The sequence below is a fragment of the Pseudomonas knackmussii B13 genome, assembly GCF_000689415.1.
Lineage (GTDB): Bacteria > Pseudomonadota > Gammaproteobacteria > Pseudomonadales > Pseudomonadaceae > Pseudomonas > Pseudomonas knackmussii.
On record NZ_HG322950.1, the window covers coordinates 2821998 to 3048358 of the forward strand.

General features: G+C 65.9%; 197 protein-coding genes and 9 pseudogenes (2 of these 206 cut by a window edge). 110 read left to right on the plus strand and 96 right to left on the minus strand.

What is annotated here, in order from left to right; translation table 11 throughout:
* From capA to PKB_RS13370, 5 genes and pseudogenes are all read right to left on the minus strand, one after another.
* Positions 1 to 1001, minus strand: the start of a protein-coding gene (gene capA / locus PKB_RS13350; RefSeq protein WP_043252423.1) for a caprolactamase subunit alpha. Its footprint begins 1084 nt before the window's first position; only the first 1001 of its 2085 coding nucleotides appear in the window; the start codon lies at positions 999 to 1001; its stop codon lies off the left edge, out of view.
* A gap of 13 nt (positions 1002 to 1014) precedes the next feature.
* Positions 1015 to 2760: a caprolactamase subunit beta gene (capB, locus tag PKB_RS13355; RefSeq protein ID WP_043252425.1), complete on the minus strand. Its 1746-nt coding sequence runs from the start codon at positions 2758 to 2760 to the stop codon at positions 1015 to 1017.
* 153 nt (positions 2761 to 2913) lie between these two features.
* Positions 2914 to 4089: a hypothetical protein gene (locus PKB_RS13360; RefSeq protein WP_043252428.1), complete on the minus strand. Its 1176-nt coding sequence runs from the start codon at positions 4087 to 4089 to the stop codon at positions 2914 to 2916.
* 63 nt (positions 4090 to 4152) lie between these two features.
* Positions 4153 to 5481 (minus strand): purine-cytosine permease family protein, encoded by a 1329-nt coding sequence (locus PKB_RS13365; protein ID WP_052355275.1) that lies wholly within the window; start codon positions 5479 to 5481, stop codon positions 4153 to 4155.
* Positions 5482 to 5689: 208 nt separating this feature from the next.
* A pseudogene (locus PKB_RS13370) lies at positions 5690 to 6004 on the minus strand (TauD/TfdA dioxygenase family protein); the annotation flags it as partial.
* A gap of 205 nt (positions 6005 to 6209) precedes the next feature.
* On the opposite strand from PKB_RS13370, the gene tauA reads away from it, so the two are divergent.
* From tauA to tauD, 4 genes are all read left to right on the plus strand, one after another.
* Positions 6210 to 7220: a taurine ABC transporter substrate-binding protein gene (gene tauA, locus PKB_RS13375; protein WP_043252430.1), complete on the plus strand. Its 1011-nt coding sequence runs from the start codon at positions 6210 to 6212 to the stop codon at positions 7218 to 7220.
* Positions 7221 to 7380: 160 nt separating this feature from the next.
* Positions 7381 to 8187 carry a taurine ABC transporter ATP-binding protein gene (locus PKB_RS13380; protein WP_043252432.1) on the plus strand — a complete coding sequence of 269 codons (807 nt, stop codon included), beginning with the start codon at positions 7381 to 7383 and terminating at the stop codon, positions 8185 to 8187.
* Positions 8177 to 8995 carry an ABC transporter permease subunit gene (locus PKB_RS13385; RefSeq protein ID WP_043252434.1) on the plus strand — a complete coding sequence of 273 codons (819 nt, stop codon included), beginning with the start codon at positions 8177 to 8179 and terminating at the stop codon, positions 8993 to 8995. Before PKB_RS13380 ends, PKB_RS13385 begins: the two co-directional genes overlap by 11 nt.
* 42 nt (positions 8996 to 9037) lie before the next feature.
* Complete coding sequence (gene tauD, locus PKB_RS13390) at positions 9038 to 9874, plus strand: taurine dioxygenase (RefSeq protein WP_043252436.1); 837 nt, start codon at positions 9038 to 9040, stop codon at positions 9872 to 9874.
* A gap of 247 nt (positions 9875 to 10121) precedes the next feature.
* On the opposite strand, the gene PKB_RS13395 is transcribed toward tauD, so the two are convergent.
* Positions 10122 to 10991, minus strand: coding sequence for a 3-hydroxybutyryl-CoA dehydrogenase (locus PKB_RS13395; protein ID WP_043252438.1), 870 nt, complete (start codon positions 10989 to 10991; stop codon positions 10122 to 10124).
* Between the two features lie 228 nt (positions 10992 to 11219).
* Between PKB_RS13395 and PKB_RS13400 the strand changes: the two genes are divergently transcribed.
* Positions 11220 to 12266 carry an MBL fold metallo-hydrolase gene (locus PKB_RS13400; RefSeq protein ID WP_084166634.1) on the plus strand — a complete coding sequence of 349 codons (1047 nt, stop codon included), beginning with the start codon at positions 11220 to 11222 and terminating at the stop codon, positions 12264 to 12266.
* Positions 12267 to 12320: 54 nt separating this feature from the next.
* On the opposite strand, the gene PKB_RS13405 is transcribed toward PKB_RS13400, so the two are convergent.
* The 3 genes from PKB_RS13405 to PKB_RS13415 are packed head-to-tail and all read right to left on the minus strand — an operon-like array spanning position 12321 to position 15743.
* Positions 12321 to 14075 carry an N-acyl-D-amino-acid deacylase family protein gene (locus tag PKB_RS13405; RefSeq protein WP_043252440.1) on the minus strand — a complete coding sequence of 585 codons (1755 nt, stop codon included), beginning with the start codon at positions 14073 to 14075 and terminating at the stop codon, positions 12321 to 12323.
* Positions 14072 to 14815 (minus strand): sulfite exporter TauE/SafE family protein, encoded by a 744-nt coding sequence (locus tag PKB_RS13410; RefSeq protein WP_043252442.1) that lies wholly within the window; start codon positions 14813 to 14815, stop codon positions 14072 to 14074. Before PKB_RS13410 ends, PKB_RS13405 begins: the two co-directional genes overlap by 4 nt.
* Positions 14816 to 14822: 7 nt before the next feature.
* Positions 14823 to 15743 carry a bile acid:sodium symporter family protein gene (locus PKB_RS13415; RefSeq protein ID WP_043252444.1) on the minus strand — a complete coding sequence of 307 codons (921 nt, stop codon included), beginning with the start codon at positions 15741 to 15743 and terminating at the stop codon, positions 14823 to 14825.
* 157 nt (positions 15744 to 15900) lie between these two features.
* Here PKB_RS13415 and PKB_RS13420 point away from each other — a divergent pair, with 157 nt between their 5' ends.
* Complete coding sequence (locus tag PKB_RS13420; RefSeq protein WP_043252446.1) at positions 15901 to 16869, plus strand: AraC family transcriptional regulator; 969 nt, start codon at positions 15901 to 15903, stop codon at positions 16867 to 16869.
* A gap of 7 nt (positions 16870 to 16876) precedes the next feature.
* Here PKB_RS13420 and PKB_RS13425 read toward each other — a convergent pair whose 3' ends face one another.
* Entirely contained in the window at positions 16877 to 17131 is a 255-nt protein-coding gene (locus PKB_RS13425; protein WP_043252447.1) for a hypothetical protein, read from the minus strand.
* A 335-nt stretch (positions 17132 to 17466) separates the two neighbouring features.
* Between PKB_RS13425 and PKB_RS13430 the strand changes: the two genes are divergently transcribed.
* From PKB_RS13430 to PKB_RS13455, 6 genes are all read left to right on the plus strand, one after another.
* The gene (locus PKB_RS13430; protein ID WP_043252449.1) at positions 17467 to 18423 is read left to right on the plus strand and encodes an alpha/beta fold hydrolase; all 957 of its coding nucleotides are present in this window, start codon (positions 17467 to 17469) and stop codon (positions 18421 to 18423) included.
* 102 nt (positions 18424 to 18525) lie between these two features.
* Entirely contained in the window at positions 18526 to 19446 is a 921-nt protein-coding gene (panE, locus tag PKB_RS13435) for a 2-dehydropantoate 2-reductase (RefSeq protein ID WP_043252451.1), read from the plus strand.
* 577 nt (positions 19447 to 20023) lie between these two features.
* Positions 20024 to 20866, plus strand: coding sequence for a sugar phosphate isomerase/epimerase family protein (locus PKB_RS13440; protein ID WP_043252453.1), 843 nt, complete (start codon positions 20024 to 20026; stop codon positions 20864 to 20866).
* Positions 20867 to 20885: 19 nt separating this feature from the next.
* Positions 20886 to 21929, plus strand: a complete 1044-nt coding sequence (locus PKB_RS13445; protein WP_043252456.1) for an isopenicillin N synthase family dioxygenase — start codon at positions 20886 to 20888, stop codon at positions 21927 to 21929.
* 33 nt (positions 21930 to 21962) lie between these two features.
* Positions 21963 to 22772: an ABC transporter substrate-binding protein gene (locus tag PKB_RS13450; RefSeq protein WP_043252458.1), complete on the plus strand. Its 810-nt coding sequence runs from the start codon at positions 21963 to 21965 to the stop codon at positions 22770 to 22772.
* Between the two features lie 65 nt (positions 22773 to 22837).
* Positions 22838 to 24394 carry an amino acid ABC transporter permease/ATP-binding protein gene (locus tag PKB_RS13455; RefSeq protein ID WP_052355441.1) on the plus strand — a complete coding sequence of 519 codons (1557 nt, stop codon included), beginning with the start codon at positions 22838 to 22840 and terminating at the stop codon, positions 24392 to 24394.
* 240 nt (positions 24395 to 24634) lie between these two features.
* On the opposite strand, the gene PKB_RS13460 is transcribed toward PKB_RS13455, so the two are convergent.
* The 3 genes from PKB_RS13460 to PKB_RS13470 all read right to left on the minus strand — a co-directional run bounded on the left by PKB_RS13460 (position 24635) and on the right by PKB_RS13470 (position 27586).
* Positions 24635 to 25102 carry a BRO-N domain-containing protein gene (locus tag PKB_RS13460; protein WP_043252460.1) on the minus strand — a complete coding sequence of 156 codons (468 nt, stop codon included), beginning with the start codon at positions 25100 to 25102 and terminating at the stop codon, positions 24635 to 24637.
* 725 nt (positions 25103 to 25827) lie between these two features.
* Complete coding sequence (locus PKB_RS13465) at positions 25828 to 26844, minus strand: IS110 family RNA-guided transposase (protein ID WP_043249792.1); 1017 nt, start codon at positions 26842 to 26844, stop codon at positions 25828 to 25830.
* A gap of 160 nt (positions 26845 to 27004) precedes the next feature.
* Entirely contained in the window at positions 27005 to 27586 is a 582-nt protein-coding gene (locus tag PKB_RS13470; protein WP_043252462.1) for a TetR/AcrR family transcriptional regulator, read from the minus strand.
* 173 nt (positions 27587 to 27759) lie between these two features.
* On the opposite strand from PKB_RS13470, the gene PKB_RS13475 reads away from it, so the two are divergent.
* A complete protein-coding gene (locus PKB_RS13475; protein ID WP_043257293.1) occupies positions 27760 to 28974 on the plus strand; it encodes a YbfB/YjiJ family MFS transporter in 1215 nt (404 codons plus the stop codon).
* On the opposite strand, the pseudogene PKB_RS13480 reads toward PKB_RS13475, so the two are convergent.
* From PKB_RS13480 to PKB_RS13545, 14 genes and pseudogenes are all read right to left on the minus strand, one after another.
* Positions 28975 to 29768 (minus strand): annotated as a pseudogene (locus tag PKB_RS13480) (carbohydrate deacetylase).
* Complete coding sequence (locus PKB_RS13485) at positions 29765 to 30886, minus strand: GNAT family N-acetyltransferase (protein ID WP_242411229.1); 1122 nt, start codon at positions 30884 to 30886, stop codon at positions 29765 to 29767. Before PKB_RS13485 ends, PKB_RS13480 begins: the two are co-directional and overlap by 4 nt.
* 2 nt (positions 30887 to 30888) lie before the next feature.
* Positions 30889 to 31584, minus strand: coding sequence for a GNAT family N-acetyltransferase (locus PKB_RS13490; protein ID WP_052355277.1), 696 nt, complete (start codon positions 31582 to 31584; stop codon positions 30889 to 30891).
* On the minus strand, positions 31581 to 33497 hold the full coding sequence (locus PKB_RS13495; RefSeq protein WP_043252463.1) for a hypothetical protein: 1917 nt from the start codon (positions 33495 to 33497) through the stop codon (positions 31581 to 31583). The genes PKB_RS13490 and PKB_RS13495 overlap by 4 nt, the downstream gene beginning before the upstream one ends.
* Positions 33491 to 34801, minus strand: a complete 1311-nt coding sequence (locus PKB_RS13500) for a lipopolysaccharide biosynthesis protein (RefSeq protein ID WP_043252465.1) — start codon at positions 34799 to 34801, stop codon at positions 33491 to 33493. Before PKB_RS13500 ends, PKB_RS13495 begins: the two co-directional genes overlap by 7 nt.
* Positions 34798 to 35784 (minus strand): polysaccharide deacetylase family protein, encoded by a 987-nt coding sequence (locus tag PKB_RS13505; protein ID WP_043252466.1) that lies wholly within the window; start codon positions 35782 to 35784, stop codon positions 34798 to 34800. The genes PKB_RS13500 and PKB_RS13505 overlap by 4 nt, the downstream gene beginning before the upstream one ends.
* 7 nt (positions 35785 to 35791) lie before the next feature.
* On the minus strand, positions 35792 to 36931 hold the full coding sequence (locus PKB_RS13510) for a glycosyltransferase (RefSeq protein WP_043252467.1): 1140 nt from the start codon (positions 36929 to 36931) through the stop codon (positions 35792 to 35794).
* A pseudogene (locus tag PKB_RS13515) lies at positions 36924 to 37881 on the minus strand (glycosyltransferase). Before PKB_RS13515 ends, PKB_RS13510 begins: the two are co-directional and overlap by 8 nt.
* The gene (locus PKB_RS13520; protein WP_043252469.1) at positions 37878 to 39251 is read right to left on the minus strand and encodes an O-antigen ligase family protein; all 1374 of its coding nucleotides are present in this window, start codon (positions 39249 to 39251) and stop codon (positions 37878 to 37880) included. The pseudogene PKB_RS13515 and the gene PKB_RS13520 overlap by 4 nt, the downstream one beginning before the upstream one ends.
* Positions 39248 to 40246 carry a glycosyltransferase family 4 protein gene (locus PKB_RS13525; protein ID WP_084166798.1) on the minus strand — a complete coding sequence of 333 codons (999 nt, stop codon included), beginning with the start codon at positions 40244 to 40246 and terminating at the stop codon, positions 39248 to 39250. The genes PKB_RS13520 and PKB_RS13525 overlap by 4 nt, the downstream gene beginning before the upstream one ends.
* A 64-nt stretch (positions 40247 to 40310) precedes the next feature.
* On the minus strand, positions 40311 to 41903 hold the full coding sequence (locus tag PKB_RS13530) for a GumC family protein (RefSeq protein WP_043252472.1): 1593 nt from the start codon (positions 41901 to 41903) through the stop codon (positions 40311 to 40313).
* 13 nt (positions 41904 to 41916) lie between these two features.
* Entirely contained in the window at positions 41917 to 42948 is a 1032-nt protein-coding gene (locus PKB_RS13535; RefSeq protein WP_043252474.1) for a polysaccharide biosynthesis/export family protein, read from the minus strand.
* 13 nt (positions 42949 to 42961) lie between these two features.
* Positions 42962 to 43609 carry a P-loop NTPase family protein gene (locus PKB_RS13540; RefSeq protein ID WP_043252475.1) on the minus strand — a complete coding sequence of 216 codons (648 nt, stop codon included), beginning with the start codon at positions 43607 to 43609 and terminating at the stop codon, positions 42962 to 42964.
* A gap of 1 nt (position 43610) precedes the next feature.
* Positions 43611 to 44366: a sugar transferase gene (locus PKB_RS13545; RefSeq protein ID WP_043257298.1), complete on the minus strand. Its 756-nt coding sequence runs from the start codon at positions 44364 to 44366 to the stop codon at positions 43611 to 43613.
* Positions 44367 to 45277: 911 nt separating this feature from the next.
* Between PKB_RS13545 and PKB_RS13555 the strand changes: the two genes are divergently transcribed.
* Entirely contained in the window at positions 45278 to 45940 is a 663-nt protein-coding gene (locus PKB_RS13555; RefSeq protein WP_052355278.1) for a GNAT family N-acetyltransferase, read from the plus strand.
* 289 nt (positions 45941 to 46229) lie between these two features.
* Here PKB_RS13555 and PKB_RS13560 read toward each other — a convergent pair whose 3' ends face one another.
* The 5 genes and pseudogenes from PKB_RS13560 to ftsH all read right to left on the minus strand — a co-directional run bounded on the left by PKB_RS13560 (position 46230) and on the right by ftsH (position 55507).
* Positions 46230 to 47357, minus strand: coding sequence for an IS481 family transposase (locus PKB_RS13560; protein WP_043252478.1), 1128 nt, complete (start codon positions 47355 to 47357; stop codon positions 46230 to 46232).
* Between the two features lie 670 nt (positions 47358 to 48027).
* Positions 48028 to 49969 (minus strand): annotated as a pseudogene (aceF, locus tag PKB_RS13565) (dihydrolipoyllysine-residue acetyltransferase).
* Between the two features lie 11 nt (positions 49970 to 49980).
* Complete coding sequence (aceE, locus tag PKB_RS13570) at positions 49981 to 52629, minus strand: pyruvate dehydrogenase (acetyl-transferring), homodimeric type (RefSeq protein WP_043252480.1); 2649 nt, start codon at positions 52627 to 52629, stop codon at positions 49981 to 49983.
* A gap of 209 nt (positions 52630 to 52838) precedes the next feature.
* Positions 52839 to 53528, minus strand: coding sequence for a DNA-binding protein (locus PKB_RS13575; RefSeq protein WP_052355279.1), 690 nt, complete (start codon positions 53526 to 53528; stop codon positions 52839 to 52841).
* A gap of 146 nt (positions 53529 to 53674) precedes the next feature.
* Positions 53675 to 55507, minus strand: a complete 1833-nt coding sequence (gene ftsH, locus PKB_RS13580; RefSeq protein ID WP_043257301.1) for an ATP-dependent zinc metalloprotease FtsH — start codon at positions 55505 to 55507, stop codon at positions 53675 to 53677.
* A 169-nt stretch (positions 55508 to 55676) separates the two neighbouring features.
* Between ftsH and PKB_RS13585 the strand changes: the two genes are divergently transcribed.
* Positions 55677 to 56369, plus strand: coding sequence for a phosphoribosyltransferase (locus PKB_RS13585; protein WP_043252481.1), 693 nt, complete (start codon positions 55677 to 55679; stop codon positions 56367 to 56369).
* Positions 56366 to 57016, plus strand: a complete 651-nt coding sequence (locus PKB_RS13590; protein WP_043252483.1) for a dienelactone hydrolase family protein — start codon at positions 56366 to 56368, stop codon at positions 57014 to 57016. The genes PKB_RS13585 and PKB_RS13590 overlap by 4 nt, the downstream gene beginning before the upstream one ends.
* On the opposite strand, the gene PKB_RS13595 is transcribed toward PKB_RS13590, so the two are convergent.
* Positions 57001 to 57558, minus strand: coding sequence for a phosphoribosyltransferase family protein (locus PKB_RS13595; protein WP_043252485.1), 558 nt, complete (start codon positions 57556 to 57558; stop codon positions 57001 to 57003). The genes PKB_RS13590 and PKB_RS13595 overlap by 16 nt on opposite strands.
* A 275-nt stretch (positions 57559 to 57833) precedes the next feature.
* Between PKB_RS13595 and PKB_RS13600 the strand changes: the two genes are divergently transcribed.
* The 5 genes from PKB_RS13600 to nahK all read left to right on the plus strand — a co-directional run bounded on the left by PKB_RS13600 (position 57834) and on the right by nahK (position 66306).
* A complete protein-coding gene (locus PKB_RS13600) occupies positions 57834 to 58301 on the plus strand; it encodes an aminoacyl-tRNA deacylase (RefSeq protein ID WP_043252488.1) in 468 nt (155 codons plus the stop codon).
* Between the two features lie 297 nt (positions 58302 to 58598).
* Positions 58599 to 60896, plus strand: coding sequence for a pyrroloquinoline quinone biosynthesis protein PqqF (gene pqqF, locus PKB_RS13605; protein ID WP_043252490.1), 2298 nt, complete (start codon positions 58599 to 58601; stop codon positions 60894 to 60896).
* 290 nt (positions 60897 to 61186) lie between these two features.
* A complete protein-coding gene (locus PKB_RS13610) occupies positions 61187 to 62377 on the plus strand; it encodes a porin (RefSeq protein WP_043252491.1) in 1191 nt (396 codons plus the stop codon).
* A gap of 199 nt (positions 62378 to 62576) precedes the next feature.
* Positions 62577 to 63740 (plus strand): nitric oxide-sensing protein NosP, encoded by a 1164-nt coding sequence (gene nosP / locus PKB_RS13615; RefSeq protein ID WP_043252493.1) that lies wholly within the window; start codon positions 62577 to 62579, stop codon positions 63738 to 63740.
* On the plus strand, positions 63670 to 66306 hold the full coding sequence (gene nahK / locus PKB_RS13620) for a hybrid sensor histidine kinase/response regulator NahK/ErcS' (protein ID WP_084166635.1): 2637 nt from the start codon (positions 63670 to 63672) through the stop codon (positions 66304 to 66306). Before nosP ends, nahK begins: the two co-directional genes overlap by 71 nt.
* A 219-nt stretch (positions 66307 to 66525) precedes the next feature.
* On the opposite strand, the gene PKB_RS13625 is transcribed toward nahK, so the two are convergent.
* From PKB_RS13625 to PKB_RS13655, 7 genes are all read right to left on the minus strand, one after another.
* Complete coding sequence (locus PKB_RS13625) at positions 66526 to 67386, minus strand: DMT family transporter (RefSeq protein ID WP_043252496.1); 861 nt, start codon at positions 67384 to 67386, stop codon at positions 66526 to 66528.
* 9 nt (positions 67387 to 67395) lie between these two features.
* Complete coding sequence (agmR, locus tag PKB_RS13630) at positions 67396 to 68061, minus strand: response regulator AgmR (RefSeq protein ID WP_043252498.1); 666 nt, start codon at positions 68059 to 68061, stop codon at positions 67396 to 67398.
* A 45-nt stretch (positions 68062 to 68106) separates the two neighbouring features.
* Positions 68107 to 68658, minus strand: coding sequence for a PQQ-dependent catabolism-associated CXXCW motif protein (locus PKB_RS13635; protein ID WP_043252499.1), 552 nt, complete (start codon positions 68656 to 68658; stop codon positions 68107 to 68109).
* Between the two features lie 104 nt (positions 68659 to 68762).
* Positions 68763 to 69578 (minus strand): ABC transporter permease, encoded by an 816-nt coding sequence (locus PKB_RS13640; RefSeq protein WP_043252501.1) that lies wholly within the window; start codon positions 69576 to 69578, stop codon positions 68763 to 68765.
* Positions 69575 to 70306, minus strand: a complete 732-nt coding sequence (locus PKB_RS13645; RefSeq protein ID WP_043252503.1) for an ABC transporter ATP-binding protein — start codon at positions 70304 to 70306, stop codon at positions 69575 to 69577. Before PKB_RS13645 ends, PKB_RS13640 begins: the two co-directional genes overlap by 4 nt.
* Positions 70303 to 71286 carry a YVTN family beta-propeller repeat protein gene (locus PKB_RS13650; protein ID WP_236658390.1) on the minus strand — a complete coding sequence of 328 codons (984 nt, stop codon included), beginning with the start codon at positions 71284 to 71286 and terminating at the stop codon, positions 70303 to 70305. The genes PKB_RS13645 and PKB_RS13650 overlap by 4 nt, the downstream gene beginning before the upstream one ends.
* Before the next feature lie 21 nt (positions 71287 to 71307).
* Positions 71308 to 72513: an ABC transporter substrate-binding protein gene (locus PKB_RS13655; protein WP_043252505.1), complete on the minus strand. Its 1206-nt coding sequence runs from the start codon at positions 72511 to 72513 to the stop codon at positions 71308 to 71310.
* A 160-nt stretch (positions 72514 to 72673) separates the two neighbouring features.
* Here PKB_RS13655 and PKB_RS29870 point away from each other — a divergent pair, with 160 nt between their 5' ends.
* The 27 genes and pseudogenes from PKB_RS29870 (at position 72674) to PKB_RS13780 (ending at position 98608) form a co-directional block, all read left to right on the plus strand.
* Complete coding sequence (locus PKB_RS29870) at positions 72674 to 72814, plus strand: hypothetical protein (protein ID WP_167333367.1); 141 nt, start codon at positions 72674 to 72676, stop codon at positions 72812 to 72814.
* Between the two features lie 221 nt (positions 72815 to 73035).
* The gene (gene pedF, locus PKB_RS13660) at positions 73036 to 73473 is read left to right on the plus strand and encodes a cytochrome c-550 PedF (RefSeq protein WP_043252507.1); all 438 of its coding nucleotides are present in this window, start codon (positions 73036 to 73038) and stop codon (positions 73471 to 73473) included.
* Between the two features lie 7 nt (positions 73474 to 73480).
* Entirely contained in the window at positions 73481 to 74374 is an 894-nt protein-coding gene (locus tag PKB_RS13665) for a substrate-binding periplasmic protein (RefSeq protein ID WP_043252509.1), read from the plus strand.
* A gap of 16 nt (positions 74375 to 74390) precedes the next feature.
* Positions 74391 to 75137, plus strand: a complete 747-nt coding sequence (locus PKB_RS13670; RefSeq protein WP_043252510.1) for a quinoprotein dehydrogenase-associated SoxYZ-like carrier — start codon at positions 74391 to 74393, stop codon at positions 75135 to 75137.
* 27 nt (positions 75138 to 75164) lie between these two features.
* Positions 75165 to 76094 (plus strand): quinoprotein relay system zinc metallohydrolase 1, encoded by a 930-nt coding sequence (locus PKB_RS13675; RefSeq protein WP_043252512.1) that lies wholly within the window; start codon positions 75165 to 75167, stop codon positions 76092 to 76094.
* Positions 76095 to 76395: 301 nt separating this feature from the next.
* On the plus strand, positions 76396 to 78174 hold the full coding sequence (locus PKB_RS13680; RefSeq protein ID WP_043252514.1) for a methanol/ethanol family PQQ-dependent dehydrogenase: 1779 nt from the start codon (positions 76396 to 76398) through the stop codon (positions 78172 to 78174).
* Positions 78175 to 78368: 194 nt separating this feature from the next.
* Positions 78369 to 79891: pseudogene (exaC, locus tag PKB_RS13685) on the plus strand (acetaldehyde dehydrogenase ExaC).
* Positions 79892 to 80253: 362 nt separating this feature from the next.
* A complete protein-coding gene (gene pqqA / locus PKB_RS13690) occupies positions 80254 to 80325 on the plus strand; it encodes a pyrroloquinoline quinone precursor peptide PqqA (protein ID WP_003106462.1) in 72 nt (23 codons plus the stop codon).
* Positions 80326 to 80373: 48 nt separating this feature from the next.
* Positions 80374 to 81288 (plus strand): pyrroloquinoline quinone biosynthesis protein PqqB, encoded by a 915-nt coding sequence (gene pqqB / locus PKB_RS13695; RefSeq protein ID WP_043252516.1) that lies wholly within the window; start codon positions 80374 to 80376, stop codon positions 81286 to 81288.
* 12 nt (positions 81289 to 81300) lie between these two features.
* On the plus strand, positions 81301 to 82050 hold the full coding sequence (gene pqqC, locus PKB_RS13700; protein ID WP_043252518.1) for a pyrroloquinoline-quinone synthase PqqC: 750 nt from the start codon (positions 81301 to 81303) through the stop codon (positions 82048 to 82050).
* Positions 82050 to 82328, plus strand: coding sequence for a pyrroloquinoline quinone biosynthesis peptide chaperone PqqD (gene pqqD / locus PKB_RS13705; RefSeq protein WP_043252520.1), 279 nt, complete (start codon positions 82050 to 82052; stop codon positions 82326 to 82328). The genes pqqC and pqqD overlap by 1 nt, the downstream gene beginning before the upstream one ends.
* Complete coding sequence (gene pqqE / locus PKB_RS13710) at positions 82300 to 83445, plus strand: pyrroloquinoline quinone biosynthesis protein PqqE (RefSeq protein ID WP_043252522.1); 1146 nt, start codon at positions 82300 to 82302, stop codon at positions 83443 to 83445. Before pqqD ends, pqqE begins: the two co-directional genes overlap by 29 nt.
* A gap of 1 nt (position 83446) precedes the next feature.
* On the plus strand, positions 83447 to 85279 hold the full coding sequence (locus PKB_RS13715; protein ID WP_043252523.1) for an alpha/beta hydrolase family protein: 1833 nt from the start codon (positions 83447 to 83449) through the stop codon (positions 85277 to 85279).
* An 83-nt stretch (positions 85280 to 85362) separates the two neighbouring features.
* Entirely contained in the window at positions 85363 to 86526 is a 1164-nt protein-coding gene (gene ercA / locus PKB_RS13720) for an alcohol dehydrogenase-like regulatory protein ErcA (protein ID WP_043252525.1), read from the plus strand.
* Positions 86510 to 88201, plus strand: coding sequence for a PAS domain-containing hybrid sensor histidine kinase/response regulator (locus PKB_RS13725; RefSeq protein WP_043252527.1), 1692 nt, complete (start codon positions 86510 to 86512; stop codon positions 88199 to 88201). The genes ercA and PKB_RS13725 overlap by 17 nt, the downstream gene beginning before the upstream one ends.
* A 161-nt stretch (positions 88202 to 88362) precedes the next feature.
* Positions 88363 to 88872, plus strand: coding sequence for a DUF3015 domain-containing protein (locus PKB_RS13730; RefSeq protein WP_043252528.1), 510 nt, complete (start codon positions 88363 to 88365; stop codon positions 88870 to 88872).
* Between the two features lie 78 nt (positions 88873 to 88950).
* Positions 88951 to 89220, plus strand: a complete 270-nt coding sequence (locus PKB_RS29610) for a hypothetical protein (protein ID WP_156958033.1) — start codon at positions 88951 to 88953, stop codon at positions 89218 to 89220.
* Positions 89221 to 89823: 603 nt separating this feature from the next.
* Complete coding sequence (gene tssB, locus PKB_RS13735) at positions 89824 to 90324, plus strand: type VI secretion system contractile sheath small subunit (protein ID WP_043252530.1); 501 nt, start codon at positions 89824 to 89826, stop codon at positions 90322 to 90324.
* A gap of 23 nt (positions 90325 to 90347) precedes the next feature.
* Entirely contained in the window at positions 90348 to 91886 is a 1539-nt protein-coding gene (gene tssC, locus PKB_RS13740; RefSeq protein ID WP_043252532.1) for a type VI secretion system contractile sheath large subunit, read from the plus strand.
* 20 nt (positions 91887 to 91906) lie between these two features.
* Positions 91907 to 92833 (plus strand): annotated as a pseudogene (gene tssK, locus PKB_RS13745) (type VI secretion system baseplate subunit TssK); the annotation flags it as partial.
* Positions 92832 to 93545: pseudogene (locus PKB_RS13750) on the plus strand (type VI secretion system domain-containing protein); the annotation flags it as partial. The pseudogenes tssK and PKB_RS13750, both read left to right, overlap by 2 nt.
* 26 nt (positions 93546 to 93571) lie before the next feature.
* The gene (gene tssF / locus PKB_RS13755) at positions 93572 to 95341 is read left to right on the plus strand and encodes a type VI secretion system baseplate subunit TssF (protein WP_043252535.1); all 1770 of its coding nucleotides are present in this window, start codon (positions 93572 to 93574) and stop codon (positions 95339 to 95341) included.
* Positions 95305 to 96396, plus strand: coding sequence for a type VI secretion system baseplate subunit TssG (gene tssG, locus PKB_RS13760; RefSeq protein ID WP_043252536.1), 1092 nt, complete (start codon positions 95305 to 95307; stop codon positions 96394 to 96396). The genes tssF and tssG overlap by 37 nt, the downstream gene beginning before the upstream one ends.
* Positions 96377 to 96916 (plus strand): type VI secretion system lipoprotein TssJ, encoded by a 540-nt coding sequence (tssJ, locus tag PKB_RS13765; RefSeq protein ID WP_043252537.1) that lies wholly within the window; start codon positions 96377 to 96379, stop codon positions 96914 to 96916. Before tssG ends, tssJ begins: the two co-directional genes overlap by 20 nt.
* Before the next feature lie 5 nt (positions 96917 to 96921).
* Complete coding sequence (gene tssE / locus PKB_RS13770) at positions 96922 to 97359, plus strand: type VI secretion system baseplate subunit TssE (RefSeq protein WP_043252538.1); 438 nt, start codon at positions 96922 to 96924, stop codon at positions 97357 to 97359.
* A gap of 34 nt (positions 97360 to 97393) precedes the next feature.
* Positions 97394 to 98137 carry a type VI secretion system ImpA family N-terminal domain-containing protein gene (locus tag PKB_RS13775; protein WP_052355281.1) on the plus strand — a complete coding sequence of 248 codons (744 nt, stop codon included), beginning with the start codon at positions 97394 to 97396 and terminating at the stop codon, positions 98135 to 98137.
* A gap of 81 nt (positions 98138 to 98218) precedes the next feature.
* Positions 98219 to 98608, plus strand: coding sequence for a DUF1801 domain-containing protein (locus PKB_RS13780; RefSeq protein ID WP_043252539.1), 390 nt, complete (start codon positions 98219 to 98221; stop codon positions 98606 to 98608).
* A 55-nt stretch (positions 98609 to 98663) separates the two neighbouring features.
* Here PKB_RS13780 and arsJ read toward each other — a convergent pair whose 3' ends face one another.
* The 6 genes from arsJ to PKB_RS13810 all read right to left on the minus strand — a co-directional run bounded on the left by arsJ (position 98664) and on the right by PKB_RS13810 (position 104013).
* Entirely contained in the window at positions 98664 to 99896 is a 1233-nt protein-coding gene (gene arsJ, locus PKB_RS13785; RefSeq protein ID WP_043252540.1) for an organoarsenical effux MFS transporter ArsJ, read from the minus strand.
* Positions 99897 to 99913: 17 nt separating this feature from the next.
* Positions 99914 to 100918 carry an ArsJ-associated glyceraldehyde-3-phosphate dehydrogenase gene (locus tag PKB_RS13790; protein ID WP_043252542.1) on the minus strand — a complete coding sequence of 335 codons (1005 nt, stop codon included), beginning with the start codon at positions 100916 to 100918 and terminating at the stop codon, positions 99914 to 99916.
* A 105-nt stretch (positions 100919 to 101023) separates the two neighbouring features.
* Complete coding sequence (gene arsB / locus PKB_RS13795) at positions 101024 to 102085, minus strand: ACR3 family arsenite efflux transporter (protein ID WP_043252544.1); 1062 nt, start codon at positions 102083 to 102085, stop codon at positions 101024 to 101026.
* Positions 102086 to 102102: 17 nt separating this feature from the next.
* Positions 102103 to 102573: an arsenate reductase ArsC gene (locus tag PKB_RS13800; RefSeq protein ID WP_043252546.1), complete on the minus strand. Its 471-nt coding sequence runs from the start codon at positions 102571 to 102573 to the stop codon at positions 102103 to 102105.
* A gap of 19 nt (positions 102574 to 102592) precedes the next feature.
* A complete protein-coding gene (locus tag PKB_RS13805; protein ID WP_043252548.1) occupies positions 102593 to 102949 on the minus strand; it encodes a metalloregulator ArsR/SmtB family transcription factor in 357 nt (118 codons plus the stop codon).
* Between the two features lie 161 nt (positions 102950 to 103110).
* Complete coding sequence (locus tag PKB_RS13810) at positions 103111 to 104013, minus strand: LysR family transcriptional regulator (protein ID WP_043252550.1); 903 nt, start codon at positions 104011 to 104013, stop codon at positions 103111 to 103113.
* 92 nt (positions 104014 to 104105) lie between these two features.
* Between PKB_RS13810 and PKB_RS13815 the strand changes: the two genes are divergently transcribed.
* Positions 104106 to 104885: an SDR family NAD(P)-dependent oxidoreductase gene (locus PKB_RS13815; protein ID WP_043252552.1), complete on the plus strand. Its 780-nt coding sequence runs from the start codon at positions 104106 to 104108 to the stop codon at positions 104883 to 104885.
* A 14-nt stretch (positions 104886 to 104899) separates the two neighbouring features.
* Positions 104900 to 105658: an SDR family NAD(P)-dependent oxidoreductase gene (locus tag PKB_RS13820; protein WP_043252555.1), complete on the plus strand. Its 759-nt coding sequence runs from the start codon at positions 104900 to 104902 to the stop codon at positions 105656 to 105658.
* 221 nt (positions 105659 to 105879) lie between these two features.
* Here PKB_RS13820 and PKB_RS13825 read toward each other — a convergent pair whose 3' ends face one another.
* The 4 genes and pseudogenes from PKB_RS13825 to PKB_RS30000 form a co-directional block, all read right to left on the minus strand.
* The gene (locus PKB_RS13825; RefSeq protein WP_043252558.1) at positions 105880 to 106494 is read right to left on the minus strand and encodes a helix-turn-helix transcriptional regulator; all 615 of its coding nucleotides are present in this window, start codon (positions 106492 to 106494) and stop codon (positions 105880 to 105882) included.
* Positions 106495 to 106498: 4 nt separating this feature from the next.
* Positions 106499 to 107152, minus strand: a complete 654-nt coding sequence (locus tag PKB_RS13830; protein ID WP_043252561.1) for a hypothetical protein — start codon at positions 107150 to 107152, stop codon at positions 106499 to 106501.
* Between the two features lie 109 nt (positions 107153 to 107261).
* Positions 107262 to 108554: a tyrosine-type recombinase/integrase gene (locus PKB_RS13835; protein WP_197539257.1), complete on the minus strand. Its 1293-nt coding sequence runs from the start codon at positions 108552 to 108554 to the stop codon at positions 107262 to 107264.
* Positions 108555 to 109608: 1054 nt separating this feature from the next.
* A pseudogene (locus tag PKB_RS30000) lies at positions 109609 to 110003 on the minus strand (histidine phosphatase family protein).
* Positions 110004 to 110295: 292 nt separating this feature from the next.
* Between PKB_RS30000 and PKB_RS13840 the strand changes: the two are divergent.
* Positions 110296 to 111204, plus strand: a complete 909-nt coding sequence (locus PKB_RS13840; protein ID WP_052355282.1) for a GlxA family transcriptional regulator — start codon at positions 110296 to 110298, stop codon at positions 111202 to 111204.
* A 52-nt stretch (positions 111205 to 111256) separates the two neighbouring features.
* Here PKB_RS13840 and arnT read toward each other — a convergent pair whose 3' ends face one another.
* Complete coding sequence (gene arnT / locus PKB_RS13845; RefSeq protein WP_084166638.1) at positions 111257 to 112948, minus strand: lipid IV(A) 4-amino-4-deoxy-L-arabinosyltransferase; 1692 nt, start codon at positions 112946 to 112948, stop codon at positions 111257 to 111259.
* A 104-nt stretch (positions 112949 to 113052) separates the two neighbouring features.
* On the opposite strand from arnT, the gene PKB_RS13850 reads away from it, so the two are divergent.
* Positions 113053 to 113814, plus strand: a complete 762-nt coding sequence (locus PKB_RS13850) for a response regulator transcription factor (protein ID WP_197539259.1) — start codon at positions 113053 to 113055, stop codon at positions 113812 to 113814.
* Complete coding sequence (locus tag PKB_RS13855; protein WP_043252564.1) at positions 113804 to 115219, plus strand: sensor histidine kinase; 1416 nt, start codon at positions 113804 to 113806, stop codon at positions 115217 to 115219. The genes PKB_RS13850 and PKB_RS13855 overlap by 11 nt, the downstream gene beginning before the upstream one ends.
* Here PKB_RS13855 and PKB_RS13860 read toward each other — a convergent pair.
* Complete coding sequence (locus tag PKB_RS13860) at positions 115206 to 116405, minus strand: MFS transporter (RefSeq protein ID WP_043252567.1); 1200 nt, start codon at positions 116403 to 116405, stop codon at positions 115206 to 115208. The two genes, PKB_RS13855 and PKB_RS13860, sit on opposite strands and share 14 nt — an antisense overlap.
* 122 nt (positions 116406 to 116527) lie before the next feature.
* Positions 116528 to 116788, minus strand: coding sequence for a hypothetical protein (locus PKB_RS13865; RefSeq protein ID WP_043252569.1), 261 nt, complete (start codon positions 116786 to 116788; stop codon positions 116528 to 116530).
* Between the two features lie 146 nt (positions 116789 to 116934).
* Here PKB_RS13865 and PKB_RS13870 point away from each other — a divergent pair, with 146 nt between their 5' ends.
* The 3 genes from PKB_RS13870 (at position 116935) to PKB_RS13880 (ending at position 120746) form a co-directional block, all read left to right on the plus strand.
* On the plus strand, positions 116935 to 117756 hold the full coding sequence (locus PKB_RS13870) for a CHAD domain-containing protein (RefSeq protein WP_084166639.1): 822 nt from the start codon (positions 116935 to 116937) through the stop codon (positions 117754 to 117756).
* A 185-nt stretch (positions 117757 to 117941) separates the two neighbouring features.
* Positions 117942 to 119429: an arginine-ornithine antiporter gene (arcD, locus tag PKB_RS13875; RefSeq protein WP_084166640.1), complete on the plus strand. Its 1488-nt coding sequence runs from the start codon at positions 117942 to 117944 to the stop codon at positions 119427 to 119429.
* Positions 119430 to 119618: 189 nt separating this feature from the next.
* Positions 119619 to 120746 carry a glycerophosphodiester phosphodiesterase gene (locus tag PKB_RS13880; RefSeq protein WP_043252572.1) on the plus strand — a complete coding sequence of 376 codons (1128 nt, stop codon included), beginning with the start codon at positions 119619 to 119621 and terminating at the stop codon, positions 120744 to 120746.
* A 309-nt stretch (positions 120747 to 121055) separates the two neighbouring features.
* Here the strand turns inward: PKB_RS13880 and PKB_RS13885 are convergent, their stop codons facing one another.
* Positions 121056 to 121526 (minus strand): MarR family winged helix-turn-helix transcriptional regulator, encoded by a 471-nt coding sequence (locus PKB_RS13885; protein WP_043252574.1) that lies wholly within the window; start codon positions 121524 to 121526, stop codon positions 121056 to 121058.
* Positions 121527 to 121826: 300 nt separating this feature from the next.
* On the opposite strand from PKB_RS13885, the gene PKB_RS13890 reads away from it, so the two are divergent.
* The gene (locus PKB_RS13890) at positions 121827 to 123353 is read left to right on the plus strand and encodes a DHA2 family efflux MFS transporter permease subunit (protein WP_043252577.1); all 1527 of its coding nucleotides are present in this window, start codon (positions 121827 to 121829) and stop codon (positions 123351 to 123353) included.
* Here PKB_RS13890 and PKB_RS13895 read toward each other — a convergent pair.
* Entirely contained in the window at positions 123347 to 124876 is a 1530-nt protein-coding gene (locus PKB_RS13895; protein WP_242411232.1) for a sensor domain-containing diguanylate cyclase, read from the minus strand. The genes PKB_RS13890 and PKB_RS13895 overlap by 7 nt on opposite strands.
* Before the next feature lie 282 nt (positions 124877 to 125158).
* Between PKB_RS13895 and PKB_RS13900 the strand changes: the two genes are divergently transcribed.
* The 3 genes from PKB_RS13900 (at position 125159) to PKB_RS29875 (ending at position 126180) form a co-directional block, all read left to right on the plus strand.
* Positions 125159 to 125599 (plus strand): hypothetical protein, encoded by a 441-nt coding sequence (locus PKB_RS13900; protein ID WP_052355283.1) that lies wholly within the window; start codon positions 125159 to 125161, stop codon positions 125597 to 125599.
* 146 nt (positions 125600 to 125745) lie between these two features.
* A complete protein-coding gene (locus tag PKB_RS13905; RefSeq protein ID WP_043252580.1) occupies positions 125746 to 125928 on the plus strand; it encodes a hypothetical protein in 183 nt (60 codons plus the stop codon).
* 93 nt (positions 125929 to 126021) lie between these two features.
* Positions 126022 to 126180, plus strand: coding sequence for a hypothetical protein (locus PKB_RS29875; RefSeq protein WP_167333368.1), 159 nt, complete (start codon positions 126022 to 126024; stop codon positions 126178 to 126180).
* A 12-nt stretch (positions 126181 to 126192) separates the two neighbouring features.
* Here PKB_RS29875 and PKB_RS13910 read toward each other — a convergent pair whose 3' ends face one another.
* A complete protein-coding gene (locus tag PKB_RS13910) occupies positions 126193 to 127113 on the minus strand; it encodes a LysR family transcriptional regulator (protein WP_043252582.1) in 921 nt (306 codons plus the stop codon).
* 122 nt (positions 127114 to 127235) lie between these two features.
* Here PKB_RS13910 and PKB_RS13915 point away from each other — a divergent pair, with 122 nt between their 5' ends.
* On the plus strand, positions 127236 to 127970 hold the full coding sequence (locus PKB_RS13915) for an SDR family NAD(P)-dependent oxidoreductase (protein WP_043252584.1): 735 nt from the start codon (positions 127236 to 127238) through the stop codon (positions 127968 to 127970).
* Positions 127971 to 128029: 59 nt separating this feature from the next.
* Complete coding sequence (locus PKB_RS13920; protein WP_043252587.1) at positions 128030 to 128236, plus strand: tautomerase family protein; 207 nt, start codon at positions 128030 to 128032, stop codon at positions 128234 to 128236.
* On the opposite strand, the gene PKB_RS13925 is transcribed toward PKB_RS13920, so the two are convergent.
* Positions 128220 to 129035 carry an AraC family transcriptional regulator gene (locus PKB_RS13925; protein ID WP_043252589.1) on the minus strand — a complete coding sequence of 272 codons (816 nt, stop codon included), beginning with the start codon at positions 129033 to 129035 and terminating at the stop codon, positions 128220 to 128222. The two genes, PKB_RS13920 and PKB_RS13925, sit on opposite strands and share 17 nt — an antisense overlap.
* Before the next feature lie 93 nt (positions 129036 to 129128).
* Between PKB_RS13925 and PKB_RS13930 the strand changes: the two genes are divergently transcribed.
* Complete coding sequence (locus tag PKB_RS13930; RefSeq protein ID WP_043252592.1) at positions 129129 to 130016, plus strand: DMT family transporter; 888 nt, start codon at positions 129129 to 129131, stop codon at positions 130014 to 130016.
* Positions 130017 to 130237: 221 nt separating this feature from the next.
* Here the strand turns inward: PKB_RS13930 and PKB_RS13935 are convergent, their stop codons facing one another.
* On the minus strand, positions 130238 to 131284 hold the full coding sequence (locus PKB_RS13935; protein WP_043252594.1) for an NAD(P)H-dependent flavin oxidoreductase: 1047 nt from the start codon (positions 131282 to 131284) through the stop codon (positions 130238 to 130240).
* Positions 131285 to 131372: 88 nt separating this feature from the next.
* Between PKB_RS13935 and PKB_RS13940 the strand changes: the two genes are divergently transcribed.
* The 3 genes from PKB_RS13940 (at position 131373) to PKB_RS13950 (ending at position 133951) form a co-directional block, all read left to right on the plus strand.
* The gene (locus PKB_RS13940; RefSeq protein WP_043252597.1) at positions 131373 to 132254 is read left to right on the plus strand and encodes a LysR family transcriptional regulator; all 882 of its coding nucleotides are present in this window, start codon (positions 131373 to 131375) and stop codon (positions 132252 to 132254) included.
* On the plus strand, positions 132251 to 133405 hold the full coding sequence (locus tag PKB_RS13945) for a YbfB/YjiJ family MFS transporter (RefSeq protein ID WP_043252599.1): 1155 nt from the start codon (positions 132251 to 132253) through the stop codon (positions 133403 to 133405). Before PKB_RS13940 ends, PKB_RS13945 begins: the two co-directional genes overlap by 4 nt.
* Positions 133406 to 133522: 117 nt before the next feature.
* Entirely contained in the window at positions 133523 to 133951 is a 429-nt protein-coding gene (locus PKB_RS13950; protein ID WP_043252602.1) for an organic hydroperoxide resistance protein, read from the plus strand.
* A 38-nt stretch (positions 133952 to 133989) separates the two neighbouring features.
* Here the strand turns inward: PKB_RS13950 and PKB_RS13955 are convergent, their stop codons facing one another.
* Both PKB_RS13955 and PKB_RS13960 read right to left on the minus strand, forming a co-directional pair.
* Positions 133990 to 134430 carry a carboxymuconolactone decarboxylase family protein gene (locus tag PKB_RS13955; RefSeq protein ID WP_043252604.1) on the minus strand — a complete coding sequence of 147 codons (441 nt, stop codon included), beginning with the start codon at positions 134428 to 134430 and terminating at the stop codon, positions 133990 to 133992.
* A 168-nt stretch (positions 134431 to 134598) separates the two neighbouring features.
* On the minus strand, positions 134599 to 135387 hold the full coding sequence (locus tag PKB_RS13960; protein ID WP_043252607.1) for an SDR family NAD(P)-dependent oxidoreductase: 789 nt from the start codon (positions 135385 to 135387) through the stop codon (positions 134599 to 134601).
* Between the two features lie 523 nt (positions 135388 to 135910).
* Here PKB_RS13960 and PKB_RS13965 point away from each other — a divergent pair.
* The 3 genes from PKB_RS13965 (at position 135911) to PKB_RS13970 (ending at position 137696) form a co-directional block, all read left to right on the plus strand.
* Positions 135911 to 136393 (plus strand): Hcp family type VI secretion system effector, encoded by a 483-nt coding sequence (locus tag PKB_RS13965; protein ID WP_043252609.1) that lies wholly within the window; start codon positions 135911 to 135913, stop codon positions 136391 to 136393.
* A complete protein-coding gene (locus PKB_RS30580) occupies positions 136390 to 136869 on the plus strand; it encodes a DUF2778 domain-containing protein (RefSeq protein ID WP_084166641.1) in 480 nt (159 codons plus the stop codon). The genes PKB_RS13965 and PKB_RS30580 overlap by 4 nt, the downstream gene beginning before the upstream one ends.
* 566 nt (positions 136870 to 137435) lie before the next feature.
* Complete coding sequence (locus tag PKB_RS13970; RefSeq protein WP_043252611.1) at positions 137436 to 137696, plus strand: hypothetical protein; 261 nt, start codon at positions 137436 to 137438, stop codon at positions 137694 to 137696.
* Between the two features lie 107 nt (positions 137697 to 137803).
* Here the strand turns inward: PKB_RS13970 and PKB_RS13975 are convergent, their stop codons facing one another.
* From PKB_RS13975 to PKB_RS13985, 3 genes are all read right to left on the minus strand, one after another.
* On the minus strand, positions 137804 to 138985 hold the full coding sequence (locus tag PKB_RS13975) for an acetyl-CoA C-acetyltransferase (RefSeq protein WP_043252614.1): 1182 nt from the start codon (positions 138983 to 138985) through the stop codon (positions 137804 to 137806).
* Between the two features lie 73 nt (positions 138986 to 139058).
* Positions 139059 to 139715: a CoA transferase subunit B gene (locus PKB_RS13980; protein ID WP_043252617.1), complete on the minus strand. Its 657-nt coding sequence runs from the start codon at positions 139713 to 139715 to the stop codon at positions 139059 to 139061.
* Positions 139716 to 139741: 26 nt separating this feature from the next.
* On the minus strand, positions 139742 to 140440 hold the full coding sequence (locus tag PKB_RS13985; RefSeq protein WP_043252619.1) for a CoA transferase subunit A: 699 nt from the start codon (positions 140438 to 140440) through the stop codon (positions 139742 to 139744).
* Between the two features lie 121 nt (positions 140441 to 140561).
* Between PKB_RS13985 and PKB_RS13990 the strand changes: the two genes are divergently transcribed.
* The gene (locus PKB_RS13990) at positions 140562 to 141485 is read left to right on the plus strand and encodes a LysR family transcriptional regulator (RefSeq protein ID WP_043252621.1); all 924 of its coding nucleotides are present in this window, start codon (positions 140562 to 140564) and stop codon (positions 141483 to 141485) included.
* Between the two features lie 52 nt (positions 141486 to 141537).
* Here PKB_RS13990 and PKB_RS13995 read toward each other — a convergent pair whose 3' ends face one another.
* Entirely contained in the window at positions 141538 to 141783 is a 246-nt protein-coding gene (locus PKB_RS13995) for a DUF2790 domain-containing protein (protein WP_043252624.1), read from the minus strand.
* Between the two features lie 244 nt (positions 141784 to 142027).
* Positions 142028 to 142489: an Lrp/AsnC family transcriptional regulator gene (locus PKB_RS14000; protein ID WP_043252626.1), complete on the minus strand. Its 462-nt coding sequence runs from the start codon at positions 142487 to 142489 to the stop codon at positions 142028 to 142030.
* 289 nt (positions 142490 to 142778) lie between these two features.
* Here PKB_RS14000 and PKB_RS14005 point away from each other — a divergent pair, with 289 nt between their 5' ends.
* The 7 genes from PKB_RS14005 to PKB_RS14035 all read left to right on the plus strand — a co-directional run bounded on the left by PKB_RS14005 (position 142779) and on the right by PKB_RS14035 (position 151378).
* Positions 142779 to 144011, plus strand: coding sequence for a 3-methyl-2-oxobutanoate dehydrogenase (2-methylpropanoyl-transferring) subunit alpha (locus PKB_RS14005; RefSeq protein ID WP_043252628.1), 1233 nt, complete (start codon positions 142779 to 142781; stop codon positions 144009 to 144011).
* Positions 144008 to 145060, plus strand: a complete 1053-nt coding sequence (locus PKB_RS14010) for an alpha-ketoacid dehydrogenase subunit beta (protein WP_043252630.1) — start codon at positions 144008 to 144010, stop codon at positions 145058 to 145060. The genes PKB_RS14005 and PKB_RS14010 overlap by 4 nt, the downstream gene beginning before the upstream one ends.
* Entirely contained in the window at positions 145061 to 146341 is a 1281-nt protein-coding gene (locus PKB_RS14015) for a dihydrolipoamide acetyltransferase family protein (protein ID WP_043252633.1), read from the plus strand.
* 5 nt (positions 146342 to 146346) lie between these two features.
* On the plus strand, positions 146347 to 147753 hold the full coding sequence (lpdA, locus tag PKB_RS14020) for a dihydrolipoyl dehydrogenase (RefSeq protein WP_084166642.1): 1407 nt from the start codon (positions 146347 to 146349) through the stop codon (positions 147751 to 147753).
* A gap of 339 nt (positions 147754 to 148092) precedes the next feature.
* On the plus strand, positions 148093 to 149883 hold the full coding sequence (locus PKB_RS14025) for an FAD-dependent oxidoreductase (protein ID WP_084166643.1): 1791 nt from the start codon (positions 148093 to 148095) through the stop codon (positions 149881 to 149883).
* 194 nt (positions 149884 to 150077) lie between these two features.
* On the plus strand, positions 150078 to 150518 hold the full coding sequence (aroQ, locus tag PKB_RS14030) for a type II 3-dehydroquinate dehydratase (protein ID WP_043252638.1): 441 nt from the start codon (positions 150078 to 150080) through the stop codon (positions 150516 to 150518).
* Between the two features lie 5 nt (positions 150519 to 150523).
* Positions 150524 to 151378 carry a shikimate dehydrogenase gene (locus PKB_RS14035; RefSeq protein ID WP_043252641.1) on the plus strand — a complete coding sequence of 285 codons (855 nt, stop codon included), beginning with the start codon at positions 150524 to 150526 and terminating at the stop codon, positions 151376 to 151378.
* Between the two features lie 137 nt (positions 151379 to 151515).
* Here the strand turns inward: PKB_RS14035 and PKB_RS14040 are convergent, their stop codons facing one another.
* The 3 genes from PKB_RS14040 to quiC form a co-directional block, all read right to left on the minus strand.
* Positions 151516 to 152259 (minus strand): sulfite exporter TauE/SafE family protein, encoded by a 744-nt coding sequence (locus PKB_RS14040; RefSeq protein ID WP_043252644.1) that lies wholly within the window; start codon positions 152257 to 152259, stop codon positions 151516 to 151518.
* 101 nt (positions 152260 to 152360) lie between these two features.
* Positions 152361 to 153029 (minus strand): TetR/AcrR family transcriptional regulator, encoded by a 669-nt coding sequence (locus tag PKB_RS14045; RefSeq protein WP_043252646.1) that lies wholly within the window; start codon positions 153027 to 153029, stop codon positions 152361 to 152363.
* 86 nt (positions 153030 to 153115) lie between these two features.
* Positions 153116 to 155026 carry a 3-dehydroshikimate dehydratase QuiC gene (quiC, locus tag PKB_RS14050; protein WP_043252648.1) on the minus strand — a complete coding sequence of 637 codons (1911 nt, stop codon included), beginning with the start codon at positions 155024 to 155026 and terminating at the stop codon, positions 153116 to 153118.
* A 564-nt stretch (positions 155027 to 155590) separates the two neighbouring features.
* On the opposite strand from quiC, the gene PKB_RS14055 reads away from it, so the two are divergent.
* Positions 155591 to 156922 carry an MFS transporter gene (locus PKB_RS14055; RefSeq protein ID WP_043252650.1) on the plus strand — a complete coding sequence of 444 codons (1332 nt, stop codon included), beginning with the start codon at positions 155591 to 155593 and terminating at the stop codon, positions 156920 to 156922.
* 63 nt (positions 156923 to 156985) lie between these two features.
* Here the strand turns inward: PKB_RS14055 and PKB_RS14060 are convergent, their stop codons facing one another.
* The 4 genes from PKB_RS14060 to PKB_RS14075 form a co-directional block, all read right to left on the minus strand.
* Positions 156986 to 157864 carry a DMT family transporter gene (locus tag PKB_RS14060; protein WP_043252653.1) on the minus strand — a complete coding sequence of 293 codons (879 nt, stop codon included), beginning with the start codon at positions 157862 to 157864 and terminating at the stop codon, positions 156986 to 156988.
* An 86-nt stretch (positions 157865 to 157950) separates the two neighbouring features.
* Positions 157951 to 158766: a sugar phosphate isomerase/epimerase family protein gene (locus tag PKB_RS14065; protein ID WP_043252655.1), complete on the minus strand. Its 816-nt coding sequence runs from the start codon at positions 158764 to 158766 to the stop codon at positions 157951 to 157953.
* 46 nt (positions 158767 to 158812) lie between these two features.
* Positions 158813 to 159865, minus strand: a complete 1053-nt coding sequence (locus tag PKB_RS14070) for a Gfo/Idh/MocA family protein (protein WP_043252658.1) — start codon at positions 159863 to 159865, stop codon at positions 158813 to 158815.
* A gap of 207 nt (positions 159866 to 160072) precedes the next feature.
* The gene (locus tag PKB_RS14075; RefSeq protein ID WP_043252660.1) at positions 160073 to 160849 is read right to left on the minus strand and encodes an IclR family transcriptional regulator; all 777 of its coding nucleotides are present in this window, start codon (positions 160847 to 160849) and stop codon (positions 160073 to 160075) included.
* Between the two features lie 385 nt (positions 160850 to 161234).
* On the opposite strand from PKB_RS14075, the gene PKB_RS14080 reads away from it, so the two are divergent.
* A complete protein-coding gene (locus tag PKB_RS14080; protein WP_052355284.1) occupies positions 161235 to 162497 on the plus strand; it encodes an OprD family porin in 1263 nt (420 codons plus the stop codon).
* Positions 162498 to 162758: 261 nt separating this feature from the next.
* Here PKB_RS14080 and PKB_RS14085 read toward each other — a convergent pair whose 3' ends face one another.
* Positions 162759 to 163970, minus strand: a complete 1212-nt coding sequence (locus tag PKB_RS14085) for a PilT/PilU family type 4a pilus ATPase (RefSeq protein WP_197539260.1) — start codon at positions 163968 to 163970, stop codon at positions 162759 to 162761.
* Positions 163971 to 164162: 192 nt separating this feature from the next.
* Here PKB_RS14085 and PKB_RS14090 point away from each other — a divergent pair, with 192 nt between their 5' ends.
* From PKB_RS14090 to PKB_RS14110, 5 genes are all read left to right on the plus strand, one after another.
* Positions 164163 to 164441 (plus strand): peptidylprolyl isomerase, encoded by a 279-nt coding sequence (locus PKB_RS14090; protein ID WP_043252662.1) that lies wholly within the window; start codon positions 164163 to 164165, stop codon positions 164439 to 164441.
* Positions 164442 to 164459: 18 nt separating this feature from the next.
* Positions 164460 to 164822, plus strand: coding sequence for an MmcQ/YjbR family DNA-binding protein (locus tag PKB_RS14095; RefSeq protein WP_043252664.1), 363 nt, complete (start codon positions 164460 to 164462; stop codon positions 164820 to 164822).
* Positions 164819 to 165376: a putative glycolipid-binding domain-containing protein gene (locus tag PKB_RS14100; RefSeq protein ID WP_043252667.1), complete on the plus strand. Its 558-nt coding sequence runs from the start codon at positions 164819 to 164821 to the stop codon at positions 165374 to 165376. Before PKB_RS14095 ends, PKB_RS14100 begins: the two co-directional genes overlap by 4 nt.
* Before the next feature lie 288 nt (positions 165377 to 165664).
* Complete coding sequence (locus tag PKB_RS14105) at positions 165665 to 166846, plus strand: MFS transporter (protein WP_043252670.1); 1182 nt, start codon at positions 165665 to 165667, stop codon at positions 166844 to 166846.
* A gap of 200 nt (positions 166847 to 167046) precedes the next feature.
* A complete protein-coding gene (locus PKB_RS14110) occupies positions 167047 to 168327 on the plus strand; it encodes an OprD family porin (RefSeq protein WP_043252672.1) in 1281 nt (426 codons plus the stop codon).
* Positions 168328 to 168401: 74 nt separating this feature from the next.
* Here PKB_RS14110 and PKB_RS14115 read toward each other — a convergent pair whose 3' ends face one another.
* Positions 168402 to 170369 (minus strand): BCCT family transporter, encoded by a 1968-nt coding sequence (locus PKB_RS14115; RefSeq protein WP_242411233.1) that lies wholly within the window; start codon positions 170367 to 170369, stop codon positions 168402 to 168404.
* A 602-nt stretch (positions 170370 to 170971) separates the two neighbouring features.
* Between PKB_RS14115 and PKB_RS14120 the strand changes: the two genes are divergently transcribed.
* The 6 genes from PKB_RS14120 (at position 170972) to PKB_RS29145 (ending at position 178127) form a co-directional block, all read left to right on the plus strand.
* Entirely contained in the window at positions 170972 to 171643 is a 672-nt protein-coding gene (locus PKB_RS14120; protein WP_043252676.1) for a DUF3313 domain-containing protein, read from the plus strand.
* Positions 171644 to 171979: 336 nt separating this feature from the next.
* On the plus strand, positions 171980 to 172252 hold the full coding sequence (locus PKB_RS14125) for a hypothetical protein (protein ID WP_043252679.1): 273 nt from the start codon (positions 171980 to 171982) through the stop codon (positions 172250 to 172252).
* 601 nt (positions 172253 to 172853) lie between these two features.
* Positions 172854 to 174443 (plus strand): ABC-F family ATPase, encoded by a 1590-nt coding sequence (locus tag PKB_RS14130; RefSeq protein ID WP_043252681.1) that lies wholly within the window; start codon positions 172854 to 172856, stop codon positions 174441 to 174443.
* 71 nt (positions 174444 to 174514) lie between these two features.
* A complete protein-coding gene (locus PKB_RS14135; RefSeq protein WP_043252683.1) occupies positions 174515 to 175528 on the plus strand; it encodes an alpha/beta hydrolase family protein in 1014 nt (337 codons plus the stop codon).
* A 139-nt stretch (positions 175529 to 175667) separates the two neighbouring features.
* Complete coding sequence (locus PKB_RS14140) at positions 175668 to 176675, plus strand: alpha/beta hydrolase family protein (protein WP_052355285.1); 1008 nt, start codon at positions 175668 to 175670, stop codon at positions 176673 to 176675.
* Positions 176676 to 176904: 229 nt separating this feature from the next.
* Positions 176905 to 178127, plus strand: a protein-coding gene (locus PKB_RS29145; RefSeq protein ID WP_156958003.1) for an IS3 family transposase whose coding sequence is annotated in 2 segments (ribosomal slippage) — positions 176905 to 177256 and positions 177256 to 178127 — 1224 coding nt in all. Because the reading frame shifts where the segments join, the coding sequence is not laid out codon by codon here.
* 58 nt (positions 178128 to 178185) lie between these two features.
* Here PKB_RS29145 and PKB_RS14155 read toward each other — a convergent pair.
* Complete coding sequence (locus PKB_RS14155) at positions 178186 to 178794, minus strand: FMN-dependent NADH-azoreductase (RefSeq protein ID WP_043252686.1); 609 nt, start codon at positions 178792 to 178794, stop codon at positions 178186 to 178188.
* A 115-nt stretch (positions 178795 to 178909) separates the two neighbouring features.
* On the opposite strand from PKB_RS14155, the gene PKB_RS14160 reads away from it, so the two are divergent.
* Positions 178910 to 179815 (plus strand): LysR substrate-binding domain-containing protein, encoded by a 906-nt coding sequence (locus tag PKB_RS14160; RefSeq protein WP_043252688.1) that lies wholly within the window; start codon positions 178910 to 178912, stop codon positions 179813 to 179815.
* A gap of 6 nt (positions 179816 to 179821) precedes the next feature.
* Here the strand turns inward: PKB_RS14160 and PKB_RS14165 are convergent, their stop codons facing one another.
* Both PKB_RS14165 and PKB_RS14170 read right to left on the minus strand, forming a co-directional pair.
* A complete protein-coding gene (locus PKB_RS14165; RefSeq protein WP_043257334.1) occupies positions 179822 to 180502 on the minus strand; it encodes a DUF1294 domain-containing protein in 681 nt (226 codons plus the stop codon).
* Positions 180503 to 180510: 8 nt separating this feature from the next.
* Positions 180511 to 181341, minus strand: coding sequence for an undecaprenyl-diphosphate phosphatase (locus PKB_RS14170; protein ID WP_043252690.1), 831 nt, complete (start codon positions 181339 to 181341; stop codon positions 180511 to 180513).
* Between the two features lie 612 nt (positions 181342 to 181953).
* On the opposite strand from PKB_RS14170, the gene PKB_RS14175 reads away from it, so the two are divergent.
* From PKB_RS14175 to PKB_RS14200, 6 genes are all read left to right on the plus strand, one after another.
* Positions 181954 to 182397 (plus strand): hypothetical protein, encoded by a 444-nt coding sequence (locus PKB_RS14175; RefSeq protein ID WP_043252692.1) that lies wholly within the window; start codon positions 181954 to 181956, stop codon positions 182395 to 182397.
* A 1-nt stretch (position 182398) separates the two neighbouring features.
* Positions 182399 to 182977, plus strand: a complete 579-nt coding sequence (locus PKB_RS14180; protein WP_043252694.1) for a hypothetical protein — start codon at positions 182399 to 182401, stop codon at positions 182975 to 182977.
* A 54-nt stretch (positions 182978 to 183031) separates the two neighbouring features.
* Complete coding sequence (locus PKB_RS14185; protein WP_043252696.1) at positions 183032 to 184072, plus strand: hypothetical protein; 1041 nt, start codon at positions 183032 to 183034, stop codon at positions 184070 to 184072.
* Positions 184073 to 184149: 77 nt separating this feature from the next.
* Positions 184150 to 184827 (plus strand): C39 family peptidase, encoded by a 678-nt coding sequence (locus PKB_RS14190; protein ID WP_043252698.1) that lies wholly within the window; start codon positions 184150 to 184152, stop codon positions 184825 to 184827.
* A 46-nt stretch (positions 184828 to 184873) separates the two neighbouring features.
* Complete coding sequence (locus PKB_RS14195; protein ID WP_043252700.1) at positions 184874 to 185608, plus strand: hypothetical protein; 735 nt, start codon at positions 184874 to 184876, stop codon at positions 185606 to 185608.
* 58 nt (positions 185609 to 185666) lie between these two features.
* Entirely contained in the window at positions 185667 to 186944 is a 1278-nt protein-coding gene (locus tag PKB_RS14200; protein ID WP_043252703.1) for a coiled-coil domain-containing protein, read from the plus strand.
* 99 nt (positions 186945 to 187043) lie between these two features.
* Here PKB_RS14200 and PKB_RS14205 read toward each other — a convergent pair whose 3' ends face one another.
* Both PKB_RS14205 and PKB_RS14210 read right to left on the minus strand, forming a co-directional pair.
* On the minus strand, positions 187044 to 188378 hold the full coding sequence (locus PKB_RS14205) for a sigma-54 interaction domain-containing protein (RefSeq protein ID WP_043252705.1): 1335 nt from the start codon (positions 188376 to 188378) through the stop codon (positions 187044 to 187046).
* 130 nt (positions 188379 to 188508) lie between these two features.
* Positions 188509 to 189999, minus strand: a complete 1491-nt coding sequence (locus tag PKB_RS14210) for a RimK family protein (RefSeq protein WP_043252707.1) — start codon at positions 189997 to 189999, stop codon at positions 188509 to 188511.
* 190 nt (positions 190000 to 190189) lie between these two features.
* Here PKB_RS14210 and PKB_RS14215 point away from each other — a divergent pair, with 190 nt between their 5' ends.
* Complete coding sequence (locus tag PKB_RS14215; protein WP_043252709.1) at positions 190190 to 191284, plus strand: GNAT family N-acetyltransferase/peptidase C39 family protein; 1095 nt, start codon at positions 190190 to 190192, stop codon at positions 191282 to 191284.
* 207 nt (positions 191285 to 191491) lie between these two features.
* Here the strand turns inward: PKB_RS14215 and PKB_RS14220 are convergent, their stop codons facing one another.
* Together PKB_RS14220 and PKB_RS14225 are read right to left on the minus strand one after the other, a co-directional pair.
* Positions 191492 to 191926 (minus strand): carboxymuconolactone decarboxylase family protein, encoded by a 435-nt coding sequence (locus PKB_RS14220; RefSeq protein WP_043252711.1) that lies wholly within the window; start codon positions 191924 to 191926, stop codon positions 191492 to 191494.
* 116 nt (positions 191927 to 192042) lie between these two features.
* The gene (locus PKB_RS14225; RefSeq protein WP_043252713.1) at positions 192043 to 192471 is read right to left on the minus strand and encodes an Lrp/AsnC family transcriptional regulator; all 429 of its coding nucleotides are present in this window, start codon (positions 192469 to 192471) and stop codon (positions 192043 to 192045) included.
* Positions 192472 to 192713: 242 nt separating this feature from the next.
* Between PKB_RS14225 and PKB_RS14230 the strand changes: the two genes are divergently transcribed.
* Together PKB_RS14230 and PKB_RS14235 are read left to right on the plus strand one after the other, a co-directional pair.
* Positions 192714 to 194396, plus strand: coding sequence for a flavin monoamine oxidase family protein (locus tag PKB_RS14230; protein ID WP_043252715.1), 1683 nt, complete (start codon positions 192714 to 192716; stop codon positions 194394 to 194396).
* Between the two features lie 16 nt (positions 194397 to 194412).
* The gene (locus PKB_RS14235) at positions 194413 to 195201 is read left to right on the plus strand and encodes a carbon-nitrogen hydrolase family protein (protein ID WP_043252716.1); all 789 of its coding nucleotides are present in this window, start codon (positions 194413 to 194415) and stop codon (positions 195199 to 195201) included.
* On the opposite strand, the gene PKB_RS14240 is transcribed toward PKB_RS14235, so the two are convergent.
* A complete protein-coding gene (locus PKB_RS14240; RefSeq protein WP_043252718.1) occupies positions 195189 to 196097 on the minus strand; it encodes a LysR family transcriptional regulator in 909 nt (302 codons plus the stop codon). The two genes, PKB_RS14235 and PKB_RS14240, sit on opposite strands and share 13 nt — an antisense overlap.
* A gap of 113 nt (positions 196098 to 196210) precedes the next feature.
* Here PKB_RS14240 and PKB_RS14245 point away from each other — a divergent pair.
* Positions 196211 to 197210 (plus strand): annotated as a pseudogene (locus tag PKB_RS14245) (zinc-dependent alcohol dehydrogenase family protein).
* A 47-nt stretch (positions 197211 to 197257) separates the two neighbouring features.
* Here the strand turns inward: PKB_RS14245 and fusA are convergent.
* The gene (gene fusA, locus PKB_RS14250; protein ID WP_043252720.1) at positions 197258 to 199366 is read right to left on the minus strand and encodes an elongation factor G; all 2109 of its coding nucleotides are present in this window, start codon (positions 199364 to 199366) and stop codon (positions 197258 to 197260) included.
* A 568-nt stretch (positions 199367 to 199934) separates the two neighbouring features.
* Here fusA and PKB_RS14255 point away from each other — a divergent pair.
* On the plus strand, positions 199935 to 200582 hold the full coding sequence (locus tag PKB_RS14255) for a DsbA family oxidoreductase (RefSeq protein WP_043252722.1): 648 nt from the start codon (positions 199935 to 199937) through the stop codon (positions 200580 to 200582).
* A gap of 145 nt (positions 200583 to 200727) precedes the next feature.
* Here PKB_RS14255 and PKB_RS14260 read toward each other — a convergent pair whose 3' ends face one another.
* Positions 200728 to 201063: a ribonuclease E inhibitor RraB gene (locus tag PKB_RS14260; RefSeq protein WP_043252724.1), complete on the minus strand. Its 336-nt coding sequence runs from the start codon at positions 201061 to 201063 to the stop codon at positions 200728 to 200730.
* Positions 201064 to 201249: 186 nt separating this feature from the next.
* Between PKB_RS14260 and ptrC the strand changes: the two genes are divergently transcribed.
* Entirely contained in the window at positions 201250 to 201435 is a 186-nt protein-coding gene (ptrC, locus tag PKB_RS14265) for a type III secretion system co-regulatory protein PtrC (protein ID WP_043252726.1), read from the plus strand.
* A gap of 52 nt (positions 201436 to 201487) precedes the next feature.
* Here the strand turns inward: ptrC and PKB_RS14270 are convergent, their stop codons facing one another.
* The 3 genes from PKB_RS14270 to PKB_RS14280 all read right to left on the minus strand — a co-directional run bounded on the left by PKB_RS14270 (position 201488) and on the right by PKB_RS14280 (position 205528).
* Positions 201488 to 203740 (minus strand): xanthine dehydrogenase family protein molybdopterin-binding subunit, encoded by a 2253-nt coding sequence (locus tag PKB_RS14270; RefSeq protein WP_043252728.1) that lies wholly within the window; start codon positions 203738 to 203740, stop codon positions 201488 to 201490.
* Positions 203741 to 203751: 11 nt separating this feature from the next.
* Positions 203752 to 204210, minus strand: a complete 459-nt coding sequence (locus PKB_RS14275; RefSeq protein ID WP_043252731.1) for a (2Fe-2S)-binding protein — start codon at positions 204208 to 204210, stop codon at positions 203752 to 203754.
* A 298-nt stretch (positions 204211 to 204508) separates the two neighbouring features.
* Positions 204509 to 205528 carry a zinc-dependent alcohol dehydrogenase family protein gene (locus PKB_RS14280; RefSeq protein WP_043252733.1) on the minus strand — a complete coding sequence of 340 codons (1020 nt, stop codon included), beginning with the start codon at positions 205526 to 205528 and terminating at the stop codon, positions 204509 to 204511.
* A gap of 294 nt (positions 205529 to 205822) precedes the next feature.
* On the opposite strand from PKB_RS14280, the gene PKB_RS14285 reads away from it, so the two are divergent.
* Together PKB_RS14285 and PKB_RS14290 are read left to right on the plus strand one after the other, a co-directional pair.
* On the plus strand, positions 205823 to 206740 hold the full coding sequence (locus PKB_RS14285; protein WP_043252735.1) for a LysR family transcriptional regulator: 918 nt from the start codon (positions 205823 to 205825) through the stop codon (positions 206738 to 206740).
* 90 nt (positions 206741 to 206830) lie between these two features.
* Positions 206831 to 207403 (plus strand): TetR/AcrR family transcriptional regulator, encoded by a 573-nt coding sequence (locus PKB_RS14290; RefSeq protein ID WP_043252737.1) that lies wholly within the window; start codon positions 206831 to 206833, stop codon positions 207401 to 207403.
* A 296-nt stretch (positions 207404 to 207699) separates the two neighbouring features.
* On the opposite strand, the gene PKB_RS14295 is transcribed toward PKB_RS14290, so the two are convergent.
* Together PKB_RS14295 and PKB_RS14300 are read right to left on the minus strand one after the other, a co-directional pair.
* Positions 207700 to 208716, minus strand: a complete 1017-nt coding sequence (locus tag PKB_RS14295; RefSeq protein WP_043249792.1) for an IS110 family RNA-guided transposase — start codon at positions 208714 to 208716, stop codon at positions 207700 to 207702.
* 205 nt (positions 208717 to 208921) lie between these two features.
* The gene (locus PKB_RS14300) at positions 208922 to 209728 is read right to left on the minus strand and encodes an SDR family NAD(P)-dependent oxidoreductase (protein WP_043252739.1); all 807 of its coding nucleotides are present in this window, start codon (positions 209726 to 209728) and stop codon (positions 208922 to 208924) included.
* Between the two features lie 345 nt (positions 209729 to 210073).
* Here PKB_RS14300 and PKB_RS30345 point away from each other — a divergent pair, with 345 nt between their 5' ends.
* Entirely contained in the window at positions 210074 to 210235 is a 162-nt protein-coding gene (locus tag PKB_RS30345) for a PSPA7_2676 family Cys-rich small protein (protein ID WP_277914522.1), read from the plus strand.
* Positions 210236 to 210278: 43 nt separating this feature from the next.
* Here the strand turns inward: PKB_RS30345 and peaD are convergent, their stop codons facing one another.
* The 5 genes from peaD to ccsA all read right to left on the minus strand — a co-directional run bounded on the left by peaD (position 210279) and on the right by ccsA (position 217228).
* A complete protein-coding gene (gene peaD / locus PKB_RS14305; RefSeq protein WP_408004243.1) occupies positions 210279 to 211358 on the minus strand; it encodes a quinohemoprotein amine dehydrogenase subunit beta in 1080 nt (359 codons plus the stop codon).
* Between the two features lie 68 nt (positions 211359 to 211426).
* Complete coding sequence (gene qhpC, locus PKB_RS14310; protein WP_043252743.1) at positions 211427 to 211750, minus strand: quinohemoprotein amine dehydrogenase subunit gamma; 324 nt, start codon at positions 211748 to 211750, stop codon at positions 211427 to 211429.
* A 1-nt stretch (position 211751) separates the two neighbouring features.
* Entirely contained in the window at positions 211752 to 213182 is a 1431-nt protein-coding gene (gene peaB / locus PKB_RS14315) for a quinohemoprotein amine dehydrogenase maturation protein (protein ID WP_043252745.1), read from the minus strand.
* A gap of 77 nt (positions 213183 to 213259) precedes the next feature.
* Positions 213260 to 214825: a quinohemoprotein amine dehydrogenase subunit alpha gene (gene peaA, locus PKB_RS14320; RefSeq protein WP_043257336.1), complete on the minus strand. Its 1566-nt coding sequence runs from the start codon at positions 214823 to 214825 to the stop codon at positions 213260 to 213262.
* A 201-nt stretch (positions 214826 to 215026) separates the two neighbouring features.
* Positions 215027 to 217228 carry a cytochrome c biogenesis protein CcsA gene (ccsA, locus tag PKB_RS14325; RefSeq protein WP_052355287.1) on the minus strand — a complete coding sequence of 734 codons (2202 nt, stop codon included), beginning with the start codon at positions 217226 to 217228 and terminating at the stop codon, positions 215027 to 215029.
* A 377-nt stretch (positions 217229 to 217605) separates the two neighbouring features.
* On the opposite strand from ccsA, the gene PKB_RS14330 reads away from it, so the two are divergent.
* Positions 217606 to 219282 (plus strand): MFS transporter, encoded by a 1677-nt coding sequence (locus PKB_RS14330; RefSeq protein ID WP_043252749.1) that lies wholly within the window; start codon positions 217606 to 217608, stop codon positions 219280 to 219282.
* A 210-nt stretch (positions 219283 to 219492) separates the two neighbouring features.
* Complete coding sequence (locus PKB_RS14335) at positions 219493 to 220986, plus strand: aldehyde dehydrogenase family protein (RefSeq protein WP_043252751.1); 1494 nt, start codon at positions 219493 to 219495, stop codon at positions 220984 to 220986.
* A 146-nt stretch (positions 220987 to 221132) separates the two neighbouring features.
* Here the strand turns inward: PKB_RS14335 and PKB_RS14340 are convergent, their stop codons facing one another.
* On the minus strand, positions 221133 to 221648 hold the full coding sequence (locus PKB_RS14340; RefSeq protein ID WP_242411234.1) for an outer membrane beta-barrel protein: 516 nt from the start codon (positions 221646 to 221648) through the stop codon (positions 221133 to 221135).
* 524 nt (positions 221649 to 222172) lie between these two features.
* Positions 222173 to 223609 (minus strand): IS1182 family transposase, encoded by a 1437-nt coding sequence (locus tag PKB_RS14345; protein WP_043251757.1) that lies wholly within the window; start codon positions 223607 to 223609, stop codon positions 222173 to 222175.
* Positions 223610 to 224619: 1010 nt separating this feature from the next.
* Here PKB_RS14345 and PKB_RS14355 point away from each other — a divergent pair.
* Complete coding sequence (locus PKB_RS14355; protein ID WP_043252758.1) at positions 224620 to 225084, plus strand: BRO-N domain-containing protein; 465 nt, start codon at positions 224620 to 224622, stop codon at positions 225082 to 225084.
* A gap of 866 nt (positions 225085 to 225950) precedes the next feature.
* Positions 225951 to 226361, plus strand: partial view of an IS110 family transposase gene (locus PKB_RS14360; protein ID WP_043248478.1) — the 5' portion only. Its footprint extends 540 nt past the window's final position; only the first 411 of its 951 coding nucleotides appear in the window; it begins with the start codon at positions 225951 to 225953; its stop codon lies off the right edge, out of view.

A 226361-nucleotide genomic window follows, 5' to 3' on the forward strand; every position in this document is an offset into this window, starting at 1 on the left:
CCGAGGGTTTCCACCTGGATCATCGGCACGCCGATGCGCTGGCGGAGGAAGTCGACGTCCTTGCTGAAGTTGGTGCGCCCGGCGTTGGTCAGGGTGATGTCGAAGGAGGTGCCGCCCATATCCACTGTGATCACGTTGTCGATGCCGAACGGACGGGCGACCGACAGGCCTGCCTGGGGCGCGGACGCCGGGCCGGAGTTGATCGCATTCACCGCGCGGTCGCGCATCACATGGCCCGGCGCCAGGCCGCCGTTGGACTGGAAGTAGCGCACCGGCTGCTGGGCACCCAGCTCCTCGAACAGGCTGTCGATGCGTTCCACGTAGCGGGCCATCACCGGGCTCAGGTAGGCGTTGACCACGGTGGTGGAGGTGCGGGTGTATTCGCGGATCTGCGGGAAGACTTCGTTGCCGCTGCAGACGAATACGCCCGGCAGCGCCGCGCGCACCAGTTCGGCGGCGCGTTTTTCATGGCTGGGGTTACGCACCGACCAGACGAAGGAGATGGCCACGGCTTCCACGCCTTCGGCGCGGAAGTACTCGATGGCCTCGCGCACCGCGCGCTCGTCGAGCGGGCTGTGCTCGCGGCCATCGCCGAGGATGCGGCCGCCGATCGGGCGGCGCAGGTGGCGCGGCACCAGCATGTGCGCTGGCGGGTAGTGGGCGTCGTAGCGGTAGCCTTCTTCCTTGTGGCCGAGGCGGATTTCCAGGCTGTCCTCGTGGCCTTCGGTGCACAGCAGGCCGACCTTGACGCCGGTGCGCTCGATCAGCGCGTTGAGGGCGACCGTGGTGCCGTTGATGCACAGGTCGCAGGCGGCGATCACCTCGGCCGGCGTGCGGCCGGTGGCGTCGGCGATCTGCGCGAGGCCGGCGCGGATGGCCAGGGTGCCGTCCTGCGGGGTGGAAGGGGCCTTGAACAGCTGCACGCCGCCGTCGCGGTCGGCCAGGATGAAGTCGGTGAAGGTGCCGCCGGCGTCGATGCCCAGGCGATATTGGTTGCGCATGTCGGATCTCCGGTCAGAACTGGCCGCGCGCGGCGCGGGTGGCGGTTTCATCGAGGTGGCCATCGGCGTTGAGGATCACGCCGTAGTCGAGGGCCGCGCCCTGCGGCGACACCAGGCCGTTGCGGACATCCTGCAGGACCGCCGCCAGCGGGCGACGCTGTGGCTCGCCGTAACCCCCGCCACCGGGGTTGATGTTGATGATCCGCTCGCCCGGCTGGACGCTCAGCATGGGGTTCTGCGTGTAGTGGGTTTCCTCGCCATCGGCGCGGCGGTGGATCAGCCGGCCGAGCTTGGGTTCGACCAGTGCGTTGCGCGCGCCGGCAGCGCCGGCGGTGGGCAACTGGCGGCCTTCGCCGAAGCCGACCACGGTCATCGCGTGTTCCAGCGGCTCGATCTCCAGACGGGTGCCGGAGCCGCCGCGGAATTCGCCGGCGCCGCCGCTGTCGGCCATCAGGCTGTAGCGGTGGATCAGAATCGGGTAGGCGTGTTCCAGCAGCTCGATGTCACCGCTCATCAGCGCGCCGAAGCAGCACAGCGGCCCGCAGGCGTGCCAGCCGTCCATCACCTTGTTGGCGCCGGCGCCGGAGATGATCGAGGCCAGGACCATGGTCACGTATTCGCTGTTGCCGTTGCGCGGGTCGTGCCCGGCGATGTTGATGCCGCTGGCGTGACCCCAGGAGGCGGTCACGCGCTCCGGCGAGGCCTGCTCCAGGGCCTGGCGCACGGCGTCGGCCAGGGTTTCCATCGGCGTGGTGGTGCAGTTGACGTGAGGCGCCGGCTCCTCGGCGTTGCACAGGGTGCCGCGCGGGCCGACATCCACGCTGACGCAGCGGTACAGCCCTTCGTTATAGGGCGGGGCGACCTGGGCGAACATCATCAGGCCGAGGTAGACGCCGGAGACCGAGTTGCCCTCGTAGGAGTTGATGAAGTAGGGCACCTGCGGCGGGCTTTCGATGCGGATGTGCGCTTCTTCGCCGCGAATCTCCACGTGCGCGGTGATCGCCAGCTCGCCCAGGCCATGGCCGGAGTCCTCGAGCACGGCGGTGCCGCTGTAGTGCCCGTCCGGCACGTCGCGCAGCAGGGCGCGCATGTGCCGGTCGGCCATGCTCTTCAGCTCGGCGATGCAGGCGCGCACCTGCTCCACGCCGTACTTGTCGAGCAGCTCCAGCAGATGGCGCTCGCCGACGCTGCACGCACCGTATTGCGCGTTGAGGTCGCCTTCCTGATAGGGGCGGGCGCGCATGTTGGTGAGCAGCAGGTTGATCACGTCCTCGCGACGCTGGCCCTTCTCCCACAGCTTGACCGGGGGGATGCGCAGGCCTTCGGCGTAGATCTCCTTGGCGTCGGGGTTGTAGCCGGCCGGCACCGGGCCGCCGATGTCGGTGAGGTGGCCCTTGCAGACCGCCCAGAACACCAGTTCGCCCTGGTAGAACACCGGCTTGTACATGCAGCAGTCGAGGATATGGCTGCCCTTGTAGGCGGGGTCGTTGTGGTAGATCACGTCGCCTTCGGCGATGTCGTCGCCGAAGAAGCCGGCCACGCATTTCATCGCCGGGATCAGCGAGCCCAGGTGGATCGGGATGTCCTGCCCCTGCAGGATCATCTCCGGGAGGTGGTCGAACAGGGAGTTGGAGTAGTCATGGGCCAGGTTGAACACACTGGAGCGGCCGGTCTTTTCCAGGGTCAGGGTCATTTCGCGCTGCGCGGTTTCGAGCGCGCCACGGACAACCGCAAGGGTGATCGGATCAACTGTTTTCATAGGGCACCAACGCTTGTTCTTGTGCTTCGGGTGAGGGCCGCCGCGGGCGGCCCTTGTTGCATACGCTAAGGCCGGGGCGGGGTGGCTGGCTTGTCGCTGGGTGTACCCCTTGTTGCGTTTGGGCGCACTCGGCGGAGCGCGCCCCCGCCGGGGTCAGAAGTAGTAGCCAATGTTGCTGTAGAGCTGGTTTTCCCAGTGGCTGGTGCCACCGGCGCCGAGGCTCTGGGTGTAGCTGCCGCCGCCTATGTAGGGGTCGTTGCGGCCGTGCAGCCACTCCAGGGCGATCCACAGCGGGCCGAGGCTGAACGAGGTGCCGGCGATGAAGCGCTGGGAGTCCTTGAAGGCGGATTCGTCCTTGTCGAACAGGCTGTAGTTGGCATAGAGCTTCACGCCTGAAAGCCAGCCGTATTGCCCCGGCAGGCTGTAGCTGAGGTCCGCCACGTAGAGGTTGCCCTTGGCGGCGACGTTGAAGGTGCCGTCGAAGCTGCCGAAGCTCACCAGGCGGTCATCGCCGGGGTTCTCCGGGGTCATCTGCTGGCGTGCCGCCAGGCCCTGGAGCCCCCAGGCACCGTGTTGCGCGGTGGCGTGCAGGGCGGCGGCGACACGGTGTCCGTCGCGGTCGGTGTCCTGGTTCTCCAGCGTGGAGGTGAGCAACGAGGCGCCGACCTCGCCATTCCAGCCGTCGGCCTGGTAGCTGCGCGCGAGGCGACCGACCAGGATATTCGTCTCGTGGTTGTCGCTGCCGTCGACGACGTAGGTGTCGGCGCTGGCGACGCTGGTGCCGTATGTCCGGCCGCCCCGGCTGGTGCCGCGCCCCTGTTCCGCCGGGATCGGGTAGTAGGCCGCCTGCAGGTCCCATTCGCCCTGCCGGGCCAGGTACTTGAAGCCGATGTCCTGGGTGTCCTCCAGGCCTATCACGTTGCCGAGGGTCTCGAAGAAGGTGCTGCCGAAGTAGGGCGCCAGGCCGAAGGGGATGGCGGTCTGGCCGACCTGCAGTTGCTGTTCGGGAGTGAAGCGATAGCCGACCCAGGCGTACTCGGCGAAGGCGATGTCGCCGACCCGGTCGGTGTACTCGTAGGGATAGGCGTCGCCATAGAAGCGGTACTTGGCGGCGGCTATCCAGGTGTCGGAGTGGTAGTCGGCGGTGAGGAAGAAGGTATCGAAGCTCAGCTTCGAGAGGTCCCGGTCGGGGTCGTAGTCCAGCCGCCCGCGCAGGGCGCCGCCGAGGTCGAGGTTATCGGTGACTTCCACCGCACTGGCGTGCTGGGCCAGGCCGAGGGTGAGAAGGGCTGCATAAATCGAGGTAAGCCGAGTGCGTTGCAGTGACATGAACCGCTCCGGGTTTCTTGTTGTGGTTGCAGGTGAGGGGCCGCCCCGGCGGGCGGCCGGAAGTCAGCCCAGATCGCCCTGGAGCTGGTTGCGACGCAGCAGCAGGGGCGCTGCGCGGTAAACGAGGAAGGCCACGACGAAGGCGGCCGGCGCTGCGGCGGTGGCCAGGTCGGCGTTGCCGGAAAGCTGCAGGGCGATGCCCGCGGCGGCGGACAGCAACCAGGCCAGCAGGCCGCGGGCGCGGAAGGCGGGCGGGGGGTGGAGCCGGTAGCGGACGCTACGCGTCCCGAGCAGGTGCGCCAGGGTGATGGCGACCCAGCCGACGATGAACAGGCTTTGGTAGGCCAGCGCCTGGAGGATGTAGCTGAACACGTCGAGCAGCATCAGCAGGTAGACCAGCGCACCGGTCAGCAGCGCCCAGGCCACGTAGGGCACGCGCCGCAGGCCGAAGTGGCTGCAGAAGGCCTGCAGGTTGGTGGCGGCGAGGAAGAAGTTGCCGGTGTTGATCCGTGTCTGGCTGATCCACACGAAGAGCAGGCCGCCCAGGCCGATGAGCTGGATGATCGCCAGCACCACCGAGACCTCGCTCAGTCCGCCCTCGGTGGGAATGGTGGCGGCGAGGAAGATGCCGACCAGGCCGTTGAGCAGGAAGGCCACCGTGTAGAAGGGCATGCCGAAGTTGAAGCGCGCGTGGTAGGTGCTGTCTCCGGGCTTGCCGAAGCGGGCATAGTCCCAGGTGTACATCATCAGCACCCAGACGCCCATGAAGTAGGTGAAGCAGTTCCACCAGCCGTGGGCCACCGGCCCGCCCTTGGGCGCCAGGCTCAACCAGGCCGAGGAGTAGCCATACTCGCCGATGGCCATCGCCACCGCCGCCACCAGGCCCAGCAGGTAGAAGGGCAGCAGCACGCCGTTGAGCTTGTCGAGCCAGCGCATGGCATTGCCGAAGATCAGCAGCACGCTGTAGGCGACCACTACCAGGAACGCGGCGTGCAGTTCCAGCCCCGGCAGGTAGCGGTGCAGCGCCACCGCCATCACCGAGCCTTCGAAGACGCTGTAGTAGATGGCCGTGGCGCTGAAGATCAGCGTGGCCAGCGCCGCGCCGCTGCGGCCGAACAGCACCTGGGAAAACTGCGCGACGGACAGCCCGCTGGCGATGGCGTGGCGGGCGATGACGGCGTTGATGACGCCGTAGCTGAGCACCGACAGCACCAGGCCGATCAGTGCGTTCAGCGTGCCGTAGCCCATGGCCAGGGCGGCGGCGACGACCAGGTAGAACATCGCGCTGCAGATGCCCCACCAGGCCATGGTCAGGGAACCGCGGCCGAGCCGCTGGTCCTCGGGGATGGGGAGTTCGGGAGTCGTTTGCGTGTTGGAAAGTGCGCCAGCCATGACCGTAACCCTTCTTGTAATGGAGTGAGAGGCTCCAGAACGGTAAGGAAAAGCGTTCGATCGGGATTGGCGTTTGGCGTACGTGTTTTTGCGCCTGGGCGCACAGAAAACCCGCAGAGGCTCTGCCGCGCGGATCGCCGCTGGAGCGCTGCTGTCGAGGGGCGACGATGAACCGCGACCGGTCGGCCGCGGCTCGTACCCAATGGCCTCAGAACGGCCGGCTGCCGCTCAGGCTGATGCGCTTCAGGCGGCGCCGCTCGGAGGCGGGGAAGGCGTTGCGGGCGTGCAGGGTGGCCTGGTTGTCCCACCAGACGATGTCGCCGACCTGCCACTTGTGGGTGTAGATCAGCTCGGGTTTCTGCAGGTGCGCGCGCAGGCGTTCGATCAGGGCCTTGCCTTGTTGCGGGTCGGCGCCGGGGATTTCCACTTCGGTGTGCACGCTGAGGAAGAGCACGGGCTTGCCGCTTTCCGGATGGATGCGCACCAGCGGGTGTTCGGTGCCCTGGATCGGCTCGATGTCGGGAACGCCCGCCAAAAGGGGCCTGGACACTGATCGTGGACTCAATCCAGGCGCCATATGCAAATAACCAAAAAGTATTTATTTCTAATTTCTTATATCTGTAATCTCGCTCCTACCGGACCACCGGACACGCCCCGATCCCCCTGAAAACGTCCCGTGGTCCGTCCTCGCTCAGCAGGCGGCCGCCCAGTCCCTGAGGAGCAACGCCATGAAATCCATTTTCGCCCCGCGCCGCCTGCTGGCCGCGCTCGCCCTGGCCGGTATCGCCGGCGTCGCCCAGGCCGACATCACCCTCGGCTACCAGACCGGCATCGATCCGACCAAGGTTCCCCAGGCCGATGGCACCTATGAAAAAGCCATCGGCGAGAAGCTCGACTGGCGTCGTTTCAACAGTGGCGCCGAAGTGGTCACGGCCATCGCCTCGGGCGACGTGCAGCTCGGCAACCTCGGCTCCAGCCCGCTCGCCGCCGCCACCTCGCGCGGCCTGCCGATCGTGGCCTTCATCGTCACCGCGCAGATCAACGCGGCCGAGGCCCTGGTGGTACGCAACGGCAGCAAGATCGAGAAGCCCGAAGACCTGGTCGGCAAGACCATCGCCACGCCCTTCGTTTCCACCTCGCACTACAGCCTGCTGGGCGCGCTCAAGCATTGGAACATCGACCCGAGCAAGGTGAAGATCGTCAACCTCAACCCCACCGAGATCGCCGCCGCCTGGCGCCGTGGCGACATCGACGGCGCCTTCGTCTGGTCGCCGGCCCTGGGCGAGATCAAGAGGAGCGGCAAGGTGCTGACCGACGCCGCGGAAGTGGGCACCTGGGGCGCACCGACCTTCGAGGTCTGGGTGGCCCGCAAGGACTTCGCCGAGAAACACCCGGAAGTGCTGGCCAAGTTCGCCCGCGTGACCCTGGATTCCTTCGCCGACTACAACGCCCACAAGGCCCAGTGGACCGCCGATTCCGAGCAGGCGAAGAAGATCGCCCGCCTGACCGGCGCATCTCCTGCAGACGTGCCCGAACTGCTCGCCGGTTCGGCCTTCCCGGAAACCCAGGCGCAGCTCTCCAGCGCCCTGCTGGGCGGCGGCACCGCGAAGGACATCGCCGGTACTGCGGCCTTCCTCAAAGAGCAGAAGCGTGTGCCTTCGGTGCTCAAGGACTACAGCCCGTACGTCAGCGCCGAATACGTGCGCCAGGCGGAATCGGTCCAGGTCGGGCAGCGCTGAGGCGCGAGTGCGGCGGATAACCGCTACGCGGTTATTGCCCTACGCACACATCTTTCCCCTGTAGGAGCGCGCCATGCGCGCGAATCGCGGCCATGGGCCGCTCCTACAGGGTCATCAGGAAATACCCAGGATTCCTTCTCACCCTACGGAGGGCAGAAACATGAGCCGTTTGACGGCCGAGGCGGTGAGCCTCTCCTTCGAGCAGCATGGCCAGATCCGGCGCGTGCTGCATGAACTCACACTGGACGTGACCAAGGGCGAGTCCCTGGTGGTGCTCGGCCCTTCCGGCTGCGGCAAGTCGACCCTGCTCAACGTCCTCGCCGGCTTCCAGCAACCCGACCGCGGTCGCGTGCAGATCGACGGCCGCACCCTCGAAGGCCCCGGCGGCGAGCGTGGCGTGGTGTTCCAGGACGACGCCCTGATGCCCTGGCTGGACGCCCTCGACAACGTCGCCCTGGGCCTGCGCATTCGCGGCCTGGGCCGTGCCGAGCGCGAGGCCCGCGCCCGCGAGGTGCTGGGCCTGGTCGGCCTGCAGGAGCACGCGCATTACCGCGTCTCGCAGCTTTCCGGCGGCCAGCGGCAGCGCTTGGGCCTGGCCCGCGCGCTGGCGGTGGAACCGGATTTCCTTTTGCTCGACGAACCCTTCGGCGCACTCGATGCGTTGACCCGCGAGCGCATGCAGGTGCTGACCCTGGACCTGTGGCGCAAGACCGGCAAGGGCCTCTTCCTGATCACCCACAGCGTCGACGAGGCGCTGTTCCTGGCCACCGACCTGGTGGTCATGGACGGCCCGCCGGCGCGCATCGTCAAGCGCCTGCGTCCGGACTTCGCGCGGCGCTATGCGGCCGGCGAGCCGGTGCGTTCGATCAAGTCCGATCCCGAGTTTGGTCGCCTGCGTCAGGCGTTATTGGATGAGTTCTTGGAAGACGAGAGCCTGGAAGAGCCGGAGGCCGAACATGCCCACTGATACCCTGACCGCCAAGCTGCCTGCGAACCGTCGCAGCGCTGTGGTCCGCCCGCGTGATTCGCGCCGCTGGGCCGCTGCGGGCAGCCTCGGCGCGCTCTTTGCTTTCTGGTGGCTGGCCACGCATCTGGGCTGGGTCGACACCCTGTTCCTGCCGGCTCCCGAGCAACTGGTCGATACCTTCAAGCGCCTGCTCGCCGAAGGCTACGTCGACGCCAGCCTCTGGCAGCACATCGGCACCAGCCTGCTGCGCGTGCTGCTGGCCCTCGGCGCGGCGGTGCTGACCGCCATTCCGCTGGGCATCCTCATGGGCCTCAACCCGCTGGTGGGCGCCGCGCTCGATCCTCTGGTGGAGTTCTACCGGCCGATCCCGCCGCTGGCCTACCTGCCGCTGATCGTCATCTGGTTCGGCATCGGCGAGCTGTCCAAGGTGCTGCTGATCTACCTGGCGCTGTTCGCGCCGCTGCTGATCGCCACCGCCGCCAGTGTGCGCCGCGTGGACAAGACGCGCATCCAGGCGGTGCGCTGCCTGGGCGCCAACCGCTGGCAGGTGGTGCGCCACGTGATCCTGCCCAGCGCGCTGCCAGAAGTCCTCACCGGCCTGCGCATCGCCCTCGGCGTGGGCTGGTCCACCCTGGTCGCCGCCGAGCTGATCGCCGCCAACCGCGGCCTGGGCTTCATGGTGCAGTCGGCCGCGCAGTTCCTCGCCACCGACGTGGTGGTGCTGGGCATCCTGCTGATCGCCGCCATCGCCCTGAGCTTCGAACTGGGCCTGCGCTGGCTGCAGCGCCGCTTCGCATCCTGGGAGTAGGGCACGGGCCCGGCTTCGCGTACGAGAATTCGAGAGAGAAAAATGACCACCCTGACCATCGAACCCATCAGCCCGGCCCTCGGCGCCGTTGTCTCCGGCATCGACCTGCGCCAGCCGCTGGACGACGCCCAGCAGCAGGCCATCGAGCGGGCGCTGCTGCAGCACCAGGTGCTGTTCTTCCGCAACCAGCCGCTGAACCCGGCGCAGCAGGCGAACTTCGCCCGCCGTTTCGGCGACCTGCACATCCATCCGATCTACCCGAGCGTGCCCGAGCAGCGCGAGGTGATCGTCCTCGACACCGCCGTCACCGACGTGCGCGACAACGCCATCTGGCACACCGACGTGACCTTCCTGGAAACCCCAGCGCTGGGCGCCGTGCTGGCTGCCAAGCAACTGCCGGCGTATGGCGGCGACACCCTCTGGGCCAGCGGCATCGCGGCCTTCGAGGCGCTGTCGAAACCGTTGCAGCAGCTGCTCGACGGCCTGACCGCGACCCACGACATCGGCAAGTCCTTCCCCCAGGAGCGTTTCGGCGCCACCGACGCCGACCTCGCGCGCCTAGAAGAGGCACGGCTGAAGAACCCGCCGCGCTCGCATCCGGTGATCCGCACCCACCCGGTGACCGGGCGCAAGGCGCTGTTCGTCAGCGACGGTTTCACCACGCGCATCAACGAAGTTTCGGCCGCGGAAAGTCGCGCGTTGCTCGACCTGCTGTTCGCCCATTTCAGCCGTCCGGAACTCAGCGTGCGCTGGCGCTGGCAGGAGAACGACGTGGCCTTCTGGGACAACCGCGTGACCCAGCACTACGCGGTCGACGACTACCGCCCGCAGCGCCGGGTGATGCACCGCGCGACCATCCTCGGCGACAAGCCTTTCTGACGGTGCACTTTTTCGCGGACGAAAAAAAAGGCCATTACCGAGTCGCGGGGGAAGCGGGGAGTGGTAATGGCCTGATGCTTCAAAACCAGGTGCTAGAACCTGATGGCGTTCAAATTAGCAAATAGTTGGCTGGCTAATGATGAATGCGCTTGATAGTGCATATGGCCGGGGGCAATAGAGGCGGCCAACGGGATCGTGCGAAAGGGCTGGGCGAGCGGCCGGGAGCCTGGGGCTCCCAGCGTGCGGGTCAGTAGCTGAAGAAGCCCTGGCCGGCTTTGCGGCCGAGGCGGCCGGCAGCGACCATTTCCTTGAGCAGCGGCGCGGGGCGGTACTTGGAGTCGCCGAAGCCGTCGTAGAGCACCTGCATGATCGCCAGCAGGGTGTCCAGGCCGATCAGGTCGGCCAGGGCCAGCGGGCCGATCGGGTGGTTGCAGCCCAGTTGCATGCCGGCGTCGATGTCGGCGGCGCTGGCCAGGCCTTCCTGCAGCACGAAGATCGCTTCGTTGATCATCGGCACCAGGATGCGGTTGACCGCGAAGCCCGGAGCGTTTTTCACGCTCACCGCGGTCTTGCCGACGATGCTGGCGAAGTTCATGGCCAGCGCGTGGGTGCTGTCGGAGGTCTGCAGGCCGCGGATCACTTCCAGCAGGCCCATCACCGGCACCGGGTTGAAGAAGTGCATGCCGATGAAGCGCTGCGGGTTGCGCACCACCACGGCCAGCTGGGTGATGGAGATCGACGAAGTGTTGCTGGCGATCACGCACTCGGGCGACACCAGTTCATCCACCTGGCGCAGGATGCGCAGCTTCAGTTCGAGGTTCTCGGTGGCGGCTTCGATCACCAGGTCGGCGTCCTTCAGCGCGGCATAGTCGGTGCTGCCGTGGATGCGCGCGAGGATGCCGGGTTTGTCGGCGGCGGCCAGCTTCTCTTTCTTGATCAGGCGCTCGAGGTTGCCGTCGATGGTGGCCAGGCCACGCTGCACGGCGGCGTCGTTGACGTCGATCATGGCCACCTGGAGGCCGGCCGCGGCGCACACCTGGGCGATGCCGTTGCCCATGGTGCCGGCGCCGATCACGCCGATCTTGCGGATGCCGAGGGTGGTGTCTGCGGTGCTCATCTTTGTTGTTCTTCCTCTCAGGTGGATGGACTGCGCCTTTGGCGCCGGCGGCGACGATAGCGCAGGCGCGGCCGACCGGCGAGTCTCGTAACGGGTGGGGCAGCGGCCTTGGCGTTTTTCCGAGGGTATATACGCCATAGGCTGGCCGAATCGCCCATATGGGTGGGGCAAGCCGCATCGAAATGGCCGAGAATCGACGGCACACCGCGACCCAGCCAGGCGATGCCCATGAAGCCCGAACGCATTCCGCTCGAATACCCCTCCGGCCCCGCGCCGCAACCCGGCGAAGTCCACGAGATCGTCCCCGGCGTGCTCTGGCTGCGCATGCCGCTGCCGTTGAGCCTCGACCACATCAATCTGTGGGCGGTGGAAGACGGTGACGGCTGGGCACTGTTCGACACCGGCATGCATACCGAGGCGACCCTCGACGCCTGGCGCACGCTGTTCGCACCCAGCGGACCGCTGGGCGGCCGGCGGCCGACGCGGGTGTTCGTCACCCATATGCATCCCGACCACGTCGGCCTTGCCGGCTGGCTCACCCGCGAGTTCGGCTGCGAGCTCTGGATGACCTTCGGCGAGTACATGAACTGCCGCGTGCTGGTCGCCGACAACGGCCGCGAGGCGCCGCCCGAAGGCATCCGCTTCTACCGCCGCGCCGGCTGGGACGAAGCGGCCATTGCGCAGTACCGTGCGCGCTTCGGCGGGTTCGGCAAGCACATCTGGCCGCTGCCGGAGAGTTATCGGCGCCTGCGCGATGGTGAACGCATCCGCATCGGCCAGCACGAATGGCGGGTGGTGGTCGGCAGCGGCCATTCGCCGGAGCACGCGAGCTTCCATTGCCCGGACCTGCAGCTGCTGATCGCCGGCGACCAGGTGCTGCCGCGCATCTCGCCGAATGTCTCGGTGTTCCCCACGGAGCCGGCAGCCGACCCGTTGGGGCAGTGGCTGTCCTCGCTGGCGAGGATCCGTGATGAAGTGCCCGACGACGTGCTGGTGCTACCGGCGCACAACGAGCCGTTCCGTCCGCTGCACGCCCGCCTGGAGCACCTGCAACGTGGCCACGGCCGTGCCCTCGAACGCCTGCAGGGCTTGCTGGAAGAAGGCCCGAAGCGCGCCATCGACCTGTTCGGCGCACTCTTCGCCCGGCGCATTGACCAGGACCTGCTGCCGCTGGCCACCGGCGAATGCCTGGCGAATCTCAACTACCTGCTGCAGCGCGGCTTGATTGAAGTCCATGACGACGCCGATGGCGTCGCCTGGTACAGCCGAGCGTAATTGCGGCGCAGCAGCGTAGGGCGAATAACCCCGAAGGGGTTATCCGCCGTTGGATCACGCCGGCAGCACATCCTTCCCGGACAGGAAACGGCCGAATCCCTGCTCCTTGCCCAGCGCCTCGGCGAAGCCCTGCTCGCGCTGGTAGGCCACGCGGCCGTTGATCAGGGTGGCTTCGACGGCGTCGTCGTTGCGCTTCACCAGGCGCACCAGGCCGAGGTTTTCCATCGGCGCCTCCTGCACCTCGTCGAGGGCGTCGGTCAGGCCTTCGGGGTTGATGATCGCCAGGTCCGCGCGGTCGCCGACGCGGATGTAGCCGGCGTCCAGCCCGGCGAAGTCGGCCAGCTCGCCGGTCAGGCGGCGTACCGCGTGGCCGGTGTCCATGAACGGCTGGCCGGCCTTTGCGGCGTCATGCACGTACTTGAGGAAGCGCAGGGCGAAGTTGTACTGCGCGTGGGAGGCCAGGTGCGCGCCGGAGTCGGCGAAGCCCGGCTGGGTCCAGGGGCTGCTCAGCAGCTTCTGCATCACCTGCGGGCGGTGGTTGCCGTAGCAGGTGGTCCACTTCAGCGCATTGCGATACTGCAGGGCCAGGTCGAAGAAGGCATCCACCGCGTCTTGCCCGCGCGCCTGGCCGATTTCCTCGAAGTTGCGCCCGACCAGGCTGGCGTCCGGGCACTCGCGCACCCAGCAGTCGGAGAGCCGGCGGTGCCACAGGCCGATGCTCAGGGTGGCCTTGATGTCCTTGCGGAAGCGCGCGCGGAACGCCGGGTCCTGGATGCGCGCGTAGAGCTCGTCCGGGTCCTTGATGTCGCGCAGCACTTCGCCGGCGCCGAACTCCTCGAAGCCGTTCATGTTCAGCCCTTCGATACGCACCACGAAGGGCGCCGGCAGCGTCTGCCAGCGGTAGCGGCCGCGCAGTACGCGGTTGGCCAGCCAGCCGGAAGCGCGGGTGACGCGGTGCATGAAGGGCTGCGACTTGAGGTCCAGGGCGGTGAGCATGCTCGACTTCAGCGGCCGGCGGAACCAGCCGTGGGCCTGCCAGAGGAAGGCGAACACATTGATCTTGGTGACCGCGTTGGGCGCGCCCTGCATCAGCGCGTTGCGCCGGCGCAGCACGGCGAACAGGCGCGAGAACTCCTTCCAGGTGGCGAAGGTGGAGGGCAGCGGGCTGGACCAGGCGCGGTCGCCGTCCATCTTGTCGAGCCGCGTGGTCATCACCGAGAGGCCGAAGCAGCCGGCGTCCAGCGCCTCGTTGAGCAGCTGTTCCATGCGCTGCAGTTCTGCCTCGGTCGGCTTGGCGCCGCTGATGGCGCGCTCCAGGCCCATGACCGCGACGCGCAGCTCGGAGTGGCCGAGGAAGGAGCAGAGGTTCGGCCCCAGCGGCTGTTGCTCGTAGAAGGCGCGGTAGCCGGCGGCATCACGCCAGGTGCGCTTGTCGCGGAGGATCGGCAGGACGATGTCACGTGGCACCGCCTCGACGCGGGTGAAGAGGTCGGAGCAGTCCTCGGCCTCGCCCAGCACCATGCTGATCGAGCAGGAGCCGACGGACACCGTGGTCACGCCGTGACGCACGGATTCCTTGAGCGCCGGCGCGGCTATCACCTCGGCGTCGTAGTGCGAATGGATTTCCAGGAAGCCCGGGGTCACCCATTTGCCGGCGGCGTCGAGTACCTGCGGGCAACCTTCCTCGTCCAGCGGGGTGAGGCTGAGGGTGTCGATGCGGCCGTCGCGGATGCCCAGGTGGCGCGGTTCGCCGGGCGCGCCGCTGCCGTCGAAGTACAGGCCGTTCTTGATGATGACGTCGTAGCTCATGGGAGGCTCCAGGGCGACAGCAACAGGGTCCCGCTCAGCAGCAGGAGAAGGTGGATGGTCAGGCGGAAATGCCGTTCGGCGCAGCGCCGGTGCAGGCGTTCGCCCAGCCACAGGCCGAGCGGCAGCAAGGGCGCGAAGGCTAGCACGCGGGGTAGGGCGGGCAGCAGGCGGCCGTCGGCGAGGAAGGCCAGGGTGAGCAGGCCGTTGAGGGTGAACCAGACGCTGACCAGCGTTGCGCGGAAGCGCGACTTGTCCATTCGCAACGTGGCCAGGCCGTAGACCAGCAGCGGCCCGCCGGAAGCGAACAGGCCATGGCAGACGCCGGCGGCGCCGGTGGTCAGGCGCAGCAGCCAGGCCGGGGTCTGGCCGCGCGGGGCTTCGTCACGCCAGCCGCGGCTCAGTTCGCGGGCGGCGAACCAGAGGATCAGCAGGCCGAAGCCGCGCTTGAGCAGTTGCGGCTGCAGGTGCGGCAGCAGCAGGTAGCCGACGAGCATGCCGAGCAGCATCCCCGGCAGCAGGGTGGCGAAGAGCAAGCGAGTGTCGATCAGCTTGCGGTGGCGCCAGACCAGGCATCCGGTCAGGCCGACATTCAGCGGCACCAGTACCGGCAGCAACTGGTCGATCGGCAGCAGCAGTGCGCCGAGGGACAGCGCGACCACCACGCTGCCGAAGCCGGTGACCGCTTCAAGGGTGTAGGCGAGCAGGATGAAGCTGCCAAGCGCAGGCAAGGTGTAAGGCATGGCGTGATCACCGTGTGCCGGCAGCGAGCGCGCTGGTGACGGCGGGCGCGCGGCGCGACCAGTAGAGCGCGAGCAGGGAGCCGGAGAGCAGCTGCCAGCAGCCCCAGAAGGCAGCGATGAGCAGCATGCCGCTGGCCTCGGGGAAGAAGGTCAGGATCAGCGCCATGCCCAGCGCCGAGTTGTGGATGCCGCTTTCCAGGGTCACCGCGCGCACGTCCGCTGCGCCCAGGCGGCACAGGCGCGCGCAGAGGTAGCCGAGCAGCAGGGCGCCGCCGTTGAGCAGCAGCACCGGCCAGAAGAACAGGTGGAAGTAGCTGACAAACTGCGCGTAGTTCTTCACGAAGGCCATGCCGACGAAGGCCGCGAGTACCAGCAGCGAGAATATTCGCATGGGTTTTTCCAGGCGCCGCGCCAGGCCCGGGCGCTGGCGGCCGAGGAACATGCCGGCGAGCATTGGCAGGAGCAGCACCAGCACCACGGTGCCGACCAGCTCCAGCGGGTCGATGTGGATCTGCGTGAGCAGCGCGCGGGTGTTCGGCGCAAGGCTCGCGTAGAGGGCGAAGTTGAACGGCGTGAAGAAGCCGGCGGAAAGCCCCGACACCGCAGTCACGCTGGCCGAGACCGCAACGTTGCCGCGCGCCAGCCAGGTCATCACGTTGGAGAAGCTGCCGCTCGGGCAGGTCGCCACCAGGATCATGCCCAGGGCCAGCTGCGGGTCGATCGGCAGCAGGTTGGCGAGCAGGCAGGCGCCCGCCGGCAGCAGCAGGAACTGCACGAGCATGCCGATCAGCGGCGCCTTGGGTGCGCGCAGGATGCGGGTGAAGTCTTCTCGGCGCAGCTCCAGCGACACGCCGAACATCATCAGCGCGATGATTGCGTTGAGTGCCAGCATCGAGCTGTTGGCGAACTCCAGGTGCACGTTGTTCATCGAGGCAGCTCCCGCGTGGTGCCGGAGCTTCCGGTGGCAAGGGTGTTAGGCATGCAAGGGCTCGGTTTGTTTTTGTTGTCGTATTGGGCAAGCATATGGGCCCGCCCGCCCCGCTGTAATGGCGAATCAGGACCTTTTCCGGTTAATTCAGGACGTCATGACCCGATCTCCCTCCATCACCGTGCATTACGCCCAGGGCGTGCTCCAGGCCGCCGAGCGTCTGGGCCTGGCCGTGCCGCCGGCGCTGCGAGCTTTGGGTGACGAGGCGCGCATCCCGCTGGCGCGCCAGGACGAGTTCTGGGAGGCGCTGTGCGCCGCCAGCAGCGATGCCTTGATCGGCCTGCGCCTGGGTAGTGCCCTGCAGGTCGGCCACCTGGACATGGTCGGCGCGCTGCTGATGAGCTGCGAAACCCTCGGCGAGGCCCTGGAAGGGCTGCTGGAGTACTACCCGATCATTGGCGAGGGCAGCGAGTTCGTCCTGCAGCGCGAGGCCGATGCCGTCACCCTGCGCTACTTGCCGAGCTACCGGGTGCGTCGCGCCGAACGGGTGGAAGCGGTGCTGGCTAGCCTGGTGCACCTGACCGCCTGGATCACCGGCGAACGTGCGCGGCCACAGCGGGTGGAGATGGCCCATGCGGCGCGCGGAGAGGTGTGTCTGTATGCCGATCTGCTCGGGATCGCCCCGGTCTTCGACGCGCCCGAGCCTGGCCTGAGCTTCGCCGTGGCCGACCTGCGCACGCCGCTGATCCAGGCCAACGGGCCGATGCGCGAGCATCTGCGGCAACTGGCCGACGAGCAATTGCGCCGGCTGGGTGCACAGAGCCTGGCCGTGCAGGTGCAGCAACTGCTGCAGGTGCATCCGCAGTGGGGCAAGGAACGGGTTGCCGAGCATCTCAACCTCAGCGGCCGGCACCTGAACCGCAAGCTGGCGGAGGAGGGCAGCAGCTTCAAGCTGCTGCGCGAACAGGTGCTGCAGCGCATGGCCGAACGCCTGTTGCGCGAGACGCCGCGCCTGGCGGAAGTCGCCGAGCGGCTGGGGTTCTCCGATGAAAGCGCCTTCGCCAAGGCGTTCCGCCGCTGGAGCGGCATGGCGCCGGGGCAGTTTCGCCAGGGCGGCGCCGAGTGAGGGCGATCTAGGCGCTAAGTCGCAGCGAGGCGTGTGCCTCGACGGCTTCGAGGTGGTTGCGCAGGTCGATGATCAGCAGGCTCAGGTCCCAGTAGCTGGCGCTTGCGAAATCGATCGCGGGAATCTCGTAGGCCGTGCGTTTGGGGTCGTTCAGGCGGAACGCCAGGGTCGCGGTGCGGTCCTGATTCAGCGCGCAGTGGCAGCTCATGCCCTGGAACTCGTCTTCGACCAGTTCCTTGAACAGCGGGTAGGGTATTTCCATCGCACTCGCCCTCTCGCTCGTTGAAGAGATTCGGGTCTGCGGAAAATTACGCCGGGAACAGAAGCTTAGCAGCGCATCTGTAACGTGCGTATGACACTTCCGACAGCGCCGTCCTACAGCGTCCGTCTTCGGGCTGTAACGCAGAGCCCAGAGGCGCCGGGCCATTCGTCGGAAGTTGCCGGAGTGGGACGCGCCGCACTCCCGTTGAGCACCACTGGCGATTACCCCGCTGCCGTTTGGCTATATCGACAGCCGTGGCATTGCGCCAGTGAATGGTCGTTTCGCCGTCGTCGGGTGCCTGCTAGCGTGGCCGCTCGATCGGAGGTGGATGGGTTATGGACGCAATCGAGCAACACCTGCTGCCGGTGAACGGCATTCATCTGAACGTGCATGTGGCCGGGCCCGCCGACGGGCAACCGGTCTGGCTGCTGCACGGCTTCCCCGAGTGCTGGCATTCCTGGCGCGCGCAGATTCCCGCGCTGGCCGCCGCCGGTTATCGCGTGTTCGTACCGGAGATGCGTGGCTATGGCGCCAGCGACGCGCCGCCGGCGGTCGAGGACTACGACCTGCCGACCCTGTGCGGCGACATCCGTGCGGCGATGGACGCTTTCGGTCAGCAGCGCGTGGCAGTGGTAGGCCATGACTGGGGCGCCCTGGTGGCCTGGCACCTGGCGCTGCTCGACGAGGCGCGGGTGACCACCCTGGCGACGCTCTCGGTGCCCTACGCCGGGCGACCCAAGCGCCCGGCCACAGAAATCCTCGCCGCAGCCTTTGCCGAGCGCTTCAACTACATCCTTTATTTCCAGCAGCCCGGCGTCGCCGAGGCCGAGTTGGATGCGGACATCGAACGCAGCCTGCGCCTGTTCTTCCGCGATCCCGGCGACGAGGACCCGTTCCTCCAGGACAAACCGGCCGGTGCGCGTCTGTTCGACGCCCAGCCGACGCCGGAGCAATTGCCCGCGTGGTGCAGTCATGAAGACCTCGACTTCTATATCCGCGCCTTCGCCGGCCGTGGCTTCCGTGGCGCGCTCAACTGGTACCGCAACTTCGAGCGCAACTGGCAGCTGAACGAATCCCTCGCCGGGCGCCAGGTGCTGCAGCCGACCCTGTTCCTGGTTGGCGAACACGACCCGGTTGCGCGCCTGGAGGCCTACACCCTCAAGCGCATGACGGAAGTGGTGCCGCGGCTGGAAATGCATTGGCTGGACTGCGGCCACTGGATCCAGAACGAGCGTCCGCAGGCGGTGAACGAACGACTGCTGGACTTCCTCGACCGCCACTATCCGGCCTGAGATGCACCTATCCGCGCCCGCGAATGCATTTTCGGCGCATTGCGCGTATATACACGCAATGTTCTGGGCAGATCCTTTCAAGGGCTCGACGGGAGAAACGCGATGCGCATTCTGGTAGTGGGTGCAGGTTCCACCGGTGGTTTCTTCGGCGCGCGCCTGGCGCAGGCGGGGCGCGATGTCACCTTCCTGGTGCGCCCGGCGCGCGAACAGGTGCTGCGCGAAAATGGCCTGCGAGTGCTCAGCTCCCACGGCGACTTCAGCCTGGCGCCTCGTCTGGTCACCGCCGACAGCCTGGACGGCCCCTACGACCTGGTTCTGCTGACGGTCAAGGCCTATGCGCTGGAAGCTGCGCTGGACGATCTGGCACCCGCCATCGGCCCGGACAGCATGATCCTGCCGGTGCTCAACGGCATGCATCACGTCGACGCGGTGACCCGGCGCTTCGGCGCCGGGGTGTTGCTGGGTGGTGTCTGCAAGATCGCTTCGACCCTCGATGCACAAGGCCGCATCGTGCAATACGGCACCCTCAACGAGCTGGCCTACGGCGAGATGGACGGCAGCCAGAGCGAGCGCATCCAGCGAGTGGACGAATGCTTGCGCGGCGCCGGCTTCGACGCGCGCCTGTCTGCCAGCATCCATCGCGAGATGTGGGAGAAGTGGATTCTGCTGGCGTCCCTGGGCGGCATCACCTGCCTGATGCGCGGCAGCATCGGCGAGGTGGTCGCGGCGCCCCAGGGCAGTGCCTTCGCATTGCGCCTGATCGACGAAGTGGTCGCGGTGGTCCGCACGGTGGGCGAGCCGCCGAGCGAGGCCTTTCTCGGCGAGGCCCGGCGCCTGCTGACCCTGCGCGGGTCGCCACAGACTTCGTCGATGTACCGCGATCTCATTGGCGGCCATCCGGTGGAGGCCGAGCAGATCATCGGCGACTTGCTGCAACGCGGTCAGCAAGCCGGGCTGGACACGCCGCTGCTGCAGGCGGTGTACGTGCACCTCTCGGTGTATCAGCAGGGGCTTAACGGGTAACCAATCGGTAGGAGCGGATCTCATCCGCGAAAATCCCTGGCACCGATATCAATCCGTAGGAGCGGGCCATGCCCGCGATCGCGGACAAGGTCCGCTCCTACGACAAGCCGCGATCTAGACCGCGCGCTGGTCGATGCTTTCGCTCTGACGAAAATTCCCACGGTTGACTACCCGGATTACTTCAGAAATATCTGAAGTAATTATTTGCGCCGGGCTATTTTTCTCGCTGCAGCAAGCTGCGAAAACTGCACCCACGCCAAGCCACAGAGGCCGTGGCGTACGCGGATCGGGGCACCTGAAAAGCTTCGACCGCGCTGCTGTTCCTACTGCCAAAGCCCGCCGGCAACACGCCAGGCGCACAACAACAATCGGCGAGTACAGGTCCGCGAAACAGCGGTCTGTCAGAGGAATACCACCGTGTCCATGCTTGCGCATTTCTCCCGTTCCGCATCCTCCCCAACGTCCGCCGATCCGTATCGCCGCCTGACGCTCTCAGTCGCTGCGCCCGTGCGCTGAACCTCCCGCCGAATGCTTCGCCGTGCCTGACGGCGCGGTTCACCCTGTCCGGAGTTCGTTCATGCGACTCGAGATCTTCCGCACCCTGTGGGGCTACACCCATGGCTGGCCGCAGGCCATCGCCGAACTGCGCGAGGCCGGTTTCGACGGCCTGGAAGCGCGCCTGCCCCTCGATCCCGCCCTTCGCGCCGAATACGCACGGCTGCTGGTCGCGGAAGGGGTGCCCTACATCGCGACCCTGTTCACCGCCCACGACGTGCTGCCCGACCAGTCGGCCAGCCCGCAGGTGCACCTGGACGACCTGCAGCGCAAGCTGGGCTACGCCGCCGAACTTTCGCCGCGCCTGGTCAACAGCCTGGCCGGCAACGATCGTTGGTCGCTGGCCGCGCAGGTCGACTTCTTCGGCCGCGCCCTGGAGCTGGCCGCCGCGCAGGAACTGACCTGCCTCTTCGAGATTCATCGCGCCCGCTCGCTCTACAGCCCCTGGGTGACCCTGGAGCTGATTCGCCAGGTGCCCGAGCTGCGCTTCACCACCGACATCAGCCATTGGGTGGTGGTCTGCGAGCGCCTGCTCGACGACCCCGCCGACGACCTCGCGCCCTTCGTCGAGCGCGTGCAGCACATCCAGGCCCGCGTCGGCTACGACCAGGGCCCGCAGGTGCCGCACCCCGGCGCGCCGGAATACGCCAACGCGCTGGCCTTCCACCAGAAGCACTGGGAAGCCGTGTGGCGCGCCCAGCAGGCGCGCGGTCAGCAGGTCACCACCCTGACCCCGGAATTCGGCCCGGACGGCTACTTGCATCACCTGCCATTCACCAATGCCCCGATCGCCGATCTGTGGGCGCTGAACCGCTGGATGGCCGACGAAGAACGTCGCCACTTCCAGCGTTTCCTCGAATCCTGACCTTCTGGAGCCATCGACCATGCAGGAGCAAGCGAGCAAGGCTTTCACTTCCATTCCCGTCGTCGACATCGGCGGGCTGTTCAGCGAACGCCTGGAAGACCGCCAGGCGGTGGCCGCCGAACTGGGCAAGGCGGCCCGCGAAGTAGGCTTCCTCTACATCCGCAACCACGGCCTCGATCCGAAGCTGATCGAGGGCCTGCAAGCCGCAGCGCGGGACTACTTCGCCCAGCCGCTGGAAGCCAAGATGCGCCATTACATCGGCGCCTCGGAAAGCCACAAGGGCTTCGTCCCGGAAGGCGAGGAGGTCTACTCCAAGGGCAAGCCGGACCACAAGGAAGCCTTCGACGTCGGCTTCGAAGTGCCCGCCGACGATCCGCTGGTGCTGGCCGGCACGCCGCTGCTGGGGCCCAACCGCTGGCCGGAGATCCCCGGCTTCCAGTCGCAGGTGAGCGCCTACTACCAGGCAGTGTTCGCCCTCGGCCGCAAGCTGTTCGACGGCTTCGCCCTGGCCCTGGGTCTGGAGGAAGGCTACTTCGACCCGCTGGTGAGCCGGCCGCCGTCGAAGCTGCGCCTGATCCATTACCCCTTCGATGGCGAGGCGCAGGACGCCCCGGGCATTGGTGCGCACACCGACTACGAGTGCTTCACCATCCTCCACGCCACCGAACCGGGCCTGGAAGTGATGAACGAAGACGGCGAGTGGATCGACGCCCCGCCGGTGCCGGGCGCCTTCGTGGTGAACATCGGCGACATGCTGGAAGTGATGACCAACGGCGCCTTCGTCGCCACCGCTCACCGCGTACGTACGGTGCGCGAGGAGCGCTACTCGTTCCCGCTGTTCTATGCGTGCGATTACCACACGCAGATCCGCCCGCTGCCGCAGTTCGACAACGGCGGCCAGGAGTACGAAACCATCGCCATCGGCGAGCACATGTGGAGCCAGGCGCTGCAGACCTACAGCTACCTGCGCCGCAAGGTCGCCGACGGTGAGCTGGCACTGCCGGAGCGGGCGCGCAAGCCGTCCAGCTTCGGCCACCTGAAAAAACAGACGCAGCCTTCCTAAGCCGCGCACAAACCCTCGACTGGAGCAATCACGATGCTGAAAACCACCCGCACCCTCCTGGCCGCAGCCGTTGTCGGCGCCACCCTGTTGGGCACCCTGCAGACCGCCAGCGCCGCCGTGACCGCCACGCCGGGGCAGTTCAAGGTCGGCATGGAAATCACCTATCCGCCCTTCGAGTCCTATGACGGTGACAAGGTGGTGGGTTCCGACCCCGAGCTGGCCGAGCTGCTGGCCAAGCACATGGACCTGAAGACGAGCTTCGTGAACACCAAGTTCTCCGGCTTGATCCTGGGCCTGAACGCCGGCCACTTCGACGCGGTGATCTCGGGCATGTACGTCACCCCCGAGCGTGCCGCCCAGGCCATGGCGATCCCCTACGCGCAGACCGGCGCGGCCATCATGGTCCCGGCCGACAGCAAGGAGCGCCCGCAGAAGCCCGAGGACCTCTGCGGCATGAAGATCGGCCTGGAGAAGGGCACCACCTGGGTGCCGAAGTTCGAGGAGCTGTCCAAGACCTACTGCGTACCCAACGGCAAGGGCGCCATCAGCGTGAGCGAATACCCGTCCGCGCCTGAAGTGACCCAGGCGCTGCTGTCGAAGAACGTCCAGGCCCAGGTGGAAATCTCCGGCGCCGCGCACATGATCGCCGAGCGCTCCAAGGGCCGCGTGGTGGTCAGCTCCAATGAGCTGATCTACAAGCAGACCCTGGGCATGTATGTGAAGAAGGGCAACCAGGAGCTGTACGACGCACTCAAGACCGCCTTCCAGAAGACCAAGGACAGCGGCGAATTCGCTGCCCTGCTGAAGAAGTACGCTCTCGAAGAAGCTCCGGCGACCGAGTGATTCCGCTTTAACGCAACATGAAAGACGGGCCTGGCCTCGCGCCGGGCCCGTTCGCCGAGGTACCCATGCAATTCGACTGGTCCTACTTCTTCTCGCTCTTCTCCCTGCCGGATTTCTGGAAGGCCTGCGTCACGGTGATCGAACTGAGCGCCCTGACCTGGCTGATCGGCATGGTCCTGGGCTTCCTACTCGCCTGTGCCAAGCTTTCCGGCTCGCGTTGGCTGCGCGTGCCGACCGCGCTGTACATCTGGTTCTTCCGCAGCGTGCCGCTGCTGGTGCTGGTGGTCTTCGTCTACAACCTGCCGCAACTCTTCCCGGCCAGCGGCGCGCTGCTGTCCAATCCTTTCATCGCCGGCCTGCTGGCCCTGGTGCTGACCGAAGCTGCGTACATGGCCGAGATCCATCGCGGCGGCCTGATCTCCGTGGCCAAGGGCCAGAAGGAAGCCGGTCGCGCCCTGGCCATGGGCGGCATCGGCATCCAGCGCCTGATCGTCATCCCGCAGGCGTTCCGCATCTCGCTGCCGACGCTGATCAACGAATACGTCACCGTGGTCAAGCTGACCTCGCTGGTCTCGGTGATCTCCCTCACCGAACTGCTGCAAGTCGGTGAGCGCCTCTACGCGCAGAACTTCCTGGTGATGGAAACCCTGTCCGCGGTGGCCATCTACTACGTGCTGATCGTCACCCTGTTCGGCTGGGGCCTGCAGTACCTGGAGCACCGCCTGGACCTCAACGCCCGCAAGCCGGAAACCCTGACCGACGAGCGCGTGGCAAGCCTGCGCAAGAACCTCCCGGCCACCCCGGTGGCCGGCCGCGATGCCGCTCCGGTCGGCGCGCCGCCGGCGCTGCAGCTCAAGGGCATCCGCAAGAGCTACGGCAAGCACGAAGTGCTCAAGGGCGTGGACCTGCGCGTGGGCAACGGCGAGGTGGTGTCGATCATCGGCCCGTCCGGCTCCGGCAAGACCTCGCTGATCCGTACCGTCAACGGCCTGGAAGGCATCGACGGCGGCGCCACCGAGCTGTTCGGCAAGGCCTACATCGAGGCCGGCAAGCCGAACCCCGCGCGCCTGCGCGAAGGCGTGCAGCACATCGGCATGGTGTTCCAGAACTTCAACCTGTTCCCGCACCGCACCATCCTCGACAACGTCACCCTGGCGCCGCGCTTCCACGGCCAGGCCGGGCGCGAGGTCTGCGAGCAGAAGGCCCTGGCGCTGCTGGACAAGGTCGGCCTGCTGGCCCATGCGTACAAGTACCCGCACCAGCTCTCCGGCGGCCAGCAGCAACGCGTGGCCATTGCCCGTGCGCTGGCGATGGCGCCGGCGATCATGCTGTTCGACGAGCCGACCTCGGCGCTGGACCCGGAACTGGTGGGCGACGTGCTCAACGTGATCCGCGACCTGGCGAAGGAAGGCATGACTATGGTGATCGTCACCCACGAGATGGACTTCGCCATGTCGATCTCGGACCGGGTGATCTTCATGGAGCACGGCCAGGTACAGGTCGACGCCGCCCCGGCAAGCATCCGCAACGGCGAATGCGGCGAGCGGGTGATGCGCTTCATCGGCCTGGAGCGCCAGGCCGAGCAGGACGAGGCACAACGCCGGGCGTTCATCGCCGGCTGAGAGCGTTCATGGCAAGGGCAAGCCTTGCTTGAGAGCGGTGTACACCGCCCCTCTCCCGCAAGCGGGAGAGGGGGCGGTTTGGCGTAAGCGACGAAGATCGGCTTCATCCAGTAGGAGCGGATCTCATCCGCGAAAAACCCCGCACCGAAGCCACCGTGTAGGAGCGCGCCATGCGCGCGATTCGCGGCCATGGGCCGCTCCTACAGGTTCAGGTTCTCGCCGGTTGCACCGCCACATGCATTACGGCCGCGCCTCCCACAGCTTCACGGCGTCCGCTACGCGCATCCACAGCGCGCCTTGCCAGTCCAGCAGGCCGACTTGCTTGCCCAGCGCCGGGCCGAAATAGCGGCGGGGCTGGTGCGGGTTGTGTTGCTGGGCGTTGTGCAGTACCGGCAGCACTTCGTTGCTCAGCCACTGGCGCAGGCTGCGGTTTTCCGGGTGGTAGAAGTTGACCATCAGCAGCGCGTAGACGCCGCTTTCGCTGACCAGCATTTCTTCCGCGACCTCGCCGCGCAGCCCGGCCAACAACGCCCTGCGGTGCTGGTCGGAGTCCAGCCGCTGGATGACTCGCTCGGTGATATGGCTGTTGGTGAGGCGCGCCAGGTCGCGGGCGACGAACCAGGCCTGGCTGTCGATCAGCACACCGCGAAGCTGGCGGTGGTGACGCAGGAAGAAGGAAGGGGTAAGGACGGATTCGGAAGGGCTCATGCTGTCGCTCCTTGCTCGTTCAAGAAGCCGCCACCGGGAATACCGGGAGTAGGGAGGCGGACCGTGCAAGGGTAGAAAACCGGGTAGAAAGACCGGCCGGACCGAAGTCCGCCTTGCACGGTCCGCCATAGACAGCCAAAGAGGGGCCGGTCTTCACGACCGGACCCTCTTTGCTACAGCGCTTTTTCTACACAGGTTTCTACGCCTGGCCGCGACAAAATCGCGGCGGGCGAAAACTACGCAGGAAGCCTGTAGGACCGCAATGCAGTCGCAGCGTAGGACATTTCCCTAATTGGAAATGGAGAGAGTTTCTCCAGCGGGCGTCCAGCGCTCCTACGGGCTCGAAAATCCCTCGTACCGATCCCTCCGTAGGGCGCATAACCGCGTTCGCGGTTATGCGCCGCCGCTCGGCACGAAAACGGCGGATAACCCCTTCGGGGTTATTCGTATATGGACTCCTCCCGGTTTGCCAGTGTTTGGCGGGGATTTCGAACCTAGGTACGACTGCGTCCGTATATCCGGCTTCATGGAGCGGTGTGGCAGCTCCCGAGCCCTGATGAAATGCGCGCCTGTATGTCTGATCGCCCTAACGGCTTTGCTTCACGGCAGCAGGGAGCCCGCGGATAACCCAGGTTTCATACAGGCCGGTTCGACCGGTTCGTCATCAATGCCATTCACTGTGCAATCGTGGTGGAGCGTTTCTACAGCGGTGTTGCCGGTAACGCTCAGGCGGGTTGGTAGGTGGTTTCCCGACTGAGCAGGGCCCAGACGATCCGGGCATTCTTGTTGGCCAGGGCAACGGCGACGGCGTTGGCATTGCATCGTTGCAACAGGCCTTGCAGCCAGCGACTGCGAGCATCGGTCTTGTTGGCGCAACAGCGTACGACCGAGCGGGAGCCATGGGTGAACAGGGTGCGCAGGTAGGTATCGCCACGCTTGGTGATCCCGCCCAGGCGCTGCTGCCCGCCCGTGGAGTGTTGCCGTGGCACCAGGCCCAGCCAGGCCGCGAACTGACGCGCCGTGCGGAATTGCCGGGCATCGCCGACCGCTGCCACCACCGCGCTGGCGGTGAGCGGGCCGATGCCTTCCACGGCCAGCAGGCGCTGGATGCGCGCATCCTCGCGCGCACTGCGCTTGATCACTCGCTCCAGTCGCTCGATGCGGGCATCCAGCGCCTGCAACTCCTCTTTCAAGCCGCTCAACAACTCGCCCATCGGCGCCGGCAAGGGCACCGGCTCGGCAGCGGTGACCGTCTCGAGCAGTTCGACCGTCGCCGCGCGCCCGCGTCGGCTGGCGACCAGGCCGAATTCGCCGAGCAAGCCGCGAATTTCGTTGCACAGTGCCGTACGGGCCCGGACCAGACGGCTGCGAATGCGATGCACGGACTGCCCGGCCTGCTGCTGCGCACTCTTCACCGGCACAAAGCGCATGCTCGGACGGCTGGCCGCCTCGCAGATCGCTTCGGCATCGTGGGCATCGTGTTTGTCACCCTTGACGTAAGGTTTGACGAACTGCGGTGCAATCAAGCGGACCTCGTGCCCCAGCCCCTGCAGCTCTCGCGCCCAATAGTGCGCACTGCCGCAGGCCTCCATCGCCACCAGGCAGGGTGCCAGCTGGCGAAAGAAATCCAGCATCTGCGCCCGCTTGAGCTGCCGCCGGCACACCACGCGCTCGTGGCTATCGACGCCGTGCACCTGAAATACCTGCTTTGCCAGATCCAGACCAACGCGACTAATGTTCATGCTGACTCCCCCTCCGGGACTTGTGGCTACACCATCAGTCTGGCGCTTGACGCCGTAGGAGGGAGGAGTCCATTTCATTGCCCTACGGGGTCGGCATTCGTGCCGTGCGGTTCGCGAGCAAGAACTAGGCGTCCCCCTCGCTCCTACGGGAGTCGGGATTTCAGGCGCGCTTGAACAGCACCGCCAGCAGCGCATTGGCTGCTTCGCGCAGGCGTTGCGGGTCCTGATACACGCGCTCGATGACGACGATGCCGCGGGTCAGGGTGACCACCAGGCGCGCGGCCAGGTCGGGCTCCAGGTTCAGCAGCGCGCGGGCGTCGTCCTGGTCAAAGCGTTCGTGGAGCAACGCTTCCAGCCCGTCGAGGAAGGCGCGCAGGGCTTCGCGGATCGGCTCGGCCATGGCGGTTTCGTCGGTCGCCGTCTTGGTCGTCAGGCAGCCGCGCGAGGGGTCGCCGCTGGTCATCGATTCGATGATGAAGTCGAAGAAGGCCGCCAATGCCGCATCCGCGGGCTGGCTCGCGAGCAACTCGCGCACGGCCACGAAGAAGCGTTCCTGGTAGCGGCGGAAGACCTCCAGGAACATCGCCTGCTTGTCGCCATAGGCGTTGTACAGCGAACCGCGCAGCACGCCGGTGGCCTGCGCCAGGTCCTGCATGGAGGTGGCGGCGAACCCCTGCTGCCAGAACACCTCGAGGGCGCGTTCCAGCGCCTGGTCTTCGTCGAATTGCTTCACGCCTGCCATGGGCGACTCCGGGAGTGGTGAACGGACGAATGTTGACATGCCTGTTAAACATGTCAACACTGTCAATCATGACATGCATGTCAAAGATTGCTTCGAGGGCCACAGGAGAGCGCCCGGCGAAGCCTCCCGGCCGGCGCATGGCGCCGTTCCCACTTGCCAGCGGACATTCCGACATGAACCCAGCAAACCCCGCGGCGGCGCAGCGCCAGCCGCATCCCTTGCACGCAATCCTCGCCGGCTTGTGCGCCAGCCTGGTCGGTATCGGCCTTGCGCGCTTTGCCTACACGCCCCTGATTCCTTCGCTGATCGAAGCCCATTGGTTCGCCGCCAATGACGTGGTCTACCTCGGCGCCGCCAACCTGGTCGGCTACCTGGCCGGCGCGTTGGTCGGCCGCCCGCTGGCGCGCAGGTTGGCGCCGCGCGTGGCGCTGCAGCTGATGATGCTGCTTGCCTCGCTGGCGTTCGTCGCCTGTGCCTTCCCGCTGTCGGTGGCCTGGTTCTTCCTCTGGCGTTTCCTCTCCGGCCTGGCCGGCGGCGCCATCATGGTCCTGGCGGCGGGCACCGTGCTGCCGTTCATTCCCGGCGAACGCAAGGGCCTGGCCAGCGGCGCGGTGTTCCTCGGCCTGGGCCTGGGCATCGCCGGCTCCGGCACCCTGGTGCCGTTGCTGCTGGAGATGGGCCTGCGGCAGACCTGGATCGGCCTGGGCGCGCTCTCGCTGCTGTTGACCGTCATCGCCTGGGCCGGCTGGCCGCATGCGCCGCGTCTGCCGGCAGCCAGCCGCGCGCAGGCGAAAGTTGCGGTGCCACCGGTGCTGCGCCTGATCTACGCGCAGTACGCGCTGATGGCCGTCACGCTGGTGCCGATGATGGTGTTCCTGGTCGATTACGTGGCGCGAGGGCTGCAGTGGGGCACGCATTCCGCCGCACTGTTCTGGGTGGTCTACGGACTCGGCGCCATTGCCGGGCCGATGAGCTACGGCGTGCTGGCCGATCGCATCGGCGTCGCTGCGAGCACTCGCATCGCGCTGCTGGCTCAGGTGATTGCGGTAGCTGCGCTGGTGCTCTCGCAACAGCCAGCGGTGCTGGTCGCGGCTGTGCTGGTAATCGGCAGCTTCCCGCCGGGCATAGTGCCGCTCACCCTCGGCCGCGTGCAGCAGGCGCTTCCGACCGACGCCGTTGCCCAGGGCGCCGCCTGGAGCCGTGCCACGGTGATCTTTGCGCTGTTCCAGGCACTGGCCGGCTATGCCTACTCGTACCTGTTCGCCAGCAGCGGCGGCAATCACCGCGAGCTGTTCGCGCTGGCTGGGTGTGCAGTGGTGCTGACGTTGCTCGCCGAAGTCCCTCTGCTGCTCGGGCAGCGCCGCGAAAGCGTGGAACTGGCCGACTGATCAGCAGCAGCGCTCGGCCGTTCCGCCGAGCGCCACCAGCTCGCGATAGGAGATGCGCCGATAGCCGGCCAGCGCCTTGTCGAGCAGTGTGCGGAGGGACTCGCCATCCGGGAGGTAGGCGTCGCCGAAATCGCCATCGGCGAGTTGGGTAGGGTGGGCGACTATCTCCAGCGGCCCGCCGAGCCGCACGCCGTCGCGCAGGTCGCGCGGGGTGCAAACCCAGTTCGCCGTGCAGCCGGCAATACCCGCCAGGCGGCGATTGAGCAGCAGCTTGAAGGCACGTTTCACCGGTCCGATGTTGCGCCCCAGGTTGCGCGCCAGTCGCACCGGCACGCCCTGTTCGGCAGCGAAACCCGCAACTAGCGGGGCGATGGGCCAGAGGTTGTGCACGTGCTGGTGCGAGTCGATATGGCTGGGGCCATGCCCTGGGCCAGGCAGGCCTGCCACTGCGCCTGCAGCTCGCCGCGCACCGCTTCGGCGGCGTCGGCGGGAAGGCGCAGGGCGTGGCGGGGCAGGCTCAGGTCGAACTGTCCGGCGCTGTCGCAGACCAGCCGCTGGCTGCGGATCGCCGCGCTCAATGGCAGGCCGTAGGTCAGGTTGAAATGCAGGCCGACGCTGTCGGCGAAGCCGCGCTCGTGCGCCAGTGCGCAGGCGGCGGTGAAGGCCGGCATGTTCGCCATGGCGGTCGCCGAACTGATCAGCCCGTCGGCGAAGGCCGCGACTATCACGCGGTTCTCGTCGTCGTTCAGGCCGAAGTCGTCGGCGTTGACGATGGCCAGGTGGCTCTGGGTCATGGGCTCGGCTCCGCGCTGGGCGCCGCCTGGCGCCAGCGTTGCAGGTGCGGCTTGAGCTGGCGCCAGGCGCCATAGGCCAGGCCCAGGGCGAGGCCGCTGGGGCGCCGCGAATAGAAGCTCCAGCGCAGGTGCTCGACCTCGCCGGTCTGGCGCTCGTGCAGCTGGTGGTTGGAGCCGCGCAGGCGCACCCGCGAGGCGTCGAGCCATTGCCAGCCTTCTTCCAGGCCCCAGCGCAGCCACTCGTCCAGCAGCATGCGCCCGGCGCCGAGGGCGGCGTATTCGGGCAGGAAGGCCAGGTTGTAGTCATAGAGACGGCCCTGGTCGAACAGGCCGAGGCGGTAGCTGATCACCCGGCCCTCGTGCTCCAGCAGCACCACGCGCAGGCAGTTCTCGGCGGCCAGCCCGCGCAATGCCTGGTCCATCCAATGACGACGCTGGGCGCCGGAAAAGATGCCGACGCCTTCGTCACCTTTCCAGCTGCGTTGCTCCACCTCGGCGATGGCCTCGATCAGCGCTGGCGCACTGCTCGCATCGGGGCATACGCGAACCACCCGCGCGCCTATTTCCTCGCAGCGCCGGCGCGCCTTGCGCAGCTTGTAGCGCAGGTCGCCGCTGGGTTCGCGGCGGTCGTCCTCGCCAATCTGGTGGACCGGCGCGCGGCAGCTGGGGCGCCGCTCGGCGAACCAGCTGGCCTGCGCCCAGGCTTCGTAAGGCGCGCGCTGGGTGGGCTCAGCGGGGAGTTCGCTGAGTTGCAGCAGGGCGTGCGGCAGGTCGCGGCGGATGCACTGCAGCACTTCGTCCAGTGCCGCTTGCTGACCGGCATCGATGAGCAGGGCGATGCGGTCGGCCAGCGGATAACCGAGGTGGCGCACCACGCGGAACGGCAGGCCGGCGCGGCGTTCACGGCAATCCAGCAGCGGCAGGCAGAGCACCAGCCGCGGGCCGTCCCAGCCGAGCAGCACGTGCAGGTCCTGGCCGGGCGACAGCGCTCCCTCGGCCCCTTGCAGCCAGCCCAGGCGGTTGAACGGGGTGGCTTGCTCGACGCGCTGGCGCAGCGCTTCGTAGTCGTCGCGGGGGAAGTCGGCGGCGGCCAGGCTGCGGCACCACTGCAGGCGCATGTTCAGATTCCTTTCTGGCCGGCCATGCTCGGCCCGGTATGGTTGGCGGCGGCGCACAGGGCCGCCAGGCGCGGTTCGCGGCTGCGGCTGCGGCGGTTGAAGTACAGGCAGTTGAACAGGCGGTAGACGTGCAGGCTCTCGCCGGTCTCGCGGAAACCCAGGCGCTGGTGCAGGCAGAGCGCCGGCAGGTTGCGCACGTCCACGTGCGCGCGGGTGCTGTGGAAGCCCTGGGCGTGGTAATGCTCCCAGACCCGTTGCATGCCCAGCAGCGCCAGACCGTTGCCGCGATAGCTCTCGGCAACCGCGCCGGCGAACTGGTAGATGCAACCGGGCGGTACGCGCATCCAGCAGCGGTAGTGCCCGGCGTCGAAGTAGTCCTGTTCGCTGATCCAGACCATGGCGAAGGCGTCGCCGCGCGAGTCGAGGTGAGCGAGGCCAAGCAGGTTCTGGCCGAGCATGGCGCGGATCGCCGGCAGGTAGCTGGCGAAACGGCGCTCGAAGGCCGGCAGCAGCTCGGCAGTGATCTGCCGCGCCGGCGGCGACTGCAGGTCCGACGGCAACGCCAGCGGCTTGTCCAGGCGCCGTTCGACGCCCAGCAGTTCCCAGTGCTTGAACAGCACCCGCTCCAGCAGCAGCTGCAGGGTGCCCAGCAGGCCGCGACGCTGCAGGGTGGCGGCAAGGTGGCGCAAGCGGATCATGTGGCCTCCCAGCGCAGGGCGAAGAGGCTTTCGCCCGGCAGATCGAAGCGCGCCCGGTCGTTCTCGCAGGTCAACGGCCAGTCGCGCTCCAATCCCTGGCTGTCGAACAGGCGCAGGCTCGGCCGGGCGGCGCACAGCGCGCCTCCGGCGACTTCCACGGCCTGCTGCCGCACACCCTTGTTCACCCCCAGCAGGCTGTGGCGCTTGCCGTCGCGCAGTGCCAGGGCGTCTACCTCGAAGGCGGAGTTGTCCAGTGCCTGCACGTGGCCCAGCCAGTGCTGCAGGAGGAAATGCTGGGCCAGGGCCACCGGCTTGGGCGAGGCCGCGGCGTCTTCGCGCAGCATGCCCTTGGTGTAGGCGTCCTCGTCCTGCGCCTGGAACCACAGGAGCATGTCGAGCAGGCCGTCCTGGGACGCGTTGAACACCACCGAGGCCCACCACAGCGCGGCGTACTGGCTGTTCTGCTGGTAGGGGCTCAGCGAGTCGCCGCTGGAGATGTTGGTCTGGTCGAGCAGCAGTGCCTTGCGCGGCCGGCCGTCGAGGTTCAGGCCGACCAGGTCGGCGGCCTGGCGCACGCTGTCGCGGTAGCGGCGGGTGGCGAGCAGGTCGCGCTGCATCCATTCGTGCCAGGCCAGTGCGTCGATCTCGTCGCCATGCGCGGCCAGCAACTGGCGTGCCCAGTCCAGCCCGCGGCGCTGCTCGGCGCCGGGGCGGAAGGGCCCGTCGAGCAGGCGCGAACTGGCCGGCATGGCGATGCGCACGCCGGCGGCGCGGGCGCCGGGGTTGGCGCGCACGCGCTGGAGCATGGCGTCGAAGTAGCGGGCGAAGCTTTCGTAGTCGGGGTAGTTGAGGTTCGGCTCGTCGGCGAAGGCCAGGTAGTGCAGGCCCTTGCCCGGCAGGCGCGCGCTGTCGGCCAGCCAGGCGTCGAGACCGGCGAAGGTCTGCGGGTCGGCGTCGAGCACGGCGCGGCGGCCGGTGCCGGCCAGCAGGGTGATGTCCTGGTCGATGCCCAGCTGCTGCTGGAACGCCTGGCGGAAGGCGATCTCCCGCTGCGGTTGGCGCGGCAGCACGTCGACAAAGCTGTAGTAGCCGCCCGCCTTGCCATTGATGGTTGCCAGCTGCTGCATGCCGGTGGCGTCCGGCACGCCATAGGGCAGGGCGGTGCCCAGGCGCGGCGCCGGGCCGAGATCCTTGTCGCCGAGGGTCAGGACGACCTGGCCAGGCTGCCATTGCGGGCGGAACAGCGCCTTGGCCGACAGCGCGAAGAGGTTGGCGGTGCCGTCCAGCCAGAAGGCCGCCTTGCCGCTGCCTTGCAGCTCCAGGCGCCAGGTTTCCTCGCGCGCCGACAGCGGCAGACTGGCCTTGTCGTACTCGGCGTAAGCGTCGTGGCGCTTCAACGCGAGCTCGACCTGCATGCCATCGCTCAGGCGTGTGGCGCGCAGGCCATGGACCCCGCCGTAGTGCTTGCCGGCGAGCTGCACGTTTTCGTCGGGGCCGACGCGGAAGTACAGCTGGGTGCCGTCGCCGACCTCGGCGCAGAAGTGCAGTTTCGCCGGCTCGAACTGCGAGGCGCTGGCCTCGCCGTGGCTGACGTCGTAGCTGCGGAAGCTGTAGCCGGGCACGTGGAGGGCGTAGTCACCGGCGCCGGTGGGCAGGTCCAGGCGCTGTTCGCCGCGCTCGCCGCCGGGCGGGATGTCGAGCTGGCGGACCAGGCGCCCGCTGCCATCGAGCAGGTACAGCTGCTCGTGGTTGGCCTCGGCCTGCCAGGCCGGGCGCCAGCGGATGTCGAGCTGTTCCCAGGCGCTCGGTCGCAGGTACAGCACGCCGTCGCGCAGGCCGCTCCAGGTCGGGCTGTCCGCCAGGGCGAGGGAGGCGAGCAGGGCTGCACCAAGGCCGAGCAGCGCTCTCAGCATGCCGCCTCCCGGGCTTGCAGCATGGCGCGCAGCTGGCGCACGTCTTCGGGCAGCAGGATCAGCGTGCGCTGCCAGGGCACGCCGCTGATCCGGCAGTACAGCGCCAGCATCGCCACGGCCACGGCCAGGTAGGCGATCGAGGAGGCGATGCCCGAGCCGACGATGCCCAGCGGCGGGATGAGCACGACGTTGAGCACCAGGTTCAGCAGCACGGCCAGGCCCATCATGATCGACAGCGCGCCGGGTCGCTGCTTGCCCAGCAGGTCCAGGCGCAGGATGCTCGCGTAGCAGAGGCCGAACAGCCCCGGCAGCAGCGCCAGCAGGGCCGGGTAGGCGGGCGCGTAGGGCGCGCCGAACATCAGCACTATCAACCATTCGCCAATGATCGCCATGCCGATGCAGGCGACGAGCATCACGGTGGCGGTCAGGCGCAGGGCAAAGGGGGTGAGTTCGTCGATGCCTTCGCCCTGTTGCAGCAGGCGCTTCATCAGCGGCGTGGTCACCGCCTCGGGAACGATCAGCAGCAACTCGGCCGCCGCGCTGGCGAGGGCGTATTCGCCCAGCGCCGAGGGCGGCAGCATGGAGCCGATCAGCAGGTAGTCGGCGCGCAGCAGCATCTCCTGGAAGATCACATTCGGGTGGCTGCGCCCGCTGTAGCGCAGCAGCTCGCCCTGTTCGGAGCGTTCCCAGCGCAGGCGGATGCTGTGCAGCCGCGCCATCCAGATCACCCCGACCACTATCACCAGCGCCAGCCCGGCCAGCCAGCTCGCCACCGCCGCGCGTAGGGGCGCATCGCGCCAGAGCAGCCAGAGGCCGACGAACAGCACCAGCGGCAGGAAGGATTCGAGCAGGCGCATCACGTTATAGGCATTCACCTGGCCATCGGCGTTGTGCAGGGTCAGCAGGCCGCTCTTGAGCACCGCCAGCGGCACCGCGAGCAACAGCAGCCAGGCCAGCAGGCCGAGGTCCTGGGACAGCGCGAGGTCGACGCCGACCGTGCGCATCACCACCACGAAGAGCAGGGTGAACAGGGTCGACACCAGGCAGCCGTAGACGAGCACCTGGGTCAGCAGCACACCGAGCGGCTTGTGCCGCGCCGCCTGGTAGCCGACGGCGGTATTGAGCCCGCCGCTGGTGAGGGCGCCGATCAGGTCGGGCAGGGTGCTGAAGAGCGCGAACAGGCCGCGATCGGCCGGCCCGAGCAGGCGCGCCAGGAGAATGTTGCGCAGCAGCCGCAGGGCGATCATCGCCACCCGTGTCGCGGTGCTGTAGAGCATGCTGCGGACGAAGCCTCCCTCCTTCATGCCTGGGCTCCGCGGAAGATGCGCCAGGCCAGCAGCGATGGATCACGCGCTGCCTGCTGGCCAACATCGATGCGCGGCAGGCCGAGGGCCTCGCTGCGGCCGTCGACCAGGCCGGGGCGGGTGGCCAGGGCGTGGCGGTAGCCGAGTGCGGCGACGGCCTCGCGCACTTGCGGACTGTGGTCGCCGTTGGGGTAGCAGTACACCGCCAGCGGTTGCGCGCAGTGTTCGGCGAGGGTTCGCCGAGAGCGCTCCAGGTCTTCGGCCAGGGCGGCGCCGTCGAGCTGGGTGAGGATCGAATGGCTGGCGCCGTGGGGGCCGAAACGCACAAGGCCCGAGGCTTCCAGGTCGCGTACCTGGCTCCAGTCGAGGGTTTCCGCGTGCGGCGCCGGCGGGCAGCTGTCGGCAAGCTGCTGCAGGGTGGTCGGGGCCAGTGCCTTGAGCTGTTGCAGGTAGGCAGCGAGGGCGGCACTGCGTTCCGCGCTGTGGCCGGGTTCGCGCAACAGTGCCGGCAACGGATGGCCGAGTTCGGCGAGGCTGGCGATCAACGCGGGAACCGCCGCGGGGTCGCGCCACAGGCCCTCGCCGATGGCCTCCCACCAGAAGCGCTGGTGGCTGCCGATGAAGTCAGTGGAGAGGAAGATGCTCGCCGGCATGCCGTAGCGTTGCAGCAGCGGGAAGGCCTGTTCCGCGTTGTCGCGCCAACCGTCGTCGAAGCTCAGCGCCACGCGCGGCCGAGCGCCGTGCGGGCGCTCCAGCAGCTCGGCCAGCGGCACGCAGTCGAAGTGGCGGCCGAGCCATTGCAGCAGGTGCTCGAAGCTCTGCCGGCCGATGCACAGCGCGCGGCGGTGCGGCAGCGCGGCTTCGCTGTCGTCGGCCAGGACGCGGTGCAGCATCAGCACCACCCCGGCGCCGCGCAGGCGCCGGCGGCCCATGGGGGAGTGCAGGTAGGCCGTGCCGGCGAGGCGCTTGATCTGTTGGCGCATGTTTACCTCAGCGATTCTGCTGCGGGTTCCACAGCGCGTAGCGTTCGCCGCGCAGGAACTGCCAGAGTCCGGCGGCCATGCCGGCCAGGGTCACCAGGAGGAAGCCGGCCAGGTGGAACGGTTTCGGCAGGCGCCCGTCGCGGTCGAGCAAACCGGCCAGGCCCACGGCATAGCCGAGCAACTGCGCGAGCAGGCTCAGGCGGTAGAAGGTACCGGCGTCCCACAACAGCAGGTTGCTGGCCAGCAGCGGCAGCAGCAGGACCGGCGCCAGGCGGCGAACCAGCTTGTGACTGATCAGGGCGATAGCGTAGCGGCCGTGGCGCAGCGGGTTCATCAGTTCGGCGCGCACGGCCAGGCTCTGCAGGCCGCCGACGGTGACCCGCAGGCGGCGGCGGAACTGCTTGCCAGCCTCGTCGACCCCCTGGTCGAGCACGCGCGCCCGCTCGGCGTAGGCGATGCGCTTGCCGGCCACGCTGGCGCAGGTGCTGAGGAAGAAGTCGTCGTTGACCTGCGGCGGGATCGCCTCGAACAGCTCGCGGCGCAGGGCCAGCAGCGCGCCGTCGGCGGAGACCATGCAGCCGGTGCGGCTCTCGGCGCGGCGCAGCCAGAGTTCGTAGTGGCGATACAGCTGGTCGCCCAGGCTCAGCGCATGGCCGCGCGTGGGGATGAGCATGTGCCCGCCGCATGCGCCGACCTGGGGATCAGCCAGCGGTGCGAGCAGCTCGCGCAGGGTGTCGGCGGACCATTGGTTATCGGCGTCGGTGAATACCAGGACTTCGTGTCGTGCCAGCTCCACGGCCTGGTTCAGCGCCTCCACCTTGCCGACCCGCGGCAGGTCGAGCACGCGCACGCGCGGATCGCCGAGGGCCCGCGCGATGCGCACGGTGTCGTCGTCGGAGCCGTCGCTGGCGAGGATGATTTCCAGGGCCGTAGCCGGGTAATCCTGGTGCAGCAGGACATCGAGCTTCTGCGCGATGTGCTGGGCCTCGTTGTGCGCAGCGATGACCAGGCTCACCGACAGCGCCGGGGCTTGCGCCGGGATCTCTGCGCGCGGGGTGCGCCAGGCGAGCAGTGCCAGGCCAAGGGGATAGCCGAGGTAGGCGTAGATGGGCAGCAGCAGGCAGAGCCAGAACAGGGTTTCAGCCACGGGCGGGCCTCCGTGCGTCGCGCTTGAACAGGCTGAGGAGCAGGGCCGCTCCGCCGAGGTGCAGGCGAATCCAGTGTAGCGGCCAGAGCTGAAGCATCAGTCCCGCGTCCAGGTGTCGCCAGGCCTGGCGGAAGGCGAGCAGCAGCGCGGCGAGCAGGCCCGGCAGTAGCAACAGCAGGGCCAGCGAACCCTGAATCGCGACCAGCTCGATCAGCGTGCCCAGGCTGAGCAGCAGCACGCCCAGGCACAGCAGCGGGAAGCGCAGCAGGCGCGCGCTCGCACCCTGGCTGCGCAGCAGTTGCAGGTGGCTGCCCTGTCGCCACAGCTCCTTGCCCAGCCATTCGCGCCAGCTGGCCTCATAGCCCCAGTGCAGCGCGCGTGGCTGTGACAGGCACATCTGCCGGGCGCCGGCGCGGTTCAGGCGCAGGCCGAAGTCCTTGTCTTCGCCGCTACGCAGGTGCTCGTCGAAGCCGCCCACGGCCTCGAACCAGCGTCGCTCCAGGCACAGATTGGGCGTCGGCAGCCACTCGCGCAGGCTGCCGTGGCGGGCGGCGGCGGCGCTGCCAGGCGCGGGCGAACCAGGGGGCTTGGGCGGGGGTGTCGCAGTCCAGTGCGAGCACGTCGGCGCGACGATCCTCGTGGACCTGCCGCCACCGTTTCAGCCAGTCGCCGGGCACTTCGATGTCGGCATCGATGAAGGCCAGGCAGTCGCCGCTGGCGGCTTGCGCCCCGCGATTGCGCAGGGCGCCGATGGCCAGCCCGGGATGGCGCAGCACCTGCGCACCATGCTCGCTGGCAATGCGTGGGCCGTCGTCGTCGGAACCGTTGTCGACCACCAGCAGTTCGCACTCCAGGCCGGCGCGTTCCGCCGCACGGCGCGCGCAATCGAGGGTGTGGCCGATGTGCCGCGCCTCGTTGTACATCGGGATGACGATGCTGATGCGTTTCATGATGCCTTCCAGGGCAGTTCACGGCCCTCGGCCTGCAGGCGCAGGACACTCGACAGGGCGAGGAACATCCAGAGGTACTTGTGGTTGGGGATGCTGAGGAACAGCAGGAACAACGCGATGCTCAGCAGGCACAGGCCCAGGTGCGTGGCGAGATCGGCGCGCGACTGGTCGCCGGCGGCAAGCCAGGCGCGACGGGCGCACTGGAAGTTGCGCAGGCCCATCAGGATCAGGGCGACGAACGCCAGCCCGCCGGGGATGCCGACCTCGGCGAACAGTTCGAGGTAGGTGTTGTGCGCCCGGCGGTAAAGGTCGGGCACGCTGAAGCCCTCGTTGAAAGCCTTGGCGTAGCCGGTCTTGGCATAGTGCAGCGGGAAGGTGCCGGGGCCTGCGCCGAGCAGCGGCGCGTCGCCGATCATGCGCGTGCCGACCACCACGTAACTGGCGCGGCGGCCGAGGGAGGCGTCCTGGTGGGCGTTCACCCCGGAGCTGAGCGCGCCGAGCAGCTTGATGCGTTCGATATAGGCATCGGGCAGGGTGGCCACGGTCAGCGGCACCACGATGGCCGCGCCGAGCATGACGAAGCCCAGATGCCGCGGCCGGATCAGGCGAAGCCGCGAGCGGTGGTGCCAGGCGCAGATCGCGCAGGTCAACAGCACCACGAGCAGGCCGGAGCGCGAATCGGTCTTGGTCATGCCGGCGAACAGCACGACCAGCACCGCGAGCCACAGCAGGCGCTCGGCCAGACCCTTGGCGCGCAGAAGCAGGAGCAGGGCCGGCGGCACGGCCACGGCGATCAGCAGGGCGAAGTAGTTGGCGTCCTGCAGCAGGCCGATGGCGCGGCCGCCGACCTGGTATTTCACCGAATAGAGGGCGATGGCGCTGGTGGCTGCCACGCTCAGCGCGAGCAGGCGGCAGAGCAGCAACAGGTTCAGCTCGCGGCCGATCAGCAGGGTGATGCCGAACAGCGTCATGCCGATCGCCAGCTCGCGCAGGTTGTCCAGCGACACCTCGAGGTTTTCGCTGAACGCCAGGCTCAGCAGCACGCAGAGCAGGAAAGGCAGCAGGGCGCGCCAGAGGTTGCTGCCCAGGCGGGTCTCGGGCAGGCGCCTTTGCAGCAGCTGCAGGACCAGCACCAGGATCAGCCCGGCGCCGACCAGCTTGGCGCCGGACAACTCATAGTCGCGGAACAGGCCCTCGAAGGGCACCAGCACCACCAGGCCGAGCAGGCCCCAGACCGGGCGCCGGTAGAGCACAGCCATGCCGACCAGGCCGGCGAGCACGAAGGGCGCGAGGTAGGGCCACGGGCTGGCCAGCAGGAGCAGGCAGGCCAGGCCCAGCAAGAGGCCAAAGGACACTGGCAGCAGGGTCATGACGGCTGGCCTCCGGCGGCGGCAAGGTAAAGCTGGTCCCAGCGCTGGGCCAGGGTGGGGAGGTGGTACTGGTCGAGCTGACGGCGCCGCGCTTCGGCGGTCAGGCGCAGGGCCAAGTGGCGGTCGTCCAGCAGCCGCGCGACCTGGGCGCCGAGGGCTGCGACGTCGCCGGGTCTGGCGAGCAAGGCAGAACGCTCGTGTTCGAGCATGTCGGGCACGCCACCGACGCCGAAGGCTGCCACCGGCACGCCGGCGCGCATGGCTTCGAGGAGGATCATCGGCGTGCCTTCGGTGCGCGAGCTGAGCACCAGCACGCTCAGCCGCGCGAGCCAGGCCGGCATGTCCTGCTGGTAGCCGGCCAGGTGGATGCGCTCCTGCAGGCCGGCGGCGGCGATGCGGGCGGCCAGGGCGTCGCGTTCGGGGCCGTCGCCCAGCAGCACCGCGTGCAGCTGCGGGCGCTCCTGGCACAGCGGGATGACCGCGTCGAGGAAGAGGTCGGGGCCCTTTTCCGCGCTGAGCCGGCCGACGAAGCCGAGCAGTGGCTCGCTGACGCTGCCGGCCGGCAGTGCCGGTTCGTCCGGCAAGCCGTTGGGGATCACCAGCACCTTGCGCGCGCGGACCCCGGCACTTTCATGCAGACGGGCGATGCTCTGCGCCACGCAGACAACCCGGCGCACCCGTGGACTGCGGCACAGCAGCAGGCTGACACGGGTATAGATGCGCTGCTTGAGGCTGCGCGGAGTGAAGCCGTGCTGGGTCAGCACCAGCGGCAGGTCCAGGCGCGAGGCGCACAGCCAGGCGAAAACCTGCGCGCGGAAGTTGTGGGCGTTGAGCAGCCCGGGCCGCGCACGCAGATCGTCGAGCAGCTCGCCCAGGCCGGCGCAGCTGCGGCAATCCACCCCCGCGGCGCGAAAGCGCGCGAGCAGCTCGGCCGGGGCGTCGAGGAACACCACCCGATGCCTGCCAGGGGTGACCCGGCAGTGGTCGAGCAGCATCCGCTCGGCGCCATAGAAGCCGCCGCTGTGGATCAGGTGGACGATGTCGTTCACGGCATCGGCCTCACTCGCGGACCCAGCGCAACATCCACGGCCAACTCCAGCGCTTGTACGGGTTGACCTCCTTCTCTTCCACCGCGTTGATGATCATCAGCACCGGGATGCCCAGGTGTTGCGGGATCTGCGCCGGGGTCTTGAAGCGATGGTCGAAGAACTCGCGCACGTAGCCCAGGGCGATGGCCAGCAGCAGGCCGGTCAGCAGGCCGAGGGGGATGACCACGCCGGGCCGGGGGAAGGCCGCCTCGGTGGGTTCGACCGGCTCGCTGAGAATGCGCGCGTTGGACAGCGCACCATCGATCAGGCGTTCGCCACGGCTTTCCTCGAAACGCTGGGTGTAGGTGAAGAAGGCCTTGTGCAGGGCGTCGACCTCGGTGTCGACCTGGCTCAGCTTGCTGTCGGTTTCCTGCAGCTGGCGCACACGGGCCTTGTATTCGTCGATGCGCGCGGTCTTCTGCGCGATCACCGAGTTGAGCACGGCGAGGTCGTTGCTGCGCTCGCGGATGCGGTTGGACACCACGCGCAGGAACTGCGCGCGTGTGCGGGCAATCGCTTCGCGTTGCTGCTGCATCGGCTGGCTGCCGGACTGGAAGGCCTGGGCGGTGTCGCCGTAGCGGCTCACCTGGTCGCTCAGGCGTTCACCCAGTTGCTTGATCTCGCGGTCCTCGTAGGCAACGTTGTCGACCGTGTTGGCGAAGCTGAAGGGGAAGGTGTAGTCGGTCAGCCCGGCCTTCTTCGCCAGTTCCAAGCTGGCGTTCAGGTAGGTCAGCCAGTTCTGAGCTTCGAGGGCGCGGTCGCGGTACTGGTTGAGCGCCTGTTCCTCGGTGTTGATGGCGTTCAGGCGGAAGGTGATCTCTTCCTTGGGCGCCGCCGCGCCGGCCACGTCGAGCAGTTTCTGGCGCTGCCCCTCGAGGTCGTCGAGACGGGTCTGGTACTGCAGCTTCTTCTGCTCGTAGAAGGATTGCGGCAGGTCGGTGGACTGCAGCTCCTGGCGACTCTTCAGGTAGTTGTTCAGCAGGTGCTGGACGAAGCGCGTGCCCTGCGCCGGGTCGCTGCTGCGGTAGACCACCGAGATGACGTTGGAGCCGGGCAGGGTGTCGACCTTGAGGTCCTTGGCGGCGCGCGCGGTCCAGGCGTCCAGGGTGGTGTCGCGCGGCGGGTCGACTTCCAGGCCGACGGCGCGACGCAGCGGGTTGATCACGTGCTCGTGCAGGGGCCCGAACAGGTAGCGCTGCAGCGGCTCGAACAGCAGGGTGTCGAGCAGCCCGGAGGCGTAGCTGAACTGGCCGGCCTGGCGCAGCTCGTCGATGGTCCCGCGGATCAGCGTCGGCGAGCGCAGGATGTTGCTTTCGGTCTCCATGTCGGCCAGGGACGGCGGCACGAACTTGTCGCTGTCGGTGGTCAGCGCGGTGTTGGCGTCGCTTTGCGAGAGCTTCTTGGACTGCACGATGACTTCGGCATTGATGTCGAAGTTCTGCTTGAACACCACCGGCACCAGCAAGGTGAGCACGGCGAAGATCAGGAAGACGCGCTTGATCAGCCGCCCGTTGGCGAAGAACACCCGGAGGAATTCATGCAGATAGTTTTCCATTCTGATCATCCCGGCATCCTCCTCAGTTGTTGTTGTTCTTGTTGTCGACGCGATAGTTGAAGCCGAAGCTGATGCCCTGGAAGAGGATCACGTCGGCGATCTGCTTGCTCAGCTGGCCCGCCTCGACCAGTCGCGACTTGGGCACGTAGAGCAAGTCGTCCGGCTGCAGGTAGGCGAACTGCATGGCGTCGCCGTCGGCGGCCTTGCTGGCGTCGTAGACGCGGGCCTCGACGTTGCTGCCGCGGCGGTGCATGACCACCACCTGGTCCAGGCGTGCGCCGACGTTGCTGCCGCGCGCCAGGGCCAGCGCCTCGAGGACCGAGACCGGGCGACGGATCGGGTAGGCGCCGGGTTGGGCAACTTCGCCGAGCACGTACACCTCGTTGGCCGCGGTGCTCTTGAGCAGCACGTCCACATGCACGACCGCGCCGACCTTCGATGCCTCTCGGGCGTAACCGTCTTCCAGGGTCTTCTGCACCTCGTCCACCGACATGCCCTGCAGCGGCAGGGTGCCGAGCAGCGGGAAGCTGGCGCGGCCGTCGGAGTTCACGGTGATCTCGCGGCTCAGGCCCGTTACCGGGTGCAGCAGGGTGTTACGCAGGTTGTCGGTCTGCGCCAGGGGCTTGGAGACCGAGAGGAACACGTCCTTCTCGCTGTCCTTGAGGACCTTGGCGTAGTGCCGCGCGACCACTTGCTGGGCTTGCGCGACCGTCATCCCGGCGACCTTCAACGGCGGCACGTAGGGCAGGTCGACGGTGCCGTCGGGCATCACCAGGCGGCTGCCGCTGAGCTGGGTGGCGTTGTAGAAGGTCAGCTCCAGCTGGTCGCCCGGCTGCAGGGTGTAGGCCTGCTGGCGGGTGGTGTCGAGGCGGAAGATGACATCGAGCACGTCCTGCGGGCGCAGCACCTGCTTGACCGGCACGACTTCGCTGAGCGGAGCCTTGCCTTGTTCGGCGCTGAGAATGCTCACCGGGGTGGTCTTGTCATGCGGATTGCTGCCGCATCCGCTCAGGGCGAGCACCAGGCAGGCAAGAACAATGGATGGATTACGCATGGCCTTCCCTCGCTCAGAGATTGTCGTAGACCCACTTCGGCATGTAGTAGCGGCGCGCATTGAATACGCTGCCGAGTATCCGGGCGTTGGCCTGGGTCAGGCGCTGGATCGCGGCTTGCGCCACCTCCCAGCGGGTTTCCTCGCCGCGCACCACCAGCACCACGCCATCGGCCAGGGCGGCGAGGGCCAGGGTGTCGGCGTTGGCGTAGACGGCCTCGCCGTCGATGACCACGAAGCGGTAGCGCTCGCCCAGGCGTGCGAACAGCGCCTCCAACGCCTGCGGTGCGAGGTGCGCCTTGTGCTGCCAGTAGTGCCCCAGCGGCATGAAGTGGAAGGGCAGGCCGTCGCTGGCCTCGATGCAGCGCTCCAGCGCCGGCGGCGACTCGGCCAGCACCAGGTCGAGGAAACCGCGCTCCTGGCCCAGGCCGAAGTGCTGGGTGAGGTTGGTCTTGGACAGGCTGGCGTCGATCAGCAACACCTCGCCGCGGCTGCTGCGGGACAGTTCGCCGGCCAGCATCAATGCACTGGTGGTGGTGCCGCTGCCGCTGTTGGCGGCGGTCAGCAGCAGAGTCTTGAGATTCTGGTCGAGCACGATGGCCGCCAGGTTGTTTTCGCTCGGGCGCTGGACTGCCAGGCTTTTCGACGACGAGGAACCATCCATCTCAACTCGCTCCATGGCCGGTGAGAACTTTCAGGGGGGTCTTGAGCATGATCTTCAGGTCGAGCCATGGGCTCTGCTGGGCGATATAGGCGACGTCCAGCTCGACGCGGCCGTCGAAGTCCACATCGCTGCGCCCGGACACCTGCCACAGCCCGGTGATCCCGGGGTAGACGCCCAGGCGGCGCAGGTGGTGATCGCGATAGGTATTGGCACGGAACGAGGTGGGCCGCGGGCCGACCAGGCGCATCTGGCCGCGCACCACGTTGAACAGGTTGGGCAGCTCGTCCAGGCTGGTGCGCCGCAGCCAGCGGCCGATGCCAGTGACGCGCGGGTCGCGGTCGATCTTGAAGTCGACGGAGTCCGGGCCGTGCTTGTTCAGGTGGCGCAGCGAATCCTTCAGCGCTTCGGCGTTGACCACCATGGTGCGGAACTTGACCATGCCGAAGCGGCGGCCATACAGGCCGGTGCGCTGTTGCACGAAGAATACCGGTCCGGGGCTGCTCAGCTTGATGGCAATGGCAACGGCCAGCAGCAGCGGCGAGAGCGCAATCAGCAGCAGCACGGCGAGCACGGCCGAGCTGCAGCGCTTGGTCCGCGACAGCGTCCACGGGCGGCCGCCCGGGCGGCCGAGAATCCAGCCGCGGCGTTGGCTGGCGATCGCCTGGGCAATCTTGTCGCGCATCTGCTCATCGCGGCGATTGAGCGAACGCGCGGTGGCTGCATGGCCCACTTCGGGCGAAGGCAGCGTCTTTTCCATCTCCATACCATGGCTCCGTAGGCGGCGTTGCCGTCGAAGGTCGGTGAAGTGGGGCGTGGGGTCAGGCCGGGGTGCGGACGGACTCCTCCGGAAACTGCAACGGGAGGAATTCGGCACAGTGGCCAGGCGGCAGGAGCGGAGCGTCCCGGAACGGGAGGCGGCGCGGCGTCGACTCAGGGCCGGCGTTGAAGGGGTCGGCCTGGGTCAGGCCGCAGCACTTCTTTACTGCATCGCACGCGTCCATCGGTGCGCCCTCACTTCTTGGTTGCTGGGTAATCCCGTCATGCCTTTGACGGTGATGGCTAGGCGACAGTATAAGCGTGAATAAATTGACTTCTAGGGTGTTGGTGGACGTTTTTTTGGCGCGTCTGTATCGCGGATGAGGCAGGATGCTGTGACGCAGGTCCGCAAAAAAGTGGCCATATGCTGGCTATTCAATGCCTTATCGAGGGGTGTGGAAGTTGCATCGGAGATACAGTTACCCGCCGATCTGTAAAAAAAACGGACGACCGGTAGAGGTTGCATGGCTCATCGGCAGAACAGCGAAATCCCTCTGTTTTGAGCCTAAGTAACGAATATTAATAGCGTTTGATCATTCAGGGCCGTGCGCGGAAGCAAGCTCTGGACTCCGACGAACGGTCATGGGAGCGAAAGCACCCAACCCCTCGTTGTGATGGCCCATTGAAATCCCTGTGATTCAAGGGGATATCCGCCAAATATAAGCTGTCATGAATGACCGGAAATCTTGAATCGACGTTCTTTTGACAATTCCGACACCTTGGGCCGCAGGTTTCTTTGCTAACATTCCGAAACAAATCGGCCTGATGGCCTTTTAGTGGCCGCTTCCGGCGGCTATTGCCCGCTCGCTCGAATCCATCGCAAGACATTCACCTCGTCCAGGGGGAAGCTTCATGGCCGTACAGCAACTCATCCTCAAGGGCCAGACGACGCTGCGTCAGCACGGTCTGGCGCACACGCTGCACAAGGCGCTGCTGAAAGTGGTCAACGCGGTGCTGCCGTTCAAGATCCTGCGCGGCATTACGCTGCAGAAGGTCGATCCGCGCTTTCTCGAATTGCCGCCGCACTATCGCGGGCTGTTCCTCAGCGAGGCGATGCTGCGGCCCTACGCGACCGATCCGCGCAACGAGATTTCCACCGACTTCCTCGATCACGCCCTGGCCAAGAACGACCAGTGCTACGGCATCTTCGAGGGCGAGCGTCTGGCGGCTTACGGCTGGTACTCGCGCAAGCCCACGGGCATCGACTCGACGCCGCTGAACCTGCACTTCGACCCGGCCTACGTGTACATGTACAAGGGCTTCACCCATTACGACTATCGTGGCCAGCGCCTGCATGCCATCGGCATGAACCGGGCGCTGCAGCACTTCCTGGAGGAAGGCGACAAGGGCCTGGTGTCCTATGTCGAGTCGGGCAACTTCGACTCGCTGAAGTCCTGCTACCGCCTGGGTTACGTGGACGCCGGCTCGATCTACCTGTTCCGTTTGTTCGGCCGCTACCGCAGCGTTGCCAGCAGTGGCTGTGGGCCTTATGGGTTGAGGTTGCGGCGGGCCTGAGGTTTCCGGGTCTTCGTCGGCGCGAGCTTGCTCGCGAACCGCATGGCAGAGCATGTCCCTGTAGGAGCGGATTCATCCGCGATGCTTTTCGCGGACAAGGTCCGCTCCTACACCATTCCGTCATCCCCGCGAACGCTGGAACCCAGAGACGCTTCTGGCTTGGGCGTTTCCGCGCCGCTTTGGCATGTTCGGAGGCTTCTTGTTTCGCCTCTCGGCGAGTCCCTTTTGTCAAACGCCATGTATGGACCGGAGACATGGTGGACACATGTGCGGGGACATGGTTGACACATTATGGTCCGTAGTCGGGATTGTTCAGGTCGATGGTGCGGAGCAGTTGATGGCAGAAATACACGTCGTACAGGACCTCGCTATCGGGTCTGGGACGGATGGCAATCAGGTGCCCAGCAAGCCCTTTGGCGATGCGGAAGTAGCGTTTTCTAAAGCGGAATCGGCTGTGATAGACCTTCGTCACTTCGTCGTCCATGGCGTATTCGAAGTCCTCTAGTTCCTCTGGAAATGACCAAGGGCTTGGGCGGTAGCGCTCCATGGGAACCTGGTAGCCCAGCGCTTCGTGGGGCCGGTGATGGTTGTAGATCTCACGCCACTGGTCGAAGGCCGCCTGGGCTTCGACCAGGTCGTGAAAGTGTTTTCCCTTGAGCACCTCGGCCTTGAGGGCGCGATGGAAGCGCTCGTTCTTGCCATTGGTCTGTGGGTGGTAGGGCCGGCTGAAACTCAAGCGAATTCCCAGCCTGACCAGCCAGACACCCAGTTCGGATAATTCCCCGGGGTTGCGTGGCGAGCCCCAGGGCGAGCCATTGTCGGTGTTGATTCGGGCTGGCAGGCCATAGCGTCGAAAGATTTCGGTCAGCTTTTCCTGGACCGTTTCCTTGCGCTCATTGGCACAGGCTTGGATCGCCAGGTTGAAACGGGAGTGGTCATCCACCACGGTCAGCGGATGACACTGGCCTTGCTGGGTCGGGAAGTAGCCCTTGAAGTCCATCTGCCAGAGGTCATTGGGGGCTTCGTGTTCGAAGCGCTGCCAAGGCTTCTTGGCTTCCTTTTCAGGCGGCAGGATCAGCGTGTGACGGTGCAGGACATTGGTCACGGTGCTAGGAGCAATGCAGCGTCTCAGGACATGGCTGATCTTGCGTCCGCCCCACGCGGGATGCGCCTGGCGCAAGGCGACCACCTCTGTCTCCAGCTCCGGCGGGGTGCGTCTGGGGCTGCTGAGCGGCCGGCGGGACTGCTCACGCAATCCCTCTCGCCCTTGCTGCGCGTATCGCTTAAGCCGCTTGTAGGCCGTTTGCGGGCTGATTCCGAAACGTCGGCAAAGCTCTCGCTTGTTGCTGTCGGGCTGTAAGGCCAGGGCAATGAATTCCTCTTTCAGGCTCATGGTGTCTCTCGTGTTCCAGGGCATGGCGTGGATTCCCGACAAGGCTGCTCGCCGGAAAGTGTCAACCATGTCCCCGCACACCTGTCAGCTATGTCCCCGGTCCGTACATCAAACGCCACAAAAGGAACCAAAAAGGCTTGCCCCGACATACGGGTCCGGCAAGCCGGACTTCCCTCGCACATCCCCACGCACCCGGAGGCCCGCCCCGAGGGTACGTCCCTGTAGCCCATCGGGGCTTTTGCGACATCCATGTCGCGCAACCTCCTCTGCGTGGGCTTTGCTCGGCCTTCTGTAAGGGGCGCTCCGGCGCGCGCGGATACTCCTGCTCTTCGTAGGATCGAGGGGGACGCGTAGTCCTTGCTCGCGAACCGCACGGCACAAATGCCGAACCTGTAGGGCGAATAACCCCGAAGGGGTTATCCGCCGTTCTCGTGCCGGGCTGCGGCGCATAACCGCGAACGCGGTTATGCGTCCCACGGTTGGAATTGGCGCGGGGATTTTCGCGGATGAATCCGCTCCTACAGGATCGCGCCGAACAGCCCCCTCTCCCGCTTGCGGGAGAGGGTTGGGGAGAGGGTGCGGAGTTGGCCAAAGGCACAGGCGCCGAGAGATTCGCGGATAAGATCCGCTTCTACGTTTCCGAGTGGCGTGGCGCTCGGCGAGAAAAGAAGGCGCCTTGCGGCGCCTTCTTCGTTTACAGCAGTAGCGTTCGGATATCGCCGAGCAGCTCGCCCAGGCGCTTGGTGAAGCGTGCGGCGGCGGCGCCGTTGATCACCCGGTGGTCGTAGGACAGCGACAGCGGCAGCATCAGGCGCGGCTGGAAGGCCTTGCCGTCCCACACCGGCTGCATGGTCGCCTTGGACACGCCGAGGATCGCCACTTCCGGCGCGTTGACGATCGGCGTGAAGCCGGTGCCGCCAATGTGGCCGAGGCTGGAAATGGTGAAGCAGGCGCCCTGCATGGCGTCGGCCGAGAGCTTCTTGGTGCGCGCCTTTTCCGCAAGTTCCGCGGCTTCGGCGGCCAGTTGCAGCAGGCTCTTCTGGTCGACGTTGCGGATCACCGGCACCAGCAGGCCGTCCGGGGTGTCCACGGCGAAGCCGATGTGCACGTACTTCTTGCGGATCAGCGCCTTGCCGCTGGGGGCGAGGGAGCTGTTGAAGTCCGGCAGTTCCTTGAGCAGGTGCGCACAGGCTTTGAGCAATATCGGCAGGATCGTCAGCTTGGTCCCGGCTTTTTCAGCCACTGCTTTCTGCGCGATGCGGAAGGCTTCCACCTCGGTGATGTCCGCCGATTCGAACTGGGTGACGTGCGGCACGTTCAGCCAGCTGCGGTGCAGGTTGGCGGCGCCGACCTGCATCAGGCGGGTCATGGCCACTTCTTCCACTTCGCCGAACTTGCTGAAGTCGACTTCCGGAATCGGCGGGATGCCCGCGCCACCGCTGACCGCGGCTCCGGCCGGAGCTGACTTGGCGCGCTGCAGCTGTTCTTTGACGAACAGCTGCACGTCTTCCTTGAGGATGCGGCCTTTCGGACCGGTCGCCTTCACTTCGGCCAGCTCGACGCCGAACTCGCGAGCGAGCATGCGCACGGCAGGGCCGGCGTGCACCTTGGCACCGTCACGGCTGGGGGCACCGACCGGCGCCGGTGCTTCTACTTTCGCCGGCGCTTCGGCAGGCGCCGGCTGTGCCGCGGCTGGTGCGGCAGCTGCGGGTGCTTGTGCTGCGGCTGCGCCGGCGACCTCCAGTTCGAGGATTTCATCGCCTTCCTTGAGCGTGTCGCCGATCTTCACCTTGAGCGCTTTAACGACGCCGGCAGCCGGGGAGGGGATCTCCATGCTCGCCTTGTCCGACTCCAGGGTCAGCAGGCTCTGGTCGGCTGTGATGCGGTCGCCGACCTTGACCATCAGCTCGATGATCGCGCCCTGGCCATTGCCGATGTCCGGCACCTTCACCGTCTGCACGCCGCCAGTGGTGGGCGGCGGTGCTGCCGCCGGAGCCGCCGGAGCAGGTGTCGGCTTGGGCGCCTCGGCGGGCGCGGGTGCATGGAGGCGCTGCCGCTGGTTGTGCGCCGCCTTCAACCTCCAGTTCGAGGATTTCGTCGCCTTCCTTGAGGGTGTCGCCAATCTTCACCTTGAGCGCTTTCACGACGCCGGCAGCCGGGGAGGGGATTTCCATGCTCGCCTTGTCCGACTCCAGGGTGAGCAGGCTCTGGTCGGCTGTGATGCGGTCGCCGACCTTGACCATCAGTTCGATGATCTCGCCCTGGCCATTGCCGATGTCCGGCACCTTCACCGTCTGCACGCCGCCAGTGGTGGGCGGCGGTGCTGCCGCCGGAGCCGCCGGAGCAGGTGTCGGCTTGGGCGCCTCGGCGGGCGCGGGTGCACTGGCGACAGTCTGCGCAGCGCCTTCGACCTCCAGTTCGAGTATCTCGTCGCCTTCCTTCAGGGTGTCGCCCACCTTGACCTTCAGGCTCTTCACCACGCCTGCCTTCGGCGAGGGGATTTCCATGCTGGCCTTGTCCGATTCGAGGGTCAGCAGGCTCTGGTCGGCCTCGACCTTGTCGCCGACCTTGACCAGCAGTTCGATGACTTCGCCCTGGCCGTTGCCGATGTCGGGTACGCGGATCAACTCGCTCACGATGCCTCTCCTCAGCAGTCCAGGGGGTTGCGCTTGTCGGGGTCGATGCCGAACTTGGCGATGGCTTCGGCCACCGTCTTCGGCTCGATGTCGCCGCGATCGGCCAGGGCCTCCAGGGCGGCCAGGACCACCCAGCGCCGGTCCACCTCGAAGAAGTCGCGCAGGTTGCCGCGGCTGTCGCTGCGGCCGTAGCCGTCGGTGCCTAGCACCTTGTATTCCTTGCCAGGCACCCATTGGCGGATCTGCTCGGCGTACAGCTTCATGTAGTCGGTGGAGGCGATCACCGGGCCCTTGCGGCCGTTCAGGCATTCCTCGACGTAGCTAAGGCGCGGTTTCTGCTGCGGGTGCAGGCGGTTCCAGCGCTCGACGGCCAGGCCGTCGCGGCGCAGCTCGTTGAAGCTCGGCACGGACCAGACGTCGGCGCCGATGCCGAAGTCCTCGCGGAGGATCTTCGCCGCCGCTTCCACCTCGCGCAGGATGGTGCCGGAGCCTAGCAACTGCACGTGGTGCGCGGCGTCGCGCTTGTCTTCCTCGAACAGGTACATGCCCTTGATGATGCCTTCCTCGATGCCGGCCGGCATGGCGGGCTGCGGGTAGTTCTCGTTCATCACGGTGATGTAATAGAAGACGTTCTCCTGCTCCTGCAGCATGCGCCGCGCGCCGTCATGGATGATCACGGCCAGCTCGTAGGCGTAGGTGGGGTCGTAGGTGCGGCAGTTGGGCACGACCGAGGCGAGGATGTGGCTCTGGCCGTCCTCGTGCTGCAGGCCTTCGCCGTTCAGGGTGGTGCGCCCGGCGGTGCCGCCGAGCAGGAAGCCGCGGCTCATGGCGTCGCCGGCGGCCCAGGCGAGGTCGCCGATGCGCTGGAAGCCGAACATCGAATAGAAGATGTAGAAGGGCAGCATCGGCTGGCGGTAGTTGCTGTAGGCGCTGCCGGCCGCGACGAAGGAGGACATGGCGCCGGCCTCGGTGATGCCTTCCTCGAGGATCTGGCCCTTCTTGTCCTCGCGATAGAACATCAGTTGTTCCTTGTCGACCGGCTCGTAGAGCTGGCCCACCGAGGAATAGATGCCGAGTTGGCGGAACATGCCTTCCATGCCGAAGGTGCGGGCCTCGTCGGGAATGATCGGGACGATGCGCGGGCCCATCTCCTTGTCTTTGACCAACTGCGTGAGGATGCGCACGAAGGCCATGGTGGTGGAGATCTCGCGGTCGCCGGTGCCGTCGAGCAGGGCCTTGAGGGTGTCCAGTGGCGGCACCGGCACGCTGAAGGCGTTGCCTTGGCGATGTGGCACCGAGCCGCCGAGGCTGGCGCGGCGTTCGGCCAGGTACTTGGCTTCGGCGCTGCCGGGGTCGGGTTTGTAGAAGGGCACTTTCGCCAGGTCCGCGTCGCTGACCGGGATGTCGAAGCGGTCGCGAAAGGCGCGCAGGCTTTCGACGTCGATCTCGTGGATGTTGTGCGCGATGTTCTTCGCTTCGCCCGTGCCGGTGCCGTAGCCCTTGATGGTCTTGGCCAGGACCACGCTGGGCTGGCCCTGGTGGTTCACCGCCGCGTGGTAGGCGGCATAGACCTTGTAGGGATCGTGACCGCCGCGGTTGAGCTTCCAGATTTCGTCGTCGGAGAGGTCCTTGACCATCTCCAGCAGCTCCGGGCGCGTGCCGAAGAAGTATTCGCGCACGTAGGCGCCGTCCTTCGCCTTGTAGTTCTGGTATTCGCCGTCCACCGCCTCGTCCATGCGCGCCTGCATGAGGCCGGCGGTGTCCTTGGCGAACAGCGGGTCCCAGAAGCGGCCCCAGATGACCTTGATCACGTTCCAGTTGGCGCCACGGAACACGCCTTCGAGTTCCTGGATGATCTTGCCGTTGCCGCGCACCGGGCCGTCCAGGCGCTGCAGGTTGCAGTTGACCACGAAGATCAGGTTGTCGAGCTTCTCGCGCCCGGCCAGGGCGATGGCGCCCAGGGACTCCGGCTCATCGGTCTCGCCGTCGCCGAGGAAGCACCAGACCTTCTGCTGGCCGGGTTCGATGAAGCCGCGGCTCTCCAGGTATTTCATGAAGCGCGCCTGGTAGATCGCCTGGATCGGGCCCAGGCCCATGGACACCGTGGGGAACTGCCAGAAGTCCGGCATCAGCCAGGGGTGCGGGTAGGAGGAAATGCCCTTGCCGCCGACCTCCTGGCGGAAGTTCTCCAGCTGGTCCTCGCTCAGCCGCCCTTCGAGGAAGGCGCGGGCGTAGATGCCGGGGGAGGCGTGGCCCTGGAAATAGATGAGGTCGCCGCCGTGGGTGGCGTCCGGGGCGCGGAAGAAATAGTTGAAGCCGATGTCGTAGAGGGTCGCCGAGGAAGCGAAGGTGGAGATGTGCCCGCCCAGCGAAGGGTCCTTGTGGTTCGCCCGCATCACCATGGCCAGGGCGTTCCAGCGCACCAGCGAGCGAATGCGCCGCTCCATGAACAGGTCGCCGGGCATGCGCGCCTCGTGCGTCACCGGGATGGTGTTGCGGTACGGCGTGGTGATCGCGTAGGGCAGCTGGGTGCCGGTGCGGCTGGCCAGCTCGCCCATGCGGGTCATCAGGTAGTGCGCGCGGTCTTCGCCTTCGCGGTCGAGGACGGACTCCAGGGCGTCCAGCCACTCCTGGGTTTCTACGGGGTCGATATCGTGCATGGCGGGTACCTTGCTGGGTTGCGACAGGCCCACGCTGGTTCGCCGCCCCGGGCGATCCCGGCGGCAAACGGCCGGAATACCGCCAGTCCAAGTACCCTCGACAGCCAGGTTGGGGCGCGCGGCGGGCGCGGAAGCTCGGGTAGAGGCTATAGCCTAGCTGGCAGCCGCCACCGCGCCACCGCAGCGGGCCTCGCCTTGCGCGATGACGCTCAGCGCTCGCGCAGCAGGCGGGCTTCGGTGAGCAGGCGTTCGTTGTCGCGGTTCAGGCGAGTCAGCTCGTCCTGGTGGCGGCGCAATTCGCCGCGAAGCTGGCCGCTGACCTCCTCGTGCTGGCGCAGGTCCTGTTCGCGTTGCTCGGCTGCGGCGAGGCGCAGCTGGTCGAGCCTTTCCTCCAGCGCGGTGATCTGCGCGTCGCGGTCGCGCAGGCGTGCCTCGAGATCGCCGGCGGCCTGGCGCAAGCGGGCGTTGGTCAGTTCGACCTGGTGCTTCTGCTGCTGCAGTTGGCGGGCCTGCTCCCGGGTCTCGCGCGTTTCCTCGGCCAGTGCCTGGTTCTGTGCCTGCAGTTCATCGATGCGCTGGCGGGCGAGGCGCAATTCCTGCTGCTGGTCCTGTCGCTGGCGGGAGAGTTCGCCGCGTTCTTCAGCCAGGGCCGCGCGCGCTTCCTGCTGCAGGCGGTTGGCCAGCTGGCCTACCAGTTCGCCGAGCTCCTCGCTGAGGGAGGAGGGGGAATGGCCGGTCTGCTCGGCATCCAGCTCCTTCAGGAGGCGGTGGATGGTCGATTTGGAGCCGGTGTTGCCCAGCTCTACACGCAGGGCGTCGATGCTCGGATGTTCGCCGCGCGCCAGTATGGATTGACGTGCGATACGTACTTCTTCCTTGCTGACTCCGCTTCTGGCCATCGACGCTTTGGTCCTTTATGTAATTAATTACGTACTACGTATTACATACTATTTGGAGGCGATAGCACAGCACGTTCTGAGGTCGCGAACGGCATGCGCGTGAAGGGAGAGCACCGGGCAGCGCAACCGCCGCCCGGCATCGGGTATCAGGACGCCGGAGCGCCGGGAGAGGGCGAAGCAGTGCCGGCCAGGGGCGCGAACTGGTCCGGCGTCAGCGTCTCGTGCTCCAGCAGCAGTTTCGCGCCGGCGTCGAGGTCGGTGCGACGCTGCGCCAGCAAGGCCTTGGCACGCTGGTAGGCCTCTTCGACCAGCGCGCGGATGCACAGGTCCACTTCCCGCGCGGTGGCCTCGGAGTAGTCCTTCTCGCGCAGGCCGGGGTGGTTGTTGCCGTCACCCAGGTAGGGCGTCATCTGCCGCTCCAGCACCGCCTGGCCGAGTTCCTCGCTCATGCCGAAGCGGGTCACCAGTTGGCGGGCGATGTCGGTGACCTTGGCCAGGTCGTCGGCGGCGCCGGTGGAAATCTCGCCGAACACCAGCGATTCCGCGGCGCGTCCGCCGAGCAGCACGACCATGCGGTCCTTGAGTTCCTGGCGGCCGATGAGGAAGCGATCCTCGGTGGGGCGCTGCAGGGTGAAGCCAAGCGCGCCGATGGAGTGGGGGACGATCGATACCTTGTGCACGGGGTCCATGCGCGGCAGCGAAACGGCGGTCAGCGCATGGCCCATCTCGTGATAGGCCACCACTTCTCGCTCGTGGGGCTGGAGCAGGCGGCTCTTGCGCTCGGCGCCCGCCACTATGCGTTCCACCGCGGCGGTGAAGTCCTGCATGCCGACGGCATCGGCAGAACGCCGTGTGGCGCCGATGGCGGCTTCGTTGACCAGGTTGGCCAGGTCGGCGCCGGTGAAACCGGTGGTGATCCCGGCGATCTGCTCGACATCCACGTCCGGCGCGGCGGTGATGCGTTTCATGTGCACCTTGAGGATGGCGGAACGGCCCCGGCGGTCCGGGCGGTCGATGAGGACCTGGCGGTCGAAGCGGCCGGCGCGCAGCAGCGCCGGGTCGAGCACCTCGGGGCGGTTGGTGGCGGCCAGCAGGACCACGCCTTCGCGCGGGTCGAAGCCGTCGAGTTCGGCGAGCAGCTGGTTCAGCGTCTGCTCCTTCTCGTCGTTGCCGCCGAAGGAGCCGAGCCCGCGCATCTTGCCGAGGGCGTCCAGTTCGTCGATGAAGATGATGCAGGGCGCCGCCTTGCGCGCCTGCTCGAAGAGATCGCGTACGCGGGCGGCGCCGACGCCGACGAACAGCTCGACGAACTCCGAGCCGGAGATGGAGAAGAACGGCACCCCGGCCTCGCCGGCTACCGCCTTGGCCACCAGGGTCTTGCCGGTGCCCGGCGGGCCGACCAGCAGGATGCCCTTGGGGATACGCGCGCCGAGCCGGCCGTAGGTCGGGCGGTCCTTGAGGAAGGACACCACCTCCTGCAGCTCGGCCTTGGCCTCGTCGATGCCGGCGACGTCATCGAAGGTGACGCCGGTGTCCTTCTCGACGAACACCTTCGCCCGCGAACGGCCCACCGACATCATCCCGCCCAGGCCCTGTTTCTCTGCCAGGCCGCGGAAGAAGAAGGTCCACAGGGCGAAGATCAGGATGAACGGCAGCAGCCAGCCGAGCCACTTGCCGGCCGGATTCTCGCCGACGCCAGTGAAGGCCACGTTGGTCTTGGCCAGCTCGCCGGCCAGCTCCGGCTCGACGCGGATGGTGACGAAACGCTTGTGGCCGTTGATCGGCTCCTTGAGCGCACCGCTGATCTGCTGCTGGTCGACGCGCAGGTCGCTGACCTTGCCGTCAGCCACCAGTTGCAGGAACTGGCTGTAGGGAATCGTCTCCTGGGTGGCGCGGGTGGCCATCCAGTCCTGGATCAGCAGCAGCGCGCTGAACGCCGCGATGAAGTACCAGATGTTCCACTGGTGGTGCTTTTCGATTTCCATGCGCTCGCTTCCTCCGGCGGTCAGGCGGCCGTCGCTCCACGGTGCGATAGACCTGAATAATGGCACTTGATACTGGCCAATTGCGCGACGGGTTAATCAGGATCAAAAAAACCTCAGATAGCTTGGCGCACTTTGACGGTATCGGAGTGGAGAGGAACGGCGCATGACTACACGCGACTTCAATTCCCACCTGCGCAACCGGCGTGATGCGGGACTGAGGCTGGCCCAGGCGCTGTCCCACTTGCGTGGGCGCACGGACCTGCTGGTGCTGGCCCTGCCGCGAGGCGGCGTACCGGTAGCCTATGAGATCGCCCACGCCCTGCAGGCGCCGCTGGACCTACTGGTGGTGCGCAAGCTGGGTGCGCCGGCGCAACCGGAGCTGGCCATCGGGGCTATCGCCAGCGGCGGCGTGCGGGTGCTCAACCCCGACCTGCTGCGCTACGAAGGCGTGACCGACGAAGAACTCGAGCGCATCGCCCAGCGCGAAGGGCGTGAGCTGCTGCGGCGCGAAGGCCTTTACCGTGGCGAGCGGCCGCGCCCGACAATCCGTGGCCGCCAGGTCCTGCTCGTGGATGATGGCCTGGCCACCGGCGCGACCATGCGTGCGGCCGTCGAGGCGGTGCGCCGGGAGGCGCCGGCTCGCATCCTGGTGGCGGCGCCGGTGGGCTCTGCGGAGGCCGTCGCCGACCTGGAAGCGCTGGCCGACGAGGTGGTCTGTCCGCTGGTGCCCGGCATGTTGTCCTCCATCGGCCGCTGGTACCTGGATTTCGCCCAGACCGAGGATGACGAGGTGCGGGAGCTGCTGCGTACGGCCTGGGAGGAGGAAGCCCGACGCAACCCCGGAGTACAGCGATGAACACGAACCGCGACCTGCGCCTGGCCCTCGACGGCGAGTGGCTGGAGGCGCGCCTGACGCTGCCGGAGCAGGCCCGGGGCCTGGTGGTGTTCGTGCATGGCAGCGGCAGTGGCCGACAGAGCCCGCGCAATTGCCAGGTAGCTGCGCAGTTCAATGGCCTGGGGCTGGCGACCTTGTTGTTCGACCTGCTCAGTGTCGCCGAGCAGCGCCTGGACAATCGGACCTGCGAACTGCGCTTCGATATCGAGCTGCTCACCCGGCGCCTGCTCGCGTTGCTCGACTGGCTTGCGGCCGAGCCCGAGCTGCGCGACCTGCCGCTCGGGCTGTTCGGCGCCAGCACCGGTGCGGCGACCGCATTGCGCGCTGCGGCGGAACGGCCGAGCCAGGTACGCGCGGTGGTTAGCCGAGGAGGGCGAACCGACCTGGCCGATGCGGTCCTGGGCGAGGTGCGCGCGGCAGTGTTGATGATCGCGGGCGGCGCCGATCCGTTCATCGTCCAGGCCAACCGCGAGAGCCTGCGCCGCCTGGGGAGCGAATGCGACCTGCAGACGGTGCCGGGCGCAACCCACCTGTTCGAGGAACCGGGCGCGCTCGAGCAGGTGGCCCGCCTGGCCGGCGCCTGGTTCGTGCGCTACCTGGCCGGCTGAGCGGCAGCCTGGCGCAGCACATGCACGGCGAATGTCGTCTCGTAGGGCGGTACCCGGCACTCGACGATATCCCGCGGCGCCACCTGCAAATGGATGCCGACGATGTCGGCGCGAATCGGCTGGTGCGCGGCATGGCGGTCCACCAGCACCGCGCAGCGAACATCCTGCGCGCCCAGGCTTGCCAGGTAGGCGCAGGTGCGCAACAGCGAATGGCCTTCGTACAGCACATCGTCCACCACCAGCAGCGTCATGCCGGCCTGCACCAGGCTGGCAAGCTGCGGGTTGTCTTCCAGATGCACCTGCGGGTGCAGCAGGCTGAGGTCGTCGGCGTAGCGCTTGACCTTCAGTGCATGGACCTGCAGCGCGGGGTCGTGCTCCAGCAGGCGTTGTTGCAGGTGTCGGGCTAGCGGTTCGCCGCGGCGCAGGATGCCTACCAGCGCGCTGCGCCCGACCGGCAGCAGTGCCCGCGCTTCCAGCGCCATGCGGTCGAGGATGCCTTCGAGTTCCGTGGTGTCGTACAGGCGATGGCCTTCGTTCGGCATGCTGTTCTCCTGTTGGCATGCTCCGCGCGGGGCGGACGGCGGCGGATGTGTCCGTCGCCTGGAAGTCTAGTCCTGGCTAACCCCCACTCGCTGCGCAGCGGGCGGCAGGCGGTCGGCTCGCCGTCGAGGCGACCGGGCGCGGGGCTAGACTGCAAGGACATGGCAACGGCCTCGCGCCGATGCCAGGCAGGGGAGCACGAGGCTCCCTTCCCGTATGCCGGCGGCGCCGGTACCCAGGGGATCTGCGGTCGGCGCCCAGCCGCCGGAGGTGTCCCATGAGCATGGCCAACCGCCTGCAAAGCTGCCTGACGCAGCATGCATCCCGCTACGAACTGCTTCCCCACAGCCTGACCATGACCACGCGCGAGGCCGCGCGCCGCGCCGGCGTTCCGCCGCAGCAGATGGCCAAGCCGGTGATCCTCGATGACTTCCAGGGCCATTGGCTGATGGCGGTGATCCCGGCCACCCGGCAAGTCGATCTGCAAAAGGTGCACAAGCTGACCCGGCGCAACTGGCGCCTGGCCCGCGAAGGCGATTTCGCCGCGCGCTTCGACGACTGTGCGCCGGGCGCGATTCCACCGGTGGGCAATGTCTTCGGCCTGGAAACGCTGATCGACCAGTCGCTGGGCGAGCAGCCGGACATCTATTTCGAAGCCGGCGACCACACCGCCCTGGTGCACATGAGCGGCCGCCAGTACCTCGACCTGATGCCCGAGGCCAAGCAGGGGCGTTTCTGCGAGTAGCCTGTCGGGGGCGGCAGCGGGTCGCCAGGGCGCCAGTAGTGGTGCATGAGCGCTCTGGCATCCGGGGGCTGGCGTCCGCCCGGATAGATTTGCTGCGGCCGAGGCGGCCGCTCCCGTTGCTAGCGGCGCGCCGCCATGGGGCGATGAGCTACTGAGTGGCTCGTCGGGCCCGGCTGCGAGCGTTGGTGACGCTTCTGCGCCTAAAGGTCCGTGGCCGTGGGGCAAAAGGGGGTCTAAAGAAGTATTTCCTTCCCTGGCCGACTGCGTAACGTGGCTGCTGATAACTGCGAGAACGTCATGAGCAGCCCTGCCCAATCGCCCACGCGGACACGCCATGCCAGACTGGCCAATGGCATGCCCGTCACCCTTGTCGAGGACCCGCGCAGCGACCGCGCGGCGACCCTGGTGCGGGTCGCCGCCGGCAGCCACGACGAACCGCCGGCGTATCCGGGGCTTGCGCACTTCCTCGAGCACCTGGCGTTCCTCGGCGGTCGCGAGTACCTCGATGGCGAGCGCCTGATGCCCTGGCTGCAGGCGCGGGGCGGCCGGGTGAATGCCAGCACCCAGGCGCGCCATACGGACTACCACTTCGAAGTGCCCGGCGCTTGCCTGGGCGACGGCCTGGCCCGGCTGTTCGACATGCTGGACAGGCCGCTGCTCGATCCCGCCGCCCAACGCAGCGAGCGCGAGGTGCTCGATGCGGAGTACCACGCCCGCTCGACGGACAGCACGACCCTGATCGACGCCGCCCTGGCCACGGCGGTGGCCAGTGACCATCCGATTCGGCGCTTCGTCGCCGGTCGCCGCTCCAGCCTGCCGGTGGAGGAGGCTGCCTTCCAGCAGGCGTTATGGCAATTCCACAAGCGCTACTACCAACCCGCCAACCTGACGCTCTGGCTGCAGGGGCCGCAGGACCTGGACGAGTTGCAGGCGCTGGCCGAAGCGCACTTCGGCGGATGGCCGCAGCGCCCGGCGTCCATGCAGGAACTGCCGCCATCGCTAGTGCCGCTGACCGACGAGAACCTGAGTCTTCGCCTGCCGGGCGCACCCCGCCTGGTGCTGGGGCTCGTCGTCGACGCGCTGAATCCTGCCGCCGAGCAGACCCTCGACGTGCTGGGCGATCTTCTCGCCGACGAGGCGCCCGGCGGCCTGATGGCGGATTTGGGTGAGCGTGGGTTGTGCGACTGCGCGACGCTCCGCGTGGTTTTTCGCGGGGCAACGGACGCGCTGTTGGCCGTGACTTTCGAGTTGGCGGAGGAGGGCTGCGAAGCGGCCGTCGAAGCGGCCTTCAACGACTGGCTGGCGGCGCTTCAGGCGTGCCCCGAGCCGGTTCGCGCTGCGCGCCTGCCGCTCGTCGGCCTCGACCGCCTGGAGCCCATGGAGCAATTGCGTGAGCGAGCCCGTGGTTTGCCGGCGCCGCTTTCATCGCCGTTGCTGCCCGCGATGCTCGTCGCTCCGCGCATTCGCCTGCTGGTTTCAGCGGATGCCGAAGGTGTCTCCACCCAGGTGTCCGGTTTCGCCCTGGTGATCGGTCGCCTGCCGGTTGTGGAGCCGCCACCGGTAGACGGGGCGTGGCGCTTCGTCATGCCCGAGCCGGCGAGCGAGCAGGCCGACGGGCGTCTGCACATGCGCTGGCGCTTCGCCGAGCGTCCCTGTCGCAGCCACTTCCTCGTGCGGCGCCGCGCCTTGCGCGCACTGGCAGGATTGTCGCGCTTGCAGGGCGTGAACCTGCGCATCGATGAAGAGGGCTGCGACTGGACGCTGACCGTCGCAGGGCCGGGCGATCGCCTGCCCGGCATCCTGGAGCAGGCGCTGCCGATCTTGCGTCAGCCGGGCGCTGCCTTCGCCAATCAGGGATTGCGCCTGCTGGCGCGGGAGCGGTCGGCCTCGGACCTTCCCATTCGCCGCTTGCTCGAGGCGTTGCCGTCGATCCTGGCCGGGCCGGGCAAGGTGGAGCCCGACTGGGCGGCCGCCCGCTGGGATGCGCTCGCGCTGGGCGTGGCGCCGCCCGAGTCGGCGGCCAGCCTTGGCGAGCCTGCGACCTGCCCGCTGTTGCCGCCGCCGCTCCACGCGGGCCGTCACTGGCACAGGGTGGCGGGCGAGGGGGAGGCGGCCTTGCTGCTGTTCTGCCCGCTACCGGACCGGAGCGTGACCTGCGAGGCGGCCTGGCGGTTGCTCGCGCGGGCGCTCGAGACAGACTTCTACCGCCGGCTGCGCAGCGAACTGAATCTGGGCTATGCGCTGTTCTGCGGTTTTCGCCAAGTGGCTGGCTGGCGCGGCATCCTCTTCGCCGTGCAATCGCCCCATTGCGCCCCCGACGAATTGCTCGGTCACCTTGAAGCCTTTCTCCAGGGCGCTGCGAAAACCTTGCACGAGCTCGCCGACAGCACCCTGCGAGTGCTCGCCGAAGCGCTGGCCAGCTGCTTGGCGCCAAGTGGCCCGACCTGGGCTGATCAACTCGCCGGCGTCGATGACGGCCACGCCCAGGCACTCTCCGAGGTCGCGGGCCGCCTGAGCCGCGCCGATCTGCTCGCCGCCCATGCCGAACTGCTGAGCGAGCAGGGCGGCTGGTGCCTGCTCGCCAGCGACGCCTGACCCTCCTTTCCCTGCGTTCGTACCGCTACCCGGGGCCTCGTGCTCCGGTCGGCATGCCTGCGACTTTCGTTCGGCCCCGCCGGCCATGCTGCCAAGGTGCCGCTACCGCCGCGACCAAGGCGCCGAGCCCGTGGTCGCGGGAGTGTCATGGACTGCCGCAGCGCGCCGGGGCCCCCGGCGCAAGCAGCGCAGAATCGCGCCCAAGGCAGCGTATGGTCGCCGCCGCCGCGTTTCGATAATCGCCTCCGCCTCGACCGGCCCACCGGTCATTCATCCCTGCGGAGTGCGCCATGAACAAGAACAACACCGCCGTTCGCCTTTTCCTGCCCCTGTCCCTGGGCATGCTGGGTTGCCTGCAGCCGGCCTTCGCCGACATCAAGCTGTACGACAAGGACGACACGACCTTCTCCACGGACGGCTACTTCAACACCTTCTACGTCAACAGCGACGTGAACCGCGAGGGCGAGACCCTGGACCGCCGCCAGTCGCGGGTGAAGATGGGTTTCCTGCCCAACTACATCGGCTTCAACTTCGGCAAGAAGGTCGATGACCTCACCCTTGGCGGCCGCTCCTCGTTCTGGGTCACCATCAACGACGGCGAGCAGGACGGCACCAGCACCGCCATCGACGTGCGGCAGTTCTACGGCACCGTGGCCAGCGACTGGGGCGAGGTGCTGATCGGCAAGGACTTCGGCCTGTTCGCGCGTTCCAACATCTTCCTCGACGAACTGCTCGCCGGCTTCGGCAACGCCAGCGACACCCTGGGCCTGGTGGATGGCAAGGGTGTGTCCTTCGGCAACATCGGCACCGGCTACCCGTACCCGTTCCCGACCTCGCAGATCACCTACCGCAACAACAACCTGGTGGATGGCCTGCGCATCGCCGTGGGCCTGATGGACCCCATCGACACCAACCAGATCGACAAGGACGCCAGCAACGGCCTGGACGACAAGGCCTACCAGGACAACCCGCGCTACGAGAGCGAGGTGAGCTACCAGTTCGACCTGTCCGGCGCGCAGATCTACAGCTGGGTCAACGGTGCCTACCAGACCTCGAAGAACACCAACGACCAGGTCGAGGACGTCACCTCGAAGGGGCTCGGCTATGGGGTGCAGGCGAAGTTCGGCGGTTTCTCGCTGACCGGTTCGGGGTTCGCCGCCAAGGGCATCAACCCGTTCTTCACCAACAATGCCGGCGAAGCCGCGCTGCGCAATGTCGACAGCCGCGGCGTGCTGCTGCAGGGCTCGTACAGCTGGGGCAAGAACCGCCTGGCGCTGTCCGCCGGCAAGACCGAGGACGACGGCAATGGCCTGGGCACGCCGGCCGACTACTCGACCAAGGGCATCGCCTATTTCCGCACCATCAACGACAACCTCAAGCTGGTCGCCGAGTACAACCTCTACCAGATCGACGGCCGCGACGGCTCGACCCTGAGCGAGGACACCGACACCCTGGCCCTGGGCGCGGTGCTCAACTGGTAACTCCCGACTCCTTTGGCTCCATTTTCGGCGGGAAGGCCTGCATGGCTCCCGCCGTTTTTTTTGGCCGTGCTGCGGCCGGGAGGCGCAGGCGCGGCACCTCCTACCTTCGGAGGAGCCCGGCACGACCCAAGTAGCATGGGGCCACGCCTGGCGCCTTCGTATGATTCAGGCGTGACGAATCCGCGGTCGGGGCAAGTTTATGCAGCAAGGGCAGGGAGAAGGTGTCGTCAGGGGCATGTCCAGCGCCCGCGAGGCGGAGGCGGTGGCCCAGGACCTGGCGCGCCAGCTGATCCATCCGCACCTGGGGTTCGTCCTGTTCTTCTGTTCGGCCGAATACGACCTGACGGCGCTGGCGGCCGCCCTGGAACAGTATTTCGGCGGCATCGAACTGGTCGGCTGCACCACGGCCGGGGAGATCACGCCGCAAGGCTACGGGCGCGGCTGTGTCAGCGCCGTGGGCTTCGACGTGCGCAGTTTCGTCGTGTCCAGCGCGCTGATCGACGAGATGGAGCGCTTCAGCCTGATCGACGCGCAACAGATGGTCGAGTCGCTGGTAGCCGGCTGCCGCAGCGCCGAACTGGCGCCGATCAAGGACCACAGCTTCGCCCTGACCCTGCTCGACGGCCTGTCCAGCCGCGAAGAGGTAGTGCTGGCGGCGCTCAGCGCGGCGCTCGGGGCGATCCCGCACTTCGGCGGCTCGGCCGGTGACGACAACCACCTGACCCACACCCACGTCTATTACCGGGGCCAGTTCCATACAGGCGCGGCGGTGGTGCTGCTGTTCAACACCTGGCTCGACTTCGAGGTCTTCACCACCCACCACGTGGTGCCGCGCGGCGAGAAGCTGGTGGTGACCCGCGCCGACAGCGCCAGCCGCCGCGTGCTGGAGCTCAATGCCGAACCGGCGGCACTGGAGTACGCACGGCTGATCGGCGTGCCGCCGGAGAGGCTGAGCTTCGAGCTGTTCTCCGCGCATCCGCTGGCCGTGCGCATCAAGGACCAGTACTACGTGCGCTCGATCCAGCAGGTCCACGACGACCTCAGCCTGACCTTCTACTGCGCGGTGGAGACGGGAATCGTCCTCACTGCCATGAGCACCGGACCGCTGCTGCCGAATCTGCAGGCGCAGTTCCGCCGCCTGCATGAACGCCTGGGCCCGCCCTTGCTGACCATAGGCTGCGACTGCTTCCTGCGTCGGCTGGAGCTCGAGGTCGCCGGCGATACCGCGGCGACTTCCGAGTTCCTTCGCAGCCAGCAGGTCATCGGCTTCAACACCTACGGGGAACAATTCAATGGCATGCACATCAACCAGACCTTTACCGGGGTCGCCATTGGACGCCCCCACGGTGGAATCGCTCGCTGAGCTGCAGGCGCGCATCGACGAGCTGGAGCGCGACAAGCGCAAGCTGCAGCGCATCAACGCCGCGCTGATCGAGCGAGTCGAATCCAACCCCTCCGGCGGCGATGGCGCCTACGGCTTCTTTCAGCATTCGGTGGTGCTCGCCGAGCAGGTACGCGAGCGTACCGATGCGCTGAGCCAGGCGATGGTCGAACTGAAGTCCAGCAACCAGTTGCTCAGCGACGCCCGGCAACGCGCGGAAACCGCGCACCAGCACCTGCTCGAGGCCATCGAGAGCATTTCCGACGCCTTCGTGCTGTTCGATCCGCAGCAACGCATCCTGCTGTTCAACGAGCGCTTCCGCGCGCTCTGGGCGCCGACCCGCGCGCGCCTTTGCCCGGGTACGCGGCTGGCGGAGGTGCGGCGCCTGGCGCAGAGCAGCGGGCTGTTCGTCGAGGAGCAGCACAGCGCCGACGAGCAGCACACGCTCTATCGCCTGCGCGACGAGCGCTGGCTGCGCATGAGCGAACGGCCGACGCGCGATGGCGGCCTGGTGGTGCTCTACACCGACATCACCGAGATCAAGCAGAGCGAGACCGCGCGCCGCGAGCAGGCGGTGGCGCAGAAGTCGCACCTGCTGCAGCGCGCCGTGGACAACCTGTCCCAGGGCGTGGCCATGGTCGGCGCCGAGGGTACGCTGGAGCTGTGGAACCGACGTTTCCTGGAACTCTGCGGACTGGCGCCGATAGGTGCGCACCGGCCTTTCGCCGACGTGATGGTCGAGAGCGGCCTGCCGTTGCTCACCCCGCGCAGCCGTGGCGCCGATGGCGCGCCGCTGGGCGTCCTGGAGCAGCGCCTGTTCGATGGCCGCATGCTGGAGATCCGCACCCACGCGCTGCCCACCGGCGGCTTCGTCAACACCTTTACCGACATCACCGAGGGCTACCGCCACGCCGAGGCGTTGCGCGAGAGCGAGCGCTGGATCCGCCTGATCACCGACCAGGTGCCGGCGCTGATCGCCTACCTGAACGCCGAGCTGGTCTACGAGTTCACCAACAAGGTCTACGAACAGTGGTACCGCTGGCCCAGCGGTTCGATGCTCGGCCGCAACCTGCGTGACGTGCACAGCGCCGAACATTGTCAGCGCCTGGAGCCGTATTTCGAGCGGGCGCTGTCCGGCGAGAGCGTCACCTTCGAGATCGCCGAAACCAACCTGTCCGGCCAGGAGCGCTACATGCAGCGCTCCTACGTGCCCAATCGCCAGGCCGACGGCCAGGTCGTGGGGCTGTTCGTGCTGATCCGCGACATCACCGAGCGCCGGCGCACCGCCGAGGCGCTGCACCAGGCCTACCAGAACCTCGAACAGCGGGTGCGCGAGCGCACCGCCGAGCTGACCAGCCTGAACGATCAGCTCAAGCGCGAGATCGACGAGCGCAGTCAGGTCGAGGCGCGCCTGCGCGAGGCCAAGCGCGAGGCCGAGCAGGCAAACCTGTCGAAGACCAAGTTCCTCGCCGCGGTCAGCCACGACCTGCTGCAGCCGCTGAACGCCGCGCGGCTGTTCACCAGCGCACTGCAGGAGCGCGACGCCGTCGGCAGCGGCGGGCTGGTGCGCAACATCAGCCATTCGCTGGAAGACGTGGAGAACCTGCTGGGCACCCTGGTAGACATCTCCAAGCTGGACGCCGGGGTCATCAAGCCGGACATCACGTCCTTCGCGATCAGCGACCTGCTGGACAACCTCGCCGCCGAGTACCGCCAGGTGGCCGCCAGCGAGGGCCTGCGCCTGGACTTCGTGGCTTGCGACGCGCAGGTGCGCAGCGACCCGCAGTTGCTCGCGCGGATACTGCGCAACCTGCTGTCGAACGCCATCCGCTACACCCCCGAGGGGCGCGTCCTGCTGGGCTGCCGGCGGCGTCGCCATACCCTGTCCCTGGAGGTCTGGGACACCGGCACCGGGATCGCCGCCGAGAAGCTCGGCGAGATCTTCCAGGAGTTCAAGCGCGGCGACAGCCAGCGCTCCCACCAGGACCGCGGGCTGGGGCTGGGCCTGGCCATCGTCGAAAAGATCGCGCGCATGCTGGGCCACCGCATCCAGGTCGCGTCGGTGCCGGGCAAGGGCTCACGCTTTGCCATCGAAGTGCCGCTGGCGCGAAGCATGCCGCGCGCGCGACCGGAGCCGGTGCCGCAGACCGAGCGCCTGGTGGAGCGCCTGCAGGGCTCGCGGGTGTGGGTGCTGGACAATGACGCGGCCATCTGCGCCGGCATGCGCACGCTGCTGGAGGCCTGGGGCTGCCGGGTGGTGACGGCGCGGTCGGAGGAAGACCTGGCGCGCCAGGTGGACAACTTCCACGCCGAGTCCGACCTGCTGATCGTCGACTACCACCTGGACGACGGCTGCAACGGCGTGGATGCGGTGGCCTCGATCAACGCCCGGCGCGGCACGCCGCTGCCGGCGCTGATGATCACCGCCAACTACAGCAACGAACTCAAGCAACAGGTCCGCGACCTGGGCCACACGCTGATGCACAAGCCGGTGCGGCCGATGAAGCTGAAGACCGCGCTGTGCCATCTGATGGAGCGGGGCGCGTGAGCTGAGGCGCCGGGGCTGATCGTCAGCCATTCGCGGTAATCGGACCCGCACCCGGTGTTATGAACACCTGTAGGAGCGGACCTTGTCCGCGATCGCGCGCATGGCGCGCTCCTACAGGATGACGCCAACCATTCCGACCGCGCCGGACAGCCCCCTCTCAATTCAGGGAGAGGGTTGGGGAGAGGGAGGGGCGCTACGCGAATGCAAGGACGGGGGCGTTCAGGCGCGCTGTGCGACCGGCGTGCGGACCTTGGCGCGGAGGATCAGGGCGATGCCGCCGAGCACGGCGAGCGATACCAGCAGCAGGCGCAGGCTGATGTGCTCGCCGAGCATCAGGGCGCCGGACAGCGCTGCCAGCACGGGCACGCTGAGTTGCACCGAGGCGGCCTGGATCGCTGAAAGCCCTGGCAACGCGGCGTACCAGATGGCATAGCCGATGCCCGAGGTGACGGCGCCGGAAAGCACCGCGTAGGCCAGCCCCGGCAGGTCGGCCTGCAGGCGGTCATGGAAGATCAGGGCGAGCAGGGCGGCGAAGGCGATGGCCCGCAGGAAGTTGCCCGTGGTGGCCGCCAGTGGATCGCCCGCGTTGCGCCCCAGCAGCGAATAGAACCCCCAGGCGACGCCCGCCAGCAGCATCAACAGGGCGCCCAGCAACGGCGGCGCACCGGCGCTCGGCAGCAGCTGCACCAGCAGGCCGCCGAGGGCCAGGGCGAAGCCGAGCAGGGCCTGGTTGGCCAGGCGTTCACCGCGCAGCAGGCCGACCACCAGCATGGTCACCTGTACGGCGCCGAACAGCAGCAGCGCGCCGGTGCCGGCATCCAGTTGCACGTAGGCATATGAGAAAGCGGCGGCATAGACGAACAGCGCCGCCGCCGCGCGCCAATTGCCGCCAGCCTGGGCGGCATGTCCGCGCAGGCGCAGCAGCAGGCCGAGCATGAGCGCGCCGGAGAGGATGCGGATGCCGGTGAAACTCACCGCGTCGAGCTGGGTAGCCTTCAGGGCCAGGCGGCAGAGCAGCGAATTACCGGCGAAGGCCAGCATCGCCAGCGCCGTCAGCAACAGGGTCCGCTTGGCGGGCATGGGCCCTCCTCAGCGACGCAGGTAGGCGGTGAAGTCGATGTCGCTCGCGCTCAGGATCGCCTGCACGCGGTTATGCACGTTGAGTTTGCGCAGGATCGCCGAGACGTGGGCCTTCACGGTGGTTTCGGCGATCTCGAGGTTGTAGGCGATCTGTTTGTTCGACTCGCCCTTGGTCATGCGCTCCAGCACCAGCAGCTGCTTGCGCGTCAGCGCCTGCAGCAGCTCCGGCGGGATGCCGTGCTCTTCGTGCTGGCTGCGGCGGGGCGAGCTCTTCTGCGTGCGGATGATGTCCGAGGGCAGGTAGACGTTGCCGTTGAGGATCTGCTCGATGGCCTCGGTCATCTGCGCGCGCGGCGAAGACTTGGTGATGAAGCCGACGGCGCCGTAGGTGATGGCTTGCAGCACCACTTGCTTGTCCTGCTCGGCGGAAACGATAACCACCGGAATGGTCGGCGCCTCGTTGCGCAGGTTCATCAGGCCGCTCAGACCGTGCATGCCGGGCATGTTCAGGTCGAGCAGGATCAGGTCGAGGTCGTCGTGCTCCTGGGTCAGGCCCAGGGCGCTGTCGAGGTCGGCCGTCTCCATCACTTCGCTGCCGGGGAAGCCGTCGGAGATGACGTTGTGGATCGCCTCGCGGAACAGCGGGTGATCGTCGGCGATCAGGATCTTGTACATGGCCTTCACCTCGTTGTTGTCGTTATGGGCGGCACGTGGGGGGAGTCAGGGGAACGGGTGCGGCTGGGCTTCCTGCAAGGGTAGTCCGGCCTGTTCCCAGGCATCGATACCGTCACGGTACCAGTAGAGATTTGAATAGCCCAGCGCGTGGGCGCGACGCACCGCATTCCAGCTCGCCCAGCAGTCGGAGCGGCAGTAGAACACCAGCGGACGGGTCGCGTCACCGTCGGTCAGGCGCTGCAGGTTGTCGCGGAAATAGGCCTGCCAGGGAGGGCTCAGGTGGCCGTCGCCGGTGTTCGCCAGCCACAGGCTGCCGGGGAGGTTGCGGTGTTCCTCGGTGGCGACGAACCGGCCGTTGAGCCAGGTGCGCCGGTAGACGTCCACCAGCCGGGTGCGCGGTTCGCGCGCCAGCAGCGCGCGCAGGGCGGCGGTGTCGAGGGTGGTGGCGTGTTCGGCGCTGGCCGGAGTCGGGCTGCGGTAGCGGTCCACGCGGTAGCCGTCGCTGGAGAACAGCGGGCCGTCGGCGTGCGCGGCGGGGGTGCCGAGCAGGTACAGGCCCAGCAGCGCGCTTGGCAGGGCAGTGGCAAGGCGAGGCATGGTGGCATCTCGATATTTATTCTTGTAGCCGCCATTACAAGGCAGGCGCGCTGCTTTGGAAATTCGACGTTGAGAGGGGAAAACCAGTACCAAAGTAGGAGATTTCACCCCTTGCGCAGCGCGGCGTGCTGCGGATTGAAGCTGGCCACAGCGAGGCTCGCGAAAAGCAGCGTGAGGCCCAGGCAGACGCCCAGGGCCAATGGGTTCAGCCGCTCGTACAGCGCAAAGCGGACCAGTTCCACCGCGTGGCTGAACGGGTTGAGCGCGCACAGCCAGTACAGCCCCAGGCTGGCCTCGCGCATCTTCCACAGCGGATAGAGCGCCGAGGACAGGAAGAACAGCGGGAAGATCACGAAATTCATCACCCCGGCGAAGTTCTCCAGCTGGCGGATGCCGTTGGACAGCAGCAGGCCGAGGGCGCTGAGCAGCAGGGCCGCCAGCAGCAGCGCCGGCAGGGCCGTGAGCAGGCCCCAGGGCGGTGGCTGCACGCCGTAGAGCCAGGCGATGGCGAGGAACGCGTAGACCTGCAGCAGCGACACCAGCGCAGTCGCCAGCAGCTTGCTGGCGAGCAGGTAGGCACGCGGCAACGGGCTGGTCAGCAACACGCGCATGCTGCCCATCTCGCGGTCGTAGACCATCGACAGCGAGCCCTGCATGCCATTGAACAGCAGGATCATGCAGCACAGGCCGGGGACTATGTACGTCTCGTAGGTCACGTAGGTGTCGTACGGCTCGATGATCGAGATGCCCAGCGCGGCGCGGAAACCGGCGGCGAACACCAGCAGCCAGAGCAGCGGGCGCACCAGCGCACTGAGGAAGCGTGAGCGCTGCAGGACGAAGCGCAGCCACTCGCGCACCACGATGCCGCGCAGGCATTGCCAGTAGGCGCCGGGACCGAAGGCGGGGACCTTGGCGTTCATGCGCAGGCCTCCATTCGGGTCAGGCGGGCGAATGCGCGGGGCAGGTCGCCACCGTCCTGGGCGCTGATGCTCGCCGCTTCGCCCTGGGCTACCAGGCGACCACGGTCGAGCACCAGCAACTGGTCCTCGCTGTGCACCTCGTCCAGCAGGTGGGTGGTCCAGAGCACCGCCAGGCCTTCGTCGCGGCAGAGTTGGCGCACGTGTACGTTGAGCGCCATGCGTGCCGCAGGGTCGAGGCCGACGCTGGCCTCGTCGAGCAGCAGCAGGCGCGGACGATGCAACAACGCGCGGGCGATCTCGACACGCCGGCGATGCCCGCCGTTGAGCGTGCGCACCTTGTCGCGGCGGCGCTCCTGCAAGTGCTGGCGCGCCAGCTCGCTGTCGATCCGTTCGTTCGCCACGCTGCGCGGGAGGCCGTGCAGGGCGGCGTGGTAGCGCAGGTTCTGCTCGATGCTCAGGTCCAGGTCCAGGGTGCTCTGCTGGAACACCACGCCGAGCTGGCGCAGCGCCAGGCGCGGCTGCCGCTGCAGGCTGCAGCCGCCGACCTCGATCTCGCCCTGCTGCAGGTCGTACAGGCGGGTGAGCAGGGCGATCAGGGTTGACTTGCCGGCGCCGTTGGGGCCGAGCAGGGCGGCGAAGCGCCCGGCCGGCAGGGTGAAGTCGATGGCGTCCAGCGCTTGCCGCGCGCCGTAGGCGAATCCCAGGCCACTTACGGTCAGCGCGTTCATGGCGTCACCACCACGCCCCAGGGGTAGCGTCCGACCTTGATCGAGCGGGTGACCTTGAGCGAGTCGACGTCGATCACCGAGACGTCGCCGCTCACGCCGTTGGTGGCCAGCAGCTGCTTCTCGTCCGGAGTGAACGCCAGGTGCCACACGCGCCGGCCAACCAGCAGGTAGTCGAGCACCTCGAAGGTCTTCGCATCCACGACCGCCACGTGGTTGGCCGGGCCGAGGGCGACGAACGCGTACTTGCCGTCGCGGGTCAGTGCGACCCCGACCGGCTGGATCTTGTCCGGATGCACGCCCTTGATGGCGAAGCGCAGGGTCTTGAGGATCTTGCGGCTGGCCACGTCGACCACGCTCACCGTGCCGCCGATTTCCGCGGAGGCCCAGACCTGGCTGCCGTCCTTGTTGAATTCGACATGGCGCGGGCGCTGGTCGACCAGGGTGCTGTCCACCAGCGTCTGCGTGGCGGTGTCGATCCAGTGCAGCATGTTGGTGGTCTCGCTGGTGTTCACCGCCCACTTGCCGTCGGGGCTCACTGCCATGCCTTCGGGCTCGACGCCGACGTTGATCTGGCCGAGCACCTTGGCGGTCTGCGTATCCACCACGGTGACCAGCGCGTCGTCTTCGTTGGAGATGTACAGCCAGCGGTCGTTGGGGTGCAGCGCGAACTGCTCGGGGTCGGCGCCGGAGGGCAACTGCTTGACGATCTTGCCGCTCGCCAGGTCCATCACCTGCACGGTGTCGGAGTCGCTGGCGCAGATGTACAGCAGCTTGCCGTCATGGGACAGCACCAGGCCGCGCGGGCGCTTGCCGGTGGGCAGGGTGCCGGTGACGGTCATGCTGTCGAGGTCGATGACGCTGAGGTTGTTGTCCTTCTCGTTGGACACATAGGCCTTGGCAGCGAACGCCGGCGGTGTCTGACAGAGCGCGGCGCCAAGCAAGGAAACAGCCAGCAGGCGGGGCAGGGCGGAAGGGAGCATGGGCGGGGTCCTCATGGGCGGTCAGGGCTTGGCGTCGGCGAGGTGGCACTGGCTTTCCGGCGCATCCAGTCCGAGGCTGTCGAGTTCGCTGTCGGGGTGCAGGAAGCCTTCCTGCGGCGAGGTGCTGACCAGCGCGCGCGGCTGCACCAGTTCGATGGGCTGGCGCAGCTGGCCGTCCCAGGGGCGGTAGCTGAGCCGATAGCCCTTGAAACCGTCCAGCGGCAGGTCGGGCGACAGGGCCAGGGCGCGGATCGCCATCGGCTCGGCGTTGCGCAGGCGCGTCACCGCACTGGCCACGCTGCGCACGGCGACCCAGGCGGCGAAGTCGCGGTCGTTCATCCAGCGCTTGGCGTGTTCCTCGAAGCGCTTCTGCAACTGTGCCGCGCCGAAGGTCTCGACGGTCTTGTGCCAGCCCGTGGCGACCAGCCCCTGGGTGCCGGCCACCGGGCGCGGGAGCCAGGTGTTGAAGGGCACGTACTCGCCGAAGTCACCGTGCTCGTCGGCCACCAGCACGACGTCGTAGTCGTCGCCGCTCTGGGTGAACAGCGGCATGTCCGCCTGGGCGCTGCGGCGTTGATCATTGGCGAAGGTGAAGGCCTTTTCCTCGACGATCTTCGCGCCGAAACGCTTGGCCGACTGGCGCAGCGCGGCGGCGTAAGCCTTGTCTTCGGGGCGCTGGCCGACCACCAGCAGCCAGCGCGTCCACTTGCGCAGCACCAGGAACTGGGTCAGGGCGTCGGTCAGCATCAGGCGGCTGGGCAGGGTCTGCAGCACGTTGAGCGGGCACTTGTCGGTGCGCAGCTCGTCGTCGGCGGCGCCGGCATTGAACAGCAGGCTGTCCGGCAGCGCGGCGGCGAGCTGGCGCAGGCTGTCGGCCGGGGCGTTGACCACGAACAGGCGCAGGCCCTGGTCGTGCTGCTTGCGCGCTTCGTCCAGCAGCGCCTGCGGGTCCTTGGCGACGGCCGAAACCAGGCTGTAGTGGTGCTTGAGGAAACGCCCGGTGGTGTTGCTGTCGTCGATCGCAAGCTCCGCGCCGCGCAGGCCGGCGTCGCTCGGCTCGGGGATGATGTTCGACAGCAGCGGGCCAGGGTCGGGCGTGTAGCCGAGGTAGCCGACGCGCACTTCGAGGGCCACCGGGGTGTCGTCGGCGCGGGCGTCGAGGCTGAGCAGGGCGGCGCAGGCTACGGCCAGCAGGTAGGCCACGCCGTGCAAGGCGAACTGGCGCATGGGCGACTCCGTTGTTCTTGTGTCGCCAGCATAGGAACGCCGCCAAGGCGCGGGAAATATGCAGAAAGTACCGTTGAGGCGCTACCAAGGTAGTAGTTGGCCGGGCGAGCGCGCGCCCTAGGATGGCGGCACAACAACAAGGAAAACAGGAACCGCCGCCATGCGTATCGTCGTCACCCTGGCTCTTCCCCTGCTGCTGATCCTCAGCCTGCTCGGCTTCGATTTCTTCTACGAATTGAACGGCCGGGCAAACCCGCCGGTCGCCTGCGCCCCGGGCCAGCCCTGCCGCGTCGCGCCCTGAGTCCATCGCCTGCGTATCCCTCCCTTGTCGCGCCCCGGGCGGGCGCGCCGCGCTCGCCATGCCTGGGCGTTTTCCGTGCGGGGCTACCGCCGCCCTAGTACCAAGGGAGTAGGCGGCAACACCCAAAGCAGCATTCGAGGCCCAGGCCGCCGTTCCTAACATGGTCGACGAGCGCCAAGCAGTGCGCGTGCCTTGTCCTTTCCCCTCAGAGGAATGAAGTAATGAACAACAAGAACTCCTTTCGCGGTCTGATGCTCCTGGCTGGCCTGGGCGCCTCGGCGCTGGTCCTGGCGCATGGCAACGTGACCCCGCAAGCGGTCGACACCAAGGGACTCGAACCGCTGGGCACGCAATGGCGCGACACCAACCCCTACCGCGAGCCCTACGCCAACCACAAGCTGGCGGTGGAGATCGGCGCCTCGGCCTACACCCAGAACTGCGCCCGCTGCCACGGCCTGGAAGCCAAGTCCGGCGGCATCGCCCCCGACCTGCGCAAGCTGGACCTGGGCGCCGATGGCGACGAATGGTTCAAGGAGCGGGTAATCAACGGCGCGGTACGCGACGGCGCCGTGTACATGCCGAAGATGGCCGACTACATCAGCCAGGAAGGTCTGTGGGCCATCCGCAGCTACCTGGAAAGCGTCCACGTCGACGAGTGATGCCGCCATGCGCCTGCCCCGTCTGCTGTGCTGCCTGCTCCTGCTGCCGCTCCTGTGGCTGGGGCAGGCCCAGGCCAAGGTCCGGCCCTACGACGATATGGTCGCCTCGGGTGTGCTCCGGGTCGCCGTGTACGACAAGTTCCCACCCTACAGCTTCCAGCAGGACGGGCAGCCGCGCGGGGTCGACGTCGACCTGGCGAAGCGCCTGGCCGAGGGGCTCGGCCTGCGCGCCGAGTTCCTCTGGATGGTGCCCGGCGAAAGCCTGGACGACGACCTGCGCAACTTCATCTGGAAGGGGCACTACCTGCGTCCGGGTGTGGTCGCCGACCTGATGCTGCGGGTGCCTTACGACCGCAACTACTCCAACAAGCGCAACGACGTCGGCGAGCTGGCGAACGCTCAGGTGGTGATGTTCGGTCCTTACCAGCGCGAGCGCTGGCAGGTGGTCCATGACGCCCGGCGCTTGCCGCAGGTGAGCAGCATCGCGGCGTTTCGCGAGCACCGCATCGGCGTCGAGCTGGACAGCGTGCCGTCGTTCTACCTCGGCTCGGTGCTGGGCGGGCAGCTCAGCGCCATGACCGTGCACTTCCCCAGTACCCAGGAAGCCTTCGACGCCATGCGCGCCGGCAAGGTGGACGCGGTCATGGCCCTGCGCGGCGAGCTGGACTGGATGCGCGCCCAGGCCCATGACGAGCAGTTGAAGAACGCCGAGAACACCTATCCGAACCTCGGCGAGCCGGCCTGGGACATCGGCATGGCGGTCCACGAGAGCAACCGCCAGTTGTCCAACGCCATCGACGGCGAGTTGGAGGACCTGGTCCATAGCGGCGAGCTGGAGAAGCTCTATGCCGGCTACGGCTTGCGCTACGAACTGCCGGAGTTCTACCAGGACACGCAATGAAGCCCAGGGAGGCGCGATGCACCGACGAACGCTGCTGTTCGGCCTGTGTGGCCTGCCGCTGCTGGCGGTAGCGGTAGAGGGCGATCCGCTGCCCTCGGTGATGTGGGATTACCACCACAAGCGCCTGCTCGGCGGCGAGCCCTTCGTCTTCGACGAGCGGGTGAAGCTGGGCGTGCCGCCGTTCGCCGAGGATTCGCGGCAGGTGCCAGTGGAGGTGGACGCGCGGCAACTGCCGGGGCGGTTCGAGCGCCTGCTGCTGTGGGCCGAGCTCAATCCCATTCCCCACGTGCTGACGCTCTATCCGGGCCAGGACCTGGAAGCCTGGCTGGCGGTGCGCATCCGCATCGAGCAGGCCACGCCGATCCGCGCCGCGCTGCGGGGTGAAGACGCTGTATGGCACGTCGGTTCGGCCTGGGTCGATGCCGCCGGCGGCGGCTGCACGGCGCCCAGCGTGGTGCGCGCGCAACCGGGCTGGGAAGACCGCCTCGGCCAGGTGCGCGGCGGGCAGTTTTCCCGAGGCCCGGATACGCGGCTGCGCCTGACCGTCGAGCACCCGATGGACAACGGCCTGGTCGCCGGCATCCCGCCGTTCTACCTCGACCACGCCGAGCTGCGTACGCCAGAAGGCGAGGTCCTGGCGCGCCTGGAACTGTTCCCGGCGCTCAGCGAGAACCCCAGCTTCAGCTTCCTCCTGCGCGGCCATCCGCACGCGCGGTTGTTCCTGCACGACAACAACGGCAATGAGTTCGAGGCCGGGCTGTAGCGCGGCCGTTGCGCTGGCGAGGTGTCCATGCGTTACCTGCTGATCTTTCTCCTGCTGCTTTGCACGCAGGTATTCGCCGACCTGGAATACCGGCTGCAGCCCCGGCTGATCGCCGCCGACACCTGGCTGATGGAGGGCTCCACCGGCAACTTCGCCAAGGAAAACGGCGGCAATATCGTCAACGTCGCCTTCATCGACACCGGCGACGGCGTGCTGGTGATCGATACCGGCCCGTCGAAACGCTACGGCGAAGCATTGCGTCGGGTGATCGCGCAGACCACCGGCAAACCAGTGAAGCGAGTGCTGCTGACCCACCATCACCCGGACCACGTGCTCGGCAACCAGGCCTTCGCCGACGTGCCCATAGGCGCGCTGGCCGGCACCGCCAAGCTGCTGAAGGAACAGGGCAACGCCATGGCGGAAAACATGTACCGCCTGGTCGGCGACTGGATGCGCGGCACCGAAGTGCGGCTTCCGGACCAGGTGGTGGAGCCGGGCACCCTACAGCTGGGCACGCACCGCCTGCGTCTGCTCGGCCTGCGCGGCCATACCGGCGCCGACCTGGCGATCCTCGACGAGACCACCGGCGTGCTGTTCGCCGGCGACCTGGTGTTCTACCAGCGCGCCCTGACCACACCGAACAGTCCCGGCCTGGACGTATGGCTGGCCGATCTCGACACCCTGCAGGCGCTGCCGTGGAAGCTCATCGTGCCTGGTCATGGTCCGGTTGCCAGCGACGCCGCGCCCTTCGCCCAGATGCGTGACTACCTGGGCTGGCTCGACACGGTGATGCGCGAGGGCACTCGCCAAGGCGCGGACATGAACGACCTGCTGCGCACCCCGATCCCCGAGCGCTTCGCCGGTATCAGCCTGACCCGCTATGAACTGATCCGCAGCATCAGTCACCTCTACCCGCGCTACGAACGGCAGGCGCTGCCGCGCATCGACGGGCAGTGACTGGAACGTGGTATTCGCTTTCCCTGTAGGAGCGAGCTTGCTCGCGAACCCAGCCCCATTCGCGAGCAAGCTCGCTCCTACGAAGAACCCGAACCCGTCTCCTCCAGTAGGGCGAATAACCCCGAAGGGGTTATCCGCCGCCTGCCCGCGAATCACGAAAAAGAGCGGCTCGGTATTGCTACCAAGGAACTAGAGAATTCGATAAAGCGGTCAATAGGCGGCCCCGGCGGGGCGGCGAAGAATTTGCGGCAGACCGGGAAAACGTCCCGGGTACAACAACAAACCCGCAGAGGTCGCCGCCATGAGACAAGCAGGTCCCACCCCATCCTTCGCGCGTACCGCGCTCTTCGCCGCACTGGCCCTGGCCAGCCTGGGGGCCCGCGCCGGGGTCACCGACCAGGACATTTCCGACAGCGCCAAGCGCACCGACCAGGTCGTGGTCAACGGCATGAACCAGCAGGGCCAGCGGTTCAGCCCGCTGAAGGTGCTCAACAGCGACAACGTCAAGGAACTGCGCCCGGTGTGGGCGCTGTCCTTCGGTGGCGAGAAGCAGCGCGGCCAGCAGGCGCAGCCGCTGGTGAAGGACGGGGTGATGTACGTCAGCGCTTCCTACTCGCGGGTGTTCGCCGCCGACGCGCACACCGGCCGCAAGCTCTGGGAGTACGACGCGCGCCTGCCCGACGCGATCATGCCCTGCTGTGACGTGATCAACCGGGGTGTGGCCCTGTACGGCGACCTGGTGATCTTCGGCACCCTCGACGCCAAGCTGGTGGCGCTGAACAAGGACACCGGCAAGGTGGTGTGGAAGAAGACCGTGGCCGACTACAAGGAAGGCTATTCCATCTCTGCGGCGCCGCTGATCGCCAAGGGCAAGCTGATCACCGGCGTGGCCGGCGGCGAGTTCGGCGTGGTCGGCAAGATCGAGGCCTACGACCCCACCAACGGCAACCTGCTCTGGTCGCGTCCGACCGTCGAAGGCCACATGGGCTACGTCTACAAGGACGGCAAGGCCATCGAGAACGGCATTTCCGGCGGCGAGGCGGGCAAGACCTGGCCGGGCGACCTGTGGAAGACCGGCGGCGCCGCGCCCCGGCTGGGCGGCTACTACGACCCGAGCACCGATTCGCTGTTCATCGGCACCGGCAACCCCTCGCCGTGGAACTCGCACCTGCGTCCGGGCGACAACCTGTTCTCCTCCTCGCGCCTGGCGCTGAACCCGGAAGACGGCTCGATCAAGTGGCACTTCCAGACCACCCCGCACGACGGCTGGGACTTCGACGGCGTCAACGAGCTGGTGTCCTTCGACTACAAGGACGGCGGCAAGACCATCAAGGCGGCGGCCACCGCCGACCGCAACGGCTTCTTCTACGTGCTCGACCGCACCAACGGCAAATTCCTGCGCGGCTTCCCCTTCGTCGACAAGGTCACCTGGGCCAAGGGCCTGGACAAGGATGGCCGGCCGATCTACGACGACGCCCACCGTCCGGGCGCGCCGGGCGCCGACGCCAAGGGCACCTCGGTGTTCGTCGCGCCGTCCTTCCTCGGCGGCAAGAACTGGATGCCCATGGCCTATAGCCAGGACACCGGTCTGTTCTACGTGCCGTCCAACGAGTGGGGCATGGACATGTGGAACGAGAACGTCACCTACAAGAAGGGCGCGGCCTACCTGGGCGCCGGCTTCACCATCAAGCCGCTGAACGAGAAGTACATCGGCGTGCTGCGCGCCATCGATCCGAAGACCGGCAAGCAGGTCTGGCGCTACGAGAACTACGCGCCGCTGTGGGGCGGCGTGCTGGCGACCCACGGCAACCTGGTGTTCACCGGCAACCCGGAGGGCTACCTGATGGCCTTCGACGCCAAGACCGGCAAGAAACTCTACGAGTTCAACACCGGCTCGGGCGTGATCGGCTCGCCGATCACCTGGGAGATGGACGGCGAGCAGTACGTCAGCGTGCTCTCCGGCTGGGGCGGCGCGGTGCCGCTGTGGGGCGGCGAGGTGGCCAAGCGCATCAAGGACCTCGACCAGGGCGGCATGATCTGGACCTTCAAGCTGCCGAAGGACCAGGTGGCCAAGCGCTGATCGACGCGTGAGCCAAGCAAGGGCCGGCCAGAGTGCCGGCCTTTTGCTTTTCTATCTTCGTAGGGGCCCGGCATCTACTACCAAATGAGTAAGCCCTCGCTCCCATGGACGAATGTCGGGCAGGGCAGGGCGCTGCCTAAGATCGCGGCATGGCCCGGCCTTGGTGCGCCGGGATGCCACAGGAGAGCTTCGCGATGATCTACGCCCCCCCAGGAACCATTGGCTCCGTCGTCACCCTCAAGCCGCGCTACGGCAACTTCATCGGCGGCGAATTCGTCGCTCCAGTGCTCGGCCAGTACTTCACCAACACCTCGCCGGTGAACGGCCAGGCGATCGCCGAGTTCCCGCGCTCCACCGCCGAGGACGTCGAGCGCGCCCTGGATGCCGCGCATGCCGCTGCCGACGCCTGGGGCCGCACCCCGGTGCAGGAGCGCTCCAACATCCTGCTGAAGATCGCCGACCGCATCGAGCAGAACCTCGAGCAACTGGCCGTGGCCGAAACCTGGGACAACGGCAAGGCCGTGCGCGAAACGCTGAACGCCGACGTGCCTCTGGCGGCCGACCACTTCCGCTACTTCGCCGGCTGCATCCGCGCCCAGGAAGGCGGCGCCGCCGAGATCAACGAAAGCACCGTCGCCTATCACATCCACGAGCCGCTGGGCGTGGTCGGGCAGATCATCCCGTGGAACTTCCCGCTGCTGATGGCCGCCTGGAAGCTGGCCCCGGCGCTGGCCGCCGGCAACTGCATCGTGCTCAAACCGGCAGAGCAGACCCCACTGTCGATCATGCTGCTGGCCGAGATCATCGGCGACCTGCTGCCGCCGGGCGTGCTCAACATCGTCCAGGGCTTCGGCCGAGAAGCCGGCCAGGCGCTGGCTACCAGCAAGCGCATCGCCAAGATCGCCTTCACCGGCTCGACCCCGGTGGGCTCGCACATCCTCCACTGCGCCGCCGAGAACATCATCCCGAGCACTGTGGAGCTGGGCGGCAAGAGCCCGAACATCTTCTTCGAAGACATCATGAAGGCCGAGCCCGCCTTCATCGAAAAGGCCGCCGAAGGCCTGGTGCTGGCGTACTTCAACCAGGGCGAGGTGTGCACCTGCCCATCCCGTGCGCTGGTGCAGGAATCCATCTTCGAGCCGTTCATGGCCGAGGTGATGAAGAAGATCGCCCAGATCAAGCGCGGCAACCCGCTGGATACCGAGGTCATGGTCGGCGCCCAGGCCTCGCAGCAGCAGTTCGAGAAGATCCTCTCCTATCTCGATATCGCCCAGAACGAGGGGGCGCAGTTGCTGGCGGGCGGCCAGGTCGAGCGCCTGGAGGGCGACCTCGCCAGCGGTTACTACATCCAGCCGACCCTGCTCAAGGGCCACAACGGCATGCGCGTGTTCCAGGAAGAGATCTTCGGCCCTGTGGTCGGCGTCACCACCTTCAAGGACGAAGCCGAGGCCCTGGCCATTGCCAACGACACCGAGTTCGGCCTGGGCGCCGGCGTCTGGACCCGCGACATCAACCGCGCCTGGCGCATGGGGCGCGGCATCAAGGCCGGCCGTGTGTGGACCAACTGCTACCACCTGTACCCGGCGCACGCCGCCTTCGGCGGCTACAAGAAGTCCGGTGTCGGCCGCGAGACCCACAAGATGATGCTCGACCACTACCAGCAGACCAAGAACCTGCTGGTGTGAGCTACGACGTCAATCCGCTGGGCTTCTTCTGAGGCCGGAGCGGAGGCGGGAAGGGCGCGGGGGGGGAGGCACCCGCGCGTCATTCCAGTGCGGCTCGAACGAACCGACCCGAGGGCATCCCCCATCTGTCCTCGGGCGGGTCGCTTCGTTCGGGCGCTTGTGCCGTATTCTTTCGAGACGCCCGATTGGGCGACCCGCATGCGCCACTCCCACCTCCGGGCGCGACGGGGTTGTCGAACGCGACTCCGGTCGCGTTTTTTGTTTTCCGCCGTCACCAGCGGCCCCCTACCAAATCAGGGGCAAAACTCCTTCGAAAGTATCATTCGGGCCCCTGGGCGCCGGTGGTTAACTCGAATTGCCGGAATACACCGGCGCACAAGAAGAGGACAGCTCCATGTGGACCAAGCCTAGCTTCACCGACCTGCGCCTTGGCTTCGAAGTCACCCTGTACTTCGCCAACCGCTGATCCACCCGGCCCCGTTCCAGCGGGGCCTCCAGCCCACGGGGCACGACCATGCACATCAGGATTCTCGGATCGGCCGCCGGTGGCGGCTTCCCCCAGTGGAACTGCAACTGCCGGAACTGCCGTGGCGTGCGCAACGGCAGCATCAGGGCGCAGCCACGCACCCAGTCGTCCATCGCGCTGTCCGACGACGGCGAAAGCTGGATTCTCTGCAACGCCTCGCCGGACATCCGTGCGCAGCTCGCCGCCTTCCCATCCCTGCAACCCGGCCGCAAGCCGCGCGACACGGCCATCGGCGCGATCCTCCTGCTGGACAGCCAGATCGACCACTGCACCGGGCTGCTTAGCCTGCGCGAAGGCTGCCCGCATGAGGTCTGGTGCACGGAGATGGTCCACCAGGATCTGTCGACCGGCTTCCCGCTGTTTAACATGCTGCAGCACTGGAACGGCGGCCTGCGCCACCACCGAATCGAGCTGGATGGCGTGCCCTTCGAGATTCCCGCCTGCCCGCGCCTGCGCTTCACCGCCATCCCGCTGCGCAGTGCCGCGCCGCCGTACTCGCCGCACCGCAACGACCCGCATCCGGGCGACAACATCGGCCTGTTCGTCGAGGACCTGCGCAGTGGCGGCGCGCTCTTCTACGCGCCCGGCCTGGGCCAGGTGGACGAGAGCCTGCTGGGCTGGATGCGCCGGGCCGATTGCCTGCTGGTGGACGGCACCCTGTGGCACGACGACGAGATGCGCCGCTGCGAAGTGGGCGACAAGCTCGGCAGCGAAATGGGCCACCTGGCCCAGAGCGGGCCGGGCGGCATGCTCGAGGTATTCGAGCGCGTGGGCGATTCGCGCAAGGTGCTCATCCACATCAACAACACCAATCCCATCCTCGATTCGATCTCGCCCGAACGCGCCGAACTGGACGCGCGCGGCATCGAGGTGGCCTTCGATGGCATGGCCATTCACCTGTAGAGGGACTGCGCGATGAGCCGCAACGCCATGAGCCCCGCCGAATTTGAGCAGGCGCTGCGCGCCAGGGGCGCCTGCTACCACATCCACCACCCGTTCCACGTGGCCATGTACGAAGGCCGGGCGAGTCGCGAACAGATCCAAGGCTGGGTGGCCAATCGTTTCTACTACCAGCTGAACATCCCGCTGAAGGATGCGGCCATCCTCGCTAACTGCCCGGACCGCGAGACCCGCCGCGAGTGGATACAACGCATCCTCGACCACGATGGCCGCCCCGGCGAACCCGGCGGCATCGAGGCCTGGCTGCGCCTGGCCGAGGCCGTGGGCCTGGACCGCGAACAGGTGCTGTCGCAGGAGTTGGTGCTGCCCGGTGTGCGCTTCGCCGTGGACGCCTACGTCAACTTCGCCCGCCGCGCCAGCTGGCAGGAGGCGGCGAGCAGTTCGCTGACCGAGCTCTTCGCCCCGCAGATCCACCAGTCGCGGTTGGACAGCTGGCCGCAGCACTACCCGTGGATCGACGAGGCCGGCTACGACTACTTCCGCAGCCGCCTGTCCCAGGCCCGGCGCGACGTCGAGCATGGCCTGCGTATCACCCTCGAGCATTACCGCACCCGCGAGGAACAGGAACGCATGCTGGAGATCCTGCAATTCAAGCTCGATGTGCTCTGGAGCATGCTCGACGCCATGAGCATGGCCTACGAACTGGACCGTCCGCCGTACCACACGGTGACCCGCGAGCGGGTCTGGCACAGGGGGCTGCTGTGATGAGCCTGACATCGCTGGAGCGTGTGCCGTCGATTCGTCGCGGCTTCCGCCTGCAATTCGAACCCGCCCAGGGCTGCCACGTGCTGCTGTACCCGGAGGGCATGGTCAAGCTCAACGACAGCGCCGGGGAAATCCTCCAGCGCATCGACGGTCGCCGTGACCTGGCCTCGATCATCGAGGAGCTGCGCGCGAGCTTCCCCGGCGTGCCGGGCATCGACGAAGACATCCTGGCATTCATCGAGGTGGCCCATGCGCAATTCTGGATCGAGCTGCACTGACACCGCCGGCCCGCCGCTCTGGTTGCTGGCCGAGTTGACCTACCGCTGCCCGCTGCAGTGCCCGTACTGCTCCAACCCGCTGGACTTCGCGCGGCAGGGCGGTGAGCTGAGCACCGCCGAATGGATCGACGTGTTCCGCCAGGCGCGGGAGCTCGGTGCCGCGCAGCTGGGCTTTTCCGGCGGCGAACCGCTGCTGCGCCAGGACCTCGCCGAGCTGATAGGCGCGGCGCGCGGACTGGGCTTCTACACCAACCTGATCACCTCCGGCATCGGCCTGGACGAGGCGCGCCTGGCGCAGTTCGCCGAGGCCGGGCTGGACCATATCCAGATCAGCTTCCAGGCCGCCGACGAGGAGGTGAACAACCTGCTCGCCGGTTCGCGCAAGGCCTTCGCCCAGAAGCTGGCGATGGCCTGCGCGGTGAAGGCGCACGGCTATCCGATGGTGCTGAACTTCGTCACCCACCGGCACAACATCGATAACATCGCCCGCATCATCGAACTGTGCATTGAGCTCGAAGCCGACTTCGTCGAGCTCGCCACCTGCCAGTTCTACGGCTGGGCCGAGCTCAACCGCGCCGGATTGCTGCCGACCCGCGCGCAGCTGGAGCGCGCCGAACGCATCACCAACGAGTACCGCGAGCGCCTGGCTGCCGCCGGCAACCCGTGCAAGCTGATCTTCGTCACCCCCGACTACTACGAGGAGCGCCCGAAGGCCTGCATGGGCGGCTGGGCCAGCGTGTTCCTCGACGTCACGCCCGATGGCACCGCGCTGCCTTGCCACAGCGCACGTCAGCTGCCGGTGAAGTTCCCCAACGTCCGCGAGCACAGCCTACAGCACATCTGGTACGAGTCCTTCGGCTTCAACCGCTATCGCGGCGACGCCTGGATGCCGGAACCGTGCCGCACCTGCGACGAGAAGGACCGCGACCACGGTGGCTGCCGCTGCCAGGCGTTCATGCTCACCGGTAATGCCGATGCCACCGACCCGGTCTGCGCCAAGTCGGCCCACCACGGGCTGATCCTCGACGCGCGCCGCCAGGCCGAGGAGGCGCCGCTGGGGCTGGATCAACTCACTTGGCGCAACCAGCGCGCCTCGCAACTGATCTGCAAGGCCTGAGGTGCGCAGCCTGCCGTACGGCGATTGGCCGAGCCGTTGGAGCGCGGAGCGCGCGGTGGCTGCCGGCCGTGATTTCGCCGAACTGCACGCTGCCCATGGCGGACTGTTGTGGGTCGAATTCGATCCCGCCAGCGCGCGCAGCAGACTGTATTTCTGGCGCGACGGCGAGCGCAGCGAGCTGACTCCACCGGGCGCATCGGTGCGCAGTCGCGTCTATGAGTACGGCGGCGGCGCCTGCTGTGCCACGAGCGATGGCGTGGCCTGGGTCGAGGAGGGCGACCAGCAGGTGCGCTGGCTGCGCTTCGGCGCGGCGCCGCGCGTGCTGACGGCTCGTCCGCACTGCCGCTATGGCGACCTGCATCATGTCGCCGCCTGGAACGCCCTGCTGGCGGTGGAGGAAAGCCACGAAGACGCCGGCGTGCTGCATCGCCTGGTCCGCCTGGATGCGGACGGCACACGCCAGGTACTGGCCGAGGGCGCTGACTTCTATGCCGCGCCGGTGGCCTCACCGGACGCCACGCGCATTGCCTGGGTCGAGTGGGACCGTCCGCACCAGCCCTGGACCCACACCCGCCTGTGCGTGCTGCAAGAAGGCCGGCGCCGTTGCGTTGCGGGCGAAGCGGGCGGCGAGTCTATCCAGCAGCCACGCTTCGACGGGCAGGGTCGCCTGCGTTGGCTGAGCGACCGCAGCGGTTGGTGGCGGCCCGAAGGCGAGGGCGTCGATCCGCGCGCTTTCGCTGCCGCCGATCACGCCCCTGCGCCCTGGCAACTGGGTGGGCGTACCTATCTGCCGCTGGGCGAGGGTGGATGGTTGTTCAGCCGCTTCGAGGACGGGCGCGGAGTCCTTGCACTGCGACAGGACGATGGACGCGAAAGCAGGTTGGCGAGTGGATTCGCCCGTTTCCGCGCGCTGGCTGCCGATAGCCAGCGCTTCTACTGCGTAGCCGCCAGCGAAGACCGTTTGCCGGCGCTGCTGGCCATCGAACGCGGCAATGGCCAGGTGCATGTGCTTGGCGGTGGCGAGCAACCGCTCGAAACGGCCGACTTGTCGCGGCCCCTGGCCTTCAGCTACCCGGTGGCGGGCAGCGATCGCGGCCATGGCTTCTTCTACCCGCCGCGCAACGCCCAGTGCCGGGGCGAGGCGGGGCGTCGCCCGCCGTTGGTGGTGTTCCTCCACGGCGGGCCGACTTCGGCCTGCTACCCGGTGTTCGATCCACGCATCCAGTTCTGGACCCAGCGTGGGTTCGCCGTGGCGGACCTGAACCACCGCGGCAGCGCCAACTTCGGCCGCGCCTATCGCGAAAAGCTGCGCGGCCAGTGGGGCAGGGTGGAGGTGCAGGACATCTGGGCGGCCGTGGCGCATCTGGCGGCCACGGGCCAGATCGACCGCCAGCGGGTGTTCGTCCGTGGCGCCAGCGCCGGCGGCTACAGCGCGCTCTGCGCCCTGGCCTTCGTCGGCGGCTTCCGCGCCGGCGCCAGTCTCTATGGCGTCAGCGATCCCCTGGCGCTGGGCCGGGTCACCCACAAGTTCGAGGCGGACTACCTGAACTGGCTGATCGGCGATCCGCAACGCGACGCGCGCATCTACCAGGCCCGCACGCCGCTGCTGCACGCCGCGCGCATCGAGGCGCCGGTGATCTTCTTCCAGGGCGACCAGGACGCGGTGGTGGTTCCGGAGCAGACCGAGGCGATGGTCCGCACCCTGCGCCGGCGCGGCTTGCCGGTTGAATGCCATCGCTACGCCGACGAGCGCCACGGCTTCCGCCAGCCCGCCAACCTGGCCCACGCGCTGGATGCCGAATGGCGCTTCTATCGCGCCCGGCTCGGCGCCTGAGGCCTTGCCCAAGGTCGCATTGCATTCAGCGGCGGATGCAGTAGGCTCGCTTGAAATATTTCATAACAAGAACAAGTCCTACGATGAGCCACGACCTCAGCCTGCTGCGCAAGTTCGTCTCGCCAGAGATCATTTTCGGTGCCGGATGCCGGCACACTGTCGCCAATTACGCCAAGACCTTCGGTGCCCGCAAGGTCCTGCTGGTGTCCGACCCTGGCGTGCGCGCCGCCGGCTGGGTCGCCGATGTCGAGGCCAGCCTGAGCGAGCAGGGCATTGATTACTGCCTGTACACCGATGTTTCGCCCAACCCGCGCGTCGAGGAAGTGATGCGCGGCGCCGACGTCTATCGCAGCGAAGGCTGCAACGTGATAGTCGCGGTCGGCGGCGGAAGCCCCATGGACTGCGCCAAGGGCATCGGCATCGTCGCTGCCCACGGCCGCAACATCATCGAGTTCGAGGGCGTCGACAAACTGCGCGTGCCCAGCCCACCGCTGATCCTGATCCCCACCACCGCCGGCACCTCGGCCGACGTCTCGCAGTTCGTCATCATTTCCAACCAGGACGAGCGCATGAAGTTCTCGGTGGTGAGCAAGGCGGTGGTTCCGGACGTGTCGCTGATCGACCCGGAAACCACCCTGAGCATGGATGGCTTCCTCTCCGCGTGTACCGGCATCGATGCACTGGTCCATGCCATCGAAGCCTTCGTCTCCACCGGCCACGGTCCGCTCACCGACAGCCACGCGCTGGAGGCCATGCGCCTGATCAACGGCAACCTGGTGCAGATGATCGCCAACCCGAATGACATCGCCCTGCGCGAGAAGATCATGCTCGGCAGCATGCAGGCCGGCCTGGCCTTCTCCAACGCCATCCTCGGCGCGGTGCACGCCATGTCGCACAGCCTCGGTGGCTACCTCGACCTGCCGCACGGGCTGTGCAACGCGGTGCTGGTTGAGCACGTGGTGGCCTTCAACTACAACGCGGCGCCGGAGCGCTTCAAGGTGATCGCCGAGACCTTCGGCATCGACTGCCGCGGCCTCAATCACGCGCAGATCCGCCAGCGCCTGGTCGAACACCTGATCGCCTTCAAGCACGCCGTAGGCTTCCACGAAACCCTCGGCCCGCACGGTGTCGGCAGCTCCGACATTCCCTTCCTGTCGCAGCACGCCATGCAGGACCCCTGCATCCTCACCAACCCGCGCGAGTCGAGCCAGCGCGATGTCGAGGTGGTCTATGGCGAGGCCCTCTGAGCCTCGACAGGATGCCCTGGCCGCACTGCTCGGCTTGGGCAGCCATTCCACCCGCAAGAGCCACTACCCGGAACTGCTGGCGCGCCTGGAAGAGCTCGAAGCCGAGCGCAATCGCTACAAGTGGCTGTTCGAGCACGCCGTGCACGGGATCTTCCAGGCCAGCCTCGCCGAGGGCCTGCGGGCGGCCAACCCGGCCTTGGCGCGGATGCTCGGCTACAGCGATCCGCAACAAGTGCTCTGGTCGCTGCAGGACATGGCCAGCCAACTGTTCGTTGGCGGCGAGGCGGAGATGCGGCGCATCCGCGACCTGCTGCAGGAGCACGGCGGCCTGTTCGGCTATGAGACGCGCCTGCTGCGCAAGGACGGCAGCCACGTCGACGTGCTCATGAACCTGCTGCTCAAGCCGGACGAGGAGGGCCTGGTAGAGGGCTTCGTCGCCGACATCACCGAGCGCATCCAGGCCCAGCAACGGCTGCAGATCCTCAACCAGGAACTGGAACAGCGCGTCGCCGCCCGCACGCTCGAACTGGAAACGCTCAACCAGCAACTGCGCGAGGCGCGCGATGCCGCGGAGGCGGCCAACCTCGGCAAGGACAAGTACCTGGCCGCCGCCAGCCACGACCTGCTGCAGCCGCTGAATGCCGCGCGCCTGCTGGTTTCGACCCTGCGCGAGCGAGCCCTTCCGGCCGCCGAGCGGCAACTGGTCGAACGCACCCACCAGGCCCTGGACGGCGCCGAGAACCTGCTGAGCGACCTGCTCGAAATCTCCCGCCTGGACCAGAGCGCCATTCGGCCCGACCTGGAATCGCTGCCCCTCGACGAACTGCTCGGCCCGCTGGCCTCGGAGTTCGACGGCGTGGCGGAATCCTCCGGCTTGCAACTGCGGGCGCGCATCCCGGACCTGCGGGTGCGCACCGATATCCGCCTCATGTCGCGCATCCTGCGCAACTTTCTTAGCAACGCCTGCCGCTATACGCGGAGCGGCGGCGTGCTGCTGGCCGCGCGGCGGCGTGGCGACCGGGTGCGCCTGGAAGTCTGGGACACCGGTCGCGGCATTCCGGCCGACCAGCTGCAGGCGATCTTCCTCGAGTTCAACCAGCTCGATGTCGGCCGCGCGGCCGAGCGCCAGGGCGTGGGGCTCGGGCTGGCCATCGTCGATCGCATCGCCGGCCTGCTCGGCTGCGCCGTGCAAGTGCGCTCGGTACTCGGGCGTGGCTCGCTGTTCGCCGTCGAAGTACCGCTGGCCGAAACGCAGCACCTACCCGAGGCGGTCAGCGCCGCGCCGCGCCCCAGTACCGGCGACCCGCTGCCCGGACGGCGCCTGCTGGTGATCGACAACGAAGAGGCAATTCTCTTCAGCATGGCCGCGCTGCTTGGCCAGTGGGGCTGCGAAGTGCTGACGGCCTCGGACCTGGACAGCGCCATCGCGGTGCTGGACGGGCAGGCGCCGGCGATCATCCTGGCCGACTACCACCTCGACCAGGGAGTGACCGGTTGCCAGGTGATAGGCGCATTGCGCTCGCGCTTCGGCATGGACATTCCCGCCGTGATGATCACTGCCGATCGCAGCGATGAATGCCAACGCGCGCTGCGGCGGCTGCGCCTGCCGTTGCTGAACAAGCCGGTCAAGCCGGGCAAGCTCAGGGCGGTCCTCAGCTCGTTGGTGGGCGGCTAGCACGCCGCGACAACGCCGAGCCGCGCGCGCAGGCCAAGAAGTCGCGGATTTGCAAGTCCCCGGCGGGTTGCCTAAACCTAAGGTGGCCTGCGTGCCGAGGGAAATTAGCCGTACTCGCAGTCGCACGCCCATGACCTCCAATGACCAAAGGGATGATGCAAATGGCTAAAAAACTGATCGGCAAGGCACTGATCTTCGGCGCGCTGAGCGCCGCCAGCCTGTTGGCGCAAGCGGGCCAGGCCGGTGGCGGTGGCTGCGGCTGGGGCAACATGGTGTTCGAGGGGCAGCGCGGCCTGTTCCCGCACCTGCTGGCCACTACCACCAACGGCACCTCGGGTAACGCCACCTTCGGCCTGACCTCCGGCACCAACGGTTGCGACTCCAACGTGGTGCTCGGCTATGGCGGCCGTTCGATCTTCGCCATGAACGGCATGCTCGACAACATCGCCGAGGACATGGCCAAGGGCAAGGGCGAGTCGCTCGACGCCTATGCCACCCTGTTGGGCGTCGAAGCCAAGGACCGCGCGCACTTCGCCCAGGTCACCCACCAGCATTTCAACCAGATATTCGCCAGCAAGGACGCCACCGGCGAGCAGGTCTACAAGAACACCCTGGAGGTCATGAGCCAGGACAGCGTGCTCGCGCGCTACGCCCAGCAGCCCGCTGCCTGAGTTCCACAGGTTGCGACGATGCCCTCTTCGGAGGGCATCCGTTTTTCTGGAGTCGGTGAATCGAACGGTAGCGCGTCAGTGAACGACCAGTGGGAGCGCCTGTGGCGCTTCCACGGCCTCGGCCTGTACGCCTACAGGGGCGAGCGCCAGGCCTGGGCGCGCGATGCCAGCGACGTGAAGCGCGAAGACGGCGACAACCCCTATTGCCGCTGGTTCTTTGCCGCGCTCCGAGTTGGGGGGCGCTTTCCCCAAGAGATACGACGGTTGACGCTCTGTTCCTCGCTGAATGTCAGAACTTTCCGGCGATGTCTCCAATCGGCCCATTTTTCATTGTCTATTTCGCATTGACAACGCTGCGGGTGCAGCTTTTCCAGGATTCATGCCGCCTTGAATGCGTGACCGCGCAGCCCCTGTCGAGCCTTTAGGTGTTCTGCTGGCAAGTTAATTGAAGGTTTATTTTAACTTCTTAAGGCGATTTCTCTTCAATGGATGTAGGAATAATCCTTAAATCTCGCAAGGATATTTTAGTGTGACCAAATGTAGCATGGCACCTCCGAGCGCCCTTCGCTTAAATGCCGTCGCCTGTCAGAAATGTCATCTGAAGTTCGGCCTGGCGGCGATGTTCCGATGGCTGCATTTGCTCTTTTAATTCCGGTCTTATTCACACGTTTACGGGAGAGCCCGGGAGCATAGGAGCGTGCAGGCGAAGCCCTTCAGGGGCTGCCCCAGCGAGCAGAGGTTCATGGCGCCTGGTTAAAGGGGCGGCCAGGTCTAGTTGAGTGCAGGCAACTTCCAGCGTTCTCTCACGCTTCATAAAGTGCGAAGGATTTCGGCTGGCCAGCGAAAACTAAAAGTGTTCGAGGGAGCGCTTTCTGAAAGTTGAAGCGCTGTCTTATTGGTGGGGCATTACTTGTCCTGAAAGATGGAATAAAACGGCAAGAGGGAGTTTTGATGAGTTCCGATAGTTTCCAGAATGAAGTTCCCAAGGCGCGGATCAATATAAAACTTGACCTGCACACAGGCGGTGCGCAGAAGAAAGTCGAGCTTCCGCTGAAGTTGATGATCATGGGCGACTACAGCAACGGCCGCGAGCAGCGTCCGCTGTCCGAGCGCGGCAAGGTCGACATCAACAAGAACAACTTCAACAGCGTGCTGGCCGAGTTCCACCCGGCGGTGAAGCTGGCCGTACCCAACACCCTGGCCGACGACGGCTCGGACACCAGCGTCGAGCTGAGCTTCCGCCACATGAAGGACTTCGAGCCCGAGCGAGTGGCTCGCCAGATTCCGCAGCTGCGCGCGCTGCTGGCCATGCGCAATCTGCTGCGCGACCTCAAATCGAACCTGCTGGACAACGCCACCTTCCGCCGCGAACTCGAACGCATCCTGCGCGACGACGCGCTGAGCGATGAGCTGCGCGCCGAACTGTCCGCACTCGCACCGCAAGACCACTAACCGCATACGAAGAGGGAAAGCCCATGTCCGCAGAAGGAACTTCCGTACAAACCGGCGGCGCCGGCGCGCAGGTCCGCGAGGGTCAGAGTGTCTACGCCGCGCTATTCGACAAGATCAATCTCAGCCCGGTGTCGTCCCTGGCCGATATCGAGGCCTTCCAGAACACCGACGCACTATCCGAAGCCTCCGCAGATGAGCGCGTAACGGCCGCAGTCAGCGTCTTCCTCGATCTGCTCAAGCAGTCGTCGCAGAAGATCGAGCGCCTGGACAAGACCCTGCTGGACGAGCACATCGCGGCGCTGGACGGGCAGATCAGCCGTCAGCTCGACGCGGTCATGCACCACGCGGACTTCCAGCGCGTGGAATCGACCTGGCGCGGGGTGAAGTCGCTGATCGACCAGACCGACTTCCGCCGCAACGTGCGCATCGAGCTGCTCGACATCAGCAAGCAGCACCTGATCCAGGACTTCGAGGACGCGCCGGAAATCGCCCAGAGCGGCCTCTACGTCCACACCTACACCCAGGAATACGACACGCCCGGTGGCGAGCCCATCGCGGCGGCCATCTCCAACTACGAATTCGGTCGTGGCCCGCAGGACATCGCCCTGCTGCGCAGCATCTCCAAGGTGGCCGCGGCGGCGCATATGCCCTTCATCGGTTCGGTAGGGCCGGCCTTCTTCGGCAAGGAGTCGATGGAGGAGGTCGCGGCGATCAAGGACATCGGCAACTACTTCGATCGCGCGGAATACCTGAAGTGGAAGTCCTTCCGCGACACCGACGACTCGCGCTACATCGGCCTGACCATGCCGCGCGTGCTGGGGCGCCTGCCCTATGGCCCGGACACCATCCCGGTGCGCAGCTTCAACTACGTCGAGAGCGTGAAGGGCCCGGACCACGACAAGTACCTGTGGACCAACGCCTCCTTCGCCTTCGCCGCGAACATGGTGAAGAGCTTCATCAACAACGGCTGGTGCGTGCAGATTCGTGGCCCGCAGGCCGGCGGCGCGGTAACCGACCTGCCGATCCATCTGTACGACCTGGGCACCGGCAACCAGGTGAAGATTCCCTCGGAGGTGATGATCCCGGAAACCCGCGAATTCGAGTTCGCCAACCTCGGTTTCATCCCGCTGTCGTACTACAAGAACCGCGACTACGCCTGCTTCTTTTCCGCCAACTCGACGCAGAAGCCGGCGCTGTACGACACCGCGGACGCCACCGCCAACAGCCGCATCAACGCGCGCCTGCCTTACATCTTCCTGCTCTCGCGCATTGCCCATTACCTCAAGCTGATCCAGCGCGAAAACATCGGCACCACCAAGGACCGCCGCGTCCTCGAACTGGAGCTGAACAACTGGATTCGCGGCCTGGTCACCGAGATGACCGACCCCAGCGATGACCTGCAGGCCTCGCACCCGCTGCGCGACGGCAAGGTGATAGTCGAGGACATCGACGACAACCCCGGCTTCTTCCGCGTGAAGCTCTACGCCGTGCCGCACTTCCAGGTGGAAGGCATGGACGTGAACCTGTCGCTCGTCTCGCAGATGCCCAAGGCGAAAGCCTGATCGGACGCAAGGAAGTCGTCATGAAGATCGACCGCCCCTTGTGGGTCGCCGGGGCCTTGTTGTCGCCCCAGCAGTTCCAGCAGCAAGCGCGCTGGGAGGCCTGGACCAACGAATGCATCGCCCACCTGTCCCAGGTTCACCCCTGGGGCGTCCAGGCCGTGGCATTCGACCTGGAGGCCCTGCGCCTCAACCGGGTCAAGGCCACGCAACTGCGCGTACGCCTGCCCGACGGCACGCTGATCGACAGCAACCAGGTCGACCCGCTGCCGCCGGCGCTGGACCTGGCGCAATTGCCGTCCGAGCCAGGCCAGCAGGTCGTCCTGTTGCTGGCCCTGCCGCTGCTCCAGGCCAACGGTGGCAATTGCCTGATCGGCGAGTCTCGCCCGTCGCGACCGGTGCGCTATCGCCAGGAGTGGCGCGACGTAGCCGATCTGCATGGCGAGGACAGCCAGTCGATGGCGGTGATGCAGCACGTCCTGACCCTGCGCCTGGACAGCGATGACAACGCCGAGTACCTGACCTGCCCGATCGCGCGCCTGGTGCGGGACGGGCAGGGCGGTTGGAGCCTTGACGACGCCTTCGTGCCGCCGCTGCTCGACTTCGCCGCCCACCCGGGGTTGCTCGCGCAGTTGGACAACCTGCTGGTCCAGCTCTCCGCCAAGCGTGCACGGCTGATGGGGATGCGCCGGGAAAGCAACCAGCGTATGGCCGACTTCGCCGTGGCCGACGTCTCGTTGTTCTGGTTGCTCAATGCGCTGAACAGCTACCAGCCGGTGCTGAGCGAGCTTGTGGCGCATCCGGCACGGCATCCGGAACTGGTCTACCTGGAGTTGAGCAAGCTGGCGGGCAGCCTGCTGACTTTCTCCCTGGAGCACGACATAGGCGCGATTCCAGCCTATCGGCACGAGCAGCCGGAGGCGGTGTTTCCGACGCTGTTCCGGCTCATACCTGCAGCAGAGCTGGACGGAGCTGCTGGAACAGGCCGGGCGCATGTATGGCGAAGGCGTGAATCACTTCTGGCTGGATCTGCAGTGGTATCTCTGCCAGGCCCTCGGCCGGCTGGGCATTCCCCACGAGGCCTGGGCCGACATCCTCAAGCGCGACCTGGGCATGTTCCTCGAACGCTTGCCGGGCCTGCAGGAGCTGCGCTGGAGCGATGGCACGCCATTCGCCGACGAAACCACCCTGGAGTGGATCGCCCAGCAGGTCACCGGTAACTCGACCACCCCCTGGCTGCCTGCAGTAACGACGGCCGCTCTGGTGGATGACGTGCTGTCGCTGGAGAGCGAAGCCTTGGCCCAGGCCGACAGCGACGGCGTCGAGGCTGCGCTGGCCTGGCTGGCGTCGCGCCCGGACATCCGTACCGGCCGTCAGCGCTGGCTGCTGCGCCTGCTGATGGCGCGGGTGGCCGAGCAGTACGGCAAGGCCGACCTGGCGCTGCACCTGCTGGGTGAACTGGACGCCATCGCGCAGCAGCAAGGACTGGGCGACTGGGAGCCGGAGCTGAGCTTCGAGGTCAAGGCGCGGCTGCTCAAGCTGCTGCGGCAGAAGGCCCAGCGCAACGATGCCGACAAGGCCGCCCTGGCGCGGCGCATGGACGGATTGCTGGCCTCGCTGGTGGCGGTCGATCCGGTACGCGCAGCCGTGCTCTGCGGCTGATCTTATTTCTCAAGGACATTCCCACTGTGAGCATGGACAACCTGACGCTGCGCTATTTCGATGCCGAGATGCGCTACCTGCGCGAGGCCGGCAAGGAGTTCGCCGAGGCCTTCCCGGACCGTGCGGCGCAACTCAACCTGGACAAGGCCGGCGCCCGCGACCCCTACGTGGAGCGGCTATTCGAGGGCTTTGCGTTCCTCATGGGGCGGCTGCGCGAGAAACTCGACGACGACCTCCCCGAGCTGACCGAGGGCCTGGTCAGCCTGCTCTGGCCGCATTACCTGCGGACCATTCCGTCCCTGTCGGTGATCGAGTTGGCGCCGGACTACCGCGAGATGAAGTCCAGCGAAACCCTCGCCGCCGGCTTCCAGGTGCTCTCGCAGCCCATTGGGCCGGAGCGTACCCGCTGCCACTACAGCACCACGCAGGAGATCACCCTGCATCCGCTCAAGCTCGACTCGCTGCAGGTGGCCAGTGAACCGGACGGGCGCTCAGTGCTGCGCCTGCGCTTCAGCTGCGGGTCCTTGTACGACTGGGCCCAGGCCGACCTGTCGCGCCTGCCGCTGTACCTCAACGCCGACGCGCCGATCGCCTGCGCCTTGCATCAGGCCCTGACCCGCCAGGTGCAGGCGCTCTATGTGCGCACGCCGGGGCAGACCGATCGCCAGCCGCTGGACGGCCATTTCGCCGCCAGGGGCTTCGGCGAGGAGGATCGTCTTTGGCCGAAAGGTGACGCCGCCTTCAGCGGATACCAGCTGTTGCTGGAGTACTTCAGCTTCCGCGAGAAGTTCATGTTCGTGACCCTCTGTGGCCTGGATCGTATTGGCCTGGTCCAGGGCATGACCTGGTTCGAGCTGGAAGTGGTCCTGGCCGGGCAATGGCCGCATGAGCTCGCGCTCGAGGCCGAGCACCTGCGCCTGCATGCAGTGCCGGTCATCAACCTGTTCCCACTGGAGGCAGACCCGATGCCTCTGGCGCCGCTGCAGACGGACTACCTGCTGCGCCCCATGCGCCTGCAGGACGGCCATACCGAAATCTATTCGGTGGACAGCGTGACTTCCTCGAAGAACGGCGAGCAGCTTGCCTACGTGCCCTTCACCAGCTTCCGCCACAAGGGCGGCATGCTGCGCGACGAGGCGCCGGAGCGCTACTTCCACACGCGGATGAAGCGTGGCGCCAACGGTATGCACGACACCTGGCTGATCCTCGGTGGCGAGGGTTTCGACAAGGATCGCCTGCACGGCGGCGAGAGCCTGTCGCTGCGCCTGACCGGGACCAACGGCCAACTGCCGCGCAAGGCCCTGCAGAGCACCCTGCTGGACACCCCGGTGAAGACCACTCAAGTCGGCCTGAAGGTGCGCAATCTCTGCGCGCCGACGCTGCCGTGCTACCCGCCCAATCGCGATCGCTTCCATTGGCGGGTACTCAGCCACCTGGGCTCGAACTTCCTGCCGATGCTGGACAACGCCGAGGTGCTGCGCGGCACCCTGGCGCTCTACGACTGGACCGGCGACGAACTCAACCGGCGGCGGCTGGCGGCGATCGTCGACGTACGCCACCACCTGATCCAGCGCTTCGAGAAGGGTTTCCTGCTGCGCGGCGTGGACATCGAGGTGACGCTCGACGCCAACGGCTTTGCCGGCGAAGGCGACATCTGCCTGTTCGGCGAGATGCTCAACCGCTTCTTCGCGCTGTATGCCGACATCCACCTGTTCAACCAGCTGACGCTGATCCTGCAACCTTCCGGAAAGAGCCTGCGATGGAACGAGAACCACAGCCAGCGGATTCCCGGCTGAACGCCAGCGGGCTGCTGGAAGCCCTCGGCGGGCGCGTCGCCGAAGCCAACCTGTACCGCTTCTGCCAGTTGCTGGAAGCCGCCGCGCCGGACAACCCGCCGCTGGGCAGCACCAGTCGCCCTGCCGATGACCTGGTGCGCTTCCGTCCGCATCCGGGCATGGGTTTCCCGGCCGGAGAGCTGAAGGCCATCGAGTGGGACGAGGAGCATCCGGAGCGCCCGCCGACAGTGCGTACGCAACTGCTCGGGCTGTACGGCGTGGACTCGCCGATGCCGACCGCCTACCTCGACGACATCGCCCAGCGCAGGGAAGGGCACGAGGCGCTGGAAGCCTTCCTCGACCTGTTCAACCACCGGATCTTCACGCAGTTCTACCGCATCTGGCGCAAGTACTCGTACCCGGCGAGCTTCAGGGCGGGCGGGGCGGATGACACCTCGCAGTGCCTGCTCGGGCTGATCGGCCTGGGCATCCCCGGGACGGCCGAGCACATCGCCACGCCGGTGTCGCGCTTCCTTGCGTTGCTGAGCGTGATGCGCCTGCCGACCCGCAATGCCGAAGGCATAGGGGCGCTGGTGAGGCTGCTCGCACCGGCCACGCAGGCCCGGGTGAAACCCCATTGGCCGCGCAAGGTGCCGCTGGATCAGCCGGCCAGTCTCTCGCGCGAAACCCCGGTTTGCCTCGCCCAGGGAACGCCGCTTGGCGCCCTGGGGGCGGATGCCAACAGCCAGCTTCGCCTCGAACTGCACACTGATGACTTCCGCGAGGCGCAAGGCTGGCTGCCCGGCGGGCAGTTGCACAGCGACCTGCTGGTGCTGCTGCGCGTGTACCTGGGCTGGCGATGCATGGCCAGCCTGCACCTGTCGCTGCCGTTGTCGTGCGTGCCACGCCCCACGCTGGGCGAGCCGGCGCTGCTGCTGGGCATGACTGCCGTGCTGCGGCCGGACGACAGCGCCGCGCCGGAAGAAGCCTGCATAGAGATCAACCTGGGCTGCTATCGCGGCCTGACCGAAAACCCGAGAACCAGGAACACCGAATATGTCGCTTACCGCTTCTAGATCATTGCTGGCCCTGGCCGCGCTCGGCCTTTTGCTGAGCGGCTGCGGACTGACGCAGCGCGTGGCGGATGGCACCAGCTCCTTCGCCCATGGCCTGTTCTACAAGCAGGTGAAGGTCCTGCACCTGGACTTCAGCGCCCGCACCGCGCTGAACACAGATACCCGCGACATGTCGGCGCTGTCGGTATCGACACTGTTGCGCGTCTACCAGTTGCGCGACCGCAAGGCCCTGGACAAGGCCGCCTACCAGGACCTGCTGCGCGATGCCGATGGCGTCCTGGCTGAAGACCTGCTGGACCAGCAGGCGGTGCTGGTGAAGCCGGGCGAGGGGGCGCAGTTCAACGTGCCGCTGGCCGCCGAAGCGCAGTTCGTCGCCGTGGTCGGGCTGTTTCGCTCGCCGGAGGCGGCGCAGGGCAACTGGCGCCTGGTCCTCGCCCGCGAGGAACTGGACCCTGACCTTCCGCGGACGCTCGAACTCGGTGACAGCGCCCTGACCCTCTTGCCGATGCAGGAGGATTGACGCCGATGGGCGAGCAGAACCCTTCGCTCTACGAACTGTTGCTGCAGAACTTCAGCGGCGAGTTGGACCTGCACCGCGTGCGCGAGGAGGACCAGCCGATCCTCTCGGTGCTGGACAACCTGCAGCGCATCCTCAATGGCCGCGCTGGCACGCTCGCCCATCTGCCCGACCTTGGCCTGCCGGACATGAGCCACATCCTCCAGGGCTTGCCCGGCACCGCCCACGGGCTGATCGAAACCATGCGCACGACGCTGCTCAAGTACGAGCCGCGCCTGGCGTCGGTGCACATCGAACTGCTGCCGCAGCAGCGCCCCGGGCATCTTGAATATGCCCTGAATGTGGAGCTGCGCGGCGGAGCCCGAGCAACCTTCGGCACCACGCTCGCACCCGAAGGCAAGGTGCTTCTGCGTCACCTGAAGCGCATGAATTACCTCTCGCAATGAAGCGCCAAATCTCACCCCGCGAAGGAGGGCGCCCATGAGCCTGCCCGAGTCGAACCTGCAAATTGGCGGCGATCCGCGTGGCCTTGCTGCCTGCATTGCGCTGCGCGCCGAGCTGGGAAAGTTGAGCCATCCGGCCCGCCCGGACCTGGATTGGCCGCAGGTCGAGCAGCTGAGCCTGGCGCTGTTCAAGGAGAACGGCGTGGAGCTGCAGTCGGCGACCGCCTATGCCTTGGCCCGGACATATCTGCATGGCCTGGCCGGACTGGAGGAGGGACTGGCGCTGATCCGCGCTCAATTGCAGACGGACTGGCCTCGCTTCTGGCCACCAGCCCTGCCGGCGCGGCTGGAAATCCTCGCCTGGCTGTTCAGTCACTTGCAGCCCCGGTTGCGACGGATCGACGGTACGCAGGCCGATCTGTCGTCGCTCAAGCGCATACAGGGCGATCTGCAGGCGCTGGACGCCGTCCTGGAGCGCGAGGTGGCGCTGCCGCTGCACCCGCTCCAGGCGTTGCAGGCGCAGCTCGAACGCCTGGTCGTTCGCCTGGAGCGGGAACGCGATCGCCTTGAGGCGCCTGCAGTACCTGCAACGCCTGACGTGGAGATCAGCGAGCGGCAGCCCGATGTGCCGGCCGCTTATCAGCGGCTGGTCTACGTGGTCCAGGCACCAGCTCCCTCTGAGCCGGTGGCGGTCGCTCCGCGCTGGGCCAGGCCTGTGAAGGTCGGCGGCTTGCTGGCTCTCGCAGGGCTGCTTGTCGCGTTGCATTGGTACCTGGGCTAACGGAGACGCGGGCAAGTCCGCGCCGATGGTCTAGTGTTCCCGGACATCGCCGTCATGCCGGGCACTCCTGGGAGAAATGCCGTGACCACGCAAAAACGCACGCCGACCGAAGAAGCTACAAGGCACATCGATGCACGCATCGCCGAACTTGCCGACTGGCGCGGCGAGCGGCTTGCCTACGTCCGCGCGCTCATCCGTCAGGCCGATCCCGAGGTGGTGGAGGAGTGGAAGTGGCAGGTGCCGGTGTGGTCCCACGGCGGCATCCTGTGCACCGGGGAAACCTACAAGCAGGTAGTGAAGCTGACCTTCGCCAAGGGCGCGGCGCTCGAAGACCCTGCGGGCCTGTTCAACGCCAGCCTGGAGGGTAATACCCGCCGCGCCATCGATATTCGCGTCGACGATACGCTCGACGAGACCGCGTTCAAGGCGCTGATCCGTTCGGCGGTGGCGCTCAATACCTCAGGCAGCTAAGGCGAGGGTGGCAAAACCCGCTCCTTGAGCAGGCTCCGTATCGCGCCATCACCGCTTAGCGCGGACTCGCGGCAACCGCCGCGTGCCGGGGCAGGGCGGTCGAGATGAGCGCGGCCAGCAGGACGAAAGCTGCCGATATCCAGAGACAGGCGTTCAGGCCATAGGCCTGGAAAACCGCGCCGGAAAGCACGGTGCCGATCAACCGTCCCATGGCGTTGGACATGTAGTAGAAGCCCACGTCCAGCGACACGCCGTCCTCCTTGGCGTAGGAGACGATCAGATAGCTGTGCAGCGAGGAATTCACCGCGAAGAGCGCCCCGAACAATAACAGCCCGCCCAGAAGCACCCCTTCCGACGCCGGGTATATCGCCAGACCGCTGGCCATCGCCGCCGGCAGCACGGCCAGCGGCAGCGCCCAGGCGAGGGCGGCGCGGCCGTCGGGGACATGGCCGCGGCGCTTGCCGGTCAGGGCCGGGGCGAAGGACTGGACGATGCCGTAGCCGATCACCCAGGCGGCGAGGAAGCCGCCGACCAGCCAGAAGCTCCAGCCGAAGGTTTCGCTCAGGTAGACGGGCAGGGCGACCACGAACCACACGTCGCGGGCGCCGAAGAGGAACATCCGTGCCGCCGAGAGGATGTTTATCGCCCGGCTCTTGGAGAGCATGTCGCGGAACTTGGGCTTGGCCTTGGCCTTGCCCAGGTCCTTCTTTAGCGACAGCAGGCTGCCGACCCAGACCAGGCCCAACACCAGGGCCATCACCAGGAGCGCGCCCCTGAAGTCGAACAGCGCCAGCAGCGCGCCACCGAGGAAGAAGCCCACGCCCTTGAGCGCGTTCTTCGAGCCGGTGAGGATCGCCACCCACTGGTAGAGCTTGCCTTGCTGGGCGTCGGGCACCAGGAGCTTGATCGAGCTCTTGGCGCTCATCTTGTTGAGGTCCTTGGCGATGCCCGACAGGGCCTGTGCGCCCATCACCCAGGGGATGCTCAGCCAGGCGGCCGGAACCGCGAGCATCAGCAACGCCACCACCTGCATGGCGAGGCCGATGTTCATGGTGCGGTTCAGGCCGATGTGCGCGCCGAGATAGCCGCCCACCAGGTTGGTGACGACGCCGAAGAACTCGTAGAACACGAACAGCGTGGCGATCTGCAGGGGCGAATACCCCAGCGAATGGAAATGCAGCACCACCAGCATGCGCAAGGCGCCATCGGTGAGCGTGAATGTCCAGTAGTTGGCCGTCACCAGCAGGTACTGGCGGACTTCCGGGGCCAGCGACGAGAGCGCCTTCATGTTCGTGTCCTGCTCCCTCAACCGGCCAGGCCGACCATTTTCGCCAGCTCGACGGTGCGGTTGGCGTAGCCCCACTCGTTGTCGTACCAGGCGTAGAGCTTCACCTGGGTGCCATTGACGACCATGGTCGAGAGCGCGTCGATGATCGAGGAGCGCGGGTCGGTGCGATAGTCGATCGACACCAGCGGACGTTCCTCGTAGCCAAGGATGTCTTTCAGCTCGTTTTCGGCGGCGTGCTTGAGCAGGCGGTTGACCTCTTCGACGCTGGTTTCCCGCTCGACCTCGAACACACAGTCGGTCAGCGAGGCATTGGCCAGCGGAACGCGGACGGCGTGGCCGTTAAGGCGGCCGCGCAGCTCGGGGAAGATTTCCGCGATGGCGGTGGCCGAGCCGGTGGTGGTGGGGATCAGGCTCATGCCCGAGGCCCGGGCGCGGCGCAGGTCCTTGTGCGGCTGGTCGAGGATGCTCTGGGTGTTGGTCAGGTCGTGGATGGTGGTGATCGAGCCGTGGCGGATGCCGAGGTTCTCGTGGATGACCTTGACCACCGGCGCCAGGCAGTTGGTGGTACAGGAGGCTGCGGTGACGATACGGTGCTGCGCCGGATCGAACAGATGCTGGTTTACCCCCATGACGACGTTCAGCGCGCCTTTTTCTTTGACCGGAGCACTGACCACGACGCGCTTCACGCCCTGGTCCAGGTAGGCCTGGAGCACGGCGACGGTCTTCATCTTGCCGCTGGCCTCGATCACCAGGTCGCAGTCCGACCAGTCGGTGTCGGCGATGGCCTTGTTGGCGGTGACCGCGATGCGCTTGCCGTCGATGAGCACGGAGTCGCCGTCGGCGCTCGCCTCGTGGTGCCAGCGGCCGTGAACCGAGTCGAAGTTGATCAGGTGGGCGTGGGTCGCGGCATCGCCGGCCGGGTCGTTGATCCGTACGAATTCCAGTTCCGGCCAGTCCCAGGCCGCGCGCAGCGCCAGGCGACCGATACGTCCGAATCCGTTGATACCTACTTTGATGGTCATGCTCGTGTTCTCTGATGCGGTAAACGAGTGGTCGACATTGGGTTGTCGTGTTGGAGGCGTGCCTTCAAGGCCGAAGCTTGGCTGGGAATGCTGGCGGTCACGACTTCATTCCTGCGAAAGCGAGCCGGCGGCCGGGTCGAACCAGCGGCGCTTGAGCCAGCCGGCAACACCGACCAGCGTGATCAGGACGGGCACTTCCACCAGCGGCCCGATCACGGTGGCGAAGGCGACCGGCGAGGCGAGGCCGAAGGTGGCGATGGCCACGGCGATGGCGAGCTCGAAGTTGTTGCTTGCGGCGGTGAATGCCAGCGCGGTGGTGCGCGGGTAGTCCGCCTCCAGCACCCTGCCCATCCAGAAACTGATGAAGAACATCACCACGAAGTAGATCGTCAGCGGGAGCGCGATGCGCAGCACATCCAGCGGCAGTTCCAGCACCCGGTCGCCCTTGAGGCTGAACATGGCGACGATGGTCAGCAGCAGCGCCACCAGCGTCAGCGGGCTGATCCGCGGGATGAAGCGCTCCTGGTACCACTGGGCGCCCTTGCGCTTGATCAGCAGCTTGCGGGTCAGGAAACCGGCCAGGAACGGGATGCCCAGGTAGATCAGCACCGACTGGGCGATGTCGAGGAAACCGGTGTGGATGACGCTGCCTTCCAGGCCGAACAGCGGCGGCAGAACGCCCAGGAAAAGCCAGGCGTAGAGGCTGAAGAAGAGGATCTGGAAGAGGCTGTTGAAGGCCACGAGCCCGGCGACGTATTGGCTGCTGCCGCCGGCGATCTGGTTCCAGACCAGCACCATGGCGATGCAGCGGGCCAGGCCAATGAGGATCAGGCCGGTCATGTATTCCGGTCGGTCGGAAAGGAAGACCACCGCCAGGACGAACATCAGCGCCGGGCCGACGACCCAGTTCTGGACTAGCGACAGGGCCAGGATGCGCCTGTCCTGGAAGACCTGCGGCAGCTCCTCGTAGTTCACCCGCGCCAGCGGCGGATACATCATCACGATCAGGCCGACGGCAATGGGGAGGTTGGTGGAGCCCACCGACAGGCCGTTCAGCCAGCCGGGCAGCCCGGCGAACAGACTGCCCAGGCCGATGCCCAGGCCCATGGCGAGGAAGATCCAGACCGTCAGGTAGCGATCCAGGAAGGAGAGGCGGCTCTTGCTCATGCGGGTCTCCCGTTGCGTCAGAGCGTTCCGATTCGGGCCAGTTCGGTCTTCAGCCTGTCGCAATCGAGTTGCTCGAACGGCAGCGCCAGAAAAGCCGAGATGCGCCTTTCGATATGCGCGAGCGTGGCGTCGAACGCGGCCTCGCGTTCGGCCGCGCTGCCCGGCAGCTCGGAAGGGTCGGCCAATCCCCAGTGGGCTTTCGTTGCCGGCCCGAAGAACACCGGGCAGGCCTCGCCCGCGGCCTTGTCGCAGACCGTGATGACGAAATCCGGCGCCAGGTCTGCATGCGCATCGGTCGACTTGCTGGCGAGCCCCTGGGTGGAAACGCCGGCACGTTGCAGGGCGGCGAGGCTCAGCGGATTCACTTCGCCACGGGGCAGGCTGCCGGCGCTGTAGGCGCGCATGCCGGCGGGGGCGAGGTGATTGAAGAGCGCTTCGGCCAGGATGCTGCGGCAGCTGTTGGCCGTGCAGAGGAACAGGACTTTCATCGAATCGTCTCCTCGGCGGTCAGCAGCAGGCCGCGACACGCGCGGGGCGGTCGCCCATGTTTTCCAGGCGCTTGGCACTTGCACTGAGCCACGCACGGTTGGCGTCCAGCGTCGTCAGCAGCACCTGGCGAACCCAATCCGGCAGCTGCGGATGCAGGCGGTAATAAACCCACTGCCCCTGGCGACGGTCAGCCAGCAGGCCGCAAGTGCGCAGTTGCGCCAGGTGCCGCGAGACCTTTGGCTGGCTTTCGTCGAGGGCGCAGGTCAGCTCGCAGACGCAGAGCTCCTGTTCGCGGGCGATCAGCAGCATCATCCGCAGGCGATTCTCGTCGGCGAGGCATTTGAAAACCTGGATGGGCGTCAGCTGTTCAGGCATGGCTGTGCTGGCTCCTATTACGTAGGAAGGTGCAGATATTCGATTTGGCGAATATATGGAATTTTGCATGTATTGCAAGAAAGAAATGCTGACAGCTCGCGCCGGTGCCCAGGCGCCGGGGTGTGATTGAGGCGGGGTCGCCAGGCCGACGATCCGCCGATCTAGCGCGACTCGTAGTGCGCGTTGTCCTCGCGCAGCAGGTCCAGGTACAGCTTTGCCGCCAGGCCCAGCGGGCGTGACTTGATCCAGAGCACGTCGACCCACAGGCGCAGGCGGCTGGCCATGTTGCTGAAACGCACCTCGCGCAGGCTGCTGGCGTCCAGCAGCGGCTGCACCAGCGGCTGTGGCAGGTAGGCCCAGCCGAGGCCGGATTGCACCAGCTCAAGGGTGGCGAGGTAGCTGTCGGTCAGCCAGATGCGCCGCGACAGCACCAGGCGCGGGTCCGAGCCGGTCGGCTCGCCCGAGGCCACCATGATCTGCCGCTGTTCGGCCAGCCTTTCCTCGGCCATCGGCTCGTCGATGGCCTGGGCCACCGGATGGCGGGGCGAGGCGACTGCGATCAGCAATTGGCTGCCGGCTTCCAGGAACGACTCGCGCTCGTCGATGCCCGGGCGTTCGAAGACCAGCGCCAATTGCGCGCTGCCTTCGTGGAGCATGCGTACCGCCTCAGTCTGCGGCGCTGAGCGGACCTCTACCTGCAGGTTCGGGAAGCGCTCGGCGAGCTTTTCCAACGGCCGGCTCCAGCGTCCGGTCTGCAGCTCCGGCGCCATCGCCAGTACCAGCCGGCGCTCCAGGCCCTGGTGCAGTTGCAGCGCCTGGGCGTCGAGCAGGTTGAGTTGGGCGACCACCTGCCGCGCCTGCGGCTCCAGGGCCAGCGCGGCGGCCGGCGGCAGCGCCTTGCGTGAGGCGCGGTCGAACAACGTGAGGTCAAGTTCGGCCTCCAACTGAGCGATGGCCATGCTCACCGCCGAAGGCACGCGACCGAGCTTGCGCGCGGCGGCCGAGAAGGAGCCGCTGTCGAGCACGGCGAGGAAAAGGGTCAGGGAATCGCTGCTGAATGCCATAGCGTTGTCAATAAACCTGATAACGATCGTCTTTTGTCGTCAGCGAGCTGAACATAGATTGCTCCTCACAACAACAGTGAGAGGGAATCCCCGTGTCCAAACCGCAATGGCAGGAACAGGTAGCGCTGGTCAGCGGCGCTGGCAGCGAACATGGCATCGGCATGGCCATCGCCCGACGTCTCGGACAGGCCGGCGCGCGGTTGATCGTCACCGCCAGCAGTGCGCGCATCGCCGAACGCGTGGCTGAGCTGCGCGCCGAAGGCTTCGAGGCCGAAGGCCGCGCTGCTGACCTCACCGACGAGAAGCAGGTGCGCGAACTGGCCGCCTGGGCCGAAGCGCGCTGGGGCCGCATCGACGTGCTGGTGAACAACGCCGGCATGGCCATGCAGGGCAGCCCCGAGCCCTTCGCCGAGGTGGCGACGATGGACCTGGCGACCTGGAACCTGTCGCTGGCGCGCAACCTCACCACCGCTTTCCTGCTGACCCGCGCGGTGCTGCCGGGCATGCAGGCGCGCGGCTACGGGCGCATCGTGCAGATCAGCTCCACCACCGGCACGCGTGGCAGCAACCTGGGCGAGGCGGCCTACAGCGCGGCCAAGGCCGGCATGGTCGGCCTGAACATGGGGCTGGCGCTGGAGGTGGCCAAGCAGGGCATCACCGTGAACAGCGTGGCGCCGGGCTGGATCGAGACCGCCTCGTCCACCGAAGAGGAAGCCCACGCCGCCAGCTACACGCCCATCGGTCGCGCCGGCAAACCGGAGGAAGTGGCAGCGGCAGTGGCCTTCCTGGCCTCGCCGGAAGCCAGCTACATCACCGGCGAACTGCTGGTGGTCGATGGCGGCAACTGCCTGGTCGAAAACAAGGCGCCTTGAGCGAGGAGACACACATGGACACTCCCGTGGTTCTGATCACCGGCGCTTGCGGCGGCGTAGGCCGCGCACTGGTGGAACGCTTCGTCGCCGGCAGCTGGCGCGTCTTCGCCACCGACCTGAACGAGGCCGGGCTGGCGCAACTCGCCGCCGATTTCCCCCTGGCCGGCCAATGTGCCGGCGACATTCGCCAACCTGCCGTATGCCGCGCGGTAGTCGAGGCTGCACTGCAGGCCGGCGGCCGCCTGGATGCGCTGGTCAACGCTGCTGGCGTCTGGCGCGAAGGGCCGGTGGAAGACTTCAGCGAGGACGACTTCGACCTGGTGCTGGACGTCAACCTCAAGGCCACCTTCTTCATGTGCTCGGCCGCCATCCCGCACTTGAAGGCCAGCCAGGGCGCCATCGTGAACATCTCCAGCGACGCCGGCCGCCAGGGCAACCGCAACGCCGCGGCCTACTGCGCGAGCAAGGGTGGGGTGACGCTGCTGAGCAAGACCCTGGCGCTGGACCTGGCCCCGGCCGGCGTGCGCTGCAATGCCGTGTCGCCCGGCGACATCGAAACGCCGATGCTCAAGTACCAGGCCGATACCTATGGCGCCGGCGATCCGCAGGGCTACTACGCCGAGTTGCTGGCCAAGTACCCGCAGGGCGAGCGCGCGCGCTTCATCCAGCCGGCGGAGGTGGCCGAGCTGGTCTACTTCCTCTGCCAGCCGGGCGCCGGTTCGATCACCGGGGCGGACCTGGCCATCGACTGCGGGTTGTCGGCGGGGAACTGAGGGGGCGCGCCCCGGCTTCGGCGTGGCATCGCCGGGGCGCGCACTGTCGATCAGCACGTCTCGAAGGCTCGGAAGCAAATCGCTGCATCGACTCGCCGTAGCCCGATTTGGCTCCAGACAAGCCATCGTTCTCCGGCTCTGACAGGGGGCAAAGTCTTCACTGCCTGCCTCGATCTCGTCTCCCTGTACATGCCGCAGCCCAAGAACGGCAACTGACGGACTCAGGATGTCCGCTGCAGGTGGAAGCGGCAGACCTGGCCACCACGCAGCATGCATTCGAGATGCTCGACGTCGGCGCCGCCCAGGGTGCCGATCAGCGCCAGGTCGAGTTCGCAGACTTCCGGGTGGCTGCCCGCCAGGTGATGGAACACGCAGTTGTGCGCGACTATTTCCGGCTCGCCGGAACTGCGGAAGAACACCTGCGCTTCGTAACCGGCATCGTTCATGTGCTGGACGATGCGCTCCTCGTCCACGCTGGCGGACTCCAGTTCGGCGGCAAGGCGGGTGCCGAGCTTGCGCATCAGCGCTACCAGCGCCGGGTGGCCGATTATCTCGGCGATCTCGCCGATCAGCAGGTCGGCGAGCGCCTGGTATTGCCGGGGGAAAAGCTCCCGGCCGCGCGGACCGAGCAGGTAGAGCTGCTCGGGGCGGCGGCCGGTGGGACGGGTCGGGCCGCGCAGCACCAGGGCGTCGCGTTCCAATGCCGCCAGGTGCTGGCGTACGGCGGTGCGGGTCACCGCCAACTGTTCGGCCAGTTCGTCGATGCTCATGCCGCCGGCCTGGTAGAGAAGGGCGGTGAGCAGGTCCTGCTGGGTGCGACCCAATCCTTGCAGCATGCAGCTACCTCGCGACTACGAACTTGTCCGGGAATTGCTTGACCAGCGCGGCGCTCAGCGCGTCGGCGAGCATCTGGATGTGCATGTTCATCGCTTGCCAGGTCTTCGCCTCGCCAGCGTAGTCATGCGCGGCCAGTTGGTCGATCTGCGCGATGTGCTGCGCACCGTGGGTGCTGAGCATCGCGATCAGGTCATTCTCGGGGAGGTTGGGGTTGGCGCCGGCGAGGAATCTGGCAATGGCGCCGGCGTTGCTGGTCAGCTCGCCGATGGCGGCTTTTCGCCCGGCGGCATCCTTGGCCACGCTGGCGTCACTGTAATGCTTCACCGCGCCCCAGTGCCCGGCCAGCAGCTTGAGCAATTGGTCGGCGGCAGGCTGTCCGTAGAGCGGTGCTATGGCGTTGGCGATAGCGGTGGCATTGGCGACCACCTGTTCGCTGGCCACTTTGGCCTGGGCCTTGTTGCCGGCCTGGTTGGCCTGCGCGTAGTCGCGTATCCAGAAGATGTGCTCCTGCCACAGGTCACGAAGGGCCAGGCGGTTGTCGAGGGCGGAGGCGGCGGCGGCGGAGGGTGTGGCGGCTTGGGCATCCGTTGGGATGCTGGCGATGCTGGTGGTGCAGAGGGTTACGACGGCGAGGAGAATCGATGATCCGATGTTCATGGCAGTGGCCTCTTGGGGCGGACGACACTACAAAATCAATTAAGGCATATTTAAATGCCGTAATTGATTTTCCCGACAGGAGGCCATGCCTTCTTGCGTGAGAAGGAGCTCAGCGCTTCACCTTGAGCCCCTTGATCGAGTGTGCCCGCTGCTCATCGAGCGAGTTGTAGTAGGTGTTCTGCGTGGTGCTCAGGCTGTTGTGGCGCAGGTCGGCTTGCAGGTCCTTCATGTCGCGGTGCGGCGCGTCGAAGGTTGCTGCGGTGTGGCGTAGCCAGTGCAGCGAGGCCGAACGCAGCTGGTCGATTTCGTCGTCGCTCCAGCCTTCGTCGGCCATGCGCTTGAGCGAGCGGTCGAAGACCTGTTGTAGAAGCAATCGGACATGGCGATCGGAAAGCCCCGCGCGGCCCTTGAGGGTGGTGATGAGCGCGGTCTTTTCCTGGGGCGAGGGCAGGGGAGGCAGCTGCAGGTGGCGGCGGTAGCGCACCAGGTAGTCCTGCACGTAGTCGTCGCGCACGCTGATCTTCGCGGCCTTGTTGCCCTTGCCGACCACGTGGAACCACCAGTTGCCGGTGCTATCGCGGCGGAAGTCGCCCATGGTCGGCTCCCAGTTGTCGCGGCCGACCAGGTCCGAGATGCGCAGGTACATGGAGAACAACGTGGCGACGATGAACAGCGTGCGCTCGTGCTGTGGATCTTCGGCCGCCATCTGTTCTGCGGTTTCGATGACGAAGCTCCATTGCAGCTGGGTGAGCGAGCGCGAGGCGACATCCAAGGTGTTGCGCTGTTTATAGATGGACTTCTGCTTGACCGCGCGGAACGGATTCACCTCGGTCAGGCCTTCGTCCATCGCGTGCTGGAAGAAGCTGCCACATACCGCGAAAACCTGAGCCACCGAGCCCTGGGACATGCGATAAGGGCGCTCGGGCAACTCGCTCAGCGTCTCGGCGGCTAGCTTGCGTTCGCGCTTGGCCAGGGTGGTGGAGAAGGGGCGCCAGTCGGGGTTCACGACATAGCTGTCAGACTCCAGTTTCTTGCGCCCGCCGACACGCACGAAGCGCGACTTGATCACCGGGCCGATCCACTCGGCAGGGGGATTGAGGCAGAACTCCATGAAGGCCTCGGCATCCTTGCGGCGCAGGTCAAGTAGCGGCTTGCGGGCGATCAGCAGGGCCCACAGCAGCAGCCGTTCGACATGGGTGCGATAGGAGCTGTAGGTGGCCTCGTTGCCGGCGTAGGACTTGAGAAAGCCGCGAATGGCGAAATAGCCCTCGACGGCGCGGCAGTCTTCGGCGAAGTCGTGCAGGTAATCGCGCACCACGGGGAGTTCGGCATTGAGCTGGAGGAAGTTCAGCTCATGGAAGCGTTCGAAGGTTTCGAACAGCGGTTGCGGTTGAAGCGGCATGCTAGAGCCTGGCGACGGGGATTCGGGAACGGAGTATATGCAATATCCGGGTCTGACTGTTATCGGATATTGCATCAGTTTCCAGGGGACTCTCGAGAGGGGTTTCCAGGAGCGGCCACCACTGTGGATGGCTCTGGAATGGGTGTTTCAGCATTATCCAGGCCGTGCTTCAGTGGCTGAAGGCCTGCTTCTTGGGGGTAGCTGGATAGGCGGCCTGCCAGTCCGCTGCAGGCGTTCCAAATGCGCGAAAGTCACACCATCCGAGGCGTCCAGCGCCGCCAGGCCATGGCTTCCGTAAAGCGGACCTTGTCCACGATTGGCGGTCGCTGATTATCCGCTGCGGCGAGAACCGGCCATCTGGCGTGCGGATGGCCGTAATCCATTGCAGCCCTAAATAAGGCACCCAAGGACTCCATGGCAGGCGTTCACTGTGCGCGCAATGTGCGTACGTGAAATCTGCAGTAGATCCGTGCAGTTATTTCCACAGATTTCAACACAGCGCACGTAGCCAACACGCATAACGAGACGCGCTGACAAGGTTGCCGAGTGCGCTGCGAGAAATCTGTTCGTGCGCACGGATGCATACATGCGAGAAAGGTACTGGCTGCAAGCGTAGGCGTTTGCCGCTGGCGAAACGCAAAGCCATGGAGCAAGCACAAGCAAAACGGTGATGATCAGGCGAAAGACAGAAGCCGCCGTGAGCGAAACGGATTGATCCGAAAAGGAAACGAGCAGTTTGGAAAGCAGCCATCTGCAAAGGAAGGCATTTGGCAGGATTCCAGCCGTTGCAATGCGAAGCACTCGACCAAGCCCGCATCGCCCTTGAGTTCGCATAATGTATATTATGTTAAATAGTATATTAGGTAATGCATGAACCCTTGGCCGTCTCGTCGGCAATCTCTCGTTTGCGCTCCACTTCCATTCCGCCGTTTCAACTCGACCGTCAGCGTCAGGCGCTGGCGACGACATCTGCCAGGTGCCCGACTTCATTGATCCTTCCAATCCCGTTGGTGCCCGCGTCGAAGTCGATCTCGTTGATGCAGCACGGCTCCTGCTAATTCGCCAATGGCAGGCCCAGGCAATGCAACAGGATTACGCGATTGATGCTGTAGTGGCCGATCAAAACCACAGTCTGTTGCGGATGCCTTTGCAAAACCGTACGCAGTACGTCGGGTGCACGCACCAGCACCATGGACAGGCTTTCGCCGCCGGGTATCGCCGCCAGATCCGGTGTTTCCAGCCAGGCTTCAATTCGGCCGGCCAGCGTCCACCGGCCTCGCCATGCGTCAGGCCCTGCCATTGGCCGTAGTCGATATCCATCAGTGCATCCAACTTCTGAGCATTGGCCTGGGTGGCGTTAGCAATGGCCGCACCGGTATCGACACAGCGAGACCGCGGGCTCGTGTAGATCGCCTGCGGCTGCCAGCTACCGGCGATTCGTCGAGCCAGGGCTGCAGCCTGGCTGCTGACCGAGCGGAGACTAGGCGAATTCGGCGCGGCCGCGGAATCGTTAGTCGACGTGTCCGCGGCGGGGGAGGATGATTCGGGTCATGTCAGGCCTCGTGAGTCTCCTGAGCTCTAGATGCCCTGCCCCAGTCCTTCACGGGACCGCCCTCCTCCTTTTCCTTCCCATGGGTTCGCTGCGCTGCGAACCAGGCGAGGGCCCCTCGGCCCCTCGCCCCGTTGATTAACCCGAGTGAATCAACTCCGATAGCGAGCAGCCGGCACGCTCAGCGACAGATTGGGCAGCAGCCGCTGGCGAGCGGCCTCGTACGCCAACCTCGTCGCTCCGGAGCCCTTCTACAGCATCGAGAACTTCTCGCCGGCCGGCGGCCTGGTGCGTTCTTCGCTGGGCTTTGCGGTTGATACCCGCCCGCTCGAAGCACCTCGCCTGGCGGACACCTGGATCATCATCGGGGTCAACGACCCGCGGGTGTCCGAAACCCCGCCCGATGTCCTCGAGTTCGTGCGCCAGGCCTGCGCCCAGGCGCGGCGCACCGTGGGGCTGTGCACCGGCGGATTCGTCCTGGCCGAGGCCGGACTACTGGCGGGCCGCCGCGCGACGACTCACTGGGCGTACGCCAAGGACATGCAGCAGCGCTATGCGGACATCGCCGTGGAAGACGACCGCATCTACATCGTCGATGGCTCGATCTGGACCTCGGCGGGCATGACCGCCGCGCTCGACCTCGCGGTCGGCATGGTGGAGAAGGACCTGGGCGCCGACGTGGCGCGTTCGGTGGCGCACAAGCTGGTGATGCACCAGCACCGCTCCGGCGGGCAGTCGCAGCACTCGGAGATGCTCGACCTCGCGCCCAAGTCGGACCGCATCCAGAGCGCCTTGAACTATGCCCGCAGCCACCTGAACCGACCGATCAGCGTCGAGGAGCTGGCGGATTTCGTGCACTTGAGCCCGCGCCAGTTCACCCGGGTATTCACCGCCGAAACCGGGCAATCCCCAGCCAAGGCCATCGAGGGCCTGCGCCTGGAAGCGGCGCGGCTGATGATCGAACAGAGCCGCCACTCCCTCGAGGTGGTGGCCCGCGAAGTCGGCTTCCGCGACCGCCGGCACCTGCGCGAAGCCTTCATGCGCGGCTTCGGCGTGCCCCCGCAGGCGGTGCGCCGGGATGCTCGCCGGGTGCCGGGCTGACCGGGCGAGCACCTGTCACTCCCCTCCTCTACTACCTGGCTACCAGAAAGCCCTACTTCAGTACCGCCATGACAATGTTGTTCTCGCGTATCACCTCGGCGTCCTTCGGCAGCTCGTAAGGCATGTTCTTGGGCACCTGCAGCACCAGCGCGACCGGGCCGGCCTTGCGCTGCTCGGCGAGCCAGCTGGCGAGCTGGTCGCCATTGATCTTGCGGTCCTTGGCGTCCGCGTAAGTCAGCCCGTAACGCAGCTCGCCGTCGACATCCAGCAGGGTCACGTCGCTGCGGTTGGTGCGCCAGGCCAGCGCCGAGGCCGCGCCCAGGTCGTTGCTCAGCAGGCTGTGGGCGCCTTTGAGCTGATCCATGTGTTGGGCGATGAACTGGTCCGGCATCTTGTTATCGACGATCACCTGCGGCATGGACGCCGGCAGCAGCGCGACCAGTACCCAGATCGCCAGTGCTGGCGCGTACCAGTGCTGACCTGCGCGCTTCCACTGGACGGCGCCGCACAGCGCCCAGACCAGGCAGACCAGAGCCGCCCCGAACAGGCGCGCCGGGTGGTCGCGGAACACCGGGTGAGCCACTTCCAGGCCGATCAACGCCAGCAGCGACAGTACGCCGAGAAACATGTTGAGCAGGCCATTGCCGCGCACCAGGCGCATGTCGTGCTGGCGCAGCTTGTCCACCAGGGTATTGGCCATCAGCAGGGCGAGCGGCGCGAAGCACGGCAGGATGTAGGTCGGCAGCTTGCCTTTGCTCAGGCTGAAGAACAGGAACGGCAGGGCGAACCAGAGCGCGAGGAACGCGGTGTGCCGCTCGCGGCGCTCGGCCCAGGTGCGCTTGAGCGCGGGCACCACCAGCAGGGTCCACGGCAGGCTGCCGGCGAACAGGATCGGGATGAAGAACCAGATCGGCGCCGCGTGCTGCGCATTGCTGCTGGCAAAGCGGCGGATGTGCTCGTTCCAGAAGAAGAAATTCCAGAAGTCCGGCTCCTGCTGGTTGACCGCCAGCACCCACGGCAGGCTGACCAGCACGGCCACCAGCACCGCCAGCGGGCCGCCCTTGAGCAACTCGCGCCAACGGCCCTGCAGCACCGCATAGGGTACGACCACGATCACCGGCAGCAGCCAGGCGAGGAAGCCCTTGGTCATGAAGCCGATGGCGCAGGCCACGCCCAGTGCCAGCCAGCCGAAGCCACGCTCGCGCAGGCTGCGGCCTTCCAGGCCATACCAGGCGCCGACCAGGCTGAGGGTGGTCCACAGCGCCAGTTGCGGGTCGATGTTGGAGTAACCGGCCTGCCCTGCCGCGAGGCCGAAGGTCATGTACAGCAGGCTGGCGGCCCAGCTCTTGAGGGGGTCGTTCCACAGCCGACGGGCCAGCAGATGCACCAGCAGCACGGTGGCCCCGGTGGTCAGCGCCGAGGCAATGCGCGCGCCGAACAGGTTGTCGCCGAACAGCGCCTGGCCGAGCGCGATCAGCCAATAACCGCCGATAGGCTTCTCGAAGTAGCGCAGGCCCATGAAGTGCGGCGCCACCCAGTTGCCGCTGTTGAGCATTTCCTGGGCGGCCTGGGCGTAGCGCGTTTCGTCCGGCACCCAGAGGCCGTGGAAACCCAGCGGCAGGATGAAGAACAGCGCGAAGGCGATGAACAGCGCCGGATAGGCGAACGCCGGGAGCGTGCTGGTCGCCACCGTGGCGGGCCGCCTGGCCGCCGCTGCGGTTTTGATCGAGGTGATCGAAGACATGGGGAGGACTTCCTCATTGGCCGGCGTGGTTGCCGGCAGGCGAATGGAGCGCTTCGCCGGGCAGGCGCAACTCCGATGGCGCAAGCCTATGGAAGTGCGAATGAATGACTCATGAACGCGCCGTTCAGGATCGCCTTCGCGCTTTGCCGGGGCTGATCCGTGCGCTACTGTGCAGCGCACTTTCCGTTGCCGAGGTGGGTATGAAGGCGCTGCTGGTCGAGGACAACGCCCTGCTGGGCAAGAGCGTGCAACGCGGGCTGCAGGAGGCCGGCTGGATCGTCGACCTGGCCATCGACGGCGAGGAAGCGCTGTACCTGCTGCAGTCCAGCGAGTATGACGTGGCGCTATTCGACTGGATGCTGCCCAAGCGCTCCGGGCTCGACCTGGTCCGCCACCTGCGCGCCACCGGCAGCGAGTTGCCGGTGCTGATGCTGACCGCGCGCGGCGAGCTGGCCGACCGCGTCGAAGGGCTGGAGCGCGGCGCCGACGACTACCTGGTGAAACCCTTCGAGATGGCCGAGCTGATCGCCCGGGTCAACGCCCTCTACCGGCGTGCCGCCGGCCGCGGTTCGCCGACCCTGCAGCTGGGCGAGCTGAGCCTGGACCTCGCCGCTGCCCGCGTGTCCCGCGACGGCCAGGCGCTGGAGCTGACCGGCAAGGAGTACGACCTGCTCGCCGCGCTGGCCGCCAAGCCGGAACAGCTGCTGACCCGCAGCGCCCTGCTCGGCCTGCTCTACCCCTTCGACATGGAACCGGACAGCAACAGCCTCGACGTGCTGCTCGCCCGCCTGCGGCGCAAACTCGCCGGCTCCGGCGTCGAGATCGAAACCGTGCGCGGCAAGGGGTTCATCCTGCATGTTGTCTAAGTGGCCGCTGAACATCAAGATCGCCCTGATCCTGTTCCTCATGCAGGCGCTGGTGCTGGGCGGCGGCCTGTTCTGGCTGGAAGGCTGGATCGAGCGCGCGCGCATGGACGAGCTGGGCGAGCGCCTGGACACCCAGTCGGACGTCATCGAGTCGCTGATCGTGGTGGAGAACGGTCGCCTGGCTTACCAGCGCAGCGGTGAATTCGCCGCCGAGCTGGATCATGAGCGCGACCTCTACTTCGCCGTGTATGACGACCAGGGCAAATTGCTGTTCGACTCCGAAGGCCCCGAGCAGAAGCATCGGCAGGCCTTGAAGACGCAACTCTCGACGCTGCAGCTGACGCCCGAGGAAGCGCGCCTGATCCGCGTCGACCGGCACGCCTGGCTGCTGCAGTCCGGGCACATCAACCGCGACCTCAACGGCCGCAGCGTGCTGGTCGATGTGCGCGTGGCGATCAACGCGCAGCCGGTGCTCAATTCGGTGACGGAGCTCAAGCGCACGCTCGCCCTGGTTGGCGTCGCGTTGCTGCTGCTGACGGCGCTGGGCGGTTTCATGATCGTCTCGCTGAGCACGCGCAACCTGCGCCTGTTCGCCCACCAGCTGCGCTCGCTCAAGCCGCCGAGCTTTCTTGGCCGCCCGGCCCTGGAACCGCGCAGCCTGGAGGAGAAGCTGCTGTTCGACAGCTACACGCAGATGGAAGAGGAAGTCCGCAAGGCGATGGATAGCCAGCGGCTGTTTATCGCCAACGCTTCGCATGAGCTAAAGACGCCCATCGCAGCCGTCACCTCGGCGTTGCAGGTGGTGCTCTCGCGGCCGCGCCCGGTGGCCGACTACGTCGCCACCTGCGAGGACGTGCTCGCCGAAATGCAGACGCTCAAGCGGCTGTCCATCGCCTTGCTCGATCTGGCGCGGCTCGACGCCACGGTCGATGGCAGCGGCAGCGCCGAACTGGTCGGTACCGCCGAGGCCGCCGTCGAGCGCTGGCAACGCCTGGCTATGCCGCGCGGCATCGTCTTGCGCAAGGACCTTCAGATCGAAGCCCCCTGCCCGGTCGCCGGCGACGCCGAGCAATGGGAAGTGATCCTCGGCAACCTGCTGGACAACGCCATCAAGTATTCGCCGGACGGCGCCGAAGTCAGCCTGGCGCTGCGCATGGACAGCCCGAATGAGGTGCTGCTGGAGGTGATCGACCACGGCATCGGCATGTCCGCCGAGCAAGTCGCGAACCTCGGCCAGGTGTTCTATCGCGCCGATGCCGCGCGCTCGACATCCAGCTCCTTCGGCCTCGGCTTCGCCCATGCCAAGCGCATCGCCGAGCAGCTCGGGGCCCGTCTCGGCGTGCAAAGCGCAGAGGGCCGGGGCACGCGCGTCAGCTTGCGGATTCCGCGGCTCAGCGCGGACTGACGCGCAGGGTCGAGAGCAACAACGCCAGCAGCCCCGCCGCGCTGAAGCCGGCGGCGATGTAGAAGGCCGTCGCCGCGCCCCAGAGCTGCCAGGCGAAGCCCGCGCCGGCGCTGGCGATCAGCATGGCCACGCCGCTGACCAGGTTGAACAGGCCGAACGCCGTGCCACGCAGGTTCGCCGGCGAAGTGGCCGCGACCATGCTCGCCAGCAATCCCTGGGTCATGCCCATGTGCAGGCCCCACAGGGCCACGCCGAGCAGCGCGATGGAAAGGTGGCTGGCCGTGCCGAGCAGCAGGTCGGCCAGGATCAGCGCGGCCATGCCCAAGGCGAGCAGCAGCCGGTGGTCCATGCGATCCGACAGCCAGCCGAAGGGGTAGGCGCTGAGTGCGTAGACCAGGTTCATCAGCACCAGAACGAGGGGAATCAGTTTCAGCGGCAGGCCGAACTGATTCACCCGCAGGATCAGGAACGCCTCGCTGAAACGCGCCAGGGTGAACAGAGCACCGGTTCCCACCACCCACCAGAAACCCGCCGGCAACTGGCGCAGCCTTGCGCGAGCGAGCGGATTGGCCCGGAGCGCGGCTGGAGCGCCCTGCTCCTCGATGCCGACTTGCAGGAGGAATACGGCAAGCATCGCCGGAATCGCCGCCATCCAGAAGATCGAACGGAAGTCGTCGGCCCACAGCACCACCAGCGCTACCGCCAGCAGCGGACCGAGGAAGGCGCCGAGGGTGTCCAGCGCCTGGCGCAGGCCGTAGGCGGCGCCACGCAGCTCCGCCGGGGTGAGGTCGGCGAGCATGGCGTCGCGCGGCGCGCCACGGATGCCCTTGCCGACCCGGTCGATGCAGCGCGCGGCGAAGACCATGCCCAGCCCGCCAGCCAGGGCGAAAAGCGGCTTGGCCAGCGCCGACAGGCCGTAGCCGAACACTGCCAGGCCCTTGCGCCGCCCGAGGTAGTCGCTGAAGGCGCCGGAGAACACCTTGATCAGCAGGGTGACGGATTCGGCGATGCCCTCGATCAGCCCGACCTGGACGAAGTTGGCGCCCAATACGCTGACCATGAACAGCGGCAGCAGGCTATGGATCATCTCCGAGGAGACGTCCATCAGCAGGCTGACGAAGCCCAGTTTCCAGACACCTCCCGGAATTCGCCGCAAGGTGCCATGCAGCGTCGAAATGGCAGACATGCGTTCGCTCCCGTTGCCCGGAGCGAATTCTTCTCAGCAGCGGGACAAAAGCCCAGCCGCAGCCGATGAATCGCAGATATCCGCTGCTGCCGGCGCTCGCGAGCCGGCATATGAATGAGGGCTCAGGCGGCGCTCCGGCGCGAGGCTGCGCAGGTGGCCAGGTCGAGTTCGCTGAGGTACTGGCGCAGTTCGCCGGCCAGGTGGCTCGCGGCCGGCAGCCCGACCCAGCGGGCGCGCTCGATGCCGTGCACCTTGACCTCGATGTCGGCCAGCTTCATGCGCACGCCCAATGTGCCGTCCAGGTGGTCGAGGAAGCAGCGGGCGTCGAACTCGCGCAGGGCCGATTCGAGGGTTTGCTGAGCTTGGAGGAAGGTCTGGTGCATGTCGGGTTCCTTTCCGATGCGGTTGTCGAGTGGTGGCCGGTGGACGTCCTGCCCACGGCGAGTGAATTTGTCGCAGTACGAAAGTCCTAGCAAGTGAAAGTTACAGCTACATTTCATTGACTTGTCAGCCAGGGGAGAACAGACGAATGAGCTTTGCCGATGCAGTGGTCATTTCGATCGTCAGCCTTGAGGTAGAGGTCGTGCATGCCTTCGCGCGCCTGCGCGAGGAGTCCGACAACGAGGCGCTGCACGACCTGCGCATTTGCGTTCGGCGCTTGCGCAGCCTGCTCAAGCCCCTGGCGCTCGGCGAGGTGGCCGCTGGCCTGGAGGCGAATTCCGCCGAGGTCGGCCGGCTCACGACCCCGATACGCGACCTTGAAGTGATGGCCGAGGAACTGCAGCAGCGCGGCTTCGCCCAGGCCGCGCAGCGCCGGCGTGATGCGGTGTCGGTCTGGTATCGCGCAAGCGCCGACCATGTTGCGGTCGAGCGCCTGGTGGCCGCTCTCGACGATTGGCCGAGAACCTTCCGCGAAAGCATCGCCGATAGCGCTTCCGGCAATCTGCGGCGGCGCACTGCGCAGCGCCTGCGTCGGCAGTTCGAGCGGCTCGATGCGGCGCTGAACGATCCGGATCACGACCGTCACTCCATCCGCCTGCTGGTCAAACGCGCACGCTATGCCCAGGAGGCCTATCCGCAGTTGCTGCCATTGCCGTTCGACCTGGCGGCGCGGCTGAAGCGCCTGCAGTCGTCCCTGGGCAGTTGGCACGACCATCACCAGTGGTGCCTGAAAGCCGTCAGCGAGGACGACCTGAAGCCGCTGGTGTGCGCCTGGCGCGAAGCCGAGCAAAGCGCTTTGGTCGCGGCCGAGCAGGACATCACCGATCTGGCCGGAGAGCTGACGCTGTTCCTGCGCCTGCTGGACGTCGAGGCCGGGCCTGCGTCAGGGGCGTTCCTCGCACCCGCCTAGGTTCCCCCAACAGCGTTTTCTTTAACCATACAAATTCAGTTGATATTGCCTGGCGCTGAAACACTGCTTCAATAAATAGACAGTTACACTTTCAGAACGCTGTACGCGAACGGCGTCGTCTCCTTTCGGAGGCCTTCGCGGCCATCCCAAGTGGTCCGGAATGCCTGACAGGCAAGGAGATTCCCATGGTCGACACCGCCAAGCTCGATCCGTCCAATCCCTCCCAGACGACGCCCGCCGCGCAGACGGGCGCGGCCAGCGACAAACTCAAACTGGGTGCACTCACCGCACTGGTGATCGGCTCCATGGTCGGCGGCGGGATCTTCTCGCTGCCGCAGAACGTGGCGGCGAGCGCCAGTGCCGGGGCGACCCTGATCGGCTGGCTGATCACCGGCGTCGGCATGCTCATGCTGGCCTTCGTGTTCCAGACCCTGGCCAACCGCAAGCCCAAGCTCGACGGCGGGGTGTACGCCTACGCCAAGGCCGGGTTCGGCGACTACATGGGCTTCTCCTCGGCCTGGGGCTACTGGATCAGCGCCTGGATCGGCAACGTCAGCTACATGGTGCTGCTGTTCAGCACCCTGGGCTTCTTCTTCCCGGTGTTCGGCGAGGGCAACACCCTGGAGTCGATCCTCTGCGCCTCCGCCCTGCTCTGGGTGCTGCACTTCCTGGTGCTGCGCGGGATCAAGGAAGCCGCCTTCGTCAACGTCATCACCACCATCGCCAAGATGGTGCCGCTGGCGGTGTTCATCGCCATCGCCGCGGTGTCCTTCAAGATGGGCGTGTTCACCAGTGACTTCTGGGGGGCCGGCAACACCGAGCTGGGCGGCGTGATGGAGCAGGTGCGCAAGATGATGCTGGTCACCGTCTGGGTGTTCATCGGCATCGAAGGCGCGAGCATCTTCTCGGCACGCGCCGAGAAACGCAGCGATGTCGGCAAGGCGACCGTGATCGGCTTCTACGCCGTGCTCCTGCTGCTGGTGCTGGTCAACGTGCTGTCCCAGGGCATCCTTCACCAGGCCGAACTGGCCGGGCTGAAGAACCCCTCGATGGCGGGCGTACTGGAAAGCGTGGTCGGCCACTGGGGGGCCGTGCTCATCAGTGTCGGTTTGACCGTCTCGCTGGCCGGTGCGCTGCTGTCCTGGACCCTGCTCTGCGCGGAAATCCTCTTCGCCAGCGCGCGCGACCACACCATGCCGGAGTTCCTGCGCAAGGAGAACGCCAACCAGGTGCCGGCCAACGCGCTGTGGCTATCCAACGGGCTGATCCAGCTGTTCCTGATCATCACCCTGTTCAACAGCTCGACCTACCTGAGCCTGCTGTACCTGGCGACCTCGATGATCCTGGTGCCCTACTTCTGGTCCGCCGCCTACGCGCTGCTGCTGAGCTTCCGCGGCGAGACCTACGAGCAGGATCCTGGCGCACGCAGCAAGGACATAGTGATCTCGGCAATCGCCGTGATCTATGCGGTATGGCTGGTGTATGCCGCCGGCATCCAGTACCTGCTGCTTTCCGCGCTGCTCTACGCACCGGGGGCGATCCTCTTCGCCAAGGCCAAGCGTGAACTCGGCCAGCCGGTTTTCACCAATGTCGAGAAGATCATCTTCGCCGTCGTGCTGATCGGCGCAGTGGTCGCCGCTGTCGGTCTATACAAGGGCTTCCTGAGCCTCTGAATGCTGGCAATGCGGGGCGGGAGCGCATCGGCTCCCGCCCCCGCTTTCCTTTCGCGCTGTGCTTCGCCTCTTCCCGAAGGTCCTCCGGGACTATCCCGCCTCGCCAGAAGCCGCGAGATAGAGCTGTCGCCAACTGGTCATACGCACCTGCCATCGTGGTCGCTCACCCTGAAACGAAGGAGCGCACCCATGCGCCAAGGAGCATCCAACACCTTCCGTGTCATTGGCTTTCTGCTGGCGACCTGTCTCATCCAGTCCAGCCAGGCCGGCCAGTCCCCCGGACGGGTATTGAGCGAGGCGGCCGGAATACCCTGGCCAGCAGTCATCGCCCATCGTGGTGCCTCGTACGACGCGCCGGAAGAAACCGCTGCGGCCTTCCGGCTGGCCCGCGATGTCGGCGCGGATTATTTGGAGGCGGACCTCCAGCGTACGCGGGACGGTGTGCTGGTAGCCTTCCACGACACCACCCTGGAACGCACCACCAATGTCCGTGAACTCTATCCTGATCGTGCCCGCGAGCCGTTGAGTTCCTTCACCCTGGCAGAGCTCAAGCGCCTGGACGCCGGCTCATGGTTCAACAAGACCTATCCCCAGCGCGCCCGCCCGGCCTTCTCCGGGCTGCCGATCCTTACCCTCGACGAGCTGATCGATATCGCCGAAGGCGGCGTGAACCGGCCGGGACTGTATCTTGAGACGAAGCGCCCGGAGTTGTTCCCCGGCATCGAGACGGACTTGCAGCGGGTGCTCGAGCGGCGCGGCTGGCTCGATCCGCGTCCGCACGCGCCGTCCGGCGCCGTCGATGTGGCTAGTGGCCGAGGCCGCGTGGTGCTGCAGACCTTCTCCCGCGGCAGCCTGGAGCTGTTGCAACAAAGCATGCCAGACGTGCCGAAGATCCTTCTGCTGTCGTTCGGCGATGGCTACATGGCGATGCGTTCTGCAGTGAGCTTCGAAGCGTCCGGCGAAACCGACGAGGCTGCGTTCTACGCGCGCCAGGAGGTCAAGTCCGAGGCGGAGTTCGCCGCCTGGACTGACTGGGCCAAGGCCCACGGCGCGCTGGGCACCGGCCCCTCGGTACTCAGCCGGGAACCCGATCCGCAGAGCTACATGGACCTGGTCAAGCCGTGGATGAACCGCATGACCCATGACCGTGGGCTGTTCATCCATGCCTATACGGTTAACTCCGCCAAGGACTTCGAGTCGCTGGCCAAGCGTGGCGTTGACGGCTTCTTCACCAACCGCGCCGACCTGCTTCTGAGCCTCTACAATCGGCCATCGCCAGTGGGCATTGACGCGCTTCTGCGGCGAAACGGCTACTGAGCCACCTCGGTCCGACGAGGCGGCGACTATCAAGGCGTTGGGGGGCTGATAGATATCGGGCCTCCCATCCTGCGCTCCGATGCCTGGTTTTCCTGGCCCCTGCTCTGGCCGGAAATCCTCTTCGCCACTGCGCGCAATCACTCCAGAGCTGAGTTCCCCCGCCAGGAGAACGAGAAGAAAGAGCCGACCACGCGTCCCGGGGCAGCGCACCCGACACAAGCAGCCGATGACGTACATGGCCAACCTGCTGCGAGTCGCGCTGGTGATCACGCCGCCTTCATCACCTGGATGATCGGCGTCGGCTAAGCCTCAGTCGCCGCCGCCCGGCCATTGCGCGGTGAATTCGCGGGCGCGCTCTTCCATCAGTTGCAGCACCCGGATAGCCGTCTCGACATCGGCGCCGGGAATGCCGCCGAACACCTCGGCGCGTAGCGCCGTCAGTTCCTTCTCCATCCGCTGCGCCAGGCGGCGCCCCTCGTCCAGCAGGTGGATCGCCCGCAGCCGGCGGTTGCCTGGCACCATGCGCCGCTCAAGCAGTCCGGCGGCCTCGGCCTGGTCGAGGGTGCGGACCAGCGCCGCCGGGTGCACGCCGATGCGCTCGGCGAGGACGTTCTGCAGCACCCCGTCGCCCATCCGCGAGACCAGCAGCACCGGCGTAGCCACCGCCAGCGACAGGCCGCTTGCGCCCAGCGCACGGCTGGCGAGCATCTGCCAGGCGCGGCGTGCCGGTTGCAGCGAGTTGGTCAGGGCGAACAGGAGATCAGGTGAAGAGTCTGGCATGGCGGTTTCGGTCGATGGCGGCGTGGCGGCGATGATACGGCGCGATGCTCCGGCCTCAAAGGCCGTTGAGGTTGCCGTAGGAGCGGATCTTATCCGCGATGCCCCGATTTGGTGTCCCCCTGTAGGAGCGGGCCATGCCCGCGATTTCGCGGACAAGGTCCGCTCCTACGCAGTTTTCCGGAACGGGTAAAGGGCGATGACTATATCTGTGCAAAGTCAACGATTGCATTGACAGCGATGCTTGGCCGTGCGGAAAATCCCCTGCCCTGCCCCGGGGCACAGTCGATCCAGGTTCGCCCCATGAACACCGATTTCCGCCCGCCCAATCTGGCCCTGACCACGCTCGGCCTGGCGCTCGCCATCTTCATGCAGGTGCTCGACAGCACCATTGCCAACGTCGCCCTGCCGACCATCGCCGGCAACCTCGCGGCCAGCACCAACCAGGGCACCTGGGTAATCACCTCGTTCGCCGTGAGCCAGGCGATTTCGCTGCCGCTGACCGGCTTCCTGTCCAAGCGCTTCGGCGAGGTGCCGCTGTTCATCGGTTGCACGCTGCTGTTCATCCTCGCTTCCTTCCTATGCGGCATCGCCCAGGACATGCCGATGCTGATCCTGTTCCGCACCCTGCAGGGCGCGGTCGCCGGGCCCATGTACCCGATCACCCAGAGCCTGCTGATCGGCATCTACCCGGCGCACAAGCGCGGCACGGCGCTGGCCCTGCTGGCGATGGTGGCCGTGGTGGCGCCGATCGCCGGGCCAATCCTGGGCGGCTGGATCACCGACAACTATTCCTGGCCCTGGATCTTCCTCATCAACCTGCCGATCGGTGCCTTTGCCGCGTTCGTTGTCGCTCGGCAGATGCGTGGCCGCCCGCTGCTCCGGCAGAAGACGCGAGTCGACTACGTTGGCCTGCTCACCCTGATCGTCGGCGTCGGCACGCTGCAGGTGCTGCTCGACAAGGGCAACGACGAGGACTGGTTCAGCTCGCCCTTCATCATCGGCTGCGCCGTGGTCGCGTCAATCAGCCTGGCGGTGTTCCTGATCTGGGAGCTGACCGAGAAGGAGCCGGTGGTCGACCTGCGGCTGTTCCGTCACCACAACTTCCGCTACGGCACCCTCGCCCTGGTGCTGTCGTTCTCGGCCTACTTCGCGATCAACCTGCTGCTGCCGCAGTGGCTGCAGCGCAACCTTGGCTACACGGCGACCTGGGCGGGCCTGGCGGCGGCGCCGCTGGGCATCGTGCCGCTGTTGCTGAGCATGCCAGTCGGGCGTTACGCCGCGCGTTTCGACCTGCGCCTGGTCGCATCGCTGTCCTTCGTGGTGATGGGGACCACCTGCTTCCTGCGCTCGAATTTCACCGTCGACATCGACTTCCACCACGTGGCGTTGATGCAGTTGCTGATGGGCTTCGGCGTGGCGCTGTTCTTCATGCCGACCACGGTGATCCTGCTGTCGGACCTGGAGCCCCACGAGATCGCCGCCGGCTCCGGCCTGTCGACCTTCCTGCGCACGCTCAGCGGCAGCTTCTCCGCCTCGCTCACCACCTTCCTCTGGGAGCGCCGCGCCGTGCTGCACCACGCCCAGCTCGGCGAGAGCATCACCGTCTATGACACGGCCAGCCGCAGCAGCCTGGAACAGCTCGGCCAGGGCAACCTGCAACTGGGCGCCAGCCTGCTGGACCGGATGATCACCCAGCAGGCGTACCAGATCGGCTTCAACGAGTTATTCCATGTGCTGGGCTGGATCTTCCTGATCCTCATGAGCGTGATCTGGCTGACCCGCCCGCCGTTCGCCGGCAAGGGCGCGGCTGTCACAGCCGATCACTGAGTCCTGGCAGACACCTGGGCAAGTGCCATTACCCAGCGGTTGCGCCCGTCCTGCTTGGCCTGGTACAGGCAGCGGTCCGCTTCGTCGATCAGCTGCAGGCTGGTTGGCCGCTCGCTGTCGGCGTGGACGGTGGCCACACCGAAACTCGCGGTGACGATGCGGAACGGGCTGCCCGCGTGGGGTATTTGCGCGCGGCGCAGGCGTACCAGCAATTGCTCGGCAAAATGCCGGGCGCCCTCCGCGTCGGTCTCCGGCAACACCAGCGCCAGTTCCTCGCCGCCGTAGCGCGCCACGAGGTCCGCCGGGCGCCGCGCACTGCCGCGCAGGATATCGGCGATCTGCTGCAGGCAGCGGTCGCCGGCCGGATGGCCGTAGTGGTCGTTGTAGGCCTTGAAGTAATCGACATCGACCAGCAGCAACGAAAGTGCGCTCCCGTCGCGACGGCTGCGCAACAGTTCTTTTTCCAGGTACTCGTCGAAGTGCCGGCGGTTGGCCAGGCCGGTCAGCGAGTCCTGGCTCGCCAGGGCCTCCAGTTCCTGGTTCAGCTCCAGCAGGCGCTTCTGCGTGTCGCGCAACTGGCGCTCGCTGCGGATGCGCTGGCGAATCGAGCGGACCAGGCGGCGACCGAGCAAGCCGAGGATGGCCAGAAGCAGCGCAACGACGACGATCGTCTGGAGGGCCTGGCGCTGCCAGCTCTGCAAGGCTTCATCCCGGCCCATGGCCACGCCGGTGACCAGTGCGTAGCGGTCGCTGCGGACGAAGGCATAGATACGCGGCGTGCCGTCCCGCTTGGAGCTGTAGCTGGCGGTGGCGTATGGCGCATCCTTCAGGGCCTGGCTGATCAGCGGCGAGCCCGACAGGTCGAGGCCGATATCCTTCTCGTCGAACGGATAGCGCACCAGCAGGCGCCCCGTGCTGGTGGTCAGGCCGATGGCGCCGGTCTTGCCGATCTCGATGTCGCGGTACAGACCGAGGAAGTACTGCAGGCTGACCCCCACCGCCACCACGCCGGCGAAACTGCCGTCCGGGCGCTCCAGGCGCTGGCTGACCGAGATCACCCAGTCGCCGGTGGTGCGGCTGCGGATCGGCTCGCCAATATAGATGCTACGGCCCGGATGTTCGCGGTGATAGCTGAAGAAGTCGCGATCGGCGCCTTCGGTGCCGGCGGGAACTCGCCCCTGCGACGACAGCAGCCAGTCGCCGCGCTCGTCGTAAAGGGCGATCGAATTGACCTGGGGTAGCGCCTCCTTCTGCAGCGCTATCAACTTGCTCAGGTGCTGCAACTGGGCCGGGCCGGTACCGTCGGCCTCGACCTCGTTGCCCAGATCGAGCAGGAGGAGTTCGCACTGCTTGAAGACGCCCTCGGTGTGCGTGTTGAGCGCGCGCGCCAGGTTGAGCGTGTTGATTTCCGTATGGCGCAGGCTTTCCTGGCGGATCGTCCAGATCTGCCATGCGGTCAGCAACACCACGGAAGCGCAACCCAGGGACATGAACAGGGTCGCCAGACGAAGATCGCGTTTCAACCGGAAGTCCATGGCGGCAGGTCGACGAAGCCGGGGATTATAACCGCGCGAACAGGCGTTGGGGCTGTCATTAACCGACATACCCTGCTCCGCGCGCGCCGACGCGCGCCCTGGCGCCTGGAACCGCTGGTTATTGCGAGTTCGCTGCATATGCCAGCTAATTCGTTGACAGACAGGGGCCGTCCAAGTGTGATGGGCGTTGTCGTCCGGCCCGCCAGGAGGCACTCGCCGGTATAAACCTTGTCCGATCGCGCGTTTCCACCCCACTCTGGAGCCGCCGGCATGTACGACCCGACCCAACGCCCCGCCGCTACCGCCGACTACGCAGACGAGGAGGCCTTCCTCTTCGCGTTCGAGACCCATGTCCTCTGGAAAGCCCTGCCGGCCTTCGAGGAAGCCAGTCGCTACGCCCGTGACCGCGGCCTGGATTGCCAGGTCGAGTTGCTGACCGACGCCGACGGTCATCCCGAGCTCTGCCTGCTCGCTCGCCTGGGCGGCGGACAGCGCCACAGCATTTACCGCATCGTCGCCGACACCGAGAACCAGGGCCTGGTGCACGAGCAATACGCCGTCCACGGCGGCTACACCCGGCGCCTGCCGGCCCACCTGGCATCGATCGACAGTAGCGTGCTGGACAAGCAACTGGCGGACTTCTTCATGCAAGCCTTCGGCATGCACCTAGGCCAGGCCAGCGCGCATCCTGCGCGGCGCGCCTACGGTTGATGGCCGCGCCCTGCCCGTCTTCCGCTCGTCTTGCCGCCTGCCCGACGGGCCGCTGGGGCCGGTTCGGCGCGGCTATGCTTGGCTGAACCGGACCGCAAGCAAGGCGCGGGTCCTGCTGTTTCCGCCCACCGGCTACGGCGCACTCGATGAACACTTTTCTCGTGCATTTCCAGGACGATCAGTACCGTGGCAAGACGGTTCTCTGCACTTTCGCCAGGCAGATGTCCGCTTCCGAAGCCCATGCAAGGCTGCAGGCGTGCTACCCGGTGCGGCATCCGCATCGCCTGCTCATTCTCTATCTGACCCCTCTCCTGCCCTGGAACTGGTAAGGCGACGCGCACGTCCGTCGCCCATCCGACGCAAGTTCGCCGATGGGAGGACAATGGGTTCCGTCGCCAGGCGAGCCCGCGCGGAGCTGCAACATGAAGACGCCCATGGATACCCCCCACCCCGATCCCGTGGTGACCAACGAGGCCGACAACCTCGAGGAGCTGGTCGAGCTCGATCCAGCCGACAGCCAGCAGGAGCCGCACCTGTCCGCGGCCAAGCAAGAAGGTGTGATCTCGGACCAGGGCGATTGAGTCGCGCCGGGTTCAGCGTGGCCAGTGCTTGCGCTGCTCCATGAGGAAGTCGACGAAGGCGCGCAAGCGCAACGGCACGTGGCGTCCCGAGGGATACAGCAGGCTGTGCGGGCGCGAGCAGCCGGCGAACTGCGGCAGCACTTCCACCAACGAACCTTCGGCCAGTTCCCGCTCGAACAAGTACCTGTAGGTCTGGATCAGCCCGGCGCCCTGTTTCGCCAACACCACCCCGCCATAGAGATCGTCCGAACAGCTGTAGTTGCCCTGGGTGAAGACCTCCTGGTCCGCGCCATCGACGCGGAACAACCAGGAAATCGCACGGCCGCTGCTGGGCAATAGGAACTGGATGCACTCGTGGCGCTGCAGATCCTCCAGGGACTGCGGCGTGCCTTGTCGCGCCAGGTAGTCCGGCGCGGCTACCAGGGCCAGGCGGGCGTCTTCCAGCGGGCGCGCCACCAGGCTGGAATCCGGCAGCGCGCGGACGCGGATGGCTGCGTCGTAGCCCTCGCCGACGAAATCGATATTGCGATTGCTCAGGTGCACGTCGACCTGCACCTGCGGATAGCGCTGCCGGAATGCTGGCAGCAACGGCAGGATGCGCAGGTGGCCGTAGGACACCGGCATGCTGATGCGCAGGGTGCCGGACGGCTGCAGCTGCTGCCCCATCGCCTCGCGCTCGGCCTCCACCAATTGGCCCAGGGCCTGGCGGCATTGCTCGTAGTAGCCGCGTCCGCCTTCGGTAAGCCGGATGCTGCGCGTGGTGCGGACGAACAGGCGGATGCCCAGGCGTTCTTCCAGCCGAGCCACCGCGCGGCTCACCGCCGCCGGGGTGACGCCAGCCGCCAGCGCAGCGGCACTGAAGCCACCGGATTCGGCGGCCAGGCAGAAGAGTTCCAGGCTGCCGAGCTGCAGGTCATCGAACTGACGGCGCATGATTGATTACACCATGTATCAAGTGAAGTGATTGAAGGCTGATTTATCAGATGGCTGCGCACAAATAAAGTCACTCCCACAGCACCGGCACTCCGCCGGTCCCTGAGTCGAGGACTCCAGCCATGAGCAACACCAAGACCGTCATCATCACCGGCGCTTCCAGCGGTATCGGCCTGGGCCTGGCCAAGGCCTTCCTGGACCGCGGTTACAACGTGGTCGGCAACGGCCGCTCCGCGGAAAGCCTGGCCAAGGCACGCGCCCAACTGGGCGAGCCGGCCAACTTGCATACCGTCGCCGGCGACGTCGCCGACCCACAGACCGCACAGCGCCTGGTGGACGCCGCAATCGAGCGCTTTGGCCGCGTCGACGTGCTGGTCAACAACGCCGGCTTCTTCCTGCCCAAGCCCTTCATCGAGTACACCCCAGCCGAGGTCGACGCGATGATCGATACCAACCTCAAGGGCACGCTGTTCCCGTCGCAAGCCGCCGCCGCGCGCATGATCCAGCAGGGCAACGGGCACATCATCAACATCACCGCGAGCATCGCCCTGCAGCCGAACATCAGCGTGCCGGCAGCCCTGCCGGTGGTGATCAAGGGCGGCCTGAACCAGCTGACCCGCGCGCTGGCGCTGGAATTCTCGCCGCACAACATCCAGGTCAACGCCGTGGCCCCCGGCATCGTCGACACCCCGATGCACGACCCGGAGAGCCGTGCTTTCCTCAATGGCCTGCAGCCGGCCGGCCGCATCGGCCGCATCGAGGAAATCGCCGAAGCCGTGATCTACCTGAGCGAAGCCGACTTCACCACCGGCGCGGTACTGCCGGTCGATGGCGGCATGAGCGTCGGCAAGTGGTAATCCCCCTGGCGGCGGGCGCCAAGCCCGCCGCCCCAACCCGCCCGTGAAGGAGAACGACCATGCCTTTCGTCAATGTGCGTATTACCCGTGATGGCGTTACCCGCGAGCAGAAGGCCCAGGTGATCCGCGAGATCACTGAGACCCTGCAACGCGTGCTGAACAAGAAGCCCGAGCTGACCCACATCGTCATCGAGGAAGTCGACACCGATAACTGGGGCTACGCCGGCATCACCACCACCGAATATCGGGCTAAGAACCCCGGCTGACGTCCTGTGCGCGGTTCGCCAGGCGGTATTGCTCCGGTGTCGTGCCGGCCTGGCGACGGAACATGGCGATGAAGGCCGACGGGGTGCTGTAGCCCAGATCGAAGGCGATCTGCTGCACACCCCGGCCGGCCTCCAGCGCTTCGATGGCGGCGAGAAAGCGCAGGCGTTGGCGCCATTCGCCGAAGGTCATGCCCAGCTCGCGCTGGCAGCAGCGCGCCAGGGTTCGTTCGGTGCTGTGCACCTGCAGCGCCCATTGCGCCAGGGAGCGGTTGTCGGCCGGGTCGGCCTGTAGAGCCGCGAGCAGTTCGGTCAGCAGCGGGCTCTGCGCGAATGGCAGGTAATCATCGCGAAGCGGTGCGCTCTGCAGTTGATCCAGCACCACCTGGGCGAGGCGCCGGTCGGCCGGGGTCTGCGGGATGTTCACCCCACGCGCGGCGAAGTCCGAGAGGATGGCCTTGAGGATGTCGCTGATCTGCAGCGTGCAGGGCGTCGCCGGCAGCGTCCGCGACAACTCGGCACTGACATAGAGCGAGCGGTAGACGATGGCTTCGCGGTTGTAGCAACCGTGCACCACGCCCGGCGGCATCCACACCGCGTACTGCGGTGGCGAGAGAAAGCGCTGGCCGCCGACATCCAGTTGCATCACCCCGTGGGCGGCATAGTTGAGCTGGCCCCATGGATGGCTGTGGGGCGCCGAATGGGTCTCGGCGCCAAACTCGTCGTAGCGGAAGTACAGCGGCGCCGGCAGTTGCTCAAGGTCAGGCAACGGCAGCGTTAGATAGGTTTTGCTGGCAGGCATGTCCGGTTGGCGTGGCAAGTTGTCCGAAACGAAGTATAAGCGCCGAATCGGACTGCGGGAAAATGGCCGCCACCGCATTACCGAAAGACTTCCATGCCTTACTTCTTCCCGCTCTTCGCCGTGCTCGTCTGGGCCGGCAACACCGTCGTCAACAAACTCGCCGTAGGCCAGATCGCGCCTGCCGAGATCGGCTTCTTCCGCTGGGCGCTGGTCGGCGTCCTGCTCACCCCGTTCGTCTTGCGGCCGATCCTCGCGCGGCGCCGCGAGCTTGCGCCGCAAGTCGGCCGCATCGTCGTCCTCGGCTTGCTGGGCATGGCCGTGTACCAGTGCCTGGCCTATTACGCCGCCTCCAAGACCACGGCAACCAACATGGGCATGATCCTCGCCCTGATGCCGCTGATGTCCATCGGCCTGGCCAGCGCCCTCCTCGGCCAGCGCCTGCATATCGGTGCAGTGGCTGGATCGCTGCTGTCGCTGTTCGGCGTGCTGCTGGTAATCGCCCATGGCGACCTGCGCAGCCTGCTGCACCAAGGCGTTGGCCTGGGCGACTGCATGATGCTGGTAGCCACCCTGGCCTACGCGCTCTATGGCGTGCTGCTGAAGAAGTGGCAGATCCGCCTGCCGGCCCTGCAATTCCTCTACCTGCAGGTGCTGGTGGCGATCATCGCGCTCTTCCCGCTGTACCTGCTGTCGCCGCACCAGGGCCTGAACGCCGGCAACTTGCCGCTGGTGGCCTATGCCGGACTGATGGCCTCGATAGCCGCGCCCCTGGCGTGGATGCGCGGCGTGCAGGAGATGGGCCCCAACCGCATGGCGCAGTTCGTCAACCTGTCGCCGGTCGCCACGGCGGCCATCGCTTCGCTGGTATTGGACGAGCGCCTAGGCCTGTACCACCTGCTTGGCGGTACGCTGATCATCGCTGGCGTGGTCATCGCCGAACGCTGGCGGCCGCGGCCGGCGGTAAGCCTGGCCAGCGAATAATCGAGGGAATTGGTGCGGGGATTTTCGCGGATGAGATCCGCTCCTACGCGGCGTTCGCGCGCGCACGGTCTTTTCACTGTAGGAGCGGACCTTGTCCGCGAATCGCGGGCATGACCCGCTCCTACAAGGTGGCATTGGTGTGGGGTTTTCGCGGATGAATCCGCTCCTGCAGGGAGAGGGAACGGAGTCAATCCAAACGGGACGCTGTCAGCGAGCGCGCTTCAGCTCTGCATTTCTGCCAACAACGCCGCCATCAGCTCCGCCGCCGGCAGCTCACGGGCCAGGGGCGCACCCTGCCCGGCCCACTGCACGGCGAAGTCGCCGTTGCCGCTGGCCTGGGCCGCCGCCAGGAGGGCCTTGGTGGCGTCGTAGGTCATCGGGTAATCGGGCAAGGCCGGCGCATCAGGGCTTTGCAGGTCGGTGAACAGCCGATTCACCAGGCCGCGTGCCGGGCGACCGGAAATCGCCGCCGTGACCTGCGTATGCCAGGCCTTGTCGCTGCGCAGCGCGGCACGATAGGCCGCATTGGCCGAAGACTCCGGGCAGGCGATGAACGCCGTGCCCATCTGAACCGCTTCGGCGCCCAGGGCGAGTGCCGCGCGGATTCCGCGACCATCCATGATGCCGCCGGCAGCTATCACCGGCACGTTCAGGGCCGGCACCAGGCTGCCGACCAAGGCCAGGGTCCCGAGGCGGTCGTCATGTTCGGGGTCGAAGATGCCGCGATGGCCGCCCGCCTCGTAGCCCTGGGCGATCACCGCATCTATTCCGGCCGCCTCGATGGCGCGTGCTTCATCCAGGTTGGTGGCACAGGCCAGCAAGGTGATGCCGGCCGCCTTGAGGTGGTCGATCCAGCGCTGCTCGGGCAGGCCGAAGTGGAAGCTGACCACCGGCGGGCGAACCTCCAGCAGCAGTTCGAGCATCTGCGGGTCGTCGACGAAGCTACGGTAGATCTCGCGCAGCGCGGCCGGCGGTTCGCCCCCCAGTTCTGTAAACAGCGGCCGCAGGTGTTCAAGCCAGCGGGCCTCGCACGCCGCGTCGGCCTGCGCCGGTCGATGGCAGAACAGGTTGACGTTGAACGGCCGGTCGGTAAGCCCACGCAATTGGGCGATGGTTTCCCGCGCCTGCGCCGGTGTGCTGGCTCCCAGGCCTACCGAGCCCAGTCCTCCAGCGTTGGAGACTGCGGCCGCCAGTGCCGGCGTCGACACGCCGACCATGGGCGCCTGGATGATGGGGTGATCGATGGCGAGTCGCTGGCGGATGGACATGGTCGTGGCCTCGTCTGGGAATGATTGACTTAAAATCTCACATGGAGAATATTCTGTGCAATATGTTCTCTGAAAGAGATTGATAGCCATGGACCTATCCAGCCTGGAGATTTTCCGCAGCGTCGCCGAGGAGCAGAGCGTCACCCGTGCTGCCGCGCGCCTGCAGCGTGTGCAGTCGAACGTCACCACGCGCATCCGCCAACTGGAAGAAGACCTCGGCGTCCAACTGTTCCTTCGCGACGGCAAGCGCATGACCCTGACCGACCCGGGCCGCGAATTCCTCGCCTACGCCGAGAAGCTCCTGGCCCTGGCCGCAGAGGCGCGGCAGTCGCTGCACCCGCAGGTCGCCGCCGGCACCTTGCGCGTGGGCAGCATGGAAAGCACCGCGGCCAGCCGCCTGCCCGGCCCGCTGGCCGCCTACCACAACGCCTGTCCGCAGGTGCAACTGGAAGTCAGCACCGGCACCAGCCAGGCGCTGGTGGACGGCGTGCTGTCACGCCGCCTCGATTGCGCATTGATCGCCCATCCCGATGCGATCCTCGCGGACAGCAAGGCCGAACGCACGCTGGAACGCGGCCTGCTGGGCGTACCGGTGTTCCATGAACAACTGCTGTTGGCGCTGCCCGGCAATCACCCGCCGGTCAACGCCGCCGAGGACGTGCAGGTACGCACCCTGGCTGGCTTCGCCCGAGGCTGCACCTACCGGCAAATCGCCGAGGACTGGCTGAACGCCGGGGGCACGCGGGTGCAGGTGCAGGAAGTCGGCTCCTACCACGGGATTCTCGCCTGCGTGGCTGCCGGCGCCTGCGTCGGCATCCTGCCGCGCTCGCTGGTCGACCTGCAGCGTCAGCCGCCGGCCGTGCAGTTGCATCCACTGCTGGAGACCGATACCTGGCTGGTGTGGCGCGAGGGCTACGCCACGGCCGCCTTCGAACGCTTCCGCGAGACCCTGCAGGCCCCCTCATCATGAACAATCGCGATCGCTTGGCCGGCTTCACCGCCGCGCTGATCCTGGCACTGGGCATGGGCTTCGGCCGCTTCGCCTTCACCGGGCTTTACCCGTTGATGGTCCGCGATGGCCTGCTCAGCGTGAACGCGGGTTCCCTGGCTGCATCGGCCAACTACGCCGGCTACCTGCTCGGTGCCCTGCTCCTGGCGCGCTACCCGGAAGACCAGGCCGCAAGGCTCTGCCGCATCGCGGTGCTCGGCACCCTGCTCGGCCTGGCTGCCATGGCCTTGCCAGCGCCGGTCTGGTTCGCCGTTGGCGTGCGCTTCGTTGCCGGGGTGCTCAGCGCCATGGCCATGGTCGGGGCTTCCGTGTGGCTGTTGCATCAGATGCAGCAACACGGCGCCGCGCCCCTGATGTTCGCCGGCGTGGGCTTCGGCATCCTGGTTTCGGCGGAGCTGATCGCCGCAGGCGCGCATGGAGGCCTCGGCAGCCCTGGCATCTGGCTGCTGCTGGCCGGCGCCGGCGTGCTGCCGCTGCTGTTCGCCTGGTCGGTGCTGGGGCGCCCGGCCGTCGCGGCCCCCACGCAGGCCAAGGCGCACGCCCAGGGCACTGCGTTGCTCGATCCCGCTGCAGTGCTGGTGGTCTATGGCCTCGCCGGCTTCGGCTACATCATCACCGCGACTTACCTGCCCCTGCTCATGAAGGGGGCGCTCGGTCCGCTCGACCCGGTGCAGGCCTGGGCGGTCTTCGGCCTCGGTGCGGTGCCTTCCTGCTTCCTCTGGCACTGGCTGCACCAGCGCCTTGGCGCAAGGCGTGCGCTGGCGGCCAACCTGGCGCTGCAGGCCCTGGGCGTGATGCTGCCGGCGCTGCAGCAAAGCTCGCCGGCCTATCTGGCCAGCGCCCTGCTGGTCGGCGGGACCTTCATGGGCACCGCGACCATCGCCATGCCGGCGGCACGCCAGGTGGCGAGCCGCGTGCGCTTCAACATGCTGGCGGCAATGACGGCGGTTTATGGCGTCGGGCAGATCGCCGGGCCACTGGCCTCCAGCGCCCTTTATCACTGGAGTGGCAGCTTCGCGCCGGCGCTACTGGTTGCTGCCGTAGCGCTGCTTCTTGCCGCCGCCTGCACCTGGCAACCGGCACGCGTTGCACGGGCTACGTCCCCTGACTGAGCCGACCCACGGACTGGCGGCCAGCCCGAGTCTGGCCAAGACTGGACAGTCCCTCCCCTGCGCCGAGGCACCCGGTCCGGCCCAGTGAAGGACCCTCCCACAGCCTGGAGTTCCGCCATGTCCATCGAGAAAGTGCTGTACCGCGCCTATGCCGAAGCCACCGGTGGTCGCGAGGGCCGCGCCATTTCCTCCGACGGCGTCCTCGACGTCGAGCTGACCACGCCCAGGGAACTGGGCGGCAACGGCGCCCGTGGCACCAACCCGGAACAACTCTTCGCTGCCGGTTATTCGGCCTGCTTCCTCGGTGCCATGAAGTTCGTCGCCGCGCGCGACAAGCTGGCGATTCCGGCGAATCCGTCGATCGAGGGCGTGGTCGGCATTGGCGCCGTGCCCACCGGTTTCGCCATCGAGGTCGAGCTGCGCATCTCCCTGCCGGGCCTGCCGCGCGACCAGGCGCAGGAGTTGGTGAACCGCGCGCACATCGTCTGCCCTTACTCCAACGCCACCCGCGGCAACATCGACGTCACCCTGACGATCACCGACTGAGTCCATCGGCTGCGGCGCAGGCCGCAGCCGTCCGCTCTTCAGAGAGCCGGCGCTTGCCGGAAGCTGACCGCCAGCCGGTTCCAGCAGTTGATCGCCGCGATGGCCACGGTCAGGTCGACCGCCTCGCGTTCGTCGAATTCTTCTCGCAGCTGCGCATAAACGTCGTCCGGCACATTGGACTGCGACAGCAAGGTCACCGACTCGCTCCAGGCCAGCGCAGCCCGCTCGCGGGACGTGAAGAACGGCGAGTCGCGCCACACCGCCACGGCAAACAGGCGCCGCTCGGACTCGCCGTTGCGGCGCGCTTCGAGGGCGTGCATGTCGGCGCAGAAGGCACAGTTGTTGAGCTGCGAAACCCGCAACTTGACCAGCTCCAGCAACGGCTTCTCGATGGACAGGTCGAAGGACGAGGCCTCCAGCGCGAGGATCGCCTTCAGCGCATCTGGCGAAGCCGTGTAGTAATCCAGGCGTGGCTCCATCGTCGGGCTCCTCGGGTGGCACGTCATGGGCTACCAGCATAGAGCGGCGGCCTGTCCGAACCAGGTGCCAATCCCGCGGATCTTCAGGAGTCCAAGGCGGAGCAACAATGTGCCGGACAATGACGAGCCCTTGGACAAAGAGGCCGGCGTTGCACCGGCCTCTCGCGATCAGAACGCCGCGCGAACCACCCCGCCGTCCACCCGCAGGGCAGCGCCATTGGTGGCGGAGGAGGCCTCCGAGCAGACGTAGACGACCAGGTTGGCGACCTCCTCCGGCCTGATGAAGCGCTTGAGTAGCGATGTTGGCCGCGCGCTGCGGAAGAACTCACCCTCGAACTCGGCGAATGGCTGGCCGCCGGATAGCTTGTCGACGAACTCGCCGACCCCTTCGGAGTGCGTCGGTCCCGGCAGCACCGCGTTGACCGTCACGCCAGTGCCGGCGCAGCTCTCCGCCAGCCCACGGGACAGGCCCAACTGGGCGGTCTTGGTCACGCCGTAATGGATCATCTCCACCGGAATCTGGATGCCGCTTTCGCTGCTGATGAACACCACGCGGCCCCAGTTGCGCTGCTTCATGCCCGGCAGATAGGCGCGGCTCAGGCGCACGCCGGAGAGCAGGTTCACTTGCAGGAAGCGCTCCCAGTCTTCGTCCGGGATCTGCTCGAAGGGCTTGGGATCGAAGATGCCCAGGTTGTTCACCAGCACGTCCACCTGCGGGTAACGCTGCACCAGGGCAGCGATCTGCGCCGGATCGGAAAGGTCGCCGGCGAAGCCCTCGACCTTCGCGTCCGGCTGCCGCTCGCGAAGCTTCGCCAAGGCGGCGTCCACCGATGCCTGGCTGCGGCCGTTGAGGATCACCCGGGCGCCCTCACGGGCCAGGCCCTGGACGATGGCGAAGCCGATGCCCTTGGTGGAACCGCTGACCAGGGCGAGTTTGTCGTGCAGGTTGAGGTTCATGGCGTTGCTCTCGAAAGGATGGAATGGCCGGACCCGGCAGGAGCCTAGTCCCGGCGTCCGGAGCCTTCCAGCAGACGCCGCCTGTACGCATGCCTTTCCGCGGAACGGTCCGTCAACCGCAGGTCCGCAAGGAATGCCGGGGGTGTGCGGCGCATTACTGCTACCGATGTGCCCTGCCCTCGCCTGTTCCTCTGTCGAGCCTGGCCGGCTGATAGATGAAGTACCGAAGGAAGGCCAGTCGGCGGATAACGTCGAACCTAATCCGCCTGCGGGAATGTCGTGTCATATCGACGCACTACTTGCGCGCTAGAAAGCCAGCTCACTCGAATGTAAAGACGGAATTTTCAGAACATCCGCTGGCTTCGTACGAAACATATCTTTTCCAGCTGCTATTCGACACAAAATCCCAGCGTTCGCCAGTCCCTGATTCATCGTCGATCTGCCTGCGACAACTTGAAATGCAGATCGATATTCCCCTGGCCTCTATAGTCCGCGCCGTCCATTCAAAGGGAGCGATACCTATATGGCGATTCCGGCACACCTCTGGCTGAAAGATGACGGCGGCGCGGATATCAAGGGCAGCGTCAATGTAATGGGGCGCGAAGGCAGCATTGAAATCTTCGGTTTTGGGCATGGCCTGTTCCTTCCGGTCGACGACAGCAGCGGCAAAATCACGGGAACAAGGCAGCATGCAGCGCTGACTTTCGAGAAGGAATTCGATTATTCCAGCCCTTATCTCTATAAGGCCGTGGCCAAGGGGCAAACGCTGAAATCGGCGGAATTCAAGTGGTACAGGATCAATGACGCAGGCCAGGAAGAGGAGTACTTCAATATGCTCCTTGAGGATGTGAAGGTGGTTGCCATCTGCCCAATGATGCACGACTGCAAGGATGCGGCGATGGAAAAACATAACCATACCGAGTCAATATCTCTACGTTACGCCAGGATCACCTGGAAACACTGCGACGGAAATATCATCTTTTCTGATGCATGGAACGAAAGATGATCCGCTGCAGCTTTCATCTCAACGGCCGAGGGTTATCCATCCTTAACTGCCCTGGAGTCGGATTCTTTCCCGCGTACTCCGGCTATGCAGGACCTCATCGTAATAACCCAGGATCGGAAATGATTAAAAAGGCTGGACCATTGCCGCGCGGAACGTATTACATAGTTGCAAGAGCGAAAGGCGGGACCAAGTCCCAGATTATAAGTTCTGCATCATCATGGTGGACGAAGTCTGACCGATCCAAGTGGTTTTCTTTGTATCGCGCAGATGGCGTAATAGATGACACGACTTTTATAGGTGCAATCACTCGGGACCAATTCAGACTGCATCCAGCAGGCCGTAGCGGAATTAGCGAAGGCTGCATTACTTTTCCAAGCCACTACCACTTTGATCTGCTTCGCAACGCACTGTTGAGCACGTCAGGATTCTTGGTGGCACCAGGCCTAATAGCCTACGGAACAATACAGGTCTATTGAATGAAGCCATTGAGATTCCTGCTGGCATGGCATTTATATGCCGCTACGTATGCATTGATCTTTAACATTCTTTTCTTGTTCGTGCCGGAAAGATATCTATACGAACTGGTGGACGGCCCCGCAAGAGATGTTCTTGGGAATTCATGGGATGACGCCTATACGGCGATCCTCCTGCTTTTGTCCCTGGCAATCAATGCAATCCTAATTTATTCAATTTCGCTAACAATTATGACTTTAAGAAAAAAAGCGACCCGACACGAGGCTTGAAAAGTGAATCCTTTGAAAACCTTGATGCTATGGCATGCATATTTAATAACTTTCTCTGTGATATACCTTCTGTTTTCGATAGGGATCCAAGGGGACTGGCTGCTCGAATTTATTGCTAGCCCCGAAGGTGGCCATAGGTACGACGAAGGATTTGGACTTTTCTATGTCACTTTGAGGCTGGCAGTTTCTTTAGCATTGAACGGATTGCTTATTTCTTCGATCAATAAATATTTAGACTGGCAAAAGGCACCTTCTTCAGACCTTGACCGCTACTACCCTCAGTCAAGGGAGATCGAGGAGTGACACGCAAAATCTGGTACGCCTATTACGCCGTCTTCTATGTCACTCTTCAGCTTCTGACATTCTTCATGCCCGATGACTGGACCATCTGGCTTATTAATCACACCTACGATGAAACCGTCTCCGGATTCAGCTGCGAAGAGAATGGCGAGTTCATGCTCATGCTCGTAGCACTTTCCCTTAACGCCATTTTTATCTGCGCCACATCCTGGTTCTCATCGTGGATATCTCGATCGAAGGCCTCATCGGTCGCCCAATGAAAGAACCTAAGAAAAAGCCCGGACACCTCACGGTGTCCGGGCTTTTTCATGCCGCCGAAGCCATCGGCGTGGAGACGATTCCGGCGGCAGGTCTTGCTCGGTCGAACTCAGTCGCGGGCCAGGGCCATGGCGACGCCTTGGCCGCCGCCGATGCAGAGGGTGGCGAGGCCTTTCTTGCTGTCGCGGCGGAGCATTTCGTGGAGCAGGCTGACCAGTACGCGGGCGCCGGAGGCGCCGATCGGGTGGCCGAGGGCGATGGCGCCGCCGTTGACGTTGACTTTGCTGGCGTCCCAACCCAGTTCCTTGCCGACCGACAGGGCCTGGGCGGCGAAGGCTTCGTTGGCTTCGATCAGCTCGATTTCGGCGAGGCTCCAGCCGGCCTTTTCCAGGCAGCGGCGGGTGGCCGGGACCGGGGCGATGCCCATGATCGACGGGTCCACGCCGGCGCTGGCGTAGGCCTGGATGCGGGCCAGCACCGGCAGGCCGAGGGCCTTGGCCTTGGCCGCGCTCATCAGCAGCACGCCGGCGGCGCCGTCGTTCAGGGTGGAGGCGTTGCCGGCGGTGACGCTGCCGTCTTTCTTGAACGCCGGTTTCAGCTTGGCCAGCGATTCGGCGGTGGTGCCTGCGCGCGGTTGTTCATCGGTGTCGAAGGCCAGGGCTTCGCCCTTGCGCTGGGGGATCAGCACCGGGGTGATCTCGTCGCGGAAACGGCCGGCTTCGACCGCGGCGACGGCCTTCTGCTGCGACTGCGCGGCGAAGGCGTCCTGGGCTTCGCGGCTGACTTCGAAGCGCTCGGCCAGGTTCTCCGCGGTGATGCCCATGTGGTAGTCGTTGAAGGCGTCGATCAGGCCATCGCGCAGCAGGCTGTCCTGCAGCTCGGCGTGGCCCATGCGCAGGCCGGTGCGGGCCTTGGGCAGCACGTAGGGGGCGAGGCTCATGCTCTCCTGGCCGCCGGCGATAACCACTTCGGCATCGCCGCAACGGATCGCCTGGACGCCGAGGAACAGCGACTTCAGGCCCGAACCGCAGAGCTTGTTGATGGTCATGGCCGGCACTTCCACCGGCAGGCCGGCGCCGATGGCGGCCTGGCGAGCGGGGTTCTGCCCGGCGCCGGCGGTGAGCACCTGGCCGAGGATCACTTCGTCGACCTGCTCGGGTTTCACGCCGCTGCGTTCGAGCAGCGCGCGGATGACCACGCTGCCCAGTTCGTGGGCGGGGATGTTCGCCAGGCTGCCCTGGAAGCTGCCGATGGCGGTGCGCACGGCGGCGACGATCACTACGTCTTGCATGTCTTGGCTCCGTTTTGGCGGAAAGGCGGGCGCGGGCCGCGTCACGAGCGCTGGCCCGGTCCCGCTAAAGGCTTCAGAAGGTCATTTCCTTCACGTCGTCCGGCACGATCAGGCGGCCGGCGGTTTTCTCGGCGATCTCGGCGATGCTCACGCCCGGGGCGGTCTCGCGCAGGATGAAGGTGCCATCTTCGATTTCCAGATAAGCGAGGTCGGTCAGCACCTTGCGGATGCAGCCGGCGCCGGTCAGCGGCAGCGTGCAGCGGTCGAGCAGCTTGGACTCGCCGTCCTTGGAGGCGTGGGTCATGGTGACGATGATGTTGTCGGCGCCGGCCACCAGGTCCATCGCGCCGCCCATGCCTTTCACCAGCTTGCCGGGGATCATCCAGGAGGCGATGTTGCCCTGCACGTCCACCTCGAAGGCGCCGAGCACGGTCAGGTCGACGTGGCCGCCGCGGATCATCGCGAAGGACTCGGCCGAGGAGAAGATCGACGCGCCCTTCACGGCGGTGACGGTCTGCTTGCCGGCGTTGATCATGTCGGCGTCGACTTCGTCCTCGGTCGGGAAGGCGCCCATGCCGAGCAGGCCGTTCTCCGATTGCAGCATCACTTCCATGCCCTCGGGCACGTAGTTGGCCACCAGGGTCGGGATGCCGATGCCGAGGTTCACGTAGTAGCCGTCCTTGAGCTCGCGCGCGACGCGCTGGGCCATCTGTTCGCGGGTCAGTGCCATGGTCTTGTCTCTCTTGTCCGGTGGGCTCAGGAACGTACGGTGCGTTTCTCGATACGCTTTTCGAAGGTTCCTTGGATGATTCGGTCGACGTAGATGCCGGGGGTGTGGATCTGGGTCGGGTCCAGTTCACCCGGCTCGACGATTTCTTCCACCTCGACCACGGTGATGCGGCCCGCGGTGGCAACCACCGGGTTGAAGTTCTGCGCGGTGTGGCGGTAGATCACGTTGCCGTAGTGGTCGGCCTTCCAGCCCTTGACGATGGCGAAGTCGCCGGTGATGGCGCGCTCCATGATGTATTGGCGGCCGTCGAACTCGCGCACTTCCTTGCCCTCGGCGACCGGGGTGCCGAAGCCGGTGGCGGTGAAGAAGGCAGGGATGCCGGCGCCGCCGGCGCGCAGTTTTTCGGCCAGGGTGCCTTGCGGAGTGAGTTCCACTTCCAGCTCGCCGGACAGCAGCTGCTGCTCGAACAGGGCGTTTTCGCCGACGTAGGAGGCGATCATCTTGCGAATCTGGCGGTCTTCCAGCAGCACGCCGAGGCCGAAGCCGTCGATGCCGCAGTTGTTCGACACCACGGTCAGGCCTTTCACGCCCATGCGGCGGATTTGCGCGATCAGGTTTTCCGGGATGCCGCAGAGGCCGAAACCGCCCGCCACTACCGTCATGCCGTCGGTGAGCCCGGCCAGGGCTTCCTCGTAACTGCCAACCCGCTTGTCGAGTCCTGCCATTTGCTGCTGCCTCTTGTTGTTAGGGTTTCCGACCGGCCGGTCGGAGATGGCCGCAGCTTCTCCGCAATCAACTGATTTGTTAAGTTTGTTTTTCTTCTCGATTGATTGGCTTTGCAAATCAATGACCGTCAAACAACTGCGCGCCTTCCTCGCCGTGGCGCAAACCCTGAGCTTCGCCCAGGCCTGCGAGCGCCTGCACCTGTCGCAACCGGCGCTGAGCCTGGCGATCAAGAACCTCGAAGAATCCCTCGGCGGGCAATTGCTGGTTCGCACCACGCGCAGTGTCTCGCTGACGCCAGAGGGCGAGACGCTGCTGCCCATCGCTCGTCGCCTGCTGGCCGACTGGGACAACGCCGAGGAACTGCTGCGCCAGCACTTCACGCTGCAGCTGGGCAAGGTTTCCATCGCCGCCATGCCCTCCTTCGCCGGCAACCTGTTGCCGGCGGCGCTCATCGCTTTCCGCAGCCGCTACCCGAAGGTCAATGTCGCGGTGCATGACGTGATCAACGAGCAGGTCCTGGAGATGGTGCGCAATCGCCGCGTCGAACTGGGCATCGCCTTCGAGCCGGAATCCCTCGACGGGCTGCATTTCCAGCCGTTCTACAGCGACCGCTTCGTCGCCGTGCTGCCGGCCAGCTCACCGCTGGCAACGCTGCGCCGGCTGAGCTGGTCGCAGCTGCTGACCGAGCCCTTTATCGCGCTGCAGCGCCCTTCGGGGGTGCGCGCGTTGCTGGAAGACAGCGTCGCCGCCAGTCACGGCCGGCTGCCGATCGCTTTCGAGAGCCATCAGTTGGTGACCATCGGCCGCATGGTCGCCCAGGGGCTCGGTGTCAGCGTGGTGCCGCGCCTGTGCGTGAAGCAGATGGAGGAACTGGGCGCGAAGTGCGTGGATCTCTACGAACCGACGGTCGAGCGTCGCGTAGGGTTGTTCAGCCTGGCCGAACACAAGCTATCCAGCGCGGCCCAGGCATTGAGCGATGTGCTGTTGCAGATCGAAGACTGGCCGCGGTTGCAGAAGGAAGGTCGGGAGGGGGAAGCGGAGTAAGAGGCATCTGCGCGGCGCGGGCGGTGCGAGCGCACCACCCGTTGCGCATGGGTCAGATGTCGCTGCACATCTCGGTCTGACGCAGGTACTCGAGCACGTGGACCTGCCCCTTGGAGTCGGCGTAGGTCATTTTCGCCGGGGCGACTTCGCAGCGGTCGTTGGCTTGCTCGATGCTGATGACCTTGGCCACGTCGAGCTTCATGCCGTACTGGTAGACCACCGGCGCGGTGTCGGCGTTGGCGGCCAAGGCAGCGCCCATCAGGGGAAAGGCGAACAGGCAAAGCAGGGTGCGTTTCATGGTGGGATTCTCCGTAATCCGGCTGGCGGGCAATTCGCCATGCCGTGCATTCAATCTAGTTGAACGCCCCATCCGGACACAGAGTCGATCCAGCAAGAGATTGCTACATGCGGAGTAACAATAAGCGCTTGCCAAGCCCAATCTTTTGCGATTAGCCGCATCCGGGAGTGGCAAGCTTGCTCGCGAATAAACCGGGTGCGAATCAGATTCGCGAGCAAGCTCGCTGCTACTCGGAAAATCGCCTTCAGACCGGCGGCGCCGAACGCTTGAGCACCGACTTCAGGGCGAAGGCCGACTTGATCCCGGCGACGCCGGGAATCTGCGTCAGGGTGGTGGTGAGGAAGGCCTGGTAGGCGGCCAGGTCCTTGACCACCACGCGCAGCATGTAGTCGGCATCGCCGGTCATCTGGAAGCAGCTCATCACCTGGGGCGCCTGGACGATGCTTTCCTCGAAGCGCGCCAGGTAGTCGCCGGTCTGCTTCTCCAGGGTCACCGAGACGAACACGCTCATGGCGCCGGAGAGGCGTTCCTCGTCGAGTTGCGCGAAGTAGCCCTGGATGTAGTGCTCCTCTTCGAGGCGACGCACCCGGCGCAGGGTCGGGGTGAGCGACAGGCCGATCTTCTGCGCCAGGTCGCGCCAGCTCAGGCGGCCGTCATCGGCCAGCGCGCGGAGGATCTTGAGGTCGGTGCGGTCTATGTCGGCCATGGCGGGTCACTTCTCCGAAAGCAGATATTTAGAGTTCAAACACACTAAAACTCTTGTTCAAAGCTAGTCAAATTGGAGCAAAAAACCAGCCGGTCACACCTATACTGAAATCACAAGAACAAACACAACCACGAGGACCTCACCATGAGTGATGTCACCCGCCGCGGCGCCACCCCTCGCCTTAGCCGCAGCGCCGCCCTATCCGGGTTGTTGCACCCGCCCAGGCCTCCATGCGCCCCCTGCTGATCGAGCTTCCCTCCCTCACTTTCAGCCGCTGGAGACCCGAACCATGACCGATTACGCCCCCCTGAAACTGCACGTGCCGGAGCCCACCGGGCGGCCGGGTTGCAAGACCGATTTCTCCTACCTGCACCTGTCCCCCGCCGGTGAAGTGCGCAAGCCCGCCGTCGAGGTCGAGCCGGCGCAGACCGCCGACCTCGCCTACAGCCTGGTGCGGGTTCTCGATGACTCTGGCAACGCGGTAGGCCCCTGGGACCCGCAGCTCAGCCATGAGCAGCTGCTGCGCGGCATGCGGGTGATGCTCAAGACGCGCATCTTCGACGCGCGCATGCTCACCGCGCAGCGCCAGAAGAAGATGTCCTTCTACATGCAGTGCCTGGGCGAGGAAGCCATCGCCACCGCCCACACCATGGCCCTGCGCGACGGCGACATGACCTTCCCGACCTATCGCCAGCAAGGCATCCTCATCACCCGCGACTACCCGCTCAAGGACATGATCTGCCAGCTGCTTTCCAACGAGCAGGACCCGCTCAAGGGCCGCCAGCTGCCGATCATGTATTCCAGCCGCGAGAAGGGCTTCTTCTCCATCTCCGGCAACCTCGCTACCCAGTTCATCCAGGCGGTCGGCTGGGGCATGGCCTCGGCGATCAAGGGCGATACCAAGATCGCCTCGGCCTGGATCGGCGACGGCGCCACCGCCGAGTCGGACTTCCACACCGCGCTGACCTTCGCCCACGTGTACCGTGCGCCGGTGATCCTCAACGTGGTCAACAACCAATGGGCGATCTCCACCTTCCAGGCCATCGCCGGCGGTGAAGGCACCACCTTTGCCAACCGTGGCGTGGGCTGCGGCATCGCTTCGCTGCGGGTCGACGGCAATGACTTCCTCGCCGTCTACGCCGCCTCGCTGTGGGCCGCCGAGCGCGCCCGCCGTGGCCATGGCCCAAGCCTGATCGAATGGGTCACCTACCGTGCCGGCCCGCACTCCACCTCGGACGATCCGTCCAAGTACCGCCCGGCTGACGACTGGACCAACTTCCCGCTGGGCGACCCGATCGCGCGGCTGAAGCAGCACATGGTCGGCCTCGGCATCTGGTCGGACGAGCAGCACGAAGCGCTGCAGAAGGAACTCGAGGCCGAGGTGATCGCCGCGCAGAAAGAGGCCGAGCGCCACGGCTCGCTGGTGGACGGCCATGTCTTCAGCGCCGCCAGCATGTTCGACGACGTCTACAAGGACCTGCCGGAACACCTGCGCCGGCAGCGCCAGGAGCTCGGGGTATGAATGCCATGAATCCGCAACACGAGAACGCCCAGGCGGTCACCAGCATGACCATGATCCAGGCGCTGCGCTCGGCGATGGACGTGATGCTCGAACGCGACGACAACGTCGTGGTGTTCGGTCAGGACGTCGGCTACTTCGGCGGCGTGTTCCGCTGCACCGAGGGGCTGCAGAAGAAGTACGGCACCTCGCGGGTGTTCGACGCGCCGATTTCCGAGAGCGGCATCATCGGCGCCGCCGTCGGCATGTGCGCCTACGGCCTGCGCCCGGTGGTGGAAATCCAGTTCGCCGACTACGTCTACCCGGCCACCGACCAGCTGATCTCGGAGGCCGCGCGCATCCGCTACCGCTCGGTGAACGACTTCAGCGCGCCCATGGTGGTTCGCATGCCCTGCGGCGGCGGCATCTACGGCGGGCAGACCCACAGCCAGAGCCCGGAGGCGATGTTCACCCAGGTCTGCGGCCTGCGCACGGTGATGCCGTCCAACCCGTACGACGCCAAGGGCCTGCTGATCTCCTGCATCGAGAACGACGATCCGGTGATCTTCCTGGAGCCCAAGCGCATCTATAACGGCCCCTTCGACGGCCACCACGACCGCCCGGTGACGCCCTGGTCGAAGCACCCGCAGAGCCAGGTTCCCGAAGGCTACTACCGCGTGCCGTTGGACAAGGCTGCGATCGCCCGCCCGGGTTCGGAACTGACCGTGCTGACCTACGGCACCACCGTCTACGTGGCCCAGACCGCCGCCGAGGAAACCGGCATCGACGCCGAGGTCATCGACCTGCGCAGCCTCTGGCCGCTGGACCTGGACACCATAGTCGCCTCGGTGAAGAAGACCGGCCGCTGCGTGATCGTCCATGAGGCCACCCGCACCTGCGGTTTCGGCGCCGAGCTGATGTCCCTGGTGCAGGAGAACTGCTTCCACCACCTGGAAGCGCCCATCGTCCGCGTGACCGGCTGGGACACCCCCTACCCGCATGCCCAGGAATGGGATTACTTCCCCGGCCCCGCTCGCGTCGGCGCGGCCTTCAAGCGTGCCATGGAGGTCTGAATGGGCATTCACGTGATCAAGATGCCGGACATCGGTGAAGGCATCGCCGAAGTGGAACTGGTGGAGTGGCATGTGGCGGTCGGCGACGAGGTCCACGAGGACCAGCTGCTCGCCGAAGTCATGACTGACAAGGCGACGGTCGAGATTCCCTCGCCGGTAGCCGGCAAGATCCTCGCCTTGGGCGGCGCCCCCGGCCAGGTAATGGCGGTGGGCGGCGAACTGGTGCGCCTGGAAGTCGAAGGCAAGGGCAACCAGCGCGAAGCGGCGCCGGCGGCAGAAGCCGAGCCAGTCGTTGCAGCCCCCGTTGAGCCCGTGCGCCCTGTCGTGCAGGACGCGCCGCGCGGGGAAATGAAACCCGTGGTGTCGCCCCGCCCGAGCACTGCGCCAGCGGCGCCCATGGTGCGTCGCGCCCCCGGCGAGAAGCCGCTGGCCTCGCCTGCGGTTCGCCAGCGCGCCCGCGATCTCGGCGTCGAGCTGCAATTCGTCCAGGGCAGCGGCCCGGCCGGGCGTATCCTGCATGACGACCTCGACAAGTACATGACCCACGGCGGCGCGGTGGTCGCTTCCGGCTACATGGCCCGCCACGACGAGCAACAGGTTCCGGTTATCGGCCTGCGTCGGCGCATCGCGCAGAAGATGGCCGAGGCCAAGCGGCGCATCCCGCACTTCAGCTACGTCGAGGAGATCGACGTCACCGACCTGGAGGCGCTGCGTCAGCACCTCAACGGCAAATACGGTGCGAGCCGCGGCAAGCTCACCCTGCTGCCTTTCATCGCCCGCGCCATGGTGGTCGCCCTGCGCGACTTCCCGCAGATCAACGCGCGCTATGACGACGAGGCCGACATCGTCACCCGCTACGGCGCGGTGCACCTGGGCGTTGCCACGCAGAGCGACAGCGGGCTGATGGTGCCGGTGCTGCGCAATGCCGAGTCCCGCGACCTCTGGGGCAACGCCGCGGAAGTGGCACGCCTGGCGGAAGCCGCGCGCAATGGCAAGGCCAGCCGCGAGGAGCTTTCCGGCTCGACCATCACCCTGACCAGCCTCGGCGCGTTAGGCGGCATCGTCAGCACGCCGGTGATCAACCATCCGGAAGTGGCCATCGTCGGCGTTAACCGCATGGTCGAGCGGCCCATGGTCGTCAACGGCCAGATCGTCGTGCGCAAGATGATGAACCTGTCCTCGTCCTTCGATCACCGGGTGGTCGACGGCATGGACGCCGCAGCCTTCATCCAGGCCGTGCGCGCCCTGCTCGAACATCCCGCCACCCTGTTCCTGGAGTGAGTCGCGTGAAACAGAATCACAGCCTCGAAACTACCCTCCTGGTGATCGGCGGCGGCCCCGGCGGCTACGTCGCCGCCATCCGCGCCGGCCAACTGGGCATCCCGACCATCCTGGTGGAAGGCGCCACCCTCGGCGGCACCTGCCTGAACATTGGCTGCATCCCGTCCAAGGCGCTGATCCACGCCGCCGAGGAATACCTCAAGGCCCGCGAATTCGCCGGCCAGTCGGCGCTGGGCATCAGCGTGCAGGCGCCGAGCATCGATATCCAGCGCACCGTGGCCTGGAAGGACGGCATCGTCGACCGCCTCACCACCGGCGTCGCCGCGCTGCTGAAAAAGCACGGCGTCACCGTCGTCCACGGCTGGGCGCGGGTCACCGACGGCAAGGGCGTGGAAGTGACCCTGCGCGACGGCAGCGTGCAGCGCATCCATTGCGAGCACATGCTGCTGGCCGCTGGTTCGCGCTCGGTCGAACTGCCGTTCCTGCCGCTCGGCGACAAGGTCATCTCCTCGACCGAGGCGCTGTCGCCCAAGGCATTGCCACGCCGCCTGACGGTAGTTGGTGGCGGCTATATCGGCCTGGAGCTGGGTACGGCGTACCGCAAGCTGGGCGTCGAAGTCACGGTGGTGGAAGCCCAGCCACGCATCCTGCCGACCTATGACGAGGAGCTGACCAAACCGGTCGCCGCTGCGCTGCGCAAATTGGGCATCGAGCTCTACCTCGGGCACAGCGTGATTGGCCTGGAGTCGGACGGCAAAGGCCTGCGCGTACGCGATGGCGAAGGTTCGCAGCGGGTGATCGAGACCGACCAGGTGCTGGTCGCCGTCGGCCGCCGGCCCAACACCGAAGGCTGGAACCTGGAAAGCCTGCACCTGGACATGGACGGCCGCACGCTGAAGATCGACGAGCAGTGCCGCACCTCGATGCGCAATGTCTGGGCCATCGGCGACATCGCCGGCGAACCCATGCTCGCGCACCGCGCCATGGCCCAGGGCGAGATGGTCGCCGAGCTGATCGCCGGCAAGCGCCGGGCCTTCGCGCCCACGGCGATTCCGGCGGTGTGCTTCACCGATCCGGAGGTGGTGGTGGTCGGGCTTTCGCCGGAACAGGCCAAGGCTGCCGGGCATGACGTGCTGACGGCGAACTTCCCGTTCGCCGCCAACGGCCGGGCCATGACCCTGGAGGCCCACGATGGCTTCGTGCGCGTGGTAGCGCGCCGCGACAATCACGTGATTCTTGGCTGGCAGGCGGTGGGCAAGGCGGTCTCGGAACTGTCGACCGCGTTCATCCAGTCGATCGAGATGGGCGCGCGCCTGGAAGACATCGCCGGCACCATCCACGCCCATCCGACCCTCGGTGAAGCGATCCAGGAAGCGGCGCTGCGTGCGCTGGGGCATGCGCTGCACATCTAGCTCGTCAGGCGGGTAACCGTTCGCGGTTATCCGCCCGCTGCCTTGCAAAGCATCAAACCGCCACTCCGTAGGATGGCGTTGAGCGAAGCGAAACCCATCGATCACGCGACCTATCCCGATTGCCGAAGTGAACATGGGAAACCGTTACCCATGTGTCCCGACAACCGTTACCTATCTGTCCCGGCAGAACACTCCGCTCAACCCATCCTACGCATCCTTCCCTTCGACGCTGGCCGGTTATCGACCACTTATTCCGGCATCGGCTTGCCTTGACTCCGCCTGAATCGGATTATGGAACCGCGTTCCACAAAATAATATTTCGCCCCGGAGTCCTTCGCCATGCCCTCTGCCACCCCCCTCCCCTCGACCGAATGCGATCTGCTGGTGATAGGTTCCGGCGCCGCCGGCCTGGCCGCTGCCGTGACCGCCGCCTGGCATGGACAGAAGGTCATCCTGGTGGAAAAGGAGCCGGTGTTCGGCGGTGCCACAGCCTGGTCCGGCGGCTGGGCCTGGGTGCCGCGCAACCCACTGGCGCGGCGGGCGGGCATCGAGGAAGACATCGAGCAACCGCGCACCTATCTACGCAACGAATTGGGCGAGCACTACGACGCCGCGCGGGTCGACGCCTTCCTCGAAGCCGCGCCGCACATGGTGGCCTTCTTCGAGCAGCACACCGCGCTGCAGTTCGTCGACGGCAATGGCATCCCCGACATACATGGCGACACGCCTGGCGCCGCCACGGGCGGGCATCAGGTGATCGCCGCGCCCTATGACGCGCGCGAGGTACTCGACCTGCTGCCGCGCCTGCGCAAGACAATGCGCGAAACCTCTTTCCTCGGCATGCCGATCATGGCGGGCGCCGACCTTGCCGCCTTCCTGAACATGACCCGTTCGACGCGCGCCTTCCTCCACGCCACCCGACGCGTGCTGACGCACTTCTACCACCTGGTCCGCTACGGCCGCGCCATGCACCTGGTGAACGGCGTTGCACTGGTGGCACGCTTGGCGCGCTCCGCTCAGGACCTGGGCGTGCGCTTGCTGGAGTCAACCCCGGCGCGGCGCCTGCTGCTGGAGAATGGCGCGGTACATGGCGCCATCGTCCAGACGCCGCAGGGCGAGCTTGAAATCCGCGCCAAGGCCGTAGTGCTCGCGTCCGGCGGTTTCCCCAACGATGCGCAACGCCGGCGCGAACTCTTCCCGCGTGACCGCAGCGGCCATGACAACCTGGCGCTGCCGCCCTCCTCCTGCTCCGGCGACGGCTTGCGCCTGGGTGAAAGCGCGGGCGGCAGCGTCGAGACCGACCTCAAATCGCCGGTGGCCTGGGCTCCGGTCTCGAAGGTGGTGCATCGCGATGGTTCAGTCGGCCACTTCCCGCACATCATCGAGCGCGGCAAGCCGGGGATCATCGGCGTGCTGGCCAATGGCAAACGCTTCGTCAACGAAGCCCACGGCTACTACGACTACGTCGCCGCCATGCTGGCTGCCTTGCCGGAAGACGCGGAGCCTTGCTCCTGGTTGGTCTGCGACCATCGTTTCCTGCGCCGCTACGGCCTCGGCTACGTGCGCCCGGCGCCGCTGCCCATCGGGTCGCACTTACGCAGCGGCTATCTCAAGCGCGGCACGTCCATCGAACAACTGGCAGATGCCTGCGGCATCGACCCGGAGGGCCTGGCAGCCACTGTCAGGGAATTCAACCGTCACGCCCGCAATGGCGAAGACCCCGCCTTCGGCCGTGGCTCCACGCCGTTCAACCGCAAGCAGGGCGATCCGCAGCATCGCGGCCCCAACCCCTGCGTGGCGCCCATCGAGCGCGGCCCCTTCTACGCCGTGAAGGTGCAGCCGGGCTGCTTCGGCACTTTCGCCGGATTGCGCACGGACGGCCAGGCGCGAGTCCTCGACGCGAACGCCCAACCGATTCCCGGCCTCTACGCCGCCGGCACCGACATGGCCAGCGTCTTTGGCGGCCACTACCCGTCCGGCGGCATCAACATCGGCCCGGCGCTGACCTTCGGCTACATCGCAGGCCGCCACGCCGCTGGTCTGGCCCTGGAGCAAGGCCCGGCAGCGCATTGCCGCTCTACCGAAGAACGTGCGCCTGGTCAGCCCGAATCTTGCCCCGCGCCGGACTGACTGTCCGCTGATCGAACACTTCCGCTCCCACCTCGAAGCCCCCGGCAACGCCTGAAGGCCGCGCCGGGCCTGGCCGCGAGCCGATTTAAGGCAAACCAGTCGGGCCTTTGCGCGCCAATTGACGAAAGTAACCAGTTGGTACATTTTGCTGAGACCGCATTCCAGCGTCGACAAGACCTACAAGAGACACTCGCATGACACTCCCGATCCTGATCCTCAACGGCCCCAACCTGAACCTGCTCGGCACGCGCGAACCGGCGACCTACGGTTACGAGACCCTCGCCGACGTCGAGGCGCTCTGCCACGCCCGCGCCGACGAACTGGGCCTGCAGGTGGAGTTCAGGCAAACCAACCACGAAGGCCAGCTGATCGACTGGATTCACCAGGCGCGCAGCCGCTGCGCCGGCATCGTGATCAACCCGGCGGCCTGGACCCACACCTCGGTGGCGATCCGCGATGCCCTGGCGGCGGTGGAGCTGCCGGTGATCGAGGTGCACCTGTCCAACGTGCACAAGCGCGAGGAATTCCGTCACCACTCCTTCGTGTCGGGGATTGTCCTCGGCGTGATGGCCGGCTTCGGCAGCAACGGCTACCGCCTGGCCCTCGATCACTTCGCCCACCTGCTGCGGGGTTGACTGCAATGACCCAGAACACCTCCATCCTCGCCGGCCTGATCGGCGCTGGTATCCAGGCCTCCCGCACCCCAGCCCTGCACGAGCACGAAGGCGATGCCCAGAGCATTCGCTACCTGTACCGGCTGATCGACCTGGATGCGCTCAAGCTCGACATCAGCGCCCTGCCGCAGCTGCTCGACGGCGCCCAGCGCATGGGCTTCACCGGCCTCAACATCACCTTCCCGTGCAAGCAGGCGGTAATCCCGCTGCTCGACGAGCTGTCCGACGAGGCCCGCGGAATCGGCGCGGTGAACACGGTCGTATTCAAGGACGGCAAGCGCGTCGGCCACAACACCGACTGCCTGGGCTTCGCCGAAGGTTTCCGCCGTGGCCTGGGCGACGTGAAGCGCAACCGCGTGGTGCAATTGGGCGCCGGCGGCGCCGGTGCGGCAGTGGCCCACGCGCTGCTCAGCGAGGGTGTCGAAGAACTGACCATCCATGAGGTCGACCCGGCTCGTTCCCAGGCGCTGGTGGACAATCTCAACGCCCACTTCGGCCCGGGCCGCGCCCAGGTTTGCCACGACCTGGCGAGCGCCATGGCGGTGGCCGACGGCCTGGTCAACACGACCCCGGTGGGCATGGCAAAGCTGCCCGGCACGCCGCTGCCGGTGGAGCTGCTGCGCGCCGAGCTGTGGGTCGCCGAGATCATCTACTTCCCGCTGGAAACCGAACTGCTGCGCCATGCCCGCGCCCTCGGCTGCCGCACCCTCGATGGCGGCACCATGGCGGTGTTCCAGGCGGTGAAGGCCTTCGAGCTGTTCAGCGGCCGCCCGGCCGATGCCGAGCGGATGCAGGCGCATTTCCGCAGCTTCGACAGCTGACCGGCAAACGCTCTTATCGGAGCAGCTGTATTCTGGGCTCCCGCGTTCGCGGGAGTGACAGAACCAAGATGCGTTCTTATCTACGTCTTCCCCGCGAACGCGGGGACCCAGAAACCACGCAGGAATGGCTCCGTGCGCTACGGATGCCAGTTCTCCCACACCAGCTGCACCCCGGTCGCCAGCAGGCCCAGCCGCGCAATGCGGTAGAACCAGGTGTGGTTGACCTTGTCCTGCAACCAGATGCCCAGCCACACCCCGAGCACCACGATGGGCGCCAGCAGCAGGCTGGTGCCGAGGTTGCTCCAGGTGAACTGGCCGAGCAGCGCATAAGGCACCAGCTTGATGGCGTTGGTCAGCAGGAAGAAGCAGTTCACCGTGGCGATGTAGCGCACCTTCTCCAGCTGTTGCGGCAGCAGGTACATCATCCCCGGCGGGCCGCCGGCATGGGCGACGAAGCTGGTGAAGCCGGCGATCCCCGCAAGCACCACGCCCTTGCCCAGCGCAGCTGGTTTCGGCGTCGCAGCGGCACGGGCGGCCACCACGTTGAGCAGCACGAAGGCGATGGCGATGCCGCCGATCAGCAACGCGATGAAGCGCTCTCTGAGCAGACCGAAACTCAATGCGCCCGCGCCCACACCGAGCAGCGCGCCGGGCAGCATGATCTTCAGGTTGCGCACATCCCACTTGCCGTAGAAGCGCCGCAGCCCGGTGAGGTCAGCCATGCAGAGGATCGGCAGCATCAGCGCCGCGGCCTGGGTCGGCGGCATGGCCAGGGCCATCAGCGGCACGGCGATGCCACCGAGCGCACCGCCGAAGCCGCCCTTGGAGACACCGGTGAGCAGGACGGCGGGAATCGCCACCAGGAGGAATTCGAGGGTCATCGCGAAACTCGTCGGCAAACGGACCGACGATTATGCCGCGTCCTTGACCGCCTGGCGGGTAGCGCGGGCGATCAGCGCCCGCTTCCCAGTGCCATGCGGGCTCAGCGCTGGATATAGCGCAGCACGGCCTCGCAGATCATTTCCTTGTGCCGGCGCTTGACCTCCTCGTCGGCCAGGTCGATCTGGAAGATCTCACCGAAGGTGTTGCGGTTGGACACCCGATAGAAACAGAACGAGCTGATGAGGATGTGCAGGTCGAGCGGATCGATGCCTTCGCGGAACAACCCCTGTTCCGCGCCGCGACGGAGGATCTCGGCCAGCGACAGGAGCATGGTGTTGCTCATCGAGCGGATGGCCGTGGATTTCTTCACGTACTCGCCGTGGTGGATGTTCTCGATGCTGACGATGCGCACGAAATCGACGTTGCGATCGTGGTGATCGAAGGAGAACTCGACGGTGCGGCGGATCGCCTCCAGCGGTTCCAGCTCGGTCAGGTGCAGCTTGCTTTCGGTGTGGCGGATGTCGCCGTAGAGCTTTTCCAGCACCTCGACGTAGAGCTGCTCCTTGCTGCCGAAGTAGTAGTAGATCATCCGCTTGGAGGTGTGCGTGCGCTCGGCGATGGCATCGACGCGCGCGCCGGACAGGCCCTGCTGGACGAACTCGGTGATGGCGGCCTGGAGGATGCCTTCGCGGGTCTTCTCAGGGTTGTTCTTGCGGCCCTTTCCACGCACTTCGCTGGCGGGGTCGAGGGGGGCGGCGGGATTCGGCATGGCGGGCTCACAGCCTTGGAAAATGCTGCCGATTATGGGCCGTGCCGCGCCCCCAAGGGAAGGCGGCGCGGCCCATGCAGCGGGCATCAAAGCTTGGGTTTGCGTGCCATACCGCTGCGTGCCTGTGCCATGGCCGCAAGGCGCACCGCGACGTTCGCCGCGCCGTAGCCGACATAGCCATTCTTGCGCTGCAGGATTTCGAAGAAGAAACGCCCCTCGAACGGCTCGGTGTAGACGTGGAACAGCTCGCCGCCCTGGGCGTCGCGGTCGTAGAGCACGTTGTAGTAGGCCAGCTCGCTGAGGAATTCGTCGTCGAAATCGAAGCGCGCAGCCAGGTCGTCGTAGTAGTTCAGCGGGATTTCCAGCAGCGGCACCCCCGCCTCCTTGGCACGGGCCACCTCGGCAAAGATGTCCTCGCAGGCGAAGGCGATGTGATGCACCCCGGAACCGCGATAGCTCGATAGCGCGTGGGAGATCGCCGTGTTGCGGTTCTCCGAGACGTTCAGCGGCAGGCGCAGGTTGCCGCAGCGGCTGCGGATCGCGCGGCTCTTCACCAGGCCATACGGGTCGGGTAGGACAACCTCGTCGTCGGCCTCGAAATCGAACAGTGCCTTGTAGAACAGCACCCAGCTGTCGAGGCTGTCGGCCGGCAGCGCCATGGCCATGTGGTCGATGCGTTGCAGGTGGCCGCCGGCCTGGGCCTGCAGGTCGAGGCGGAAGTCGCTGTCGTAGAGGGTCTGCCCCGGCTCGCCCGGCTCCACCAGGTAGATCAGGCTGCCGTCCGGCGCCCGCACCGCGGGAATCTCACGCTCGTTCGGGCCGACCAGGCCGCGGAACGGCTGGCCCTTGAACGCCTGGGCACGCTCCAGTGCGCGGGCGCCGTCACGCACACGCAGGGCGGTGGCGCACAGGGACGGGCCGTGGGCTTCGAAGAAGTTGTGGGCGAAGGAATAGGGCTCGGCATTGAGCACGATGTTGATGTCGCCCTGGCGCAGCAGGCTGACGGCCTTGGAGCGGTGCTCGCCGGCGCGGGCGAAGCCCAGCTTCTCCAGCCAGCCACCCAAGCGCGCCCCCAGAGCTTCGTCGACCGCGAATTCGAGGAATTCGACACCGTCGTAGCGGCTGGCCGGCGGCGGCGCGAAGAGCAGATCCGAATCGACGACGGGCTTGGCGTCCTGTTCCAGCAGGCGACGGGTCTTCTCTTCAAGGTAAAGCAGCGAGCGCAGGCCGTCGGCGGCATTGGAGCGGGTCGGCGCGGCACGGAAGCCGTCGTTGAAGATTTCCAGCGACAGCGGGCCCTTGTAGCCGCTGCGCAGGATGGGCGCGAGGAAGCCCGCGAGGTCGAATTCGCCCTGGCCGGGGAAGCAGCGGAAGTGCCGGCTCCACTCCAGCACGTCCATCGCCAGGATGGGCGCATCGGCCATCTGCACGAAGAAGATCTTCTCGCCGGGAATGTCGGCGATGGCGCTGGGATCGCCCTTGATCGACAAGGTATGGAAGCTGTCCAGGAGCACACCCAGGGCCGGGTGGTCGGCCGCACGCACCAGGTCCCAGACCTGCTGCCAGGTATTCACGTGGCGCCCCCAGGCCAGGGCCTCGTAGCCGATGCGCAGATTGCGCGCGCCGGCACGTTCGGCCAGCAGGCGGAGGTCGTCGACGAGGATCTCGCGCTCGCCCAGGGAGTCGACCGCGGTGTTGCTGCAAACCAGTACCAGGTCGGTGCCCAGCTCCTGCATCAGGTCGAACTTGCGCTCGGCGCGCTCCAGGTTGCGCGGCAGGCGGTCACGGCGGCAGCCCTCGAAGTCACGGAACGGCTGGAACAGGGTGATCTGCAGGCCAAGGTCTGCACACATCTGGCGCACGTCGCGCGGGCTGCCGTCGTAGTACAGCAGGTCGTTCTCGAAGATCTCCACGCCGTCGAATCCGGCGGCGGCGATGGCTTCGAGTTTCTCGGGCAGGGTTCCGCTCAGGGAGACGGTGGCGATCGAGCGCTGCATGTTCAGCTCCTGTTCTATGGGCTTCTGCGAGCCATGGCCGTGGGTGCGTGCCCGCGACCGGTGGTCGGCACGCACCGCGAATTCGGGTGCGCCGCGGGCGCACGTCTGGTCAGTGGATTATTGGAAAGGTATTTTCGAGCGGCAACTCGAATTGTACGAACTGGTTAGTTTTGTGTTCGGTAATCGAACAGAAGGCCGGTTATCGAATTGACGCTTTTTCAGTCGATGCGCAACATCGAAAACAGCCTCGGGGATTCACCTGAACGGTAGGCAGCCTTCCTGCCCTTGCCTGCCGAATACCCCGGAGCGAGACGCCGCAAGGCCATAACAATTTCAAGAAACAGGTACCGCCTCATGCACATGCACACCGACTCCGTCGCCCGCTCTCCGTCCGTCGTCCGCGTGGCAGCGCCCTCCAGCGCTCCAGACCGCGCCTGACACAGCCCCAACGCCCGCCACCGCCCTGCCCGCGCACCAGGTCCGCCGACCTGACGCGCTGTCCCCGGCCCGGCGCGCTTCTTCAGCTGAGACTGCACGCGCAGTCACACAACGGACGGCCCCGAGATGATCCATACCCAAGCTTCTTCCGCCGCATCGCATACCCCCCATGCCTCGATCGGGCAGAAAATCCAAGGCGCCTTCGCGGTCGGCAAGACTCGCTGGGCCATGCTCGCCCTGGTGTTCTTCGCTACCACGCTGAACTACATCGACCGCGCGGCGCTCGGCGTCATGCAGCCGATCCTGGCCAAGGCGATGAACTGGACGGCAATGGACTACGCCAACATCAACTTCTGGTTCCAGGTCGGCTATGCGATCGGCTTCGTGATCCAGGGACGGCTCATCGACAAGGTTGGCGTGAAGCGCTCGTTCTTCTTCGCCGTACTGCTCTGGAGCTTCGCCACCGGTGCTCATGGCCTGGCGACGTCGGCCGCTGGGTTCATGGTCTGCCGCTTCATCCTCGGCCTGACCGAGGCGGCCAACTATCCGGCCTGCGTGAAGACCACCCGCCTGTGGTTCCCCGCCGGCGAGCGCGCCCTGGCCACTGGGCTGTTCAACGCCGGCACCAATGTCGGCGCCATGGTCACCCCGGCGCTGCTGCCGCTGATCCTTTCGGTCTGGGGCTGGCAGGCCGCCTTCCTGGCCATGAGCTGCCTCGGGCTCATCTGGGTGGTGCTCTGGAGCAAGCACTACTTCAACCCCGAGGAACATCCGCGGGTGAAGCAGAGCGAACTGGACTACATCCACAAGGAAGCCGAGCCGGCCGTCGAGCGCGTGCCTTTCAGTCGCGTCCTGCGCATGCGTGGCACCTGGGCCTTCGCCCTGGCCTACTCGATCACCGCGCCGGTGTTCTGGTTCTACCTGTACTGGCTGCCGCCCTTCCTCAACCAGCAGTACAACCTGGGGATCAGCGTGACCCAGATGGGCATTCCGCTGATGCTGATCTGGCTGACCGCGGACTTCGGTAGCGTTGGTGGCGGCATCCTCTCGTCCTGGCTGATCGGGCGTGGCATGCGTGCCACCACCGCACGCCTGCTGTCGCTGCTGATCTTCGCCTGCACCATCGTCAGCGTCACCTTCGCCGCCCACGCCAGCGGCCTGTGGGTCGCGGTTCTGGCCATCGCCGTGGCCGTCGGCGCGCACCAGGCCTGGACCGCGAACATCTGGAGCCTGGTCATGGACTACACGCCCAAGCACCTGATGAGCACCGTGTTCGGTTTCGGCGGCATGTGCGCGGCCATCGGCGGCATGTTCATGACCCAGATCGTCGGTGCGGTTCTCACCGCCACCAACAACAACTACGCCGTGCTCTTCACCCTGATTCCGGCGATGTACTTCGCCGCCCTGATCTGGCTGTACTTCATGGCCCCGCGCAAGGTGCCTACCAGCGTCGAGTAAGACGCGGACCTGTTCCACTCTCGGAGGCCTGCGGGCCTCCTTTTTTTTGCCGAGCGAACGCCGTCAGCTACGGCGCTGCATCCAGGCTGCCGCCAGGCCGCTCAGGCAGATCACCGCGATGCCGACCAGAGCCAGGGCACTAGGCACATGGCTAAAGATCAGCCAACCGATCAACCCGGCGAAGACGATCTGGCAGTAGCCGAACGGCGCCAGCAACGCCGGCGCGGCATGGCGGAACGCCTGGGTGAGGAACAGGTGTGCGGACATCCCGCAGGTGCCAAGGGCGATCATCATCAGCGCGTGGCCGAGGCTCGGCGTGTGCCAGACGAAGGGCACCATCGCCGTGGTCAGCGCGGTATTCAGCAGGCCGGCGAAGAAGTTGCTGGTGGTCGGGCTGTCCACCTCGGCCAGCTTCCGCGTCAGCAGCTGGTAGAAGCAGAAGCACAGCGCCGAGGCCAGCGGCAGCAGCACCGCCGGGGTAAAGAGCTCGCCGCCCGGATGGACGATCGCCAGCACGCCGGCGAAGCCCATGCTCACCGCCCCCCATTGCCCAGCCGTGACCCGCTCGCCCAGCAGCGGCAACGACAGCGCGGTGACCAGCAAGGGCGCAAGGAAGTTGACTGCCGTGGCCTCCGCCAGCGGGATGTATTGCAGCCCGGTGGTGAACAGCAGGCTGGTGCCCAGCAGGCAGACTGCGCGCACCACCTGCAGCAGCGGACGGCGGCTGCGCAGCACGCGCAGGCCTGATTGCGGCAGGAAGATCCCGGCCATCAGCAGGGTATGCACCAGGTAGCGCGCCCATACCACCAGCAGGATCGGGTAGAAGCCGGAGAGGTACTTGGACAAGGCGTCGTGGGTGGAGAACAGCGAGGTCGCCAGGATCACCAGAAGGATGCCCTTCAGGGGCTGGCTGCTGCCGGACAGCGCGGAGGCGGCGGTCATCGGGAGTTCCGGATAGGTCGGTTGCAAAGCAAGGCGCCCGGCAGTGTGCCGGGCGATGGATGGAAAGGGAACGCTGACAGCGGCGTTCAGAGACGAGCGAGCACCGCTCGCGTCTTCTCCAGCGCCAGGCTCGCGCGCTGCAGGGCGCTGACGCCCTGCTCCAGCAACTGCCGGGTGGGAATCTCCAGGCTCAGCGGAATGTTCGCCGGCAGCGTTTTCAGCAGCCCCGCGAGATCGCAGTCGCCATCGCCGGGGAAGCGCCGCTCGTTGCGTGCCTGGCGGAGGATCTCCTGCATGTCCGCCGGACGCGGACCGGCAACGTCGCACAATTGCGCATAGCGCAGGCGCTCGGGCGGAATCTGCGCCAGGTCGTTCAGCGCCGAGCCGGAACGGTTGAAATGGAAGGCGTCGACCAGCACGCAGGCATTGTCCATGCCGGCGTTACGCACCACTCGCCAGGCCCTGTGCAGGTCGGGGGCATCGGTCCAGGGCATGAACTCCAGGTGCGGGCGCAGGGCGTAGCCATCGGCCAGTTCGCACAACTCGGCGAAGCGCTCGGTCAGGCGCGCCTCGTCGGGGTCGTTGCCGGCCACCAGCAGCTCGCTGCCGCCGAACTCGGCGCCGACCGCGAGGATCGGCTCGAAGTCGGCGACCCGGGTTTCCGGCTTCAGACGCAGGATTTCCAGGTCCAGCACGCGCACGCCGGTATCGCGCAGGCGCGCATGAGTCTGACGGCGCAGCTCGGCATCGGCGACCAGCGGGAAGTGGTGTTCCTCGGCAGTGGCCGGCACCAGGCGCAAGCCAACGTGGCTGTAGCCGGCACGGGCGGCCACTTCGACCATCTCCGGCGGGGACAGCTCGAGGACGGTCAGTGCGGCGAGGGAAAGGATTCGGTCGGTCATGAATTCAGGTTTCCAGGTTCGGCATTGAATCGCAAAGGATGTTCGGTCAGACAATTCGCGATGGCGCGCAGGCCCTGCCGCTGGCAGCGGCTTCGCGCACTGCCTCGATCAGCGCCAGGGTTCGACCGCCGTCGGCAGCATCGGTCAGCGGTTGTTCCTCGCCCCGCGCAACGCGCACGAAGTGTTCGAGCTGCAGGCGCAGCGCCTCGCCCGGGGTGAAGGTCTCGCTGCCGCGTAGCAATGGCTGGTGCCAACCGGCGCCCGGCTCGGCGTAGTGCCAGCGCTGCAGCTGCGGAATGCTCAGCGCGCCCTGGGTGCCGGCCAGCAGGTAGCACGGCTGGTCGTACTGCCGCGGGTAGACCGGGCTTTCGCCGGAATCCAGCTCCCAGCTCCAGGGCGCGGCCACGCCGTCGGAGCCGGTCAGGCTGCCGAGGGCACCGTTCTCGAACTGCAGCAGGATGGCTGCGCTGTCCTCGTTGGGCAGGCCGCGCACGGTGTTGCTGGTGAAGGCTTGTACCTGCACCACCTCGCCGCACAGGTAGCGCAGCAGGTCGAGGTCGTGGACCAGGTTGGTGAACAGGAAGCCGGCCCCCGGTTCGCGGCGCCAGGGCACATCGAAGTAGCTCTCCGGTTTCTGCAACTGCCAGAGCGCGGTCACGTTCACCAACCTGCCCAGGGCGCCCTCCGCCAGCACTTCGCGGGCCCTGGCGATCAGCGGGTTGTGCCGGCGGTGATGGCCGACCAGCACAGGCACACCGCTGCCGCGACTCGCAGCCACCAGTTCGCGCACCTCGTCCAGGTGCACGCCTACCGGCTTCTCCAGCAACACCGGCACTCCCGCCGCGAGGCAGTCCAGGGCGGTGGCCACGTGCAGGTTGTTTGGGTTAGCGACTATCACTGCCTGCGGCTGCGCCACGTCGAGCATGCGTCGATGCTCGGTGAAGTGCGGCACGCCGCATTCGGCGGCGAACTCGGCCGCGCCCGGGCCTGGATCGGCCACCGCGCAAAGCCGCGCAGCCGGAACCTGGAGCAAATGCTGGTAGTGCTGGCGGCCCATGTGGCCGGCGCCGATCAGGGCAATTCGCAAGGGAAAGGTCACGCGCGAGTCCTCTTCTGCTTGTCGTACTCGAACCCGTTGGCGAGCGGGTTCGATGAAGGATCTACGCAGATTTAGAACGCTGTTCCAGTTTTGCTCAAGACGGTACGCAAAAGCAGCGTGCGATTATCGCCCACTGTCGGGCAGATGCAGGCAGACGCCTCCCTCTGCCGCGAAGCGGAAGGCGTGGAGGTCAGTGCACAACGAGAATCAGGCGAAGAGTTCGGAGGCCTGGCTGGCGGCGGACAGCTCGGCTGTGGCGGCCAGCAACAGCGGCGCCAGCTCGTGCAAGCGCGCCTCGGGCAGGCGGGCGCTGGGGCCAGCGACGCTGAGTACGCCTATCACCCGCTTATCCAGGGGGCTGCTCACTACAGCGGCAATGGCGGAAGTGCCGACGGCGGAAGTCTCCTCGACCCAGGCATAACCGTGCTCTCGAGCGCGCTTCAGGTAGCCCAGCAGCTCATCCTGGCTGCGCGGTGCACGCGGGCCGAAGCCAGCTGGATCAGCGATGCCCTGGCGTTGCACCAACTCCATGGCCTCGGTGTCGCTCAGGCTGGCCAGCCAGGCATGGCCGGAGGCGGTGTAGAACAGCGGTGCGTCGCGGCCCATGTCCGGGTCGTAGCGCAGCCCCGAACGGGCCCCCTGCGACTTGGCGATCCAGGTCTGGCGCTGGCCGTCGATCACGCCCAGGCGCACCAGTTCGCCGCTGTCCTGGGCAAGGCGGTCGAGGATCGGCTGGACGATATCGGCGCCGCTGCTGGAGAGGTAGCGGAAGCCCAGAGCCACCAGCTTGGTGGACAGCTGGTAGCGGCTGTTCTCCGGGTTCTGCCGCACGTAGCCCAGGCGGATCAGCTCGGCGAGCATGCGGTGCGTCGCGCTCTTGGGAATCTGCAGGCGGTCGGCCAGGGTCTGCATGGGCAGGCCGCGCGGCTCGCCGGTGAGGCTTTCGAGAAGACTGAAGGCACGTTCGATCTGGCTACCGGCCATGGGCGTCGTCCATTGCAAGGATCGGCGGATTCTAAAGAGATAGTCCCAGGCGGGAAACCGTCCATCCCTTACCCTCGAATCCCAGCAATGTACGAACCGGTTAATTACCGTTCGCTGATCGCACAAGATGCGCTTTGGGCAATTGTCTGGCCTGGCCCGCCCTTTCACTATCGAGGCGTACCGGTCCCCGGCGGCACGCGCAGCCCACGGACACGAACGCATTCGAACAATTACAAGAAGGCCTACCGCAATGCCGCACCCCGCCATCGATCCGCTCCCGCGCGGTCGAACGCCAGGCACCCACGCCTAGCGCTCGTCCTGCGCCGCCGCCCGTCCCCGGGCACCTCACAGACTCGATAACAACAATGACTCCAGAGAGATCGTCATGGGCTACTCCTGCATCCGCGATTTTCCCCGCCGCCTGCCCGCCGTCCTGGCCCTGGCCGGTACCACCTGCGCCCTGCCGGCCTTCGCCGACGGCTTCCTCGACGACAGCAAGGCCGCGCTGACGCTGCGCAACTTCTACATGAACCGCAATTTCGTCGGCGACACCAAGCAGGGCAAGGCCGAGGAATGGACCCAGAGCTTCATCCTCGACGCCAAGTCCGGCTACACCCAGGGCACCATCGGTTTGGGCATGGACGTTCTGGGCCTTTACAGCGTCAAGCTCGATGGCGGCAAGGGCACCGCCGGCACCCAGCTGTTGCCGGTGCATGACGACGGTCGCCCGGCCGACGACTTCGGCCGCCTGGCCATCGCCGGCAAGGCCAAGGCCTCGAAGACCGAGCTGAAAGTCGGCGAATGGATGCCGGTGCTGCCGATCCTGCGCTCGGACGACGGCCGCTCGCTGCCGCAAACCTTCCAGGGCGCGCAACTCACTTCCAAGGAAATCGCCGGACTGACCCTCTACGGTGGCCAGTTCCGCCAGAACAGCCCGCGTAACGACGCGAGCCTGGAGGACATGAGCCTGTTCAACCGCACGGCGTACAAGTCCGACCGCTTCAACTTCGCCGGCGGCGAATACCGCTTCAACGGCGACCGCACCCTGATCGGCCTGTGGGACGCGCAGCTGAAGGACATCTACCAGCAGCAATACCTGCAGCTGCAGCACTCGCAGCCAGTGGGCGACTGGGTGCTGGGCGCGAACATTGGCTACTTCTGGGGCAAGGAAGACGGCAGCGCGCGGGCCGGCGACCTGGACAACCGCACCTTCTCCGGCCTGTTCTCGGCCAAGTACGGCGCCAGCACCTTCTACGTCGGCCTGCAGAAGGTCATGGGCGCTGACGAGTGGTTCCGCGTCAACGGCACCAGCGGCGGCACCCTGGCGAACGACAGCTACAACTCCAGCTACGAGAACGCCAGGGAGAAGTCCTGGCAGCTGCGCCATGACTACGACTTCGCCGCGCTCGGCGTACCCGGGCTGACCCTGATGAACCGCTACATCCACGGCGACAACGTGCACAACAGCAGCACTGACGACGGCACCGAATGGGGCCGCGAGAGCGAGCTGGCGTACACCATCCAGTCCGGCCCGCTGAAGACGCTGAACGTCAAATGGCGCAACTCGACCATGCGCCGCGATTGGGGCAAGACCAACAGCTTCGACGAGAACCGGCTGATCGTCAGCTATCCGCTGAACCTGCTGTAAGGCTCTTCGTAGGAGCGAGCTTGCTCGCGAACCGCATGGCAGCGTTTGTTCGCGAGCAAGCTCGCTCCTACAAAAGCGTTACCAACTCCCGCCCCCGTCACTCCCGCGAACGCGGGAGCCCAGAGCCGCTTGCCCGATGCCCCCGCCAACCTCGCGTTCGAACCGGACGTTTTCGTCCAGATCGCCCCTGTGCGGACCGAATGCCAAGGCCAATCGGCGCATAACGCGAGCGTCATACGCCCTGCGCCGGCCCGGCGGGCATCAAATGCCCGGCTTGCCTTCCTCGTCCTCGGCCTTGATCTCTTCCAGGGCCAGTTCCAGGCCCCAGCTGGAAGCCTCCACCGGGGCCGCTGGCGCGGGCGTCGGAGTGGCGGGCTGGGCCTTGGCCGCCTGGGCCATGGCGGTGGCCGGGTTGTCCTTGTAGAGCTTCAGCTTCAGGCGCAGGTTGTTCGCCGAGTCGGCGTTCTTCACCGCTTCCTCTTCGCTGATCGCGCCTTCCACGGCCAGGTCGAACAGCGCCTGGTCGAAGGTCTGCATGCCGAGGGCGCGGGACTTGTCCATGATCTCCTTGATCATGCTGAATTCGCCGCGCTTGATGATGTCGCTGATGGTCGCGGTGCCCAGTAGCACCTCCACCGCGGCGCGGCGCTTGCCGTCCTGGGTGCGCACCAGGCGCTGCGAGACGAACGCCTTGAGGTTGTTGCCCAGGTCGTTGAGCAGTTGCGGACGACGCTCCTCCGGGAAGAAGTTGATGATGCGGTCCAGCGCCTGGTTGGCGTTGTTGGCGTGGAGCGTCGAGATCGCCAGGTGGCCGGTGTCGGCGAAGGCCAGGGCGTGCTCCATGGTCTCGCGGTCGCGGATCTCGCCGATCAGGATCACGTCCGGCGCCTGGCGCAGGGTGTTCTTCAGCGCCGCATGGAAGCTGCGGGTGTCCACGCCCACTTCGCGCTGGTTGATGATCGACTTGCGGTGCCGGTGCACGTACTCGATGGGGTCTTCGATGGTGACGATGTGGCCGCCGCTGTTGCGGTTGCGGTGGTCGATCAGCGCCGCCAGGGAGGTCGACTTGCCCGAGCCGGTGCCGCCGACGAAGAGCACCAGGCCACGCTTCTCCATCACCACCTTGAGCAGCACCTCCGGCAGCTTCAGGTCCTCGAACAGCGGGATGTCCAGCTTGATGTTCCGCGCAACGATGGAAACCTCGTTGCGCTGCTTGAAGATGTTGATGCGGAAGCGCCCGACGCCGGTGACCGAGATCGCCAGGTTCATCTCCAGCTCGCGTTCGAATTCGGCGCGCTGCTCCTCGTCCATGATCGAGTTGGCGATGGCCGCGACTTCGCCGGCTTTCAGCGGTTCGTTGGACAGGGGCTTGAGCACACCGTTGAACTTGGCGCAGGGCGGCGCGCCGGTGGACAGGTAGAGGTCGGAACCGTCCTGACTGGACAGGATCCGCAGCATCGCTTGGATTTCCATCTGTACTGCATCCATACGCTGGGAACGAGGGGCGAAACCCACGGCGGGTGTCGCATGGCAAATGTCGACGCACTCTAGGCAGGGCTAAATACCGGCACAATGCCAGCCCGGAAGAAATGCGACCTGCGTCACTCCAGCTCGTCGGCGCGCCGCGCGCTACAATCCGCCGTTTCGTACAGAAGGTAAGACTGCATGCCCGTCGCCATGGCCCGCCACATCCTGGTAAAGACCGCCGCCGAAGCCGAGCAACTCAAGCAACGCCTGGCCCGCGGCGAAGACTTCGCCACCTTGGCCAGGAAGCACTCCACCTGCGGTTCGGCCAAGCGCGGCGGCGATCTCGGCGAAATCCGCCCCGGGCAGATGGTGCGCAGCATCGACGCGGTGATCTTCAAGAAGCCGCTCAACGTCGTGCATGGGCCGGTGAAAAGCCAGTTCGGCTACCATCTCGTGCAAGTCTATTTCCGCGACTGATCGCCCTCCGGAGCGCCCATGACACCCAGCCAGATCGCCGCTTTCTGCCTGCAGCTGCCCGGCGCCCGCGAAGACCTCAAGTGGGGCAGCAACCGGGTGTTCTCGGTGGCCGGCAACAAGATGTTCGCCATCCTCGATTTCCTCGACGAGGGCCGCGGCGGCCTGGCCTTCAAGGTCGATAGCGACCTGTTCCTCGGCTACGTCGACCGCCCCGGCATCAGCCCGGCACCCTACCTCGCCCGCGCCCACTGGATCGCCCTACAGCGCCCCTACCCCATGGGCGCCGAGGAACTGCGCGCCGCCCTCACCCGCTCGCACCAGCTGGTGGTCGCGCGCCTGCCCAAGCGCCTGCGCCTGGGCCTGCTGCTGGATCCGGCATGAACCGCGTACTCACCTGGGAAGGTATCTGGCAGGCACCGGCCGCCAGTTGGGAGCGCCTGCAACTGCAGGACGGCCGCGCCGACAGCCAGCTGCGGGTAGCCGCAGCCGATGGCCAGCCGCCGTACCAGTTGGAATATCGCCTGGAATGGGACAGCGCCTGGTGCCTGCGCGAAGCGGAATTGGCGGTAGAGGCCGAGAGCTTCCAGCGCCACTTGCTCCTGCTGGCCGACGGCAAGGGCCACTGGGCGCTCGGCGACGGCAGCCCGCTGGCCGAGCTGGACGGCTGCCTGGACATCGACATCTGGCCGAGCCCTTTCACCAACACCTTCCCGATCCGCCGCCTGGGCCTGGGCGACGGCCAGGCCGCCGAGTTGGACGTCGTCTACATAGAGGCGCCGCAGCTGAAGCCGGTACGCATGCGCCAGGGCTACACGCGGCAGGATGCGCGGCACTACCTGTACCGCAACCTGGAAGGCAGCGGGTTCCAGGCGTTGCTGGAGGTCGATGAGCACGGGCTGGTGCTGGATTACCCGACGCTGTTCCGGCGGGTTTAACGATCGGTTCGCGAGCAAGCTCGTTCCTACAGGAAGCACCCGCCCTTCGTAGGAGCGAGCTTGCTCGCGAACAGCCCCGCCATCGAGGTCCAGCCCTGCAGCGAATTGGGGCTTTTTTGGATCCCCGCATTCGCGAGGACGACGGGAGGCGCTGAAGCAAACGTCGTCTTCCCCGCGAACGCGGGGACCCAGAGACAAGCGAAACCGAGGTAGTTCGTTAGCTAGCTTTCCTACAAGAAAGACCAGGTTCATCATGGCCTCCCGCTCTCTACCCCGCTGTTCCCGCCCATGTCCGCCGATATCGCCGCTCCGCGCTCCAACGCCGCCATCACGCTCGAGGTGGTGTCGGTGGTGCTGTTCACCTTCCTCGCCTACCTGACCATCGGCATTCCGCTGGCCGTATTGCCCGGCTACGTGCACGGCGACCTGGGCTACGGATCCGTGCTCGCCGGCCTGGCCATCAGCACCCAGTACCTCGCCACCCTGCTCACCCGGCCCTACGCCGGCAAGGTGATCGACACCCTCGGTCCGAAACGCGCGGTGCTCTATGGCATGTGCGGCTGCGCCGTCAGCGGCTTGTGCATGCTGCTTTCGGCTTCCACCCAGGCACTGCCGCTGCTGAGCCTGGGCAGCCTGCTGCTCGGCCGGCTGATCCTCGGCACCGCGGAAAGCCTGGTGGGCAGTGGCTCGATCAGTTGGGGCATCGACCGCGTCGGCGCCGGGCACACCGCCAAGGTGATTTCCTGGAACGGCATCGCCAGCTACGGCGCACTCGCGGTCGGCGCGCCGTTCGGTGCGGTGCTGGCACAGCACTTCGGCCTGGCCGGCATGGCGCTCGCCGTCACCCTGCTGGGCATGCTCGGGTTCGCCCTGGCTTGGCCACGACGCCCGGCCGCCGTGGTCCACGGCGAGCGCCTGCCCTTCCACCACGTGCTTGGCCGCGTGGCGCCGCACGGCTCCGGATTGGCGCTGGGCGGCATCGGCTTCGGCTGCATCGCCACCTTCATCACCCTCTACTACCGCAGCCGTGGCTGGGACGGCGCGGTGTACTGCCTGAGCGCATTCGGCGCCTGCTTCATCGGCGCGCGCCTGCTGTTCGCCAATGCGATCAACCGCCACGGCGGCTTCCTCGTGGCTATCGTCTGCCTCAGCGTGGAAACCCTGGGTCTGCTGCTCCTCTGGCAGGCGGCAGCGCCCTGGTCGGCCTTCGCCGGCGCGGCGCTCACTGGTTTCGGCTTCTCTCTCGTATTCCCCGCCCTCGGCGTCGAGGCGGTGCGCCTGGTGCCGGCCTCCAGTCGCGGCGCGGCACTGGGCGCCTACTCGCTGTTCATCGACGTGTCGCTCGGCATCACCGGCCCGCTGGCCGGCGCCATCGCCAGCGGCTGGGGCTTCCGCTCGATCTTCCTGTTCGCGGCGACCGCCGCGTTGCTCGGTCTTGGCCTGAGCCTCTGGCTGCAGCGCCGGCACTGAGCCCGCGGCGGTCTCGTAATACCTTGATTTTGCGAGCACTCTGCTATTATCGCCGGCGTTCGAGGCCTGTGAGGGGCCTCGGGAATAATCCGAATAACGCCAGCCCCCGGCTCGCCTGCCCGCTCCGCCTTGTGCCGGAACGGGCTGCATTCGCCTCCCGCCAGGGCGCGCGGCGATTACAGACCGTAGGAAACAAGAAGATGATGAACACGCGAATCAGCCTGCTCGCACTGGGCATTCTCGCCGCCGCAGGCCAGGCCATGGCCGACGACCAGGCTGCCTCCAAGGGCTTCGTCGAAGACAGCCACCTGGACCTGTTCTTCCGCAACGCCTACATGAACCGCGACTATATGAACGGCAAGGCCGACAAGGCCGAGTGGGGCCAGTCCGCCACCGCCACCTTCACCTCCGGCTTCACCCAGGGCACCGTCGGCTTCGGCATCGACACCTTCGGCCTCTACGCCCTGCGCCTGGACGGCGGCAAGGGCAAGAGCGGCGCGGCAGGCATCGACTTCTTCAAGCAGGGCGACAGCGGCGAAGCGGCTGACGACCTGTCCCGCGCGGGTGGCGCGGTCAAGGCGCGCTTCTCCAACACCGTGGTCAAGTACGGCGACCAGATGCCCGCCCTGCCGGTGCTGAGCTACGACAACTCGCGCCTGCTGCCGGAAAGCTACACCGGCACCCTGATCACCTCGAAGGAGATCGACGGCCTGGAACTGAACGTCGGCAGCTTCACCGAGGAAGCCCGCAAGAGCGCCGAAGGGCGTGACAGCGGTGGCCTGAAGCGCATCGACGTCTACGGCGGCAGCTACAAGTTCACCGACAACTTCAGCGGCTCGCTCTACGCATCGGACAACAAGGACGTGGCTCGCAAGGAGTACATGAACCTCAACTACGTCATCCCGATGCAGGACAAGCAGTCCCTGACCTTCGACTTCAACGGCTACAAGACCAAGTTGAACAAGGACTGGGCCGAGCAGAACAACAACGGCAACCGCGACAACACCATCTGGAGCCTGGCGGCCACCTACACCCTCGGCGCGCACTCCTTCATGCTCGCCCACCAGCGCAACACCGGCGACACCGGCTACCTGTACGGCTGGTACCAGAACGCTGGCGGCCTGGGCGACGGCGGCACCACCATCTGGCTGGCCAACTCCTACTGGTCGGACTTCAACGGCGAGGACGAGCGCTCCTGGCAGGCCAACTACGCCATCAACTTCGGCGAGTACGGCGTTCCGGGTCTGAGCTACACCGTCGCCTACGTCTACGGCGACAACATCAAGACCTCGGAAACCAGCGACGGCCACGAGCGCGAGATCTTCAACCAGCTCAAGTACGTGGTACAGGACGGCGCGGCCAAGGACCTGTCGGTTCGCCTGCGTGGCTCCTGGCTGCGCGTGTCCAACGACGCCAGCGAGTACAACGTCAGCGGCAACGAAGTCCGCGTGTTCGTCGACTACCCGTTCAGCGTGTTCTGATCGAACGGCTCGCTCGAGCTGAAACGAAACGCCCCGTGGCAGCAATGCCACGGGGCGTTTTTACGGGTGCCTGCTCAGCGGACCACGTGCAGGAAGTGCAGATGGCGCTCGTACTGGTCGAGGATGTCGCCGATCACGTCGTCGCGACTCCAGCCCATGATGTCGTAGTCCTGCCCGCCTTCGCGCAGGTGCACCTCGGCGCGGAAGTATTTGCGGGCATCGCTGCCGTCGTCGTCCTGCAGAACGAAATTGGGCAGGGCGAAGGCGCGCGGACGCACTTCGTAGACGAAGCGCCCTTCCCCGGCGTGCTCGAGCTCCAGCAGCACCCGGCCGTCATCGCGCTCGTTCACCGCGACTTCATAGCCCTGCTTGCGCAGCTCGCTGGCGACCTCGTCGCAGGACGGCCGCACCACCTCGGCGATGAAGCGCGAAACATGGGCGCGGCGCGGACGCATGGCGATGTTGCGCAACCGCCGCTGCCAGCCGCCGTGTTGCCCGCGGCTGGGCGCCGGCAGTGCCTGGCCACGCAGGTCGCGGCGGGTGGCGTCCAGGTGCAGCGCCTTGAACAGCCCCCAGATCGACGCCAGGAGGATGATCGCGAACGGCAAGGCGCTTGCGATTGTCGCCGTCTGCAACGCCTTGAGGCCGTTGGCCAGTAGCAGCGCGATAGCCACCACGCCGATGCTCACCGACCAGAAGATGCGCTGCCACAGTGGCGAATGGGCATGCCCGCGCGAGGCCAGCATGTCCACCACCAGGGCGCCGGAGTCGGCGGAAGTGACAAAGAACACCACCACCATGGCCACCGCCACCATCGACACCACGCTGGAGAACGGGAAGTGCTCGAGGAAGGCGAACAGCGCCAGTGAGCTGTCCTGGCCGACCATGGTCGCCAGGTCCTTCACGCCCTCGTTGAGGATCATGTGGATCGCACTGTCGCCGAAGATGGTCATCCACAGCAGGGTGAAACCGGCCGGCACGAAGAGCACGCCGCAGACGAATTCGCGGATGGTCCGGCCGCGCGAGATGCGCGCGATGAACAGGCCGACGAAGGGCGACCAGGACAGCCACCAGCCCCAGTAGAGCAAGGTCCAGCCGCCGATCCAGTCGGTGGGTTCGTAGGCGTAGAGGTTGAAGGTCTTGTTGACGATGTCGGACAGGTAGCCGCCGGTGTTCTGCACGTAGGTCTGCAGCAGGAACACGGTCGGGCCGAGCGCCAGCACGAACAGCATCAGCACCACGGCCAGGCCGAGGTTCAGCTCCGAGAGGATGCGGATGCCCTTGTCCAGGCCGCTGGCCACCGACAGCGTGGCCAGCCCGCAGGTGACGGCGATCAGGATGATCTGCACGGTAGCGTTGACCGGCAGGCCGAACAGATGGTGGAAACCGCTGTTGATCTGCAGCACGCCATAGCCCAGCGAAGTCGCCACGCCGAACACGGTGCCAAGGATGGCGAAGACGTCGACGGCATGGCCGATCGGGCCATGGATGCGCTCGCCAATCAGCGGGTACAGCGCCGAGCGAAGCGTGAGCGGCAGGCCCTTGCGGAAACTGAAGTACGCCAGGATCAGCCCGACAATGGCGTAGATCGCCCAGGCGTGCAGGCCCCAGTGGAAGAAGGTGATCTTCATCGCCTCGCGGGCCGCGGCAACCGTGCCGCCCTCGCCCACCGGCGGAGTGGTGAAGTGCATGACCGGTTCGGCCACGCCGAAGAACATCAGGCCGATGCCCATGCCGGCGGAGAACAGCATGGCGAACCAGCTGGTGTTGCGGTACTCGGGTTCGCTGTGGTCGGGGCCGAGGCGGATGTCGCCGTAGCGGCTTACCGCGAGGAACACCACGCTGATCAGAACCAGCGCGACGGTGAGGATGTAGAACCAGCTGGCGTTGGTGAAGATCCACTGCTGGATGTGTTCGAACAGGCTCTGCGCCTGCGTCTGGAAGACCACTGCGTAGATCACCAGAAGGGTGATGAGCAGTGCGCTGCTGTAGAAGACTGGGGGGTTGAGTGTGCTCCTGGGGGTTGACGTCTTGTCGGTCAAGTGGGGTTTCTCCTGCATTGCGAAACACTTCTTTCGATTGCGCCGGCACAGGGCCAGCGCAATCGAAAGTTTTCTAGGGTACCTCACTGAAGCCTCGAAGATTTTCGAGTGGCCGCTACGCGGGGCCATTGGCCTGTCCAGATCGGGGCAGTTGGAATGGCTTGGACTCCCCCTCCAGAGCCCGCTGCTACAGGCGCGCTCGGCAGCCTCGCCAAGCGCACGTCTCGCGCCGATACCCGGCGCGAACGGTTGCGCAACTGGCACGTGCATCTAGGCTGGATTTCGTACGGCACGCGCGGTCGCAGGGAACGCCCAACCACCGGGGCGCAGTCACCGCTCAGGTCGCGAGCGCCGAAGGACGTCGGCGCCTCGATGAACCGATGAAAAAGCAGGGGAGGCTCGATGCATAAGCGCAACTTACGATCTGCGCGCCTACACCGCCTTTCAGCGCTCGCCAGCACACTCGCAAGGAAGCCGGGCCGGCGGGATGAAGTTTTTGCGCCGCACCCAGCCGGCCTGGCGCGAAAGCCCACTGAGTACCACGCTTGAACCTGTAGCAAACCGCAAGCGAACACCCCTACCTGAAGACATGGAGCATAAAAATGCAAATGAAGTCCTGGGCAGTTCCGCTGTGCCTTACGTCCTTACTGCTCTCCGGTTGTGCCAGCAAGTACGTCGAGCCAGAGCAGTATTCCGGGTTCCTCACCAACTACAGCGTGTTGAAGGAGGACAAGTCGCCCTCCGGCGCACCCGTCATGCGCTGGATTCAACCGGGCCTCGACGTGAGCCAGTTCACCAGCGTCTACGTCGAACCGAGCCAGCTCTACCCGCAGCCGCAAGCCACCGACAAGATCCCGGCGAGCACCCTGCAGGGCATCACCCAGTACTACGACCAGGCCCTGAAGACCCAATTCGCCAAGGTCCTGCCGCTGGCCAACGGCCCCGGCCCGGGCGTCCTGGTGGTGCGCCCGGCGATCACCGCGGTCAGCGCCAAGACCAAGAGCCTGCAACCCTACGAGGTGATCCCGATCGCCCTGATCGCCGCCGGCATCAGCACCGCCGCCGGCATCCGCGACCAGGACACCACCCTCGCCACCGAAGCTGCGTTCATGGACGGCAGCAACAACAAGGTGGTCGCCCAGGTGGTGCGCAAAGGCTCGGGTAAAGAACTCGAAAACTCCGACCAGGTGGTCAAGTCCACGGACTTCCGCACCGTGCTCGATACCTGGGCCTCGGACATGGTCAAGTCGTACCAGAGCCTGAAAGGCAAGTGACACCCGCGGCGCCCGGGCTGCCATCGGCACCCGGGCGTCCGCTGCCTCCGCGAATCCCCTGCTCCGCGCAACACCAAGCGCTTTCCCCGCCTTGCGCCGAACCGCACGCCGTAGAAATCCCTAGCCATTAGTACAGAAGCGTCCTGCGCGTACTTACCTTGCCGTCCTACAAAAGCTGCCACTACATTGCGTACCCCGTACGGCCCGCCGCCCTTGCCCCGGGATGGCGGCTTATTCACTCCTGAGACGGAGCAACGGAAATGCGCAATCAACCGACCCCGGCCACAAGCCCCCGGTCGCTCCCCCTGCCCTGCACCTCCGCCAGCGAGGTGCGCCATGCCTGACCTCAAGCTGGTCCCCCTGCGTCACCAACCCTTCGAGGACGTTCTCTACATCAACACCGCCGCACCGGCCGAGCACCTGTACGAAGCCGCCGCGCGCCGTCTGCAGGCGCTGGAAAACCTGCTGCAAGTGCTGGAGCAGCACGACAGCGCGGAAACCCTGCTGCAGGAAACCGCCCGCCTGGCCTGGGCCCTGGCGCCGCTGGCCAGCGAAGCGCGGCAGTTGTACGAGGCAGCCCAAGGGGCACAGATGCGCGCCAGCGCCTGACCAGCACGTAACCGCCCTCCCAGGAAAATCCACGCCTTAAGGACGAAGCGCCGGAGCGAATGCCCCGGCGCCGAGCCGCTTCAGCGCGCCGGGCCCAGCGCCTTGGCGTGGACGATCGCCTGGGTACGGTGCTCCAGTGCAAACCGAACATCTCGGCCACATGCCGCAACGCAGCCAATGCCATGGATCAGGCTCCAACTCAATCCGCGGGGTGTCGGCGTCGGAGTCGATCGAGACAAAGGAAAGGGCCAAGCTGCTGTGCGTTACACCGGAATCCATCGAGAGCCACATAAGGCACATCTTCAGCAAACGCCAGGTCGAGAGCCGGGTGCAGGCCACCGTAACCGCCAAGGCCCGATCTGACGCGCCCCTTGACCTCGCGCATGCAACTGTCACCCCAGCTATGCGACAATGCGCGCCACGTCCGCGACCAACCCCCGCATGCAGCACCCGGCAGCTCGGTAGGAGCTGCGGTTCGCGAAACCCACTTACGCCCGCAGGATCGACTCAGGCGCCCCCGGCGAACCTGAGCGGCTGAACTCGGTATCAAATTGCTATCGGCTTGATCCATGCACCTCTAAGTTATTGATAGGTAAGAACCTTGATCTCCACCGCCAACATCACCATGCAGTTCGGCGCCAAGCCGCTGTTCGAAAACGTTTCCGTCAAGTTCGGCAACGGCAACCGCTACGGCCTGATCGGCGCCAACGGCTGCGGCAAGTCCACCTTCATGAAGATTCTCGGTGGCGATCTGGAGCCTTCGAGCGGCCAGGTGATGCTGGAGAACGGCGTGCGCCTGGGCAAGCTGCGCCAGGACCAGTTCGCCTACGAAGAGTTCTCGGTGATCGACACCGTGATCATGGGCCACGAGGAGCTGTGGGCGGTCAAGGCCGAGCGCGATCGCATCTACTCGCTGCCGGAAATGAGCGAGGAAGACGGCATGGCCGTGGCGGAGCTGGAAGTCCAGTTCGCCGAGTTCGACGGCTATACCGCGGAATCCCGCGCCGGTGAGCTGCTGCTGGGCCTGGGCATTCCGCTGGACCAGCACTTCGGCCCGATGAGCGCCGTGGCCCCGGGCTGGAAGCTGCGCGTGCTGCTGGCCCAGGCGCTGTTCTCCGATCCGGACCTGCTGCTGCTCGACGAACCGACCAACCACCTGGATATCAACACCATCCGCTGGCTGGAAAACGTGATCACCGCGCGCAACAGCACCATGATCATCATTTCCCACGATCGTCACTTCCTGAACAGCGTCTGCACCCACATGGCCGACCTGGACTACGGCGAGCTGCGCCTGTTCCCGGGCAACTACGACGAGTACATGACCGCCGCCGAGCAGGCTCGCGAGCGCCTGCTGTCGGACAACGCCAAGAAGAAGGCACAGATCGCCGAACTGCAGACCTTCGTCAGCCGCTTCTCGGCCAACGCGTCCAAGGCCAAGCAGGCCACCAGCCGCGCGCGCCAGATCGACAAGATCCAGCTGGAAGAGGTCAAGCCGTCCAGCCGTGTCAGCCCGTTCATCCGCTTCGAGCAATTCAAGAAGCTGCACCGCCAGGCGGTGACCCTGGAGAAAGTCAGCCAGGGCTTCGACGGCGTCGAGCTGTTCAAGAACCTGAGCATGCAGGTCGAGGCCGGCGAGCGCATCGCCATCATCGGCCCCAACGGCATCGGCAAGACCACCCTGCTGCGTACCCTGGTCGGCGAAATGGCGCCGACCTCCGGTGAAGTGAAATGGACCGACAGCGCCGACGTCGGCTACTTCGCCCAGGACCACGCCGAGGACTTCGAGGACGACTACAACCTGTTCGACTGGATGGCCCAGTGGACCCAGGGCGGCGAGCAACTGGTGCGCGGCACCCTCGGCCGCATGCTGTTCTCCAACGACGATATCAAGAAGTCGGTGAAGGTGATCTCCGGTGGCGAGCAGGGCCGCATGCTGTTCGGCAAGCTGATCCTGAAGAAGCCCAACGTGCTGGTGATGGACGAGCCGACCAACCACCTGGACATGGAATCCATCGAGGCGCTCAACCTGGCGCTGGAGAACTACCCGGGCACGCTGATCTTCGTCAGCCACGACCGCGAGTTCGTCTCCTCCCTGGCCACCCGCATCATCGAGCTGTCGGAAAACGGCGTGACCGACTTCAGCGGCACCTACGACGACTACCTGCGCAGCCAGGGTGTGATCGTCTGAGGCGAAAGCAGCGCCTAAGCTGAAGGGGGATGCCAGCCGGCATCCCCTTTTCGTTTCTGCGGAGGCTCTGGATGGCGCGCGTGCTTCTGGTTCTGCTCCTGCTCATGGCCAGCCTGGCCCAGGCGAACGTGCCGCAGCCCTGGAATGCCGGCGCACGACGCCTGGCCCTGCAGGACCCGTTGAGCGGCAAGCCCATTCCGGCGGTCATCTTCTACCCCACCCGGTCCAAGCCGCGTGTGCTGCACATCGGCGGATACAGCCTTCGGGTTGCGCTCGACGCCGCGCCGGCCAAGGGACGCTTCCCGCTGCTGGCGATCTCCCACGGCAACAGCGGCTCCCCCCCCGCCCCCCCCGACCTGCTGCTGTCCCTGGCGCGCAACGGTTTCGTGGTCATCGGCCTGCTGCACCCCGGCGACAACCCCGAGGACCAGAGCCGCCAGGGCGCACTGAGCAATCTCTACGGCCGGCCCTTGCAGGTTTCTGCCAGCATCAGCGCGGCATTGGCCGATACGCACCTCGCCAGCAGCATCGATGCGCAGCGCATCGGCGTGATCGGCTACTCGGCCGGCGGCGAAACCGCGCTGATCCTCGCCGGCGCCACGCCGAATCCGCAACGTTTGCTGCGCTATTGCCAGGAGCGGCCCGACGATGAGGACGCCTGCAGCGAGAACGGCGAGCTGCGCGCCGACCGACCGGACCTCAAAGCGCACGCCGACCCTCGAGTTGGCGCCCTGCTCCTGCTCGCGCCACTCAGCCTGATGTTCGGCCATGACGACCTGGCCGCCGTGACCATCCCGGTGTTGCTCTATACCGGCGACCGCGACCAGGTGCTGGACCCGTCGCGCAATGCCGGGCACCTGCTGCGCCGCCTGCCGAACCCGCCCGAATACCATGTGCTGCAGGGCGCCGGGCACTTCGTGTTCATGACGCCGTGCTCCGCCGACGAAGATTCCGAGACCCCGGAGCTGTGCGAAGACGCCATCGGCGTGGATCGCCAGGCCATCCACCGCAGCCTCAATGGCGAGGCGGCGCGCTTTTTCGCCAGCCAGCTGCGCGTCGATCCGGTGCAAGCCTCCTGGCGCTGAGCGTCCTGCCAGTCGTCCATTACCGCTTCATGACTCGACTTGGCGCGTACTATGCACGGATGCCTCGATCCCGGCGTCCGTACAGCGTCCCCTGTGCGCAACGCCCGACCCAGAGGCTGCGGCCAGGATGGAGAGCACCATGTTGGGGCGACTCGTCTGTTTCGTTCTGCTACTGATCTTCTCACTCGACGCAGGCGCCGAAGCGCTCAACGTCGGCTTCCATCGCCTGCAGCTCAGCGACCCGCTGGACCACAAGGCGATGCGCGCCATCGCCTTCTATCCGACTCAAGCACCTGCGCAACCGACCACCATCGGCCTGTTCACCCTGCCGCTGGCCGAAGACGCGCCCATGCAGGGCCAGGCACACCCATTGCTGGTGATCTCCCACGGCAACGGCGGCACCCCGCTGGCCCTGCGCGACCTGGTGCTGGCCCTGGCCCAGCGCGGTTTCATAGTGGTGACCCTCGTACATCCGGGCGACAACCTGCATGACCAGAGCCGCCTGGGCGCGCTGAGCAACCTCTACGGCCGGCCCTTGCAGGTTTCCGAAGCGATCAACGCGGCCCTGCGCGACGACCGCCTGGCATCTGCCATCGATCCGCAGCGCATCGGCGTGATCGGCTATTCGGCCGGCGGCGAAACGGCGCTGATCCTCGCCGGCGCCCAGCCGCGCCTGGAGCGCCTGCGCCACTATTGCACCAAACGCCCCGAAGACCGCGATGCCTGCAGCGCCCGCGGCGAACTGCTGGCCGACCGAAGCGACCTGGCCCCGCAAGCCGATGGCCGAGTGCGCGCAGTGATGCTGCTGGCCCCGCTGGGGCTCATGTTCGGCCGCCACGAGCTGGAAAGCGTGGCCGTGCCGGTGTCGATCTACAGCGGCGACAACGACCAGGTGCTCGACTGGACCCGCAACGCCGGCGCCCTCGCCCGCAAACTGCCCAGCGCGTACTTCCACGTGCTCAGCGGCGCCGGGCACTTCGTCTTCATGGCGCCATGCAACGACGCAGAAACCGCCGCAACCCCCGGATTGTGCCTGGACGCCGAGGGCGTCGACCGCCAGGCCATCCACCGCGACCTGATCGACGACGCCTCGCGCTTCTTCGCCGAACAGCTCGCCTCCGCGCCGATGCAGGCCATGCTGCGCTGAAAACGCATCTGTAGGAGCGAGCTTGCTCGCGAACCGCCCACCGCAAATGCCGATCCTGCAGGAGCGGCCCATGTCCGCGAAGCGCATCCATGAATGCGATCTTTCTCGGGAATCAAAAGAAAGGCGGCGAAACGAAAAAGCCCCGGCATCACTGCCGGGGCTTTTCGATCACCCTTGTCCCGTCCTGAATAAGGTTTACACCTTCGCCCTTATTTCAGGAGAGCCCCCGATGGCAGAAGGTGTTCGTCGCAGCCAGCGTGATTACACGCTGGCTTTTAAACTGGCGGTGGTCGACCAGGTCGAAAAAGGAGAAATGAGCTACAAGGAGGCTCAGGCCCGCTATGGCATCCAGGGCCGCTCGACGGTGCTGGTGTGGTTACGCAAGCATGGCCGGCAGGACTGGAACCAGGGCGCCTCCCTTCGAAAGGCTCGGAGCCCGGATATGAATACCCCGAAATTGCCATTGACCCCGGAACAACGCATCAAGGAACTCGAGCAGCAGCTTGAGGTGATGAGCCAGAAGGCGCAGTTCTTCGAGGCCGTGGTGAATGTGCTGAAGAATGACTACGGCGTTTCGATCGTAAAAAAGCGTCCCGGCAAGTCCTCACGCAAAGGCAAGTCCAAGCGCTGAGTGTTAGCAGGGCTTGCCAGTTCATGGGCATCAGCCGCCAGGCGTACTACCAGCGCAACCGGGCGGCGGATCAGCGCAGCCAGCAGGATCGACAGATCGCCCAGTTCGTGCGGCAGGTACGGATGCGTCAGCCGCGCCTGGGAGCACGCAAGCTGCATTATCTGTTGCAGCAGCAAGCGGAAGCCGCGTTGCGAGTTGGGCGCGATCGCCTGTTCCGGGTGCTGGCCGAGCACCGCCTGCTGGTTCGACCCAAGCGGGCGTACCACAAGACCACCCACAGTTTTCACCGGTTCCATCGCCATCCCAATCTGCTCAAGCCAGGGCCGCAACAGGTCTTGCCCGATGCGCCGGAGCGCGTCTGGGTTGCCGACATCACCTATCTGCCCAGCCAGAGCGGCCCGCTGTACCTGAGCCTGGTCACCGACGCCTATTCGCGCAAGATCGTCGGCCATCACGTCCACGACAGCCTGCACGCCGAGTCGGTGGCCCATGCCTACAGCCAGGCCCTGCGGCGCCGCACGACGCAGGAACCCCTGGTGCATCACTCCGACCGAGGAATTCAGTACTGCTCGGGGCTTTACCAACGCCTGCACGCGCAGCACGGAGCAATCTGCTCGATGACCGACGGCTACGACTGTTACCAGAATGCGCTGGCTGAGCGCGTCAACGGCATCCTGAAGAACGAGTTGCTGGAGCATCCTCCCGCCGACCTCGCGCAGGCGCGCCGCATGGTGCGTGAAGCCGTCGACATCTATAACCGCGAGCGCCCTCACCTGGCCCTGAAATACAAAACGCCCGATGCGGTGCATCGGGCGTTCTGAGGTCTGGAGCATGGCCTGAGAGGTGTAAACCTATTTCAGGACTAGACACCTGCCTGAATCAGGCCTGGGCGAAGGTTTCCGCGATGCTCTGGCGAGCGGCGCTGATAGCTTGTTGGCGCGGTTCGTCGCCGTAAGCCAGGCCTTGGGCGCGGACCACCTCGATGTCGGTGATGCCGAGGAAGCCCAGGACCAGCTTCAGGTACTCCTCGTGGGCGCCGCCGCTCGGTTGGCCGGCATGCACGCCGCCGGCGGTGGAGACGATGATCACTTTCTTGCCACCTGCCAGGCCTTCCGGGCCGCTTTCGGTGTAGCGGAAGGTCTTGCCGGCAACCGCGATGCGGTCGATCCAGGCCTTCAGCTGGGTCGGCACGGTGAAGTTGTACATCGGCGCGCCGATGACGATGGCGTCTGCGCCGAGGAATTCCTCGATGCTGCTTTCACCCAGGGCCGCTTCGTGCTTCTGCGCAGCGTCGCGCAGTTCGGCCGGAGTGCCGGCGGCGACCAGGCTGGCGGCAGACAGGTGGCTGATGGCATCGGCAGCGAGGTCGCGGTAGGTCACTTGCACGCCCGGCTCGGCGGCACGCCAGGCCTGGACCACTTCCTGGCTCAGCTGGCGGGAGGCGGAAGCGTCGCCGAGGATGCTGGAATCGATGTGCAGAAGTTTCATGCGGTGCTCCGGGTAACTGTGGGGTGGGAGTCGATGGAATGGATGCTACGCATGTAGGCAATCGCCGATAAGTCGGTAAGAATGTGATGATTCGTCCCACCAGTAGGACAATCTCATGCAGGACCTCAACGACCTCTACTACTTCGCCAAGGTTGTCGAAGCAGGCGGTTTCGCCGCCGCCGGGCGCGACTTGGGCCTGCCGAAGTCGCGTCTGTCGCGGCGCATCGCCGAGTTGGAGGCGCGCCTCAATGTGCGTTTGCTGCAGCGCACCACGCGCAAGCTGGCGCTGACCGACATCGGCGAGCGCTATTACCGGCATTGCCAGGCGATGCTGGTGGAAGCCGAAATGGCCGACGAGGTAGCTGCGCACCTGAGTGCCGAGCCGCGCGGACGGGTGCGCCTGTCCTGCCCGGTGGCGCTGGCGGAAACCGCGCTGAACGCCATGCTGCCGGGCTTTCTCGCGCAGTATCCGCAGGTCAACCTGGATCTCTTGCTGACCAACCGCCGCGTCGACCTGGTCAACGAAGGCGTGGACGTGGCGCTGCGCGTACGCGCGCCGGGTGACGAAGACCCTTCCCTGGTGTCGCGCCGCCTGCGTCAGGCGGCAGCCGCGCTGGTGGCGGCGCCACAGCTCTTGCAGGGGCGCACGCTGAATGAGCCGGAGGACCTGGCCGGCCTGCCGGTGCTCGGCGCGGTGGGGAACGATCGCAAGGTTCACTTCAACCTGATCGGCCCAGGTGGCGAGCGCCGCGAAGTCGCCCTGGAGCCTCGCCTCGCCGCCGAAGACTTCAATTTGCGCAAGACGGTGGCGCTGGCCGGGCTGGGCATCACCACCCTGCCCCTCTACTACTGCATCCAGGAACTGGAGCAGGGGCAACTGGTGCGGGTGCTGGCGGACTGGCACGAGCCGCCTGCCTTCCTCCAGGCCGTCTATCCGCACCGGCGCGGCCTGTTGCCGGCCGTTCGGGCGCTGCTCGACTACCTGGCAGATGGCTTCGCCCGCAGCGACTTCCCCTTGTAAGGGCGATCAGCCCAAGAGGCGGGCGGCGATAGCACCGCCGCTGAGATGGTCGAGCCAGAACAGCTGGTGCAGCAGGACGATGAGCCAGAACACCAGCTGGAAGCTGAATTTGCGTGTCTTGTGCCGCAGCCGTTGTTGCGCCAGCAATGCGCCGGGCCAGCCACCGAACAGTTCCAGCAGGTGCAGGGTCTGCTCGGGCGTACGCCAGGCGCCGCGCTCGGCGCTGCGCTTATCACGCCAATAGGCGAAGAAGGCAGCCAGGCTGAGCAACGGATAAGCGAGCAGCCACCAGGGCGCGTCGCCTTTCATCAGCCAGGAGCCGGCGCCCAACAGCGGCACCAGTGTGGTGGCGGCGAGCAACGCCAGGGCCCGACCAAGGTTGCTGGGCCGGCTTGGCTCGGCGATCTGCCGACCGCTGCGCACTTTCGCGCGGGTCGCCTGGGCTGGAGGTTTCTGGCGGATTTCCGGCAGATCGACGGCCAACCCGGCCAGGCGCGCGTGCTCGGCACGTGGCCGGCCCTGACGGTCGTTCCCGGCTGTGTAGCGCACGGCGTCGCCCTGCTGCGGGCGACGGTCGCCACGGAACGCCGAGATGTGCAGGAAGAGCTCCGCGCCACCGCCTTGCGGGCGGATGAAGCCGAAGCCCTTCTCGTCGTCCCAGCGGCTGATCACGCCGCTCTTTTCCACGCCCGCAATCACGACTTGGCGCTGCTCCAGTCGATCAGGTCGAACTGCCAGGTCGCGAGGATCAGCAGGCCGAAGACGATGCGATACCAGGCGAAGGCCGCATAGCTGTGGCTGGCGATGAACTTCAGCAGGCCGCGCACGGCGATCATCGCGAAGATGAACGAAGTGACGAAGCCGATGGCGAACACCGGCAGGTCGCTGGGCTGGAACAGCTCGCGGTACTTGTAGCCGGAGTACACCGCCGCCCCGACCATGGTCGGCATGGCGAGGAAGAACGAGAACTCGGTGGCGGCCTTGCGCGACAGGCCGAACAGCAGCCCGCCGATGATGGTGGCGCCGGACCGCGAGGTCCCGGGGATCAGCGCCAGGCACTGGGCACAGCCGACCTTGAGCGCGTCGCGCCAGGTCATGTCGTCGACCTGGTCGACACGGATCGCATGCTCGCGGCGTTCGGCCCAGAGCATGATCAGGCCGCCGATCAGCAGCGCGGCAGCCACCGTGATCGGGTTGAACAGGTATTTGTGGATCTTGTCGGCGAAGGCCACCCCCAGCACCACGGCCGGCGCAAAGGCGATCAGCAGGTTGACGGTGAACTTCTGCGCGCGGCGCTGCGTCGGCAAGCCGACGATGATCTCGATGATCTTGCTGCGGAATTCCCAGACCACCGCGAGGATCGCCGCGAGCTGGATGATGATGTTGAAGGCTTGCGCACGCTCGCCAACGAAGCCCAGCAGGTCGGCGACGATGATCTGGTGTCCGGTGCTGGACACCGGGAGAAACTCCGTCAGTCCCTCGACCACCCCTAGAATGAACGCCTGCACGGCATTCCAGATTTCCATACTGCTTCCCCCAAGGTGCGGCCGCTGCCGCGATCTTTATAGTGTGTTTCTCCTGCCCGCGGCCTCTGGAGCCAGGCTCCGGGCGGCGGGGGTCAGGCATGCTACTGCATTGCACCGCCCTGGGAGCCCCTGTAACGGAAATTTCTCACAGCTCGGCAAGGCCTCTGTTGAGTCTGATACGGACGGAGCGGACATACAGACCGTCGCCTCATGGGTTCATTCCCTTTACAGCCGTGCAAAATGCAACTAAGTCATTGAATTTCAAGAGTACTGCCGTACCAACTAGGCTTTTTTCCGCGTCATCTGTTTCGCTGCTGATACAACGCATGTGCCCGCAAAGGCACGCGCAGCGCAAATATCGAGAACATCACAAAATTCTGTTTCAGCGCTGAAACGCTTTTGCGCAAAGCCCCGCCCTAGAGCCTCTTCTGCCTGATTACCCCCCGGAAAAGGGGCTGTCGCTGTATCAGACGCGAAACAACAACCCTCACCCTGCACTCAGCTCATTTCCTCAAGCCTTTGAATCCAAAGTGAAATTCAAAACAGGCACGGCTTCTGCTCCATCCCGGTACAGCTGTTTAGGGCACAGCGCACCAAAAAGGAACCGCCATCATGGGGAACTTCGATTCAAGGATCGTCGGACTGCTCGTCGGCCTCGCATGTGTGGCCACGACGGCCACCATAGTCCCGGTAGCCAACGCCGGCGACGGCACCATCGTTCTGCAACGCGACGTGCAGCCCCGGGTCGCCACCCGGCCGACCATGGTGCCTGATCCAAACCCGACCACCGTCAATCCGAACGTCTCCCGCCAGGTCATTCAACAGACCAACGAGCTCAGCGATACCGATTTCGCAGGTGTCACCAGCGGTTCCAGCCTCCAGCAGCGCATCCTGCCCAACGGCCAGCTCGTGGGCATGGACAACGGCGCCAACCAGAGCCTGACGAACAACCCGCTCGGCGGCGGCGGTGGCGGTGGCGCGGGCATCTCCAACTCGGTCAACCGCACGGTCCAGCAAGGCCTGTCGCCGTTGCGCATGCTGACGGGGGATCGTTGAGATGAAAGCCCATCACGCACTTTCCCTGCTCCTGCTCAGCGCCTCGGCCGCCTTCGCCCAGGACCCGCAACTGGTCAACAACGCCAGCATCGACAACAGCGGCCGGGGCTACAACGGCGTAGCCAGCTTCAACCAGGCGGCAGGCGATGAAACGCAGCAGGCCAACGGCCGCGCCATTGCCATCGGCACCGAAGGCGGTGCCCGCACCCAGTTCAATCAGAAAGTGATCGCCATCGTCGACCCGACCCAGGCGGCGAAGGCTTCGATCACTGGCAATTCGTTCTCCAACGGCAACGGTGCACTGGGCGTGAACCAGTCCGCCGGATCTGCCAACCAGCAGGTCAATGCCATGAGCATCAGCGTGAACGCGGTGCCGCAGAGCGTCGGTGACGACGTGCTCTCGCAGCAGAACGTGACGCTGTCACTGAACTCCGGTCCATCGGGTTCATCCACCGGCAGCCGGCAGATCGTCACCAGCGATCAGGCCTTTACCGGCAACCGCGGGGTGGTCCAGGTGAGCCAGAGCGCGGGGGTCGGCAATCGCATTGCCAACACCCTGACGATCCGGGTCGCAGACTGACCCAATGCCAACAACCAAAAACACTAAGCACGCCAATATGCAAGGAGAATCACCATGAAACCGACTATGGCTCTCAAGCCTCTGGTTTTCGCGGTAGCAGCGGTCCTGGCTGTAGCTGTTCACGCGGACAACCGCAATGACAATCATGGTCACGGCCACGGTCATGGCCACGACCATGATAACCACCACCAACATCAGCCCTACGACCCCTACAAGGACCCACGGATTCCGGCTGGTGCAACCGCTACCGTGATTGACACCCAAGACAGCTACAACAACAACGTTACCAACATGGGCACCAAGAACAATGCCACTGTTGATAATTCGCTGAAGGGTGCATCGGGTAACGTCGGCGCTAACGTGGCCGCTGGCGACATGAACCAACAAGCCAACGCCGCCGCCCTCGCCACCGCAGATGAGCACTTCATCTTCGGTTCGGCAGAAGCGTCCACCGACGTGACCCAGAACAATCACAACAACAACGCTTGGAACTTCTCCAATGCCAACAAGGCGTCTCTGACCGACTCGGCCAACAACGCCTCCGGCAACATGGGCATCAACATGGCCGCCGGCAACTTCAACCAACAGAAAAACGACATGGCCGCAGCCGTGTCCGGTGGTCGTACCGCCGACGCCTCCAGCGGCGCCAGCCAAACCTCCACTGGCAACAACGTCCTCAACGCTGCTTTCCTGACCTACTCGAAGGAAACCCTGCGCTCCGAGTTCTCGGCTCATGGCACCTACAAGGGCCATGGCGAAGGCGTAGTGCTGGACGATCCGGAAAAAGGTCATGGCGGCCATGGTGGCCATGGTGGCCCGAGCATGGACAGCCGCGGTGGCGACGATCACGGCAAAGTGGACAAGGATCCGCTGTACTTCAGCGAGTCCGGCACCGTGGATCTGCGTGGCTATGCCACCTACCAAGTGCTGGTTCCGACTGGCTGGAAAGACCCTGTCACCAACAACGCCACCATCAGCAACTCGCTCAACAACGCCTCGGGTAACGTGGGTGTGAACGTGGCTGCCGGTGTCGGCAACCAACAAAGCAACTCGCTGTCCATCGCCGCAGGTTGCAAGGCCTGCACTGGCCTGTAAGCGAAAAGCTGCTGTACTTGGGGGGCTCCGGCAACGGAGCCCCTCCTTCTCCTAGCGCTTGCACAGGCGTGACGATCATGCGCACGTTCGCTTTTCTCCTGCTCACTGCTCTTTCCGGCCTTAGCCAGGCCGGCCAGTTGGCTGTCCCCCTGCCGGGCGGAATGCTGGCCTACAAGCAAGTCGAGAGTGTCCGCGAACGTCGCTTCGCCAACCTGGTCGAGCAGAAGACCGACTTCAGCTGTGGTGCCGCCTCCCTCGCCACCATCCTGCGCCAAGCCTACGACCTGGACGTGGACGAGGAATTCGTGATCAAGGGCATGCTGGTCAAGGCCGACCCCAACCTGGTTCGTACCCAGGGCTTCTCGATGCTGGACATGAAGGTCTACCTGGAAAGCATCGGCATGCGCGCCCGCGGATATCGCATACCACCTTCGTCGCTGGAGAAGCTGGCCGTTCCGGTGATCGTCCTGCTCGACGTGCGCGGCTACAAGCATTTCGTCGTGCTGCAGCGGACCTACAAAGGCCACATGTACATCGGTGACCCGGTGCTCGGTCACAAGCGCTACACGCAAGAAGATTTTCTCAAGGGCTGGAACGGCATCATCTTCGCCATCATTGGTCCCGGCTATGACAAGGCCAACGCGCTGCTGCGGCCGCCGGAACCCCTGACCGCAAAAGATCGACTGAATGCCTTCTACCCGGTCAAGGACGCAGAGCTCATGGATTTCGGTTTCATCCAGAGCGATTTCCTCTGAGTCTAAAAAAGATAGCGAGGGGTTGGATCCTCTCCGGGAGATAACGATGAAGACCATCCCGATGCTCGCCGCCACCTGCCTGGTCATCTGCCTGCCGATCCAAGCCGCGGAAACCTTCCGCCCGATCGAGCTAAAAGACCAGGAGCTGGCTCAGCTGCGCGGGCGCTATGTAATGCCCGGTCGAATCATCAGTTTCGGCGTCGTCATGAGCAGCACCTGGAAAAACGCCGTCGGCGACAACATTGGCGCCAGAGTGAGCATGCAAATCCAGGAATCCACCATCAAACCGCAGTTCTATGTCACCTCCACCAACGAGGCCGGTAACGGAGGAACACCCAACGCGGCCACCGGCAGCATCAGCGGCGGCGCAGGCTTGAACCAGACCCAAGGCGTTACCCAGAGCGCCCGCTCGGCCGGTGACTACAACACTGCCTACAACAACGTGGGCATCAACGTCAGCGAGGCCGACCAGGCGCCTGCAATCAACAACCAGGGTGTACCGCTCAACGGCACCTACAGCGCCACCAATGGCGCCGGAACCGTCACGATCAATCCGAGCAGCGGCGGTATCCAGATGGCAATCAACGCCAACGGCCAGGGTAATAGCGTCCAGCAACTCGCCCGCGGCGGCATGCTTCAGGCAACCAACATGCTTGGCAGCAGCAACCTGGTTAACAACGTGACCCAACTGAACGTCGTCCTGCGCAACAACCTTCCGACGGTGGGCGCCCTGGACTGCAACCTGACTCAACTCAAAGGTCTGCGCAGTATGGGAATGTGATCTACGCTCAATCGCGGATGTGACCAAAAATTACATAAAATGAAAGGGACAGCGCGCCATGCACCGATCACTTTCGCTTCGCACCGCAGTTTGTCTATCCGCTCTACTCCCCTCGACCTTCAGCTTCGCGGCTTCGGAGGCCGAGGTGGATGCTTTGAAGCAGGAGCTCATTGAGCTCAAACAACGTTACGAGGCTCAGCAGAAGGCCCTCATGGTGCTGGAACAGCGCGTCCGCCAGGTCGAGGAGCAGCCTGCAGCCGCTCAACCGGCCCAGCCCAAGCGCCTCGTGACTTCCACCAACAAACCCACACCACCGGGCACCAGCTCTAATGTCAGCACCGGTGCGTCTTACGGCGAATCGCTCAAGGACGACAGCCAGCCGCCCAAGAGCGTGGATGACCTCTACTCCGAGGCCAACGGTTTCTTCGGTAATGGAACTTGGAGCTTCGAGACCGGGATCACCTACACCCACTATGATTCGAGGCAGTTGACCCTCAACGGCTTCCTCGCGCTGGACACCATCTTCCTGGGCAACATCGGCGTGGACAACATCAACGCCGATACCTGGACCCTGGACCTGACCACTCGCTACAACTGGAACAACCGCTGGCAGTTCGACATCGACGTGCCCGTGGTCTACCGGCAGAGCATCTTCGAGTCGGCCGGCGCCGGGAACTCCACCTCGCAGTCCACCGACGAGAAGGTCAAGCGCGACCCGACCTGGGGCGACGTCAACTTCGGTATCGCCTACAAGTTCATGGACGAAACCGAGTCGCGCCCGGATGCCGTGGTCAGCCTGCGCGTCAAGGCACCCACGGGTACCGACCCCTACGGTATCAAGCTGGTACGGGCGAGCGACAACGACAACCTCAACGTGCCCAAGGAACTGCCCACCGGCAACGGCGTCTGGTCTGTCACCCCGGGGATCTCCCTGGTCAAGACCGTGGACCCGGTCGTGCTGTTCGGCAGCCTGAGCTACACGTACAACATCGAGGATTCGTTCAGCGACATCAGCCCGCAGGAAGGCACCAAGCTGGGCGGCAAGGTCAAGCTGGGCGACTGGTTCCAGGTCGGCGCCGGCGCGGCCTTCGCGCTCAACGAGAAGACCAGTATGTCGTTCTCCTTCTCCGACCTGATCGCCGAGAAGACCAAGATCAAACCCGACGGCGGCGACTGGCAAGGCGTTACCAGCAGCGACGCCAACGCCGCGTACTTCAACTGGGGCATGACCTACGCCTGGAGCAAGAACCTCACCATCGTGCCCAACCTGTCCATCGGCATCAGCCCGGATGCACCGGACTACAGCGTCAGCGTGAAATTCCCCTACTACTTCTGATCGCAACAACGACAACGGCCCCTTCGGGGGCCGTTTTCATTGGCGCTGGGCGCAAAAAAAGGCGGGGATCGCTCCCCGCCTCCGTTCACCCTTCCTTATTCAGCGCAACTGGTGCTTGTGCAGCAGCCGGTAGAAGGTCGGCCGCGAGATACCCAGCATGCGCGCGGCAACGCTCAGGTTGTCGCCATGCCGCGCCAGGGCATCGCACATCGCCTGCCGTTCGGCACCCAGCTTGTACTCCTCCAGCGTCACCAACGGCAGGTTCGCACCTTTGCCCCGCTCGCGTTCCAGCCCCAGGTCGCGCGCCTCGATCTGCCGACCTTCGGCCAGCACCAGACCACGGCGCACACGGTTGGCGAGCTCGCGCACATTGCCCGGCCAGCTGTGCTCGGCCATCACTGCCAGCGCGTCATCACTGAAGCGCCGCGGCCGGCGGCCAGTCTCGACGCTGTACAGGTGGGCGAAGTGGTTGGCCAGCAGCGCGAGGTCGCCATTGCGTTCGCGCAGCGGCGCCGTCGACACCTGCAGGACGTTAAGCCGGTAGTACAGGTCTTCGCGGAAGCGCCCGCTGGAAATGGCCGCCTCCAGATCGACATGGGTGGCCGCCAGTACGCGGACGTCCACAGCGATCGGCTGGCTGCCGCCGACCCGCTCGATCTGTTTCTCCTGCAGCACCCGCAGCAGGTTGGCTTGAAGCTCCAGCGGAAGGTCACCGACCTCGTCGAGGAACAGGGTGCCGCCGTTGGCCTGCTCGAAACGGCCGATCTTGCGCTGGTGCGCACCGGTGAAGGCACCCTTCTCGTGGCCGAACAGCTCGGACTGGATCAGGTGTTCGGGAATCGCGCCGCAGTTGATCGCGATGAATGGCCGGCTGGCCCTTCTCGATTGGCGGTGCAGCGTGCGCGCCACCAGCTCCTTGCCGGTCCCGCTCTCGCCGCGGATCAGCACGGGCGACTCGGTGGGCGCGAACTTGGTCAGCAAGCGCCGCAGCTCCTGTACCGAGCGGCTCTCGCCCAGCAGCTCGTGCTGATGCTCGAGGCTCTGCGCGCTGCCGCGCCCGCGCAGGCGCGCCATGCCGAACGCGCGGCCGAGGGTGACCTGCACCCGCGCCACGTCGAAAGGCAAGGTATGGAAGTCGAAGAACCATTCGCAGACGAAATCGCCGACTTCGTGGATCGGCAAGGCGTCCGGGCTGAGGACCGCGATCCACTCCGTGCCGCTGCGGCTGATGACTTCCTTGATCGCCTCGGGGCGCTCAAGATGTTCCGGCAGCAGGCGCAGCAGGCCGACGTCGCAGCTGCGTTCGCTCGCTGTTTCGAGCTCGCAACTGTCTACCTCCCACCCTGCAGCCCGGAGTCCGGGCAGTAGTCGTCGGCAGTCGTCACAGGGATCGACCACCAGCAACCGCCGTCGATTCGACGTGGCTTCGAGCATGCTCCTTTCCTTGGCGCCATTAATTTGAAAAACTTTAAAAAACAGTTGCTTGGCGCTCCATTCTGTAAAGCTAGCAATATATTGACGCGCGCATTGATCGTTTTCCTATAAAGCCAATGCCAAAACAGTCTCACCACCCGTGCCCTCGCCGCTTGACTTCCAGGCGGCGGACGAACTCCTCGAGAATCAGCTTGTAGAGGTCGTCGCCGAGGAAAACGTCCTCTACCCCGCTATCGATGTTCGGGTTGTCGTTCACCTCGATCACGACCACCCGATCCCCACCCTGCTTGAGGTCCACGCCGTAGAGTCCGTCGCCGATCAGGTTGGCGGTTTTCAGCGCCAGATCGACCACTTTTCGCGGTGCTTCGTGCACGGCCATGGTGCGGAAATCACCGCTCAGCTCCTGGGCGTCGGGACTGTGGTCGTAGATCTGCCAGTGGCCCTTGGACATGAAGTACTGGCAGGCGAAGATCGGCTTCTGGTTGAGCACGCCGATTCGCCAGTCGTACTCGGTGTAGAAGAACTCCTGGGCGAGGATCAGCACCGAGCGCTCGAACAGTTCCGCCGCCGCCACCTGCAGCGCTTCGCGGTTCTCGACCTTGATCACGCCGCGCGAGAAGCTGCCGTCGGGAATCTTCAGTACCAGCGGAAAGCCCAGGCTGCGTTCGACCCGTTCGAGGTCCTGCGGATTGTCGCGGTAGAGGATCTCGGTAGCCGGCATGCCGAGCTTGTGGCTGCGCAGCAGGTCGGCCAGGTAGACCTTGTTGGTGCAACGCAGGATCGATACAGGGTCGTCCATCACCACCAGCCCTTCGCTCTCGGCCTTCTTGGCGAAGCGATAAGTGTGATTGTCCACCCGTGTGGTCTCGCGAATGAACAAGGCGTCGTACTCGGCCAGGCGCGAGTAATCCTTCTTCTCGATCAGGTCGACGTCGATGCCCAGGCTGCGGCCAACGCGAATGAATGCCTTCAGCGCCTTGGCATCGGAGGGCGGGAAGGCTTCGTCCGGGTCGTGCAGGATCGCCAGGTCGTAGCGGAACTGCTTGCGCAAGCGCGGCTTGCGCCAGATCTGCCGGCTGAAGCTGTCCAGGGCCGCGGCGAAGAGGTCTTCCTGTTCCTCGCGCAACTTGTGGATGTTGCCCGGCTTGATGCCCTCGATGTGCCAGCCGCGGGCCTTGCGGAACTCCACCAGCAGCATCGGGCAGGGAAAAGCCTCGAACAGCTGGCGTGCCAGATCCTGCAAGGGCTCGATATCGGTGCGGCCGAAGTACAGCGTCAGGGTGAAGCCATCGGTACTGCCGTAGGGATGGGCCGCCAGCGCCTTGTCCAGCGTGCGGTCGAGATCCTCCAGGGCCAGCCCGTAGAGCGACTTGCGCGCCAACTCGCTGATGGTGCGCACCGAGGGAATCACCTTGTGCCCGCGCGCCTCGGCCAGCAGCGAGCAGTAATAGCCGTGGCCAAGGTACTTGTAGTTGCGACACAGGTTGATTACCTGCACGCGCTTGCCCGTATCGTCGTCGTTGGGAGACTCCAGGTACTCCTGGGCGGTCAACAGGTCTTCGCTGGGATAGTAGGAGGCCCAGTCCTCCTTGCGCTCGACGATGATGTACAGCTTGCTCACGACACCTCCGAACTCTGCAAACCAAGGGACCGGCCTTGCTCGCCGGGTGGCGCGCGTCAATACTTCTTCACTGGCGCCGCAGGGCCTTCGACCGCGCTCGCGGCGCGCCGTTCAGGGCTAGAACCTGCCGTACGAATAAAGCCCAGGACGCGCACTCACTCCAGCGATCAGCAGCATTTTCCGGACCGGCATGAACCTCCAACTGCGCACCGCGACCCTCGACGACCTCAACGCGCTGGTCGACCTCGAAGGCCGCTGCTTCGAATACGACCGCCTCTCCCGACGCAATTTCCAGTGGATGATCAATCGCGCCCACGCCGAACTGATCGTCGCCGAAGCCGATGACAATCTGTTGGGCTACGTGCTGGTGCTGTTCCACCAGGGCACCTCCCTGGCGCGCCTCTACTCCATCGCCCTGGACGAGCGTGCGCGCGGCATCGGGCTGGGCCAGAAGCTGCTGGATGCCGCGGAAACCACCGCCATCGAGCACGACTGCGCCTACATGCGCCTGGAAGTGCGCCCGGACAACGTCGGTGCCATCCGCCTCTACGAGCGCAACGGCTACCGCCCCTTCGCCACCGTGCGCGACTACTACGAAGACCACAGCGAGGCCCAGCGCTTCGAGAAGCGCATCCGCCGCCTGGGCAACCACGCCCAGGCCCACGTGCCCTATTACCGGCAGACCACCGACTTCACCTGCGGCCCGGCGTGCCTGCTGATGGCCATGGCCGCGCTCAGCCCCGGACGCGCCATGGAACGCCGCGAGGAGCTGCGCCTGTGGCGCGAAGCCACGACCATCTACATGACTGCCGGCCATGGCGGCTGCAGCCCGCAGGGCCTGGCGCTGGCGGCATGGCGACGCGGCTACCGCGTGCGCCTGGAGCTGACGGAAGACGGGCCGCTGTTCCTAGACGGTGTGCGCAGCGAGGAAAAGCGCGAAGTGATGCGCCTGGTGCACGAAGACTTCGCCGACGACCTCGCGCAAAGCCAAGTCGAGCAGTTGCTGGTCAACCAGTTGAACATTGTCAGCGCCCTGGATGCCGGCGGCCTGCCGCTGGTGCTGATCAGCAGCTACCGCCTGACCCGCTCCAAGGCGCCGCACTGGGTGCTGATCACCGGCTGCGACGAGGACTTCATCTACCTGCACGACCCGGACGTCGACCACAGCCAGCACCGCGAGCCGCTGGACTGCCAGCACATCCCGGTGAGCCACGCCGAGTTCGACAAGATGAGCCGCTTCGGGCGCAGCAAGCTGCGTGCGGCGGTGGTGCTGTTCAAGCACTGAAGAGCAAGCGGATTTATCCGCGAAAATCCCCGCACCAACTCCAACCTGTAGGAGCGCGCCATGCGCGCGAATCGCGGCCATGGGCCGCTCCTACAAGGGAACATCGTGCCTTGCTGTTCGCGAGCAAGCTCGCGCCTGCATGCTGCAAAAACGCCAAGGGCGCCCCTGCACGGGCGCCCTTGGCGTCGGTCCACCCGGGGCGTGCAGTCAGGGCACCATGGCCATGCCGACGCCGAAGCGGTTCCAGGTGTTGATCGTGGCGACCGCCAGGGTTAGGCCGACGATCTCGGCGTCGCTGAAGTGTTCGCGCAGCGCGTCGAACTGGTCCTGCGGCGCATGCTTCTCGGCCAGCAGGGTCAGGCTTTCCACCCAGGCCAGCACGGCGCGTTCGCGAGCGCTGAAGAAGTGGGTTTCACGCCATACGCTCAGCGTCTGCAGGCGCGCCTCGCTTTCACCGGCCTTGCGCGCATCGTTGGCGTGCATGTTCACGCAGTAGGCGCAGCCGTTGATCTGCGAGGCGCGCAGGCGGATCAGCTCGATCAGCGAGTTTTCCAGGCCGGTCTTGGCCAGGGCCTGCTCCAGGCCGATCAGCGCCTTGTAGGCGTCGGGGGATACTTTGGCCCAGTCGATTCGTGCACTCATGGTTCTCTCCAGTGGGGCCCGCGGGCTGCGGGAATGGAGATACCTTAGCCGCGCCTTCGCCGGCATCGAATAGCCAATGTCGGGCAATCCACGGAGTCCAATGGAGCCAATCCGCCTCAGCGGTCGATGCGGGTGGAAAGGATGATCGACGACATGGTGCGCTCCACGCCGTCCAGCGCGCCGATGCGGTCGAGCAAGGCGTCGAGGTCGCGGATCGACTGGGCCTCGACGATCACGATCATGTCGAAGTTGCCGCTGACCGAGTGCAGGGTGCGCACCTCAGGAATTTTCTCCAGCGCCTGCACCACCTGGTGCGACAGCTTGGGCAGCGCCGTCACCAGCACATGCGCGCGTACCAGCGACTGCGCATAGCTGTCCGCCACCTTCACCGCGTAGCCGCTGATGATCCCCTGTTGTTCCAGGCGCTCGATGCGGCTTTGCACCGTCGAGCGCGACACCCCCAGCTTGCGCGCCAACTCGGAAACCGACTCGCGGGCGTTGGCGCGCAACAGGTTGAGGAGCAGCGCGTCTGTGCTTTTAGACATTTTGCTTATCCGCCTAGTTGATTTAGCTAAAAAAGCTTCATCATTCTGCAGATTTACGGATTCATTTCAACGACGGGCTTTGCAACCATGGGCGCCACCGTCGACCTGGCGGCTGAGCCCCGCGCCGCTCGCGTCACCGTCCATCGGAACGCGTCCGGCGCGCTGCGTGCGACAGGGCGTAGACCCTGCTTCCGGGCAATGCTGATAGCCAGGCCGACCCGCCATCCAGTTGGGAGATTCCAATGCACAAGAACCGCCACCCCCACACCCCCGGCAAGAAACCCGTCACCATCTTCGGCCCGGACTTCCCCTTCGCCTTCGACGACTGGCTGGAGCACCCGGCCGGCCTGGGCAGCATTCCGGCCGAAAACCACGGCAAGGAAGTGGCCATCGTCGGCGCCGGCATTTCCGGCCTGGTGGCGGCCTACGAGCTGATGAAGCTCGGCCTGAAGCCGGTGGTCTACGAAGCGGCGAAGATGGGCGGACGCCTGCGTTCGGAATCCTTCGAGGGCGCCGAGGGCATCATCGCCGAGCTCGGCGGCATGCGCTTCCCGGTCTCCAGCACCGCCTTCTACCACTACGTCGACAAGCTCGGCCTGGAAACCAAACCCTTCCCCAACCCGCTGACCTCAGCCTCGGGCAGCACCGTGGTCGATCTCGAAGGCACCAGCCACTACGCCGAGAAGATCGACGACCTGCCGCAGATCTTCCGCGACGTCGCCCAGGCCTGGGCCGACGCCCTTGAGGACGGCGCGCGCTTTGGCGAGATCCAGGACGCCATCCGCGAACGCGACACCGTGAAGCTCAAGGCCCTGTGGGACGAGCTGGTGCCGCTGTGGGACGACCGCACCTTCTACGACTTCGTCGCCAGCTCCAAGGCCTTCTCACGCCTGTCCTTCCAGCACCGCGAGATCTTCGGCCAGGTCGGCTTCGGCACCGGCGGCTGGGACTCCGATTTCCCCAACTCCATGCTGGAAATCTTCCGCGTGGTGATGACCAACTGCGACGACCACCAGCACCTGGTCGTCGGCGGCGTCGAGCAGGTGCCGCGCGGCATCTGGAGCCACGAGCCGGAAGCATGCGCGCACTGGCCGGCCGGCACCTCCCTGGCCAAGCTGCACAACGGCGCGCCGCGCCCGGGCGTGAAGAAGATTGCCCGCGTGGCCAGCGGCAACCTGGCGGTCACCGACTACTGGGGCGACACCCGCGAATACGCGGCGGTGCTGACCACCTGCCAGAGCTGGCTGCTGACCACCCAGATCGAGTGCGAGGAAGCGCTGTTCTCGCAGAAGATGTGGATGGCCCTGGACCGCACCCGCTACATGCAGTCCTCGAAGACTTTCGTCATGGTCGACCGGCCGTTCTGGAAGGACAAGGACCCGGAAACCGGCCGCGACGTCATGAGCATGACCCTCACCGACCGCCTCACCCGCGGTACCTACCTGTTCGACAACGGCGACGACAAGCCGGGCGTGATCTGCCTGTCCTATTCCTGGATGAGCGACGCCATGAAGATGCTGCCGCACCCGGTGGAGAAGCGCGTGCAACTGGCCCTGGATGCCCTGAAGAAGGTCTATCCGAAGGTCGACATCGCCAGCCACATCATCGGCAACCCGATCACCGTTTCCTGGGAGGCCGACCCGCACTTCCTCGGCGCCTTCAAGGGCGCGCTGCCGGGCCATTACCGCTACAACCACCGCATGTACTCGCACTTCATGCAGGACGACCTGCCCGCCGAGCAGCGCGGCATCTTCATCGCCGGCGACGATGTATCCTGGACTCCAGCGTGGGTTGAAGGCGCGGTGCAGACCTCGCTCAATGCGGTGTGGGGCATCATGCGTCACTTCGGCGGCGCCACCCATGCGGACAACCCGGGCCCGGGCGACCGTTACGCCGAACTGGGCCCCGTCGCCCTGCCCGATTGACCAAGGAGTGAGCGCCATGCGCCTTGCCCTCTACCAGTGCCCACCCGGGCCCGATGACCTCGCCGGCAACCTGCGCCGGCTGCGGGAGGCCGCGCAACGCGCGGCCGCCCAGTCGGTGGATCTGTTGGTCTGCCCGGAAATGTTCGTCAGCGGCTACAACATCGGCGCGGCGCGGGTCGCCGAACTCGCCGAGGACGCCGCCGGCAGCACCGCCCAGGCGATCGCCGAGATCGCCCGGGAAAACCGCCTGGGCATCCTCTACGGCTACCCGGAACACAACCCGGCCGGCGCGCCCTTCAACAGCGTGCAGTTGATCGACCGCCACGGCGAACGCCATGCCAACTACCGCAAGACGCACCTCTACGGCGACCTCGACAACAGTCAGTTCAGCCCTTCCGACGAGCCGCCGGCGCTGTTCGAGCTGGATGGCTGGAAGCTCGGCCTGCTGATCTGCTTCGACGTCGAATTCCCCGAAGCGGTGCGTACCCTGGCGCTGGCCGGCGCCGACCTGGTGCTGGTGCCGACGGCCAACATGCGTCCCTACGAGTTCGTGCCGGAAGTGGTGGTGCCCTGCCGCGCCTACGAGAACCAGGTGTTCCTCGCCTACGCGAACTTCCAGGGCCCCGAAGGCGAGCTGGACTACTGCGGGCTCAGCTGCGTGGTCGCGCCGGACGGCCAGATCCTTGCCCGCGCTCGCGAGCCGGAGCAACTGCTGATCGCCGATCTGGAGCCTGAGCGCATCGCGATGGTTCGCGAAGGCTTCAGCTACCTGCGGCTACGCCGGCCGATGCTCTATCGCCCCTGATCCAGTACCGCCCCCTGCTGCAGGTGCTCGCCAAGGAATTCGACGAAGGCGAGCACTCGCGCCGACTGCCGCCGGTTAGGCGGATACAGCACATGGATCGGCAACGCCTCCGGCCGCCACGCCGGCAGGATCAGCCGGACCCGACCTGCCTCCACATCGGCGCGAAACGCCCAGAGCGGCGACAGCGAGATGCCTTGCCCGGCCAGCACCAACTCGCGAATGGCCTCCGAATTGTTGCTCGATACATTGCCGCTGACGCTCACCGAAACCTGCCGCTCGCCACTTCGCAAGCGCCAGCGATGGTGGTCGGCCAGCTGGCTGAAGACCAGGCAGTTGTGTTGCCGAAGGGCCTCTGGCGTCTCCGGCTCGCCATGGCGTTCCAGGTACGCCGGCGATGCCAGCAGCGCCCGCGAGAGCGTCCCCAGCGAGCGGCCCACAAGGTTGCTGTCGCGCAACTCGCCGATGCGGACAGCTACGTCCACGCCCTCACCCAACAGGTCCTCGTTGCGATCGCTGAGCTGCAACTCGACCCGCACCTGGGGATAGTGCTCGAGGAACGCCGGCAAACAGGTCGCGATCTGCGCACGGCCGAAACTCACCGAAGAGGCGATCCGCAGGGCCCCGGCCACCGCTTCGCGGCCACTCTGGAAACTGCGCTCGGCTGCATCCACCGCGGCCAGAATCTGCCGACAATAGGCGTAATAGCGCTGCCCTTCGTCTGTCAGCGACAGGCTGCGCGTGCTCCGTGCCAGCAGGCTTCCACCGAGAGCCTGTTCCAGCGCGCGAATCTGCTTGCTGATGTTCGGCTGGCTGCTGCCCAACTCACGTGCGACGGCGGAAAAGCTTCCGCGTTCAACTACCCGGACAAAGATTCGCATGGCTTCCTGGCGATCCATGGAGGTGACTCCAACTCATGCCGATATGGAATGCCAACTATAGCGATTAGGTGTCTTATCGGCATGAGAGAGACGCCGGAGAATAGTCCCACACCCCTCGACGGAGCACGACCATGAACCCTTCGACCAGCATGCGCGCCCAACTCGTCGCCCAACCCGGCGGCCCACTGCAACCGGTTCGACTGCCTCGCCCGCAAGCTGCGGCCGGTGAAGTGCTGGTGCGCGTGCATGCCAGCGGCGTCAACCCGCTGGACCTGAAGATCCGCGCCGGGCAAGGCGCCCACGCACGGCAACCGCTGCCGGCGGTTCTGGGCATGGACCTGGCCGGCGTGGTCGAGGCGATCGGTGCAGGTGTCACCACTTTCGCCCCAGGCGACGAGGTCTACGGCATGGCCAGCGGTATCGGCGGCCGCCAGGGCTCGCTGGCGGAATACGTTGCCGTGGACGCCCGGCCTGCTCGCACGCAAACCCGCCAGCCTGTCGATGCGCGAGGCTGCCGCCCTGCCCCTGATCGCCATCACCGCCTGGGAGGGCCTGGTGGACCGCGCACGGGTCGGGGTCGGGCACAAGGTTCTGGTGCATGGCGGCGCAGGCGGCGTTGGTCATATCGTCGTACAACTGGCGCGCGCCTTCGGTGCCGAGGTCTTTGCAACCGGCTCGGCTGCCCAGCGCGAATCCATCGAGGCGCTGGGTGCGAGCCCCATCGATTACCGTGACGAAACCGTGGAGCAGTATGTGCAGCGGCTGACCGAGGGCGAAGGCTTCGACATCGTCTACGACACCGTCGGTGGAGCCACGCTTGATGCCGCCTTCGCCGCTGCCCGCTACTACTCCGGGTATGTGGTCAGCTGCCTGGGTTGGGGCGAACACAAACTGGCCCCCCTGTCCTTCCGCGGCGCCAGCTACTCGGGCGTTTTCACCCTGCTACCGCTGCTCAGCGGGCGCAACGCGGCACACCACGGCGAGATCCTCGCCGCGATCGCCCAACGGGTCGATGCCGGCGAGCTGCGGGTGCGCCTGGATGAGCAACGCTTTTCCCTCGACGACGCCGAGGCTGCCCATCAGCGAGTCCTGCGTGGTGAAGCCCGGGGCAAGGTGGTGGTCGATATCTGAGCAACGACAAGGGCGCCCGAAGGCGCCCTTGTGACCACGACGTCCGGTCAGCCGTTGTTCTTCTTGACGATGGCCTCGGCGATGCTCGCCGGCGCCTCCGCGTACTTGGTGAACTCCATCGAGTAGCTCGCCCGCCCCTGGGACATGGAGCGCACGTCGGTGGCATAGCCGAACATCTCGCCCAGCGGCACCTCGGCACGGATCACCTTGCCCGCAGGCGTCTCCTCCATGCCCTGGATCAGGCCGCGCCGGCGGTTCAGGTCGCCCATCACGTCGCCCATGTAGTCCTCCGGCGTCACCACCTCGACCTTCATCACCGGCTCCAGCAGTACCGCGCCACCCTTCTGCGAGAGCTGCTTGGTGGCCATGGAGGCGGCGATCTTGAAGGCCATCTCGCTGGAATCGACGTCGTGGTAGGAGCCGTCGAACACCGTGGCTTTCAGGCCGATCAGCGGATAACCGGCGAGCACGCCGTTCTGCATCTGTTCCTCGATGCCCTTCTGGATCGCCGGGATGAACTCGCGCGGGATCACCCCGCCGACCACCTCGTTGACGAACTCCAGGCCGTCCTTGCCCTCTTCGCCGGGCTCGAAGCGAATCCAGCAATGGCCGAACTGCCCACGCCCACCGGACTGGCGGACGAACTTGCCTTCGATCTCGCACTTCTTGCGGATCGCTTCGCGGTAGGCCACCTGCGGCTTGCCGATGTTGGCTTCGACGTTGAACTCGCGGCGCATGCGGTCGACGATGATGTCCAGGTGCAGCTCGCCCATCCCGGAAATGATCGTCTGCCCGGTCTCCTCGTCGGTCTTCACGCGGAACGACGGGTCCTCCTGGGCCAGCTTGGACAGGGCGATGCCCATCTTCTCCTGGTCGGCCTTGGTCTTGGGCTCCACCGCCACCGAGATCACCGGATCGGGGAAGTCCATGCGTTCGAGGATGATCGGCTTGTTGAGGTCGCACAGGGTGTCGCCGGTGGTGACGTCCTTCATGCCGATCAGCGCGGCGATGTCACCGGCGCGTACCTCCTTGATCTCCTCGCGCTGGTTCGCGTGCATCTGCACCATCCGCCCGACGCGTTCCTTCTTGCCCTTCACCGAATTGAGTACCGCATCGCCGGAAGTCAGCACGCCGGAATACACGCGGGCGAAGGTCAGGGTGCCGACGAAGGGGTCGGTGGCGATCTTGAAGGCCAGCGACGAGAACGGCTCGCCGTCGTCGGCATGGCGTTCGTCGTGCTTTTCCTCGTCGTCCGGGTGGGTGCCCTTGATCGCCGGGATCTCCGAGGGGGCCGGCAGATAGTCGATCACCGCGTCGAGCACCAGCGGCACGCCCTTGTTCTTGAAGGATGAGCCGAGCACCGCCGGAACGATCTCGTTGGCCAGGGTACGCTGGCGCAGGCCGGCCTTGATTTCCTCCAGGCTCAGTTCCTCGCCTTCGAGGTACTTGTTCATCAGTTCCTCGTTGGCTTCGGCGGCGGCCTCGATCATGTGTGCGCGCCATTCCTCGGCCAGCGGCTGCAGCTCGGCGGGGATGTCTTCCTCGCGGTAGCTGGTGCCTTGGTCGTCGTCATTCCAGTAGATGGCCTTCATCTTCACCAGGTCGATCTGCCCGTTGAAGTTCTCTTCGGCACCTATCGCCAGCTGGATAGGCACCGGCGTGTGCCCCAGGCGCTGCTTGATCTGCGCGACCACGCGCAGGAAGTCGGCGCCCTGGCGGTCCATCTTGTTCACGTAGGCCAGGCGCGGCACGTGGTACTTGTTGGCCTGGCGCCACACCGTCTCGGACTGCGGCTCGACCCCGTCGGCACCGCTGAACACCACCACGGCACCATCGAGCACGCGCAGCGAACGCTCCACCTCGATGGTGAAGTCGACGTGGCCGGGGGTGTCGATGATGTTGAAGCGGTATTTGTGTGGGTACTGCTTGGTCGAGCCCTGCCAGAAGGCGGTGGTGGCGGCCGAGGTGATGGTAATCCCACGCTCCTGCTCCTGCACCATCCAGTCCATGGTCGCCGCGCCGTCGTGCACCTCGCCCATCTTGTGATTGACGCCGGTGTAGAAAAGGATGCGCTCGGTGGTGGTGGTCTTGCCGGCGTCCACGTGCGCGACTATGCCGATGTTGCGATAAAGCTCGATGGGCGTGGTGCGAGCCATGATCTGCTCCGTATCTGCTGAATGACTGAGACTTCGACGACCTCGGGTCCCCGCGGGAGGCCCCGTTGAAGACCGCCAACCTTCGGAAATTTCATTCGGGACAGGCTCACGTTAGCGCGTCTGCGTGGCAATTCCAGTGCGGCTTTCCACTCCCGACGCAGCCCCCGACCGGCTGCTTGCGAAGGGGGCGCTCGGCTATTGCCCTGGTGCTTTGCCGGCAATGCGCCAAAGCATGGCGCCCCTATCCGGCTCGGCGGCCACGCCTAGCGATTCACTCAAATAACAGTCTTTTAGAATCAATATTTTATGAATCTTTTCTAGAATAAGGATTCACTATTGATTGGCTTGCCACAGCCGAACGCCCTGACATTCAAGCGATTGGACGGACAGCGGTGCTACCCAGTTAAAGTAATTTCTAGAAAACTCTAACTCGTTAATTATCAATGCTTTACACTTACAATCTAGAATCAAAATCACACAGCTTCGCCAGCCCAGGCGACTGCGCTGGATTCCCCGGCACTCCTGGGTCCATGCTTGATGCCTGCCCTTTCTGCCGGAGAGCTCTGCCATGCGCGCCACCATTTCCCTCGATTTCGTCTCCGACGTGGTCTGCCCCTGGTGCGCCATCGGCCTGACCGGTCTGCTGGAGGCCATTCGCCGCGTCGAGTCCGAGGTGGAGGTCGAACTGCACATCAAGCCGTTCGAGCTGAACGCCGACATGGCGGCCGAGGGCGAGGACCTGGTCGAGCACCTGCAGCGCAAGTACGGCGGCAGCATCGAGGAGATCGCCGGCAATCACCAACGCATCCGTGATTTCGGTGCCGAGGTGGGTTTCCACTTCGACCTGCACAAGCGCAACCGCATCTACAACACCTTCAATGCCCACCGCCTGCTGCACTGGGCCAGCGAGCAGCATCGCGGCCTGGCGCTGAAACAGGCCATGCTCCACGCCTATTTCGGCGAGGGTCGCAACATCAGCGATGCCGAGGTGCTGCTGGACCTGGCCACCGCTGTAGGGCTGGACCCGGTACGCACCCGCGAAATCCTCGACAGCGACGCCTACGCCAGCGAAGTGATCGAGGAAGAGGAGTTCTTCACCAGCCATGGCATCCGCGCGGTGCCGGCGGTGATCATCGACGGCCGCCAGCTGATTTCCGGGGCGCAATCGGCGGATTACTACGAGCAGGCGCTGCGGCAGGTGGCCTGCAAGGCCTGAGGTGTATGAGCGGACCTTGTCCGCGAATTGCCGGCATGGCCCGCTTCTACCGGGATATCGCGGATGAGATCCGCTCCTACGGGAGCGGGCGGCGCGCACAAAAAAGCCGGGGACCTGCCCCGGCTTTTTCACACCTGGAAAGCGCTTAGAGCGCCGACCAGCCGTCGGTCTTGCCGCCCAGCGGCTCCGAGTGCTCGGCCAGCAGCTGCTCGTAGCCGCTGATGTTCTCGTGGCTCGGCTCCATCACCGGGTAGGCCAGAACCTGCCAGGGCAGTTTCTCGTCGCCGTCATACTCCGAGTAGGCCACCTTCTGGCCGTTCTGCAGCAGCATGATTGCAAAATCCAGCGCCGCCTGTTCGTCCGGGAAGATCACGGCGAACTCCACTTCGCGCTCGAACGAAAGATCCTCGCCATCCTCTTGCAGGGCCCAGAGGGCGTCGCCGATCTCGTCGTCCGGGAAAAGTTGCTTGTCGCGGGTCATGTCACTGCTCCAATCAAGGGAAAGTACGCCCAGCCGGGCGCATGCCTACAAGGATAAACGGAGTGGCGCGCGCGCGCCCGATTTCTCACTGCATCGCTAACGCTGATATCGACCATCACGCGCGTTCACTTCTGCCCTGCGGCGCCTCGCCGCATCATCGCCCTACGAACCGCGAGGGCCCCTGCCATGAACGACGACGCCCAAGGCCACGAGGCCTACCGCATCACCTACATCACGCTGGACGAGATGAGCCTGCACTTCGAGACCCAGGTGGCTTTCGAGGATGCCGACGGTGAACTGGTGCTGCGCGAAGCGCCGACCCTGCCGGATGAACGCCGCGCACTGCGCGAGTTGATTCGCCAGGCCGCCTGAATACCCGTAACGACGCAGCCCGCTTCCCCCAGGGAAGCGGGCTGTGCGCATTTCAGGCCTGCAGCTGATTGGCGATGGGCAGATTGCGAATGCGCTTGCCGGTCGCCGCCGCCAGGGCATTGGCCAGTGCCGGTGCCAACGGCGGTACACCCGGCTCGCCTACCCCGGTCGGGGCCTCGGCAGAAGGCACTATATGCACTTCGACCGCCGGCATCTCGTTCATCCGCAGGACCTGGAAGTCGTGGAAGTTGGATTGCTCCACCACGCCATCCTTGAGGGTGATGGCGCTGTGCAGCGCCATCGCCAGGCCGAAGCCGATGCCGCCCTCCATCTGTGCGCGGATCACGTCAGGGTTGATCGCCAGGCCGCAATCCACCGCACACACTACGCGATCGACCTTGAAGCTCTTGTCGGCCTTCACCGTGACCTCCACCACCTGGGCGACAAAGCTGCCGAAGGATTCGTGCACGGCGATCCCGCGGCCTCGCTTCTCGCCCTCGGCACCGGCCGCCAGCGGTTGCTTCCAGCCGGCCTTGTCGGCTACCAGGTCGAGCGTGCCGAGGTGGCGCGGATGCTTGTCCAGCAGCGCGCGGCGGTACTCGTAGGGGTCCTTGCCGGCCAGGGTCGCGGCTTCGTCGATCAGGGTTTCCGTCGAGTAGGCCGTGTGCGTATGGCCCACAGAGCGCCACCACTGCGTGGGCACGCCTATGCCTTCGGCCAGGGATTGCTCGACCCGCAGGTTCGGCACCGCATAGGGAAGATCCGCCGCGCCCTCCACGGCGACCTGGTCGATGCCGTCCTTGACCAGCACCTTCTCGAAGGGTGTGCCGACCAGGAACGACTGGCCAACCAGATGCTGCTGCCAGCCCACCAGGTTGCCGTTGGCGTCCAGGGCCAGGCGCGCGGTATGCAGGAAGGCCGGGCGGTAGTAGCCGCCGCGGGTGTCGTCCTCGCGGGTCCAGACCATCTTGATGGGCACCTTGTGGCCCTGCTCGCGCGCGGCCTTGGCGATCGACACCGCTTCCAGCACATAGTCCGATTGCGGATTGGCGCGCCGGCCGAAACTGCCGCCGGCGTACAGCTGGGTGATGGACACCTTCTCCAGCGGGATGCCGAGCAACTGCCCCACCGCCATCTGGTCGCCGGTCTGCCACTGCTCGCCGTTCCAGATCTCGCAGGCGCCGTCAGAGAGCTTGACCACGCAGTTCAGCGGCTCCATCGATGCGTGCGCCAGATAGGGGAAACGGAACTCGGCCTCGATGGTCTTGGCCGGGTTCTCCAGCGCCTTGGCGGCGTCGCCTTCGTTGCGGGCCACCAGACCCGGCTTGCCGGCCAGCTCGTGGTACTTGGCGAATATCTCCTCGCTGCCCAGGCGGAATGCCTTGCTCTCGTCCCATTCGACCTGCAGCGCATCGCGGCCCTGGCGCGCCGCCCAGGTGTTCTTCGCCAGCACGGCCACGCCGGCGAAACGCCGCTCGCTGCCGGGGAACTCGACCACCGCGACCACGCCGGGCACCGCCTTCGCCTTGCTTGCATCGACCTTCTTCGGCACGCCGCCGAAGCGCGGCGGATGCGCCGCCACCGCAACCAGCATGCCCGGCAGGTGCACGTCCTGGGTGAAGTGCGCCTTTCCGTCGGTCTTGTCGGGGGTGTCCTTGCGCGGCAACTGTTGCTGGCCGATGAGGACGAAATCCTTCGGGTCCTTGAGCTTCACCTCGCTCGGCACCGCCTGCTTCGCCGCCGCCTCGGCCAACTGGCCGAAACCGGCCTTGTGCCCGGAGGCCTTGTGCTCGACAACGCCCTGATGAACCTCGATCTGCTCCGCCGGCACCTTCCATTGCTGCGCTGCAGCGGCGACCAGCATGGCGCGCGCAGTGGCACCAGCCTTGCGCATCTGCTCGAAAGAGTTGGCCATGGCGCTGCTGCCACCGGTGCCCTGCAGGGTGCCGAAGGCCAGGTTCGCGTAGCGCTTGGCATCGGCCGGCGCGCCTTCGACGACGACGTGGCTCCAGTCGGCGTCCAGCTCCTCGGCCAGCAACGTGGCCAGGCCGGTGTAGCTGCCCTGCCCCATTTCCACGTGCTTGGCGATGACCGTAACCATGCCGTCGGGGGTGATGCGCACGAATGCGTTCGGCTCGAAGGGCTTGGCAGCCGCTTCCGCCACGCCGAAGCGCCCCAACAGCGGGGCGAAATAGATGCCCAGGGCCAATCCGCCTGCGCCACGCAGGAAATGCCGGCGACTGACGTTGTGAATGCCGCCGGCGCTGTCTTCCGGCTCGCCGAGGGAGGTCTGCAATTCGCTCATTTCGCGCCTCCTCAGGCCAGGCTCTTGGCCGCTTCGTGGATGGCCGCGCGGATGCGCACGTAGGTGGCGCAGCGGCAGATGTTGCCGCTCATGGCGCCATCGATATCGGCATCGCTGGGCGACTTGTTGCTCGCCAGCAGCGCGGTGGCCGACATGACCTGGCCGGACTGGCAGTAGCCGCATTGCACAACGTCCAGCTTGCGCCAGGCCTCCTGCACGGCCTTGCCGGCAGGTTGCTCGGCCACCGCCTCGATGGTGGTTATCTTCTTGCCGGCCACGGACGCCAGCGGCGTCACGCAAGAGCGCGTGGGTTGGCCATCGACATGCACGGTGCAGGCGCCGCACAGCGCCATGCCGCAGCCGTACTTGGTGCCGGTGAGCAGAGCCACGTCGCGCAATGCCCAGAGCAGCGGCATTTCGCCGGGCGCGTCGAATTCGTGGTCCTTGCCGTTGAGGGTTAACTTGATCATCAGGCGTTTCACCTCTGCAGGGTGCTGGATCGAGCGCCAGCGGAGCCGCGGCGCGTGAATGGGTTCAGCCTAGGTCCGGGCCCGGCCGATTGCCGGAAAGATAAGGCGAAAAGGCGCCGAACGGTTTGCCCGGTCCTGCGGCGAATTGCCTGATCCTGTCCGGGCGACTGTAGGAGCGAGCTTGCTCGCGAAAAAGCCGGCTGGGGCTTCGCGAGAAAGTCGCTCCTACGAAGAGCAGACCCGCAGAAACGACGAAGCCACTCCGGGGAGTGGCTTCGTTCGGTGCGGCATCGAGGAATCAGTCGGCGACTTTCATCGCCACTCGCCCACCGCCCGGACAGGTTTCCATGTAGTAGCTGGCGTCACGGTACTGGGCGAAATCGAAGACCTTGTCGACGTTCGGCTTGAGCAACTGGTCGGCCGTCATCTGGTTGATCGCCAGCAGCGCGCGCTGTACCGCTTCGTCGTTGCGGGTCAGGCCGATTTCCGGCTGCCCGGTGAAGTCCAGCACGCAGTGACGATAGAACTGCAGGTGCTTCTTGAAGGCCGCGCAGGCCGGGAAGGCTGCGTCGTTGCCGCCGTTGATGCCGTAGAGGATAAGCTTGCCGCGCTGTGCGGCCACGTCACCCAGCAGCTTCATCTGCGGACCGGCGCACTGGTCGAGGATCACCTCGACGCCCTTGCCCTCGGTGAAGCGCTCGACTTCCAGGACCAGGTCCTGTTCCTCGGTGTAGATGATCTTGTCGGCACCCAGGCTGCGGATGAAGGCACGGGAGTCTTCGTGACTGGTGGTGGCGATCACCTTGGCGCCGAGCGCCTTGGCCAGTTGCACCGACTGCGGCGCCAGGCAATGGCCGGCTTCGGTGATCAGCACAGTCTGCCCGGGCTGCAGCTTGGCCAGCTCGACGAACGCGAAGTAGGCATACAGCAGGCCGGTGTAGTGCACCGACGCCTCGACCGGGCTCAGCACTTCCGGATAACGGGTCAGCGAGGTGCGCGGCATCAGCACGTGATCGCCCCAGGCCGGATACAGGTTCGGCGAGTCGGCTGGGAAGCTGGCCACGGCCATGCCGGGTTCCAGGTCGGTGACATTCTTGCCCACGGCCTCGACGACACCGGCTACTTCATAGCCAATGCCAGCCGGCAGTTTCGCCTGGTCGGGGGCCAGGTTCTGTCGCCAGAGCACGTCGCGCCAGCTGACGCCGAGCGCCTGCGTGCGGATCAGGACTTCGTCCGGCCCCGGTTGCGGAGTCGGAACTTCCTCGAGCTTGAGAACCGAGGCATCACCAAACTGGTGGAAACGGATCATGCGGGACATCACATACCTCGCCTTGTAGTGCTTTATAGCCACGGACTCTATCCGGGCTTTCTTGTGCTTGCTACCTACCGCCATCGATAGTCGACATAAATGCCGATGATTCGGCCGATGGCTGCGCATGTGGGCCGGAACGCAAGACAGCGTCCGAAAAAGGACCAGCACATTGTGGGAAGAATACCGGCAGAAGCGCGTCTTGCTAAGGAAGAATGCGGAAAATGATCAAGGACTTATCTGTCAGACCTTGACGTCAGACGCGTCGCGCTTCACTTTTCCCCCCATCGCCAGGGAGCCTCCATGAACCGCAACGACCTACGCAAGGTTGACCTCAACCTGTTGATCGTCTTCGAAACGCTCATGCACGAGCGCAGCGTGACCCGCGCCGCCGAGAAGCTGTTCCTCGGCCAGCCGGCGATCAGCGCGGCCCTGGCGCGCCTGCGCAGCCTGTTCGACGACCCCCTGTTCGTCCGCACCGGCCGCAGCATGGAGCCGACCGCACGGGCGCAGGAGATCTTCGGTCACCTGTCGCCGGCCCTGGACTCCATCTCCACCGCGCTCAGCCGCGCCGCCGACTTCGATCCTGCCACGAGCAAGGCAGTATTCCGCATCGGCCTCTCGGATGATGTCGAATTCGGCCTGTTGCCCGCCCTGCTGCGCCGGCTGCGCTCCGAAGCCCCCGGCATCGTCCTGGTGGTACGCCGCGCCAACTACCTGCTGATGCCGCAATTGCTGGCTTCCGGCGAGATTTCCGTGGGCGTCAGCTACACCGACGAGCTGCCGGCCAACGCCAAGCGCAAGACCCTGCGTCGCAGCAAATGGCGGGTACTGCGCGCCGACTCGGTGCCCGGCGCCATCACCCTCGACGATTACTGCACCCGGCCGCACGCCATGGTTTCCTACGCTGGCGACCTCGAAGGCTTCGTCGACGAGCAGCTCGCCACCCTCGAACGCAAGCGCCAGGTGGTGCTGGCTGTGCCGCAGTTCAACGGCCTCGGTGCGCTGCTCGCCGGTACCGACCTGATCGCCACCGTGCCCGACTACGCCGCCCTGGCGCTGACCGCTGCCGGCGGCCTGCGCGCCGACGAGCCGCCCTTCACCCCGCGCCCTGCGGAGCTTTCGATGGTCTGGCGCGGCGCCCAGGACAACGATCCGGCCGAGCGCTGGCTGCGTTCGCGCATCAGCATGTTCGTCGGCGATCCCGACAGCCTGAACTGATTCCCTCCCCGACTTGCCCGCGATCAACGCGGGCGCGGACTTTCGAGTTAGAATGACGGGCAGCATGTCATTCGACCGAGGAGTCCGCCCATGCGCTACCCCGAAGATCACAAGGCGCAGACCCGCCAGAAAATCATCGACGAAGCCTCCCGCCGCTTCCGCCGCGAAGGCGTCGAGGCCACAGGGCTGCAGACACTGATGAAGGCTCTGGGCCTGACCCACGGCGGCTTCTATGCGCACTTCAAGTCGAAGGACGAACTGGTCGAGATCGCCTTGCAGGCCGCCGCCGAGCAACTGCGCGAGGTTTCCCGCAAGAGTTTCGAGGGTCCGGACCCGCTGCCGCAGTTCATCGACCGCTACCTCTCCGAGGCGCACCGCGATCACCCGGAAAGCGGCTGCCCTTTCCCCACCCTCAGCGCGGAACTGGGCGCCCGCGGCCAGCCGAGCCCGACCACCGACCAATCGGTGCGCAACCGCCTGGAGATGATCGAGAACGCGCTGCCCGCCGACCATGACCCGGACCAGGCCATCGCCACCCTCTCCGCCCTGGTCGGCGCCCTGGTGCTGTCGCGCAGCGTGGCGGACAAGGCGCTGTCGGAGCGCCTTCTGGAAAGCACCAAGCGCTATCTGAAGCGCGAGCTGCCAGGCAACACCGGCGCATAACCCCTTACGGGTTATTCGTATATGGACTCCTCCCGGTTTGCCAGTGTTTGGCGGGGATTTCGAACCTAGGTACGACTGCGTCCGTATATCCGGCTTCATGGAGCGGTGTGGCAGCTCCCGAGCCCTGATGAAATGCGCGCCTGTATGTCTGATCGCCCTAACGGCTTTGCTTCACGGCAGCAGGGAGCCCGCGGATAACCCAGGTTTCATACAGGCCGGTTCGACCGGTTCGTCATCAATGCCATTCACTGTGCAATCGTGGTGGAGCGTTTCTACAGCGGTGTTGCCGGTAACGCTCAGGCGGGTTGGTAGGTGGTTTCCCGACTGAGCAGGGCCCAGACGATCCGGGCATTCTTGTTGGCCAGGGCAACGGCGACGGCGTTGGCATTGCATCGTTGCAACAGGCCTTGCAGCCAGCGACTGCGAGCATCGGTCTTGTTGGCGCAACAGCGTACGACCGAGCGGGAGCCATGGGTGAACAGGGTGCGCAGGTAGGTATCGCCACGCTTGGTGATCCCGCCCAGGCGCTGCTGCCCGCCCGTGGAGTGTTGCCGTGGCACCAGGCCCAGCCAGGCCGCGAACTGACGCGCCGTGCGGAATTGCCGGGCATCGCCGACCGCTGCCACCACCGCGCTGGCGGTGAGCGGGCCGATGCCTTCCACGGCCAGCAGGCGCTGGATGCGCGCATCCTCGCGCGCACTGCGCTTGATCACTCGCTCCAGTCGCTCGATGCGGGCATCCAGCGCCTGCAACTCCTCTTTCAAGCCGCTCAACAACTCGCCCATCGGCGCCGGCAAGGGCACCGGCTCGGCAGCGGTGACCGTCTCGAGCAGTTCGACCGTCGCCGCGCGCCCGCGTCGGCTGGCGACCAGGCCGAATTCGCCGAGCAAGCCGCGAATTTCGTTGCACAGTGCCGTACGGGCCCGGACCAGACGGCTGCGAATGCGATGCACGGACTGCCCGGCCTGCTGCTGCGCACTCTTCACCGGCACAAAGCGCATGCTCGGACGGCTGGCCGCCTCGCAGATCGCTTCGGCATCGTGGGCATCGTGTTTGTCACCCTTGACGTAAGGTTTGACGAACTGCGGTGCAATCAAGCGGACCTCGTGCCCCAGCCCCTGCAGCTCTCGCGCCCAATAGTGCGCACTGCCGCAGGCCTCCATCGCCACCAGGCAGGGTGCCAGCTGGCGAAAGAAATCCAGCATCTGCGCCCGCTTGAGCTGCCGCCGGCACACCACGCGCTCGTGGCTATCGACGCCGTGCACCTGAAATACCTGCTTTGCCAGATCCAGACCAACGCGACTAATGTTCATGCTGACTCCCCCTCCGGGACTTGTGGCTACACCATCAGTCTGGCGCTTGACGCCGTAGGAGGGAGGAGTCCATTTCATTGCCCTACGAGAAGACGAGCGACACTCGACCCCGTACGGCGAATAACCGCGTAGCGGTTATTCGCCACAAGCCGCAAACGAAAACGCCCCGGCACCGGCCGGGGCGTTTGTCTTTGCGCGGAAGGAATCAGTCGGCTTTCACGCCATAACGCTCCGCCGGCAGGCGCAGCGACAGGTTCGGGCCGAGCTTGTGGCGGGCCTGGGTGAAGGCGTCGAAATCGGTCGCGTCGGGCAGCGCCGGGATGGTCACCACCTCGCCTTGCGCCAGACCGGCAAGCGCCGCGTCGACCATGTGTCCGACCTCCATCAGCATGGCTTCGGGCAGGTTCTCGATACCGGTGCCGGAGCGATCCCATATTTCGGTGCGGGTCGCGCCCGGCAGCACTACCTGCACTCGGATGCCGGCCGGGGACAGCTCCTGGTGCATCGACAGGCTCTGGTTGAGCACGAAGGCCTTGGTGCCGCTGTAGGCGCCGTTGAACATTTCCGGAGCCAGTGCCAGCACCGAGGCGACATTGATGATGGTGCCGCGCCCACGCTCGGTGAACGCCTTGGCCGCTACGCCGGCAAGTCGGGCTACAGCGACGACGTTGAGCTCGATCATGCTTTCCAGCCGGTCCAGGTCGGACTCGACCAAGGTGCCGTTCATGGCCACGCCGGCGTTGTTCAGCAGCAGGCTGATGCTCGCATCCTCGGCCAGGCGAGACTCGACGCGGGCACGGTCTTCGCGGCGGGTCAGGTCCGCCGGCAGCACCGCCACATCGATGCCGTACTCGCCTTGCAGGCGCTCGGCCAAGTCGGCCAGGCGGGCCTGGTCGCGGGCTACCAGCAGCAGGTCATAACCCTGGCTGGCAAGACGCTGCGCGTAGGTTGCGCCGATTCCCGAGGAAGCGCCGGTGATCAGGGCACGGCCGAGCTTGCTGTTGGAACTCATGGTCTTCTCCGTTGCGCCGGCAGGGTCCGGCTGCTGCATGGGTCAGGAAAGGACAGCGGCGCATTTAAATTACGACCGTCATCTCTGTGGCGAATATTATGCTCATAATCTTTTCTGTCAACCGTCGTCGCTGCGCCTTTTTCGACGCCCGACCAGCGGTTTAAGGATTCCCCGGATGACAGCCAGAAGCTCCGCCATACGTGGCTCAGCGGGTTTAGATTGCCCATTCTAGAGCGCCGGGAGGATGCTCGACGGCGACCGTCTCCAGACAAGAACAAGCCCGGAGGCATCGTTCACACCTCTGCCTGTTCACCAGGTCGGGACCGGGTCCCGACGGGAGGTCGCATGCGATTGCGCTGCTTTTTCCTGGGATGCCAATGGAGCGAAGGCGTGCTCGCCCACGTCGGCGGAATGCCGATGATCTACCAACGCTGCAGTCATTGCGGCGCTCAGCGCTACCTGAGCGTGGAAGAACCGGAGGCGGACGTTTCCGACTCCGGTTCCTGAGGAGGGACAGCCAGGCGCCGCCGGGCGGCGGCGCCTGCGTTCTTCAGCGGATGAAGACCTGGCTGTTGGTGATGGCCATGTCACCGCCGGGCAGTTCGATCTTGCCCATGGGTTTGAGGCTATCGGCGTCGAAGATGGCGATATCGTGCAGCGTACCGCTGAGATAGATCTTCTTGCCGGTCTTGTTGAGGTTGATGCAGTAGTACGAGTGGTCGAGGTTGGCCGCGGCCAGCAGCTTCTGCTCCTTGATGTCGTACTTGGTCAGCCGGTTGAGCACGCCGTAGATCAGGTTGGAATCGGTCGGCGAGCGCATGGCGCTGAAGTACACCTCGGTGACCGGACCGAAATCGGTGGTCTCGGTCTTGCCGGTGGCCAGGTTGACGTTGAAGTAGCCGTAGAGGAAATCGGCGGTGGCCGGGTCCTGCTTGGCGTCCTTGAACCGCGCGGTGGTGTACAGCAGGGTGAAGTCACGGCTGTAGGTCTGCTGGTCCCACACGTAGAGCACATCTGGCGGCGCGTAGTTCGGGCGCTTCCAGTTGCGGCTCGGGATCGCCACGTCGAACTTGCCGGTCTTCACGTCGACCTTGTAGATGTCCGGGCCGGCCACGTACAGGGTGCCGTCGTCGCCGGTCTGCATGATGGTCAGCTGGCGCGGGGCCGGGAAGGTACGGATCGGCTTGGCATCCATGCCACCGTCGGCGGCATATACCTGCAGGCGTGGCTGCTGGACTTCGTAATGGTCGCTGAGGATCTTGGTCGGGTTGGCGATCGCGTAGACCTCCTTGCCGTCATGGCTGACGGTCATGGCGAACATCGCCTTCGCGTTCTCACCCGGCTGCTGCGCGATGGTGGCGTGGAACACCGCCTTGCAGTCGTCGAGCTGCACGCCGTAGATGTCGGCGTAGTGGTTGTTGAGGATGTAGGCGATCTTCTTGTCCGGCGACAGCTGGATCACGCCCGGGCCGAAGGCACCGGGGACCTTGCAGGTCTTGAACAGCTTGTCGGACTGCAGGTCGACGACGTGCAGGTTGTCCGGATAGTTGGCGGTGACCATGTACTCATGGCCGGCCTCCAGCGCCTTGCCCTCGTCGGCCGCGTACGCCTGAAGCGCGCCGGCGGCCATGATTCCGCCCAGGACGGCGGTGAATGCTTTTCTGGACATGCAGTTTTTCCTCTTGTTCTTCTGTCCGCTCATTTGTCGTCCGGGAAGACGGTGCCCAGGTTGCGCCAGTCCTCGGCCGAGGCCTGCGCATCCTTGTTCCAGTTCGGGTAGGTGCTCATCATGTCCGGCACCTGGGCTGGCCACCAGCAAGGGTCGGAGCAACCGTAGAGGTCCGCTTCCATCGGCTGGCAGAGGGAAGACACGCCACCGAACACGTCGATTTCCCAGCCCGGGTCGGTGGTCGAGGCGCAGCCTGCGACCGAGTTCATCGCCACCACGTCCTCGATGCGATCCTCGGCGGCCGCCTGTTCCAGCTTCTGTGCTTTGTTGTTGATCGGCTTCAGATGTTTCATGTCAGTGCGCCTTCCGCGGAGTGATGTGGCGGTCGATGAAGCTGGGGTTAGCCGCCATGATCCGGCTGTAGACCTCGATGCCGAAGTCGACCCAATCCCTCATCAGTTCGCAGTAGTGGTAGGTGGGGTGCGCTGGATCGCCGTAGCGCGCGTAGCTCTCGTGGTAGCAGCCGCCGGAGCAGAGGTTGCGGATGCGGCAGCTGGCGCAGCCGGTGTCGGTGCGATCCAGGCGTTGCGAGAGGAAGTCATTGAGCTCGGCCTGCTTCACCCCTTCGTGGACGTTGCCAAAGGTCGGCAGCGACGAACCGGTGAAACGGTGGCAGAGGTTCAGCTCGCCCTTGTGGTCGACCGCCAGCATCTTCAATCCGGCGCCGCACGGCAGGGCCTTCTTCTGCCCTTCGTGGATGTCGGTGATCAGCTGGTGCAGGTTGGAGAAGCCGATGTTACGGCCTTCCAGCGCTTCGGCCAGGTAGCGACGACCCAGGGCCTTCATGTTGGCGAAGACCTCGTGCAGCTCCTCGGTGGTCAGGTTGTAGCTGCTGATATCACCGGAGGTCACCGGGGCGAAGCCGACTTCGGCGAAGCCCATCTCGTTGAACAGGTGATTCCAGATCGTCTCGACGTCGGTGACGCCGGTGGTCAGGGTCACCCGCGCGCCGACCGGGCGGCTGTTGTAGCGCGACAGCAGCATGTCGGCCTTGCGCCGCACCACGTCATAGGTGCCCTGCCCGCCCACGGTGATGCGGTTGCGGTCGTGCACGGTCTTCGGCCCGTCGATGCTGACGGACAGACCGAAGCGATGCGCGTTGAGGTAGTCGATGATCTCCTCGGTGAGCAGGGTCGCGTTGGTGGTCATGACGAACTCCACCTGCTTGCCCAGCTCGCCGAAGCGGCGCTCGCAGTAATCCACCATGTGCTCGATCAGCGGGCGGTTGGACAGCGGCTCGCCACCGAAGAACACCACGGTGTAGCGCTTCTCGTCGGGCGATTCCTTGAGCAGCATCTCCACCGAGGCCTCCGCGGTTTCCGCGCCCATCTTCTTGCCGGCCGAAGGCTTGTCCAGGTCTTCCTTGTAGCAGTAGGTGCAGCTGAGGTTGCAGCCGGTGTTGACGTTCAGCACCACGGTGTTGAGCGCCGTGCGATCGACCTTCTTCAGGGCGATCTCAGGCGTCAGCGGCGAGCCGTCGCTGACCAGCTCCAGCGCGATCAGCTCGCGCAGGGTCTCGTCGATCTCGTTGGCCTCGAAGCGCCCGGCCAGGCGCTGGGTCAGCTCTTCCGGCGAGCAGGCGTGCCCGCGCAGGGCATCGATGATCCCGCCGGTCAACTCGTCACTGGCGAACAGCGAGGAGCTGGGGATGTGGAACAACAGGCGGTCGGCGTCCACCTGCACTTCATGCAGGTTGCGTTCGACCAGATTCAAGATGGCGCCCATGGCGACCTCCCGGAACTTGCTTGGTACGCCCCGCCCGGCGGGCGGGGGTTCATGCGTTCAGTTCATCCCACCCCGGATCATGGGATGGGCGGGTTGTTCCAGCGCTGCACGGTGACGTACATGTGGCCTTCGCCCTTGTGCGTCTGACCGGCGTCGTCCACCGCAGCCACCACCTTCAGGTTGCCGGCGTTGTTGGTCATCATCTTGCGTTGGGGGTTGGGACCGGCATCGCCCGGGGTGAAGACCCCGCTGTCGGCATCCATCACGCCGGCGAACTTGACGTCGCCGTCTTCCTTGGCGCGGTCGTCGAAGGGCTCGACGCTCCACTTGGCGGGGAACACGCCGATGCGGAACGGCTTGCCGTCGGCACCCTTGCCCCAGGCCTCGGCGTCGAAGGCGCCCTGCACTTTCGGGGTCGAGCCGCCGTTGCCGCCGATACGCGCCACCAGCAGTTCGGGGACGACCTTCACTTCGGCGACGTCCTTGTAGACGGCGAAGCTGCCGCCCTTGGCGGTGCCGACGCTGACCTCGTGCGCACCAACCGCGGAAGCATCGGCCTTGACCTTCACGGTCACGCGCTCAGGGGTTTCGGAAACCACCGATACCACCTGCACGCCCTTGCCGAACGACGGCTTGCCTTTCAGGCCGCTGCCGATCACCGCGACTTCGGCTTCCTCGCCTGCCTTCAGGTAGGCCGGCTGCACGCCCAGGACTTGGCTGGTGCCTTCCTTCGCCGCGACGAAGTCGATGCCGCGCTCATCGTGCGCCTTGTCGAACATGCGGCCTTGCATCTGGCCTTTCATGGCCGCGAACACCTGGCGCATGGTCACGTCGCCGATCTTCACGTTGCCGCGCCATTCGTAGCCGTTGTACAGCAGCGCGCTGCCTTCACCGTCGAAAGCGCTGCCGTCGGCGTACTTGCCTTTGACGCTGACCTTGAACTGGTCGTCGCCGCTGCTGGCCACGGTCATCACGCCGGAAACGTCGCCTTTACCCGGCATGTGCCCGGCGAAGCTCCAGGCGCCGTCCAGGGTCTTGGCGTCCGGACGATGTTTTTCCCAGTCGGTCCAGGCCTTGCTCTCCAGCGGATAGCGCTTGGCCAGTTCCGGGACCATCTCCTTCTTCGCCAGGTCGAACCAGTCGCGGTCGCGCGACAGGGCCTGGTATTCCAGCGACGGCCAGTGGCCGAGGTGGAAGTTCACGAGTTTTTCCCATTCCGCCGCCGGGCGGCGCTGCAGGGCGATGCGCGCGCCGGAGTGGCAACGGGCACACATCTGCTCGAACTGGGTATCGAATTTCTCGACGGTATTGAGCCGACGTTCCATCGCGTAGCGCACGCCGTCGGTCTCGCTGGGCGCCAGGCCCTGCTTGTCGGCGAGGTACTTGACCACTTCGCGGCGCTCGTCGTCACTGATCTGCAAGCCGTGCATCAGCTGCATCCGCGCGATGGTCGCCAGCCAGCCTTCCGGCGTCTTGCGCTGGTGGCTGATGCGACTCAGGGAATTGTTGCCGTCCGGCGTGTGGCACGCCATGCACTTCGCGTTGACGATGGTCTGGCCATCGGCGGCTTGGGCTGGTTGCTGGATGGCCCAGGCCATTGCGGCCTGGGTTCCGGCGCCCAGGTAGTGCCGAAGTCGTGTCATCTTCAAGATCAGGCCTCCTCGGTATTCTTCTTTTTGAAATTGTTCTGCGCCCACCGATGGGCGAACAGCGGGTTCCGTCGTGCTCCCAAGCTGTTTAGCAGGTTGTGTGCCACTCCACCGAAAGCCCCGCCGCATCAGGCTTGCGGCTTGTAGATGGGGAATCGGACAGGCGGCACCGGCGTCTAATTTCGCGATAGCTGTCTAACTCTGAGACAGCCCTGCGACAGCCGCCTCGGACGAAGTATGGTCGGCCCTTCGCAAAACGCCGCCCGGCGGAAGCAACAGCGCGCCGCCGAGCATCAGCAGCAACCCGAGCCAGACGCACGAGAGCAACGGATAGCGGCGGATCACCACCAGGCTCTCATTGTCGTTATCGCCCTTGCGCAGCAGGCTGGTGGAAGCTGGCACCCAGACCTGCAGGTCGCGGCTCCAGCCGCGGATGATGAACGGGTGCAACACATAGCCACGATCCGAAGCGAAGCGCGCGTAGTGATAGTCGAGAATCTCACAGAGCTGGCGCACTGGCCCCTGATAGGCAGGCGGCCGGCCACGGCCGTCCTGGAACAGCGCGTGCCCGGCTAGCACCCGCCCGCCGTCGCGTAGTTCGACGCGCGCCAGCGCGTGATAGCCCGAGTAGTTCTCCTCGACCTGGTCCGGCAGCACACGCACCTGCATGTCATCGGCCACCGGCAGCCATTGCTCGACAGAAGCGCCGGCAGGGATGACTACCTGCCGATAGGAGTTGAGCGCCGTCGCCGTCAGCCCGCCCACCAGCGCCAGCACCGCCCCGCCATGCACCAGCGCCAGGCCGCCGCTGTAGCGCAGGTTGCCCAGGCGCCGGCTGCGCCAAAGGCTGACGACGCACCACAGCAGGCACGAGCCCATCAGGAAGAAGCCGCCGAGCACCGCGGCGTCCAGCCAGGGCAGGACCTCCACCACGTTCTGCGACAGCATGCCCTCGCCGCTGTAATCGGCGTTCAGCCAGCCGCCATGCCAGGCGATGAAGCCCATGCACGCCGCCATCAGCACGGTGGCGAGCAAGCCGATACGCGGCCGCCCGCAGCGTCGCAGGAAGCTGTAGCCGCCGATCAGCCCGAGCAGCGAGAGCAGCGGCAGCAGCCAGCGGATCAGGCCGTAGCCATCCACGTCCCATTGGTTGTAGGCACTGCGCAGGCTGTTGATCTCATCGGTGGTCGCCCAGTGCAGCAGCATCTCGAAGTACGGCTTGAGCGTCGTCGGACGCGGCAGGCCCAGCCACTCGTAGATGTGCGCCTGAACCAGCGCGCCAATGGCGAAGAGCGCGCTGCCGGCGAACAGGTAGATGGCCACGTCGAGCGTCCAGTCCGCCGCCGAGCGCCGTGTTCCGGCCTGGCGTGCACGGCGCCCGGAGATCAGCTGCCAGGCGGCGAACATCAAGAGCAGCGCCGCCAGTAGCAGATGGCTCAACCAAGACGTGGTGCCGATATAACGGTGGGAACTCACCAGTACGGTGCTGCGCGTAACCGTCATGGCGACGCAGGCCATGGCCGCCGCGAGCAGGCTCAGCATCGGCAGCAGCCTCCGGTGGCGCCCATCCGGCCGCCAGCGGCGCACGCCGTGCAGCACCGCACCGAGCAGCGCCCAGATGACGAACGCCGAAGTCTGCACCGGGTCCCAGTGCCACAACTGGCCGAAGGTGAAGTCCTCCATCGCCCAGACCATGCCCGCGCCTATGCCGGCGCTGAGCAGCAGCCAGGCGCGCCGGCTATAGACAGCAGCTACGCCAGCGTACGCAGGATCGCCCTTGCGCAAGGCCCCCAGCGCGGCCCCGGCCGGTGCCAGGGCCCAGGCGTAGGCGCAGAGGATCAGCGGCGCATGGAAGCTCATCCAGATCATCTGCAGGTGCGCGTTCATGCCCTGGCTTGGCTGGCTCGCGAGCCAGGCCTCGGGCGTCGCGCTGAACGGGCCGAGCCAGGCTGCCGTTGCCGTGTACCAGGCGGCGATCAGGGCGTTGCCGCGCCCAGCCCAGCCAGCCAGGCGCTCGCTGGCGAGCGTGGTGGTCATGCAGAAGGTCGCCAGCAGCAGGATGGTGCCTTCGTCGCCGCCCCAGAGGTTCGACAACTTGAGATAGCCCGGCAGCGCGGCACTGCTGTAGAGCCACGCATAACGCAGCTGGAAATGGTCGGCCAGCAGGTGCAGAGCCAGCGCCACGCAGGCGCCATAGAGGCCGCCCACCGCGATCCTCCAGCAGTTGCCGCGCCATTGCGCACGCTGCGCACCGGCCGCTATCAGCGCAGCCAACCCCCAGAGCAAGGCGTTACCCAGTTGAGGCAGCAGCCAGAGCAAGGCGCAGCACGACGCGGCAGCGGCCCAGCCCACGGCTGGCCAACGGCGTTGCGCAACAGGCGATACGGTTCTTTCCATGGCGCGACCTCGGCAGTCCTTATCGTTATAGCCACCGGCGCGGCGGTGGAAGGTCGCTCTTACAGGTTGCGTGCCAAAGACGGAAATCCTCGACCGCTCAGCAACTTGTCAAAAGCCAGCAAGGCGGCGGCCGGCCTGGTCGCGTTGCAAATCGAGACAGTCGCAAGCGCGCTGAGACAGCACACCGGGATGGCAAGTGGACAGCTCCCCATCGGCGGTTATGCTTGATCAATACCCGACTGAATTGATCGGTTATGAAGCCCGCCCGCATTCCCGCTTCGCGCAGTCCGAATCCCGACGAGTCGGCCCCAGGGCCCGAGCACGGCCAGGGCAGTGAAGAACCTCCGGCCCATCAGCAGAACAAGACGGAGAAGAACATGGCGCAGACATTCAGCCCCACCGCGGGCAAGGCCCCCACACCGGGCGTAACGGCAGAGGAGCGCAAGGTCATCTTCGCCTCCTCCCTCGGTACGGTCTTCGAGTGGTACGACTTCTACCTCTACGGCTCGCTGGCGGCGATCATCGCCAAGCACTTCTTCGCCGGCGTCAACGAAACGACCGCCTTCATCTTCGCCCTCCTCGCCTTCGCCGCCGGCTTCGCGGTGCGCCCCTTCGGCGCCATCGTCTTCGGCCGCCTCGGCGACATGGTCGGGCGCAAGTACACCTTCCTCATCACCATCGTGATCATGGGCCTGTCCACCGCCATCGTCGGGATGCTGCCCAGCTACGCCAGCAGTGGCGTGGCGGCGCCGATCATCCTGATCAGCTTGCGCCTGCTACAGGGCCTGGCGCTGGGCGGCGAATACGGCGGCGCGGCCACCTATGTCGCCGAACACGCCCCGCAGAAAAAGCGCGGCCAGTTCACCGCGTGGATCCAGACCACCGCGACCCTGGGCCTGTTCCTCTCGCTGCTGGTGATCATGGCCTGCCGTTCGGCGATGGGCAGCGAAGCCTTCGAAGCCTGGGGCTGGCGCATTCCCTTCCTGATCTCGATCCTGCTGCTGATCGTCTCGGTGTACATCCGCCTGCAGCTCAACGAATCGCCCGTGTTCCTGCGCATCAAGGCCGAAGGCAAGGACTCCAAGGCGCCGCTGACCGAATCCTTCGCCCGCTGGGACAACCTGAAGATCGTCCTCCTGGCGCTGTTCGGCGGCACCGCCGGGCAGGCGGTGGTCTGGTACACCGGGCAGTTCTACGCGTTGTTCTTCCTGCTGCAGATCCTCAAGATCGACCCGCAGACGGCGAACTTCCTCATCGCCGGCTCGCTGCTGCTCGGCACGCCCTTCTTCATTTTCTTCGGCAGCCTCTCCGACCGCATCGGCCGCAAGAAAATTATCATGGCCGGCTGCGTGATCGCGGCGGCCACCTACTTCCCGATCTTCCATGCGCTGACCCAGTACGGTAACCCGGATGTCTTCGTCGCCCAGGCGAAGAGCCCTGTCACCGTCGTGGCTGACCCGACGCAGTGCTCCTTCCAGTTCGACCCGGTGGGCAAGGCGCGCTTCACCAGCTCCTGCGACATCGCCAAGAGCCTGTTGGCGAAGAAGGCCATCCCCTACGAGAACATCAAGGCCGAACCCGGCGCCGTCGCCCAGGTGCATGTGGGCGACAAGGTGATTCCGGTGTTCGAGGGCAGCGGCCTGGCCGCGGCGGACTTCAAGGCGCAGAGCGAGGCCTTCACCGGCCAGCTCGGCGGTGCGCTCAAGGAAGCGGGTTATCCGGAGAAAGCTGACCCGGCGAAGATCAACCACCTGGCTGTGCTCCTGCTGCTGACCGTGCTCGTGATCTACGTGACCATGGTCTACGGCCCCATCGCCGCCTGGCTGGTGGAACTGTTCCCGGCACGCATCCGCTACACCTCCATGTCGCTGCCCTACCACATCGGCAACGGCTGGTTCGGCGGCTTCCTGCCGACCGTGGCCTTCGCGATGGTCGCCGCCACCGGCAACATCTATTACGGGCTCTGGTATCCGATCGTGGTCGCCTTGATGACGGCGGTGATCGGCACCCTGTTCCTGCCCGAAACCAAGGACCGCGAAATCCACCACGCCTGACCCTTTCCCCCTGCGAAAAAACAGCCCGGCACGACCGGGCTGTTTCGTCTGCGGCTGTCTCAGCGGTGTCGCAAGCTGCGACAGCCCGGGCTGGGCCGATTCGCCGAGATCGAGCCGAAAGCCCTCTAGATCGGGGACTCGAGGCACTTTTGAAAGGTTGGCATAGCGGTTGCGATAGCTGCCTCGACAACTCAACAAGAGGCACCCGAAATGTCCGCTCTCCTGCCCATCAAGCCCGCCAGCCAGGCCTTCCTCCAGCGCGCGCCGCGCATGCTCATCGGTGCCGAATGGACCAGCGCCGCCGACGGCGCGCTGATGGACCTGCGCAACCCCGCCACCGGCGAAGTGCTCTGCCAGGTTCCCTCCTCCAGCGCCGGCGACGTAGACCGCGCCGTGCGTGCCGCCCGCCAGGCCTTCGACGACTCGCCCTGGAGCCGCGCCAAACCCCGCGACCGGCAGAACCTGCTGTGGAAGCTGGCCGACCTCATGGAGCGCGACGCCGACCTGCTGGCCGAGCTGGAATGCCTGAACAACGGCAAGAGCGCCGCCGTGGCGCGCGTCATGGACGTGCAACTGGGCATCGACTTCCTGCGCTACATGGCCGGCTGGGCGACCAAGATCGAAGGCTCCAGCGTCGACGTCTCCATGCCGCTGATGCCCGGCGAAGAATTCCACGGCTTCATCCGCCGCGAAGCGGTGGGCGTGGTTGGCGCCATCGTCGCCTGGAACTTCCCGCTGCTGCTGGCCTGCTGGAAACTCGGCCCGGCGCTGGCCACCGGCTGCACCGTGGTCCTCAAGCCCGCCGACGAAACCCCGCTGAGTGCGCTGAAGCTCGCCGAGCTGGTGCTCGAAGCCGGCTACCCGGCCGGGGTGTTCAACGTGGTCACCGGCACTGGCGTCAACGCAGGCGCCGCCCTCACCCACCACCCGCTGGTCGACAAGCTCACCTTCACCGGCTCCACCGCCGTGGGCAAGGAAATCGGCAAGGCGGCCATGGACCACATGACCCGCGTGACCCTGGAGCTGGGCGGCAAGTCGCCGACCATCGTCCTCGCCGACGCCGACCTGAACAGCGCCGCCGCCGGCGCCGCCCAGGCGATCTTCTTCAACCAGGGCCAGGTCTGCTGCGCAGGCTCCCGCCTGTACGTGCACCGCAAGCACTTCGACAACGTGGTGGCCGACATCGCCGGCATCGCCAACGGCATGAAGCTCGGCAACGGCCTCGACCCGAGCGTGGACATGGGCCCGCTGATCTCCGCCCGCCAGCAGCAGCGCGTGTTCAACTACATCGAACTGGGCCGCGAGAAAGGCGCCACCATCGCCTGCGGCGGCGAACAGTTCGGCCCCGGCTACTTCGTCAAGCCGACCGTGCTGGTCGACGTCGACCAGAAGAGCGCGGTGGTGCAGGAAGAAATCTTCGGCCCGGTACTGGTCGCGATGCCCTTCGACGACCTCGACGAAGTGGTCCGCATGGCCAACGACAGCCCCTACGGCCTGGGCGCGAGCATCTGGTCCAACGACCTGAGCGCCGTGCACCGCATGATTCCGAAGATCAAGTCCGGCTCGGTCTGGGTGAACTGCCACAGCGCCCTCGACCCGGCCCTGCCCTTCGGCGGCTACAAACTCTCCGGCGTCGGCCGCGAGATGGGCGCCGCGGCCATCGAGCACTACACCGAACTGAAATCGGTGCTGATCCGCCTCTGACCTGCGTGGTCAAAACCCGGCGAGCTCCCCCGGCGCCGGCTCTTCCATCCCCCGAACCGCAGCAGCGGCCGGGGGATTTTTTTGCTCGACCCGTAGGGCGAATAACCCTACGGGTTATCCGCCACCGATCCCGCGCGGGCTACCCATCAGAAACGGAAATAAGCCGAAGCCGTGGTCTGATCGACATCGAGATCGCCGACCTTCAGCGTCTCCTGCTCCAGGCGCAGCCCGAAGCCACCGATCACGTCCACCTCGGCCCCGAAGCCGTAGAGGGCATCCATGTCCTCGTTCTCGCCGGTAGAGTCGTCATCGTCGCTACGCCACGCATGCACACCGGCAATGCCATACACGCGCACGCGCTGCCCAATCGGGAAGCCCAGGTGCGCATTGACCTGCGCAGACTGCCCGCTGAACTTCTTGTTGCCATCACGCAGCTCGCCAAAGTCCACCACCGCGCCCTCGAAGGACAGGTAGTCGTTCAGGCGATAACCGGCATACGCCTTGTAGCTCTTGTCGAAGTCGTCGAACTCACGCTCATCGACCTCCGAACGGGTAACACCGCCACCGACATAAAGTCCGCTATCGGCCAAAGCCAGAGCCGAACCGGACAGCAGAACAACAGTGGAAACCACTTTCGCCAAACGCATAGAAACCCCATTCATTCGAAATCCCTGGAGCGACAAGAGCGGTCGCTCCGCAAAAACGGCATGGCCAGGTTTGCGGACATTTCTTCCATCGAAGAAACGCGAAAACCCGACATTCCGATGTCGTTTTCGGGCTGCGGAAGTTGCGTTCCGGCCCCATGAAATCGACGCGGGGGATTAAGAAGGGCGGGCGCTGACGCGGGCATCGTAGATGCTCGAAACAAGGAACTGGTTCGGACGATTTCGACGCACCCGAACGGCGACTGGTCAGTAAGGCATTACCGCCATTTGGATTTTGTGCTTGGGGTGAGCTCGCTCGAGTGGTTCGAGTTGGAGGCACTAGCAACTCATGCTTACTTCGACTTTCTGCTTTCGACCCAGGCTGTGTGAAAACAGCGAAGGGCTTGCGCCAGAATCGCATTTGGAATTGGGCCCCGAAAGTACATGCGACTATCTCGACCACCGGTTGTTAACCGCTGCCAGAGTCTTCTGAGGCGATCTACGGCAGTTTGCGGTGGAGAGACGCAGGAAAATGGCCGGCCTCAGGCGCGCAGTACCTCAATGACACCGCTGACGCCCAAAATGCTCAGCAGCCGTTTGAGGTTGTAGGCAAGCACATGCAAGCTCATTTCCGTGCTGACTCGAGGCAGCGTCTTGGTCAGAAAGTGCGTCGCGCCCATCCAATGTTTGAGCGTGCCAAACGGATGCTCTACGGTCTGTCGACGCACACTCATCATCTCCGGTTGGCGATCCAGCCGCTGCTGCATGGCCTCCAGGATTGCTTCGTGTTTCCAGCGCTTGAGTCGGCGGTAATTGCTGGTGGTGCAGTTGCTACGTATTGAGCAGCCCGGACAGTCAGAGCTCCAGTAAGCATCCAACTCGAGGCCATCTTCCACCGTCGAGAAGCGCTTGATCGCACGATGGCCAGCAGGACATTGGTACTCGTCATCAGCGGCTATGTAGATGAAGTCCTGTTTACCGAAGCGCCCTTCAGCTTTGCTGCTGGAAGTCATCGGCTTGGGCACGAAGGGCGTGATGCCCGCCTGCTCGCACGCGAGGATTTCCACTCCGCTGAAGTAGCCTCGATCGGCAACGACGCTGAGGCTTTCAGAACCGGTGGCTTCGCGAGCCTGCTCGGCCATCGTGGCAAGCGCCGCACGGTCATGGCCGACATTGGTGACTTCGTGCGCAACGATCAGGTGATGCTGGGTATCGACCGCCGTCTGCACGTTGTAGCCGACTACGCCGGTGCCTTTACCGCTGGTGGCCATGGAGCGAGCATCCGGATCGGTGAGCGAGACTTGTCCATCTGGTGCTTCGCGTAGCTGCTGCTCCATCTCCTTGAGCGCCTGCATCTGCTGGCGGAGCTTCTCGATTTTGTCCTGGAGGCGGCTGACCTTGGCTTCGGCGACATCGGATTGCGTCCGGTCGGCGGTATCCATCGCCGCCAGATAGCGCTCGATGCTTTTTTCGATCTGCTCCATGCGGGCGCGCAGCTTGCCGTGAGTGAAGTTGCGATCACGGTTGTTGACCGCTTTGAACTTGCTGCCGTCGATGGCCACCAGCGACTGGGAGAACAAGTCGAGTTGGCGACACAGCACGACGAACTGCCGGCAGACATTGCGAATGGCTTTGCCGTTGTCGCGTCGGAAGTCGGCAATGGTTTTGAAGTCTGGTGCCAGCCGCCCGGTCAGCCACATGAGTTCGAGATTGCGCTGGCATTCGCGCTCCAGGCGACGGCTGGACTGGATGCGGTTGAGGTAACCGTAGATGTAAACCTTCAACAGTACAGCGGGGTGATAGGACGGTCGCCCAGTTACGGCAGGAGTGGCCCCATCGAACTCCAGGGCCACCAGATCGAGTTGCTCGACGAAGGCTTCGACTACGCGGATCGGATTGTCTTCGGCGACGAAGTCATCCAGGCATTCGGGAAGTAAGCTGACCTGTGCCCGGCTCACCTCTTCGATGAATCGCTTCATACGCCGCCCCCGCTGAGGTTGCTCCAGCAACTCTAGGCGAGGACGACGTTTTCACACAGCCTAGACCCAAAGCAGACGTTAGGGAAGGCAATCCGATCACCGCATTTTTCTCGCGTAACCCTAAAGCCTGATTCGGATGCAAGGAGATCAATGAACGGACACTCAAAACGATGCACCTTATGGGAAACGCGACTTCCTTCATTGACTTTCTTGGTTGCATTCTCTTGTCGTAATCTCTCAAATGGACAACACGAGCAACACTTCATGGAAACGACCAATGTACGACTTACCCGCAGAACTCAACATAGATGACATCATTGGATCGGAAATCAACCAGATAGGTATTGGCAGGTACGACGTTCAATTCCACTTTGACTCTGGACGATACATCTGTTGCCAGAGCCCTGTCGTGGTAATGAAGGATGATGAGCTGATGTCCTCTTGGAGTGAGGAGTGTGGATGGACGACAACTGCGTTTTCTATTCTGCTCAAATCTCCGGTTGCCAGCTATTGCGTAGAGCCGCGCCAACTGACCATACGTTTGAGTAGTGGTGTTTCCCTATGTCTGCAAGCTACATCTGATCAATACGAATGTATTCAGATTTATCCTGAGGGGTACATTTTCTAAGTTCACAGCTGTGCGCCCACCGTGGGATAAAACTGAGGCGGTCTAAATTACGGATGCGATCTGTCAGTCTTCGGAGCTGTGGGATGTCCGCTCTTGGCCGATTGCAGTCGTTGATAAGTCACGCTCTTAGCCGCTAAAGATTCAATCGCGACCAACACGGCAATGCGCGCTCTGGCTCAGAGCTGTCGTGGTTGACCCAACCCGCCCAAGTCCCTACCCTCTCGCCCGGCGCCTAAGAAACGCCTTAACCAGAGCGGTCCCCCGCACCCGTAAGTGGCGGTATATCCCATCAAGGAATTGGATATGCCCGTTAACTTCCTGCCTGTCTTCGAAGGCATTTCAAATATCGTCCGCGCTTCCGCTTCCACTCTGGAGGCGTCTCATGTCTGACGAAATCCTCATCCCCACCGTCTTCACCCGCCACAAGCGCCAACTCCGCGCGTTGCTACTGGAAGACCAATGCTGGTTCTCCGCCCACGACCTTGGCCGATTGATGGGTATGCCGCAGCTGGAAGAGCGCGTGCCGCGCAATCTGGATGACGACCAACAGCGCTGGGCCTGGCTGCGGGCCAGTCATGGCGACTATGAGGACGAGCTGCTGCTCAGCGAGTCCGGCGTGTATGCCGTGCTGATCCACTACTACCACCCGGAGAATCGCTGCATTCGCCAGTGGATCACCCAGCATGTGGTGCCTTGTCTGCGCGATGCGCTGCGGCATGACGACCGTCAGCCGCGCCGTGAAACGCTGCATGGGCCGACGCAGGCGTTGACGGTGTTGCATTGGCAGGGGTTGCTTTGGGTGCCTTATCGGCAGTGGCCGGAGTTGCCTGCGCAAACCATGGCGTAGCCGGTAGCCACGGTGAAACGGCGTACAACCGCGAACGGTTGTACGCCCTACGTCAGCCATGGCACCCGTAGGATGGCGTTGAGCTTGCGAAACCCATCGATCACGTGGTCGATCCCGAATGGCGCGGGTGGGAGTGGCGTTTTTGGGTGACTTCGGTGTGAGGGTGGCGTGTCTTGCAGCATGGGTTTCGCTGCGCTCAACACCATCCTACGGCTCACCCGGAGAATCGCTGTATTCGTCAGTGGATCACCCAGCATGTGGTTCCCTTATTGCGCGATGCGCTGCGGCATGACGACCGGCAGCCGCGTCGTGAAACGCTGCATGGGCCGACTCAGGCGTTGACGGTGTTGCGTTGGCAGGGGTTGCTTTGGGTGCCTTATCGACAATGGCCGGAGTTGCCCGGGCCAAGCACCGCCTGAGCGCAACGGCGGCGCACACAAGGCACCCGTAGGGCGAATAACCCTACGGGTTATCCGCCGCCCCGCCCAACCGTGCGCTTGCCGGCGAACTCGGCCAAACGGCGCATAACCGCCTCGCGGTTATGCGCCCTACGAACCCTGCCGTAGGAGCGGATCTTATCCGCGAAAATCCCGGCGCCGATGCAACCTTGTAGGAGCGCGCCATGCGCGCGATTCGCGGGCATGGCCCGCTTGTATGGCGTTAGGGTAGGAACCTGTCGGGGTGTGGAGGGACAAGATCCGCTTCTGCAAGCCAGACGGTAGGAGACTTCCCCCACCCACCCGCTCACGACAAGCGCCGATAAGGAATCCATCGGATTGAGTAGCCGCTCAAACCGACAATACCGGCAAGCCTGCGCCAATGTGAGCTCCCGACAGGTTGGACCATCTTCACTGTCGGAGAACCCCATGACAAGCCAAGTTCCGGTTATCGGTATCGATGTCGCCAAGGAGTCGCTGAGCCTCTGCGATACACGCTCGGGCGAGGTATTCGAACTGGCCAATGACGTCCGCACTATCAAGGCCTGGCTGAAAACCCTCCCTCCCTGCTGCGCCATCGCGATCGAAGCGACCAGCACCTATCACATGGATGTTGCGACCCTGGCGCATGCGCGGGGACATCGGATCTACGTCATCAATGGCTTTCGCCTGAGCAACTACCGCAAGGGGATTGGTGGGCGAAACAAGGATGATCGCAGCGATGCCCTGCTGCTGGCCCGTTACCTGACCCACGAACAAGCGCAACTGGAGCCTTGGCAGCCGCCGAGCAAGGCCTACTGCCGCCTGCAGACACTGCTGCATCGGCGTGCTGCACTGGTC

What these genes read in the sequence shown, in the direction of transcription:
- capB (WP_043252425.1), bottom strand. Translation starts at nt 2,760, where the DNA reads ATGAAAACAGTTGATCCGATCACCCTTGCGGTTGTCCGTGGCGCGCTC.
- PKB_RS13360 (WP_043252428.1), bottom strand. Translation starts at nt 4,089, where the DNA reads ATGTCACTGCAACGCACTCGGCTTACCTCGATTTATGCAGCCCTTCTC.
- PKB_RS13365 (WP_052355275.1), bottom strand. Translation starts at nt 5,481, where the DNA reads ATGGCTGGCGCACTTTCCAACACGCAAACGACTCCCGAACTCCCCATC.
- tauA (WP_043252430.1), top strand. Translation starts at nt 6,210, where the DNA reads ATGAAATCCATTTTCGCCCCGCGCCGCCTGCTGGCCGCGCTCGCCCTG.
- PKB_RS13380 (WP_043252432.1), top strand. Translation starts at nt 7,381, where the DNA reads ATGAGCCGTTTGACGGCCGAGGCGGTGAGCCTCTCCTTCGAGCAGCAT.
- PKB_RS13385 (WP_043252434.1), top strand. Translation starts at nt 8,177, where the DNA reads ATGCCCACTGATACCCTGACCGCCAAGCTGCCTGCGAACCGTCGCAGC.
- tauD (WP_043252436.1), top strand. Translation starts at nt 9,038, where the DNA reads ATGACCACCCTGACCATCGAACCCATCAGCCCGGCCCTCGGCGCCGTT.
- PKB_RS13395 (WP_043252438.1), bottom strand. Translation starts at nt 10,991, where the DNA reads ATGAGCACCGCAGACACCACCCTCGGCATCCGCAAGATCGGCGTGATC.
- PKB_RS13400 (WP_084166634.1), top strand. Translation starts at nt 11,220, where the DNA reads ATGAAGCCCGAACGCATTCCGCTCGAATACCCCTCCGGCCCCGCGCCG.
- PKB_RS13405 (WP_043252440.1), bottom strand. Translation starts at nt 14,075, where the DNA reads ATGAGCTACGACGTCATCATCAAGAACGGCCTGTACTTCGACGGCAGC.
- PKB_RS13410 (WP_043252442.1), bottom strand. Translation starts at nt 14,815, where the DNA reads ATGCCTTACACCTTGCCTGCGCTTGGCAGCTTCATCCTGCTCGCCTAC.
- PKB_RS13415 (WP_043252444.1), bottom strand. Translation starts at nt 15,743, where the DNA reads ATGAACAACGTGCACCTGGAGTTCGCCAACAGCTCGATGCTGGCACTC.
- PKB_RS13420 (WP_043252446.1), top strand. Translation starts at nt 15,901, where the DNA reads ATGACCCGATCTCCCTCCATCACCGTGCATTACGCCCAGGGCGTGCTC.
- PKB_RS13425 (WP_043252447.1), bottom strand. Translation starts at nt 17,131, where the DNA reads ATGGAAATACCCTACCCGCTGTTCAAGGAACTGGTCGAAGACGAGTTC.
- PKB_RS13430 (WP_043252449.1), top strand. Translation starts at nt 17,467, where the DNA reads ATGGACGCAATCGAGCAACACCTGCTGCCGGTGAACGGCATTCATCTG.
- panE (WP_043252451.1), top strand. Translation starts at nt 18,526, where the DNA reads ATGCGCATTCTGGTAGTGGGTGCAGGTTCCACCGGTGGTTTCTTCGGC.
- PKB_RS13440 (WP_043252453.1), top strand. Translation starts at nt 20,024, where the DNA reads ATGCGACTCGAGATCTTCCGCACCCTGTGGGGCTACACCCATGGCTGG.
- PKB_RS13445 (WP_043252456.1), top strand. Translation starts at nt 20,886, where the DNA reads ATGCAGGAGCAAGCGAGCAAGGCTTTCACTTCCATTCCCGTCGTCGAC.
- PKB_RS13450 (WP_043252458.1), top strand. Translation starts at nt 21,963, where the DNA reads ATGCTGAAAACCACCCGCACCCTCCTGGCCGCAGCCGTTGTCGGCGCC.
- PKB_RS13455 (WP_052355441.1), top strand. Translation starts at nt 22,838, where the DNA reads ATGCAATTCGACTGGTCCTACTTCTTCTCGCTCTTCTCCCTGCCGGAT.
- PKB_RS13460 (WP_043252460.1), bottom strand. Translation starts at nt 25,102, where the DNA reads ATGAGCCCTTCCGAATCCGTCCTTACCCCTTCCTTCTTCCTGCGTCAC.
- PKB_RS13465 (WP_043249792.1), bottom strand. Translation starts at nt 26,844, where the DNA reads ATGAACATTAGTCGCGTTGGTCTGGATCTGGCAAAGCAGGTATTTCAG.
- PKB_RS13470 (WP_043252462.1), bottom strand. Translation starts at nt 27,586, where the DNA reads ATGGCAGGCGTGAAGCAATTCGACGAAGACCAGGCGCTGGAACGCGCC.
- PKB_RS13475 (WP_043257293.1), top strand. Translation starts at nt 27,760, where the DNA reads ATGAACCCAGCAAACCCCGCGGCGGCGCAGCGCCAGCCGCATCCCTTG.
- PKB_RS13485 (WP_242411229.1), bottom strand. Translation starts at nt 30,886, where the DNA reads ATGCGCCTGCAGTGGTGCCGCAGCCTGGCCGCCGCCGACTTCCCCCGC.
- PKB_RS13490 (WP_052355277.1), bottom strand. Translation starts at nt 31,584, where the DNA reads ATGATCCGCTTGCGCCACCTTGCCGCCACCCTGCAGCGTCGCGGCCTG.
- PKB_RS13495 (WP_043252463.1), bottom strand. Translation starts at nt 33,497, where the DNA reads ATGCTGAGAGCGCTGCTCGGCCTTGGTGCAGCCCTGCTCGCCTCCCTC.
- PKB_RS13500 (WP_043252465.1), bottom strand. Translation starts at nt 34,801, where the DNA reads ATGAAGGAGGGAGGCTTCGTCCGCAGCATGCTCTACAGCACCGCGACA.
- PKB_RS13505 (WP_043252466.1), bottom strand. Translation starts at nt 35,784, where the DNA reads ATGCGCCAACAGATCAAGCGCCTCGCCGGCACGGCCTACCTGCACTCC.
- PKB_RS13520 (WP_043252469.1), bottom strand. Translation starts at nt 39,251, where the DNA reads ATGACCCTGCTGCCAGTGTCCTTTGGCCTCTTGCTGGGCCTGGCCTGC.
- PKB_RS13525 (WP_084166798.1), bottom strand. Translation starts at nt 40,246, where the DNA reads ATGCTGCTCGACCACTGCCGGGTCACCCCTGGCAGGCATCGGGTGGTG.
- PKB_RS13530 (WP_043252472.1), bottom strand. Translation starts at nt 41,903, where the DNA reads ATGATCAGAATGGAAAACTATCTGCATGAATTCCTCCGGGTGTTCTTC.
- PKB_RS13535 (WP_043252474.1), bottom strand. Translation starts at nt 42,948, where the DNA reads ATGCGTAATCCATCCATTGTTCTTGCCTGCCTGGTGCTCGCCCTGAGC.
- PKB_RS13540 (WP_043252475.1), bottom strand. Translation starts at nt 43,609, where the DNA reads ATGGATGGTTCCTCGTCGTCGAAAAGCCTGGCAGTCCAGCGCCCGAGC.
- PKB_RS13545 (WP_043257298.1), bottom strand. Translation starts at nt 44,366, where the DNA reads ATGGAAAAGACGCTGCCTTCGCCCGAAGTGGGCCATGCAGCCACCGCG.
- PKB_RS13555 (WP_052355278.1), top strand. Translation starts at nt 45,278, where the DNA reads ATGGCCGTACAGCAACTCATCCTCAAGGGCCAGACGACGCTGCGTCAG.
- PKB_RS13560 (WP_043252478.1), bottom strand. Translation starts at nt 47,357, where the DNA reads ATGCCCTGGAACACGAGAGACACCATGAGCCTGAAAGAGGAATTCATT.
- aceE (WP_043252480.1), bottom strand. Translation starts at nt 52,629, where the DNA reads ATGCACGATATCGACCCCGTAGAAACCCAGGAGTGGCTGGACGCCCTG.
- PKB_RS13575 (WP_052355279.1), bottom strand. Translation starts at nt 53,528, where the DNA reads ATGGCCAGAAGCGGAGTCAGCAAGGAAGAAGTACGTATCGCACGTCAA.
- PKB_RS13585 (WP_043252481.1), top strand. Translation starts at nt 55,677, where the DNA reads ATGACTACACGCGACTTCAATTCCCACCTGCGCAACCGGCGTGATGCG.
- PKB_RS13590 (WP_043252483.1), top strand. Translation starts at nt 56,366, where the DNA reads ATGAACACGAACCGCGACCTGCGCCTGGCCCTCGACGGCGAGTGGCTG.
- PKB_RS13595 (WP_043252485.1), bottom strand. Translation starts at nt 57,558, where the DNA reads ATGCCGAACGAAGGCCATCGCCTGTACGACACCACGGAACTCGAAGGC.
- PKB_RS13600 (WP_043252488.1), top strand. Translation starts at nt 57,834, where the DNA reads ATGAGCATGGCCAACCGCCTGCAAAGCTGCCTGACGCAGCATGCATCC.
- pqqF (WP_043252490.1), top strand. Translation starts at nt 58,599, where the DNA reads ATGAGCAGCCCTGCCCAATCGCCCACGCGGACACGCCATGCCAGACTG.
- PKB_RS13610 (WP_043252491.1), top strand. Translation starts at nt 61,187, where the DNA reads ATGAACAAGAACAACACCGCCGTTCGCCTTTTCCTGCCCCTGTCCCTG.
- nosP (WP_043252493.1), top strand. Translation starts at nt 62,577, where the DNA reads ATGCAGCAAGGGCAGGGAGAAGGTGTCGTCAGGGGCATGTCCAGCGCC.
- nahK (WP_084166635.1), top strand. Translation starts at nt 63,670, where the DNA reads ATGGCATGCACATCAACCAGACCTTTACCGGGGTCGCCATTGGACGCC.
- PKB_RS13625 (WP_043252496.1), bottom strand. Translation starts at nt 67,386, where the DNA reads ATGCCCGCCAAGCGGACCCTGTTGCTGACGGCGCTGGCGATGCTGGCC.
- agmR (WP_043252498.1), bottom strand. Translation starts at nt 68,061, where the DNA reads ATGTACAAGATCCTGATCGCCGACGATCACCCGCTGTTCCGCGAGGCG.
- PKB_RS13635 (WP_043252499.1), bottom strand. Translation starts at nt 68,658, where the DNA reads ATGCCTCGCCTTGCCACTGCCCTGCCAAGCGCGCTGCTGGGCCTGTAC.
- PKB_RS13640 (WP_043252501.1), bottom strand. Translation starts at nt 69,578, where the DNA reads ATGAACGCCAAGGTCCCCGCCTTCGGTCCCGGCGCCTACTGGCAATGC.
- PKB_RS13645 (WP_043252503.1), bottom strand. Translation starts at nt 70,306, where the DNA reads ATGAACGCGCTGACCGTAAGTGGCCTGGGATTCGCCTACGGCGCGCGG.
- PKB_RS13650 (WP_236658390.1), bottom strand. Translation starts at nt 71,286, where the DNA reads ATGCTCCCTTCCGCCCTGCCCCGCCTGCTGGCTGTTTCCTTGCTTGGC.
- PKB_RS13655 (WP_043252505.1), bottom strand. Translation starts at nt 72,513, where the DNA reads ATGCGCCAGTTCGCCTTGCACGGCGTGGCCTACCTGCTGGCCGTAGCC.
- PKB_RS29870 (WP_167333367.1), top strand. Translation starts at nt 72,674, where the DNA reads ATGCGTATCGTCGTCACCCTGGCTCTTCCCCTGCTGCTGATCCTCAGC.
- pedF (WP_043252507.1), top strand. Translation starts at nt 73,036, where the DNA reads ATGAACAACAAGAACTCCTTTCGCGGTCTGATGCTCCTGGCTGGCCTG.
- PKB_RS13665 (WP_043252509.1), top strand. Translation starts at nt 73,481, where the DNA reads ATGCGCCTGCCCCGTCTGCTGTGCTGCCTGCTCCTGCTGCCGCTCCTG.
- PKB_RS13670 (WP_043252510.1), top strand. Translation starts at nt 74,391, where the DNA reads ATGCACCGACGAACGCTGCTGTTCGGCCTGTGTGGCCTGCCGCTGCTG.
- PKB_RS13675 (WP_043252512.1), top strand. Translation starts at nt 75,165, where the DNA reads ATGCGTTACCTGCTGATCTTTCTCCTGCTGCTTTGCACGCAGGTATTC.
- PKB_RS13680 (WP_043252514.1), top strand. Translation starts at nt 76,396, where the DNA reads ATGAGACAAGCAGGTCCCACCCCATCCTTCGCGCGTACCGCGCTCTTC.
- pqqB (WP_043252516.1), top strand. Translation starts at nt 80,374, where the DNA reads ATGCACATCAGGATTCTCGGATCGGCCGCCGGTGGCGGCTTCCCCCAG.
- pqqC (WP_043252518.1), top strand. Translation starts at nt 81,301, where the DNA reads ATGAGCCGCAACGCCATGAGCCCCGCCGAATTTGAGCAGGCGCTGCGC.
- pqqD (WP_043252520.1), top strand. Translation starts at nt 82,050, where the DNA reads ATGAGCCTGACATCGCTGGAGCGTGTGCCGTCGATTCGTCGCGGCTTC.
- pqqE (WP_043252522.1), top strand. Translation starts at nt 82,300, where the DNA reads ATGCGCAATTCTGGATCGAGCTGCACTGACACCGCCGGCCCGCCGCTC.
- ercA (WP_043252525.1), top strand. Translation starts at nt 85,363, where the DNA reads ATGAGCCACGACCTCAGCCTGCTGCGCAAGTTCGTCTCGCCAGAGATC.
- PKB_RS13725 (WP_043252527.1), top strand. Translation starts at nt 86,510, where the DNA reads ATGGCGAGGCCCTCTGAGCCTCGACAGGATGCCCTGGCCGCACTGCTC.
- PKB_RS13730 (WP_043252528.1), top strand. Translation starts at nt 88,363, where the DNA reads ATGGCTAAAAAACTGATCGGCAAGGCACTGATCTTCGGCGCGCTGAGC.
- tssB (WP_043252530.1), top strand. Translation starts at nt 89,824, where the DNA reads ATGAGTTCCGATAGTTTCCAGAATGAAGTTCCCAAGGCGCGGATCAAT.
- tssC (WP_043252532.1), top strand. Translation starts at nt 90,348, where the DNA reads ATGTCCGCAGAAGGAACTTCCGTACAAACCGGCGGCGCCGGCGCGCAG.
- tssG (WP_043252536.1), top strand. Translation starts at nt 95,305, where the DNA reads ATGGAACGAGAACCACAGCCAGCGGATTCCCGGCTGAACGCCAGCGGG.
- tssJ (WP_043252537.1), top strand. Translation starts at nt 96,377, where the DNA reads ATGTCGCTTACCGCTTCTAGATCATTGCTGGCCCTGGCCGCGCTCGGC.
- tssE (WP_043252538.1), top strand. Translation starts at nt 96,922, where the DNA reads ATGGGCGAGCAGAACCCTTCGCTCTACGAACTGTTGCTGCAGAACTTC.
- PKB_RS13775 (WP_052355281.1), top strand. Translation starts at nt 97,394, where the DNA reads ATGAGCCTGCCCGAGTCGAACCTGCAAATTGGCGGCGATCCGCGTGGC.
- arsJ (WP_043252540.1), bottom strand. Translation starts at nt 99,896, where the DNA reads ATGAAGGCGCTCTCGTCGCTGGCCCCGGAAGTCCGCCAGTACCTGCTG.
- PKB_RS13790 (WP_043252542.1), bottom strand. Translation starts at nt 100,918, where the DNA reads ATGACCATCAAAGTAGGTATCAACGGATTCGGACGTATCGGTCGCCTG.
- arsB (WP_043252544.1), bottom strand. Translation starts at nt 102,085, where the DNA reads ATGAGCAAGAGCCGCCTCTCCTTCCTGGATCGCTACCTGACGGTCTGG.
- PKB_RS13800 (WP_043252546.1), bottom strand. Translation starts at nt 102,573, where the DNA reads ATGAAAGTCCTGTTCCTCTGCACGGCCAACAGCTGCCGCAGCATCCTG.
- PKB_RS13805 (WP_043252548.1), bottom strand. Translation starts at nt 102,949, where the DNA reads ATGCCTGAACAGCTGACGCCCATCCAGGTTTTCAAATGCCTCGCCGAC.
- PKB_RS13810 (WP_043252550.1), bottom strand. Translation starts at nt 104,013, where the DNA reads ATGGCATTCAGCAGCGATTCCCTGACCCTTTTCCTCGCCGTGCTCGAC.
- PKB_RS13820 (WP_043252555.1), top strand. Translation starts at nt 104,900, where the DNA reads ATGGACACTCCCGTGGTTCTGATCACCGGCGCTTGCGGCGGCGTAGGC.
- PKB_RS13825 (WP_043252558.1), bottom strand. Translation starts at nt 106,494, where the DNA reads ATGCTGCAAGGATTGGGTCGCACCCAGCAGGACCTGCTCACCGCCCTT.
- PKB_RS13830 (WP_043252561.1), bottom strand. Translation starts at nt 107,152, where the DNA reads ATGAACATCGGATCATCGATTCTCCTCGCCGTCGTAACCCTCTGCACC.
- PKB_RS13835 (WP_197539257.1), bottom strand. Translation starts at nt 108,554, where the DNA reads ATGCCGCTTCAACCGCAACCGCTGTTCGAAACCTTCGAACGCTTCCAT.
- arnT (WP_084166638.1), bottom strand. Translation starts at nt 112,948, where the DNA reads ATGTCTTCGATCACCTCGATCAAAACCGCAGCGGCGGCCAGGCGGCCC.
- PKB_RS13850 (WP_197539259.1), top strand. Translation starts at nt 113,053, where the DNA reads ATGACTCATGAACGCGCCGTTCAGGATCGCCTTCGCGCTTTGCCGGGG.
- PKB_RS13855 (WP_043252564.1), top strand. Translation starts at nt 113,804, where the DNA reads ATGTTGTCTAAGTGGCCGCTGAACATCAAGATCGCCCTGATCCTGTTC.
- PKB_RS13860 (WP_043252567.1), bottom strand. Translation starts at nt 116,405, where the DNA reads ATGTCTGCCATTTCGACGCTGCATGGCACCTTGCGGCGAATTCCGGGA.
- PKB_RS13865 (WP_043252569.1), bottom strand. Translation starts at nt 116,788, where the DNA reads ATGCACCAGACCTTCCTCCAAGCTCAGCAAACCCTCGAATCGGCCCTG.
- PKB_RS13870 (WP_084166639.1), top strand. Translation starts at nt 116,935, where the DNA reads ATGAGCTTTGCCGATGCAGTGGTCATTTCGATCGTCAGCCTTGAGGTA.
- arcD (WP_084166640.1), top strand. Translation starts at nt 117,942, where the DNA reads ATGGTCGACACCGCCAAGCTCGATCCGTCCAATCCCTCCCAGACGACG.
- PKB_RS13880 (WP_043252572.1), top strand. Translation starts at nt 119,619, where the DNA reads ATGCGCCAAGGAGCATCCAACACCTTCCGTGTCATTGGCTTTCTGCTG.
- PKB_RS13885 (WP_043252574.1), bottom strand. Translation starts at nt 121,526, where the DNA reads ATGCCAGACTCTTCACCTGATCTCCTGTTCGCCCTGACCAACTCGCTG.
- PKB_RS13890 (WP_043252577.1), top strand. Translation starts at nt 121,827, where the DNA reads ATGAACACCGATTTCCGCCCGCCCAATCTGGCCCTGACCACGCTCGGC.
- PKB_RS13900 (WP_052355283.1), top strand. Translation starts at nt 125,159, where the DNA reads ATGTACGACCCGACCCAACGCCCCGCCGCTACCGCCGACTACGCAGAC.
- PKB_RS13905 (WP_043252580.1), top strand. Translation starts at nt 125,746, where the DNA reads ATGAACACTTTTCTCGTGCATTTCCAGGACGATCAGTACCGTGGCAAG.
- PKB_RS29875 (WP_167333368.1), top strand. Translation starts at nt 126,022, where the DNA reads ATGAAGACGCCCATGGATACCCCCCACCCCGATCCCGTGGTGACCAAC.
- PKB_RS13910 (WP_043252582.1), bottom strand. Translation starts at nt 127,113, where the DNA reads ATGCGCCGTCAGTTCGATGACCTGCAGCTCGGCAGCCTGGAACTCTTC.
- PKB_RS13915 (WP_043252584.1), top strand. Translation starts at nt 127,236, where the DNA reads ATGAGCAACACCAAGACCGTCATCATCACCGGCGCTTCCAGCGGTATC.
- PKB_RS13920 (WP_043252587.1), top strand. Translation starts at nt 128,030, where the DNA reads ATGCCTTTCGTCAATGTGCGTATTACCCGTGATGGCGTTACCCGCGAG.
- PKB_RS13925 (WP_043252589.1), bottom strand. Translation starts at nt 129,035, where the DNA reads ATGCCTGCCAGCAAAACCTATCTAACGCTGCCGTTGCCTGACCTTGAG.
- PKB_RS13930 (WP_043252592.1), top strand. Translation starts at nt 129,129, where the DNA reads ATGCCTTACTTCTTCCCGCTCTTCGCCGTGCTCGTCTGGGCCGGCAAC.
- PKB_RS13935 (WP_043252594.1), bottom strand. Translation starts at nt 131,284, where the DNA reads ATGTCCATCCGCCAGCGACTCGCCATCGATCACCCCATCATCCAGGCG.
- PKB_RS13940 (WP_043252597.1), top strand. Translation starts at nt 131,373, where the DNA reads ATGGACCTATCCAGCCTGGAGATTTTCCGCAGCGTCGCCGAGGAGCAG.
- PKB_RS13945 (WP_043252599.1), top strand. Translation starts at nt 132,251, where the DNA reads ATGAACAATCGCGATCGCTTGGCCGGCTTCACCGCCGCGCTGATCCTG.
- PKB_RS13950 (WP_043252602.1), top strand. Translation starts at nt 133,523, where the DNA reads ATGTCCATCGAGAAAGTGCTGTACCGCGCCTATGCCGAAGCCACCGGT.
- PKB_RS13955 (WP_043252604.1), bottom strand. Translation starts at nt 134,430, where the DNA reads ATGGAGCCACGCCTGGATTACTACACGGCTTCGCCAGATGCGCTGAAG.
- PKB_RS13960 (WP_043252607.1), bottom strand. Translation starts at nt 135,387, where the DNA reads ATGAACCTCAACCTGCACGACAAACTCGCCCTGGTCAGCGGTTCCACC.
- PKB_RS13965 (WP_043252609.1), top strand. Translation starts at nt 135,911, where the DNA reads ATGGCGATTCCGGCACACCTCTGGCTGAAAGATGACGGCGGCGCGGAT.
- PKB_RS30580 (WP_084166641.1), top strand. Translation starts at nt 136,390, where the DNA reads ATGATCCGCTGCAGCTTTCATCTCAACGGCCGAGGGTTATCCATCCTT.
- PKB_RS13975 (WP_043252614.1), bottom strand. Translation starts at nt 138,985, where the DNA reads ATGCAAGACGTAGTGATCGTCGCCGCCGTGCGCACCGCCATCGGCAGC.
- PKB_RS13980 (WP_043252617.1), bottom strand. Translation starts at nt 139,715, where the DNA reads ATGGCACTGACCCGCGAACAGATGGCCCAGCGCGTCGCGCGCGAGCTC.
- PKB_RS13985 (WP_043252619.1), bottom strand. Translation starts at nt 140,440, where the DNA reads ATGGCAGGACTCGACAAGCGGGTTGGCAGTTACGAGGAAGCCCTGGCC.
- PKB_RS13990 (WP_043252621.1), top strand. Translation starts at nt 140,562, where the DNA reads ATGACCGTCAAACAACTGCGCGCCTTCCTCGCCGTGGCGCAAACCCTG.
- PKB_RS13995 (WP_043252624.1), bottom strand. Translation starts at nt 141,783, where the DNA reads ATGAAACGCACCCTGCTTTGCCTGTTCGCCTTTCCCCTGATGGGCGCT.
- PKB_RS14000 (WP_043252626.1), bottom strand. Translation starts at nt 142,489, where the DNA reads ATGGCCGACATAGACCGCACCGACCTCAAGATCCTCCGCGCGCTGGCC.
- PKB_RS14005 (WP_043252628.1), top strand. Translation starts at nt 142,779, where the DNA reads ATGACCGATTACGCCCCCCTGAAACTGCACGTGCCGGAGCCCACCGGG.
- PKB_RS14010 (WP_043252630.1), top strand. Translation starts at nt 144,008, where the DNA reads ATGAATGCCATGAATCCGCAACACGAGAACGCCCAGGCGGTCACCAGC.
- PKB_RS14015 (WP_043252633.1), top strand. Translation starts at nt 145,061, where the DNA reads ATGGGCATTCACGTGATCAAGATGCCGGACATCGGTGAAGGCATCGCC.
- PKB_RS14025 (WP_084166643.1), top strand. Translation starts at nt 148,093, where the DNA reads ATGCCCTCTGCCACCCCCCTCCCCTCGACCGAATGCGATCTGCTGGTG.
- aroQ (WP_043252638.1), top strand. Translation starts at nt 150,078, where the DNA reads ATGACACTCCCGATCCTGATCCTCAACGGCCCCAACCTGAACCTGCTC.
- PKB_RS14035 (WP_043252641.1), top strand. Translation starts at nt 150,524, where the DNA reads ATGACCCAGAACACCTCCATCCTCGCCGGCCTGATCGGCGCTGGTATC.
- PKB_RS14040 (WP_043252644.1), bottom strand. Translation starts at nt 152,259, where the DNA reads ATGACCCTCGAATTCCTCCTGGTGGCGATTCCCGCCGTCCTGCTCACC.
- PKB_RS14045 (WP_043252646.1), bottom strand. Translation starts at nt 153,029, where the DNA reads ATGCCGAATCCCGCCGCCCCCCTCGACCCCGCCAGCGAAGTGCGTGGA.
- quiC (WP_043252648.1), bottom strand. Translation starts at nt 155,026, where the DNA reads ATGCAGCGCTCGATCGCCACCGTCTCCCTGAGCGGAACCCTGCCCGAG.
- PKB_RS14055 (WP_043252650.1), top strand. Translation starts at nt 155,591, where the DNA reads ATGATCCATACCCAAGCTTCTTCCGCCGCATCGCATACCCCCCATGCC.
- PKB_RS14060 (WP_043252653.1), bottom strand. Translation starts at nt 157,864, where the DNA reads ATGACCGCCGCCTCCGCGCTGTCCGGCAGCAGCCAGCCCCTGAAGGGC.
- PKB_RS14065 (WP_043252655.1), bottom strand. Translation starts at nt 158,766, where the DNA reads ATGACCGACCGAATCCTTTCCCTCGCCGCACTGACCGTCCTCGAGCTG.
- PKB_RS14075 (WP_043252660.1), bottom strand. Translation starts at nt 160,849, where the DNA reads ATGGCCGGTAGCCAGATCGAACGTGCCTTCAGTCTTCTCGAAAGCCTC.
- PKB_RS14080 (WP_052355284.1), top strand. Translation starts at nt 161,235, where the DNA reads ATGGGCTACTCCTGCATCCGCGATTTTCCCCGCCGCCTGCCCGCCGTC.
- PKB_RS14085 (WP_197539260.1), bottom strand. Translation starts at nt 163,970, where the DNA reads ATGGAAATCCAAGCGATGCTGCGGATCCTGTCCAGTCAGGACGGTTCC.
- PKB_RS14090 (WP_043252662.1), top strand. Translation starts at nt 164,163, where the DNA reads ATGCCCGTCGCCATGGCCCGCCACATCCTGGTAAAGACCGCCGCCGAA.
- PKB_RS14095 (WP_043252664.1), top strand. Translation starts at nt 164,460, where the DNA reads ATGACACCCAGCCAGATCGCCGCTTTCTGCCTGCAGCTGCCCGGCGCC.
- PKB_RS14100 (WP_043252667.1), top strand. Translation starts at nt 164,819, where the DNA reads ATGAACCGCGTACTCACCTGGGAAGGTATCTGGCAGGCACCGGCCGCC.
- PKB_RS14105 (WP_043252670.1), top strand. Translation starts at nt 165,665, where the DNA reads ATGTCCGCCGATATCGCCGCTCCGCGCTCCAACGCCGCCATCACGCTC.
- PKB_RS14110 (WP_043252672.1), top strand. Translation starts at nt 167,047, where the DNA reads ATGATGAACACGCGAATCAGCCTGCTCGCACTGGGCATTCTCGCCGCC.
- PKB_RS14120 (WP_043252676.1), top strand. Translation starts at nt 170,972, where the DNA reads ATGCAAATGAAGTCCTGGGCAGTTCCGCTGTGCCTTACGTCCTTACTG.
- PKB_RS14125 (WP_043252679.1), top strand. Translation starts at nt 171,980, where the DNA reads ATGCCTGACCTCAAGCTGGTCCCCCTGCGTCACCAACCCTTCGAGGAC.
- PKB_RS14135 (WP_043252683.1), top strand. Translation starts at nt 174,515, where the DNA reads ATGGCGCGCGTGCTTCTGGTTCTGCTCCTGCTCATGGCCAGCCTGGCC.
- PKB_RS14140 (WP_052355285.1), top strand. Translation starts at nt 175,668, where the DNA reads ATGTTGGGGCGACTCGTCTGTTTCGTTCTGCTACTGATCTTCTCACTC.
- PKB_RS14155 (WP_043252686.1), bottom strand. Translation starts at nt 178,794, where the DNA reads ATGAAACTTCTGCACATCGATTCCAGCATCCTCGGCGACGCTTCCGCC.
- PKB_RS14160 (WP_043252688.1), top strand. Translation starts at nt 178,910, where the DNA reads ATGCAGGACCTCAACGACCTCTACTACTTCGCCAAGGTTGTCGAAGCA.
- PKB_RS14170 (WP_043252690.1), bottom strand. Translation starts at nt 181,341, where the DNA reads ATGGAAATCTGGAATGCCGTGCAGGCGTTCATTCTAGGGGTGGTCGAG.
- PKB_RS14175 (WP_043252692.1), top strand. Translation starts at nt 181,954, where the DNA reads ATGGGGAACTTCGATTCAAGGATCGTCGGACTGCTCGTCGGCCTCGCA.
- PKB_RS14180 (WP_043252694.1), top strand. Translation starts at nt 182,399, where the DNA reads ATGAAAGCCCATCACGCACTTTCCCTGCTCCTGCTCAGCGCCTCGGCC.
- PKB_RS14185 (WP_043252696.1), top strand. Translation starts at nt 183,032, where the DNA reads ATGAAACCGACTATGGCTCTCAAGCCTCTGGTTTTCGCGGTAGCAGCG.
- PKB_RS14190 (WP_043252698.1), top strand. Translation starts at nt 184,150, where the DNA reads ATGCGCACGTTCGCTTTTCTCCTGCTCACTGCTCTTTCCGGCCTTAGC.
- PKB_RS14195 (WP_043252700.1), top strand. Translation starts at nt 184,874, where the DNA reads ATGAAGACCATCCCGATGCTCGCCGCCACCTGCCTGGTCATCTGCCTG.
- PKB_RS14200 (WP_043252703.1), top strand. Translation starts at nt 185,667, where the DNA reads ATGCACCGATCACTTTCGCTTCGCACCGCAGTTTGTCTATCCGCTCTA.
- PKB_RS14205 (WP_043252705.1), bottom strand. Translation starts at nt 188,378, where the DNA reads ATGCTCGAAGCCACGTCGAATCGACGGCGGTTGCTGGTGGTCGATCCC.
- PKB_RS14215 (WP_043252709.1), top strand. Translation starts at nt 190,190, where the DNA reads ATGAACCTCCAACTGCGCACCGCGACCCTCGACGACCTCAACGCGCTG.
- PKB_RS14220 (WP_043252711.1), bottom strand. Translation starts at nt 191,926, where the DNA reads ATGAGTGCACGAATCGACTGGGCCAAAGTATCCCCCGACGCCTACAAG.
- PKB_RS14225 (WP_043252713.1), bottom strand. Translation starts at nt 192,471, where the DNA reads ATGTCTAAAAGCACAGACGCGCTGCTCCTCAACCTGTTGCGCGCCAAC.
- PKB_RS14230 (WP_043252715.1), top strand. Translation starts at nt 192,714, where the DNA reads ATGCACAAGAACCGCCACCCCCACACCCCCGGCAAGAAACCCGTCACC.
- PKB_RS14235 (WP_043252716.1), top strand. Translation starts at nt 194,413, where the DNA reads ATGCGCCTTGCCCTCTACCAGTGCCCACCCGGGCCCGATGACCTCGCC.
- PKB_RS14240 (WP_043252718.1), bottom strand. Translation starts at nt 196,097, where the DNA reads ATGGATCGCCAGGAAGCCATGCGAATCTTTGTCCGGGTAGTTGAACGC.
- fusA (WP_043252720.1), bottom strand. Translation starts at nt 199,366, where the DNA reads ATGGCTCGCACCACGCCCATCGAGCTTTATCGCAACATCGGCATAGTC.
- PKB_RS14255 (WP_043252722.1), top strand. Translation starts at nt 199,935, where the DNA reads ATGCGCGCCACCATTTCCCTCGATTTCGTCTCCGACGTGGTCTGCCCC.
- PKB_RS14260 (WP_043252724.1), bottom strand. Translation starts at nt 201,063, where the DNA reads ATGACCCGCGACAAGCAACTTTTCCCGGACGACGAGATCGGCGACGCC.
- ptrC (WP_043252726.1), top strand. Translation starts at nt 201,250, where the DNA reads ATGAACGACGACGCCCAAGGCCACGAGGCCTACCGCATCACCTACATC.
- PKB_RS14270 (WP_043252728.1), bottom strand. Translation starts at nt 203,740, where the DNA reads ATGAGCGAATTGCAGACCTCCCTCGGCGAGCCGGAAGACAGCGCCGGC.
- PKB_RS14275 (WP_043252731.1), bottom strand. Translation starts at nt 204,210, where the DNA reads ATGATCAAGTTAACCCTCAACGGCAAGGACCACGAATTCGACGCGCCC.
- PKB_RS14280 (WP_043252733.1), bottom strand. Translation starts at nt 205,528, where the DNA reads ATGTCCCGCATGATCCGTTTCCACCAGTTTGGTGATGCCTCGGTTCTC.
- PKB_RS14285 (WP_043252735.1), top strand. Translation starts at nt 205,823, where the DNA reads ATGAACCGCAACGACCTACGCAAGGTTGACCTCAACCTGTTGATCGTC.
- PKB_RS14290 (WP_043252737.1), top strand. Translation starts at nt 206,831, where the DNA reads ATGCGCTACCCCGAAGATCACAAGGCGCAGACCCGCCAGAAAATCATC.
- PKB_RS14295 (WP_043249792.1), bottom strand. Translation starts at nt 208,716, where the DNA reads ATGAACATTAGTCGCGTTGGTCTGGATCTGGCAAAGCAGGTATTTCAG.
- PKB_RS14300 (WP_043252739.1), bottom strand. Translation starts at nt 209,728, where the DNA reads ATGAGTTCCAACAGCAAGCTCGGCCGTGCCCTGATCACCGGCGCTTCC.
- PKB_RS30345 (WP_277914522.1), top strand. Translation starts at nt 210,074, where the DNA reads ATGCGATTGCGCTGCTTTTTCCTGGGATGCCAATGGAGCGAAGGCGTG.
- peaD (WP_408004243.1), bottom strand. Translation starts at nt 211,358, where the DNA reads ATGGCCGCCGGCGCGCTTCAGGCGTACGCGGCCGACGAGGGCAAGGCG.
- qhpC (WP_043252743.1), bottom strand. Translation starts at nt 211,750, where the DNA reads ATGAAACATCTGAAGCCGATCAACAACAAAGCACAGAAGCTGGAACAG.
- peaB (WP_043252745.1), bottom strand. Translation starts at nt 213,182, where the DNA reads ATGGGCGCCATCTTGAATCTGGTCGAACGCAACCTGCATGAAGTGCAG.
- peaA (WP_043257336.1), bottom strand. Translation starts at nt 214,825, where the DNA reads ATGACACGACTTCGGCACTACCTGGGCGCCGGAACCCAGGCCGCAATG.
- ccsA (WP_052355287.1), bottom strand. Translation starts at nt 217,228, where the DNA reads ATGGAAAGAACCGTATCGCCTGTTGCGCAACGCCGTTGGCCAGCCGTG.
- PKB_RS14330 (WP_043252749.1), top strand. Translation starts at nt 217,606, where the DNA reads ATGGCGCAGACATTCAGCCCCACCGCGGGCAAGGCCCCCACACCGGGC.
- PKB_RS14335 (WP_043252751.1), top strand. Translation starts at nt 219,493, where the DNA reads ATGTCCGCTCTCCTGCCCATCAAGCCCGCCAGCCAGGCCTTCCTCCAG.
- PKB_RS14340 (WP_242411234.1), bottom strand. Translation starts at nt 221,648, where the DNA reads ATGAATGGGGTTTCTATGCGTTTGGCGAAAGTGGTTTCCACTGTTGTT.
- PKB_RS14345 (WP_043251757.1), bottom strand. Translation starts at nt 223,609, where the DNA reads ATGAAGCGATTCATCGAAGAGGTGAGCCGGGCACAGGTCAGCTTACTT.
- PKB_RS14355 (WP_043252758.1), top strand. Translation starts at nt 224,620, where the DNA reads ATGTCTGACGAAATCCTCATCCCCACCGTCTTCACCCGCCACAAGCGC.